Source organism: Kaistia geumhonensis (genome assembly GCF_030815145.1).
In the GTDB taxonomy this organism is placed as follows: domain Bacteria; phylum Pseudomonadota; class Alphaproteobacteria; order Rhizobiales; family Kaistiaceae; genus Kaistia; species Kaistia geumhonensis.
This window is the reverse complement of sequence record NZ_JAUSWJ010000001.1, coordinates 224,514-454,309: the sequence shown is the minus strand read 5'-3', so window position 1 is coordinate 454,309 and position 229,796 is coordinate 224,514. Positions and strand designations below refer to the sequence as shown.

General features: G+C 66.6%; 210 protein-coding genes, 6 tRNA genes and 1 riboswitch (2 of these 217 cut by a window edge). Of the genes, 90 read left to right on the top strand and 126 right to left on the bottom strand.

The genetic code is table 11. The features are described from left to right. A protein-coding gene (locus QO015_RS02145) for an aldo/keto reductase (protein ID WP_266281763.1) crosses the window boundary here: on the bottom strand, window positions 1–732 show its 5' portion. 306 nt of this gene lie to the left of the window's left edge; 732 of the gene's 1,038 nt are visible here — the first part of the coding sequence; it begins with the start codon at window positions 730–732; its stop codon lies beyond the left edge, outside the window. A gap of 49 nt (window positions 733–781) precedes the next feature. Next, on the bottom strand, window positions 782–1,894 hold the full coding sequence (gbd, locus tag QO015_RS02140; RefSeq protein ID WP_266281765.1) for a 4-hydroxybutyrate dehydrogenase: 1,113 nt from the start codon (window positions 1,892–1,894) through the stop codon (window positions 782–784). Window positions 1,895–1,974: 80 nt separating this feature from the next. On the opposite strand from gbd, the gene QO015_RS02135 reads away from it, so the two are divergent. The 9 genes from QO015_RS02135 to QO015_RS02095 all read left to right on the top strand — a co-directional run bounded on the left by QO015_RS02135 (window position 1,975) and on the right by QO015_RS02095 (window position 14,344). Then, on the top strand, window positions 1,975–2,784 hold the full coding sequence (locus QO015_RS02135; RefSeq protein ID WP_266281766.1) for a GntR family transcriptional regulator: 810 nt from the start codon (window positions 1,975–1,977) through the stop codon (window positions 2,782–2,784). A gap of 73 nt (window positions 2,785–2,857) precedes the next feature. Then, window positions 2,858–4,411, top strand: a complete 1,554-nt coding sequence (locus tag QO015_RS02130; RefSeq protein ID WP_266281767.1) for a GMC family oxidoreductase — start codon at window positions 2,858–2,860, stop codon at window positions 4,409–4,411. Window positions 4,412–4,447: 36 nt separating this feature from the next. Beyond that, the gene (locus QO015_RS02125) at window positions 4,448–5,245 is read left to right on the top strand and encodes an SDR family NAD(P)-dependent oxidoreductase (RefSeq protein WP_266281768.1); all 798 of its coding nucleotides are present in this window, start codon (window positions 4,448–4,450) and stop codon (window positions 5,243–5,245) included. A gap of 66 nt (window positions 5,246–5,311) precedes the next feature. Then, window positions 5,312–6,280 (top strand): NUDIX hydrolase, encoded by a 969-nt coding sequence (locus tag QO015_RS02120; protein ID WP_266281769.1) that lies wholly within the window; start codon window positions 5,312–5,314, stop codon window positions 6,278–6,280. A 58-nt stretch (window positions 6,281–6,338) separates the two neighbouring features. Then, a complete protein-coding gene (gene nadA, locus QO015_RS02115) occupies window positions 6,339–7,346 on the top strand; it encodes a quinolinate synthase NadA (protein ID WP_266281770.1) in 1,008 nt (335 codons plus the stop codon). Beyond that, the gene (locus QO015_RS02110) at window positions 7,343–8,899 is read left to right on the top strand and encodes an L-aspartate oxidase (RefSeq protein ID WP_266281771.1); all 1,557 of its coding nucleotides are present in this window, start codon (window positions 7,343–7,345) and stop codon (window positions 8,897–8,899) included. The genes nadA and QO015_RS02110 overlap by 4 nt, the downstream gene beginning before the upstream one ends. A gap of 2 nt (window positions 8,900–8,901) precedes the next feature. Then, a complete protein-coding gene (gene nadC / locus QO015_RS02105) occupies window positions 8,902–9,777 on the top strand; it encodes a carboxylating nicotinate-nucleotide diphosphorylase (protein ID WP_266281773.1) in 876 nt (291 codons plus the stop codon). Window positions 9,778–9,977: 200 nt separating this feature from the next. Next, window positions 9,978–11,189, top strand: a complete 1,212-nt coding sequence (locus QO015_RS02100; protein ID WP_266281775.1) for an efflux RND transporter periplasmic adaptor subunit — start codon at window positions 9,978–9,980, stop codon at window positions 11,187–11,189. After that, window positions 11,186–14,344, top strand: a complete 3,159-nt coding sequence (locus QO015_RS02095; RefSeq protein WP_266281776.1) for an efflux RND transporter permease subunit — start codon at window positions 11,186–11,188, stop codon at window positions 14,342–14,344. The genes QO015_RS02100 and QO015_RS02095 overlap by 4 nt, the downstream gene beginning before the upstream one ends. 107 nt (window positions 14,345–14,451) lie before the next feature. Here QO015_RS02095 and QO015_RS02090 read toward each other — a convergent pair whose 3' ends face one another. The 29 genes from QO015_RS02090 to QO015_RS01950 form a co-directional block, all read right to left on the bottom strand. Beyond that, window positions 14,452–15,024 carry an ECF transporter S component gene (locus QO015_RS02090; RefSeq protein WP_266281778.1) on the bottom strand — a complete coding sequence of 191 codons (573 nt, stop codon included), beginning with the start codon at window positions 15,022–15,024 and terminating at the stop codon, window positions 14,452–14,454. A gap of 117 nt (window positions 15,025–15,141) precedes the next feature. Continuing rightward, window positions 15,142–16,104, bottom strand: coding sequence for a nucleoside hydrolase (locus tag QO015_RS02085; protein WP_266281779.1), 963 nt, complete (start codon window positions 16,102–16,104; stop codon window positions 15,142–15,144). Window position 16,105: 1 nt separating this feature from the next. Beyond that, the gene (locus tag QO015_RS02080) at window positions 16,106–17,164 is read right to left on the bottom strand and encodes an aldo/keto reductase (protein WP_266281780.1); all 1,059 of its coding nucleotides are present in this window, start codon (window positions 17,162–17,164) and stop codon (window positions 16,106–16,108) included. After that, on the bottom strand, window positions 17,161–18,267 hold the full coding sequence (locus QO015_RS02075; RefSeq protein ID WP_266281782.1) for an NADH:flavin oxidoreductase/NADH oxidase: 1,107 nt from the start codon (window positions 18,265–18,267) through the stop codon (window positions 17,161–17,163). Before QO015_RS02075 ends, QO015_RS02080 begins: the two co-directional genes overlap by 4 nt. Before the next feature lie 67 nt (window positions 18,268–18,334). Beyond that, window positions 18,335–19,318, bottom strand: coding sequence for an ABC transporter substrate-binding protein (locus QO015_RS02070; protein ID WP_266281784.1), 984 nt, complete (start codon window positions 19,316–19,318; stop codon window positions 18,335–18,337). Window positions 19,319–19,672: 354 nt separating this feature from the next. Continuing rightward, the gene (locus QO015_RS02065; protein WP_266281785.1) at window positions 19,673–20,113 is read right to left on the bottom strand and encodes a VOC family protein; all 441 of its coding nucleotides are present in this window, start codon (window positions 20,111–20,113) and stop codon (window positions 19,673–19,675) included. Further along, window positions 20,110–21,660 carry an ABC transporter permease gene (locus QO015_RS02060; protein ID WP_266281786.1) on the bottom strand — a complete coding sequence of 517 codons (1,551 nt, stop codon included), beginning with the start codon at window positions 21,658–21,660 and terminating at the stop codon, window positions 20,110–20,112. Before QO015_RS02060 ends, QO015_RS02065 begins: the two co-directional genes overlap by 4 nt. Then, entirely contained in the window at window positions 21,657–22,490 is an 834-nt protein-coding gene (locus QO015_RS02055; protein WP_266281787.1) for an ABC transporter ATP-binding protein, read from the bottom strand. Before QO015_RS02055 ends, QO015_RS02060 begins: the two co-directional genes overlap by 4 nt. A gap of 22 nt (window positions 22,491–22,512) precedes the next feature. After that, on the bottom strand, window positions 22,513–23,853 hold the full coding sequence (locus QO015_RS02050) for an 8-oxoguanine deaminase (RefSeq protein WP_266281788.1): 1,341 nt from the start codon (window positions 23,851–23,853) through the stop codon (window positions 22,513–22,515). Window positions 23,854–23,995: 142 nt separating this feature from the next. Continuing rightward, entirely contained in the window at window positions 23,996–25,435 is a 1,440-nt protein-coding gene (locus tag QO015_RS02045) for an aldehyde dehydrogenase family protein (RefSeq protein WP_266281789.1), read from the bottom strand. Beyond that, a complete protein-coding gene (locus tag QO015_RS02040) occupies window positions 25,432–26,568 on the bottom strand; it encodes a histone deacetylase-like amidohydrolase (protein ID WP_266281790.1) in 1,137 nt (378 codons plus the stop codon). The genes QO015_RS02045 and QO015_RS02040 overlap by 4 nt, the downstream gene beginning before the upstream one ends. Continuing rightward, a complete protein-coding gene (locus QO015_RS02035) occupies window positions 26,565–27,950 on the bottom strand; it encodes an aminotransferase (protein WP_266281791.1) in 1,386 nt (461 codons plus the stop codon). The genes QO015_RS02040 and QO015_RS02035 overlap by 4 nt, the downstream gene beginning before the upstream one ends. A gap of 145 nt (window positions 27,951–28,095) precedes the next feature. Beyond that, entirely contained in the window at window positions 28,096–29,052 is a 957-nt protein-coding gene (locus QO015_RS02030) for an AraC-like ligand-binding domain-containing protein (protein WP_266281792.1), read from the bottom strand. 10 nt (window positions 29,053–29,062) lie between these two features. After that, window positions 29,063–30,037 (bottom strand): periplasmic binding family protein, encoded by a 975-nt coding sequence (locus QO015_RS02025; protein ID WP_266281793.1) that lies wholly within the window; start codon window positions 30,035–30,037, stop codon window positions 29,063–29,065. A 4-nt stretch (window positions 30,038–30,041) separates the two neighbouring features. Then, complete coding sequence (locus QO015_RS02020) at window positions 30,042–31,064, bottom strand: hypothetical protein (protein ID WP_266281794.1); 1,023 nt, start codon at window positions 31,062–31,064, stop codon at window positions 30,042–30,044. Between the two features lie 8 nt (window positions 31,065–31,072). Beyond that, a complete protein-coding gene (locus QO015_RS02015; protein WP_266281796.1) occupies window positions 31,073–32,515 on the bottom strand; it encodes an NAD(P)-binding domain-containing protein in 1,443 nt (480 codons plus the stop codon). A gap of 218 nt (window positions 32,516–32,733) precedes the next feature. Continuing rightward, on the bottom strand, window positions 32,734–33,738 hold the full coding sequence (locus QO015_RS02010) for a CobW family GTP-binding protein (protein WP_266281799.1): 1,005 nt from the start codon (window positions 33,736–33,738) through the stop codon (window positions 32,734–32,736). Next, window positions 33,735–34,004, bottom strand: coding sequence for a hypothetical protein (locus QO015_RS02005; protein WP_266281801.1), 270 nt, complete (start codon window positions 34,002–34,004; stop codon window positions 33,735–33,737). Before QO015_RS02005 ends, QO015_RS02010 begins: the two co-directional genes overlap by 4 nt. Window positions 34,005–34,011: 7 nt before the next feature. Beyond that, window positions 34,012–34,908, bottom strand: coding sequence for a polysaccharide deacetylase family protein (locus QO015_RS02000; RefSeq protein ID WP_266281802.1), 897 nt, complete (start codon window positions 34,906–34,908; stop codon window positions 34,012–34,014). A gap of 24 nt (window positions 34,909–34,932) precedes the next feature. Further along, window positions 34,933–35,673 carry a maleate cis-trans isomerase family protein gene (locus QO015_RS01995; protein WP_266281803.1) on the bottom strand — a complete coding sequence of 247 codons (741 nt, stop codon included), beginning with the start codon at window positions 35,671–35,673 and terminating at the stop codon, window positions 34,933–34,935. Continuing rightward, on the bottom strand, window positions 35,670–36,173 hold the full coding sequence (locus QO015_RS01990; RefSeq protein WP_266281804.1) for a flavin reductase family protein: 504 nt from the start codon (window positions 36,171–36,173) through the stop codon (window positions 35,670–35,672). Before QO015_RS01990 ends, QO015_RS01995 begins: the two co-directional genes overlap by 4 nt. Next, entirely contained in the window at window positions 36,170–37,675 is a 1,506-nt protein-coding gene (locus tag QO015_RS01985; protein ID WP_266281806.1) for an amidohydrolase family protein, read from the bottom strand. The genes QO015_RS01990 and QO015_RS01985 overlap by 4 nt, the downstream gene beginning before the upstream one ends. After that, a complete protein-coding gene (locus tag QO015_RS01980) occupies window positions 37,672–38,595 on the bottom strand; it encodes a polysaccharide deacetylase family protein (RefSeq protein ID WP_266281807.1) in 924 nt (307 codons plus the stop codon). The genes QO015_RS01985 and QO015_RS01980 overlap by 4 nt, the downstream gene beginning before the upstream one ends. Then, on the bottom strand, window positions 38,592–39,791 hold the full coding sequence (locus QO015_RS01975) for an amidase (RefSeq protein ID WP_266281808.1): 1,200 nt from the start codon (window positions 39,789–39,791) through the stop codon (window positions 38,592–38,594). The genes QO015_RS01980 and QO015_RS01975 overlap by 4 nt, the downstream gene beginning before the upstream one ends. A 5-nt stretch (window positions 39,792–39,796) precedes the next feature. Continuing rightward, window positions 39,797–41,275, bottom strand: a complete 1,479-nt coding sequence (locus QO015_RS01970) for a 4-hydroxyphenylacetate 3-hydroxylase family protein (protein WP_266281809.1) — start codon at window positions 41,273–41,275, stop codon at window positions 39,797–39,799. Between the two features lie 161 nt (window positions 41,276–41,436). Continuing rightward, window positions 41,437–42,240, bottom strand: coding sequence for an energy-coupling factor ABC transporter ATP-binding protein (locus QO015_RS01965; protein WP_266281811.1), 804 nt, complete (start codon window positions 42,238–42,240; stop codon window positions 41,437–41,439). Beyond that, entirely contained in the window at window positions 42,227–43,078 is an 852-nt protein-coding gene (locus tag QO015_RS01960) for an energy-coupling factor ABC transporter ATP-binding protein (RefSeq protein ID WP_266281812.1), read from the bottom strand. Before QO015_RS01960 ends, QO015_RS01965 begins: the two co-directional genes overlap by 14 nt. After that, entirely contained in the window at window positions 43,069–43,851 is a 783-nt protein-coding gene (locus QO015_RS01955; protein ID WP_266281814.1) for an energy-coupling factor transporter transmembrane component T family protein, read from the bottom strand. The genes QO015_RS01960 and QO015_RS01955 overlap by 10 nt, the downstream gene beginning before the upstream one ends. Window positions 43,852–43,909: 58 nt before the next feature. Continuing rightward, on the bottom strand, window positions 43,910–44,362 hold the full coding sequence (locus QO015_RS01950) for a PPC domain-containing DNA-binding protein (protein WP_266281816.1): 453 nt from the start codon (window positions 44,360–44,362) through the stop codon (window positions 43,910–43,912). Window positions 44,363–44,546: 184 nt separating this feature from the next. On the opposite strand from QO015_RS01950, the gene QO015_RS01945 reads away from it, so the two are divergent. Beyond that, window positions 44,547–45,368 (top strand): alpha/beta fold hydrolase, encoded by an 822-nt coding sequence (locus QO015_RS01945; RefSeq protein ID WP_266281818.1) that lies wholly within the window; start codon window positions 44,547–44,549, stop codon window positions 45,366–45,368. Between the two features lie 46 nt (window positions 45,369–45,414). On the opposite strand, the gene QO015_RS01940 is transcribed toward QO015_RS01945, so the two are convergent. The 6 genes from QO015_RS01940 to QO015_RS01915 form a co-directional block, all read right to left on the bottom strand. Then, window positions 45,415–46,143 (bottom strand): GntR family transcriptional regulator, encoded by a 729-nt coding sequence (locus tag QO015_RS01940; protein ID WP_266281820.1) that lies wholly within the window; start codon window positions 46,141–46,143, stop codon window positions 45,415–45,417. A 94-nt stretch (window positions 46,144–46,237) separates the two neighbouring features. Continuing rightward, entirely contained in the window at window positions 46,238–47,026 is a 789-nt protein-coding gene (locus QO015_RS01935; protein WP_266281821.1) for a class II aldolase/adducin family protein, read from the bottom strand. A 2-nt stretch (window positions 47,027–47,028) separates the two neighbouring features. Next, entirely contained in the window at window positions 47,029–47,772 is a 744-nt protein-coding gene (locus tag QO015_RS01930; protein WP_266281823.1) for an ABC transporter permease, read from the bottom strand. Continuing rightward, window positions 47,769–48,518 carry an ABC transporter permease gene (locus tag QO015_RS01925; protein ID WP_266281825.1) on the bottom strand — a complete coding sequence of 250 codons (750 nt, stop codon included), beginning with the start codon at window positions 48,516–48,518 and terminating at the stop codon, window positions 47,769–47,771. Before QO015_RS01925 ends, QO015_RS01930 begins: the two co-directional genes overlap by 4 nt. Then, window positions 48,515–49,345: an ABC transporter ATP-binding protein gene (locus QO015_RS01920; RefSeq protein WP_266281826.1), complete on the bottom strand. Its 831-nt coding sequence runs from the start codon at window positions 49,343–49,345 to the stop codon at window positions 48,515–48,517. Before QO015_RS01920 ends, QO015_RS01925 begins: the two co-directional genes overlap by 4 nt. Window positions 49,346–49,437: 92 nt before the next feature. Next, a complete protein-coding gene (locus tag QO015_RS01915) occupies window positions 49,438–50,448 on the bottom strand; it encodes an ABC transporter substrate-binding protein (protein ID WP_266281827.1) in 1,011 nt (336 codons plus the stop codon). Window positions 50,449–50,677: 229 nt separating this feature from the next. On the opposite strand from QO015_RS01915, the gene QO015_RS01910 reads away from it, so the two are divergent. The 23 genes from QO015_RS01910 to metG all read left to right on the top strand — a co-directional run bounded on the left by QO015_RS01910 (window position 50,678) and on the right by metG (window position 74,926). Next, entirely contained in the window at window positions 50,678–52,075 is a 1,398-nt protein-coding gene (locus QO015_RS01910; RefSeq protein ID WP_266281829.1) for an amidase, read from the top strand. Window positions 52,076–52,092: 17 nt separating this feature from the next. Further along, window positions 52,093–53,046 (top strand): cupin domain-containing protein, encoded by a 954-nt coding sequence (locus tag QO015_RS01905; protein ID WP_266281832.1) that lies wholly within the window; start codon window positions 52,093–52,095, stop codon window positions 53,044–53,046. A 13-nt stretch (window positions 53,047–53,059) separates the two neighbouring features. After that, window positions 53,060–54,004: a nucleoside hydrolase gene (locus tag QO015_RS01900; RefSeq protein ID WP_266281835.1), complete on the top strand. Its 945-nt coding sequence runs from the start codon at window positions 53,060–53,062 to the stop codon at window positions 54,002–54,004. Further along, a complete protein-coding gene (locus QO015_RS01895; protein WP_266281837.1) occupies window positions 54,001–55,296 on the top strand; it encodes an LLM class flavin-dependent oxidoreductase in 1,296 nt (431 codons plus the stop codon). The genes QO015_RS01900 and QO015_RS01895 overlap by 4 nt, the downstream gene beginning before the upstream one ends. After that, window positions 55,296–56,813, top strand: a complete 1,518-nt coding sequence (locus QO015_RS01890; RefSeq protein ID WP_266281839.1) for an aldehyde dehydrogenase family protein — start codon at window positions 55,296–55,298, stop codon at window positions 56,811–56,813. Before QO015_RS01895 ends, QO015_RS01890 begins: the two co-directional genes overlap by 1 nt. A gap of 12 nt (window positions 56,814–56,825) precedes the next feature. Further along, window positions 56,826–57,755, top strand: a complete 930-nt coding sequence (locus QO015_RS01885; RefSeq protein ID WP_266281840.1) for an ABC transporter substrate-binding protein — start codon at window positions 56,826–56,828, stop codon at window positions 57,753–57,755. Continuing rightward, window positions 57,749–58,897, top strand: coding sequence for an NAD(P)/FAD-dependent oxidoreductase (locus QO015_RS01880; RefSeq protein ID WP_266281841.1), 1,149 nt, complete (start codon window positions 57,749–57,751; stop codon window positions 58,895–58,897). Before QO015_RS01885 ends, QO015_RS01880 begins: the two co-directional genes overlap by 7 nt. Continuing rightward, entirely contained in the window at window positions 58,894–59,154 is a 261-nt protein-coding gene (locus QO015_RS01875) for a (2Fe-2S)-binding protein (protein ID WP_266281842.1), read from the top strand. Before QO015_RS01880 ends, QO015_RS01875 begins: the two co-directional genes overlap by 4 nt. Beyond that, a complete protein-coding gene (locus QO015_RS01870) occupies window positions 59,151–60,542 on the top strand; it encodes an FAD/NAD(P)-dependent oxidoreductase (protein WP_266281843.1) in 1,392 nt (463 codons plus the stop codon). Before QO015_RS01875 ends, QO015_RS01870 begins: the two co-directional genes overlap by 4 nt. Next, complete coding sequence (locus QO015_RS01865; RefSeq protein WP_266281844.1) at window positions 60,539–61,447, top strand: ABC transporter substrate-binding protein; 909 nt, start codon at window positions 60,539–60,541, stop codon at window positions 61,445–61,447. Before QO015_RS01870 ends, QO015_RS01865 begins: the two co-directional genes overlap by 4 nt. A 74-nt stretch (window positions 61,448–61,521) precedes the next feature. Beyond that, window positions 61,522–62,307, top strand: coding sequence for an SDR family oxidoreductase (locus QO015_RS01860; RefSeq protein WP_266281845.1), 786 nt, complete (start codon window positions 61,522–61,524; stop codon window positions 62,305–62,307). A gap of 96 nt (window positions 62,308–62,403) precedes the next feature. Then, entirely contained in the window at window positions 62,404–63,603 is a 1,200-nt protein-coding gene (locus QO015_RS01855) for an ROK family transcriptional regulator (protein ID WP_266281846.1), read from the top strand. Window positions 63,604–63,680: 77 nt separating this feature from the next. Next, entirely contained in the window at window positions 63,681–64,757 is a 1,077-nt protein-coding gene (locus tag QO015_RS01850) for a Gfo/Idh/MocA family protein (RefSeq protein WP_266282515.1), read from the top strand. Beyond that, window positions 64,757–65,587, top strand: coding sequence for a sugar phosphate isomerase/epimerase family protein (locus QO015_RS01845; protein ID WP_266281847.1), 831 nt, complete (start codon window positions 64,757–64,759; stop codon window positions 65,585–65,587). Before QO015_RS01850 ends, QO015_RS01845 begins: the two co-directional genes overlap by 1 nt. Then, window positions 65,584–66,396, top strand: a complete 813-nt coding sequence (locus tag QO015_RS01840) for an alpha/beta fold hydrolase (protein ID WP_266281848.1) — start codon at window positions 65,584–65,586, stop codon at window positions 66,394–66,396. Before QO015_RS01845 ends, QO015_RS01840 begins: the two co-directional genes overlap by 4 nt. Then, window positions 66,393–67,094 (top strand): ribulose-phosphate 3-epimerase, encoded by a 702-nt coding sequence (locus tag QO015_RS01835; RefSeq protein ID WP_266281849.1) that lies wholly within the window; start codon window positions 66,393–66,395, stop codon window positions 67,092–67,094. Before QO015_RS01840 ends, QO015_RS01835 begins: the two co-directional genes overlap by 4 nt. A 3-nt stretch (window positions 67,095–67,097) precedes the next feature. Continuing rightward, window positions 67,098–68,051 (top strand): ROK family protein, encoded by a 954-nt coding sequence (locus QO015_RS01830; protein ID WP_266281851.1) that lies wholly within the window; start codon window positions 67,098–67,100, stop codon window positions 68,049–68,051. Between the two features lie 72 nt (window positions 68,052–68,123). Beyond that, window positions 68,124–68,597 (top strand): Cys-tRNA(Pro) deacylase, encoded by a 474-nt coding sequence (ybaK, locus tag QO015_RS01825; protein ID WP_266281852.1) that lies wholly within the window; start codon window positions 68,124–68,126, stop codon window positions 68,595–68,597. Between the two features lie 214 nt (window positions 68,598–68,811). Beyond that, window positions 68,812–70,320 (top strand): septal ring lytic transglycosylase RlpA family protein, encoded by a 1,509-nt coding sequence (locus QO015_RS01820; protein WP_370877383.1) that lies wholly within the window; start codon window positions 68,812–68,814, stop codon window positions 70,318–70,320. A 72-nt stretch (window positions 70,321–70,392) separates the two neighbouring features. Next, the gene (locus QO015_RS01815; protein WP_266281853.1) at window positions 70,393–71,541 is read left to right on the top strand and encodes a D-alanyl-D-alanine carboxypeptidase family protein; all 1,149 of its coding nucleotides are present in this window, start codon (window positions 70,393–70,395) and stop codon (window positions 71,539–71,541) included. After that, window positions 71,541–72,209 (top strand): dTMP kinase, encoded by a 669-nt coding sequence (tmk, locus tag QO015_RS01810; protein WP_266281855.1) that lies wholly within the window; start codon window positions 71,541–71,543, stop codon window positions 72,207–72,209. Before QO015_RS01815 ends, tmk begins: the two co-directional genes overlap by 1 nt. A 16-nt stretch (window positions 72,210–72,225) precedes the next feature. After that, on the top strand, window positions 72,226–73,302 hold the full coding sequence (locus tag QO015_RS01805) for a DNA polymerase III subunit delta' (protein ID WP_266281856.1): 1,077 nt from the start codon (window positions 72,226–72,228) through the stop codon (window positions 73,300–73,302). A 67-nt stretch (window positions 73,303–73,369) separates the two neighbouring features. Then, window positions 73,370–74,926, top strand: a complete 1,557-nt coding sequence (gene metG / locus QO015_RS01800) for a methionine--tRNA ligase (protein WP_266281858.1) — start codon at window positions 73,370–73,372, stop codon at window positions 74,924–74,926. Here metG and QO015_RS01795 read toward each other — a convergent pair. Beyond that, window positions 74,923–75,963, bottom strand: a complete 1,041-nt coding sequence (locus QO015_RS01795) for a glycosyl transferase family 90 (RefSeq protein WP_266281859.1) — start codon at window positions 75,961–75,963, stop codon at window positions 74,923–74,925. The genes metG and QO015_RS01795 overlap by 4 nt on opposite strands. Before the next feature lie 160 nt (window positions 75,964–76,123). Here QO015_RS01795 and QO015_RS01790 point away from each other — a divergent pair, with 160 nt between their 5' ends. The 3 genes from QO015_RS01790 (at window position 76,124) to QO015_RS01780 (ending at window position 78,843) form a co-directional block, all read left to right on the top strand. After that, window positions 76,124–76,930, top strand: a complete 807-nt coding sequence (locus QO015_RS01790) for a TatD family hydrolase (RefSeq protein ID WP_266281860.1) — start codon at window positions 76,124–76,126, stop codon at window positions 76,928–76,930. Next, a complete protein-coding gene (locus QO015_RS01785; RefSeq protein WP_266281861.1) occupies window positions 76,923–77,777 on the top strand; it encodes an MBL fold metallo-hydrolase in 855 nt (284 codons plus the stop codon). The genes QO015_RS01790 and QO015_RS01785 overlap by 8 nt, the downstream gene beginning before the upstream one ends. A gap of 133 nt (window positions 77,778–77,910) precedes the next feature. Continuing rightward, complete coding sequence (locus tag QO015_RS01780) at window positions 77,911–78,843, top strand: lysylphosphatidylglycerol synthase transmembrane domain-containing protein (RefSeq protein ID WP_266281862.1); 933 nt, start codon at window positions 77,911–77,913, stop codon at window positions 78,841–78,843. A 66-nt stretch (window positions 78,844–78,909) separates the two neighbouring features. On the opposite strand, the gene QO015_RS01775 is transcribed toward QO015_RS01780, so the two are convergent. Next, window positions 78,910–80,736, bottom strand: a complete 1,827-nt coding sequence (locus QO015_RS01775) for a glycoside hydrolase family 2 protein (RefSeq protein WP_266281864.1) — start codon at window positions 80,734–80,736, stop codon at window positions 78,910–78,912. 231 nt (window positions 80,737–80,967) lie between these two features. On the opposite strand from QO015_RS01775, the gene QO015_RS01770 reads away from it, so the two are divergent. Continuing rightward, on the top strand, window positions 80,968–81,591 hold the full coding sequence (locus tag QO015_RS01770) for a hypothetical protein (RefSeq protein ID WP_266281866.1): 624 nt from the start codon (window positions 80,968–80,970) through the stop codon (window positions 81,589–81,591). Here the strand turns inward: QO015_RS01770 and QO015_RS01765 are convergent. Continuing rightward, complete coding sequence (locus QO015_RS01765; protein ID WP_307288224.1) at window positions 81,588–82,646, bottom strand: DUF998 domain-containing protein; 1,059 nt, start codon at window positions 82,644–82,646, stop codon at window positions 81,588–81,590. The genes QO015_RS01770 and QO015_RS01765 overlap by 4 nt on opposite strands. A 304-nt stretch (window positions 82,647–82,950) precedes the next feature. Between QO015_RS01765 and QO015_RS01760 the strand changes: the two genes are divergently transcribed. The 3 genes from QO015_RS01760 to rimO all read left to right on the top strand — a co-directional run bounded on the left by QO015_RS01760 (window position 82,951) and on the right by rimO (window position 86,520). Beyond that, entirely contained in the window at window positions 82,951–83,760 is an 810-nt protein-coding gene (locus QO015_RS01760; protein WP_266282519.1) for an endonuclease/exonuclease/phosphatase family protein, read from the top strand. Window positions 83,761–83,885: 125 nt separating this feature from the next. After that, complete coding sequence (ppk2, locus tag QO015_RS01755) at window positions 83,886–84,989, top strand: polyphosphate kinase 2 (protein ID WP_370877382.1); 1,104 nt, start codon at window positions 83,886–83,888, stop codon at window positions 84,987–84,989. Between the two features lie 199 nt (window positions 84,990–85,188). After that, window positions 85,189–86,520, top strand: coding sequence for a 30S ribosomal protein S12 methylthiotransferase RimO (gene rimO, locus QO015_RS01750; RefSeq protein ID WP_266281870.1), 1,332 nt, complete (start codon window positions 85,189–85,191; stop codon window positions 86,518–86,520). 11 nt (window positions 86,521–86,531) lie between these two features. Here rimO and QO015_RS01745 read toward each other — a convergent pair whose 3' ends face one another. Both QO015_RS01745 and QO015_RS01740 read right to left on the bottom strand, forming a co-directional pair. Beyond that, window positions 86,532–87,371 (bottom strand): anti-sigma factor family protein, encoded by an 840-nt coding sequence (locus QO015_RS01745; RefSeq protein WP_266281872.1) that lies wholly within the window; start codon window positions 87,369–87,371, stop codon window positions 86,532–86,534. An 11-nt stretch (window positions 87,372–87,382) separates the two neighbouring features. Further along, window positions 87,383–87,880 (bottom strand): sigma-70 family RNA polymerase sigma factor, encoded by a 498-nt coding sequence (locus QO015_RS01740; protein WP_266281874.1) that lies wholly within the window; start codon window positions 87,878–87,880, stop codon window positions 87,383–87,385. 80 nt (window positions 87,881–87,960) lie between these two features. On the opposite strand from QO015_RS01740, the gene QO015_RS01735 reads away from it, so the two are divergent. The 3 genes from QO015_RS01735 to QO015_RS01725 are packed head-to-tail and all read left to right on the top strand — an operon-like array spanning window position 87,961 to window position 90,192. After that, the gene (locus QO015_RS01735) at window positions 87,961–88,524 is read left to right on the top strand and encodes a tetratricopeptide repeat protein (RefSeq protein ID WP_266281876.1); all 564 of its coding nucleotides are present in this window, start codon (window positions 87,961–87,963) and stop codon (window positions 88,522–88,524) included. Between the two features lie 25 nt (window positions 88,525–88,549). Continuing rightward, complete coding sequence (locus QO015_RS01730) at window positions 88,550–89,662, top strand: type III polyketide synthase (protein WP_266281878.1); 1,113 nt, start codon at window positions 88,550–88,552, stop codon at window positions 89,660–89,662. After that, window positions 89,659–90,192 carry an isoprenylcysteine carboxylmethyltransferase family protein gene (locus QO015_RS01725; RefSeq protein ID WP_266281880.1) on the top strand — a complete coding sequence of 178 codons (534 nt, stop codon included), beginning with the start codon at window positions 89,659–89,661 and terminating at the stop codon, window positions 90,190–90,192. Before QO015_RS01730 ends, QO015_RS01725 begins: the two co-directional genes overlap by 4 nt. A gap of 107 nt (window positions 90,193–90,299) precedes the next feature. Here the strand turns inward: QO015_RS01725 and QO015_RS01720 are convergent, their stop codons facing one another. From QO015_RS01720 to QO015_RS01640, 17 genes are all read right to left on the bottom strand, one after another. After that, entirely contained in the window at window positions 90,300–91,517 is a 1,218-nt protein-coding gene (locus QO015_RS01720) for a M20/M25/M40 family metallo-hydrolase (RefSeq protein ID WP_266281882.1), read from the bottom strand. Then, window positions 91,514–92,806, bottom strand: a complete 1,293-nt coding sequence (locus QO015_RS01715) for an allantoate amidohydrolase (RefSeq protein WP_266281885.1) — start codon at window positions 92,804–92,806, stop codon at window positions 91,514–91,516. The genes QO015_RS01720 and QO015_RS01715 overlap by 4 nt, the downstream gene beginning before the upstream one ends. Next, on the bottom strand, window positions 92,803–93,321 hold the full coding sequence (uraD, locus tag QO015_RS01710) for a 2-oxo-4-hydroxy-4-carboxy-5-ureidoimidazoline decarboxylase (RefSeq protein WP_266281886.1): 519 nt from the start codon (window positions 93,319–93,321) through the stop codon (window positions 92,803–92,805). The genes QO015_RS01715 and uraD overlap by 4 nt, the downstream gene beginning before the upstream one ends. 36 nt (window positions 93,322–93,357) lie before the next feature. Continuing rightward, window positions 93,358–94,539, bottom strand: coding sequence for a urate hydroxylase PuuD (locus tag QO015_RS01705; protein WP_266281887.1), 1,182 nt, complete (start codon window positions 94,537–94,539; stop codon window positions 93,358–93,360). Window positions 94,540–94,645: 106 nt separating this feature from the next. Then, window positions 94,646–95,716 (bottom strand): BMP family ABC transporter substrate-binding protein, encoded by a 1,071-nt coding sequence (locus tag QO015_RS01700; protein ID WP_266281888.1) that lies wholly within the window; start codon window positions 95,714–95,716, stop codon window positions 94,646–94,648. Window positions 95,717–95,802: 86 nt separating this feature from the next. Beyond that, window positions 95,803–96,723: an ABC transporter permease gene (locus QO015_RS01695; protein ID WP_266281890.1), complete on the bottom strand. Its 921-nt coding sequence runs from the start codon at window positions 96,721–96,723 to the stop codon at window positions 95,803–95,805. A gap of 4 nt (window positions 96,724–96,727) precedes the next feature. Continuing rightward, window positions 96,728–97,813, bottom strand: coding sequence for an ABC transporter permease (locus QO015_RS01690; RefSeq protein ID WP_266281891.1), 1,086 nt, complete (start codon window positions 97,811–97,813; stop codon window positions 96,728–96,730). Then, on the bottom strand, window positions 97,797–99,449 hold the full coding sequence (locus QO015_RS01685) for an ABC transporter ATP-binding protein (protein ID WP_370877381.1): 1,653 nt from the start codon (window positions 99,447–99,449) through the stop codon (window positions 97,797–97,799). The genes QO015_RS01690 and QO015_RS01685 overlap by 17 nt, the downstream gene beginning before the upstream one ends. Next, window positions 99,406–100,416 carry a xanthine dehydrogenase accessory protein XdhC gene (gene xdhC / locus QO015_RS01680; RefSeq protein WP_266281892.1) on the bottom strand — a complete coding sequence of 337 codons (1,011 nt, stop codon included), beginning with the start codon at window positions 100,414–100,416 and terminating at the stop codon, window positions 99,406–99,408. The genes QO015_RS01685 and xdhC overlap by 44 nt, the downstream gene beginning before the upstream one ends. Beyond that, window positions 100,416–102,734, bottom strand: coding sequence for a xanthine dehydrogenase molybdopterin binding subunit (gene xdhB, locus QO015_RS01675; protein ID WP_266281893.1), 2,319 nt, complete (start codon window positions 102,732–102,734; stop codon window positions 100,416–100,418). Before xdhB ends, xdhC begins: the two co-directional genes overlap by 1 nt. Then, entirely contained in the window at window positions 102,724–104,205 is a 1,482-nt protein-coding gene (gene xdhA, locus QO015_RS01670; protein ID WP_266281894.1) for a xanthine dehydrogenase small subunit, read from the bottom strand. The genes xdhB and xdhA overlap by 11 nt, the downstream gene beginning before the upstream one ends. A 5-nt stretch (window positions 104,206–104,210) precedes the next feature. After that, entirely contained in the window at window positions 104,211–104,561 is a 351-nt protein-coding gene (uraH, locus tag QO015_RS01665) for a hydroxyisourate hydrolase (protein WP_266281895.1), read from the bottom strand. Between the two features lie 127 nt (window positions 104,562–104,688). After that, the gene (locus tag QO015_RS01660) at window positions 104,689–105,678 is read right to left on the bottom strand and encodes a quinone oxidoreductase family protein (RefSeq protein ID WP_266281896.1); all 990 of its coding nucleotides are present in this window, start codon (window positions 105,676–105,678) and stop codon (window positions 104,689–104,691) included. Between the two features lie 28 nt (window positions 105,679–105,706). Then, entirely contained in the window at window positions 105,707–106,876 is a 1,170-nt protein-coding gene (locus QO015_RS01655; RefSeq protein ID WP_266281897.1) for an MFS transporter, read from the bottom strand. Window positions 106,877–106,910: 34 nt separating this feature from the next. Continuing rightward, window positions 106,911–108,107, bottom strand: coding sequence for an MFS transporter (locus tag QO015_RS01650; protein ID WP_266281898.1), 1,197 nt, complete (start codon window positions 108,105–108,107; stop codon window positions 106,911–106,913). Window positions 108,108–108,278: 171 nt separating this feature from the next. Next, entirely contained in the window at window positions 108,279–108,995 is a 717-nt protein-coding gene (locus tag QO015_RS01645) for a TerC family protein (RefSeq protein WP_266281899.1), read from the bottom strand. Window positions 108,996–109,066: 71 nt separating this feature from the next. After that, window positions 109,067–109,774, bottom strand: coding sequence for a CDP-alcohol phosphatidyltransferase family protein (locus QO015_RS01640; RefSeq protein WP_266281900.1), 708 nt, complete (start codon window positions 109,772–109,774; stop codon window positions 109,067–109,069). A gap of 208 nt (window positions 109,775–109,982) precedes the next feature. Between QO015_RS01640 and QO015_RS01635 the strand changes: the two genes are divergently transcribed. The 4 genes from QO015_RS01635 to hspQ all read left to right on the top strand — a co-directional run bounded on the left by QO015_RS01635 (window position 109,983) and on the right by hspQ (window position 112,518). Continuing rightward, window positions 109,983–110,414 (top strand): YeeE/YedE family protein, encoded by a 432-nt coding sequence (locus QO015_RS01635; RefSeq protein ID WP_266281901.1) that lies wholly within the window; start codon window positions 109,983–109,985, stop codon window positions 110,412–110,414. Window positions 110,415–110,416: 2 nt separating this feature from the next. Beyond that, window positions 110,417–110,908: a DUF6691 family protein gene (locus QO015_RS01630; protein WP_266281903.1), complete on the top strand. Its 492-nt coding sequence runs from the start codon at window positions 110,417–110,419 to the stop codon at window positions 110,906–110,908. After that, complete coding sequence (locus tag QO015_RS01625; protein ID WP_266281904.1) at window positions 110,905–112,062, top strand: UbiH/UbiF family hydroxylase; 1,158 nt, start codon at window positions 110,905–110,907, stop codon at window positions 112,060–112,062. The genes QO015_RS01630 and QO015_RS01625 overlap by 4 nt, the downstream gene beginning before the upstream one ends. A 93-nt stretch (window positions 112,063–112,155) precedes the next feature. Then, window positions 112,156–112,518 (top strand): heat shock protein HspQ, encoded by a 363-nt coding sequence (hspQ, locus tag QO015_RS01620; RefSeq protein WP_266281906.1) that lies wholly within the window; start codon window positions 112,156–112,158, stop codon window positions 112,516–112,518. Between the two features lie 106 nt (window positions 112,519–112,624). Here the strand turns inward: hspQ and QO015_RS01615 are convergent, their stop codons facing one another. After that, window positions 112,625–113,332 carry an invasion associated locus B family protein gene (locus QO015_RS01615; protein ID WP_266281908.1) on the bottom strand — a complete coding sequence of 236 codons (708 nt, stop codon included), beginning with the start codon at window positions 113,330–113,332 and terminating at the stop codon, window positions 112,625–112,627. 246 nt (window positions 113,333–113,578) lie between these two features. On the opposite strand from QO015_RS01615, the gene QO015_RS01610 reads away from it, so the two are divergent. Next, the gene (locus QO015_RS01610; RefSeq protein WP_266281910.1) at window positions 113,579–115,408 is read left to right on the top strand and encodes an extracellular solute-binding protein; all 1,830 of its coding nucleotides are present in this window, start codon (window positions 113,579–113,581) and stop codon (window positions 115,406–115,408) included. 185 nt (window positions 115,409–115,593) lie between these two features. Here the strand turns inward: QO015_RS01610 and mfd are convergent, their stop codons facing one another. The 9 genes from mfd to QO015_RS01565 form a co-directional block, all read right to left on the bottom strand. Beyond that, on the bottom strand, window positions 115,594–119,097 hold the full coding sequence (mfd, locus tag QO015_RS01605) for a transcription-repair coupling factor (protein WP_266281912.1): 3,504 nt from the start codon (window positions 119,095–119,097) through the stop codon (window positions 115,594–115,596). Window positions 119,098–119,111: 14 nt separating this feature from the next. Further along, window positions 119,112–119,399 (bottom strand): FAD assembly factor SdhE, encoded by a 288-nt coding sequence (locus QO015_RS01600; protein WP_266281914.1) that lies wholly within the window; start codon window positions 119,397–119,399, stop codon window positions 119,112–119,114. A 180-nt stretch (window positions 119,400–119,579) separates the two neighbouring features. Then, window positions 119,580–119,945, bottom strand: a complete 366-nt coding sequence (locus QO015_RS01595) for an ArsC family reductase (protein WP_266281916.1) — start codon at window positions 119,943–119,945, stop codon at window positions 119,580–119,582. 41 nt (window positions 119,946–119,986) lie between these two features. Beyond that, entirely contained in the window at window positions 119,987–121,426 is a 1,440-nt protein-coding gene (gene lpdA / locus QO015_RS01590) for a dihydrolipoyl dehydrogenase (protein WP_266281918.1), read from the bottom strand. Window positions 121,427–121,533: 107 nt separating this feature from the next. Beyond that, window positions 121,534–121,770 (bottom strand): HP1242/YdcH family protein, encoded by a 237-nt coding sequence (locus QO015_RS01585; protein ID WP_266281920.1) that lies wholly within the window; start codon window positions 121,768–121,770, stop codon window positions 121,534–121,536. Window positions 121,771–121,866: 96 nt separating this feature from the next. Next, window positions 121,867–123,222 carry a pyruvate dehydrogenase complex dihydrolipoamide acetyltransferase gene (locus tag QO015_RS01580; RefSeq protein WP_266281921.1) on the bottom strand — a complete coding sequence of 452 codons (1,356 nt, stop codon included), beginning with the start codon at window positions 123,220–123,222 and terminating at the stop codon, window positions 121,867–121,869. A 12-nt stretch (window positions 123,223–123,234) separates the two neighbouring features. Further along, window positions 123,235–124,638, bottom strand: a complete 1,404-nt coding sequence (locus QO015_RS01575; RefSeq protein WP_266281922.1) for a pyruvate dehydrogenase complex E1 component subunit beta — start codon at window positions 124,636–124,638, stop codon at window positions 123,235–123,237. Between the two features lie 15 nt (window positions 124,639–124,653). Then, window positions 124,654–125,742 carry a pyruvate dehydrogenase (acetyl-transferring) E1 component subunit alpha gene (gene pdhA, locus QO015_RS01570; RefSeq protein WP_266281923.1) on the bottom strand — a complete coding sequence of 363 codons (1,089 nt, stop codon included), beginning with the start codon at window positions 125,740–125,742 and terminating at the stop codon, window positions 124,654–124,656. Window positions 125,743–125,912: 170 nt separating this feature from the next. Then, a complete protein-coding gene (locus QO015_RS01565; protein ID WP_266281924.1) occupies window positions 125,913–126,248 on the bottom strand; it encodes an FtsB family cell division protein in 336 nt (111 codons plus the stop codon). 195 nt (window positions 126,249–126,443) lie between these two features. Here QO015_RS01565 and QO015_RS01560 point away from each other — a divergent pair, with 195 nt between their 5' ends. Then, complete coding sequence (locus QO015_RS01560) at window positions 126,444–128,369, top strand: DEAD/DEAH box helicase (RefSeq protein WP_266281926.1); 1,926 nt, start codon at window positions 126,444–126,446, stop codon at window positions 128,367–128,369. Window positions 128,370–128,434: 65 nt separating this feature from the next. Here QO015_RS01560 and QO015_RS01555 read toward each other — a convergent pair whose 3' ends face one another. Together QO015_RS01555 and QO015_RS01550 are read right to left on the bottom strand one after the other, a co-directional pair. Then, window positions 128,435–129,877, bottom strand: coding sequence for an O-antigen ligase family protein (locus QO015_RS01555; protein WP_266281927.1), 1,443 nt, complete (start codon window positions 129,875–129,877; stop codon window positions 128,435–128,437). Further along, a complete protein-coding gene (locus QO015_RS01550) occupies window positions 129,877–131,172 on the bottom strand; it encodes a hypothetical protein (protein ID WP_266281928.1) in 1,296 nt (431 codons plus the stop codon). Before QO015_RS01550 ends, QO015_RS01555 begins: the two co-directional genes overlap by 1 nt. 129 nt (window positions 131,173–131,301) lie before the next feature. On the opposite strand from QO015_RS01550, the gene QO015_RS01545 reads away from it, so the two are divergent. Continuing rightward, entirely contained in the window at window positions 131,302–131,721 is a 420-nt protein-coding gene (locus QO015_RS01545) for a VanZ family protein (RefSeq protein ID WP_266281929.1), read from the top strand. A 24-nt stretch (window positions 131,722–131,745) separates the two neighbouring features. Here QO015_RS01545 and QO015_RS01540 read toward each other — a convergent pair whose 3' ends face one another. The 3 genes from QO015_RS01540 to QO015_RS01530 all read right to left on the bottom strand — a co-directional run bounded on the left by QO015_RS01540 (window position 131,746) and on the right by QO015_RS01530 (window position 135,256). Further along, window positions 131,746–132,669 carry a glycosyltransferase family 2 protein gene (locus QO015_RS01540; protein ID WP_307288186.1) on the bottom strand — a complete coding sequence of 308 codons (924 nt, stop codon included), beginning with the start codon at window positions 132,667–132,669 and terminating at the stop codon, window positions 131,746–131,748. A gap of 77 nt (window positions 132,670–132,746) precedes the next feature. After that, window positions 132,747–133,928 (bottom strand): polysaccharide pyruvyl transferase family protein, encoded by a 1,182-nt coding sequence (locus QO015_RS01535; protein WP_266281932.1) that lies wholly within the window; start codon window positions 133,926–133,928, stop codon window positions 132,747–132,749. A 68-nt stretch (window positions 133,929–133,996) separates the two neighbouring features. Then, window positions 133,997–135,256, bottom strand: coding sequence for a glycosyltransferase (locus QO015_RS01530; protein WP_266281933.1), 1,260 nt, complete (start codon window positions 135,254–135,256; stop codon window positions 133,997–133,999). A gap of 488 nt (window positions 135,257–135,744) precedes the next feature. Here QO015_RS01530 and QO015_RS01525 point away from each other — a divergent pair, with 488 nt between their 5' ends. Together QO015_RS01525 and QO015_RS01520 are read left to right on the top strand one after the other, a co-directional pair. Beyond that, window positions 135,745–136,788, top strand: a complete 1,044-nt coding sequence (locus QO015_RS01525) for a polysaccharide pyruvyl transferase family protein (RefSeq protein ID WP_266281935.1) — start codon at window positions 135,745–135,747, stop codon at window positions 136,786–136,788. A 114-nt stretch (window positions 136,789–136,902) separates the two neighbouring features. Further along, complete coding sequence (locus tag QO015_RS01520) at window positions 136,903–138,048, top strand: glycosyltransferase (RefSeq protein WP_266281937.1); 1,146 nt, start codon at window positions 136,903–136,905, stop codon at window positions 138,046–138,048. Here the strand turns inward: QO015_RS01520 and QO015_RS01515 are convergent. Continuing rightward, complete coding sequence (locus QO015_RS01515; protein WP_266281938.1) at window positions 138,040–140,223, bottom strand: glycosyl hydrolase family 28-related protein; 2,184 nt, start codon at window positions 140,221–140,223, stop codon at window positions 138,040–138,042. The genes QO015_RS01520 and QO015_RS01515 overlap by 9 nt on opposite strands. 234 nt (window positions 140,224–140,457) lie before the next feature. On the opposite strand from QO015_RS01515, the gene QO015_RS01510 reads away from it, so the two are divergent. From QO015_RS01510 to QO015_RS01495, 4 genes are all read left to right on the top strand, one after another. Further along, the gene (locus QO015_RS01510; RefSeq protein ID WP_266281939.1) at window positions 140,458–141,792 is read left to right on the top strand and encodes an O-antigen ligase family protein; all 1,335 of its coding nucleotides are present in this window, start codon (window positions 140,458–140,460) and stop codon (window positions 141,790–141,792) included. Between the two features lie 261 nt (window positions 141,793–142,053). Further along, the gene (locus QO015_RS01505) at window positions 142,054–143,409 is read left to right on the top strand and encodes a lipopolysaccharide biosynthesis protein (protein ID WP_266281940.1); all 1,356 of its coding nucleotides are present in this window, start codon (window positions 142,054–142,056) and stop codon (window positions 143,407–143,409) included. A 742-nt stretch (window positions 143,410–144,151) separates the two neighbouring features. Beyond that, window positions 144,152–144,487, top strand: coding sequence for a putative colanic acid biosynthesis acetyltransferase (locus QO015_RS01500; RefSeq protein WP_307288177.1), 336 nt, complete (start codon window positions 144,152–144,154; stop codon window positions 144,485–144,487). Window positions 144,488–144,533: 46 nt separating this feature from the next. After that, the gene (locus tag QO015_RS01495) at window positions 144,534–145,529 is read left to right on the top strand and encodes a nitroreductase family protein (protein WP_266281941.1); all 996 of its coding nucleotides are present in this window, start codon (window positions 144,534–144,536) and stop codon (window positions 145,527–145,529) included. Between the two features lie 599 nt (window positions 145,530–146,128). On the opposite strand, the gene QO015_RS01490 is transcribed toward QO015_RS01495, so the two are convergent. The 6 genes from QO015_RS01490 to QO015_RS01465 form a co-directional block, all read right to left on the bottom strand. Then, window positions 146,129–146,557: a hypothetical protein gene (locus QO015_RS01490; RefSeq protein ID WP_266281942.1), complete on the bottom strand. Its 429-nt coding sequence runs from the start codon at window positions 146,555–146,557 to the stop codon at window positions 146,129–146,131. Window positions 146,558–146,931: 374 nt separating this feature from the next. Next, window positions 146,932–147,402: a hypothetical protein gene (locus QO015_RS01485; RefSeq protein ID WP_266281943.1), complete on the bottom strand. Its 471-nt coding sequence runs from the start codon at window positions 147,400–147,402 to the stop codon at window positions 146,932–146,934. Window positions 147,403–147,607: 205 nt separating this feature from the next. Continuing rightward, entirely contained in the window at window positions 147,608–149,896 is a 2,289-nt protein-coding gene (locus QO015_RS01480) for a GumC family protein (RefSeq protein ID WP_266281944.1), read from the bottom strand. Window positions 149,897–149,923: 27 nt separating this feature from the next. Next, window positions 149,924–150,802 carry a polysaccharide biosynthesis/export family protein gene (locus QO015_RS01475; protein ID WP_266281946.1) on the bottom strand — a complete coding sequence of 293 codons (879 nt, stop codon included), beginning with the start codon at window positions 150,800–150,802 and terminating at the stop codon, window positions 149,924–149,926. Window positions 150,803–150,813: 11 nt separating this feature from the next. Further along, on the bottom strand, window positions 150,814–151,641 hold the full coding sequence (locus tag QO015_RS01470) for a tyrosine-protein phosphatase (RefSeq protein ID WP_266281947.1): 828 nt from the start codon (window positions 151,639–151,641) through the stop codon (window positions 150,814–150,816). A gap of 121 nt (window positions 151,642–151,762) precedes the next feature. Beyond that, the gene (locus QO015_RS01465) at window positions 151,763–152,656 is read right to left on the bottom strand and encodes a DUF2927 domain-containing protein (protein ID WP_266281948.1); all 894 of its coding nucleotides are present in this window, start codon (window positions 152,654–152,656) and stop codon (window positions 151,763–151,765) included. A 71-nt stretch (window positions 152,657–152,727) separates the two neighbouring features. On the opposite strand from QO015_RS01465, the gene QO015_RS01460 reads away from it, so the two are divergent. Further along, a tRNA-Lys gene (locus tag QO015_RS01460) sits at window positions 152,728–152,803 on the top strand. Window positions 152,804–152,928: 125 nt separating this feature from the next. After that, window positions 152,929–153,873 carry a GDP-L-fucose synthase gene (gene fcl / locus QO015_RS01455; protein ID WP_266281949.1) on the top strand — a complete coding sequence of 315 codons (945 nt, stop codon included), beginning with the start codon at window positions 152,929–152,931 and terminating at the stop codon, window positions 153,871–153,873. A 13-nt stretch (window positions 153,874–153,886) separates the two neighbouring features. Here the strand turns inward: fcl and QO015_RS01450 are convergent, their stop codons facing one another. After that, a complete protein-coding gene (locus QO015_RS01450) occupies window positions 153,887–154,102 on the bottom strand; it encodes a hypothetical protein (RefSeq protein ID WP_266281950.1) in 216 nt (71 codons plus the stop codon). Between the two features lie 70 nt (window positions 154,103–154,172). Next, window positions 154,173–155,801 (bottom strand): hypothetical protein, encoded by a 1,629-nt coding sequence (locus QO015_RS01445; protein WP_266281952.1) that lies wholly within the window; start codon window positions 155,799–155,801, stop codon window positions 154,173–154,175. Window positions 155,802–156,140: 339 nt separating this feature from the next. Between QO015_RS01445 and QO015_RS01440 the strand changes: the two genes are divergently transcribed. Next, on the top strand, window positions 156,141–157,148 hold the full coding sequence (locus tag QO015_RS01440) for an NAD-dependent epimerase/dehydratase family protein (RefSeq protein WP_266281953.1): 1,008 nt from the start codon (window positions 156,141–156,143) through the stop codon (window positions 157,146–157,148). 11 nt (window positions 157,149–157,159) lie between these two features. Here QO015_RS01440 and QO015_RS01435 read toward each other — a convergent pair whose 3' ends face one another. Beyond that, complete coding sequence (locus tag QO015_RS01435; protein WP_266281954.1) at window positions 157,160–157,351, bottom strand: hypothetical protein; 192 nt, start codon at window positions 157,349–157,351, stop codon at window positions 157,160–157,162. Window positions 157,352–157,471: 120 nt separating this feature from the next. On the opposite strand from QO015_RS01435, the gene cbiB reads away from it, so the two are divergent. Next, a complete protein-coding gene (gene cbiB / locus QO015_RS01430) occupies window positions 157,472–158,506 on the top strand; it encodes an adenosylcobinamide-phosphate synthase CbiB (RefSeq protein WP_266281956.1) in 1,035 nt (344 codons plus the stop codon). Here cbiB and QO015_RS01425 read toward each other — a convergent pair. From QO015_RS01425 to QO015_RS01385, 9 genes are all read right to left on the bottom strand, one after another. Beyond that, on the bottom strand, window positions 158,478–159,935 hold the full coding sequence (locus QO015_RS01425) for a cobyric acid synthase (RefSeq protein ID WP_266281957.1): 1,458 nt from the start codon (window positions 159,933–159,935) through the stop codon (window positions 158,478–158,480). The two genes, cbiB and QO015_RS01425, sit on opposite strands and share 29 nt — an antisense overlap. A gap of 22 nt (window positions 159,936–159,957) precedes the next feature. Beyond that, window positions 159,958–160,599, bottom strand: coding sequence for a cob(I)yrinic acid a,c-diamide adenosyltransferase (gene cobO, locus QO015_RS01420; RefSeq protein ID WP_266281958.1), 642 nt, complete (start codon window positions 160,597–160,599; stop codon window positions 159,958–159,960). After that, window positions 160,596–164,279 carry a cobaltochelatase subunit CobN gene (gene cobN, locus QO015_RS01415; protein WP_266281959.1) on the bottom strand — a complete coding sequence of 1,228 codons (3,684 nt, stop codon included), beginning with the start codon at window positions 164,277–164,279 and terminating at the stop codon, window positions 160,596–160,598. Before cobN ends, cobO begins: the two co-directional genes overlap by 4 nt. Before the next feature lie 3 nt (window positions 164,280–164,282). Next, on the bottom strand, window positions 164,283–165,296 hold the full coding sequence (gene cobW, locus QO015_RS01410; RefSeq protein ID WP_266281960.1) for a cobalamin biosynthesis protein CobW: 1,014 nt from the start codon (window positions 165,294–165,296) through the stop codon (window positions 164,283–164,285). Beyond that, window positions 165,293–165,841: a bifunctional adenosylcobinamide kinase/adenosylcobinamide-phosphate guanylyltransferase gene (gene cobU, locus QO015_RS01405; protein WP_266281962.1), complete on the bottom strand. Its 549-nt coding sequence runs from the start codon at window positions 165,839–165,841 to the stop codon at window positions 165,293–165,295. Before cobU ends, cobW begins: the two co-directional genes overlap by 4 nt. After that, window positions 165,838–166,554: a CbtA family protein gene (locus tag QO015_RS01400; RefSeq protein WP_266281964.1), complete on the bottom strand. Its 717-nt coding sequence runs from the start codon at window positions 166,552–166,554 to the stop codon at window positions 165,838–165,840. Before QO015_RS01400 ends, cobU begins: the two co-directional genes overlap by 4 nt. 10 nt (window positions 166,555–166,564) lie before the next feature. After that, entirely contained in the window at window positions 166,565–166,759 is a 195-nt protein-coding gene (locus QO015_RS01395; protein ID WP_266281965.1) for a CbtB domain-containing protein, read from the bottom strand. A 33-nt stretch (window positions 166,760–166,792) separates the two neighbouring features. Beyond that, window positions 166,793–167,011, bottom strand: a riboswitch (cobalamin riboswitch). Window positions 167,012–167,064: 53 nt separating this feature from the next. After that, the gene (locus QO015_RS01390) at window positions 167,065–167,325 is read right to left on the bottom strand and encodes a hypothetical protein (protein WP_266281966.1); all 261 of its coding nucleotides are present in this window, start codon (window positions 167,323–167,325) and stop codon (window positions 167,065–167,067) included. 146 nt (window positions 167,326–167,471) lie between these two features. Beyond that, a tRNA-Gln gene (locus tag QO015_RS01385) sits at window positions 167,472–167,545 on the bottom strand. 335 nt (window positions 167,546–167,880) lie between these two features. Here QO015_RS01385 and QO015_RS01380 point away from each other — a divergent pair. Then, window positions 167,881–167,956: transfer RNA gene (locus QO015_RS01380), tRNA-Asn, on the top strand. A gap of 91 nt (window positions 167,957–168,047) precedes the next feature. Beyond that, window positions 168,048–169,133: an HPP family protein gene (locus QO015_RS01375; RefSeq protein ID WP_266281967.1), complete on the top strand. Its 1,086-nt coding sequence runs from the start codon at window positions 168,048–168,050 to the stop codon at window positions 169,131–169,133. 3 nt (window positions 169,134–169,136) lie between these two features. Here QO015_RS01375 and QO015_RS01370 read toward each other — a convergent pair whose 3' ends face one another. Next, complete coding sequence (locus QO015_RS01370) at window positions 169,137–170,057, bottom strand: acetamidase/formamidase family protein (RefSeq protein WP_266281968.1); 921 nt, start codon at window positions 170,055–170,057, stop codon at window positions 169,137–169,139. 206 nt (window positions 170,058–170,263) lie between these two features. On the opposite strand from QO015_RS01370, the gene QO015_RS01365 reads away from it, so the two are divergent. After that, window positions 170,264–170,356 (top strand) — tRNA-Ser (locus tag QO015_RS01365). Window positions 170,357–170,811: 455 nt separating this feature from the next. Here the strand turns inward: QO015_RS01365 and QO015_RS01360 are convergent. After that, a complete protein-coding gene (locus tag QO015_RS01360; protein WP_266281970.1) occupies window positions 170,812–171,063 on the bottom strand; it encodes a helix-turn-helix transcriptional regulator in 252 nt (83 codons plus the stop codon). 94 nt (window positions 171,064–171,157) lie between these two features. Between QO015_RS01360 and QO015_RS01355 the strand changes: the two genes are divergently transcribed. From QO015_RS01355 to mnhG, 6 genes are read left to right on the top strand one after another with little or no spacing between them, the layout of a single operon-like run. Next, the gene (locus QO015_RS01355; protein ID WP_266281972.1) at window positions 171,158–174,073 is read left to right on the top strand and encodes a monovalent cation/H+ antiporter subunit A; all 2,916 of its coding nucleotides are present in this window, start codon (window positions 171,158–171,160) and stop codon (window positions 174,071–174,073) included. Next, complete coding sequence (locus tag QO015_RS01350; protein WP_266281973.1) at window positions 174,073–174,411, top strand: Na+/H+ antiporter subunit C; 339 nt, start codon at window positions 174,073–174,075, stop codon at window positions 174,409–174,411. The genes QO015_RS01355 and QO015_RS01350 overlap by 1 nt, the downstream gene beginning before the upstream one ends. 2 nt (window positions 174,412–174,413) lie before the next feature. Continuing rightward, window positions 174,414–176,021 carry a monovalent cation/H+ antiporter subunit D gene (locus QO015_RS01345; protein ID WP_266281975.1) on the top strand — a complete coding sequence of 536 codons (1,608 nt, stop codon included), beginning with the start codon at window positions 174,414–174,416 and terminating at the stop codon, window positions 176,019–176,021. After that, window positions 176,018–176,503, top strand: a complete 486-nt coding sequence (locus QO015_RS01340) for a Na+/H+ antiporter subunit E (RefSeq protein ID WP_266281977.1) — start codon at window positions 176,018–176,020, stop codon at window positions 176,501–176,503. Before QO015_RS01345 ends, QO015_RS01340 begins: the two co-directional genes overlap by 4 nt. Beyond that, window positions 176,500–176,781, top strand: a complete 282-nt coding sequence (locus QO015_RS01335; RefSeq protein WP_266281979.1) for a K+/H+ antiporter subunit F — start codon at window positions 176,500–176,502, stop codon at window positions 176,779–176,781. Before QO015_RS01340 ends, QO015_RS01335 begins: the two co-directional genes overlap by 4 nt. Then, entirely contained in the window at window positions 176,778–177,131 is a 354-nt protein-coding gene (gene mnhG / locus QO015_RS01330; protein WP_266281981.1) for a monovalent cation/H(+) antiporter subunit G, read from the top strand. Before QO015_RS01335 ends, mnhG begins: the two co-directional genes overlap by 4 nt. Window positions 177,132–177,557: 426 nt before the next feature. Here mnhG and QO015_RS01325 read toward each other — a convergent pair whose 3' ends face one another. Then, on the bottom strand, window positions 177,558–179,171 hold the full coding sequence (locus QO015_RS01325) for an alkaline phosphatase family protein (protein ID WP_266281983.1): 1,614 nt from the start codon (window positions 179,169–179,171) through the stop codon (window positions 177,558–177,560). Continuing rightward, window positions 179,168–179,932, bottom strand: coding sequence for a CDP-alcohol phosphatidyltransferase family protein (locus tag QO015_RS01320; RefSeq protein ID WP_266281985.1), 765 nt, complete (start codon window positions 179,930–179,932; stop codon window positions 179,168–179,170). The genes QO015_RS01325 and QO015_RS01320 overlap by 4 nt, the downstream gene beginning before the upstream one ends. A gap of 485 nt (window positions 179,933–180,417) precedes the next feature. Here QO015_RS01320 and QO015_RS01315 point away from each other — a divergent pair. The 4 genes from QO015_RS01315 (at window position 180,418) to QO015_RS01300 (ending at window position 183,495) form a co-directional block, all read left to right on the top strand. Beyond that, window positions 180,418–180,507, top strand: a tRNA-Ser gene (locus tag QO015_RS01315). A 309-nt stretch (window positions 180,508–180,816) separates the two neighbouring features. Continuing rightward, window positions 180,817–181,644, top strand: coding sequence for an ABC transporter ATP-binding protein (locus QO015_RS01310; RefSeq protein ID WP_266281987.1), 828 nt, complete (start codon window positions 180,817–180,819; stop codon window positions 181,642–181,644). Further along, window positions 181,641–182,435, top strand: a complete 795-nt coding sequence (locus QO015_RS01305) for an ABC transporter permease (RefSeq protein WP_266281989.1) — start codon at window positions 181,641–181,643, stop codon at window positions 182,433–182,435. Before QO015_RS01310 ends, QO015_RS01305 begins: the two co-directional genes overlap by 4 nt. 28 nt (window positions 182,436–182,463) lie before the next feature. Continuing rightward, window positions 182,464–183,495, top strand: a complete 1,032-nt coding sequence (locus QO015_RS01300; protein WP_266281991.1) for an ABC transporter substrate-binding protein — start codon at window positions 182,464–182,466, stop codon at window positions 183,493–183,495. 163 nt (window positions 183,496–183,658) lie between these two features. Here the strand turns inward: QO015_RS01300 and QO015_RS01295 are convergent, their stop codons facing one another. The 11 genes from QO015_RS01295 to QO015_RS01245 form a co-directional block, all read right to left on the bottom strand. Beyond that, complete coding sequence (locus tag QO015_RS01295) at window positions 183,659–184,900, bottom strand: ammonium transporter (RefSeq protein WP_266281993.1); 1,242 nt, start codon at window positions 184,898–184,900, stop codon at window positions 183,659–183,661. A 134-nt stretch (window positions 184,901–185,034) separates the two neighbouring features. Next, window positions 185,035–186,042 (bottom strand): urea transporter, encoded by a 1,008-nt coding sequence (yut, locus tag QO015_RS01290; RefSeq protein WP_266281994.1) that lies wholly within the window; start codon window positions 186,040–186,042, stop codon window positions 185,035–185,037. 15 nt (window positions 186,043–186,057) lie between these two features. Continuing rightward, the gene (locus tag QO015_RS01285; protein ID WP_266281995.1) at window positions 186,058–186,993 is read right to left on the bottom strand and encodes an urease accessory protein UreD; all 936 of its coding nucleotides are present in this window, start codon (window positions 186,991–186,993) and stop codon (window positions 186,058–186,060) included. Between the two features lie 4 nt (window positions 186,994–186,997). Next, on the bottom strand, window positions 186,998–187,645 hold the full coding sequence (gene ureG / locus QO015_RS01280; RefSeq protein ID WP_266281996.1) for an urease accessory protein UreG: 648 nt from the start codon (window positions 187,643–187,645) through the stop codon (window positions 186,998–187,000). Between the two features lie 27 nt (window positions 187,646–187,672). Continuing rightward, window positions 187,673–188,353 (bottom strand): urease accessory protein UreF, encoded by a 681-nt coding sequence (locus QO015_RS01275; RefSeq protein WP_307288145.1) that lies wholly within the window; start codon window positions 188,351–188,353, stop codon window positions 187,673–187,675. A gap of 41 nt (window positions 188,354–188,394) precedes the next feature. Further along, window positions 188,395–189,087 (bottom strand): urease accessory protein UreE, encoded by a 693-nt coding sequence (locus tag QO015_RS01270; RefSeq protein WP_266281998.1) that lies wholly within the window; start codon window positions 189,085–189,087, stop codon window positions 188,395–188,397. Between the two features lie 24 nt (window positions 189,088–189,111). Next, window positions 189,112–189,495: a CrcB family protein gene (locus QO015_RS01265; RefSeq protein WP_266281999.1), complete on the bottom strand. Its 384-nt coding sequence runs from the start codon at window positions 189,493–189,495 to the stop codon at window positions 189,112–189,114. After that, the gene (locus QO015_RS01260) at window positions 189,492–189,890 is read right to left on the bottom strand and encodes a CrcB family protein (protein ID WP_266282000.1); all 399 of its coding nucleotides are present in this window, start codon (window positions 189,888–189,890) and stop codon (window positions 189,492–189,494) included. The genes QO015_RS01265 and QO015_RS01260 overlap by 4 nt, the downstream gene beginning before the upstream one ends. 57 nt (window positions 189,891–189,947) lie before the next feature. Beyond that, a complete protein-coding gene (locus tag QO015_RS01255; protein ID WP_266282001.1) occupies window positions 189,948–191,666 on the bottom strand; it encodes an urease subunit alpha in 1,719 nt (572 codons plus the stop codon). A gap of 37 nt (window positions 191,667–191,703) precedes the next feature. Continuing rightward, window positions 191,704–192,114: an urease subunit beta gene (ureB, locus tag QO015_RS01250; RefSeq protein ID WP_266282002.1), complete on the bottom strand. Its 411-nt coding sequence runs from the start codon at window positions 192,112–192,114 to the stop codon at window positions 191,704–191,706. Between the two features lie 17 nt (window positions 192,115–192,131). Next, a complete protein-coding gene (locus tag QO015_RS01245) occupies window positions 192,132–192,434 on the bottom strand; it encodes an urease subunit gamma (protein WP_266282003.1) in 303 nt (100 codons plus the stop codon). A gap of 503 nt (window positions 192,435–192,937) precedes the next feature. Here QO015_RS01245 and QO015_RS01240 point away from each other — a divergent pair. Then, on the top strand, window positions 192,938–193,825 hold the full coding sequence (locus tag QO015_RS01240; protein ID WP_266282004.1) for a LysR family transcriptional regulator: 888 nt from the start codon (window positions 192,938–192,940) through the stop codon (window positions 193,823–193,825). A 31-nt stretch (window positions 193,826–193,856) separates the two neighbouring features. On the opposite strand, the gene aspT is transcribed toward QO015_RS01240, so the two are convergent. The 4 genes from aspT to QO015_RS01220 all read right to left on the bottom strand — a co-directional run bounded on the left by aspT (window position 193,857) and on the right by QO015_RS01220 (window position 202,110). Further along, the gene (aspT, locus tag QO015_RS01235) at window positions 193,857–195,557 is read right to left on the bottom strand and encodes an aspartate-alanine antiporter (RefSeq protein WP_266282005.1); all 1,701 of its coding nucleotides are present in this window, start codon (window positions 195,555–195,557) and stop codon (window positions 193,857–193,859) included. A gap of 55 nt (window positions 195,558–195,612) precedes the next feature. After that, the gene (locus QO015_RS01230; protein ID WP_266282006.1) at window positions 195,613–197,553 is read right to left on the bottom strand and encodes an FUSC family protein; all 1,941 of its coding nucleotides are present in this window, start codon (window positions 197,551–197,553) and stop codon (window positions 195,613–195,615) included. Window positions 197,554–197,941: 388 nt separating this feature from the next. After that, window positions 197,942–201,049: an efflux RND transporter permease subunit gene (locus QO015_RS01225; RefSeq protein ID WP_266282007.1), complete on the bottom strand. Its 3,108-nt coding sequence runs from the start codon at window positions 201,047–201,049 to the stop codon at window positions 197,942–197,944. Beyond that, window positions 201,049–202,110 (bottom strand): efflux RND transporter periplasmic adaptor subunit, encoded by a 1,062-nt coding sequence (locus QO015_RS01220; protein WP_266282008.1) that lies wholly within the window; start codon window positions 202,108–202,110, stop codon window positions 201,049–201,051. Before QO015_RS01220 ends, QO015_RS01225 begins: the two co-directional genes overlap by 1 nt. Window positions 202,111–202,599: 489 nt before the next feature. Here QO015_RS01220 and QO015_RS01215 point away from each other — a divergent pair, with 489 nt between their 5' ends. Beyond that, window positions 202,600–204,186: a hypothetical protein gene (locus QO015_RS01215; RefSeq protein WP_266282009.1), complete on the top strand. Its 1,587-nt coding sequence runs from the start codon at window positions 202,600–202,602 to the stop codon at window positions 204,184–204,186. A gap of 27 nt (window positions 204,187–204,213) precedes the next feature. Here QO015_RS01215 and xth read toward each other — a convergent pair whose 3' ends face one another. Genes xth through QO015_RS01200 form a run of 3 tightly spaced genes read right to left on the bottom strand, consistent with a single transcriptional unit; the run spans window position 204,214 to window position 206,566 of the window. Beyond that, window positions 204,214–205,026 (bottom strand): exodeoxyribonuclease III, encoded by an 813-nt coding sequence (gene xth / locus QO015_RS01210; protein ID WP_266282010.1) that lies wholly within the window; start codon window positions 205,024–205,026, stop codon window positions 204,214–204,216. Window positions 205,027–205,085: 59 nt separating this feature from the next. Further along, entirely contained in the window at window positions 205,086–205,613 is a 528-nt protein-coding gene (locus QO015_RS01205) for a cupin domain-containing protein (RefSeq protein WP_266282011.1), read from the bottom strand. A 20-nt stretch (window positions 205,614–205,633) separates the two neighbouring features. Then, a complete protein-coding gene (locus tag QO015_RS01200) occupies window positions 205,634–206,566 on the bottom strand; it encodes an NADP-dependent oxidoreductase (RefSeq protein WP_266282012.1) in 933 nt (310 codons plus the stop codon). 94 nt (window positions 206,567–206,660) lie between these two features. Here QO015_RS01200 and QO015_RS01195 point away from each other — a divergent pair, with 94 nt between their 5' ends. Further along, window positions 206,661–207,533 carry a LysR family transcriptional regulator gene (locus QO015_RS01195; RefSeq protein ID WP_266282014.1) on the top strand — a complete coding sequence of 291 codons (873 nt, stop codon included), beginning with the start codon at window positions 206,661–206,663 and terminating at the stop codon, window positions 207,531–207,533. A 7-nt stretch (window positions 207,534–207,540) separates the two neighbouring features. Here the strand turns inward: QO015_RS01195 and nikR are convergent, their stop codons facing one another. From nikR to QO015_RS01175, 4 genes are all read right to left on the bottom strand, one after another. Continuing rightward, window positions 207,541–208,023 (bottom strand): nickel-responsive transcriptional regulator NikR, encoded by a 483-nt coding sequence (gene nikR / locus QO015_RS01190; RefSeq protein ID WP_266282015.1) that lies wholly within the window; start codon window positions 208,021–208,023, stop codon window positions 207,541–207,543. 144 nt (window positions 208,024–208,167) lie between these two features. Continuing rightward, on the bottom strand, window positions 208,168–208,656 hold the full coding sequence (locus QO015_RS01185; protein WP_266282017.1) for a YciE/YciF ferroxidase family protein: 489 nt from the start codon (window positions 208,654–208,656) through the stop codon (window positions 208,168–208,170). Between the two features lie 68 nt (window positions 208,657–208,724). Then, window positions 208,725–209,570: a DUF4267 domain-containing protein gene (locus QO015_RS01180; protein WP_266282019.1), complete on the bottom strand. Its 846-nt coding sequence runs from the start codon at window positions 209,568–209,570 to the stop codon at window positions 208,725–208,727. Window positions 209,571–209,581: 11 nt separating this feature from the next. Next, on the bottom strand, window positions 209,582–210,757 hold the full coding sequence (locus QO015_RS01175) for a zinc-dependent alcohol dehydrogenase (RefSeq protein ID WP_266282021.1): 1,176 nt from the start codon (window positions 210,755–210,757) through the stop codon (window positions 209,582–209,584). 151 nt (window positions 210,758–210,908) lie between these two features. Here QO015_RS01175 and QO015_RS01170 point away from each other — a divergent pair, with 151 nt between their 5' ends. Next, a complete protein-coding gene (locus QO015_RS01170; protein ID WP_266282022.1) occupies window positions 210,909–211,097 on the top strand; it encodes a hypothetical protein in 189 nt (62 codons plus the stop codon). Window positions 211,098–211,183: 86 nt separating this feature from the next. Continuing rightward, on the top strand, window positions 211,184–211,747 hold the full coding sequence (locus QO015_RS01165; RefSeq protein ID WP_266282523.1) for a sigma-70 family RNA polymerase sigma factor: 564 nt from the start codon (window positions 211,184–211,186) through the stop codon (window positions 211,745–211,747). A gap of 63 nt (window positions 211,748–211,810) precedes the next feature. Here the strand turns inward: QO015_RS01165 and QO015_RS01160 are convergent, their stop codons facing one another. Then, window positions 211,811–212,437 carry a DUF4142 domain-containing protein gene (locus tag QO015_RS01160; protein ID WP_266282023.1) on the bottom strand — a complete coding sequence of 209 codons (627 nt, stop codon included), beginning with the start codon at window positions 212,435–212,437 and terminating at the stop codon, window positions 211,811–211,813. Window positions 212,438–212,492: 55 nt separating this feature from the next. Between QO015_RS01160 and QO015_RS01155 the strand changes: the two genes are divergently transcribed. Next, a complete protein-coding gene (locus QO015_RS01155; RefSeq protein WP_266282024.1) occupies window positions 212,493–212,702 on the top strand; it encodes a hypothetical protein in 210 nt (69 codons plus the stop codon). A 34-nt stretch (window positions 212,703–212,736) separates the two neighbouring features. Here the strand turns inward: QO015_RS01155 and QO015_RS01150 are convergent, their stop codons facing one another. Next, window positions 212,737–212,994: a hypothetical protein gene (locus QO015_RS01150; RefSeq protein WP_266282026.1), complete on the bottom strand. Its 258-nt coding sequence runs from the start codon at window positions 212,992–212,994 to the stop codon at window positions 212,737–212,739. 90 nt (window positions 212,995–213,084) lie between these two features. Here QO015_RS01150 and QO015_RS01145 point away from each other — a divergent pair, with 90 nt between their 5' ends. Continuing rightward, window positions 213,085–213,594, top strand: a complete 510-nt coding sequence (locus QO015_RS01145; protein WP_266282028.1) for a ferritin-like domain-containing protein — start codon at window positions 213,085–213,087, stop codon at window positions 213,592–213,594. A 104-nt stretch (window positions 213,595–213,698) separates the two neighbouring features. Here the strand turns inward: QO015_RS01145 and QO015_RS01140 are convergent, their stop codons facing one another. After that, complete coding sequence (locus tag QO015_RS01140; RefSeq protein WP_307291144.1) at window positions 213,699–215,978, bottom strand: glucose/quinate/shikimate family membrane-bound PQQ-dependent dehydrogenase; 2,280 nt, start codon at window positions 215,976–215,978, stop codon at window positions 213,699–213,701. On the opposite strand from QO015_RS01140, the gene QO015_RS01135 reads away from it, so the two are divergent. From QO015_RS01135 to QO015_RS01095, 9 genes are all read left to right on the top strand, one after another. After that, window positions 215,883–219,596 (top strand): PAS domain-containing protein, encoded by a 3,714-nt coding sequence (locus tag QO015_RS01135; RefSeq protein WP_266282030.1) that lies wholly within the window; start codon window positions 215,883–215,885, stop codon window positions 219,594–219,596. The two genes, QO015_RS01140 and QO015_RS01135, sit on opposite strands and share 96 nt — an antisense overlap. After that, window positions 219,589–219,960, top strand: a complete 372-nt coding sequence (locus QO015_RS01130) for a response regulator (protein ID WP_266282031.1) — start codon at window positions 219,589–219,591, stop codon at window positions 219,958–219,960. Before QO015_RS01135 ends, QO015_RS01130 begins: the two co-directional genes overlap by 8 nt. Window positions 219,961–220,223: 263 nt before the next feature. After that, entirely contained in the window at window positions 220,224–220,814 is a 591-nt protein-coding gene (locus QO015_RS01125; RefSeq protein ID WP_266282033.1) for a response regulator, read from the top strand. After that, window positions 220,786–221,442, top strand: coding sequence for a cysteine hydrolase family protein (locus tag QO015_RS01120; RefSeq protein WP_266282035.1), 657 nt, complete (start codon window positions 220,786–220,788; stop codon window positions 221,440–221,442). The genes QO015_RS01125 and QO015_RS01120 overlap by 29 nt, the downstream gene beginning before the upstream one ends. 80 nt (window positions 221,443–221,522) lie before the next feature. Next, a complete protein-coding gene (locus tag QO015_RS01115; protein ID WP_266282037.1) occupies window positions 221,523–222,302 on the top strand; it encodes an SDR family oxidoreductase in 780 nt (259 codons plus the stop codon). Window positions 222,303–222,544: 242 nt separating this feature from the next. Then, a complete protein-coding gene (locus QO015_RS01110; protein WP_370877446.1) occupies window positions 222,545–223,588 on the top strand; it encodes an ABC transporter substrate-binding protein in 1,044 nt (347 codons plus the stop codon). Window positions 223,589–223,710: 122 nt separating this feature from the next. Beyond that, window positions 223,711–224,595: an ABC transporter permease gene (locus QO015_RS01105; protein WP_266282041.1), complete on the top strand. Its 885-nt coding sequence runs from the start codon at window positions 223,711–223,713 to the stop codon at window positions 224,593–224,595. Next, a complete protein-coding gene (locus tag QO015_RS01100) occupies window positions 224,592–225,374 on the top strand; it encodes an ABC transporter permease (RefSeq protein WP_266282043.1) in 783 nt (260 codons plus the stop codon). The genes QO015_RS01105 and QO015_RS01100 overlap by 4 nt, the downstream gene beginning before the upstream one ends. A gap of 29 nt (window positions 225,375–225,403) precedes the next feature. After that, entirely contained in the window at window positions 225,404–226,474 is a 1,071-nt protein-coding gene (locus QO015_RS01095) for an ABC transporter ATP-binding protein (protein ID WP_266282044.1), read from the top strand. Window positions 226,475–226,504: 30 nt separating this feature from the next. Here the strand turns inward: QO015_RS01095 and QO015_RS01090 are convergent, their stop codons facing one another. Further along, window positions 226,505–227,491: an aldo/keto reductase gene (locus tag QO015_RS01090; protein ID WP_266282045.1), complete on the bottom strand. Its 987-nt coding sequence runs from the start codon at window positions 227,489–227,491 to the stop codon at window positions 226,505–226,507. A gap of 145 nt (window positions 227,492–227,636) precedes the next feature. Here QO015_RS01090 and QO015_RS01085 point away from each other — a divergent pair, with 145 nt between their 5' ends. Then, a complete protein-coding gene (locus QO015_RS01085) occupies window positions 227,637–228,506 on the top strand; it encodes a LysR family transcriptional regulator (RefSeq protein ID WP_266282046.1) in 870 nt (289 codons plus the stop codon). Window positions 228,507–228,509: 3 nt separating this feature from the next. Here QO015_RS01085 and kdsA read toward each other — a convergent pair whose 3' ends face one another. From kdsA to QO015_RS01070, 3 genes are all read right to left on the bottom strand, one after another. Further along, window positions 228,510–229,358, bottom strand: coding sequence for a 3-deoxy-8-phosphooctulonate synthase (gene kdsA / locus QO015_RS01080; protein WP_266282047.1), 849 nt, complete (start codon window positions 229,356–229,358; stop codon window positions 228,510–228,512). Between the two features lie 53 nt (window positions 229,359–229,411). After that, a tRNA-Arg gene (locus QO015_RS01075) sits at window positions 229,412–229,488 on the bottom strand. Window positions 229,489–229,528: 40 nt separating this feature from the next. Next, a protein-coding gene (locus QO015_RS01070) for an ETC complex I subunit (protein ID WP_266282048.1) crosses the window boundary here: on the bottom strand, window positions 229,529–229,796 show its 3' portion. 38 nt of this gene lie beyond the right edge of the window; only the last 268 of its 306 coding nucleotides appear in the window; its start codon lies beyond the right edge, outside the window; the stop codon is at window positions 229,529–229,531.

Below are 229,796 nucleotides of genomic sequence, written 5' to 3'. Positions count from 1 at the left end.
GATCACGAGATCCATCTCGCGCTCGCGGGCGAGCGGCAGGAAGGTCTCGACCGAGGAATCGTCGAGCAGCGAGAAGCGGCCGGCGAGCATCGAGACGTCGAGATCGGCCTCCTGCATCGCGTCGCGGATGACTTCCCATTCGTTCACGCCGAGGCCGAAGCCGGCGATGAGCCCCGCCGCCTTCAGCTCCGTGAGTGCGCGGAAGCCGCCGCCGGTCGTGAGCTGGCCCCAGTGGTGATCGTGCCGCTCGCCATGGGTGACCCGGCCGATATCGTGCACGAAGAGGATGTCGAGCCGGCCGAGGCCGGTCCGCTGGCGGCTGTCGTCATAGGACCGCAGGATCGCGTCATAGGTGTAGTCGAACACCTCGCGGAAGGGCAGGCCGTTGTGCCAGCCGGAATCGAACTCGTTCTTCGGCGGCTCCGGTGGCAGCGTGCGACCGGGCCGATCGAAGCTCATCAGCCTCCCGACCTTGGTGCTGATGCGGAAGCTGTCCGCATCCTGGTCGCGCAGGAATTCGCCGGCGAGGTGTTCGCAGCGGCCGAGGCCGTACATCGGCGCGGTGTCGAAATAGCGGATGCCGCGGTCCCAGGCGGCGGCGATCGCGCCGCGCGCATCGGCCGTGGGAACCGGGGCGTAGAGGCCGCCGAGCGGCGCGGTGCCGAGGCCGAGCACCGTCAGATCGATGCCGGACCTCTTCAGTCGCCTCTTATCGGAAGCGCGCATGTTCATCCTCCCAAAGTCATTGGTCCGCGTCGCCGCGCGCCGGCCGGGCCGTGCGTCAGCGGGAGCGGTGCAGCAGGTCGAGATAGTCCTCGCGGGTCGCGAGGCGTGGATTGGTGGCGTGGCAATGGTCCTTGAGGGCCTCGCCCGACACCTGCTCCATCATAGCCTCGGTCACCCCCATTGCCGAAAGCCCCGACGGAAGACCGATTGCCGCCGACAGTTCCTTGATCACCGTATCGGGCTCGCCGCCGAGGATCTCGCTGAGCCCGTCCCACTTCTCGCCGATCACCGGGCGATTGAACGCGAGCACGGCCGGCATCAGCACGGCGTTGAGCGTGCCGTGATGCAGGTTGAGCTCGCGGATGGCGCCGAGCGGGTGGGTGAGGGCATGCACCGCGCCGAGACCCTTCTGGAAGGCCATGGCGCCTTCGAGGGCGCACATCATCATCTCCCAGCGCGCCTTGCGGTCGCTGCCGTTCGCCACCGCCGTGCGGATGGCGCCGAAGCCGCGCTTCAGCCCGTCGATCGCGATGGCGTCGGCCGGCGGATTCACGGCCGGAGCCATATAGGTCTCGAGACAGTGCGAAATCGCGTCCATGCCGGTCGCGGCGGTGAGGCCGGGCGGCAGGCCATGCGTGAGCTCCGGATCGCAGAGCGCCACCGAGGGCAGCATATGGGGGCTGATGATGCCCAGCTTGCGGCCTTCCTTGGTGATGATCACCGCCGCCCGGCCGACTTCCGAGCCGGTGCCCGAGGTGGTCGGCACGGCGACGAGCGGGCAGATATTGCCATGGATGCGCGCTGCGCCGCCCTCGACGGCCGTGTATTGCGCGAGTGGCCCTTGATGGCCGGTCAGGAGGCGCACCGCCTTGGCGAGGTCGATGGAGGAGCCGCCGCCGACCGCGACGATGCCGTCGCAATTCCCCGCGCGATAGGCGGCGAGCGCAGCGATCACCGCCTCCTCGGTCGGGTTGGCCGGCGTTTCCGAGAAGATGGCCGGACGGTTGGCGAAGAGGCCGACCACCCTGTCCACCAGACCCGTCGCCACGAGGCCGCGATCGGTGACGATCAGCGGCCGCGAGACCTTGAGGCCGTCGAGGATCGCAGGCAGCCGGGCGACCGCGCCCTCGTCGAACTCGATGCGCGTCAGATAGGTGATGAGGGCCATCCTCGAACCGCTTTCTTCCCATTGCGCCGGGCGTGAACCGCCCGATCCAGCCAGTGACGACACACCCTAGGCATTGCCGCTTGCGCCGCCAACCGATATATGAGTTAGTGAAGCCAGACCAAACAAGCGATGTCAATGCCCGTTTCCGCTTGAGAAAAAAAGTAATGAAAGCAGAAGCTTCGGTGCGATCCTTGGCCATGCCCCAGCAAGAGCGTCCAGCGCAGAAAGCCGAGCAGATATATGGCATTCTGCGTCATGCCATCGTCCGCTTGGCGATGGAGCCCGGCGCCGCCATCTCCGAAAAAGAGCTTTGCCTGGAGCACGGCGTCTCGCGCACGCCCGTCCGGGAAGCGCTGAAGCGCCTTTCCGACGAGGATCTGGTCGAGGTGTTCCCGCATTCGGGAACCTATGTCAGCAAGATCTCCTACGAAGTCGCGGAGGAGGGCTTCGTCATCCGCCGCGCGCTCGAGATCGAATCGGTCCGCCGCGCCGCGCAGCACGCGACCCCGGCCGACATCGCCCGGCTCGACGGCCTCATCGCCGAGATGCGCGACATCCTCAGCCGTGGCGCCCTGCAGGACTACATCGAGGTCGACGACGCCTTCCACGCCGCCATCGCCGAGATCAGCCGCTTCCCGCGCATGTGGAAGTTCATCACGCTCGTGAAGGCCCATCTCGACCGCATGCGGCAGCTGAGCGCGCCGGTGCCGGGCCATCTCGCCGAGGTGACGGAGCAGCACGACGCGGTCGTGCGCGCGCTCGAGCGGCAGAGCGCCGACCAGGCGGAGCTCGCGATGCGGATTCACCTCGAGGGGTCGTTCGCCGTCATGAGCAGCCTCTATCGCGAGGGTGTTTATTTCAGGCCGCGCAATCCGCGGTTCGAACGCTGACCGCAAGGCCGGCCATCAAGCAGTCAGGGCGGCGCCTTCGCCACGAGGGTCGGTCGCGAGGGAGGAGACGAGGATGAGCGAGCTGAAAGACAGCTACGACATCGTGATCATCGGGGCCGGTGTCGGCGGCGGCGCGCTTGCCAACAGCCTCGCGGCGCCTGGACGCGACATTCTGATGCTGGAACGCGGGCCGCGCCTTCGCCGCGAGCCGGAACTGTGGAGCGTCGACGCCGTGTTTCACCGCCGCAAGTTCGCGGCGAAGGAGCAGTGGCGCGACCGTGACGGCAACCTGTTCGCGCCGAGCACCTATTACTATGTCGGCGGCAACTCGAAATTCTTCGGCGCCGCGACGGTCCGCTTCCGCAAGGAGGATTTCGGCGCGCTCCAGCACGAGGCCGGCGTCGCACCGGCCTGGCCCGTGAGCTACGAGACGTTCGAGCCTTATTACGCCCGCGCCGAGAGGCTGATGGGGACGCATGGCGAGGCCGGCCTCGACCCGGTCGAGCCGCCGCGCTCCGGACCGATGCCGCATCCCCCGATCGGCCACGAGCCGGAGATCGCAGCCATCGCGGCAAAGCTCAAATCGCGCGGCCTCCGGCCATTTCCGCTGCCGATCGCAGTCGACTATCACGATGGCGGCGCCTGCGCGCGCTGCGCCACCTGCGACGGCTTCGCGTGCAAGATCGGCGCGAAGGGCGACGCCGAGGTGCGCCTCGTCGATCCCGCACTCGCCAAGGGCGGCGTCACGCTGGCGACCGAAGCCTTCGTCCGCCGCATCCTGACCGATCCGAGCGGCCGCCGCGTCACTGGCGTCGAGGTCGAGCATGGCGGCACGGTGCGGACCATCGCCGCGCGCATCGTCGTCTCGGCGGCGGGCGCGGTCAATTCGTCGGCGCTGCTCCTGCGCTCGGCCAATGACAAGCATCCGCGCGGGCTCGGCAACAACGAGTCGGACCAGCTCGGCCGCAACTACATGGCCCACAACAACACGGCGATGATGGCGATCTCGCCCTTCCGCAAGAACCGCGTCGTCTTCCAGAAGACGCTGGCCGTCAACGACTACTACCTCGCCAACGACTACCGGCCCTATCCGCTCGGCAATGTGCAGGGCCTCGGCAAGCTGCAGTCCGGCATGCTCACGGCCAATGCGCCCTGGGCGCCGGACTGGGCGATGGGCCTCTTCGCCGAGCGCTCGGTCGACTGGTGGCTGATGTCCGAGGATCTCCCCGATCCGAACAACCGCGTCAGCGTCGAGAAGGACGGCACGATCCGCGTCGCCTACACCGCCAACAATCTGAAATCGCATGGCGAGCTGGTGAAGGTCTGGTCGCAGCACATGCGTGCGCTCGGCTATCCGCTCATCATCACGCAGAAGATGGATATCAAGGTCGCGATGCATCAGTGCGGAACGGCGCGCTTCGGCACCGACCCGGCGAGCTCGGTGCTCGATCCCGACTGCCGGGTCTGGGACATCGACAACCTCTATGTCGTCGATGCCTCGTTCCTGCCGTCGTCGACCGCCTTCAACCCGTCGCTGACCATCGTGGCTCAAGCGCTGCGCTCAGCCGAGGCTATCCTGAAGCAGCTCGGCGAGACAAGTGCGCCCGTGACATCGGCGGCAGCCTGATCACACGCTATTTCAATATCTTTCGGGAGGAACTTCATGACGCTTGAGAAGCGCGATTATGCGCGCATGTTCGATCTGACGGGCCGCAAGGCCGTGGTGACCGGCGGCTCGCGCGGCATCGGGCGCGCGCTTGCCGAGGCGCTCGCCGCCCATGGCGCCGATGTCGCCATCGTGGTGCGCTCGACGGTCGACCGCGCCGAGGCGTTGGCCGACGAATTCCGCGCCGCCGGCCGCGACAGCTTCGTCATCAAGGCCGACGTCGCCGATCCGGCCGACGTGACCCGCATGGCAGAAGAAGTCGACGCGCGCTGGGGCCTCTGCGACATCCTCATCAACAATGCCGGCATCGTGCTGCCCGGCAATGCCGAGGACTATCCGTTCCAGTCCTGGCGCGAGACCATGAGCGTCAATCTCGACGGCGTCTTCCTGGTCAGCCAGGCGATCGGACGGATGATGATCCGCCAGAAGAGCGGCTCGATCATCAATATCGGCTCGATGTCCGGCCGCATCGTCAACTGGCCGTTCCGCCACGCCGCATACAACGTCTCGAAGGCCGGCCTGCACATGCTGACCAAGTGCCTCGCCACCGAATGGGCCGAGCACGGCATCCGCGTCAACGCGCTGGCACCCGGCTATATCCGCACGGAGCTGACCGACGAGGTTCTTCGCGAGCATCCCGACGTCGTCGCCAATCACTGGGCGAAGGGCGCGGTCATGGACCGGATCGGCTCGGTGGACGAACTGGCCGGTTCGGTCGTCTATCTCGCAAGCGACGCCGCCTCCTTCACGACCGGCGAAATCCACACCGTGGATGGCGGCCTGACGCTGCGCTGAGCCGGCCGCTGCCTCGGCTCCGATGAAATGCTACTCTCGCCCGGTTCATCTCGGGCGAGGGGCGGCGTGGCAAAAACGAAGGCGGGCGGGACAACGGTCGGCAGTCCCGATGTGGGCGCGCAGCGCGCTGTCGAGGTCAATCTCATCGCCGTCCTCGTGGCGGTGACGGGCGGCGAGCCGCGCCTGATGACGCTCGACGGCGGCCGTGCGCTGCCGTCTGGCCCCTTCGAACTGGAGCACCGTTCGCTCCAGTCCGGCCTCCGCGACTGGGTCGAGCAGCAGACGCATCACCCGCTCGGCTATGTCGAGCAGCTCTACACCTTCGCCGATCGCGACCGCGCGGAAGGCGTCGCGCTGGGCCGCGTCATCTCGATCAGCTATCTCGGGCTGACGCGCGAGGACGCGTCGCGCCCCGCGGGCGACAGCTGGCGGAGCTGGTATGACTATTTCCCGTGGGAGGACTGGCGCGCCGGCCGCCCGCCCAACCTCGATTCGGTCATCCTCCCGGCGCTCAACGCCTTCGCCAATCTCGGCGCGACGGAAGCGCAGGCGGCCGAGCGCCGGCAGCGCATCGCGCTCGCCTTCGGTCTCGCCGGCAATGCCTGGAACGAGGAACTGACCCTTCAGCGCTACGAGCTTCTGTTCGAAGCCGGGCTGGTCGCCGAGGCGGTTCGCGGAGGCGGGAAGGGCGGAGCCGTGCTGCCCGGCCGGGAGATGATCGCCGACCATCGCCGCATCCTCGCGACGGGAATCGCGCGCCTCCGGGCCAAGATCAAGTACCGTCCCGTGGTCTTCGAACTGATGCCGCCGTCCTTCACGCTGCTGCAACTGCAGCGCTGCGTCGAGGCGCTGGGCGGCCGGCTCGTTCACAAGCAGAATTTCCGCCGCCTCGTCGAACAGCAGGAACTGGTCGAGGAAACGGGCGAAACGGCCGCGGAACTGCCCGGCCGGCCCGCCAAGCTCTTCCGCTTCCGCCCCGCCGTCGAGCTCGAACGCTCCATCGCCGGAACCAAGCTGCCGCTCGTTCGCACTTGACAGGGTTTATGCTCAGGATAAGCATATAGTCGTCTTATGCTCAGAATGAGTATTGCCCATGCCTCCCGCCGCTTCCGCTCTCGCCACGCTTCCGGGCGATCGCAACGCACGGCTCGCCGCGCTTTACGAGCCCATCCGCTCGGTCGTCCCGCCGGCGGACTGGGCGCTCTTCGCCGATGATGTCGAGGCGATCCTCGCGCTGAAGCGCGAGCGCAACGCCGTCGTGCTGGCGCACAACTACCAGACGCCCGAGATCTTCCACGGCGTCGCCGACATCGTCGGCGACAGCCTTGCGCTGGCCCGCGAGGCGATGACCGTCGAGGCGGATGTCATCGTGCTGGCCGGGGTCTCGTTCATGGCCGAGACCGCCAAGCTGATGAACCCCTCGAAGACTGTCCTGATGCCGGACATGGAGGCGGGCTGCTCGCTGGCGGAGTCGATCACGCCCGAGGATGTTCGCCTGCTGCGCGCCGCTCATCCGGGCGTGCCGATCGTCGCCTATGTCAACACGACGGCGGCGGTGAAGGCCGAGGTCGACATCTGCTGCACCTCCGGCAATGCGAAGCGCATCGTCGAGTCGCTCGGCGTGCCGCGCGTCATCATGCTTCCCGACCAGTACCTCGCCCGCAATGTCGCCGCCGAAACCGGCGTCGAGATCATCAGCTGGGCCGGCCGCTGCGAGGTGCACGAATTGTTCACGGCGGCGGATGTGCGGGAGCTGCGCGACGCCTATCCGGGCGTCACCGTGCTCGCCCATCCCGAATGCCCGCCCGAAGTGGTCGCCGAAGCGGACTTCTCCGGCTCGACCGCTGCCATGACCGACTATGTCGAGACGCGCCGTCCGCCGCGGCTCGTCCTCCTCACCGAGTGCTCGATGAGCGACAATGTCGCCGTCCGTTATCCGGATCTCGACTTCGTGCGCCCGTGTAATCTCTGCCCGCACATGAAGCGGATCACGCTCGCCAATATCCGCCGCGCCCTCGAGGAAAACCGTCACGTCGTAACCATCGACCCGGCGGTTGCCGACCGTGCGCGGCTCTCTGTCGAGAGGATGCTGGCGCTGTGACCCCGGATCTCCGCGACCTTGCCGGCCGACCGGTCATCGTCGGAGCCGGCCTCGCCGGCCTCGCCACGGCGCTGTTTCTGGCGCCGCGGCCGGTGGTCCTCGTTACCAAGGCGCCGCTCGGCGCCGAGGCGTCCAGTCCCTGGGCGCAGGGTGGCATGGCGGCCGCGATGGGCGGGGACGATCATCCCACCCTCCATGCCGAGGACACGATCGCGGCCGGCGACGGCCTCTGCGACGAAGCGACCGTCCGGCGCATCGTCGACGCGGCGCCGGCGGCCATCGCCGCGCTCGCCCGCTTCGGTGTCGGCTTCGACCGGCATACCGATGGAGGATTTCGCCTGGGCCTCGAGGCCGCTCATGGCCGCAACCGGATCGTCCATGCCGAGGGCGACGGTACGGGCCGCGAGATCGTCCGCGCGCTCGTCGCGGCGGTGCGCGCGACACCCTCCATCGCCTGCCTCGAACAGGCCGAGATTCGCCGCCTGCTGACCGACGCCCATGGATCGGTGGCCGGTGTCCTCATCGCTAGGTCCGAAGGCGTCGCCGTCCTTCCGACCCGCCGGGTGGTCCTCGCGACAGGCGGCATCGGCGGCCTCTATGAGGAGAGCACCAATCCCCGCGGCTGCTTCGGACAGGGGCTCGTCCTCGCGGCCCGCGCCGGCGCGGTGATCGCCGATCCGGAATTCGTCCAGTTCCATCCGACGGCCTTCGCCTCGGCGGCGCGGCCGATGCGCCTCGTGAGCGAAGCCGTGCGCGGCGAGGGCGCCGCTCTTGTCGACGAGGCGGGACACCGCTTTCTCGCCGCCGAGCCTGGCGCCGAACTCGCCCCCCGCGATATCGTCGCCCGCGCCATCTGGCGCCAGATCGAAGCCGGTCACCGCGTCTTCCTCGACGCGCGCGAAAGACCGGGCAACGGCTTCGCGAGACGGTTCCCATCGATCGCCGCGATCTGCCGCGCCGAAGGGGTCGATCCCGAACGCGACCCGATCCCTGTGCGGCCGGCGGCCCACTACCATATGGGCGGCGTCGCTGTGGATGCCGACGGACAAAGCACGGTCGAAGGACTGTGGGCCGCCGGCGAGGTCGCGAGCACCGGGCTGCACGGCGCCAACCGCCTGGCGAGCAATTCCCTGACGGAGGCGGTGGTGCTGGCCGCGGCCGTCGCCGCGAGCATCGAGGCGCGTCCGGCTCCGGCCGAAGGGCGGTTCATGCCGGCCGCCGCGGCACCGCTGCCTCCGGACAACCCCGGACCGATCCGGCCGATCCTGGCGCGCCATGCCGGCGTCCTTCGCGATGCCGACGGGTTCCGCCAGGCGGTGAGGGACCTGCTGCCGCTGGCTTCCGGCCGGACTGCCACCGCCGATCCGGCGCTGGCGGCGCTCTTGGTGGCCGTCGGGGCCTATCGGCGCCGCGAGAGCCGGGGCGCCCATTTCCGAAGCGACCATCCGGCGCGGGAGACCTTCCCCCGCCGCACCTTTCTCACCCTCGACACGGTCATGAGCGCCGCGTCCGAGATCGTCGAATCCAATCTTCCGGCCGCGAGGATCGCGTGACCATGACCATGAACAGCGCCCGCCCGATGGTTCGGGATCTGCCGCCGCTGCATCCGCTTCTAATCGAGCCGCTCGTCCGCGCCGCCCTCGTCGAGGACCTCGGCCGGGCGGGCGACATCACGACGGATGCCGTGGTCCCCGCCGATGCCGAGGCCGAAGCGCGCTTCGTCGCGCGGCAGGGCGGCGTCGTGGCCGGCCTCGACCTCGCCGCGCTCGCCTTCCGCCTGGTCGACCCGCGCCTCGACTTCCGCGTGCTGAAGGGCGATGGCAGTACGGTCGAGCCCGGCCGCATGGTGGCGATCGTCACCGGGCCGGCGCGTGGCATCCTCACGGCGGAGCGGACGGCGCTCAATTTCCTCAGCCGGCTGAGCGGCATCGCCAGCGCCACGGCCGCCGTTTCCGCGGCGATCGCCGGCCACAAGGCCAGGATCGTCTGCACGCGCAAGACGACGCCGGGCCACCGGGCGATCGAGAAATATGCCGTCCGCGCCGGCGGCGGCGCCAATCACCGCTTCGGCCTCGACGACGCGGTGCTGATCAAGGACAACCACATCGCCATCGCGGGCGGCGTGCGTCCGGCGCTGGAGCGCGCCCGCGCATCCATCGGCCACCTCGTCAAGATCGAGATCGAGGTCGATACGCTGCGCCAGCTCGAGGAGGTGCTCGCCGTCGGCGCCGATGCCGTCCTGCTCGACAACATGGACATCGCGACCCTCGCCGAGGCCGTGGAAATGGTTGCGGGACGGATGATCACCGAGGCCTCGGGCCGGGTCGACGCGAAATCGGCCCCGGCGATCGCCGGCACCGGCGTCGACCTGATCTCGGTCGGCTGGCTGACGCACAGCGCGCCGATCCTCGATATCGGGCTGGACTTCTGAGGGGAGAGAAAGCGTAACCGTTCATGTCCGCGCTCTTGCGAGACATCTTCGGATACAGAAGCCTGCTGCGACGCAACAATTCGATCCGTATCGACCAAGCCTCCTGACATTCTCCCTGTAGATCGCTCCGATCGGGTGAGCCGTCCTCCGCGCGTCCAGATCGCGCGGCACCGGACGGTCGCCCCGGCTGGAGAGATCGAATGCTTTCGCGCAACTGGGGCCTCGCGCTGGTCCTGACGCTCGCCGCGGCGCTTGCGGCCTGTTCCGACGAGAAGGCCGCGAGCGGGCCGGCCGGACCTGGAGGCGGGGCCGCGCCGCAAGTCGGCTTCGTGACGCTGAAGCCGCAGGGCGTGCCGCTGACGGTGGAGGTCGCGGGCCGCACCGCCGCCTCTGCCGTCGCCGATATCCGCCCGCGTGTCGACGGGATCGTGAAGCGACGCGTCTTCACCGAAGGCGCCGAGGTCAAGGCCGGCGACCTTCTCTACGAGATCGATCCGCGCAGCTATCAGGCCGCCTATGACGCGGCCGAGGCGGCCCTTCAAAAGGCGAACGGCGCCTTGCCCAGCGCGCAGGCCAAGGTCGACCGCTACAACCAGCTCGTCGGCGCCAATTCGGTGACCGCGCAGAACCTCGACGATGCCAAGGCGAGCCTGGCGCAGGCGAAGGCCGACGTTGCCGCCGCCGAAGCGTCGGTCGAGGCTGCGCGCATCAATCTCGACTTCACGAAAGTCACTGCGCCGATCGCCGGCCGCATCAGCACCTCGGCCGTGACCGAGGGCGCGCTCGTCACGGCCAATCAGACCACCGCGCTGGCGACGATCCGGCAGATCGACCCGATCTATGTCGATCTTTCCGATTCGACGGCGAACCTGCTCCGCTTTCGCGCCATGCGCCAGAGCGGGCTCCTGCAAAGCGAAGGCCCGCCCTCGATCAGGCTGATCCTGGAGGACGGCTCGACCTATTCCGAAACCGGCACGCTGGAGACCATGGACGCCGCGGTCAGCCAGACGACCGACACCTTCACGATCCGATCGCTCTTCAAGAACCCGGAGTCGCACCTCCTGCCCGGCATGTATGTCCGGGCGGTCATCACGCTCGGAACCGCGAAGGACGGCTTCCTCGTGCCGCAGAGGGCGGTGGATCGCAACGCGAAGGGCGCGGCGACGGCGAAGTTCCTGACGGCCGACAACAAGGTCGAGACGCGGATCCTCGAAACGATCCAGGCCGCCGGAACGGACTGGCTCGTCGTCGCGGGGATCAAGGATGGTGATCGGCTCATCGTCGACGGGCTGCAGCGGATTCGCGACGGGGAGACCGTCGCGCCCGTCGCCGTCACGATCGACGCATCCGGCGTCGCGCGGACGGCGGGGGCGGCCGATGCGAAGCCGATCGATACGGAGGCTTCGAAATGAAGCGCGCTTCCCTTGCGGATTTCTTCATCGAGCGGCCGATCTTCGCCTGGGTGCTGGCGATCGCGGTCATGCTGGGTGGCCTGCTCGGCATCTACACCCTGCCGATCGCGCAATATCCGGAAATCGCGCCGACGACGGTGCGCATCTCGGCCACCTATCCCGGCGCCAGCGCCGAAACGGTCGAGAACTCGGTGACCAAGATCATCGAGCAGGGCATGACTGGCCTCGAAAATCTCGACTACATGTCCGCGTCGAGCACCTCCTCCGGTCAGGCCTCGATTCAGCTGACATTCGCCAGCGGCGTGGACCCCGACATCGCCCAGGTGCAGGTACAGAACAAACTGCAGCTGGTTGAATCGCAGCTTCCCGACGCGGTCATCAGCCAGGGCGTCACGGTCACCAAGTCGACCACGTCTATTCTCATGGTCGGCGCTCTCGTGTCGCGCGACGGCAGCATCTCGTCGGCCGATCTCGGCGACTATTTCCGCTCCACCTTTCAGGATGCGCTGAAGCGCGTCGCCGGCGTTGGCGACGTCAACGTGTTCGGCTCGGGCTATGCGATGCGCATCTGGCTCGATCCCTCGAAGCTCGCGAAATACCAGCTGATGCCGAGCGACGTGTCCTCGGCCATATCGGTCCAGAATCGCCAGGTCTCGGCCGGGCAGATCGGCGGACTGCCGAGCAGGGACGGCCAGCAGCTCAACGTGACCGTGACGGCACAGAGCCAGCTTCAGACGCCCGACCAGTTCCGCAACATCATCCTCAAGACCGCCACGGACGGCTCGATCGTCCATCTCTCCGACGTCGCCCGCGTCGAGATCGGCTCGGAGAGCTACAACACCGTCTCGCGCTTCGACGGTCTGCCCGCCGCCGGCTTCGGCATCAATCTCGCGACCGGAGCCAATGCGATTTCCACGGCCGAGGGCGTGCGCGCGGCGATGGATACGCTGTCGGCCGGCCTACCGTCCGGCGTCGAGGTCGTCTATCCCTACGACACCACGCCGTTCGTCGAGCTCTCGATCGAGAAGGTGTTCGAGACACTCGCCGAGGCGGTGGTGCTCGTCTTCCTGGTCATGCTGCTCTTCCTGCAGAACATCCGCGCGACTCTGATCCCGACGATCGCCGTTCCCGTCGTGCTCCTCGGCACCTTCGGCGTGCTCGCCTTCTTCGGCTACTCGATCAACACGCTGACCATGTTCGCGATGGTGCTCGCCATCGGTCTTCTCGTCGACGATGCCATCGTCGTGGTCGAGAATGTCGAGCGCGTGATGGCGGAAGAGGGACTCGGTCCGGTCGAGGCGACGCGGAAGTCGATGGGAGAAATCACCGGTGCGCTGATCGGCATCGCGATGGTACTTTCGGCGGTCTTCCTGCCGATGGCGTTCTTCTCCGGCTCCGTCGGCGTCATCTATCGCCAGTTCTCGGTGACGATCGTCTCGGCGATGGTCCTGTCGGTGCTGGTTGCGATCGTGCTGACCCCGGCGCTGTGCGCGACCATGCTCAAGCCGAATGGTCATGCCCCGAAAAAGGGGCTGTTCGGGCTCTTCAATCGCGGCTTCGACCGCGCCACCGACGGCTATGTCCGGGGCGTCGGCGGAGTCATCCGCCGGCCGCTGCGCTTCCTCGCGCTCTTCGCCATCATGGTGGTCGGCGTCTACCTGCTCTTTGCCCGCCTGCCGAGTTCCTTCCTGCCGGAGGAGGACCAGGGGGTGCTCATGACCATGATCACGCTGCCCCCCGGCGCGACCCAGGCCCGGACCCTCGAGGTGGTCAAGCAGGTCGAGGACCATTTCCTGAACGACGAGAAGGCCAATGTCGCTGATGTCTTCGCCGCCGTCGGCTTCGGCTTCAACGGCAGCGGCCAGAACGCCGCCATGGCCTTCGTGAAGCTGAAGGACTTCGCCGAGCGCACCGGCAAGGACCAGACATCGGCGGCGATCGCGGGCCGTGCGATGGCCGCGTTCTCGAAGATCCGCGACGGCCAGGTCATCGCGCTCGCGCCGCCGGTCCTGCCCGGGCTCGGACAGTCGAACGGCTTCGAGATGTATCTCCAGGATACGGCCGGCGCCGGGCAGGACGCGCTGAAGGCGGCACGCGACCAGCTTCTGACAGCCGCCGGCAAGGACAGCCAGTTGAGCGGCGTCCGGCAGGGCGGACAGGAGGACCAGGCCCAGTTCAACATCGACATCGACCAGGCGAAGGCGCGCGCCCTCGGCATCGACCTCGCCGACATCAACAATACGATCTCGACCGCCTTCGCCGGCAGCTATGTCAACGACTTCATCGACCGCGGCAAGGTGAAGCCCGTCTATGTCGAGGGCGACGCCGCATTCCGCGACAGCCCCGGAAGCGTCAATTCCTGGTATGTGCGCAACGCCGGCGGCGAAATGGTGCCCTTCTCCAGCTTCACGGCTTCGTCTTGGGGGCGGGGCTCGCCGAAGCTCGACCGCTACAACGGCATCTCGGCGGTCTCCATCCAGGGTTCCGCGGCGCAGGGCGTCTCCTCCGGCACGGCGATGGACGAGATGCTGAAGCTCGTTTCCGAGTTGCCATCAGGCTTCACGGCGGAATGGACGGGTCTCTCCTACCAGGAGCAATTGTCCGGCAACCAGGCGCTGTCGCTCTACGCGATCTCGATCCTCGTCGTCTTCCTCTGCCTCGCGGCCCTCTACGAGAGCTGGTCGATCCCGTTCTCGGTGATGCTCGCGGTGCCGATCGGCGTCCTCGGCGCGCTCGCGGCGGCGAAGCTCTTCGGCCAGTCGAACGACGTCTATTTCAAGGTCGGGCTGCTGACGACGATCGGCCTCTCCGCGAAGAATGCGATCCTGATCGTGGAGTTCGCGCGCGACCAGCAGGCGGCGGGCAAGGAACTGGTCGAGGCGACCCTGCTGGCGGCGCGGCAGCGCCTGCGGCCGATCCTGATGACGTCGCTCGCCTTCATCCTCGGCGTGCTGCCGCTCGCGATCGCCACCGGCGCTGGCTCGGGGGCGCAGAACGCCGTCGGCATCGGCGTGATGGGCGGCATGATCGCGGCGACGACGATCGGCATCTTCATGGTGCCGATGTTCTATGTGGTCGTGCTGCGGCTCTCCCGTCGGCGGAAGCCGAAGGATACGGCGACGCCGAGCTCTGCGGAGCCCACACCCGCTCACTGAAAGAACGCGCTTTTCCGGGCCGGCGGCCCTACCCACGGCCGGGAAAAGAAGATGGCGGCGGGATCGCTCCCGCCGCCATCGATCGTTCCGAGCAGAGGCCGGACCGGTCAGGCCTTCGTGTAGGCGAAGAAGGGCAGGCCGGTCGTGAAGTTGCGCGGCAGGCGGATGGCGATCAGCCAGGCGACGACGCAGGTGATGACCTTGTCGGCGAGGTTCTGGATGAGGTTCGACACCGCGACCGAGGCGATGAGCTGGTTGCCCATGGCCAGCAGATAGGCCGTCGCGAAGTCCGTGCCCGAGCCGGTCACGCCGCCGAACATGTAGACGATGATCGGGATGGATACGATCGTCGACGTGATCGTGACGATCACGCCGGCCACGATCGTCTTCCAGAGCGAGGAGAACCAGCCGTAGCGGGCGAGGATGCCGGCGGTGAGGCCGATGACCAGCGCGACCGGGAAGAAGGCCGCGGCGACCGGATCGAGGATGAGGCCCCAGATCAGGTTGGCGAGCACGCCGGTGATGGCGCCCGCGATCGGCCCGGCCAGGATGGCCACCAGGACCGTGCCGATCGAATCGAGAAAGATCGGCAGTTTCAGCCAGGCCACGATCTGGCCGACCACGATGTTGATGACGATGGCCGCCGCCATCAGCACGAGCGTTCTGTTGTCGAACTTCATTCTGTCGTTCCCCGTGGAAGATGGACCCACACCCCGCCGGCCGGTTGGCCGGCATTCTTGTTGGCCCCCGGCGATCGTGTCGGGGGCAGACGGCCGGTTTCCGGCCTGCCTTCTCGTTCAGCCGCCGACGGGGCGAGTTACCGCGTCGGTCAGCATCTTCATGAAACCATCGCGCGAGGCGCTGTCCACGACCGTCGCGTTGACCGGTTTGCCGGCATGCAGCTTGCGGTCGACGATCGTCTGGCCGAGCGCCGGTCCGTCGGCGTTCACCACCTCCACATAGGCCTCGCTCGACTTCGTCACGATCGAGGGATCGATCGCGATCGCCATGGTGATCGGATCCGGCAGGTCGATGCCGGGAAGGCCCGAGATCTTGGTCGCGAACTCGACGAGGAAACGCTGGATATCGACGCAGAAGGCACCGAGAGCGCCACCGACGCGCTTCAGTTCGTCGGTGTCGGCCGGCTCGACGACCGCATGGCGGCAGGAGATTTCCCAGCCGCACATCACGATCGGCATGCCCGACTGGAACACCATACGGGCGGCGTCGGGGTCGGCATAGATATTGAATTCCGCAGCCGGCGTAACATTACCCGGCCCGTCGCCAATTCCGCCCATGATGACGCAATGTTTCACCGCCGTGGCGAGCTTCGGCTCGCGGGCGAGTGCGACGGCGACATTGGTGAGCGGCCCGAGGGTCACGAGGGTGATCTCGCCGGGACGCGCGAGGATCGTCTCGATCATGCGGTCGATGGCATGGCCCTCGTCGGCCACGCGGCCGGAGAGCGGCAGGCCGATATCGCCCATGCCGTCCTCGCCATGCACGTTCTCCGCATGGAAGGGGCCGCGGATCAGCGGTACCGCGAGGCCGGCATAGACAGGGATGTGCTGGGCGCCACAGAGCTCGCGGGTATAGAGCGCGTTCTGAAGCGCCTTCTCGAGCGAGATATTGCCCGCGACGACCGAAATGCCGGCGATCTCGACATTGGGGTTCTGGAACGCCATCACGAGAGCGACGGCATCGTCGGAACCGGTGTCGGTATCGATCCAGAGCGTCTTGGCGGGCTGGTTGAGCGGCATGTCAGGCGTTCTCCCTTTGGGGCTTCTTGTTGGGGGTCGGCGCGTCGGGATCGAGCAATCCCTCGGTCTTAAGGTCGCTCCAGAGGCCGTCCGGAACGGGCTCATCGAGCGCGGCGAGGTTGCGGGCGATCTCGGCGGGCTTCACCGCGCCGAGGACCAGCGAGGACACGGCCGGATGGCCGAGCACGAACTGCACGGCGGCGCGCGGCAGCGACACGGAATGCGCCCGGCACACCGCCTCGATCCGCGCGACGCGCTCCATGATCTCCGGCGGCGCGGCCTCGTAGTTGTAGCGGGCGCCCGGGACGGCACCGGTCGCGAGAATCCCGGAATTGAAGATGCCGCCGAGCATGATGCCGACGCCCTGCTCGAGCGCCAGCGGCAGCAGGGTCGGCAGCGCGGGCTGTTCGAGCAGCGAATAGCGGCCGGCGAGCAGCACGGCGTCGAACTCCGCCTCGCGCAGGAAGCGTTCGCACCAGTCGTGATCGTCGAGACCGAGGCCGATCGCCTTCACGACACCTGATGAGCGAAGCTCGTCGAGCGCCCGGTACCCGCTGCCGATCGCCTCGCGATAGCGCGCCTCCACCATGTCCTCGCCCTGCGACCAGGCGTCGATGTCGTGGATCAGCAGGATATCGATGCGGTCGGTGCCGAGGCGCAGGAGAGACTGCTCGAAGGAGCGCATCACGCCGTCATAGGAATAGTCGAAGCGCGGCCGGTGCGGCAGCGAGCCGACGAAGCCGCGCGCCGGCGGCGGTGGCGGGCTTCCGGCCGGCGAGACGGCCGTCATGACGCGGCCGATCTTGGTTGAGATGACCACGCTGTCGCGTGGCACGGAGCGCAGCGCCGTTCCGATGCGGTGCTCGGCGAGGCCGTTGCCGTAATGCGGCGAGGTGTCGACGAGCGTGATGCCCGCGGCAAAGGCGGCCTCGACGGTGGCGATCGCCTCCCGCTCGTCCAGCTTCTCGAAGAAATCGCCAAGCGGCGCCGAACCGAAGCCGACGCGCGAGACGGTCAATCCGGAGCGCCGGCCGAGCGGCACGCGGTCCAGCGTCGTCATGGCTGCGGACGCCGGAACTGGAGATAGAAGGCGTAGCGCTCGGGCAGCACGAAATCGGGACGCTCGATGCCGAGCGCCAGCGCGGCGCGATGGGCGAAGTTCGAATCCGACAGCATCTCGCGGGCGAGCGCGACCAGATCGGCCTTGCCGAAGGCGATGATGTCCTCGGCCTGCTCCGGCTCCGTGATGGCGCCGACGGCCATGGTGGCGATGCCGGTCTCCGCGCGGATACGCTCCGCGAAGCCGACCTGGAAGGCCGGGCCTTCCTTGATATGACCGGGATTGGTGCGAACCAGGATGCCGCCGGCCGAGCAATCGACGACATCGACGCCGACATCCTTCAGCGCGGCGGCGAGGGGCACCGTATCGGCGAGCGTCAGTCCTTCGCCGGGAATCCGGTCGATGCAGGAGGCCCGATAGAACAGCGGCATGGTCTCGGGGATCGACGCCCGCACGCGAGAGGCGACCTCGACGGAGAGGCGCATTCGGTTCTCGGCGCTGCCGCCATAGCGGTCCGTCCGCCGGTTGGAGACCGGCGAGACGAATTCATGCAGCAGATAGCCGTGCGCGCCATGGATCTCGACGAAGTCGAACCCGGCTGCGACCGCCCGGCGCGCCGCCGCGACGAAGGCCTCGACGATCCCCCCGATCTCGGTCTCGGTCAGTTCGTGCGGGACCGGCCAGTCCTCGTGATAGGCGATGGCCGAGGGCGCAACGGTCGGCCATGCGCGAGGATCGTCGGCGGGGATGGCCCAGCCGCCGTCCCAGGGCGCCGTCGAGCTGGCTTTGCGGCCGGCATGGTTGATCTGGATGCCGATCGCCGCGCCCTGGCGGTGATAGGTCGCGACGATGCGGGCAAGGCCCGGGATATGCGCGTCGTCCCAGATGCCGAGGCAATCCGGGGTGATGCGCCCCTCCGGCAGGATACCGGTCGCTTCCACGAGCGCACCGCCGACGCCGCCGAGCGCGAAGCGCGCATGATGGTCGAAGTGCCAGTCCGTCGCGTGTCCGTCGACCGCGGCGTACTGGCACATCGGCGAGACGACGATGCGGTTCTTGAAGGTCACGCCCCTCACAGAGAGGGGCGTAAAGAGTTTTGCCATGCGTCACAGGCCGCGCGCCGCGGCCGTCCTCATCAATGTTATGGGCCGCGCGCCGCGGCCGTCCTTGTCAGAGTTCCGCGAGGATCGAGGTGTCGAACAGGCTTTTGTCGGCCTTGACGCCCACCTTGTCGAGCGTCGCGAGGTTCTTGTCGATCCAGGCGTCGTCCATCGCGAAAATGCCGTTCGGGTTTTCCATCAGCGGCAGCTGCACCTTGCCATGGAAGAGCGCCGCCTCGGGCGTGTAGCCGTTGCCCTTGAACCAGGTGTTCTCGTACTCCTTCACATACTTGTCGGGATGGGCGATCTCCTCGTTCCATCCCTTCCGGCTGGCGCGCATGAAGCCGACGATATCCTTGCGCCGGTTCTTGAGCGTCTCCTCGCTGACCGTCACGAGGTCCTGTCCGAAGGGCAGGCCGAAATCGTAGAACAGCATGTAGCTCGCCTTCTTCCCCGAGGTCTGCTCGACGATGAAGGGCAGCGAGGTCATGAAGTCGACCACCGCGTCGACCTGGCCCGTCGCGAGCGGCGTCGGATCGAAGGCGTAGGGGACGATCTTGAGCTGGTCCTCGGTGACGCCGTTGAGGCCGAGCAGGACCTTGAAGGTGCCGAGGCTGAGCGGCGGGCAGGCGACCGTCTTGCCGACGAGATCCTTGATCGTCTTGATGCCCGACTGCTCGAGGCTGATGACGCTGTCCGGGCTCTTCTGGAACTGTGCGCCGATGATCTTGAAGGTGGCGCCCTTCTCGGAAACCGCCGAGGCCGTCTCGATCAGCGAGGTCAGCGCGATATCGGCTTTCCCCGTGAGCAGCGCCGCCTGCGGGATCACGTCGGGGCCGCCCGGGATATAGGTGAGGTCGATGCCTTCCTCGGTGTACCAGCCTTTGTCGATGGCGATGAAATAGCCGATGAACTCGGGATCGTTGATCCAGATCGACTGGAAGGCCAGCGGGCTGCCGGCGGCGCGGGCAAGGCCGATGGGCGCGAAGGCCGCGGCGGCGAGGCCGGCGAGGGCGGTCTTGCCGAAGGCGCGGCGGGTCTGCTTGAACGTCATGGCGAACTCCTCAGTCTCGGGAGTGGTTCGGGAATGCCCGCATGGCCGGCCGGGCTCCGGGGAGGCGGAGCGGATGGCCGTGGCCTGAAGGGGCGCTCAACGCTTCGTCGGCAATGACAAGGCCCGCGGCACCACGATGCCGGCTGTCAGTTTCCGACTGTCGGTTCGACCCGTCTTTCCGGTCGATCTGAACCGTATCCGGTAATAATAATGCCAATATTGCATCGCGCAACGGCTTCATCGCGATCTTGTTGTCAAGCGATGTGCAAAGAATAGGCACGGGCTGCCTAACTAAAGAACGGTCGCTCGACACGGTTCGCATTTCGATCGACAGGCGACCGGGAGACGGCATCACTACGCCTCCACGAGATATTCGATTTCGAAGAAGGCGCCGCCCGGCGCGCGCAAATAGATCGAGCGGCCGCCGGGGAAGGTGATCGCCTTGCCGAGCGCCTCGGCGCCATGCGCCAGGGCAGCCGCGACGACGCCGTCGAAATCGTCGACATGAAAGGCGACATGACCGGCGCCGGGACGCCAGGGCAGGGGGTCGGCATCGGGCCGCGCGCCGTCGTCGCTGGTAAAGGCGATCAGCTCGAGGATCAGCGGATAGGCTTCGGACCGCATCTGCGTGAAGTCGCAGGCGAGCCCGTCCCGTCCGGTCAGCGCGATGATGTCGTCGCGCATGCCGCGCTCGATGAACAACGGTTCGAAGCCGAAGACCGCCGAGAAGAATGCGATGGCCGGGTCGATTTCGGCGACCGTGAGCGAGGCATGGTGCCAGCGGATCGCGGTCATCGGGCGATCCTCCTTTCGATGAGGCCGACGCCCTCATAGGCGGCGACGGAGATGAGGATCGAGACCAGCGCGCCGGCCCAGATCATGTCGTAATTGAGCCCGCCGCGGGAGACGTTGAGGAGGTTGCCGAGCCCGACGCCGGTCACGAGCCATTCCGCGACCATGACGCCGAGCAGCGCCTGCGGCGCGACGAGCCGCGCGGCGGCGAAGAGATAGGAGACCGACCAGGGAACGGCGATGTGGACGAGCTGTTTCCAGCGGCCGCCGCCATAGGCGGCGACGAGGTCGCTCGCGGCCCTCGGCACGCTGGTGAAGCCCTGATGCAGCAGCACATAGGCCGGGAAGAACACCACCAGCACCGCCATGAAGACCGACGATGCGGTGCCGCGGCCGAAGACGAGCACGACGACGGGCACGACGGCGACCAGCGGCATGTTCTGCGCCACCAGCGCCACAGGCATCAGGCCCCGCGCCAGCGCCGGCGCCAGCAGCGTCAGCGCGGCGAGCACGAAGGCGAAGGCGAGGCCGGCGAGGAGGCCGAGCGCCGCGATGGGCAGCGTCTCGCCGAGGGCATGGCCGAGCGCCGCGCGCGCGGCGGCGGCCTGCTTGCCTTCGATCAGGAACATGACCGTCCGCCCGGGACCCGGCGCGATGATCGGGCTGACATGCGAGAGCGTGACGCCGAGCCACCAGATGACGAAGGGCAGCGCCACCGCGACCAGCGTCAGCACGATCCGCCGCGTCGACGCGCCGCCCTTCGGCCGGGCCGAGGGCTGCACGGCGGCGAGCGTCACGGCGGACGAGGAGGCCGAGAGCCGCCGAGCCGGCAGCAGGAAGAGGGCATAACCGGCCAGTGCGATGGCGCTCGCCGCAAGGCCGATGCCCCAGAGCCGGGCCGGATTGCCCTGCGGCAGGGCCGAGAGCAGGAACGCGCCGAAGCCCCAGCGCGTGCCCGAGCCGAACTCGCCGAGCACCGCGCCGAGCACCGCGAGCGGCGCCGCGACGCGGAAGCCCGCGAAGAGATCGGGCAGGGCGCCGCGCAGACGGACATGCCGCATCAGGGCGCCCTCGCCGCCGCCATAGGCCGCGACCAGGTCGGCGATGCGCGGATCGACCGTGCGGAGGCCGAGCAGCGTCGCCGACATCGCCGGGAAATAGACCATCAGCGCCGCGAGCACGATCTGCGGCCAGTCGCCCTTGAGAAAGAGGACCAGCAGCGGGCCGATCACGATCGCCGGCATCGCGAAGAGCGTGATGTTGACGCCCCGGAACGCGAGTTCGACGCCCGGCAGCCTGCAGAAGACGAGCGCGGCGAGAACGGCGACGCTGACGCCGATCGCGAAGCCGAAGACCGATGTCTTCAGCGTCGCGAGCCCATGCAGCGCATAGAGTTCACGGTCGACGAAGGCCTGCGCGAGGATCCGGGTCGGCGCCGGAAACATCGCGACGCCCCAGGACGTGTAGGCGCCGAGCAGTTCCCAGACCGCGAGCGCCACCAGCGTTCCGAACAGGATGCGTGCATTCTCGCGGTAGATCGGCGCCTTCATGGATGCCCGCCCTCACTATGCAGGCTGACCGTGAGGCGGTCGCACAGCGCGTGGAACTCGGGGGCCGAAAACAGCGAGGGGAGCCTCGGCCGCGCGAAGGGAACGTCGATGATCTCGGCGATGCGCCCCGGCTGCGCCTGCATCACGACGACGGTATCGGCCAGGAACACCGCTTCGTCGATGCCATGCGTGACGAGAAGCGTCGTCGTCTGGCGGGCCGCCCAGATGCGCTGCAGCTCGACATTCATCTGGCGCCGGAGGATCTGGTCGAGAGCGCCGAAGGGTTCGTCGAGCAGCAGGACGGACGGGTCGGTGACCAGCGCGCGGGCGATCGCGACGCGCTGGCGCATCCCGCCCGAGAGCTGGCCCGGCCGCGCGGCCTCGTAGCCCTTGAGGCCGACGAGCTCGACGAGCGACTGGATGCGGGCCGCCTCCGGCCTCACCGGCCGGCCGAGGATCTGTAGCGGAAAGAAGATGTTCTCGGTGACGCTGCGCCATGGCAGCAGCGCCGCATCCTGGAAGGCGATCCCGAGTTCGCCCTCCTTGCGGAACTGCTCGGGATGCTTGCCGCGCACGAGGATCGCGCCGCCGTCGTCGGGCTGTTCGAGTCCGGCGACCATGCGCAGCAGCGTGGACTTGCCGCATCCCGACGGGCCGATCAGGGCGACGAAGGCGCCGCGCGGCACCTTGAGATCGATCGGTTCGAGCGCGCGCACCGGCCCTCGCGCCGTCTCGAAGGTCTTGCCCGCCCGGTCGACGATCAGGTCGACGGTGCGATCGGCGCCTTGCGATGGCGGAAGGTCGAAATCGCGGGCGGGCAGGGCGTTCATGGGCGGACGGCAAGCCTTTCGATCAGAGTGCGGAGAGGAAGGCCCGCGCGGCCTCCCCATGCTCGCGGCGCAGCCTTGCAAGATCGACACCGACCGGCGCGCCGTCCTCGACCCGCCAGGCGCCGCCGATCATCACGCGGTCGGCGGCGTGCGCGCCGCAAAGAACGAGCGTCGCGATCGGATCGCCGCCGCCGGAAAAGCGCAGCTCGTCCAGCGTGAAGAGCGAGAGATCCGCCTGCCGCCCGACCGCGATCCGCCCGATATCCCGGCGGCCTATGCAGGCGGCGGAGCCTTCGCTCGCCCAGCGCAGCGCGTCGAGATGCGTCACCGTTTCGGCGTTGTAGCGGAGCCGCCCGATCATCAGCGCGTGGCGCACCGCCTCCATCATGTTCGACGAGTCGTTCGAGGCCGAGCCGTCGACCCCGAGCCCGACGATCGCGCCGGCGGCCTCCAGCTCCTTGGTACGGCAGATGCCGGAGGCGAGCACCATGTTGGAGGTCGGGCAATGGCAGATGCCGACGCCATGGCGGCCGAGCCGTTCCACTTCGCCGTCGTCGAAATGGATGCCATGGGCGAGCCAGACGCGGTCGTTCAGCCAGCCGACGCTTTCGAGATAGTCGAGCGGCCGCATGCCGAAGCGGGCGAGGCAGAAATCGTTCTCGTCATGCGTCTCGCCGAGATGGGTATGCAGCCGGCAATCGTGCTTTTCCGCGAGTTCCGCGGCTGCGCACATCATCTCGCGCGTGACATTGAACGGCGCGCAGGGTGCGAGCGCGACGGTCGAGAACGAACCCGGACGCGGGTCGTGATAGCGGGCGATGACCCGCTCGCAATCGGCGAGAACGATATCATCGTCCTGCATCAGCCGCTCGTCGGCGATCCCGCCCGATTTCATGCCCTGGTTGATGACGCCGCGGGTGAGCGCGATGCGCATGCCGAGCGCCTCGGCTTCCTCGACCTCGATGTCCACCGCGTCCGGCATGTCGGCCGGGAAGACGAAGAGATGGTCTGAGGCCGTCGTGCAGCCGGACATCAGCAGTTCGGTCAGCGCGAGGCGGGTCGCGAGGCGGAAACTGTCGCGGTTGAGATGGTCTCCCCAGCGCGGATAGAGCGCCTTCAGCCAGGGAAAGAGTTCCTTGTTGATCGCGTCCGGATGGGCGCGCGTCAGCGTCTGGAAGAAGTGGTGATGCGTGTTGACGAGGCCCGGCAACACGACATGCCGCGACGCGTCGAAGACGGCATCGTGCAAGGGGTCCGGAGCCCCGGCAGCCACGAGTTCGACGATCACGCCGTCCTCGACGACGATCCCCCGCTCGGCCCCCTCGGCCAGCACGGCGATCGGATCACGCAGCCAGAGACGCATCAAAGGACTCCCCTCTCCATCTCTGCCCGGCTTCGCTGGAGAGAGGGCACACCGCGGCATTCATCGACGCCGTGCATCGGCGGGATGGTCTCCCTCTCCCGCGAAGCGGGGAAGGGTTGGGCAGGGGGAGTCCTGTCGATCCTCACTTCTCAGCCTCCGGATCCCAGCCGAGGATCGCCTTCACCTCGAGGAATTCGCGCATGCCGTGCTCGCCGAGCTCGCGGCCGTTGCCCGACTGCTTGTAGCCGCCGAACGGCGCGTCGAAGTCGAACCAGGGATTGTTGATGAAGATGCGGCCGGCGCGGATGCGGCGGGCCGTGGCGCGGGCGTGGTCCTCGTCGCGCGAATAGACATAGCCTGCGAGCCCGTAGAGGCTGTCATTGGCGATGGCGACAGCCTCGTCCTCGTCGCGATAAGTCAGGATCGACAGCACGGGCCCGAAGATCTCCTGCCGGGCGATCGTCATGCCCGGCGCCACATCCGCGAAGATCGTCGGACGGACAAAGAAGCCGCGGTTGAGATCCTGCGGCCGTCCGGGCCCGCCCTCGACGAGGCGGGCGCCCTCGGCGATCCCGGTCTCGATCATGCCCTGGACCTTCGCGAACTGCGCAGCTCCGGCGACCGGCCCCATGGTCGTCTCGGCCCGCGTCGGATCGCCGACCACCACCTCCGCCGCGACGGCGCGCGCGCGGTCCACGACCTCGTCGAGCATCGCGGCAGGCACCAGCATGCGCGTCGGCGCGATGCAGGACTGGCCGGAATTGATGAAGCAGCGCTTCACGCCGTCGGTGATGGCGAGGTCGAGATCGGCATCGGGCAGCACAATATTGGCCGACTTGCCGCCGAGTTCCTGATGGACGCGCTTCACCGTATCGGCAGCCGCCTTCGCGACTGCGATGCCCGCGCGCGTCGAGCCGGTGAACGACACCATGTCGATGTCGGGATGGGACGCGATGGCCGCGCCGACGACCGGCCCGGTTCCGTTGACGAGGTTGAACACGCCTGCCGGCGTTCCGGCCTCGTGCATCACCTCGGCGAGGATCAGCGCCGAGAGCGGCGAAAGCTCGGACGGCTTCAGCACGACGGTGCAGCCGGCCGCGAGCGCGGGGGCGAGCTTGGTCACGATCTGGTTGAGCGGCCAGTTCCAGGGCGTGATGAGGCCCGCGACGCCGATCGGCTCATGCGTGATCAGCGACTGGCCATGCGGCTCGTCGAAGCGGAACGTCGAGAGCACCCGCGCCGCGCTTTCGAAATAGACGATGCTCGACGCCGTCTGGATGTCCCAGGAGAGCCAGCGCGGCGAGCCCATCTCGGCGGTGATCGCGCGGGCGAGATCCTCGCGGCGGCGCGTGAAGGCGGCGACGATGCGCTCGAACAGGGCCAGCCGCTCGGCGACGCTGGTCGCGGCGAAGGCCGGAAAGGCGCGGCGCGCGGCGGCGACCGCCTTGTCGACATCGGCGACGCTTCCGAGCGCGATGCTGGCGATCGGTTCCTCGGTCGCCGGGTTGATGACGGCCGACCGCTCGTCAGAGAGCGGGGCGACGAAGGCGCCATCGATATAGAAGCGTTCGGTCAGGCTCATCGCGAGATCTCCGAAAGGCGGGCCCGGACCCTCTCGACGCGGTGGATGGCGTCGTCCTGGTGCGGTTGCAGCGCCTGGCCCGGCATGCCGGCGATGATCGGCTGGAACGGGTCGGCGACCGCAGAGCGGAGGCCCGACAGCGCCTCGATCACCGCCGCGCCGAGGAAGGGAACGGAGGGGCGGTGATAGCCGCCCTCATGCGTCATGAGAAGGCGGCCGCCGCAGTGGCGATCGGCGACGGCCTTCACGGCGCGCGTCATCGCCGCGAAGGTCGCCCCGTCGAGCATCATATGCGCCATCGGGTCATAGGCCCCGGCGTCGAGGCCGCAGGCGATGACGATCATGTCGGGCGCAAAGGCGTCGAGTGCCGGCACGATCACCCGCTCCATCGCGGCGAGGTAGGCGCCGCTGCCAGAGCCCGGCGGCAGCGGGATGTTGAGATTGTATCCTTCGCCTGCCCCCGCGCCGACGGCCTCCGCGGCGCCGGATGCCGGCGGATAGAGCCCGTCCTGGTGGATCGAGATCGTCAGGACGCTCGGGTCGGTCCAGAAGATGTGCTCGGCGCCGTTGCCGTGATGCACGTCCCAGTCGACAATGGCGATGCGGCGAAGCCCGTGCGCCCGCTGGGCATGGCGCGCCGCCAGCGCCGCGTGGTTGAAGATGCAGAAGCCGAAGCCGTTCGCAGCCTCGGCGTGATGGCCCGGCGGCCGCACCAGCGCATAGGCGTTGGCGACGCGCCCGTCCACAATCGCATCGACCGCTTCCAGAATGCCGCCGGCGGCGAGCGCGGCGATGTCGAAGCCGCCCGGCCCGAAGGGCGTCGCGCCGACCTCGTCGCCGAGCGCGGCGTCTCCGCCCGGGCCGGCACTCATCGCCTTCAGCGCGGCAATATAGTCGGCGGCATGGACCCGGCCGAGTTCGTCGTCGGTGGCCGGCCGCGGCTTGATGACCGTCAGTTGTTCGGTCAGCCCGGCGACGTCGAGAAGGTTCTTGATCCGCCGCTTTCCGGCGGCGCCTTCGGCCGGCTCGTCGGGCTCGATCACGCCGCGCCCGGAGGTGAGAAACCCCGCGAGCGCATGCGTGTCATGCCACATCAGCAATTCGTGCCAGACGAGGCCGGTCCGTTCCGTCATGCCGTGACGCCGAAATGCTTTGCGGTCGCGTCGAGCGCCTCGCGGGCGATGGCGAAGATCTCGGCAAGCTGGTCCGGCGTCGTGATCAGCGGCGGCATCAGGCTCATCGTGTCGCCATTGGCGCGGAAGGCGAGGCCGCGCTTCAGTGCCTCGGCGCTGCAATGGTCGCCGATATGCGCCTCATAGGCGTAGGACTCGCGGGTCTTCTTGTCCTTCACGATCTCGAGGCCGCCCATCAGGCCGACACAGCGCGCGTCTCCGATGAGCGGATGATCGGCGAAGCTCTCGATGCCGGCCTTGAAGAGCGGCACCAGCGTCGCGTCGGCGTTCTCGATGATCTTCTCCTCGTCGAGGATGCGGATGTTCTCGAGCGCCACGGCGCAGCAGGTCGGATGGCCCGAATAGGTGTAGCCATGCGCCCACTCGCCGCCCTTGTCGATCAGCGTGTCGGCGACGCGGTCGCCGATGACCGTCGCCGAAAGCGGCAGATAGCCGGACGTAATGCCCTTGCCGAGCTGCATGATGTCCGGCTCGATCCCGTATTTGTAGAGGCCGAACCACTTGCCGGTGCGCCCGAAGCCCATCACGACCTCGTCGGCGATGAGCAGAACGTCGTATTTGCGGCAGATGCGCTGGATTTCCGGCCAATAGGTCTCGGGCGGGCAGAGCGCGCCGCCGGCGCTCTGGGCCGGCTCGGCGATGAAGGCGGCGACATTGTCGGCGCCGAGTTCCAGGATCTTCTCCTCGAGCCAGCCCGCCGCGACGACGCCGAATTCGGCAGCGTCCATGCCGGCGCCATGGCGATACTGGTAGGCGGTGCGGATATGGTGGACGTTCGAGAGCGGGATATCGCCGCCGGCATAGTGCATCGGCGGGATGCCGGAGAGGCTCGCCGCCATATGGGTCGAGCCGTGATAGGCGAGCTCTCGGGCGATGAACAGCTTCTTGCCGGGCTTGCCCTCAAGATCCCAGTAACGCCGCGCAAGACGGGTCGCGGTCTCGTTCGCCTCCGAGCCGGAGGACTGGAAGAAGACATGGTTGAGGTGCCCGGGAAGCATGCTGGTGAGCTTCTCGGCGAGCCGCACGGCGGTGCGGTGCGTCGTCTTGAAGAAGGATTGGCAGTAGGAAAGTTCGAGCATCTGCTCGGCGGCGGCGGTCACCAGTTCGCGCCGGCCATAGCCGATATTGACGCAGCCGAGGCCCGAAAGGCCGTCGATGATCCGCTTGCCCTCGGTGTCCCAGACATAGATGCCTTCGCCGCGCACCGCGACTCGCGAGCCGGTCTGCCGGAGGCCGGCATGGTCCGTGAAGGGATGCAGGTAGTGCGCCCGGTCCAGGACCTGCCAGCCCTGCGTATCGAGATCCCCTTCGGCCATCGTCATTCGCTCCCGTTCCGCCCGCCCCGGCCGCGCCCCTCGGGTCGCGAGGGACGGAGCGGGCGGGACTCCATGGCGCCATGAGACCCGATCGACCCGTTCCGGCACAGTGCTGCGCTGGCGCAGAAACATGCACCTGCGTGCGCGTGCCTCACGAAAAGGCTCCGGCCCGGTAGGCGCCCGGCGAGACACCGAACTGCCGCCGGAAGGCGCGGGAGAAATGCGAGAAATCCTTGAAGCCGCGGCGGAGCGCGATGGTGGTGATGGGGAGGCCCTTCATCAGGGGATCGGCAAGTTCGCGGCGGATGCGGTCGAGCCGCTGCAACTGGACGAAGCGGGCGACCTGCTGCTCCTCCGCTTCGAACAGCTCGTAGAGCCGCCTGAGCGAAATGCCATGCGCCTCGGCGATCGCGCGCGGCGAGAGGTCGGCATCGTCGAGATTTGCGAGGATATGCGCCTTGATGCGGTCGAGCTGCGAGAGGCCTGCGGCCGACCCCGTGTCGCGGCCGAGGAGCGCCGTCGCCGTCAGTTCCAGCACATGCTGCTCCAGCCGGCCGCAGAGATCGGGCGGCAGATCGCTGTCGCGGGCGCAGAGCCCGGCCGCGAGGTCGTAGATGAAGCGGCCCGGCATGCGGTCGGCGAGAAGCCGCTGCGCGACCATGAGGTCGACCGAGGGCACACGCTCGCGCAGCGCGCGGCGCGGCACCTTCAGCGAGACCTGCCGGTAGGGGCCGCGGAAGCGCATCGTATAGGGCCGACGGCTGTCGTAGAGGACCATGGCGCGCGGACCGATCACCGTGTCGCGGCCATCCTGCGAGAAGCCGCATTCGCCCTCGATCTGGATCGTCAGCTCGTACCAGCGATCGTCGCCGCCATGGATTTCCCGCTCGGTCCGAAAGACGTCGAGGCTCGTCGAGACGATGTCGGCGATGGTGACCTCGCCGAGGCCGAGCCAGGCGACATGGCCGTAGAAGCCCTCGACCCCGTCCCGCCGAAGCCGCGTCGGCGGAAACAGGCTGTTGGTCGCGTCGCGCCAGTATTCGAGCCGTTCGGCTGCGGGAACCGCGTCGGTCGAAAGATCGCGCCAGCCGAAGCCCGAAACGGTCATGTTGTCCCCCTCAGGTGCCCAGGATATCCGCGCCCTCGAAGAGATCCTCGGGCGTGAAATCGGTCTTGATCAGGTCATCCTCCTGCAGGTAGCGGATGACCGTCGCCAGCATGGCACGGTTCTTCGCGAAACCGGCGGGCCAATAGTCGGCGCCGAGTTCGCTCTCCGCTTCCAGGAGCGATTCCAGCGCCCAGGGAAGGATGGTGGAGAGGGCGACCTGGTCGAACATGCGGGCCCGCGCCACCTTGTGGGCCTCGACGAAAGCGTCGAAGAGCGCGCGCGGCAGCCAGGGATTGGCTTCGACGATCGGCCGCTTGATGGCGAGGATGTGCATCGGCGGGAAGATGCCGGTCTTGCGGAAATAGTCGAGCTCGACCGTCTTCGGGTCCTCGAACAGGCGGCCGACCGTCTCGGACGGCCAGGTGCTCGGCGCCCGCGCGGTATAGAGCGCGTCGATCTCGCCATCCGCCAGCATCTTGGCCAGCGGCTTGTCGGTGCGCTCGACCTTAAACTTCGCGGGATAGAGCTGCGGATGCTCGTCGCCCGTCCGCGGCGCCTCGAGGCCGCCCGTCACATAGATCGGCGCCGTCCGGTCGAGGCCGTGAAACTCCTCGAAGATGCCGCGCTGCCAGACGGCCGCGGCCATGTCGAACACCATGAGGCCGATGCGCTTGCCGGCGAGATCGGCCGGTTTCGTGATGCCGCTCGCCTTGTTCACGAACACGCTCGAGAAGCGGAAATGCCGCGACGGGAAGATCGGGATGGCGAGATAGGGCCTGTCGGGGCGCTCCAGCGTGCGCAGATAGGTGGCGAGCGGGAATTCGCAGGCGTCGAAGACGTGGCTGCCGAGCTGCTTGTTGAACAGCGCCTGCACGCCCATCAGCGTCACCTCGGGCTCGACGCCGGCGATCGTCACCTCGCCGCTGGCGATCGGCCTCGTGCGGTCGCTGTCGCTGGCGCCGATGGTCAGTTTCAATCCGGGCATCGTCTCAGGCTCCGTTTCGCTTCAGCCGCGCGACGAGGGTGTCGAGCAGCTCCGGCAGGGCGAGCGGCGTGGCGTTGGCGCCGCCGCGGGCATAGATTCCGGTCGCCTGCTGCATGTCGACGCCGAGGCGCCGCGCCAGCCGCTCGACGGCGTCCTGGCATTCGGCGAGCGTCGGCAGCGCCGCGATGCGCGAGCCGGCCGGGAGATGGTCGTTGGCGCCGACGAGATCCACGCGGCCGGCGCCGACCTTGCGGCTCGAGGGGACGTTGTTGGCGGACCGCTCGCCCTTGCCGATGACGAAGGACCGGTGCGTCAGTCCCGGCGCGACCCAGGCGACGATATCGTCATAGTGGTGGCCGATCCGCGCCACGACGCCGGCGACGCCCTCGGCCATCGCATTGTGCATGACCGCATAGCTGCGCCGCTCCTCGTCGCCCCATTTCCAGCGCGTGCTGGAAACGGCGACGGCGGTCGAATCCTCGCGCCAGGGCGAGACCGCGTTGCCGCGCTTCTCGAAGAGGCCGGGATCGTCATAGGCCGTCGCCGGCGAGGCGCCGCCGGGATAGTCGACGATATGCTCATAGGGCACGACCGCCATCGGCTCCGAGATGACCATGCGATGCACGAGCGTCCCCGCGTCGTCGATGAGCGGCGAGAGATTGAGCACGTCCTGCGAGAAGGAAGGCTCCAGACGCGCCTGCAATTCCTGCGGCAGGTCGAGGCGCGCGGTCGGCCGGAAGCCCTCGTCGGCGAGGCGCTGGTTGATCGCCTTGTGCTCGGACGAGAACGGATAGGGCTTCGTCTTGGTGCAGGGCATGAAGAGCAGCACGCGCCGCTTCGCATCCGGCAGCTTCGGCTCGTAGCTGTCGCGCATGAAAACCAGCCAGGCCGCGATGCGCGGATGCTGGAGGCTGTCGACATTGTCCTGCGGGCTGTAGAGGCACAGCGTCGGATCGAGAACGAAGGGGCTCTCGATCTTCTCGGCGGATTCGGTGATGCGCTGGGCGCGGTTCGTGACTGTGACCATGATGTTCCTCAGGCGACCTTGGCCGCGCGCCCGGAGCGCCGCGTCTCATAGGCCGAAATGTCGAGTTCCGGTTCGTCATAGGCTTCTAGCCCGGCGAGCAGCGCCGCCGCGTCGTCGCGAAAGAGGCTGCGCGTGATGCCGAAGGCGATGCGCTCGGTGGAGAATTTGAGCTGCGAGATCCCCGCCGTGGCGCCGAGGCTCAGCATCGCGCCATAGGAGTGGCAATAGAGGCGGGAGAGGAACGGCGCGGCGTCCGGCTGCTTCCCGGTGAACTGGAAGGCGCCGGTGAGATATGGGTAGCGGGCGAGCAGCGCGTTCTCCTCGCCCGGCGGCGGCGTGAAGCGGTCCTGCCAGAGCGCGATCTCGCCGGCGAAGCGTGCGAGCTCCGGACGCGACGCGAGATCGACCGAGAAGCCGGTTCCGACGATCAGGAAGTCGAATGTCGCGCGGCCGGCTGGCCCCTCAATCGTGATGCCGCCGCCATCGAAGGACACCTCGTCGACCGGCGAGCCGAGATTGAGCGTGAAGCCGTCGAACCGCGCGCAGCGCTCGAACGTATCCTGCGGCGGCGGCTGGTTCCTCGCGAAGAAGGTCGACATGAACCGCCATTTCACGGCGTCGTCGAGATCGGCGAAGTGGCGGATATAGCCCGAGAATTCGATGTAGCGATTGGGATTGGCCTTCGGCAGCGAGCGCCGCCGGGCATAGAGCGCGACCTCGGCCGCCCCCGCTTCCAGTGCCTCGGCGGCATTGTCGAAGGCGGAGGCGCCCGCGCCGATCACGGCGACACGCTTGCCGGCCAGCGCCGCAAAGTCGATCGCCTCCGCCGTATGGGCATAGCGCTCCCTCGGCAGGGCCGCGGCGATGGCGGGCGGCACCAGCCACCGGCCGGCGCCCTCGATCCCGGTTGCGAGGACGACATGGCGGGCGAGGAGCCGTTCGCGCCGCCCGCCGATGGTCGCATGGACCGCGAACAGGTCGTCCGCCAGCGGCTCGATGTCGAACACCCCGGCGTCATGCGTGACGTCGATCCCGACCGTCCGCTGCAGCCAGCCGAGATAGTCGTGCCATTCGGCGCGCGGGATCTTGGTCAGGCGCGCCCACGCTTCGGCGCCGAACTTCGCCTCGTACCACGCCCGCACCGAGAGCCCGGCGATGCCCATCTCCGGCCCGGAGACGTGCTTCGGCGTCCTCAGCGTGTGCATGCGGGCATAGGTCGCCCACGGCCCCGCGAGGCCTGGCTTGCTCCGGTCGAGCACGCGAATATTCGTCACGCGCTCGCGCAGCAGGCGAAAGGCCAGGGATATCCCGTTCTGTCCGCCACCGACGATCAGGACGTCGAGGAGCTTCTCGCCGTCGTGAAAGCGGGGCTTGACCCATTCGCGCGCCGGATAGGCGACACAGTCGAGCTCGAAGCGCACCCGTTCGGCGAGCTCGTCGAGGCCGTTCATCGTCATTCGTCCTGCACCGGACCGGCGGGCAGGGCGCCCGCGCATGTCCGTCCTCTCGATCGCGCGCCGCGAACGGCGCTGCCGGTTGATGCCCGACCCGGATTTCCGGTCGATCGGTCGATGACAGTCAAAGCAATCTGCATACCAATCTCAGACCCTTGCATACGCGCCGCTCCCGAAAGGCATTGCCGAAAGGCTGGGCAGGCGCTGCCCATCAATCAGACGGCCACGCGCTCCTGTCCGCCCGAGGTCGCCTCGCCGGTCACGTGACGGCGGAACGAGGCCTCGATCGCCGCCGGGTCGAGGCCCCTCGCGATCACGACCAGCGCCGTACCCTCGGCGCGATCGAGATGTTCCGGGGCGTGCACGACATGCCTGACGGACTGGACCATCACGGCGGAAACGGCGCCGTCGCCGCGGATGGCGACCTCGCCCTTCATGCGCAGGATGGCGGTCCCATGCCGGTGCAGCAGCAGCGACAGCCAGGCCGCGAAATGCGACCATTCGATCGGCGCCTCCGCCGTCAGAAGCCCGGCGGCGATCTCGAGGTGCCGCGGCTCGACCGGCACGGCATGGAAGCGCCGCAGCGCCCGGCTGCGCACGACATCGCCCGAGCCCGGCAGCGGCCAGGCGAACGGGTCCGCGACATCCTCCGGCACAATCGTGGCGAGCGGGTTCAGGGCGTTGATCGTCGCGGCAAGGCGCGCCGCCTCCAGTCCGCCGGCGCTGTCCCTCTTGGTGAAGAAGACGGCATCGGCGCAGACGATCTGGGCGACGGCCTCCGCGCTGTCGCCGAGGGTCGCCTCGCCATGGACGAGGTCGACGAGCGTCACGACGCGGCCAGGGCGAAGGCGCGGCTTCAGCATCGGGTCCGCCGCGAGCGCCGCCAGGATGGCGCCGGGATCGGCAAGGCCCGAGGTTTCGATCAGGACGCGCTGGAAGGGCGGCATCGCGCCGCTCTCGCGCGCGTCGAGCAGCGAGATCAGCGCGGCGCGCAGATTGCCGTCGCTCACGCAGCAGATGCAGCCCTCGCCGATCAGCCCGACCGGCGCGCCAGCGATCGAGACGAGACGGTCATCGACCGGAAGCGCGGCGAACTCGTTGACGAGGACGGCCGTGTCGCGCAGCGCATCCACGGCGATGAGGCGACGCAGAAGGCTCGTCTTGCCGGCGCCGAGAAAGCCGGTGAGCACGTCGACCGGACAGCGCTCGTAACCGCTCACGGCCGCGCCTCCAGCGGATCGGGCGGCGCACGGCCGAGCCGGTCGACCGCCGCCCAGAGCTGAGCGAGATCGGCGACGAGTTCCGTCCGGCCGGTCGGGCCGGTGACGCGGAACCCCAGACCCCATGCCGTCACGCGCACGCCGCTGCCGGCGGCCATTTTCGATGCGGCCTCGGCGAGCTGCGCGCGGCCGAGCGCCGGCCTTGCCGCCAACGTCGGCACCGCGCTCCAGGAAAGGTCGGTGAAGCTGCCGCAGAGCCCGCACATCTTCGGCTTAGGGCTTCGGGCCGGGCGTGCCCTGCGGATGGCGCTTCAGGAAGTCCTTCGCGATCTCCTCGAAGGTCACGAATTTCACGCCCGGATGCTTGGCCATATGCGCGAACAGCCGCTCATGCATGGAGAGCACCTGCGGGCGGCCGGAGACGTCGGGATGGATGGTGATCGGGAACACGGCATAGTCGTATTCGCGATAGACCCAATCGAACTGGTCGCGCCACAGTTCCTCGATGTCGCGCGGGTTCACGAAGCCGTGGCTGTTCGGCGCCGCCTTCATGAACATCATGGGCGGCAGGTCGTCGATGTACCAGGACGCGGGAATCTCGACGAGCGGCGTCTCGCGGCCGCGGTCCATCGGCGTCATCCAGCTCGATGCCGGCTTGCCGTAGTCGATCTTCGACCAGCTCTCGCCCGTGCGGGCGTAATAGGGGAAAAAGTCGTTATGCATCAACGAGTGGTCGTAGATGATGCCGCGCTCGATCAGCATGTCGATGGTCGTCGCGGAGAACTCCCACCATGGCGCGACATAGCCGGCGGGCTTGCGGCCCTGCAGCGTCTCGATGAGGGCGATCGACTTGTCGAGAACCGCCGCTTCCTGCTCGCGCGACATCATCAGCGGGTTCTCATGGCTGTAGCCATGCATGCCGATCTCGTGGCCGGCGGCGGCGACGGCGGCCATCTCGTCAGGGAAGGTCTCGATCGAGTGTCCGGGGATGAACCAGGTGGTCTTGATTCCGAAGCGGTCGAACATCCGGAGCAGGCGCGGCGTGCCCACCTCGCCGGCAAAGACGCCGCGCGAGATATCGCAGGGGCTGTCCTCGCCACCGTATGAGCCGAGCCAGCCGGCCACCGCGTCCACGTCGATGCCATAGGCGACGAAGATATCCTTGCTCATGCCGTTCGTGCTCCCTCTGCTTGATCAGGCGGCGACCGCCGCGGCGGGTGATGCAAGGAGCCTGCCCCAGCCCTCGACCGGCATCTCCATGCCGGCGAGGCGCAGCGCTTCCCAGAAGGTCACGGCGATGGAATCGGCGATGGGAATGCCGAGTTCGGCCTCCATCTCGGCCACCAGCGCGGTCGCGTTGAAATTCGTGCAGACGACGGCGATGCAGTCCGGCTGGCTCGCCGCGGCGCGGCGCAGCACGTCGCGGATCTCGTCGGGCGTCGCGGCGCCGATCCCGACATTCTCGCGGATGCCGAGGCACGCGGTGCCGGTAATCGAGAGGCCCTGCCGAGCATATTCGGTCGCGATGTCGGCGGTGATGTCCTCGGTATAGGGAACCGCGAGCGCGATCTTTTGCCAGCCGAATGTGCGGAAGGCGCGATAGAAGGCGATCGTCGAGGTCGACGCCGGCAGTCCCGTCTCGCGCGTGATGGCGGCGCAGAGCGCGAGGTCGTTCTCGAGCCCGCGCCAGCTGGCCGAGGTGCCGTTCCAGACGATGCCGTCGAGCGGCGCGTCGGCGAGGAGGCGCGCGCCGGCCAGCATCGGCTCCTGCTGGAACTGCGCCTCTGAGGTCGCCTCGAGCGCCAGATGCGTGACGCGGATGCGCGAGAAGTGATGCGTCAGGCGCCCGGTCAAGGGCTCGTTCATCGCATAGGTGAGCGGCTCCAGCCAGGTGTTGGAGGAGGGCGTGATATGGCCGATGCGTTTCATGCTCATGCGTGTCCGCTCTGTTCGAAGGCGCCGAAACCGGCCGCGAGGCGGCCACGGAAGAAGAGCAGCGGGTCGCCGTCGCGGGCCGAGAGCGCGACGACCTCGCCGACGATGATGCGGTGGTCGCCGCCGTCATGGATGGCGCGCGTCTCGCATTCGAGATGGGCGAGGGCGCCGGGAAGGAGCGGCAGGCCGCGGGCCGAGATGCTCATCGGCTCGCCGTCGAAGGCCTCCAGCGTGTGCTTCGAGAAATGCCGCGCCTCGCCGATCTGCTCGCTGGCGAGGATATTGATCGCGAAGCGGCCGGCGGCCTCGAAGATGGCACGCGAGCGGGCATTGTCGCGGATGCTCCACAGCACCAGCGAAGGCTCCAGCGAGACGGACGCAAAGGAATTGATCGTCATCCCGGCGAAAACGTCGCCGTGGTGCGTGGTGACGACGGCGACGCCGGTCGCGAACAGCGAGCAGGCGCGGCGGAACTCCATCGGGTCGACGGGCGCGGTCATGATGTCCTTTCCCCTTCGACGGGCACGAGGCGGCTTATGGGAAGCGGGAACGCGCGCTCGCGTTCTGCGAAGGCGACGACATGCGGCTCGAGCCTTGCTGCCAGCGCGCGCGGGCCGGCGAGCGCGGCCGAGAGGCGGGCGACCGCCTCGGCGACCCGCTCGCGCAGCGTCGCCGGATCGATGCGCGTCAGGCGGCGATCCGCCATCACGAAGCAGCCGCCGACCATGACGTCGCTCACCGCGTCCGGGCCGGCGGCCGTCACGACCTGGTTGAGCGGATCGTTGAGCGGCATGAAATCGATATGGCCGAGATCGTAGAAGGTGAGATCGGCGAGCGCGCCCACCGCGGTGCGCCCGCCACCCGAAAGGCCGAGAATTCCCGCGCCGCCCTCGGTCGCGAGCCGCAGCGTTTCGGTAGCGGAGAGCCAGCCTTCGCGCGGGCCCTCGAAGGCGTGCGACGCGAGGCTCGCGAGGCGGATCGCCTGCAGCATCGAGAGAGCGTCCGAGGAGTTGGCGCCGTCGGTGGCGAGGCCGACGCGGATGCCCCGCTCCAGCATCGGCCGCACATGCGCGATGCCGGCCCCGAGGCGGAAATTGGACGCCGGAACATGCGCGACCGACGCCCCGGCCTCGGCCAGGAGATCGAGATCGTCGAGCCCGAGCCAGACCGCGTGCGCGGCGATGAAGCGCGGCGAGAGGAGCCCACGCCCGGCGAGCCATGCGACGGGCGATTGGCCCCAGAGCTTGCGGGCCGTGACCGCCTGCAGCCGCGACTCCGCGATATGCATGTGAAGCGGCAGGCCGTGCTGCTCGGCGATGGCCGCCATCCGCATCAGGAAGGGCTCGGAACAGTGATGCGGGATGGTCGGCGCCATCGCCAGCGTGATGCCGGGCGGGAGATCGGCGCGGGCGGCCGCGATCGCCTCGAGCGACTCGACGGTCGCCTCGCCAGGGCCGAGCGAAAAGCGTCCGACCTCGGCGCGGAGATCGTCCGGCAGGCTGTCGGCGAGCCCCGGAATGGCGGCGAACAGCGTCCGGTCAGCCACCATCGGCGCCAGCACGGCGCGCATCCCGGCATCGGCATAGGCGCGCGCGACGGCCATGAAGCCGTCGACGGTCGGGCGCGGAAATTCGTAGACGAGATCGAAGCAGGCTGTGCAGCCCTTGGAGACCATGTCGAGCGCGCCGACCAGCGTCGAGAGATAGATCGTCTCCGGGTCGCGCGCGCCGCCCATCCAGGGGCCGTTGGTCAGCGACGCTTCCAGCGTCCAGCGGTCGGCGACGCCCTTCACCAGATTTGCATGGCCATGAGTATGGCTGTTCACGAGGCCGGGCAGGATCAGCCGGTCGCGCGCGTCGTGATGGCGGGCCCCCTCGCGCGCGGCGTTGCCGGGAGGAAGGATCGCGGCGATGCGGCCGTCCTCGACGACGAGGTCGCGCGGCTCCGCCGTTCCGCCCGCGAGATCGGCGACCAGCGCGCCCGTGATGACGAGCCGGGTCACGGCGCGGTCTCCGGCGGATGCGTCGCCATCCAGTGCCGCGCGATCTCGGAGCGGCCGGCACACCAGACGCCTTCGGTTGATCCGACGAGATCGAGGAAACGCTGCACGGCCTCGAAGCGCGAGGGCTGGCCGGAGATCCGCCCGTGCAGGCTGACCGTCATCATCCGAGGCCGCTTCGCGCTCTCCGCATGGAGCACGCGAAAGGCGGCGGCGAGATGCTCGTAGAAGTCGGTCGCCGTGCCGAGCTTGGCGGTGGCGAGGCGGTTGTCGTTATGCGTGAAGCTGTGCGGCACGACGAGCCAAGGGCGATCACCGACCTTCATCCAGTAGGGGAGATCATCGGCATAACTGTCGGAATCATAAACGAAACCACCATGATCCGCCAGGAGGCGGCGGGTGGCTTCGCTGGAAGAATAGCGGCTCTGCCAGCCCTGCGGCGGCCGGCCGACGGCGGCCTCGATCCCATCATAGGCGCGCGCGATGGCTCGGCGCTCCTCGCTCTCGTCCATCCGGTAATGCCGCACGAAGCGGTCGCCATGGGCGCAGAGATCGGCATCGCCGTCGCGGAGATAGGCCGCGATCTCCGCGTTGCGGGCGAGGGCCTGCGCACAGGCATTGACGGTGAGGCGGACACCCCGCTCCTCGAAGAGTTCGGCGATGCGCCAGAAGCCGAGACGCGAGCCATATTCGAACAGCGTCTCGGCGACGAAATCGCGCCGGCCGGCCGGCACCTCGCCGGGAATGGCGTCGGTGAGCGCCGCTTCGCTGGCTTCGTCGCCATCGGGGATCGACGGTTCGGCGCCCTCCTCGAGATTGAGGACGACGACCAGCGCCAGCCGCGCCCCGCCCGGCCACCTTGGGTCGGGCGGGTTGCGGCCATAACCGGTGAAGTCGCGCTCGCCGTCGCGGAAAAGCGTCATGTGTCGCGCGCCGCAAGATCGCCGAGCGTCTCGGCGAAGGCGATGAGCCGGCCTTCGCCGCGCGGCCCCGCGATCAGCGAGAGGCCAACGGGGCAACCCGCCACCGTCGTCGCCGGAATGGCGAGCTGTGGCAGGCGGGTGAGGCTCGCGATCGAGGTCAGGGCCAGCGTCTTCTCGCGGAAGGCGACCTGCGCCGAGACGGGCGCGTCGCGGAGCGGCGGAAGGTCATGCGCGGTCGGGATCACGAGAATGCCGTCGTCGCCGAGGAGATCGACGAGCCGCGCGGTCAGCGCCTCGCGCCTCGGCATCGCCGCCGCGACCTGCGCCGGATCGGTCCGCGAGGCGAGAGCGATGCGCTCTTCCACCGCCTGCGACAGGCGGCGACCGGGCCGCGTCGCCCAGCCCCCCAGCGTCGCGTAGAGATCGTGCAGCTGCAACGGCCGGAAGATGTCGAGCACCGCGCCGACGCCGTCCGGATAAAGCGTGACGTCGGCGGCTTCGCCGAGGCTCAGGGCGATCGGCAGCAAAGCGCCGCCGATCTTCGGCTCGGGAATGTCGAAGGCGTCGCGGGCGATCATCAGCCGCGGCGACGAAGCGGCGGCGGCCGGCCCGAAATAGACCTCGGTCACCCTTCGCATGGTCGCGATGTCGCGCGTCAGCCAGCCGACCGTGTCGAAACTCGGCGCCATCGGCATGACGCCGGCGACCGAAACCCGGCCATGCGTGGTGCGCAGCCCATAGAGGCCGCAGAAGCTGGCCGGCACACGGATCGAACCGCCGGTGTCGGTTCCAAGTCCGAAATCGACGAGGCCCGCCGCCACAGCCGAGGCCGAGCCGCTCGACGAACCGCCCGGCGCGCGGTCGGGCGCGGCCGGATTGATCGGGATGCCGAAATGCGGGTTCATGCCGAACATGCCACAGGCGAGTTCGTCGGTCGCGGTCTTGCCCGCCATCCGCGCACCCGCCATCAGCGGCGCGAGCACAGCCGGCGCCGTCGCGACCGCGACATCGCCATCACGCAGCTGGTCGGGATTGCCCCATGACGAGCGATAACCGGCGACGTCGAAAAGGTCCTTCACGGCGAAGGTGAGATCGGCGAGCACCCCATCGTCACGAAGGCGGAGGCCGCTGCGGCCATGCTCCATGAAGGCGAGGCGCTCGATCTCCGCGAGCGTGGCCGGGCCGGCCTGATGCATCTCGCTCACTCCGCCGCCGGACGCAGCGCTTCGCCCGGCAGCGCATAGGTGTCCATGAAGCCGTCGACGAATCCCTTCACGCCGTCCCAGTCGAAGAAGCGGAACGAGTTGCCGCGCGTGACGAAGGTCGGGCCCGAATAGAACATCTCGTATTGCAGGTGGCGCGAGCCGAACTCGGAGCCGACCGCGTCCCAGGCGAGCTTCATCAGCTTGACGCGGCCTTCCGACGTGGTGACGACCGAACGCTGCGTCTTCTCGATGATCGCGCGGGTCTCGGGCGTCTCGAAATCCGCTTCCGACGAGGGCACCATGATCATGCCGCCGCCGGAAAGCGTACGGATCGCCTCGACGATCTCGGGATAGGTGGTCTGCGCGATGACCTGCGCCGTGCAGAGCATGGTGCGGTTCGGGACGTAGAAGCCGTTGAAGCTCTCGCCGGCCGCCTCCATCGCGACGATCAGCGCCTCGATATTGTTGACCTTGGCGGCGACGAGGCCGAGCGTCTCGCGCACCTGCGGGAAGTTGATGATGTTGTTGATCTCGGCGATCTTGCGGGCGAGGCCGAGCAGGAATTTCAGCTTCACCATCAGGCGGATCATGCACTGGTAGTTCTGAATGACATGGGCGCGCGTGTCGTGCCACTGCGCCTGCGCCATCTTCAGGTCCTTGAAGACGAACACGCGGTCCCAGGGGATCTTCACGTCGTCGAAATAGACGACGGCGTCGTTCTCGTCGAACTGGCTGGAGAGCGGATAGTCGAAGGTCGAGGTCGCCGCCTGCTCGTAGCTGCGGCGCGACATGAGCGTGAGGCCCTTGGTGCCGACCGGCGTCACGGCGGTGAAGGCATAGGCCTCGTCGCCGGCCTGCAGGGCGTTGAAGCCCGAGACCAGGATCTCGTTGGCCATGATGCCGCTTGTCGCCAGCATCTTGGCGCCGCGGATGGTGATGCCCTCGGAATCCTCGTCGACGACCGAGGCGACGAGATGCGCGTCGGGCTGGCCGCTCGCCGATTTCGCCTTGTCCGACTGCGGATTGATGATGACGTAGGAGAGGTAGAGGTCGTTGTCGCGGGCGTAGTCGAAATAGGATTCGACGGCAGCGGCGCGGGCCGGGTCGTTGTCGCGGAAGGCGGGCAGGCCCATGCGGAAGCCGACCAGCGTCGAGGCGACGTGATCCGGCGAGCGGCCGACCATGCCGCAGGTCATCGCCGCCCAGCGCGTCAGCGCCTCGCGCCGCTCGACGAGCTCGCGGTGATTGCGCGGCAGCTGCCAGGCGCGGCTGACCGCGTCGCCCGTCTTGGGCGAGCGGAAGGTCATCGCCTCGATATTCGCGGCATCCGCCTGGTAGTCGTAGAAGCGCGCCGAGGTCGCGACGGCGTTCGCAAAGGCGTTGTCGGTCGTGACGTCGGAGACCTTGCGGCCGTCGATATAGATCGTGCGGCTGTCACGAAGGCTGACGAGGTGGCGCTTGCCGTCTTTCACCATGGCGGATCCTGCTTTCCGAGCTGGATGCCGACGCCAGGCTTGCTGCCCTTCGCAATCGGGGAACGAATGAGAACGAAGCTGGTCTCTTCCCGCGGCACAGCCTCTCCCGTTTTCGGGTCCGATGCTGCACTGCGATAGCTAAGCGGGGCCCGCACGTACCGTCAAGCCTCGTTTCGCGCCATCCACGCCGCCGCGAAGCGCTCCGGCGACAGTGTCGGCGCAAGACCCAGCGCGGCGGACAGCGAAACCATGTCCGGAACCTCGACGCCGACCTCCGCGGTCAGCGCCGCATCGGTAAAGAACGCCTCCGTCGGACGGTCGGCGGCGAGCCGCCCCTTGGCGAGGCCGAGCACGCGGTCGGCATTGCGCGCGACGAAATCCATGTCGTGGCAGACGAGCAGCACCGTGGTCCCGCGCGCCTTCTCGTCGGCGATGATCGTGGCGAGCCGGTCGATGGCCACCTTGTCGAGGCCGCGCTGCGCCTCGTCGAGCAGCAGCACCGGCGGCTGCATGGCGAGCACAGAGCCGATGGCCACCATGCGGCGCGCCGAGGCGTCGATGTCGAGGGGATGCGTCTCCGCCTCTCCGGCGAGCCCGATCCGCTGGAGAACATCCGCGACGCGCTCGTCGAGCGCCTTGCCGGTGAGGCCGAGCTGCTTCGGCCCGAAGGCGATCTCGTCGATGACCTTGGCGTTGAAGATCTGCTGCTCCGGCGCCTGGAACACGGTGCCGATCGACCGGGCGAGAAGATGGACCGGGGTATCCGAGGTCGCGTTGCCGTTGACGACGATGGCGCCGCTCTCCGGCTGGTAGAGCCCGTTCAGGAGCCGCAGCAGCGTGCTCTTGCCGGCGCCGTTGCGGCCGACGATGGCGACCACTTGGCCGGGCGGCACGTGGAAGGTGACATCGGAGAGAACCGGCGCGCCGGGGGCGTAGGCGAAGGTGACGTCGTCAACCGTGAGCACGGGGCGCTCCGAAACTGTCGAGGGCCTGGTCGAGGGTGAGCGGCAGCGGCGTCGCCTCCGGCCAGCGGCCCGCGTCGCGAAGGCGGTAAGCGGCCTCGGTGACGGCCGTCATGCCGAGCGTCTCGATGCAGCGCGGATCGTTGAGCACTTCCGAGGCGGTGCCGTCGGCGACGATCCGGCCCTCGTCGAGAAGCAGGAAGCGCTTCGCCAGCGCCAGCGACGGCCTGAGCGCGACCTCGAGCACGATGATCGTCAGGCCGCCCGGCAGGAGATCGAGCTGCGCCAGGAGATCGTCGCGCGATTCCGGGTCGAGGTTCGACGTCGGCTCGTCGAGCACCAAGACACGCGGCTTCATGGCGAGCGCCGCCGCGATCGACAGCCGCTGCGTCTCGCCGCCCGAAAGGGTGAAGGGATCGCGCGATGCGAGATGGCGGAGATTGCAGATCGTCAGCGCCTCGTCGACCCGTGCCCGCACCTCCGCTTCCGGCAGAGCGAGATTGCAGGGGCCGAAGGCGATCTCCTCGTAGACGGTGAAGGCGCAGCCGGTAAGCTGCTGCGACGGCACCTGGCCGACGAACTGGATCGCCGTGGCGCGATCGGCGACCGACCATTCCGCGAAGGGTTTCCCGGCCATCGCGACATGGCCGCGCTCCGCGGTCAGCACGCCCTCGGGCAGCAGGCCCGAGAGCCAGCGGGCGAGGGTTGTCTTTCCGGCGGCGTTCGGGGCGAGGATCGCGACCCGCTCCCCGGCCTCGATCGACAGGGTGATCCCGTCGAGCACGAGCTTTTCCGCGCGCGGGAAGCGGAAGGCGAGGTCGGCGACGTCGATCAGCGCCACAGCAGCGGAATCCCGAGTTGGAGCACGGCGAGCGCGAAGAGCAGGCGGCGGAGCCAGAGCTGGAAGGTCGAATCGTGCGGCGCGTTGATCACGGTCCGGCGCGGCAGCGCGCGGAAGGCGCGGCCGGAGAGCACCGAGGCGCGCTGGTCGAGATCCGACAGGGCGAGCGTGATGAGCGGGATGAGGAGCACAGGCAGCGCCTTGATGCGCGCTTTCCAAGATCCGGTCATGTCGAGCCCGCGCACGCGCTGCGCATCGCGGATCGCCTTCGCCCGGTCGGAGAACGGTTCGATGAGCAACAGCGGGCTGGCGACCAGATAGCCGACGCCGGGCGGTACGCCGCGCTGGTCGAGGGCCTTCAGCATGTCGGCCGGGTGGGTCGTCGTCACGAAGAGCAGCGTCGCCATCAGCATCGCGGCGACGCGCATGAAGACCTTCAGCGCATAGTCGAGCCCGCTCGGACTGATGGAGATGAGCCCGTGATCGTAGAAATCCGGCCGCTCGATGAGAAGGCCATGGACGACGACGAGCGCGACGCCGATGGGCGTCATGGTGAGCAGGAGCCGCTTCACCGCCCGCTTGCCGACCCCGGTCACGAGGCTGACGATGATCGCCGCGGCCGTCAGCATCGTGGTGCCGATCGTCGGCAACACCGCCGCCGCGGAGATCATCCAAAGCATCAGGGCCAGCGAGGTGATCGGGTTCGCCCTGTGCAGCAGGCTTTCGCCCGGCGTGAAGAGCAGGCTTGGCTGCCCGGCCTTGCCGGCGCTCATCGGCGAAAGCCCGTCGCGAGGTGGAAGGCGAGGAGAGCGGCCATGGCGCGATCCGCCCTCAGCTGCGCGCGGAGACGACGAGTTCGTCCCAGGTCGAGATCGGGCAGTATTCGCGCGAGAAGGCGAAGTCCGTCAGTTCGACCAGCACGATCTCGCAGGTCGTGCGGGTGAGGCAGCCGGAGAGCATGTGGCCGCCGAACATGTCGCCCTTTTCGTCGGAGCAGGAGATGTGGACGTGATTACCCGTCGCCTCGACGGTCCCGATCATGGAGACGATCTCGAACAGCCCTTCGCGAAGCGCGCCGACCGGCTGCGCCGCGTAGCGGATCATCGCATGGGTGAGGCTGCCGACGACGGTGACGATCGCGGCTGCCTTCATGTCGTTGGCGGCGACGAAGGCTTGCAGCGTGTCCAGCACATCCTCGCCCGGCTTCAGGCGCATCGCATAGAAGCGACCGCCACTGACGAGCGGGGCGGGAAGCTGGGCTGCGGTCATTTCGATCGTGTCCATTTCAGCAATTTCTGTATGCAACTATCCGTCTCGTGGATAAGGACGGTCAAGGCCGCTCCATGCGGAAATTGCAGCCTTCGCGTGCCGATGCTTTGGGCAGGAAGGCCGCATGCGCGCGTCCTAATGTCGAGGTCCATGCAACCAGTCCGGCAAGGCGATGTCACGCGCAGAACGTCCTCGTTTGTTGAAGAACGTTGAAAAACCATCGTCGATAACAATCGCCGCGCTCGATGGCGCCCGCATCCCTGTGCTCGTTGCCGGCGAAGGCGAACCGCTCGTCATCCTCGTCCATGGCTGGTCCTGCCGGCAGGATTTCTGGTCGGCGCAGATCGGCCCGCTTTCGCGCCATTTCCGGGTGGCGGCGCCCGATCTCCCCGGCCATGGCGATGCCGATCCGCAGCGCCCCTCAGGTGCTTGGTCCATCGAAACTTTCGGCGCGGATATCGTCGCGGTCGCCGACGCGCTCGAGGCAGGTGAGGTCGTGCTGGTCGGCCATTCCATGGGTGGCGCCGTCGCGATCGAGGCAGCGAGACTGCTCGGCGACCGCTGCCGCCTGCTCGTCGGGGTCGACACCTTCACGGAAGCGATGTTCTACGCCGTTCGGTCTCGGGAGGAGATCGCCGCCCGGGTCGGCGGTTTCAGGGAGGACTTCGCCGGCCGCATGCGGGGCATGATCGGCGCGATCACCGGCGATGAGGTCGATCCCGCCTTGCAGGCCATGATCGCGGAAGCCATGGCAGCGACCGATCCCGCGGCCGCGCTCGGCGTCCTTGAGGCACTGCTTGGCTGGGACATCGCCGCGGTCTGGCCTCTACCCGGCGTCCGCGCCGTCGCGATCAATTCCGCGATGCTGGCCCGCCGTAACGAACTGCTCGACCTCGAACATCTCGAGATCGTTCTCATGGAAGGTCCGGGCCATTTCCCGATGATGGAGGCACCCGACGCGTTCAACGGGCTTCTGCTCGGTGTTCTGGAGCAGGAAGGCTTTGGCGGGCCAAGTCCTTAGCCCTGACCCGCTCCCAAGGGGAGAAGGCCTTTTTCGCGGCCGGGTTTCAGCCTGAGGACGCCTGCGTCAGGGCCGGCGGCAGCGACGAGATGAAATCGGCCATGTCGTCGCCGAGCAGATTCACATGCTCGCTGGCGGCGCGGAAAGCCGCCTCGGCATCGGCGCGCTCGATGGCGTCGAGAATGCGCTGATGCTCGCCGATGGTTGCCGCCATGCGGCCGGGCTGGTGGGTGACATGCCGCCGATAGGCGGCGACGCGGCGGCGAAGCGCGCGGGTCTGCCCGGCGAGAAAATGCGTGTGGGCGGCGTCGTAGAGGGCGTCGTGGAACTGCTGGTTGATGGCGTAGAACAGCTCCGGCTCGCTGGCGTCGAGCGCCTCGACCAGCCGGGAGTGGATGGCCCGGAGATTGGCCTTCTCCGTCGACGTCGCGCGCCTTGCAGCGAGCTTGGCGCAGAGCCCTTCAAGGGCCGCCATCATCTCGAACATCTCGAGCAGGATCGGGATGGAGATGGTCGCGACCGTCACGCCCTGACGGCTCTTTACTTCGACGAGGCCGGTGGCGATCAGCGCCTTCAGCGCCTCGCGAACCGGCGTGCGCGACACCTTGAACTTCGCCGCGATCTCCGCCTCGTCGAGCCGCTCGCCCGGCTGCAACTGGCCGGAAACGATCATCTCTTCCAGCGCGCTGCGAAGATCCTCGGACAGCGTGCTGCCGCGGCCGCGAACGGCTGACGGTTCCTCGTCATGGCCGGCAGTGGTTTCGCGCGCTGTCATGATGTCCGTCGCTGGTCTGGTGAGCCGGTGGAGGAGGTCAGGCCGGAAGAAGTTGTATTGGCACGATGCCCGGTTGCATTCAACGCCTGCCACCTCAGTTGCGATAGCCCGGATCGATCCGGTCGAGCATGCGGATGAAGGCAGGCCATTCGCGCGTGCCGGGCGCGAGGATGTCGCCGTGATGGTCGTTGAACTGGCGCGCGGCCTTGTCGGTGATCGCGTCCGCAGGCAGCGCCAGATGCGCGCCGCCCGCGACGCCTGTCTGCGCCATGAGCTGCACCCGCGCGGCCTTCTCGAAGTAATACATGAGGATGAACGCCTCCTGGATCGTCCGCCCGCAGGTGAGGACGCCGTGATTGCGCAGGATGAGCGTGTTGTGCGGCCCGATATCGTCGATGAGCCGCTGCCGCTCGTCGGTATCGATCGCGACGCCCTCGTAGTCGTGGACGCCCATATGGCCCTGATAGCGCATGGCGAACTGGCTGACCGGCAGCAGCCCTTCGGCGAGCGCCGAGATCGCGGTCGCCGCTTCGGAATGGGTGTGCAGCACGCAGAGCGCATCCTCCCGGCCCGAATGGACCGCGCTGTGGATGACAAAGCCGGCGCGGTTCACCTCGTAGTGGCTCGGCTCGATCTTGTTGCCGTCGAGGTCGATCTTCACGAAGCACGACGCGTCGATCTCGGAGAAGAGCAAACCGTAGGGGTTGATCAGGAAGTGATGCTCCGGACCGGGCAGGCGGACCGAGATGTGGTTGTAGATGAGGTCGTCCATGTTGAAATGGGCGATGAGGCGAAAGCAGGCGGCGAGTTGGATGCGCAGCGCCGCTTCGCTCGTCGTCCCGATCTCGAGCGCCGGATCGTTGTTGGCCGGGAAGGGCGCCATCGTCATCTCCACCATACGAGTTTGCGGTCGATCGCGACGAGCACGCCATAGAGGGCGAGACTGCCGAGCATGGCGACGAAAACCGCCGCCCAGACCGTAAGATAATCGACCTGTCCGGTCGCCTGATAGATCACCTGGCCGATGCCGCTATAGGCCCCCATCATCTCGGCGACGATCACCGCGATGGTGCTGCGCGCGAGTCCGACGCGCAGCCCGGTGACGAGCTGCGGCATGGCGGCGGGGAAGCGCAGGCGGAACAGGATGCCGACCGGACCGGCCCCGAAGGAGCGCATCAGGTTGATCGCCTCCGCCTCGGGCCGCTTCAGGCCGGCGAGCAGGTTGAGCAGGACGACGAAGACGACGGCCAGCGCGCCGATCGCGATCTTGGACGCCATGCCGAGACCGAACCACAGCAGGACGAGCGGCACGAAGGCGACGGAAGGGACTGCGTTGACGACGATCGCGACCGGCATCAGCACGGCCTCGACCGGCGGCGCGAGCATCATCACCACGGCGAGGAGAATGCCGGCGGCTGCGCCGATCAGGAAGCCCGCGACGGCCTCCACGAGCGTGACGTAGAGCGCGTCGCCGAGCAGCCCCGACTTGGTGATCGCCGTCGCCACGATTTCGGCCGGACGCGGCAGGATATAGGTCGGGATTCCCAGCAGCGCGGCGCCGAACTGCCAGGCGAGCAGCAGGATCGCCAGCGCCGCGAGGACGGGCAGGGCACTGTGGAGAAGGCTCAATCGGGACGCCACCAGACATATCTCCGCTCGAGAATGGCGAGGACGCCGTAAAGCAGCGTGCCGAGCAGGCCGCAGGCGATGATCAACACCCAGACGCGCGGGATCTGCTCGAAATAAAGTGCCTGCAGCAGCATCACGCCGAGCCCGACCGTATCGCCGAACCACTCGCCCACCACCGCCCCCGCAATGGACAGGGCGACGGCCAGCTTCATGCCGATCAGGATGTTGGGCAGCGCCGTCGGCAGCGACAGCTTGAGGAAGAGCTGCAGGCGGCTGGCGCCGAAGCTGCGCATGAGCGCGATGCGCTGCGGATCGGCGAGTTCTAGGCCCCTCAGCGTGTTCACGGCGACCGGGAAGAAGGCGAGGTAAAGTGCGATGACCACCTTCGCCATGATCGTGTTGCCGAACCAGATGACGACGATCGCGCCGAAGGCGATGACCGGCACGGTCTGCAGCGCGACGAAGATCGGAAACAGGGCCCTCTCCAGCAGCCGCGAATAGGCGAAGGCGATGCCGAACCCGACGCCGAGGATCGTACCGGCGACGAAGCCGAGCACCGTCTCGACCAGCGTTCGCCAGAAGCCTGCGACGAGATCCGGCCAGACGGACCGCGCATCGGCGATCACGGTTCCGAGGGGCGGCAGATAGCGCGGATTGATCGAGAAGAGCGGAACGAGCACCAGCCAGGCGACCGCCACATAGACGATGCTGGCATAGGGCGAGCGGGCGAGCGCGGCGAGGTTCATGACGCCGCCGCGAAGGTCTTCATGCTCTCCTCCTCGACGATGGCGAGGAGCTTGCGCTTGATGGCCGTGAATTCCGGCGTCGTCACGATGTCGCCGTCGCGCGGCCGCGGAAGCGTGATCCGCTCCTCGCATTTGACGGTGCCAGGCCGCGCCGTCATGACGACCACCTTGTCGCCGAGGAAGATCGCCTCGTCGATGTCGTGTGTGATGAAGAGCACGGTGCGGCGATGCTTGGCCCAGATGTCGAGCAGCCAGCGCTGCATCATTGCGCGCGTCAGCGCGTCGAGCGCGCCGAAGGGCTCGTCGAGCAGGATGAGGTCGCGCTCGAAGAGGAACGTCCGCATCAGCGCCACGCGCTGGCGCATCCCGCCCGAGAGCTGGTGCGGATAGTGGCGCTCGAAACCCTTGAGGCCGAATTCCGGAAACAGCGCCTCTGCCCGCGCGCGCGCCTTGTTCTTCGGGATGCCCTCGACCTCAAGCGCCAGCGTGGCGTTGTCGAGCACGGTGCGCCAGGGAAAGAGCAGGTCCTTCTGCGGCATGAAGGAGACCTTGCCGAGCAGCTGGCCGTCCTGCTGGACCTTACCGCCAAGCAGCACCGAGCCGTCGTCATCGGGCGGCAGCAGTCCGGCGATCATGCTGAACAGCGTGGATTTTCCGCAGCCCGACGGCCCGATCAGGGTGACGAACTCGCCCGGCGCGATCGAGAGATCGACGTTGCGGACCGCGACGGTCTGCCGTTCGCCCTCGCCGAAGCGTTTCCAGACATTGACCATCTGGAGATGGGGCAGGGGCGCGCTGCTGGAGGCGTCTGCTTGGGGATCGGACAAGGGTCGGTCCTTCTGGCAGGCGCTGCCGGCGGGTCCGGCAGCGCGATTGGCGAAGGCGATGCGGGAGGGTGGAGGACCTCCCGCCCGCTACGTCACATCTTCTTGTCGGCGTCCGGAACCTTGGCCCAGAACGCGCTGTCGAAGGCGGCCTTGAGATCGACCGGCGTCTTCATGGCGCCGAACTTGATGAGGTCCGCCTGGACGGTCTCGATCGACTTCATGTCGATATAGCCCAGGCCTTCTGTTGTGCCGGCCTTGGCCGTCATCACGCGCTGGATCTCGTCGAGCATCAGCTCCTGGTGCTTGCGCTCGAGACCGGAGCCGGCGGCCATCACGATGTCGACTGCCTCGGCCTTGTGCTCGAAGGCGTATTTCCAGCCCTTTAGCGTCGCGTCAAGGAAGGCCTGAACCTGCTCAGGCTTCTCCTTGATCATCTTCTCCGAGGTGACGATGGCGTCCTGCTGGGTGGTGACGCCGGAATCGTCGGGCATGAAGATCTTGATGTCGGTGATGCCCTGCTCCTTGAGCGTGTTCAGCTCATTGTAGAGCGTGACCGTCGCGACATCGAACTGCTTGTCGATGAAGGGCTGCATCGAGAAGGGCTGCGAGACGATATTGACCTCGTCCTGCTTCAGGCCCTCGGCCGCGAGCACCGAATAGAGCGTGTATTGCGGGCCGACCATCCAGGTGGCGACGCGCTTGCCCTTGAAATCCTTGACCGAATTGATGCCGGTTTCGTTGTAGGTTACATAGGCGAAGGGCGTGATCTGCTGCGACATGCCGATCGCGACGAGCGGCAGCCCCTTCTCGCGGGCATAGAGGACGCCCTCGGTGCCCGAGGCAACGCCGAACGTGTCGGCGCCGGAGGCGACCAGCGTCTCGACATTGACGTTGGGACCACCCGGATTGATGGTGACGTCGAGGCCGCCCGCTTCGTAGAAGCCCTTGGCCTTGGCGACGTAGACGCCCGCGAACTGCGCCTGTGCCACCCATTTGAGACGCACGGAAACCGGATCGGCCGCCGCCGCGCTACCGGTCGCCGAAAGTCCGGCAACCGCGGCGAAGAGTGCCGCTGCCACGCCCTGCCTTATGGTACTCGACATGTGAAACCCTCCGTCGATGTATGCAGGAAGCGATCAGCAATATGCATGCCAAGCAAGCAAGACGGGCAAATGCGGGTTACTGGGCGGATCGAGCCGAGAGAGCCCCGGAAGACGGCGCCAATCTGTGCGGTCCGCGCTCATAATATGAGCATCCGTTATCCAGATCATTCATTATTGTATACGTCGAAACGGCTGCTTCGGGGCCGGCGTCAGCAAGGTGGCATGAGAGATGGAGCAGGATCTCTGGAGCGTGGAATTCACGTCGCTTGCCGATGCGATCCGCTCCGGACGGGTGACGTCGACGGAGCTCACCGAACTGATGCTCGCGCGCATCGCCGCGTTCGACGGGCGGCTCCACTCCTACATCGCCGTCGCGCCCGATCTTGCCCGCGCGGCGGCAAGGGCCGCGGATGCGGAGATCGCGCAAGGCCACTGGCGCGGCCCGCTGCACGGCGTGCCGATGGCCGTGAAGGACGTCTTCTACACGAAGGATATCCGTACCGGCTTCGGCTCGTCGATCTATGACGACTTCGAGGCGCCCTATGAGTCGACCGCCACGGCGCGGCTGCGCGCCGCCGGCGCCGTCATGCTCGGCAAGCTGACGGCCACCGAGGGCGTCTATGCCGGCTATCATCCCTCGATCACCGAGCCGGTGAACCCGTTCGGCGACGAGCACTGGACCGGCAATTCGTCCAGCGGCTCGGGCGTTGCCGTCACCTCGGGCCTCGCCTATGGCACGCTCGGCACCGATACCGGCGGCTCGATCCGTCTTCCCTCGGCCTGCTGCGGCCTGACCGGCATCAAGCCGACCTGGGGGCGCGTCAGCCGGCACGGCGTGTTCCCGCTCGCCGAGTCGCTCGATCATGTCGGCCCGATGGCGCGATCGGCCAGGGATGCCGCCGCACTTCTCGGTGCGATCGCGGGCGCCGATCCGGACGATCCCACGGCGGCTTCCGTCCCCGTTCACGACTATCTCGCCCAAATCGACGCCGGCATCGCCGGCGTGACGATCGGAATCGATCGCGACTTCATCGCCGCGAAGGCGACTCCCGAGGTCGCCGCGTCGATCGAGACGGTCATCCCGATCCTCGAACAACTCGGGGCGCGTTTCGTGCCGGCGACCTTCCCCGAGACTCGGGAGATCCTTTATGGCTGGCACACCGAGTGCTCGGTCGAGGCGGCGCTCGCGCATCGCGCGACGTTCCCCGGGCGCCGTGCCGAGTATGGCGAGCGTCTCTCGGCCCTGCTCGATCATGGCGCCCAGGTGACGGCCTTCGAACTCGCCGAGGCGCAGCGGGCTAGGCGGGCTTTCAACGGCGCCGTGGCGGCGATGTTCGCGCCGATCGACCTCTTCCTCGTGCCCGCGCTGCCCGTGGCCGGGCCGACGCTCGCGCATATGGCGACGCTCGGGCCCGATCCGGACGGCATCCTGGCCGTGGGACCGTTCAATGCGCCGTTCGACATCTGCGGCTATCCGACGATCACCGTGCCGTGCGGCGCAAACGGGGCGGGCATCCCGATCGCCTTCCAGTTGGCCGGAAAGCCGTTTTCGGAAGCGCTGCTCTGCCGTGCGGCGCATGCGTGGCAGGGCGTCACCGACTGGCATCGCCGCCGGCCTGAACTTTGAAACGAGGAGACGTGGACATGACGAACGCCGCGACCAACGCTCCGCCGATCGACATGGCGGACATGCCGGTCCAGCTTCCCGCATCGCCGTCGAGCGCGGCCGAGGCCAGGGCGAGATTCTTCAATTCGGGCAATGCCTTCAACGTCAAGCTGCCCAAGGTCCCGGCCGCACGCTTCACGGAAGAGGTCGATGCGGCGCTGGCCTCGGGCGAGACCGGCTTCTTCGCCTGCGACCAGTCGGAATCCATCGGCGCTCCCTTCGCCGCCACGACGCCGCTGATGCTGGCGCGCTACGCCGCGATCGCCCCGCGGGCCACCCTCACCGTGGATTTCCTGGCGACCGGCGCCATCTGGTATGTCATCCGAGGCTCGGGGACGGCCGTGATCGGGAGCGACAAGGTCGGTTTCGGTCCGGGTGACGTGTTCCTGGCGCCCGGCGGCGTTCCCACGGCGCTGACCGCGAAGGATGGCGGCGCGGTGCTCTGGGTCGTCACCAACGAACCGCAGCTCGCCTTCGACAGCCTCCGTCCGGCGGCGGCCGGCGAGGCGCCGGTCGAGGTGGTGCACTATCCGGCCGCCGAGATCGCGGCGCAGCTTCAGCGCGTCGTCGCTGCCTCGCAGAACGCGACGACCTCAGGCATTGCGCTGATCTTCTCGTCCGATCGGCAGGAAAAGGCCCGCAACATCCTGCCAACGCTGACGCTGTCGTTGAACACCGTTCCGCCCGGCGAGCAGCAGCGCGCGCATCGGCACAATTCGGCGGCGATCACGCTCATTCTCAAGGGCGACCGCTGCCACTCCATGGTCGGCGGCGAGAAGTGCGACTGGTCGCCCTTCGCGACCCTCGTCACGCCGGCCACCGAGCCGCATTCGCACCACAACGACAGCGCCGAGCGCGCGATGTTCCTGATCGTCCAGGATGGCGGGCTGCACTACCACGCCCGCACCATGGGCTTCGCCTTCCTCGATTGAGTTCTTCGCCCACATGCCTACCCGCCTGATCATCGATACCGACACCGCCGGCGACGATTGCTTCTCGCTGCTGCTCGGACTCCGCCATCCCGCCGCGCAGCTCGAGGCCGTCACGATCTGCAACGGCAATGTCGCCTTCGATCAGCAGGTCGAGAACGCGCTGCACACGATCGAGGTGGCGGGGAGGGGCGGGGAGGTCCCGGTCTATCTCGGCAGCGCACGGCCGTTGATGGGCCGCTGGGAAGCGGCCAGCTTCCATGGCTCGAACGGCATGAGCGAAATGGTGTTTCCGCCCGCGCGCCAGCGGCCGGAATCCAGTCACGCCATCGACGCGATCATCGACCTCGTGATGGCCAATCCCGGCGAGATCTCGATCATCGCCCAGGCGCCGCTCACCAATATCGCGCTGGCCTATCTCAAGGAGCCGCGCATCGCCGGGGCGCTCAAGCATCTCTGGATCATGGGCGGCACCGACAACGCCGTCGGCAATGTGACGCCCGCGGCGGAGTTCAACTTCTTCGTGGATCCGGAAGCGGCCAAGATCGTGTTCGGCGCCGGTTTCGCCATCACGCTCTCGACATGGACGCTGACGCTGACCTCGGGCTCGATCGACGCCGAAGCGGTCGGGCGGATCGAGGCTCTCGGGACGCCCTTGTCGCAGTTCTTCATGGACGTGACGGAGACCCCGCGGAAGGTCGCCTTTGCGCGCTATGGCGAAACTATCTCCACCCATCCCGATTCCCTCACCTGCGCCATGGCGATCGACGAAAGCCTCATCCTCGAAAGCGCGGATGTCGTCGTCGATGTCGAGGTAGGAGGAGAGACGACGCGCGGCTGGTCGAGCGTTCATCCCCCCCGTCTCGTCGAGCGCTGGGAGGATCGCGACGCCAATGCCCGCATCGTGCGCCGCGCCGATACGGCCGCCTTCACGGACATGCTGATCTCGGTGCTGAAATGACGAAACGACAGATCCATCTCGGGCTCTTCATTCTCGGCACAGGCAGCCATGTGGCCGGCTGGCGCTATCCGGGCGCATTCGACAGCTTCCAGGACCTCGCCAGCATCCAGGAGATCGGCCGCATCGCCGAGCGGGGCAAGTTCGACCTGATCTTCATGGGCGACAACCTCTACGCCGACCCGGCCGCCCACCCGTCCTACACGCTGCGTCTCGAGCCGCTGACCATGCTGTCGGCGCTGGCGGTGACGACCAGCCGTATCGGCCTCGGCGCGACCGCATCGACGACCTATGGCGATCCGTTCTCGACCGCGCGGGCCTTCGCCTCGCTCGATCACATCTCGAACGGGCGCGCGGCATGGAACGCGGTCACCACCTCGAATGCCACCTCGGGTGCGAATTTCGGCCGCGAGCATCCCGATCACTCGCTTCGCTACGAGATCGCGGAAGAGTTCGTCGATGTCGTGAAGGGCCTCTGGGACTGCTGGGCGGACGACGCCATCGTCGCAGACCGCGCCAGCGGACTCTATATCGATCCGGCCAAGGTCCGCGCGCTCGATCATGACGGCAAATGGTTCAAGGTGAAGGGCCCGCTCAATATCGGGCGAGCCCCACAGGGCCGGCCGATCGTGTTGCAGGCGGGCGGCTCGGCCCCGGGCCAGCGGCTCGCCGCGCGCACCGCCGATGTCGTCTTCTCGGTCGTCCAGGACTTCGCCGAGGCCAAGGCGCAGTATGACGGCTTCAAGGCGCTGCTGCCGGCGTTCGGTCGCTCGCCGAGCGAGGTCACCATGCTCCCCGGCGTCATGCCGGTGGTCGGGCGCACCGACCGCGAGGCCTTCGACAAGCTGAAGCTTCTGCAGAGCTTCGTCTCCGGCACTAATGCGCTTCAGATCCTGTCGGATCGCTTCGGCACCGACATGAGCGCCTATGACCTCGACGGCCCGGTGCCCGATCTCGGCGAGAACGACGCCTATCACGCCTTCGCCAAGGTGATGCTGGCCAAGGCGCGGCGCGAGAACATGACGCTGCGCGATCTCTATAACCTGACCGCTGCGGCACGCGGCCACTGGGTTCTGTGCGGCTCGGCCGAGACCGTGGCCGACACGCTGCAGCACTGGTTCGAGAACGGCGCCGCCGACGGCTTCAACGTGATGCCGCCCTATTTCCCGGCCGGGCTCGACGATTTCGTCGACCTCGTCGTGCCGATCCTGCAGGAGCGCGGCCTCTTCCGCGCCGACTATGAAGGCACCACACTGCGCGACCATCTCGGACTCGAAAGACCGGAGCGCATGTGATGACTTCCGCCTTCGACGGCGTCGATCCAGCCTTTCTATCAGGCAATCTGCTGCATATCGGCGGCGCGTGGCGTGAGGCGTCCGGCAGCGGCCGCATCGATGTCGCCAGCCCCGCGAACCGTCACGTCTACGGGTCCGTGCCGATCGCCGATGCTGCCGATGTCGACGCCGCCGTGGCGGCTGCCGAGGCGGCTTTCCCGGCCTGGGCGGCGCTCGATCCGCTCGATCGCGGGCGGCATCTTCGCGCCATAGCGGAGATCGTCCGCGCACGCATCGGAACGCTGGCGAGCCTCGAATCGGCGATCACCGGCCGCGCGGTCCGCGAGATGCGCGCGCAGATGAGCCGCATCCCGGAATGGCTCGACTATTTTGGCGGCATCGCGGCCGGGCTTGAGGGCGAATCGAACCGCCTGCGCGGCGGCTTCCTCGCTTACACGGCTTGGGAGCCGCACGGCGTCTGCGCGCTGCTGACCCCCTGGAACCATCCGATCCTCATCCTGGTGAAGAAGCTCGCCGCGGCGCTCGCGGCCGGCAACACCGTCGTCATCAAGCCGTCGGAACTGGCGCCGGCGACGCCGCTGCTCTTCGCCGACTGGTGTCGCGAGGCCGGCCTGCCCCCGGGCGTCGTCAATGTCGTCACCGGCGATGGAACGACGGGGGCGCTGCTCTGCGCCGCGCCGGCCGTGCGCCATATCGATCTCACAGGCGGCACCGCGACCGGCAAGCGCGTCGCGGCCGCCGCGGCCGCGCGGCTGGTGCCCTGCACGCTCGAACTCGGCGGCAAGACGCCGGTCGTCGTCTTCGCCGACACGGACATCGAGGAAGCCGCGGCCGGCGCCGCCTTCGCCGCCTTCGTCGCCTCGGGACAGACCTGCGTTTCCGCCAGCCGCTTCCTCGTCGAGGCCTCGGTGCACGACGCCTTCGTCGAGGCTCTGGCGCGGCGAGCACGCATGCTCCGCGTCGGTGATCCCGCAGATCCGGTGACCGATATGGGGCCGGTGATCTCGGCGGCCTCGCAGGCCCGCTCGCTGGCCCATATCGAGGCCGCGGCGAAAGCCGGTGCGCGCTGTGTCGCGGGCGGCGGCGTCCCCGAGCTGCCCGAGCCTTTCGCGCAGGGCTTCTACGTCGAGCCGACGGTCTTCGACGGTGTCACTCCGGAGATGGCGCTCTTCCGCGAGGAGGTGTTCGGCCCGGTCGCCGCCGTGACGCCCTTCGCCGACGAGACGGAGGCGTTGCTGCTCGCCAATGACAGCCCCTACGCGCTCGGCGCGTCCGTGTGGACGCGCGACGTGGCCCGGGCTCACCGCGTCGCGGGCCGCATCCGCGCCGGCATGGTCTGGATCAACGACCACCACAAGAATGACCCCCGCTCGATCTGGGGAGGCTTCGGCGACAGCGGCTACGGCAAGGAAAACGGCTGGGACGCCCTGAAGACCTATCAGAAGAAGCGCAACGTGGTCGTCTCGACGGCACCGGGCTTCGACGACTGGTTCGCCGGCGGCAAGCGCTACGGCTGAGAGAGATTATTCATGCAGACGATCCGCATTCGCCTTCTCTGGCATCCGCAGCCGCAATTCGCCGGCTATCTCATCGCCGAGCATGAGGGCCTCGGCCTCGATGCCGGGGTCGACATCCGCTGCGTGCCGCTCGATTTCGCCAAGGGACCGATCGCCGCCGTGCTCGACGGCGACGTCGCCTTCGCCGTTGCGAGCCCGGCCCATATGATGGAAAGCGGCCGCGCCGAAGAGCTCGTCTTCCTGCTGGCGATCCAGCAGGCGAGCGCGCTGGTCTACCCGGCACGCCGCAGCCGCGGCATCGAACGGCCGCGCGATCTCGTCGGTCGCCGCATCGGCGTCTGGCCGGGCCGCGAGGACCTCGAACTCACCTGGATGCTGCATCGCGCCGGCGTTCCGTCCGATGCCTATGAGCGTGTCCCGGTCTCCGACACCGTCGCGGCGATGATCGAGGGCAGCGTCGACGCGGCGCAGATGACGACCTATCACGAGATCCACCATCTGGAGCACTCGGCCGGCTCGCTCGACGACTTCATCTGTTTCCGCGCCGCCGACTACGGAGCATCGCTCATCAAGGACGGGCTGGTGGCCCGCCGCGACTTCGTCGAGACCTATCCGGAGGCGACGCAGGCTGTCGTGACTGCCGTGCTCGCCGGCTGGACCAAGGCCTTCCACGATCTCGAAGCCGCGCTCTCGCTCTCGACGCGGCTGCGGCCCGACATGAGCCGGCTGGAGCAGGAGGGACAGCTCGCCGACATCCGCGCCCTCGCGCTGACCGGCGCCACGCTGACGGACGGGCTCGGCTATCCGGAGCCGCGCCATATGGAACAGGCGCTGAAGGCGATGGCGGAGGTCGAGGGCCATGCGCCGGGGTCCATCAAGGGCCTCGTCGATACCCGCTTCTGGGAGAAGGCGCCCGAGGCCGTGAGGAGCCGCTCATGGTGAATCGGGCGGACGCGATCGTCGTCGGCGCGGGAGTCGTCGGCGCTGCGGTCGCGGCCGCGCTCTCGGCCGCCGGCCGCCGGGTCACGGTGCTGGAGCAGGGCGTGCCGGGCGGCGCCGTCTCGGGCGCCAGCCTCGCCTGCATCGGCACGCATATGATGGACGAGGAGGAACTGCCGCTCCTCGCATGGTGCTGCGACGCCTGGGCCGCGCTGGACGCACAGGCGCCGCGCTTCGAATACAGCCGCTGCGGCCAGCTTCGCTTCCTGAAGCATGACGGCGAGCGTCGGTCGGCGGAAACCTGGATCGGCATCGAGCGCGCCGCGGGCCTCGCGCCGGAACTGCTGGAACCCGACGCGGTGCGCCGCATCGAGCCCGAACTGACCGGCCCGATCGTTGCCGCGACCTGGTCGCCGAACTCCGCCGTGGTCAATCCCTTCCTCGCGGTCCGAACGCTCCTCGATGCCGCGCGCTCCGGTGGCGCCGGGATCGTCGCCGGCGCCGCCGCGACCCGGATCCTGACGGCCGGCGGACGGGTCGCCGGCGTCGAGACCGCGGTCGGACGCTTCGAGGCGCCGCTTGTGGTGATCGCCGGCGGGCCGTGGACGCAGGACCTCGCGGCCACGGCGGGCGTCGACCTCCCCATCGTGCCGCGCAAGGCGCAGTGCCTCGCCACGGTGGCGACGCGTCCCGTCATCCGCACGGTCGTCGGCGCCTGCAAGGCCGAGGGCGGCGTCGATGCCGGCTATACGCAGATCCAGCAGGCGGCGAGCGGGCAGGTCCTCTTCAACACGGTTCTCGAAGGCGGCGTGACGGCGGCCGGCGGCCGCGACTCGGTGCCGGAAGTCGACCGCGCCTTCGTCCATGATTCCGTCGATACGCTGCTCTTCCTCTTCCCGCGCCTCGCGGCGCTCGATCTCCTGCGCTCCTGGGTCCGCTACGAGGCGGTCACGCCGGACGACCGCTTCCTGACGGGACCGGCCGGACCGGACGGCCTCTTCGTGGCGGCCGGCGACGGCGGCACCGGCTTCGTCCGCTCGCTCGGCATGGCCAGGATCGTCGCCGACCGGATCGCCGGCAAGGAATCGCCGTTCCGCGACGACATCTATCGGCCCGACCGCTTCGTCGAGAGGGCCGCCGCATGACCGAGGTGACCATCTTCGTCGATGGCGTGGCGGTCGTTGCCGAAGCCGGCCGGCCGCTCGGCGCGCTCATGCACCGCCTCGGCCCGGCGATGCGGCGCACGCGGGAAGGCGCGCCGCGCGGGCTCTTCTGCGGGATGGGCGTCTGCTTCGACTGCCTCGTGACCGTCGACGGCGTTGCTGATCGACGTGCCTGCATGACGCCGATCCGCGACGGCATGCGCATCGAGACGAGCCTTGCATCGGGCAATCCGTCATGAGGCGCGTCGAAACCGACATTCTCGTCGTCGGCGGCGGTCCCGCCGGTCTCTCCGCGGCCATCGCCGCGGCCGGGGCCGGTGCCCGTGTCGACCTCGTCGATGCCGGCGCGGCGCCAGGCGGGCAGTACTGGATGCAGGATCCCGTCGCCGGGGCCACGAGCCAGCAAGCCGCGGAGGGCAGTACGGCGATCGCCTCGGCCCGAGCCGCCGGCGTCGCAATCCACTCCGGCGCCGAGGTCTGGGCCGCCTTTCCGGGCGGCGAGATCATGGCAAACGACGCCGAAGGACCGATCACGTTTCAGGCGCGCAGCATCGTCGTGGCGAGCGGCGCGCAGGACCGCGTCTATCCCTTTCCGGGCTGGACGCTGCCGGGCGTGATGACGCCCGGTGCCGGCCAGCGTCTCGCCAAGCTCGGCAAGACCGCGCCTGGCAGGCGCATCGCGCTCGCCGGCAACGGCCCGTTCCTCTACGCGGTCGCGGCGACACTCGCCTCGATCGACGCGACGCCGGCGCTTCTGGTCGAATCGGGCCGGGCGCGCGCCGCCATGCTCGGTCTTCTCGCCCGCCATCCGGCGCGCATCGCCGAGGCGGTGAGCCTCATCGCCGCTGCCCGCGCCGTACCCGACTGGCGCCGTGGCCATGTCGTGACCGAGGCCCTCGGCGAGGAACGCGTCGAAGCGGTCCGTATCGCGCCGATCGACGAGCGCGGCACGGTCGATACAGCGAGATCGGAACGGATCGACGGAATCGACGCGCTGCTCGTCGGCTGGGGCTTCCGGCCGATGATTGAGCTGACGGCACTGCTGCGTTGCCGCCATGCCTATGATCGGGCTCTTGGCGGCTGGTACTGCGTCGCCTCGCCCTCGACCGGTCTCACCTCCGTCGAAGGCGTCTATGCGGCCGGAGAAGTGACGGGGATCGCCGGATCGCGGCCGGCGCGGCTCTCGGGCACGCTGGCCGGACTTTCGGCCGCCGCAGCGCTCGGTTTCGAATCTGCCGGAATGGAAGAGCGTCGCAAGGGTCTCGTCAGGGCTCTGGCGTCGGCGCGGGCTTTCGGCCATGCGCTGGGCCGCCTTGCGCCGCCGCCGGACGGCATCGCCGATCTCGCGCGGGACGACACGATCGTCTGCCGCTGCGAGGAAGTGACGAGGGGCGAGATCGTCGCCGCGCTGGCCGAAGGCACGCGCGCCGTCGCCGGTGCCAAGATGTGGACCCGCGCCGGAATGGGACGCTGCCAGGGCCGCATCTGCGGCTCGGCCGTGGCCGAGATCGCCGCAGCCGAGACAGGGACTTCGCCAGCGGCGGCCGGCTTCAACCCGCCGCGCATCCCGCTCCGTCCGGTCCCGCTCGACGTCATACTGGAAGCGACCCGTGGGTCCGCGCCATGAAGAACCGCTTATCCCTGCAACTCAAATGGCTGCATCAGGCGCAGTTCGCCGGCTACTATGTGGCGGCCGATGCTGGCGTCTATGAAGCTGCCGGTCTCGACGTCGAGATCCGGGTCGGCGGGCCAGGCGTCGATCCCGAGCGGGCCGTCGCCAGCGGCGAAGCCGATTTCGCGCAGGGCGGCGGGCTCGAAAGTGTGCTCGCAGGGCGGGCCGAAGGCCTTCCGGTCGTCGCGGTAGCGACCGTCTTCCAGAAGACCGACGTCGTCTACATCGCCCGTCAGCGGTCGGGTATCCGTTCCCTGGCGGACTTCGCCGGACGGCGCGTCAGCACATGGTATACCGGCATCCATCTGATCCTTCGGGCGATGCTGAAGGAGGCCGGCATTGATCCGGCCGCGATCGAGGAAGTCGTTCAGGGCGGCGACATGCAGCCCTTCCTTGATGGCGACGTCGATATCGCCGCGGCGACCTTCTACAATCAGCTGCCGAAGCTGCGCGCCGCGGGCATCGACGATCTGGTCCTGTTCGATCCGGCCGACCATGGCGTCGTCATCCCGCGCGATCCCATCATAACGTCGGAGCGGCTGGCCGATCGGGAGCCCAAGCTCGTTGGTCGTTTCGTGGAGGCGAGCCTCCGCGGCTGGCAGCATGCGTTCGATCATCAGGACCAGGCCGTCGAAAGCGTGCTCCGGCGCGATCCATCGCTGGATGCAGGCCTCCAGAAGGTGATGATCGCCGAGATCGCGAAGCTGGCGCTCTGGGGCGACGGAACGGCGATCGGCCTTGGATATCTGTCGAACGACGCCCTCCGCTTCACGAATGACTTTCTCGTCCGAAACGGCCAGTTGCCTCCTGACGTCACTCCCGAGACTGCCATCAGAATGGATCTTTGGCCGACAGACTGAATTCGCCACGCGAGCGCGGCAGACCTTTCAACACCCGGTCGCGATGACCGTTCGAAACTAATGAGGAGCCCCCAATGGATCTGCGTTTGACCGGCAAGAAGGTACTGATCACCGGCGCCTCTCAGGGGATCGGCGCCGGGCTTGCCAAGGCATTCGCCGAGGAGGGCTGCGAACTGGTGCTGACTGCGCGCAGCGTCGAAAAGCTCACCGCCCTCAAGGCCGGGATCACCGACGAAATGCCGGAGCGCAGCGTCACTATGGTGCCGCTCGATCTGACGGAGCCGGGCGCTGCCGAGCGGCTCTTGGATGCGGCCGGCGATGTCGACATCCTCGTCAACAATGCCGGCGTCATTCCTTCGGGCTCGCTCTTCGACATCGACGAGGCCAAGTGGCGCGCCGGATGGGAGCTGAAGGTCTTCGGCTATATCAATCTCTGCCGGCTCTACTACCCGCGCATGAAGGCGGCCGGCGGCGGCGTCATCATCAACAATATCGGCAATGGCGGCGAGGTCACGGATCCGCGCTACATCGCCGGCGCGGTCGGCAATGCCAGCCTGATGCACTTCACCCGTGCGCTCGGCGGTTCGAGCCTCGACGACAAGATCCGCGTCGTCGGCGTCAATCCGGGCCCGGTGAACACCGACCGCATCTACAACATGCTCCGGAAGCGGGCGAAGGACCTGTTTGGCGACGAGAACCGCTATGGCGAGCTCGAGAGCACCTATCCGCTCGGCCGGCCCGCCCATGTCAGCGAAGTGACCGACCTCATCGTCTTTCTCTCGTCCTACCGTGCTGGATACATCACCGGCACCATCGTGACGGTAGACGGCGGCATCGCCTCGCGCCGCTCGATCATCTGACCTCCGTCTGACGGCGGCCATCGGCAAGGTCCTATCCCGCTTTCCAGAAAGCCGGGATAGGCTCTAAGGAGGGAGGCGCGAAGGAGCCGCCCACGCATGGCCGACCAGACCCTTGCCCGCTATGTGAACGAACGCAGCCTGCTCCGCCTGCTGCGTGTCGAGGGCGCGACGACGCGGGCCGACATGGCCCGCCAGCTCAAGCTGACGCCGGCCACAGTAACGCGGCTGGTGGCGGAAATGGCGGAGCGCGGGCTGTTGCGCGAGGTCGCCCGTCCCGCTGCCACGGAGGCCGGACGCGAGCCGGGACGGCCGGGCGTCGCCGTGGCGCTCGCGCCGGATGGCGCCTGTTTCCTCGGCGTGGAAATCGGCGTCGGGGTCCTGCGCTTCGCGCTGATCGACCTGGCAGCGCAAATCGTCTCGTCCTCTGAGCGGAAGGTCTCGAGCGCCACGTCGCCGGCGGCGGTGGTCGCCATCATCGCTGCCGAGCTGGCGGCCCTCTCCGCCGACCCGGCCTATCAGGGGCGCATCCGCGGCGTCGGCGTCACGGTGCCGGGACTGGTGACGCTGGACGGCTTCGTAGTCCATTTGCCGATCCTCGGCTGGAAGTCGGTCAACCTGTCGGAGCTGCTGTCGGCCGCGACCGACCTTCCGGTCCTCGTCGAGAACAACGCCGCCGCCGCGGCTTTCGGCGCGGTCTATACCGAGCCCCGGCTTCCGAGCCTCTGCACGATCTTCCTGAAGCTCGGCACCGGCCTCGGCGGTGCCGCGATCATCAATGGACGCCTCATGCGGGGCGCCTATGGGACCGGCGGCGAGTTCGGCCATATCCGCATCGCGGAAGACGGAATCCGTTGCAGCTGCGGGCAATCGGGTTGCCTCGAGACCTTCGTCAATCTCGCGGCGCTCGCCCGCGAGACCGGAGACGACCAGGGCGCGGGCCTCGCCGACCTCGTCGCGCTTCCGGCGGCGGTCGCAGGCGCGGCGGCTGCGGGGGAGGCGAGGGCGCTGGCGGCGATCGAAACACTCGCCCGCCACCTCGCGCGAGGCATCGTCGTCCTCGTCAACATCTTCAATCCGACGACGGTGGTGCTCGGCGGCGTGATGCGGCCGATCCTGCCGCTGGTGCTGCCTCTCGTCGAGCGCGACGTGGCGGAGCATATCGTGCCCGGCATGCGGATGCCCGAGTTTCGCCTGTCCTCGCTCGGCATCTTCGAATGCGCCATCGGCGCGGCGACGCTGGCCCACCAGCGTGCCTTCGGCCTGCCGGAGCTTGGAACGGGCGAGGGCGAAAGCTGACGAAAAGCCGGGCATACGCTTGCGATTTGTTTGTTACTTTAGTAAAGAAACGAAATGGAACAGCTCTGGAGAACATGATGGTGGCGAAAGACGAGCGACGGCTGAGGGTGGGCGTGCTCGGCTGCGGGCAGATTGCCCAGGCCGCCCATTTCGAGAGCGCCAACAAGGCGGTGAACGCCGAGCTGACCGCCATCTGCGACGTCGCGCCGGATCTGCTCGCCCGGATGGCCGCCATGCATGCGCCGTCGAAGACCTATTCCAGCTATGACGCCATGCTGGCCGATCCCGAGATCGACGCCGTCATCATCGCCACCGCCGACGCCTTTCACGTTCCAGCGGCGCGGGCCGCGCTCTCTGCCGGAAAGCACGTCCTGACCGAGAAGCCGGCCGGCATCTCGGTCGAGGAGATCGAACTCCTGAAGGGGGAGGTCGCCGCCTCGGGCAAGGTGCTGCAGGTCGGCCACATGAAGCGCTTCGACGCGGGCCTCGAAAGCGCGAAGGACTTCATCGATGGGGAGATGGGCGAACTGCTCGCCATCAAGGCCTGGTACTGCGACTCGACCCACCGCTATGCGATGACCGACGCCGTGCAGCCGCTCATCGTGACGAGCGCCGGCTCGAAGCGTCCGGCAGGTGATCCGAAGGCCGACCGGCAGCGCTATTTCATGCTGGCGCACGGCAGCCACCTGCTCGACACCGCGCGCTATTTCGGCGGTCCGATCGCCGAGGTCGACGCCCGGTTTCTCAACCGCTTCAACGCCTACTGCTGGTTCGTCGACATCGCCTTCGAGAATGGCGCCTTCGGCCATCTAGACCTGACGATCCCGGTCCGCATGGACTGGCACGAAGGCTTCCAGATCTATGGCGAGAAGGGCAGCGTCGTCGGCAAGACCTACAATCCCTGGTACTACAAGACCAGCGACGTCGACATCTTCCGTGAATCGACCGGCGCGACCTCGCGCGTCCTCGGCGCCGACGGGCACTTCTACCGGCGCCAGCTCGAAGGCTTCGCGCGGACGATCCTCGACGGCGCGCCGATGCGCGGCGCCGATATCGAGGACGGGCTCGCCTGCGTGCGCGGCATGGTGGCGATCGCGGAGTCTGTGAAGACCGGCAAGCCGGTCCGCCTCGCCGACGTGACGGGAGCCGTCTGATGCAGCTCGGCATCTTCGCCAAGACCTTTCCCGGGATCACGCCCGGCGAGGTCCTCTGCGCGGCGCGCAACGCCGGCTACGAGACCGTTCAGTACAACATGGCCTGTTCCGGCCTGCCATCACTGCCTGAGACGATCGCCCCGCCCGTCATCGATGCCGTCAGCAGCGCAACGCGCGTCAGCGGCGTTTCGATCGCGGCTCTCTCGGCGACCTACAACATGATCCACCCCGACCTGACGGTCCGCGAGGCCGGCCGGCGCGCCTTCGCTGCGCTCGCCGCCGCCGCGCCGGCGATGGGAACGCGGCTGCTCACCGTCTGCACCGGCAGCCGCGATGCGGCCGACCAGTGGCGCCACCACCCTGAGAATGCCAGCCCCGGCGCGTGGCAGGATCTCGTCGCCGAGTTCCGCCATCTCCTGCCGGTCGCCGAGCGGCACGGCATCGTCATCGGCGTCGAGCCCGAACTCGGCAATGTCGTCTCTTCCGCGGCCAAGGCCCGGGCGCTCCTCGACCTCTTCGCCAGCGACCGCATCGGCATCGTGCTCGACCCGGCCAATCTCTTCGAGGCCGAACCGGAGCAGGAGCGCGAGCGGCGCATCCGCGAGGCGATCGCGCTGCTCGGCCCCGAGATCGTGCTCGCCCATGCCAAGGACCGCCATCCCGACGGCAGCTTCGCCACGGCCGGCGACGGCGTCGTCGATTTTCCCCGCTTCATCGCCGACCTTCGGTCCGCCGGCTTCGACGGACCGCTCGTGACGCACGGCCTCGATGCGAAGGATGCCGCGCGCGTGTCAGCCTTCCTCCGCGCCTCGGGCGCGGCGGCCGCATGAGCCGGCGCGGGACCTTCGCGCGCGCCGGGCTTTCGCTCTCCGTGGTGGAAAGCGGCAGCGGCCGGCGCATGATCTTCCAGCATGGGCTCTGCGGAGACGCGGCCCAGCCTCAGGAACTCTTTCCCGGCGATGCCGGCTGGTCCTGCCTGACGCTCGAATGCCGCGGTCACGGCGCCTCGGAGGCGGGCCCGCCGGAAGCCTTCTCGATCGCGACCTTCGCCGACGACGTGGCTGCGCTTGCCAAAGCGAGGGGCGGGGGGCCGGTCGTGATCGGCGGTGTTTCGATGGGTGCGGCCATCGCGCTCCGCCTCGCCGTGCAGCGCCCCGATCTCGTGTCCGGCCTGGTGCTCGTCCGGCCTGCCTGGTTCGTCGACAGCGCCCCGGCCAACATGGCGCCGAACGCCGAGGTTGGAAACCTGCTCGCCAACCACGAGCTCGACAAGGCCCGCGCCCTGTTCGAAGCCTCGCCAACAGCGGCGATGCTGGCGCGTGAGGCGCCGGACAATCTCGCCTCGCTACGCGGCTTCTTTACCCGAGCCCCGATCGAGACGACCGCCGCGCTGCTCCGCGCCATCGCGCCGGACGGCCCCGGCGTGACGCGCGACGCCCTTGCCGGCATCGCCGTCCCCACTGTCGTCATCGGTCATGGCGAGGATTTCATCCATCCGATCGCCCATGCCGAGGCCCTCGCCGCGGCGATCCCCAAGGCGACGCTCGTCCGCATCACGCCGAAAGCCGTGAGCCGAGAGCGCTATGTCCATGAGGCGCGCGCCGCGCTATCCGATTTCCTGAAGGAGATTCCGCAATGAAGCCCGCTAGCGGCTGGTTCGACGCTCTGCCGAAGGACCGCCTTCTCGCCGAGTTCTCGCTGTGGTCGGCCGATCTCGCCCGCGTCGCGGACGACGTCGCGCGGGTCGATGCGCATGTCGACATTTATCATGTCGACGTCGCCGACGGCCATTTCTCGCCAGCGCTGCTCTATTTCCCCGACCTGTTGGCCGCGGTCCGCAAACTGACGAAGAAGCCGCTGCACGTCCATCTGATGGTCGACGACCGCATCCTGCTCGCACAGATCGAGCAGTTCGCCGAGGCGGGCGCCGATCTCATCAGCATCCACGCCGAAAACGACAATGTCGGCGCCGGACTCGATCTCATTCATTCGCTCGACCTGCCCGCCGGCGTCGTGCTCCAGCTCGGAACGCCCGTCGAGGCGGCCGAAGACCTGCTGCCCCGGATCAGCCTCCTGACGCTGCTCGGCACGCGCATTGGCGTCAAAGGGCAGGGCCTCGATCCCGAGGCTCCCGGACGCATCGCCGCGGCACGACGCCTCGTCGCCACGAGCGGATTCTCCGTGCGCGTCGCCGCCGATGGCGGCATCCGCGAGCATACCGTGCCGCAGCTTCGCGCGAGCGGCGCCGAAACGATCGTGATGGGCTCGCTCGCCTTCGGCGCCCCGGATCTCGCCGCCCGCATCGGCTGGGTCCATGCGCAGCCCTATAGCGGCTGAGGCATGAGCGCGCCGCTCGCCATCGCGATCGACCTCGGAGGCACGCAGCTGCGCGCGGCGCTCGTCGCGGGCGCCCGGGTCGAGGCGCGCGCGGCCGAGCCGACCGATGTCGCCGGAGGGCCGGAGGCCGTGCTGGCACAGATGCAGCGGCTGATAGGCGCGGTCTCGGCTGGCTCCCCGCCGGAAGCAATCGGGGGCATCGGCATCTCGGCGCCCGGTCCCCTCGACAGTGAGGCCGGCGTGGTGCTCGAGATCCCCACCCTGCCGGGCTGGACCGATTTCCCGCTGCGCGACCGGCTCGCCGCTGCGACCGGGCTCTCCGTGCTGCTCGAGAATGACGGAATTTCGGCCGCCTATGGCGAATGGCGCCACGGCGCCGGGCGCGGCCTGTCGCATCTCGTCTATGCGACGGTATCGACCGGGCTCGGCGGCGGGGTCATCGTCGATGGCCGCATCATGCATGGCAGGCGCGGTATGGCGGGCCATATCGGCCATTTTACCATGGCGCCGGACGGTCCGCGCTGCCCCTGCGGCACGATCGGCTGTTTCGAAGCCTTCGCGTCCGGTTCGGCGCTCGGCCGCCGCGCCCGCGCCGCTGCCGCAGCGCATCCGCTTTCCGCGCTCGGGCGGGCGGCCACAACAGGCGCCGTCGACGCCCGCCATGTCGTCGAGGCGGCGCGAGCGGGCGACGAGGTCGCCCTCGCCCTGATCGATGACGAGGCGGCGCTGCTCGGGCGCGGCTTCGCGAGCCTCGTCCATCTCTACAGCCCCGAGCGGGTCGTCATGGGCGGCGGCGTCTCGGCCGCGTTCGACCTCATGGAAGAGACCATCCATCGGGTCATGCGCGCCAACCTCATGGCCGCCTTCCGCGATGTCGTCGTGGTGCGCGCCGCGCTCGCGGAAAATGCCGGCCTTGTCGGCGCGGCGGCGCTGGTCGCCGATCGCCCCGCCTCGTGAGGCTCTTGAGGCCCGGGCCTTGCGGCGTCCCCGGCGATGGCGCATCACCCGGGTGACACCGGAGTGGATTTCATGGCTCAGACTACCCCCGCCACGCTCGCTCTGCGCAAGCTCGGCATCGCCTTCGAAGTCGTTTCCTACGACTACGACCCCAATGCCGAGCGGGTAGGGCTGCAAGCGGCGGAGGCGCTCGGCGAAGAGCCGCATCGCGTCCTCAAGACGCTCATCGCCGAAGTGGACGGCAAGCCCGTCTGCGTCGTCCTCGCCTCCGACCGCGAGGCCAGCATGAGGAAGGTCGCGACCGCCTTCTCCGGCAAGTCGGCTGCCATGGCGGCCATTCCGGATGCCGAACGGATCACGGGCTACAAGGTCGGCGGCGTCAGCCCGTTCGGCCAGAAGAAGAAGCTGCGCACCGTCGTCGACGACGCAGCCCTCGCCGAGGCTTATGTCTATGTGAATGGCGGCCAGCGCGGGCTGCAGATCCGGCTGGCGCCGAGCGATCTCCTGCGCGCCGCCGATGCATCGAGCGCGCCGATCACCGCCTGACTGGCGCGGATGGTTACCCGTTGTTCACCCTGCCGGCGAGAATTTGCCGGGGTGAAACCACCCCTTCTTAACCACTCGTCAACGGCCGTGGTCGTCTATGGGGACGGGGGGTGGCGCGTTCGCACGGCGCCCTCTGCATACGCCATGCGCGAGTTGCCGCCGCTTTGTCGACAATGCGGGCGTTTGCTGGTAGGAAAGAGGCAGGATGGGGACGTTGCGTATCAAGAACCCGCGTGCTTCGCACCTCGATGGATCGGTTTCGCGACCGGTCCTGACCACACTTTTGATCGTCGCAGCAGCGTCGATCGTCGCGTCCTGTGCGTCGGCGCCGCCGCCGAAGGCCAAGAAGCGCTCCTCCGAATATTTCCCCGAGAGCAAGTATGGCGTGAAGGCCAGCCCGCGCGTGGTCGAATACGGCCAGCCGGTGCCTCAGGGCGGCGGACGCTACATGGTCGGAAAGCCCTACACGGTGAAGGGCAAGGTCTACAAACCCTTCGAGCACAAGCGCTATACCGCCGTCGGCTATGCGTCGTGGTACGGCTCGGCCTTCCATGGCCGCTACACGGCGAATGGCGAAGTCTACGACATGGACACGCTGTCGGCCGCGCATCCCACGATGCCGCTGCCGAGCTATGCGCGCGTCACCAATCTGAAGAACGGCGCCTCGGTCGTCGTGCGCGTCAATGATCGCGGTCCCTATGAGCGGAACCGTCTGATCGACCTTTCGTCGAAGACGGCGGAGCTGCTCCAGGTGAAGCGCCACGGCGCCGCGAAGGTGAAGGTCGAATATATCGGCCCGGCCCGCATGCAGGGCCATGACAAGCAGATGCTCATGGCGACCTATGTGGCGCCCGACAATACCGAGATCGGGAATCCCAGCGTCATGGTCGCCATGGCGCGGGTGAAGAAGGAGTCGGCCGTCGCGGTCGCGATGCGCCAGCAGCCGGCCACGCGCAGCGCTCCGGCGCCGACCATCGCCGTCGCTGCCCGTCAGCCGGCACCCGCGCCGAGCATGGCCGTCGCGATGCGCGCCCCGGCTTCGAGCCCGCAGATCGTGCTGGCGATGGCGCCCGTTCCCCGGGCGAGGCCGGCGACGATGGTCGACGGCGGCACGGCGATCGACCCGTACAACTACGAGATCCTCGCGGCGCAGAACGTCGCGCCGGTCGCGGCTCCTGTCGCCGACCCGGTCCAGGCCATGGCGATCGCCGAGCCGGAGGTCGTCGCGGCACCGGAGGTCGTGCAGGCCTCGACAGTCGGCGGCACGACCTATGGCGAGCGCACGCTCGGCTCGTTCACCGTCCAGAACCCGGCCGCCTTCGAGGCCGAGTACCAGCAGCCGGTCTATCGTTCGGCCCGTTCGTCCTATGCGGCCGATCCCGATTTCACGGACGCGCAGCGCGCGATCGACGGGATGGCCCGGAATTCCGGACATGCCAGGCTCGAGGAGGCCCTGCACGTGGCGGTCGCCCGAGCGGCTGCCGAGCGCAGCGCCGATGCGACCGAAATTGCCGTCGGCGTCTTCGCCGATGCGGCCAATGCCAAGGCCATGGCGACGAAGCTCGCCTGGCTCGGCCGCCCGGCGATGAGCGATGTCGCGGTCGGCGGGCGCACGCTGCACCAGCTGCGCATCGTGGTCGCCGACAACAGCGTTTCGGAGCGGGATGCGCTGGCGGCCGTGGCCGCGGCCGGCGCGCGCGACGCCTTCGTCGTGACGCGCTGAGACCGCAGGCGGGGCCCGGCAGTCGGCGGACGCCGGAGCCTGCCTTTGGCGAATTCGAACGGATGATCCGGGATGCGGTCATGCGCCTCGCTCTCCCTCGCTGCGCTGCTCGCGCTCGCCCAGCCGGCGGCCGCACAAACCGCGTTTGAGAGCAAGGCGCCGCGAGCGATCCTTGTCGATGTCGACAGCGGCGGCACGCTCTATCGCAAGGCGGCCAACCAGCGCTTCGATCCCGCTGCCATGGCCAAGATGATGACCATGGCGGTCGTGTTCGATGCGCTGAAGGCCGGCGAGATCCGGCTGGACCAGACCTTCAAGGTCAGCGAGAACGCCTGGCGCAAAGGCGGTGCGCCTTCGCGCGGCGCCACGATGTTCGCGGCCCTCAAGTCCGAGATAGCTGTTTCGGACCTCCTGCGCGGCGCCATTGTGCAGGCGGGCAACGACGCCTGCATCATCCTCGCCGAGGGTATCGCGGGTTCCGAAGCTGCCTTCGTGACCCGCATGAACGACAAGGCCCGCGCGCTCGGTCTCACGGCGACCACGTTCCGCAACGTCACCGGGCTCGCCGATCCGGAGCAGCTCTCGACAGTCGGCGATCTCGCGATCGTCGCCGACTCTCTCGCGACGACGCATCCCGAACTCTACCGGATCTATGCGGAACCGGACTTCACCTGGAACAAGATCTTCCAGCGCAACCGCAACCCGCTGCTCGCAGCCGGCATCGGCGTCGACGGGCTCTCGACGGGCTACAGCGAGACGGCTGGCTTCGGCTATGCCGCGTCGGCGCTGCGCAGCGGCCATCGTGTGACAGTGGTCGTGAGCGGCCTGCCGACCGACAAGGCGCGCGCGGAGGAGGTCACGCGGCTCTTCGACTGGGCGAACAGCGCCTTCGAGCGGCTGCGCTTCTTCGATGCCGGGGAGACGATCGCCGAAGCGAAGGTATTTGGCGGCGCGGCATCCGCCGTGCCGCTCGCGACGACCATGCCGCTCGACGTGCTGCTGGAACGCGGTGCACGGGATCGGATTCGCGCCCGCATCGTCTATGACGGTCCTCTGGTCGCGCCGGTGAAGAAGGGGGAGACGGTCGGCGTGGTACGCGTCTATGTCGGCGAGGAACTGCTCGTCGAAAAGCCCGTCGTGACCATGGCCGATATCGCCACCGGCAGCATGCAGCAGCGTGCGCTGGACGCGGTCGGCGAACTGCTGATCGGGTGGCTTTGATGGAGCTGGCAGCGGGGCAACCGGCCGCTGGCGGGGGCCGCTTCATCACCTTCGAAGGCGGGGAGGGGGCCGGCAAGTCGACGCAGATGAAGCGCCTCGCCGCCTCGCTTGCCGGGCGCGGCATCGCCGTCGTCGAGACGCGCGAGCCCGGCGGCACGCCGGATGCGGAGGCGATCCGCTCCTTCATTCTCTCGGGACGCGCGCGCCCGCTCGGCGGAGGCGGCGAGGCCGTGCTCTTCGCGGCGGCGCGGGCGGATCATGTCGATCGCGTCATCCGCCCTGCGCTCGAGCGAGGCGCGTTCGTGCTGTGCGACCGCTTCATCGATTCGACGCGCGCCTATCAAGGTGCCGACGGTGTCGATTCCGCGCTGATCGGGAGCCTCGAGTCCCTCGCGATCGGCGACACGCGCCCGGACCTCACACTGATCCTCGACCTGCCGGCCGAAACGGGCCTCGCCCGGGCCGCCGCCCGCCGGGGGGCGGGCGATGCCGATCGTTTCGAGAGCGAGACGATCGCGCGGCACGAGGCGAGGCGCCGCATCTTCATCGAGATCGCCCGGAGCGAGCCCGGCCGCTGCGTGGTGATCGATGCGACGCGCGACGTGGATGACGTGGCAGCGGAAATCTGGCAGGTCGTATCCGAGCGGCTTCTGAAGCCGACGCCCTGATCCCGCCGGAACTGCGATGGCCGCTGCCGACATCATGCCGGAACTCGACGCGCTGGAAGGCTGGCCCCCGCCTGCCGAACAGACCGCGTGGTATGGCGCGAGCGCCGACGAGTTGGTTCTTCTCGATGCCTATCGCGGCGGCCGCATGCATCACGCCTGGCTGATCACCGGCCCGCGCGGCAGCGGCAAGGCGACGCTCGCCCACCGCTTTGCCCGCTTCGCGCTCGCCCATCCCGTGCCCGAACGGGCGCCGGCGGCGGACAGCCTCGCCGTCGATCCCGCCCATCCGGCGGCGCGCAAGATCGCCGCTCACGCGCATCCGAACCTTCTGACGCTGGCGCGGCCCTATGACGACAAGAACAAGCGCTTCAAGGAATCGGTGACCGTCGACGAGATCCGCCGGACGATGGCCTTCTTCGGCTCGACGGCCGGCGAGGCGGGCTGGCGCATCGCGATCGTCGACGCGGCCGACGACCTCAACACCAGCGCCGCCAACGCCCTGCTCAAGATCCTCGAGGAGCCGCCGCGCGGCGCGCTCTTCCTGGTACTCTCGCATGCGCCCGGGAGGCTGCTGCCGACGATCCGCTCCCGCTGCCGGCGGCTCGATCTCTCCCCACTGACGCCCGAGGCGATCGAGGCCGCGCTGGCCGAGCACACCGACGCAGCGCCCGAAGAGCGCCGCTTCGCGGCTCTGGCGGGGCAGGGGAGCATCCGACGGGCTGTGCGCTTTCTCGACGAGGACGTCGCCGCCATCGCCGCGACCTTCGGCAGGGCCGTAAGCCGCTTCCCCGATTTCGACGCCGCCGCGGCGCACCGCCTCGGCGACATCGTTGCGCAGCGTGGCGCGGACGATGCTTTCGAGAGCTTCCAGGACCTCGTCTTTGACTGGCTGGCGCGGCGCGCGCGCGGCGAGCCGGAGCCGGCGATGATGGCGCCGCTCCCGCCCGCCGTCGCCGCCGTTCCGCTTGCGCAGTGGGCGGAGGTGTGGGACAAGGTCCGCCGGTTTTCGGCCGAAGTCGAAGCCTACAATCTCGACCGCAAGCAATTCGTCCTTTCGACCATCGACATGCTCGCCCGCGCTGCCCGAATGTGACGTATCCGCCCCCGGCTCAGCGAGCCGGGACCATCGCCATGTCGCAGTTCGAAGAAGAGGCGGAGCCATGACGGCATCGAAATTCTACATCACCACCCCGATTTTCTACCCCAACGGCGTGCCGCATATCGGCCATGCCTATACGATCATAGCGTCCGACACGCTGGCACGCTTTCAGCGGCTCGACGGCAAGGACGTGTTCTTCCTGACGGGCACCGATGAGCATGGCTTGAAGATGCAGCAGACGGCCGAGAAGGCCGGCCTGACGCCGCTGGCCCTCGCCGATCAGAACTCCGCCGTGTTCCGGAGGCTCGATGCCGCCCTCGGCGCCGAGCCGAGCGATTTCATCCGTACGACCGAACCCCGCCATCATCGCTCGAGCGAGGAAATCTGGCGGCGGATGACCGAGAACGGCGACATCTATCTCGACAAGTATTCCGGCTGGTACTCGGTGCGGCAGGAGCAGTTCTTCGACGAGAAGGAAACGACGGTCGGGACGGACGGCGTTCGCCGCGAGCCTCTCGGCTCCCCCGTCGAGTGGGTGGAGGAGGAGAGCTACTTCTTCCGCCTCTCCGCCTATCAGGACCGGCTACTCGCCCATTACGAGGCGCATCCGGAATTCATCGGTCCCGACGAGCGGCGCAACGAGGTGGTGAGCTTCGTGAAGGGCGGACTGCGCGATCTCTCGATCTCGCGCACCACCTTCGACTGGGGCATCCCGGTTCCGGGAGACCCGAAGCATGTCATGTATGTATGGGTCGACGCTCTCACGAACTACATTACCGGCGTCGGCTACCCGGACACCGACAGCGAGAGCTTCCGCCGCTACTGGCCGGCCGACCTGCACGTGATCGGCAAGGACATCGTCCGCTTCCACACCGTCTACTGGCCGGCCTTCCTCTTCTCCGCCGGCATCGCGCCGCCGAAGCGTGTTTTCGCGCATGGATTTTTGTTCAATCGCGGCGAGAAAATGTCGAAATCTGTCGGCAATGTCGTCGATCCGTTCGCGCTCGTGGAACAGTACGGTGTCGATCCCGTCCGCTTCTTCTTCCTGCGCGAGGTCCCGTTCGGACAGGACGGCAGCTACAGCCACGAGGCGATCGTAACCCGCATCAACGCCGACCTCGCGAACGACCTCGGCAATCTCGCCCAGCGTTCGCTGTCGATGATCGCCAAGAACTGCGACGGCCGCCTTCCCGAGCCGGGCGCCTTTTCGGCCGCCGACGAGGCGATCCTCGCCAGCGCCGATGCGCTGCTGCCGGTCTGCCGCCAGGCCTTCGAAAGCCAGCAGATCCACCAGGCGCTGAACGCGGTCTGGACCCTCGTCGCCGAGGCCAACCGCTATTTCGCGAACGAGGCGCCTTGGCAGCTTCGCAAGACCGACCCGGCCCGGATGGCGACGGTCCTCTATGTGACGGCCGAGCTGGTCCGCCAGATCGCGGTGTTGTCGCAGCCGGTGATGCCGGGATCGGCGGGGAAGCTGCTCGATCTTCTCGCCGTGCCTGAGGAGAAGCGTCTCTTCGCCTCGCTCGGCCCGGCAGGTCGTCTCGAGGGCGGCACGGCCCTCCCGGCCCCGACGGGCGTCTTCCCGCGCTATGTCGGCGAGGAGGTCGCCGGAAACTAGCCGGCGCCGAACAGCTCGTTGAGCTTCTGCACCGTGGCGACGGTCTCCGATTCGACCGTCCGCCGCAGCGCGAAATCCTGACCTGCCGCGGCGATTTCGCGGCAGGCCTGGTCATGGCTGCGGCACCATTCGAGCTTCTCCATCAGGTCGGAGAGATCGGCGGCGACCGGGACATAATGCGTCCATGGGATGATGTCGTCGTAGTACCACTGACGGAAGCCGTGCGACGACGCCACCTTCAGCACGCAGCACCCCATGAGAAGCCGCGTGAAGAAATTGCCCCAACTATTTGTGGGGCCGTCGATATCCAGCGCAAACTTGACATTCATCCATCGCGACGGTGCGATGAAGTCGCCCAGCAGTCCGTGGGCACGGAGCGCGTCGCGTGTGTGATGCGGCTGCGGGTCGGATTCCCGGTCGCTGGCCGTCAGCTTTACATCGACATCGGCGAGTCCACGCAGCGCGATGCAGAGGCGAACGCGGAGCTTGAGGCTCGGATCGTCCATGTCCATCTGCTCGGTGGCGGCGTGTCCGGGCCCCGTGATGGCACCGCGCCAGAGCAGCGTTTCGCGGCGGGACGCCCATTGGCCGGGCTTGCTGTCGGCAAGCTCCCTGAATGGCTGGTAGAGGCGCGCCGTCATGAAGGCAGGATCGGGCACCAGCACAGCCTGCGGCTCGTCGCTGCAGAAGCTGAGCTCGCCGGGCTCGTTGTCTCCGCCGTCCGAGATGTTGCCCGAAAGGCTGATGACGTCTGGAGAAGTGCGCGAGATGAGGCGCACCAGCGTCGGCAGACGGCGCCACATCATCTGGTAGAGCGGCCAGTCCGAGGCGAGGCGGTCGCGGTCGAGCACGATGCGGAACTGGTTGTTCACGCGCTCGAAGCCGACCTTGTAGCGGTGGCGGCTGCGCTCGCCGCCATGCTCGAAGGCCAGGCTCGGCGGAGAGAGCGCCATTTCGGCGATACCGGTCGCCAGTCGGCGCAGCATCACCTCTTCCTTCAGCCTCTTCGGAACGAGGCCGAAGAGCGAGCGCTCCATCACAATCGCCAATATGTCGAATCCCGTTCGGAACGGCCCTTGCATGCTATGTAGAAGCGCGGGCGGGAGCCTGTCCAGAACGGTCGACAGGCCGGGCGGAAGACGCTACTCACTCCCGACGTTTCAGCCTGACCCAGCGCTTCGCGCGCCACCGGATCCCATGCTCGTCGACAGCCACTGCCATCTCGATTTTTCCGATTTCGACCAGGACCGTGACCGCCTGATCGCCGACGCACACGCGGCCGGCGTCGGCCTCATGGTGACGATCTCGACGCGCGTGCGCCGTTTCGACCAGATCCGCGCCATCGCGGAGCGCTACCCTTCCGTCTTTTGCTCCATCGGCACCCATCCGAACAGCGCGCATGAGGAGCCGGATGTGACGACCGGGGAACTCGTCGCCCTGTCGCAACATCCGAAGGTTGTGGCGATCGGGGAGGCGGGTCTCGATTATGTCTATGGGGCCGAGCACAAGGCGCTCCAGGCCGAGGGGCTCCGCCGGCATATCGCTGCTGCCCGCATCACGGGCCTGCCGCTCGTCATCCATGCCCGCGATGCCGACGACGACATGATTGCGATCATCGAGGAGGAAAGCCGCTCCGGTGCCTTCCCGGCGATCCTGCACTGCTTCTCTTCTGGCAGACGGCTGGCCGAGGTCGGCATCGCGCTCGGCTTCTATGTATCCTTCTCTGGCATCTTGACCTTCCGGAGCGCCGAGTCGCTGCGGGATATCGCCCGCGACCTACCGGCCGACCGGCTGCTCGTCGAGACCGACGCGCCCTATCTCGCGCCGGTGCCGCATCGCGGCCAGCGCAACCAGCCGGCCTTCGTGCGCGAGACGGCGGCGGTGCTGGCGGACGTCCGCGGCGTCTCGCTGGACGAGATCGCACGTGTGACGACCGAGAATGTCCGCCGCCTCTTCACGAAGATCCCGGCATCCGCCTTTGAAGAGGCGGACGCGGATGTCTGAGGCGGTCGGAACAGGGGGGGCCGCCGATCGGATCCGCATCACGATCCTCGGCTGCGGAGCCTCGCCGGGCGTTCCCCGCATCGGCAATGATTGGGGCGCGTGCGATCCCTCGGAGCCGCGCAATCGCCGGACACGGTCTTCGATCCTGATCGACGGCTTTTCGGGCCGCAGCCCCTATCCGACCCGGGTCCTGGTCGACACGGGCCCCGACCTGCGCGCGCAGCTGCTTGAGGCTCGCGTCGACCGGCTGGACGCCGTCCTCTACACGCATGCGCATGCCGACCACACGCACGGCATCGACGACCTGAGAGCCTTCTGGCTCGACACGCGCCGCCTCGTCCCCGTCTATAGCGACGACGCCACGCAGGAGCGCCTCGAGGAGGCCTTCGGCTACTGCTTCCGCACACCGGCAGGCGGGAGCTATCCGCCGATCCTGGGGCGGCAGCGTATCGAGGCAGGCACACGCTTCGTCATCGACGGGCCTGGGGGCAGGCTGGACATCCTGCCGTTCCGTCAGGTCCATGGCGACATCGACAGCCTCGGCTTCCGAATCGGCGATTTCGCCTATTCGAGCGATGTCAGCGCCCTCCCGGAGGAGACGCTTCCGCATCTCGAGGGACTGTCGCTGTGGATCGTCGATGCGCTGCGCTACCGGCCGCATCCCAGCCATTTCAGCGTCGGCGAATCGATTGCGTGGCACGAGCGCCTGCAGCCGCGCCGCACGCTCTTCACACATATGCATGGCGATCTGGACTATCGGACGCTGGCGGCGGAGGTGCCGTCCGGCGTCGAACCCGCGCATGACGGCATGGTGCTCGAGCTCCCGCTTCCAAGGGCCTGGAAATAGGGGGAGGGGTCGTCGAGCGATCGGTTGCATGAGGGTGGTTAGGCCTTGGCCGCTTCGGGCATGCCATGCCAATCTGTCGCCGGTTCGGGGGAGGTCGATGAACATCGGCCGCAATCACGAAAGCAGAGGGTACATGAAGCTCCGCAATGCGGCCTGGTCGATTTTCGGACTGGTGGCGGTCGTCGTCTCGGTCTTCATTCTCTATCGCGAGTTCCGCCGCATCTCCTTCGCGGCTGTCGCCGACAGCCTCGCCGCCATCAGCGTGCACAACTGGGTCCTGGCAGTACTCGCAACGCTCTGCGCCTATGGCGCGCTCGCCTGGTATGACCGCATCGCGATCGCCCATATCGGCGGCAAGAAGATCTCTTGGCTGTTCATTTCGCTCTGCTCGTTCACGACCTACGCGCTATCCCACAATATCGGCGCCTCGGTGATCTCCGGCGCCGTCGTCCGCTATCGCGCCTATTCGACCCGCGGGCTCACGGCGCAGGAAATCGGCCTGCTGATCGTCTTCTGCTCTTTCACCTTTGGCCTCGGCACGGTTCTCACCAGCGGCGGCGTTCTGGTGATCGAGCCTTCCCTGATCCGGCGTTTCGTCGATGTTCCGCAATGGGTCGGCCTCGCCCTCGGCCTCGCGCTGCTTGGCCTCGTCGCGCTCTATGTCTTCGGCTCGTGGCGCCACCTGCCGCCTTGGACCTTTCGCAAGTTCCAGGTCCAGTATCCGCGGCTTCCGATCGTCGCGCGCCAGCTGCTGGCGGGGCCGCTCGAGCTCTGCGGTGCGGCGGCGATCATCTATTTCGCCCTGCCTGCGACGGGAAATCCAGGCTACCTGATCATCCTCGGCATCTTCCTCGCTTCCTTCACGCTGGCGCTGCTTTCCCATGCGCCGGGCGGGCTTGGCGTGCTCGAGGTGACATTCCTCGCCGCGCTGCCGGAGATGAACCCGAACGACGTCCTGGCGGCGCTGATCGTCTTCCGCCTGCTCTATCTGCTCATTCCCTTCGCGATGTCGCTCGTCATCGTGCTCATCTTCGAGAAGATGCAGTTCGGACGCCGCGACCTCTGAGGGTATGCCAAACGAAAAGGGCAGGGGACCAGCCCCTGCCCTCCGGTGTCGTCGACATGGGAACAGTCAGCCGCCGCGCGCGGCGAGCGTCTTCTCCCAGCGCTTGTTGTAGCCCATCGGATTTTCCGGCAGCCGCTCGACCGGGACGCCAAGATTGGCGGCGCGGATCAGGGCGATGTCGGCCTTGGGCGTGCGATCCATGGTCAGGACACCGTTCTGCTCCTGATAGGTGTCGGTGAGCTGCGTGTAGCAGTATCCCGCCAGAAGCTCGGAATCGGTTGCGCCGGAGAGCACGTCGCCATAGCGCGCGACGAAATCATCGGTGTCCTTCGCCGTGCTGTAGCCCCAGCCGGCTTCGGTCCCCATGAAATAGGCGATGCCGCCGAATTCGGTCAGCATGACCGGCTGGCCCACCCACGGATGACCGTCGAGCGCCAGCGCCCGGCCGGCCGAGCGGAAGGTCGTCAGCGTGTCGTGGAATGCCACTTCGGAGCCGTAGCGGTCGTGCAGGACGGCGCCGCTGTGGTGGTAATCGTGCACGGCGAAGATGTCGGTCGCGAGCTGCTCCCAACCGTCATTACCGCTGACCGGACGCGTCGGATCGAGCGTCTTGGTGAGGTGGTAGAGCGCCTGCTGGTAGCTGCGCTGCACCGTGCTGTGCGGCAGCTCCGGAATGCCCCAGGATTCGTTGAACGGTACCCAGGTGACGATGCAGGGGTGCGAATAGTCGCGCTCGATCGCCTCCTGCCATTCGGCGGCGAGGCGGGTCACCGACTCGGTCGAATAGCCGTAGGCGCTCGGCATCTCCTCCCAGACCAGCAGGCCTAGCATGTCGGCCCAATAGAGGAACCGAGGATTCTCGATCTTCTGGTGCTTGCGAACGCCATTGAAACCGAGCTGCTTGGTGAGCTCGACATCGCGCCGCAGCTCCTCGTCGCTCGCGGTCATGACGCCCTCGCGCCAATAGCCTTGATCGAGGACGAGGCGCAGGAAGTAGGACCGCCCGTTCATCACGAAGCGGCCATTGGCGGTGGAGACGGCGCGGAGCGCGGTATAGCTCTTCACGCTGTCGACGACCTTGCCCGAGGCATCGACAAGTTCGACCGTGGCGTCGATGACTTGCGGGTGCTCCGGCGACCAGACGAATTCCGCCCGCGCATCGTCGATGCCGGGGTCGGGGAGGGCGATGACACGGCTCGTGTCCCTTCCCTTCAGTGCATAGTCGTCCTCGACGAGGATGCGGCCGTTGAGCGAAAGCGCTACCCGCAGCCGGCAGCCGACCGGCGCCGTCACGCGCGTATCGAGGCGGATCTCGAAACGGGCGAAATCGGGCGTCCACTGAAGCCGCTCGAGATGGCTGCGGCCGACACGCTCGACGAAAACAGTCTGCCAGATACCGGTGGTGCGCGGGTACCAGATGCCATGCGGCTCGGCGAGCCAATCCTGCTTGCCGCGCGGCTTCATCATGTCGGCCGGATCGTCCTCGGCACGGACAACGATGTCGATCTTGCCGTCGGTCACATAGGCGCCGAGGCGAACGCGCACCGGCGTGTGCCCGCCGACATGGCTCGCGGCATGCTGGCCGTTGATCCAGATGTCGCTCTTGTAGTCGATGGCGCCGAAGTGGAGGATCGCATCGTGTTCGGCATCCGGCGCGAGATCCGCCGGCAGCTCCAGTTCACGGCGATACCAGACGACCGGATGGAAGCCCTCGTCGTGAATGCCACTGCGCGGCGCTTCAGGCGCATAGGGGACGGTGATGGTGCGGTCGAAGCGTGCGTCGGCCGGGCCGGTCCAGCGCGCTTCGTCGTCATGGGCGAACTGCCAGGCACCGTCGAGCGAGAGCCAGCGTTCGCGCTCGAATTGCGGGCGCGGATGTTCACTATAGGCCAAGGCGTTTCCTCCGAAGGGCAGGGTCTTTTCCGGTGAGGCGGCCCGCCTCCCGGAATGCGCCAATGGTATTACCATATGACGCACTTTGCGACAGTCGGAATCTTGGGCGTCCGGTCGCACTCGGCGCCGCAATCAAGCGTTACAAATGACGCAATCGCGCCGTCTTGGCGGCCGCAAGCGGCCCGAAAGACCTGTGATCGTGCCAACATCGATCTGGATTCGGGGTGAATCATGAAACCTGGTACGAGAACTCGCGGCGCTACGCGACCGGCGACCATCGCCCTCTACGGCGCCGCCGTGGCCGTCGCCCTCGGGGCCGCTGCGCTCGGCAGCGCCATCCTCGCGCCGGAGGTCTTTTCGGGAAGCGCCGAGGAGCCGACGCTCGTCGTCTCCTTCGGGGCGCGGCCGATCACAATGCCAGACCGCATCGCCGGCATCATCGAGCCGGCGATCCCGGCCGTGCCCGTCGCGGCGCGCCCGGCAACGATGATACAGACGGCTCCGGCCGTCGCGCCGCCGCTCGCGGTCGCCGCTCCGATCCCGCCGAAGCCGCAGCCGCGGCCGTGCCTCGAATGCATGCCGCGCAAGCTCGCGGCCATTCCCGCCGAGCCGGCACCGCCAGCGGCAGCCTCCATCGCCGCGGACGAAGCGCCGGTGATGCTGGCGTCGATCGAAGCCGAAGGTCCTGTGCCGCCGATGCCGGTCGGGGCAGGCGAGGGAGGTCGTCCCGGGCTCCTGGTGCGTGGCGGCCAGGCCGTGGTCCAGGGAAGTACCGCGCTGGTCGGTTCGGCCTGGTCGCTGTCTGGCGCGGCCGTCGGCGGCCTCGTGCAGGGTGTGCGCGAACTGTCGTTCTAGGCCCTGCCCTTCGCCAAGGAGTTCAGGCCGCCGCGACGCGACAGCAGGAACGCGGCTGTCATGAGTTCCCAAACCGTGATCGTGTAGACGCTCGCCCGCTCGACCGCACCGGCCGGAAACCAGCCTGGGCCGGCCACGAGGAAAAGGATGCTGCCGATCCCGAAAAGCCCGAGGACGATGCCGGCCGGACGATAGACGCGCGGCATCCCGAGCGGCGCCAGCGCGAAGCCCGACGAAATCGCGACGATGTTGCCGCCGAGGATCGACAGGCTGGCGCCGACCATGTGCCAGATGATGGTCCCGTCGGCGATCTCGCGTGTGCCGCTATGAAAGAGCGCGATGAGCACCAGCCCCAGCGCATCGGCGAGCGCCGCGCCGAGAAACACCGCGTAGGCCGGACCTCGCCTCGGCAGCGCCCGTCCCACGATCACCGCCGCCGAAGCAAAGAAGAGCGCTTGCACCACGAAGCCGGCATTCATCACCGACGCCAAAGGGGAGTCGATGCTCCGGCCGTCTATGACGGTCGGGTAGGGGATTCCGAGATCGCTGATCATATGCGTCGAGAAGCTGTAGCCCCGGAACGCCAAGGCCGCGATCGTTTCCGGGATGAAGTAGGAAAACGCCGTGCCGAGCCAACACAAGGCCGCCATCCTCGCGGCCCAGTCCGCAGCGACAGTTCGGGATGTCGAGCGCATCAGTGAATTCCCAGGACGTTCCGAGCGGTCCACCGTGGACAGCCCCGGTTGTCGATACGTCGAGGTCGGCGCTTTGGTTTCCGCGACCGCGCGATGGTCCGCCGCCCGGCCCGCTCCTATTGCTGGTCTGCGGAACGTGGTCGGAAATCGCAGGAGTCGCCTTTGTCGGCGACGGAAATATGCAGTAAAATCCGAGTGTTGGTCGGACCGCCTAAAGCGCCCATCATGATTTCCGATCCGAGCCAGCCGAGATGCGTGGGATCGAAGAACATCGAGAAGCTGCAAAACCTCCAGAACCTGCGCCGGACCGCCTCTGACGAGTGGAGCATTGTCAGCCGATCCTCGCAGTTTGATCGTCACGCTTGACCGTGACAGATCGACCCCGGCAACCTCGAACCGTACAGCCGCGCAGATCACGATCCTCTATGCATCGACAATCTCGCGGCTGGATCCGCCCAGAACGACCGCAGCGACGGACCGCCCGTCCAACCCAATCGCGTTAGTTCCATAATCTTCCTTATGCGAATCATGCATTGTCGTTTCCCTGACGGTCTTTCGGGTTGGACGCTGGGCTCGCCTGAGCCACCGGCATGCCTCGCCACGACGGCCTGCCGGCTGCTAGCATGGTCGCCACCTCCTCGCTTCTGCCACCAGCCGGACCGCGATCGTGACTTCCGTTCTTTCCCTCAATGCCTGGGGTGGACGCCTCCATGGCCCGCTGCTCGGATATCTCGCGGACAGTCCCGCCGACGTGATCTGCCTGCAGGAAGTCACGCGTACGCCGGGTCACCGACATGGTTGGCTCGACTATCGCGACGGCGACATCGTGCTGCCGCAGCGGACCAATCTCTTCGACGAGATCGCAGAAGCCCTGCCCGACCACGACGGCCTCTTCATGCCGGCGGCGCGGGGCGTGTTGCATGACGGCGAGACGGCTGTTCCGTCCGAGTTCGGCCTCGCTACCTTCTGGCGCAGATCGCTGTCGCTGCTCGGCCAGGCGCAGGACTTCGTCCATGGCGCGTTCCTCGCCGATCGTTGGGGCGAGCACCCGCGCGCCCGCAATGCTCACGTCATCCGCGTTCATGACCACGAAGCCGGCTTCACCGCGACGATCGGGCAGATGCACGGGCTCCGCGATCCGGCCGGAAAACAGGATACGGCGGCGAAGCTCGCGCAGGCCGAGGCGTTCGCGGCGCTCGTCCGGAACGTCTGGCCGGGCGGCGAGCGGCTGGTCGCTTGCGGCGACCTCAACGTGCTGCCACAAAGCCGGACCTTTGCGATACTCGGCGAACTCGGCCTGCGCGACCTCGTCATTGGCCACGGCTTCACCGACACGCGCACGTCGCTTTACGCCAAGCCGGGCCGCTTCGCCGATTACATGCTCGTCAACGAGATGGTTTCGGTCACGTCATTCGACGTCGTCGCAGAACCGGAAGTCTCGGACCACCGGCCGCTCGAGCTCTCCTTCGGGTGAGGGCGCCGCGCCCTCCCCGGCCCGCGGATCGCCTTTGCCGGCTTGCGCCAGATCAAGCCTCGTCGGCGCCGTGAGCCGATAATCCGCGTGCCTGCGAGGACAGGCAGCGATCGATCGGAGGGTTCATGGACGGCGCCAAGAAGGACGATGGCGGGAGCCGGCGCGTGGCCGGGGCCGTCGAGACGGAAGCGATGCGGCTGGAAGAGGCGCTGGTTGCCGAGCGCGCCGAGGCGGTGCAGCAGGCCGAGATCGCTGCGATCGAGGCCATCAAAAGCAAGCCGGGGACGGGCGAGGGCGTCGCCGCCATCATTGCCGGCTCAGCCCCTGACGACGCTGCCCGCATCGAGGCGGAATTCGGCCTTCCCAAGGCTCCCGGCCGACCGAAAAAGACGAGCGACGAACTCGCCGAGGACTGGCGGCGTGGCGGATATCCTTATCGCTACAAGATGTTGCGCCACGACTACGAGCGCCAGAAATTCGCTCTCCAGACCGAACTGCTCAAGCTGCAGACCTGGGTCAAGGACGCGCGGCAGCGCGTCGTCATCCTCTTCGAGGGGCGCGACGCGGCAGGCAAGGGCGGCGCGATCAAGCGCTTCATGGAGCATCTGAACCCCCGCGGCGCGCGCGTCGTGGCGCTGGAAAAGCCGAGCGAAGTCGAGCGCGGCCAGTGGTATTTCCAGCGCTATACAAGCCACCTGCCCTCGACCGGCGAAATCGTCCTCTTCGATCGCTCATGGTATAACAGGGCCGGTGTCGAGCGTGTCATGGGCTTCTGCAGCGACGAGGAGTATCGCGAATTCCTGCTCCAGACGCCAGACTTCGAGCGCAATCTGGTGCGCAGCGGCATCCATCTCATCAAGTTCTGGTTCTCGGTGAGCCGCGAGGAGCAGCGCCGGCGCTTCAAGGAGCGCAACGTCCATCCGCTGAAGCAGTGGAAGCTCTCGCCGATCGATCTCGCGAGCCTCGACAAGTGGGAGGACTACACCCGCGCCAAGGAGGCGATGTTCTTCGCCACGGACACCGCGGACTCGCCCTGGACGGTGATCAAGTCCGACGACAAGAAGCGGGCCCGCATCAACGCCATGCGCTACGTGCTGCATTCCCTGCCCTACAAGGGCAAGGACGGCAGCCGGATCGGCCCGATCGACAATCTCCTGGTCGGCCGCGCGAATTTCATCCACGAGCGCGGCGAGGTCGATATCACCCGGCCGGGGAAGACGGTCCGCTGAGCCGCCGCAGGGGCGGGGCAGCGCGCCCTCCCCCTGCACGCAGCCCACCTTCAGCCCGGCTCTTCGCGGCAGCCTGCGGCGGCTTCGCCATTGACAGCCGCATGGCGGTTCGACAGATAGGCGCCAACCGCCCGCAATGACGGGCTTTTCGCGCGCCGGCTCGCCACTCCCGCCGCGCCTGATCTTCGGAAGTTGCCGCATGAACCGCGAAGCGCCCGCCGGCGAAGCCCCGCGCATTTCCTTCGTCAGCCTCGGCTGCCCCAAGGCGCTCGTCGATTCCGAGCGGATCCTGACGCATCTGAGAGCCGAGGGCTACGAACTCTCGCGCAACCACGACGGCGCCGATGTCGTCATCGTCAACACCTGCGGATTCCTCGACAGCGCAAAGGCGGAATCGCTCGAGGCGATCGGCACGGCGATGAAGGAGAACGGCAAGGTGATCGTCACCGGCTGCATGGGCGCCGAGCCCGAGCAGATCCGCGACGCCTTCCCGAACGTGCTCGCGATCACCGGCCCGCAGCAATATGAGAGCGTGCTCGGCGCGGTGCACCAGGCGGTGCAGCCGGCGCATGATCCGTTCGTCGATCTCGTGCCACCGCAGGGCATCAAGCTGACGCCGCGTCACTACGCCTATCTGAAGATCTCGGAAGGCTGCAACAACCGCTGCTCCTTCTGCATCATTCCGAAGCTCCGGGGCGACCTCGTCAGCCGTCCCGCCGCCGATGTGCTGCGCGAGGCCGAGCGCCTCGTGAAGGCCGGCGTCAAGGAATTGCTGGTGATCTCACAGGATACCAGCGCCTATGGCGTCGATGTCAAATACGAGACGAGCCGCTGGCGCGACCGCGATGTCAGGGCCAAGTTCCTCGATCTCGCCTCCGAGCTCGGCGAACTCGGCGCCTGGGTGCGGATGCACTATGTCTACCCCTACCCGCATGTCGACGCCGTCATCGAGCTGATGGCCGAAGGCAAGATCCTCCCCTATGTCGACATACCCTTCCAGCATGCGAGCCCCTCGGTGCTGAAGGCGATGCGCCGGCCGGCGCATCAGGAAAAGACCGCCGAACGAATCCATCGCTGGCGGGAAATCTGCCCGGACCTCGCCGTTCGCTCGACCTTCATCGTCGGCTTCCCCGGCGAAACCGAGGAGGATTTCGAGTTCCTGCTCGACTGGCTCTCCGAGGTGAAGCTCGACCGCGTCGGGTGCTTCAAGTTCGAGCCGGTAGACGGCGCGCCCGCCAACGCCCTCCCCGATCCGGTGCCGGACGAGGTCAAGGAAAGCCGCTGGCACCGCTTCATGCAGCGGCAGCAGGCGATCAGCGCCAAGCGCCTCGAGAAGCGCGTCGGCCGCCGCATCCAGGTGATCGTCGACGAAACCAACGGGCTCACCGCCAAGGGCCGCTCGGTCTGGGACGCGCCTGAAATCGACGGCAGCGTCCACCTGGCCTCGCGCCGCCCGATCCGGGTGGGCGATATCGTCACCGCCCGCATCGAGCGCGCCGACGCCTACGACCTTTACGGTCAGGTGGTTTGAGGGACGGGGGCTTACGCCCCCTGCCCCGCCTCGGCCCGCAGCCGCGAGGCCAGGGCTTCAAGACGCGCGACGGGTGCGCGGCCGATCAGCATGCGGCCGAAACCATCCTCCTGCCAGTGGACCACGGAGAATCCCTCGATCTCGGTCGCGTCCGGCTCGACGTCCTTCGGACTACCGTTTCGGATGATGCAGAAGGCGATCGGGCCATAGTCGGTGTCGAGATAGGCGATCTGCACCAGCGGCTTGCCCTTGAAGGCATAGAGCTGCGCCCCACGGAACGCCGGATCGCCGGCCGTGATCGCCCCGGAGGTGAGCGGCAGGCCGAGCGCGGACGAGGCGAGCTGGAGCTGGCGGGCCGCGAGGTCCGGCGATGGAACGAGCGCCAGAGTCTCCGCGGTCGTGAACCGCCAGTATTCGGCGACTGCCTGTAGCCAGGTTTCCTGTTCAGCGGGTGCCTCGGTACGGCGCAAGGCAAGCCCGTAGCCGATCCCGCCGGCAACCAGTGCGACGATGACGAAGCTCGCAAGCGCGACAGCCGGACGCCACGGCCGCGCCAGATCCGCAAGCCCAAACGAGGGGCGACGCTCCTTCTTCGGCGCTGCCGGCGTCGCGGTCATGGCCGTGAGCTGCTCGGCGAGCATCAACCGCAGCCGGGCTTCCGGCGCCGAGCCGGCGAGCATAGCCAGTGCCGGCCCGACCCCTTCCCCGGCCCTTCGAAGGCGATCGATCCGCGCCGCAAGCAGGGGTTCGTGCTCAAGTCGCGCATCGATCCTGATGCGCTCGTCGGAGGGCAGTTCGCCGTCCAGATAGGCCGTCAGAAGTTCGTCGTCGGGAGTGTCGGGCTCGGCCATGGAGTTCCCTGTCATTCGTCCTTGAGGCCGGCGAGACGTTCGCGAGCCGCGGCCAGGCGGCTCATGATGGTCCCGACCGGAACGCCGAGCAGCGCCGCCGCCTCGCGATAGGCATAACCCTCCGCATAGACCAGAAGCACCGCCTCGCGCTGCCCGTCCGAAAGCGCTCCGATGGCAGACAACACCTGTGCGGCTAGAATATTCGTTTCGGTCGCTTCGCCGCCGTCGAAGACCAGCGCCAGCTCGGCATCGACGGTGCCGGCGCCAGCGCGCACGCGCCGGGCCCGGATCTCGTTGAGCCAGATCGAATGCAGGATGGCGAACAGCCAGCGGTCGAGTCGCGTGCCCGGCTGGTACTGATCGGCGCGCTCGAGCGCTCGGACACATGTCGCCTGCACGAGATCCTCGGCCGTGTCCCGCCGGCGCGAAAGGATCAGGGCAAACCGCCACAGGCTGACGAGATGGTCGCCGAGCGCGTCTCTCACATCATCGTGACCGGATGGGCGCATGGCGGGGTGAATAGCGCTGGGGTGAGCGGTGTTCTTGCTGCAGTCCCGCCGATGGGGTTCGGGAACATTCGGAGGTCTTGATGACTAGCATGTCTCGTTGGACGGCGCGAAGCGCCGCCGCATTCGCCCTCGCACTCCTCGCCGCGCTTCCGGCGGTGGCGGCGAGCGGCGGTAGCGGCGGATCGTCGGGCGGCGGCGGCGGTATGCCGGCCGAGCAGGTCTGCAAGAAGGGGCTGGTCTGGTCGAAGTCGCTGGAACGCTGTGTGAAGCCGCAGTCCGGCAGCCTCTCGGACCAGGAGCTGACGGAGCAGGGCCGGGCGCTGGCCCTCGCCGGCCACTACGAAAATGCGCTGATCGTGCTCGATGCGGTCGGAAACAAGCAGGATGCCACGGTGCTGACCTATATCGGCTATAGCCATCGCAAGATGGGTGATGTCGATACCGGCATCCGTTTCTACAAACAGGCTCTGGCGATCGAGCCCGGCAATCTCAACACGCGCGAATATCTCGGCGAGGGCTATGCCAGCGCGGGGCGGATCGAGGAGGCCAAGGCCGAACTCGCGATGCTCGAAAAGCTCTGCGGGAGCAAGACATGCGAGCAGTACGAGGATCTGTCGAGCTTCATCGAGACGGGCCACGAATGAACGGAAACAGCGCCGGGCGGCACCCATGACCCGCTCTCCATCCGTTCCGGCGGCGCGTTTCGCGTCGCCGGTCAGTCTCCTGTCGCTTGTTACCGTGACGCCCGACAATCATGTGCCACAGGCCGTCGCGCGGGAGCGGGCGCGAACGATCTTCGGGAGCCGGATGCCGTTCTTCGATCAGTTGCAGCAGGTCTTCGACAATGCGGCGATCGATACGCGGCATTCCTGTCTGCCCGTCGAGTGGTTCATGGGTGAAGCCGATTTCGGCGAGAAATCGCGGCTCTATGTCGAGAACGCCACCGCCCTCGCCCGCAATGGCGCGGAGAAGGCGCGGCAGGCAGCCGGGATCGCGGCCGAGGATATCGACGCCATCGTCTTCGTGTCATCGACCGGCATCGCGACGCCCAGCGTCGAGGCGCGCGTCATGAACCTGATGCCGTTTCGCCGCGATGTGGTCCGCCTGCCGATTTTCGGCCTCGGCTGCGCAGGCGGCGTGCTCGGGCTTTCCCGCGCCGCCCAGATGGCGCGGGCGATGCCCGGCGCCAACATCCTGCTGATTGTCGTCGAGTTCTCCTCCCTCGCCTTCCGCCATGACCGGCTCACCAAGAGTAATCTCGTCGCCTGTGCCCTGTTCGGCGACGGCGGCGCGGCGGCAGTCCTTCGGTCCGGCGAGGAGGGCGCGGTGACGATCGGCGCGGGCGGCGAACATTGCTGGCCCGATACGCTCGATGTCATGGGCTGGGACGTCGATGGCGGCGGGCTCGACGTCATCTTCAAGCAGAGCATCCCGGAGATCGTCGCGCGCGACTATCCCGGTGCCCTTGACGCGTTCCTCGCAGGCGCGAGCCTCTCGCGGGCCGATATCGATCGGCCATGCTGCCATCCCGGCGGCGCGAAGGTCGTCGACGCGCTGGAGGATGTGCTCGGCTATGCGCGGGGCGGGCTCGATGCCGAGCGCAAGGTGCTTAGGGAGAACGGCAACATGTCCGCGCCGACTGTGCTCTTTGTGCTCGAGGAGCTTCTCTCGCGCGGCGAGGGTGGCGCGTGGCTGCTGTCCTCGCTCGGGCCCGGCTTCACGGCGGCCTTCCAGATGGTCCATGCTACCCCGCAGCCTCGATCGGGCGCGCCGCGCGCATGATGACCGCGAAGGATATCGCCCTCGTCTGGCCGTATCTGCTGCTCGGCCTTGTCGTCATCCAGCGAGTGATCGAACTCGCCTGGTCGGAGCGCAACCGGCGCGAACTCATGAAGCGCCGCGGCCGCGAGATCGGCCGCGCGCACTACCCGCTGTTCATCCTGCTGCACGGGACATGGCTGCTTGCCATGTTCCTGTTCGTCCAGCCGGGAATTCCGGTACATTGGGCCGCGCTCGGCGCCTTCCTGCTGCTCCAGTTGCTGCGCGTCTGGACCATCGCCAGCCTCGGCCCGTTCTGGACCACGCGCATCATCACGGTCGACGATCAGCCGCTGAGGCGGCGCGGTCCCTACCGCCTGATCCGCCACCCGAACTATCTGATCGTGGCGATCGAGGTGCCGCTGCTGCCCTGGCTGCTGTCGCTCCCCTCGCAGGCCGTACTCTTTGGAGTGCTCAATCTCGCTCTGCTCGGCTGGCGGATCCACGTCGAGAGCGTAGCCCTCTCGCCGCGCCGGCAATTGCAGCAGTCCTGATCCAGCCGTTGGGGTGAAAGGCGCTCGCCGGGGCCCGCTTCAAAAGGGGCGAGGAATGGGGTGCGGACCTTCGCCGGGAATTCTCGCCGTTTGCCCCCTGCCCCCGCCTACCGCGCCAGCAGCGTTGCCAGTGCCTCCGCCACGACTTCGGTCGCCATGCGCAGATCGGCGAGGCGCAGATGCTCGTCGGCGGAGTGGGCATTGGCATCGACGATCGAGCGCGGGCCGGCGCCGTAGAGAACAGTGGGGATGCCCGCCGCGGCGTAGTGCCGGGCGTCGGTGTAGAGCGGTACGCCTGTAACATCGATCGGCTGGCCCGATAGAGCCTCGGCGGGGACGCGCAAGGCCTCGACCAGCCGCTCGACGCCGGGCAACGGGCGCAGCGGCTCCGCCAGCAGGATGCGCCGGCACTCGACTTCGATCCCCGGCGTCGGCGGAAAGGCGCCTTCGATCAGCCGCACGAGCTCGGCCTCGACGGTCTCGCCATCCTCCTCGAGGATCAGCCGGCGGTCGATCCGCAGCACGATCCGGTCGGGCACGACATTGGTGCTGATGCCGCCCGAAATGAGGCCGACGGTGATCTGCGGTCCGCCGATGCCGGGCTCATCCGAAGCGATGGCGGCGAGCCGCCGCCGCTCGGCATAGATGGCCGAGAGGATCGGTGTCGCCGCCTCCAGAGCGTCGGCGCCGGTCGCCGCCACCGCGGCATGAGCCTGCCTGCCGCGCACCACCACTTCGAGATGGAGCACGCCGGTATGGGCTGTGGCGATGGCGTGCGAGAAGCCGGAGGTGATCGCAAAATCGGCATCGGTGAGCCCATGCTCGATGAGCCATTTCGGGCCGACGAAGCCGCCGGTTTCCTCGTCATAGGTGAAATGCAGCTCGACGGCGCCGTCGAGCGGGAGCCCGCTGTCCTCAAGTGCCTTGAGCGCGAAGGCATAGGCCGCGAAATCGCCCTTCGAGACAGCCGCGCCACGACCATAGATGGCGCCGCGCCGCTCTTCGGCGCCGTAGGGGTCGCTTGTCCAGCCTTCGCCGGGCGGCACCACGTCGCCATGCGCGACGAGCGCGACCACCGGCCCCTCCCCGCTGCCAAAGCGCCGGCGCACGATGAGATTGACGATGCTCTTCAGCCCGTGCTGCCGCGAGAAGGGCTCGGGCACCGGATGCTGTTCGACAGTGAAGCCGAGCTCTTCCAGCGCCGCCTTGGTCATCTCGGCATGCGGCGCGCAATCGCCGGGCGGATTGTTGCTCGGCATGCGGATCATCGCCTTGAGAAAGGCGACCTCGCGTTCAAACAGGGCGTCGACGGCGGCTCCGATCATTTGGCTTCGCCTTCCTGACGCGCCAGTTCCTCGATGGTCGCGACGAGCCCTTCTACGGCCGCTCCGAGATCGTCGACCGAAACCCATTCGTTGGGATTGTGGCTGATACCGGCCCGGCAGCGCACGAAGATCATGCCGAAATCGCAGAGCTGCGCCATGGCCTGCCCGTCATGACCGGCGCCCGACATGAGGCTGCGGGGCGGCGCCTGCTGGACGCGGGCGATTCCGGCGGCGATCGCCTTCGTCATGCGCGGCGCGCAGGTGGCGACGGCTTTCTCCAGCACCGTTTCGACGCCGACCACGACCTGACGCCGCTTGTCGATCCGGCGAGCGAACAACGTGATTTCCTCGACCGCCGCCTTCCGTGCATCGTCGGTCGCGGCGCGGACATCGAGCGAGAAGCGCACATCGGCCGGGATGACGTTCGAGGCGCCGGGCATCACCTCGACATGGCCGACTGTCGCAACGAGGCTGTGCTTCTTGCCCTTCCGGGCGACCTCCTCCGCCGCCAGGATGATCTCGGCGGCGGCCGTCACCGCGTCATGGCGCATGTCCATCGGCACCGTTCCGGCATGGCCAGCCTCGCCGCGGATGCGGATCCGGTGGCGGCTCTGGCTTGCGATGGCGGTGACGACGCCGAGCGGCTCGTTGCTGCGCTCCAGCACCGGGCCCTGCTCGATATGCACTTCGAGATAGCCGAGCACCGCGGGGCGGGCATAGGCCTCGTTCGAAAGCCGCGACGGGTCGCCGCCGAAGGCAATGAGCGCCTCACGAAGGCTCACACCCTTCTCGTCGGTCGCCTCCAGCGCCTTCGGGTCGAAGATGCCCGCCGCCACCGACGAGGATGTCAGCGTCACCGGAAAGCGCACGCCCTCCTCGTCGCCGAAGGCAAGGATTTCGAGGCCGAAGGGGAGCGCGACGCCCCGCGCCGTCAGTTCTTCCACGGCCAGAATTCCGGCGACGACGCCGAGATTGCCGTCGAAGCGGCCGGCGTCGATGACGGTATCGATATGCGAGCCGATCAGGAGGCTTTTGTTGGCGCTGCGGCCGGACCTTCCGGGCGGGAGGGCGCCGCGCATCGTGCCGGCAGCATCCATTCGCACGGAAAGCCCGGCGGAGCGCATCCAGTCGCCGACAAGGGCCGCGGCCTTCGCATGTTCGGGCGTCAGGTAGAGACGGGTCAGCGCGCCGTCGTCCGCTGAGATCGCTGCGAGCGCGTCGATCATCGCCAGCGCCCGCTCGCCGAGCCCCCGGCGCGAGGATGGCTTCGGGAAGGGAGCGGAACTCACGGCGCGACCCGGTCTTCGAGGCGGAAGCGAATGATGCGCTTCACCTGTCCCAGGGCTGTCGCGAACTCCGTCTCCGGCGCGTTGGGCAGGCGTTCGCGGAAGGCGGCGATAATCTGGTCCTTGGTCGATCCCTTGACGGCGCGAATGAAGGGAATGCCGTGCCTGGCGCGATAGGCCGTGTTGAGTTCGGTGAAGACCGCGAACTCTTCCGCCGTCAGGCGGTCGAGCCCCGCGCCGGTCTGCTCGTTCTGCGATTCGGGCGCGAGCTCGGCGATCTTCGCCCGCCCGGCGAGATCGGGATGCTCGCACAGGAGTGCGAGCTGCGCCTCATGCGGGGCCCGCTCGATGGCGGCATGAAACGCCGCCACCATCGCTTCGTGATCCGCGAAGGGATGCTGCGCGAAAGCTGCCGTCGCCACCCAGGGCGAATGCTCCGCGATATCTCCGAACGAAGCCACGAAGGCGGCTTCGTCCATGGCATTCACCGCGGCGAGCGGCAGCGCCTCATTCGGCATCGATGTCTCCGGCGCGGATCGCGACTGCCGACTGGTCTAGTGGCTTTGGAGCCATGCGCCAAGCGCCTGCCGATCGGCGTCGGTCATCTTCGTCTCGTTGCCGAGCGGCATCGCACGGCCCTGCACCGCCTGCGCGATGATCTGGTCCTTATGCTGGATAAGCTCCGCCGTGGTCTGGAGCATCACGCCCTTCGGCGGCTGGTCGAACCCGTCATGCGTCGGCCTGGCGGCGTGGCACATGGCACAGTGTTTCGAGGTGATCGTCAGCACGTCGGCGTCGGAAATCGCCGTCCCTTCGGCGACTTCGATTGGCCGCGGCGCCGTCTGTACGATCAGGAAGCCAAGCACGACGAGCGCGAGGGGCAGCGTCCAGACATATTTCAGCAGCGGATCGTGCGCCTCGTGACGGTTGAGGAAATGGCGCACCGAACCGCCGAGCAGCAGCACGAAGGCGACGATCAGCCAGCCCTCGGGATGTCCGGTCAGGAGCGGATAATGGTTGGACACCATCATCAGCAGCACCGGCAGCGTCAGATAATTGTTGTGAACCGAGCGCTGCTTGCCGATCGCGCCGAGACGGGGGTCCGGCTTCTCGTGCGCCAGCAGCGAGGCGACGATCTTGCGCTGGTTCGGGATGATCACGCGGAAGACGTTGAAGGCCATGATCGTGCCGATGAAGGCGCCGACATGGATGAACGCGCCCCGGCCCGAAAAGACATGCGTGAAGAGATAGGCGGCGCCGACGATCAGAATGAACAGGCAGACCGCGAGCACTGGCGTCGAACGGCCGAGCGCCGACTTGCACAGCCGGTCATAGATGAACCAGCCGGCGAAGAGCGAAGCGACCGAAATGACCACCGCTTGCGAGGGTAGCAGCGGCAGCACCGAGCGGTCGATCAGGAAGGAGTTCGCGTTCCAGTAGTACTGAACGATGAGGAGCAGGAAGCCCGAGACCCAGGTGAGATAGGCCTCCCAGCGGTACCAGATGAGATCGGACGGCAGAGCCGGCGGCGCCACCAGATACTTCTCGACGTGATAGAAGCCGCCGCCGTGAACCTCCCAGGCCGTGCCGTAGACGCCGGGTTTCATCTGCTCGCGCTTCCTGAGCGATAGGTCGAGCGCGATAAAATAGAAGGAGGTCCCGATCCATCCGATTCCCACGACAAGATGGAACCAGCGGAAGAGGAGGTTGAGCCAATCGACGACGAATGCGGACATGTTGGGAGAAGGCGGCCCCGTTGTGGTGTTGGCCGGCACCATGCAAGGCGCCGGCCAAGCTTCGTTCGAAGCGTCGTTCGGATCGCGCCTGCGGCGCGGCTGCCTGTTACTGCGGCAGCTTGTCGTCGATGCCCTTCACGTACCAGTTGAGACCGAGCAGGGTCTTGTCATCGACGACGCCACCGGCCGGCACGACCTCGGTGCCGTCCTGCTTGATGACCGGGCCCTTGAAGGGATGCAGCGCGCCGGACTCGATGTCGGCCTGCGTCTTCTTCGCCATGGCGACGACATCGTCCGGCAGGTTCGTGTAGGGCGCCATCTCGAGGATGCCGTCCTTGAGGCCGTCCCAGGTCTGCTCTGACTTCCATGTGCCATCGAGCACCGCATTGACCCGCTTCACATAGTAGGGGCCCCAGGTGTCGACGATCGCCGTGTACTGCGCCTTGGGCGCGAAGGAGATCATGTCATGCGCCTGGCCAAAGCCGTGCAGGCCGCGCTCCTGCGCGACCTGGAGCGGCGCCGGCGAGTCGGTGTGCTGCGTGATGATGTCGGCGCCCTGGTCGAACAGCGCCTTGGCGGCATCGGCCTCCTTGGCAGGGTCGAACCACGAATTGACCCACACGATCTTGATCTTGAAGTCGGGATTGATCGACTGCGCGCCGAGCATGAAGGCGTCGATGCCCATCACGACCTCAGGGATCGGGAAGGAGACGATGTAGCCAGCCGTGCCCGATTTCGACATCTTCGCCGCGATCTGGCCGAGAATGTAGCGACCCTCGTAGAAGCGCGAATTGTAGGTCGCGAGATTGGGCGCCGTCTTGTAGCCGGTCGCATGCTCGAACTTCACGTCCGGGAACTTCGCCGCGACCTTGACGGTCGGATCCATGAAGCCGAACGAGGTCGAGAAGATGATGCCGCAACCCGAGCGCGCGAGGCGCTCGATCGCGCGTTCCGCGTCCGGGCCTTCCGGCACGTTCTCGACGAAGGACGTCTCGACCTTGTCGCCGAGCTCCTTCTCGACCATCAGGCGGCCGCGATCATGGCCTTCGCTGTAGCCACCGTCATTGTGCGGGCCGACATAGACCCAGCAGGCCTTGAGCTTGTCGGCCGCCTCGGCGCCGGTCGCGACGCCTGCGGCGACCGCGGCGGCAGCGAGGATTGCGAGATATCTGCGCATATGTATCTGGTCCCTCTTCTTCGCCCGTACGGGCTCTTGGTCGTCTCCGGCCGGAAGGATGGCCGGCATTGCCTATCGTCGGCGGCTCAGCTGTCGGGCACGAAGGCGCGGCCGAGGCAGGCCGGTGTGTTCACGCTGAGCAGCGTGCGATTGCGGGAGATGATCACCAGAGCAATCACCGTCACGATGTAGGGGAGCATCGACAGGAACTGCGACGGGATGCCGATGCCGATTGCCTGGGCGTGAAGTTGCAGGATGCTGACGCCGCCGAACAGCAGCGCGCCAATGACGAGGCGACCCGGCAGCCAACTCGCGAACACGACGAGCGCGAGCGCGATCCAGCCGCGTCCGCCCGTCATCATAGGCGTCCATTGCGGCGTGTAGACCAGCGAGAGATAGGCGCCGCCGAGTCCCGCGCAGAGGCCGCCGAAGAGCACGGCGAGGAAGCGCGTGCGGATGACGGAGAAGCCGAGCGCATGCGCCGATCCGTGATTGTCGCCGACGGCGCGGAGCACGAGGCCGCCACGCGTCCTGAACAGGAACCACCATGTGCCGATCGCAAGCACGACGGCGAGATAGACGAGCGGGTCCTGCCCGAACACGAGCCGCCCGACGATGGGGAGGTCGGACAGGCCAGGAATGTCGACGCGCGGCACGGGAATGCCGGGCATGCCGACGAAGCGATCGCCGATCAGGCCCGAAAGTCCGAGCCCGAACAACGTCAACGCGACGCCCGTAGCATTCTGGTTGGCGACGAAGAACAGCGCCACGATGCCGAACAGTCCAGCCGCCAGCATGCCGCCGATCATGGCCACGAGAACCCCGACGATCGGCATTCCGGTGACCGCCGTCGCCGCGAAGCCGCAGACGGCGCCGATCGCCATCATCCCCTCGACGCCGAGATTGAGCACGCCCGCGCGCTCGGCCACCAGCTCGCCGATCGCCGCGAACAGAAGCGGCGTCGCGGCGGTGACGATGGTGAGCAGGATTCCTTCCATCATCGTCATGGCATCACCGGACTGTTGCGGCGTCGAGCGCCGGCTGGCGCACAATGCGGAGGCGGTAATAGATGAAGCTGTCGCAGGCGAGCACGTAGAAGAGCAGCATTCCCTGGAACACCTGTGTCGTCTGGTCCGAGAGGCCGATCGCGACCTGCGCGCCCTCGCCGCCCATGTAGGAAAGCGCCAGCAGCAAGCCGGCGATCAGGATGCCGAACGGGTGCAGGCGGCCCAGGAAAGCGACGATGATCGCCGTGAAGCCGTAACCGGGGGATACGCTGGTGCGCAGCAGCCCGATCGGTCCCATGACCTCGCAGATGCCGGCGAGGCCTGCGAGGCCGCCGGAGATCAGGAAGGTCAGCATCACCATCTTGTTGCGCGAGAAGCCGCCGAACGAGCCGGCGCGGGGTGACTGGCCGAGCACGCGGATCTTGAAGCCGGTCATCGTCTTCGTCGTCATGAACCAGGCGACGACGACCGCCACCAGCATGAAGATGATCGAGAGGCGGATGGATTCGCCTGCGATGACGGGCAACATCTGTCCTTCGTCGAAGGGCCGGCTGTTCGGGAAGTTGAAACCGGCCGGATCACGCCAGGGACCGCGCGCCATATAGTCGAGGAAGAGATTGGCGACATAGACGAGCATCAGCGTCGTCAGCGTCTCGTTGGCGTTGAAGCGGATCTTCAGGATGGCCGGGATCGCCGCATAGGCCATGCCGCCGGCGATGCCCATCAGGATCATCGCGGTAATCACCGCAGGCCCCTGCAATGTCGGGAAGAGGATCGGGATGGCGGCACCCGCCAGCGCACCTGCCGCGAGCTGGCCCTCGGCGCCGATATTCCACACCGCCGACTGGTAGCAGAAGGAGAGCCCGATCGCGATCAGGATGATCGGCACCGCCTTCACGAGCAGGTCCTCGATCGACCAGAGCGCGGTCAGCGGCTCGACAAAATAGATGTAGAGCGCCCGCATCGGATCGATGCCGGCGAGGAGGAAGATCACGAAGAAGGTGGCCAGCGACAGCAGGATCGCCACGACCGGCGAGAGATACTGCATGCTGCGGCTCGGCGTCAGCCGTTTCTCAAGGACGATGCGCATGCGCCGCCTCCCCCTGCCCCATAGCGGCGCGTCCCTTCTTCTTGCCCTCGCCGAGCCCCGCCATCATGAGGCCGATCTCCTCGCGCGTCAGCGAGCGCGTCGGCACCGGCTCCGTCAGATGGCCGCGCGATATGACCGCGACCCGGTCGGCGATCTCGAAGATCTCGTCGAGGTCCTGGCTGATGACCAGCACCGCGGACCCCGACCGCGCGAGATCGATCAACGACTGGCGGATGACGGCCGCTGCGCCGGCATCGACGCCCCAGGTCGGCTGGCTGACGACAAGCACCGAGGGCTGGCGGTCGATCTCGCGGCCGACGATGAATTTTTGCAGGTTGCCGCCCGAGAGCGAGCCCGCTTCCGGATCGACCGCCGACTTGCGGACATCGAAGGAGCGGCCGATCCGCTCGGCGAGCGTCCGCATGCTCGCGAAGTCGATCACGCCGATGCGGATCAACTGGTCGCCGGTCGAATGGCGGGTTAGGAGCACATTGTCCGAAAGACGCAGCCGCGGCACGGCGCCGTGGCCGTTGCGCTCCTCTGGAACGAACGCCGCGCCCATGCGGCGGCGGCGCGTGACGCCGAGGCGGCCAGCCGGCTTGCCGTCGATGATGATCACGTCCTCCTGCGCCGCGAGCCGCTCGCCGGACAGCGCATCGAAGAGCTCACCCTGTCCGTTTCCGGCGATGCCCGCGATGCCGACGATCTCCCCGGCCCGCACGTCGAGCGAGATGTCCTTGAGCGCGACCGCGAAGGGATGCGGCTCCGGCATCGACAGGCCCTGAACCTTGAGGCGCGTGCGCATCGTGCTCGGCGGCGGCGTGTCGGCGGAGAGGACATGCACGTCGGCGCCGACCATGAGACTCGCGAGCTGGGCCGCGGTCTCCTGCTGCGGATCGCATTCAGCGACCACCTTGCCCAGGCGAAGGATGGTCGCGTGATGGCAGATCTGCTTCACCTCCTCGAGGCGGTGGCTGATATAGAGAACGGCGCAACCACGCGCCGTCAGTCGGTCGAGCGTCTCGAAGAGATCGTCGGCCTCTTGGGGCGTCAGCACCGAGGTCGGCTCGTCCATGATGAGCAGTTCGGGATCCTGCAGCAGGCAGCGCACGATCTCGACCCGCTGTCGCTCGCCGACCGACAGATCGACGACGCGCGAGGCCGGGTTCAGGGGCAGGCCGAACTCGCGCGACACCTGCTCGATCTCGCGCGACAGCGCCGCGAGATTGGTGCGGTCGGCCAGCGCAAGGGCGATGTTCTCGGTGACCGTCAGCGCATCGAACAGCGAGAAATGTTGAAAAACCATGCCTATGCCGAGCTTGCGCGCGGCGGAGGGGCTCGGGATCCGGACCGGCTGTCCCTTCCAGCGGATCTCGCCCTCGGTCGGCTGCAGCGAGCCGTAGAGAATCTTCACCAGCGTCGACTTGCCGGCGCCATTCTCGCCGAGCAGCGCGTGGATCTCGCCCGGCCGGATGGTCAGGTCGATGGCGTCGTTCGCCTTGAAACTGCCGAACAGCTTGGTGATTCCGATGGCCTCAACGAGGGCGCCGGATTGCGGCCGCGTCCGTCGCGCGGCGATGGCAGGTTCCAATTCAGCTCCCCCTCGGCGAACGCAACGACAGCTTGGGATGCGCATCGGCCTCGACCAAGGCAGCCCGGCGCACGGCCTCGTCGCGGATCAGCAAGTCCGATGCCACCGACGCGGCGATCACTGCCGGCAGCTTCGAGCGGATGCCCGGAAGGCCGATCGGCGAATGCAGCGCGGCGGAAACGTCCCCCTCGACGCCGGCCTCGCCGAGCAGGCGCAGGAAGCGTGCCCGCTTCGACGCGCTGCCGATGAGTCCGACATAGCCGAACCTACACGCTGCCAGCGCTTTGTGCACGATGGCGAGGTCGAGTGCGTGGCTGTGTGTCATCACGAGCACGAAAGCGCCGTCGGGCGCCGCGCCGAGCGCTTCCGGCGCGTCCTCCTGCCGGACGCAGCGGCAATTGGCGGGAACGAGAGCCGGAAAGGCGTCCGGACGCGGGTCGATCCAAGTAACGGCGAAAGGAAGCGGCGCCAAAGCAAGGACCAGCGCCCGCCCGACATGACCGGCCCCGAACAGGAAAAGCGCGCGGGGATCCTCTCCGAACCCTTCCTCGATCGCTCCGCCATGAAGCGTGGCCGAGCCGATCGGCACAGACGACCCGGGCGCGATGGCACGGACCAGCGGTTTTCCTTCGAAGATCTGCGCCCGTGTGCGGAACGGCCCGCGCGCTTCAGCCTCCGCGAGCGCCTTCACTTCCTGTCGGCGCTCCATGCCGAAGACTTCCAGCGCCAGCTCGACGCGGCCGCCGCAGCACTGGCCGAGTTCGGGACCGAGCGCGATGCTGGACAGCGCGAGTCCGGGGGCCGCTGCCTGCGCCATGGCCCGCTGCGCCTCCGCGATGGCGCGCCATTCCAGCGTTCCGCCGCCGATCGTGCCCGTAAAGCTGCCGTCCGGCATGACGATGATCCTGGCGCCCGCCTCCCGCGGCGCCGAGCCGCGGATCGCCACGAGCGTCGCCATCGCGGCCTTGCTGTGCTGGTCGATCGCGTCGAGGAGGCGTTGCCAGACCTGCATCAGGCGTCCCCGGACAGAGCTCTCCGCACGGCCTTGAGGATCGCCTCGGGAGTCGCCGGTGCGTCAAGCTGCGGCACGACGCCGGGCCGGACGCTGGCGACGGCGTTGGCGATCGCACACCAGACCGAAATCGGCAACATCAAGGGAGGCTCGCCGACGGCCTTGGAGCGGTAGATCGTCTTTTCGCGCGCGCCGTCCGACTGGAACAGCTTGACGATGAAATGCTCTGGCACGTCGGAGGCGGTCGGGATCTTGTATGTCGAGGGCGCATGGGTCCTGAGGCGACCCTGTTTGTCCCAGACGAGTTCTTCCGTCGTGAGCCAGCCCATCCCCTGCACGAAGCCGCCTTCGATCTGGCCGATATCGATGGCCGGATTCAGCGATTTGCCGACATCGTGCAGCACGTCGACGCGGTCGACCCGCATCTCTCCCGTCATCGTGTCGATCGTCACCTCCGAGCAGGAGGCGCCATAGGCGAAATAGTAGAACGGACGGCCTTCGGCCTTGTCGCGGTTCCACGAGATCACCGGCGTCCGGTAATGCGCGGCGGACGAAAGCGAGATGCGCTCGACATATGCGGCGTTGGCGAGTTCGGCGAGGCTGATCGACTGATTATCGAAAAACACCCGGTTGTCGCGGAAATTCACCTTGTCGCGGCGCACGCGCCACTTCTGCTCGATGAAGGCGTAGAGGCGATCCTTGATCTCGTTGCAGGCGGCGAGCGCCGCCATGGCGTTGAGATCGGTGCCGGACGAGGCCGCGGTCGGCGAGGTGTTCGGCACCTTGTCGGTGCGGGTCGCGGTGATCGCCACCTTTCCCATATCGACACCGAATTCCTCGGCGACGACCTGCGCCACCTTGAGGAACAGGCCCTGCCCCATCTCGGTGCCGCCATGGTTCAGGTGAACCGAACCGTCACGATAGAGATGAACCAGCGCGCCGGCCTGGTTGAGCGGCATCAGCGTGAAGGAGATGCCGAACTTGATCGGCGTCAACGCGAGCCCGCGCTTCAGGATGCGGCTCGACGCGTTCCAGGCCGCGATCTCGGCGCGGCGCTCCCAATAGCTGCAATCCGCCTCAAGCTCAGCAACGAGTTCGTGCAGCAGGTTGTCGGTGACCTGCTGGCCATAGGGCGTGCGGTCGCGACCGCGGCCGCCATAGAAATTCGCCTTGCGGATCTCGAGCGGGTCCTTACCGAGCCGATAGGCGACCTGGTCCATCATCCGCTCGGCGAACACCATGCCCTGCGGCCCGCCGAAGCCACGATAGGCGGTGTTGGAACAGGTGTTGGTGCGGAACCGGCGGGTCAGTACGCGGCAGTTAGGATAGAAATAGGAGTTGTCGGAATGGAACATCGTCCGGTCGACGACGCCCATGCTCAGATCTTCCGAATGCCCACATCGCGCGTCGAGCGCGACATCGACGCCCTGCAGCAACCCGTTCTCGTCATGGCCGACTCGGTAGCGCACGCGGAAATCGTGCCGCTTGCCGGTCATGATCATGTCGTCGTCGCGATCGAGCCGGAACTTGCAGGGCTGCCCGGTCTTCACCGCCGCCAGCGCGGCGAGCACCGCCCATTGCGTCGCCTGGCTCTCCTTGCCGCCGAAGCCGCCACCCATGCGGCGAATCTCGACCGTCACGGCGCTCGAGGGAACATGCAGCGCATGCGCCACCACATGCTGCACCTCGCTCGGGTGCTGCGTCGAGGCATGCACGAGAATCTCGCCCGCTTCGCCGGGAATGGCGAGCGAGATCTGGCCTTCGAGGTAGAAATGCTCCTGCCCCCCGATGCGGAACTCGTCCTCGAAGGAAACCGGAGCCGTCGCGAGCGCAGCGTCCGGATCGCCCTGCACGAAGGCATAGTCGGCGAGGACCTTCTCCGTCGCCTCGGCGACGTCGATCACCGGCGGCGCGGCCTCCGTCACGAAACGGGCCTTCTTCGCCGCGCGGCGCGCCGCATCGCGAGTCTTCGCCACGACGGCGAACACGACCTGGCCGTGGAAGCGCACCGTATCGGTGGCGAGCGCCGGATCGTCGCCGATCTGCTTCGGCGAGATATCATTCGCGCCTGGAATATCCTCGGCCGTCAGCACCGTGACAACATCGGGAGCGGCGCGCACTGCCGAAAGATCGACCGAGACGATGCGACCGCTCGCGATCGGCGCATAGCCGGGAGCGAGATGCAGCGTCCCCGAGGGCTCACGGATGTCGTCGATATAGGCGGCCGTTCCGGTGACGTGGCGGGGCGCGCTGTCATGCGGCAGCGGCTTACGGACGATCTGCAGCTCGGCCTCGGGGCGCATGGTCTCAGCCGGCATGGACGGCCTCCTCGCGTTGGCCGACGAGACGGGTCCGCTGCGTCGGCGTTCCGGCCGCCTCGAGCAGCGCCTTGCCGAGCAACGCCTGCGCCGTATCGGCGCGATAGGCGGCGCTGGCGCGGTGATCGTCCAGCGGGCTGAAATCGGTGCGCAGCGCTGCGAAGGCTCGCGACCAAGCCGCCGATTCGGCGATCGCGGTGCCGACGAGTGCTGTTTCGGCACCTTTGGCGCGTTTCGGCGTTCCCGCCATGCCGCCATAGGCGATGCGCGCCTCCCGGATCACCCCGTCCGTATCGATCGTAAAGCGGAAGGCGCCCATGACGGCGGAGATGTCCTGGTCGAAACGCTTCGTGACCTTGTGGCAGCGGAAGACCTGATCCTCGCGCAGCCGGGGCACCAGCAGGCCGGTCACGAACTCGCCGGTCGCCCGGTTCTGCTTGCCATAATCGATGAAGAAGTCCTCGAGCGGAATGACCCGCGAGCGGTCGCCGCGCCGAAGCTCCATCGTCGCGCCGAGTGCGATGAGCGCCGGCGGCGAATCGCCAATCGGCGAGCCGTTCGCGACATTGCCACCGACCGTGCCGGACGCGCGCACCTGCTTGGAGCCGATGCGGCGGAAGAGTTCGCCGAGATCGGCGTCGATCGAGCGCATGTAAGGCTCGGCGGCGGCGAAGCTGGCCGTGGCGCCGATCAGGATCTCGCGGCCGGTATCCTCGATCCGGTTCATGCCGGCGACGCGGCCGATATGGATGATCTTCGGAATGTCGCGCAGTTGCTTTGTGATCCAGAGGCCGACATCCGTGGCGCCGGCAACGATCACCGCGGTCGGGTGCTGCTGGTAGAGCGCGGCCAGCGCCTCGATGCTGGCGGGGGCCGCGAAGAAGCGCTCGTCGTCGCCGATGAAGAGGTCGCGGTCGTCGGCGAGGAACTGCAGCACGCCGGCCGTATCCGCGGCGCCGCGGTGGAAGGCGTCGTCGCGCGGCGCGGCCGAGGCCTCGATCGCCGCGTCGACGATGGGGCGATACCCGGTGCATCGGCAGAGATTGCCGGCGATCCAGTCATTGACCTCGCCGCGCGTCGTCGGCCCGTCCGTGTTGTGGAACATGGCGAAGAGGCTCATGACGAAGCCAGGCGTGCAGAAGCCGCATTGCGAGCCGTGCCGATCGACCATCGCCTGCTGGATCGGGTGCAGCCGGCCGTCGGCGGCGAGATCCTCGACCGTCACGATCTCGGTGCCGTCGACCATGCCGAGCAGCTGGATGCAGGAATTCACCGGCTCATAGACGATCTCGTCGCCGCGGCGGCGGCCGAGTGCGACCGTGCAGGCGCCGCAGTCGCCCTCGCCGCAGCCTTCTTTGGTGCCCTTGGCGCCCTCGGTAAGCCGCAGATGGTCGATCAGCAGCGCCATCGGATCGAACTTGCCGATCTCGACGATGCGGCCGCGGCGGACGAAACGAATGGTGTCGCGCATGGGAATCAGCTGCCGCGATAGGTGGAATAGCCGTAGGGCGAGATAAGCAGCGGGACGTGATAGTGCTGCTCGGCGGCCGCGATGCCGAACCGGATCGGAATAACGTCGAGGAAGGCTGGCTTGGGGATATCGACGCCGCCGGCCCTGAGATAGTCGCCGGCATGGAAGACAAGCTCGTAGGTACCGGCCGTGAACGCGTCGCCCTCCAGCAGCGGGCCATCGACGCGCCCGTCCGCATTGGTCGTGACGCTCTTGAGAAGCGTCGCCGCTTCGCCGAGGCGGTAGAGTTCGATCGTGAGGCCGGCTGCGGGCCGTCCGGCCGCCGTATCCAGAACATGCGTCGTCAGGCGGCCCATTCCAACTCCCATCACGCGATCTGCCAAGGCCCGCGCAGCGAAGGCTGCACAAGGCTTAATCAAATCGTACAATCAATCCGACGCTGCACGCAATGGCGGCAGAACGTCCCGATGGGGGTGTAGATAATCAGGGAATGAGGACGACCGAACCATGCGTGCGACGCTGCTCCAGCGCCGTCTGCGCGGCGCCCGCATCGGCGAGCGGAAAGGTCTGCGGCGCATCCACCCGGATGGCGCCCGAGGTGATCATCGAGAAGAGATCGTCCGCCGCTTCAACGAGTTCAGCGTGTTTGCTCACATAGTTTCCCAGCGTCGGCCGGGTCGCGTAGAGCGAGCCCTTGCGCTGGAGAAGGTTGATCTCGAATGCCTCCACCGCTCCGGACGAGTTGCCGAAGGAGACGAACAGTCCGCGCGGCTTCAAACAGTCAAGCGAGGCGGGGAAGGTGTCCTTGCCGACCGAGTCGTAGACCACGTCGCACTTCTCGCCCTTGGTGATCTCGCCAACCCGGGCGACGAAGTCCTCGGAGCGATAGTCGATGACATGGGCGCAGCCGAGTTTCCGCGCGCGCTCCACCTTTTCGGGCCCACCCGCCGTGCCGATCACCGTCGCGCCTAGGGCCGACGCCCATTGGCAGGCGATCGAGCCGACGCCGCCGGCCGCGGCGTGGAAGAGCAGAACCGTCTGCGGGCCGACGACATAGGTCTGGCGGAGGAGATAGCGAGCGGTGAGCCCCTTGAGGAGCACCGACGCGGCGGTGGCGTCGTCGATGGCATCGGGAATTGGAACGAGGCGGTCGGCCGGCACCAGTCGCGCCTCGGCATAAGCGCCGGTCGGGCCGGCATAGCCGACGCGATCGCCCACCTTCACCGCGCTGACGCCCTCGCCCACCGCCTCGACGATGCCGACGCCCTCCGAGCCCGGAACGAAGGGCAGGGGCTGGGGCGGCGGATAGAGGCCGGACCGGTGATAGACGTCGATGAAATTGAGGCCGACCGCCGTCTGGCGGATGCGCGCCTCACCCTTTCCGGGCGCTCCGACTTCGATCTCCTCGAAGCGCAGCTTGTCGGCCCCGCCCTGTTCGTGGACCCGAATGGCGTGAATGGTCGAGCCGGACATCGAACACCTCCCTGAAGGGCAGGTGCGGTCAGGCACCGGCGGATGCGAGTTCAACAGCCGCGCGGCGCGGGCGCAAGCCGCCGGCGAGAGCGAGGCTGACGAGAAGCGCCGGCAGCAGCATGGCAAGGCCGAAGCGCAGGTCGAGATGCTCCGCCACGAAACCGATCATCGGCGCTCCGACGAGGAAGCCGCAAAGCGCGAAAAGCGACAGCACGGCAACATTCGCTGCTGCCGGGCGGTCGCCGAGGCGTGCCGCCGCCGTGACGCCGAGCGGAAAGCCGACCGAGCAGCCGAAGCCGAGCGCGGCAAGTCCGATAAGCGCCTGCGTCGCCCCGCCACTCGTCACCACAAGCAGCACGCCAGCAACGGTGACGAGGCCGCAGAAGCGGGCAAGCGGCGCGGCGCCGAAGCGCGCGGAGAGGTAATCGCCGAGGAAGCGTCCGGTTGCGATGGCGAAGGCATAGGCGGTGTAGCCGAAGCCCGCCAGCGCTACCGGCGAGCCGATGACATCGCGCAGGAACACCGCCGACCAGTCGGCCGCCGCCCCCTCGGCCATGGCGACGCCGAACACGAAGACCGACAATCCGACCAACGCTTTCGACGGCAGCGACCACGGGCTCCTGGGCGCCGGAGCGCCCGCGGCATGCTCGGAGGAAACGTCGAGCGGCAGCGTGACGGAAAGCCAGAGCGCCGGGACGACCAATACTGCCGCGACCATGGCCAGCGACCAGCCTGGCGGAACGGCGAGCGCCGCGAAGCCGACGCCGACGAGGCTGCCAGCCATCTGGCCGAGGCTCCAGAAACCGTGGCAGGTGCTCATGATCTTGCGGCCGGCGCGATGCTCGATCGCGTCGGCGGCGACGTTCATTCCGAGTTCGAGGCCCGAGATCGCAGTGCCGGCGAGAAGGAGTGCCACAAACAGGCTTGGCAGGCTCCAGGCGAAGGCCGGCAGCGGCGCAAGCAGGAGAAAGACGACGAAGCCCCAGATCATGGTCGCCCGCGCGCCAACGCGCGCGACGAAGCCGCCCGCGAAGGGCAGCGTGATCAGAAGGCCGATCGGCATGCCGAGCAGCGCGACGGCAAGCTGCGCCGGGCCAAGGCCGAGCGCCTGCTGCACCTCGGGAATTCGCGGAAACCAGCTTCCCATCGCGATCGACTGGATGAAGAAGATCGCCATGATGCGGCGGGTATCGGTCATCGCGAAGCGTCCGTAACCGGTCTGTCGGGGGACGTCAGGCGGTGGCGGGCTCGTGTGCCGTCTCGCCGGCGCGAAGCGCTGCGCCTTTCCGCCGGACGCGTACCTCACCGGCCAAGGCAAGGCTCATGCCGGCCGCGAGCAGCAGCGTGGCGAGGCCGATCCTGAGCCCGAAGAATTCGGTGACGAAACCGATCATCGGCGGCCCCACGAGAAAGCCCGAGAACGACAGCAGCGACAGCGCCGCGACATTGACCGCCGACGAGCCGTCGCGCGACGCCGCCGCCGTCACGGCGAGCGGGAACACAATCGAGACGCCGAAGCCCGCGGCCGCCGCGCCAATGATGACGAGCGTCGGGCTCGGCGCCAGCACCATGGCGAGGATGCCCGCGACGCCGATTGTGCAACAGACGCGCGCCATGGCGACAGGCCCGAATCGCATGGAGAGGAAGTCCCCGGCGAGCCTGCCGGCGGCCATGAGGAAGCCGAAGGCGGTGAAGGCGAAGCCGGTCACTGGCGGCACGGCGCCGAAGACGTCGCGGAGATAGATCGCACTCCAGTCGGTTATCGCACCTTCCACGAGAAGCATGCCGAAGGCGAAAAGGCAGAGCGCGACGATGGATTTCGGCGGCAGCACGAAGATCGGTGCCTTCGGCGCGTTGGGATCGGCGGGCGCCGGATCGAGGCGCGGCAACCTTGAGGCCAGCAGCTCGGCGACGATGATGATCGCGACGATCGCGATGGCGAGGTGCGGACCCGGATCGAGACCGATCGTTGCCGCGAAGGTTCCTGTCGCGCCGCCCGCCATCAGGCCGAGGCTCCAGAAGCCGTGGCATCGCGACATCACGGTACGCCCGATCGCCGTACCGATCCGGTCGGCGGTGACGTTGAGCGCGACCTCGAGCGGTCCCATGCCGAGGCCCACAAGCACCAGCGCCACGAAGAGAACCGTGGGATTCCAAGCGAACCCCGGCAGCAGAAGCGGGATCATCAGGAAGAGGATGCCGTAGCGGATCGCGTTTCGCGGCCCCATCCGGTCGACGACGATGCCCGAAAAGGCCATCGAGCAGACGAGCCCGATCGGGACGCCGAGCAGGCAGATCGACAGCGCCGCCGGCTCGAGACCGAGACGGAGCTGCACGTCGGGGATGCGGATCAGCCAGTTCGAGAGGGAGAGTGAATAGAAGAAGTAGAGCGCCATGATGAGGCGCGCGGAGGCGAACGAGAGGGCCATGCTTGCGACTGCCAGATGCGCGGAAACAGCCGCTTGCGCGACCGGGGCCGAAGTCCGCCGCTGACGGATTCGCCAATCCGATGGTGAATGTGCCTCTTCTACAGGCAGCTCCGACGGCTGGCAATCGACAGCCGCCGGAATTTGAACCGCTTCAGCCCGCCAGAATTCGCCTCAGGCCTTCCGGTTTCGCTTTGCCGAAACGTTGAGGATCTCGACGAAGGCTGAGAAGGCCATCGCGGTGTAGATGTAGCCGCGCGGGATGTGGAAGCCGAAGCCGTCGGCGACGAGCGCGATGCCGATCATGAGCAGGAAGGCCAGCGCCAGCATTTTCGTGGTCGGGTGCCGCTCTATGAAGCCGGCGATGGCTCCGGACGCGAGATACATGACACCCATCGCGATGACGACCGCGAGGATCATGACCTCGACGTGCTCGGCCATGCCGATCGCGGTGACGATCGAATCGACCGAGAACACCATGTCGATGACGATGATCTGGGCGACGATGGCAGTGAAACTCGCCTTCACCGCCGATGCGTTGTCGTGGTGCTCGCCCTCGACGCCCTGATGGATCTCGTGCGTGGCCTTGTAGATCAGGAAGAGGCCACCCGCGAGGAGGATGAGATCGCGCCAGGAGAGCCCCTTGCCGAAGATGGTGACGACCGGTTCGGTGAGCCCGATCAGCCAGGAGAGGATGAGCAGAAGCAGAATGCGGAAAATCAGGGCGAGTGCGAGACCGATCTGGCGCGCTCGACGTGCCTCGACCGCCGGCAGCCGGCTGACCAGCACCGAGATGAAGACGATGTTGTCGATGCCGAGAACGATTTCCATCGCCGTGAGGGTGAGAAGGCTCGCCCAGGCGCTCGCCTCGAAAAGGAGATCCAGATTCATCCTGCCGCCCCGCTGTTCATGAAGATGTTCGCCCTGCCTCGAACCGATCGTTGCTCAAGGCCGCCCGGCGCTCAATGCGCCGCGCGCGGCCGCGTTGCCTGCAGGACCGCGCCGATCACCGTGAGATAGACCGTCGTCGTGCCGAGCCCGACAAGCACGGGCAACGACGGCGCCATGCCGTCCGCCAGGGCCAGGATGGAGAAGGCCGCCCACGCGAATGTGACGGTGAGAGTCACCGCCCGCAATCGCTTGACGCGGAACGGATGCACGAACTCGATCGGAGCGAATGTGAGCACCGCAAAGAGCACGATGATCGCCGCCGCGACGACCTGGTTGAGGTCGAACGCCATCAGCACGAAGACGACCATGTTCCAGACGGCAGGAAAGCCGCGGAAGCCGTAGTCGGCGGTCTTCATGCGCGTGTCGGCGAAATAGATCGCACCCACGGCGACCACGAGGACGGCGCCAGCGACGCCGAGCCCGGGCGGCAGGATGTCGGACCGCGCCAGGATGAGCGCCGGAATGAAGACATAGGTCGAGTAGTCGATCACGAGATCGAGGATGGCACCGTCGAACCACGGCACGCGCTCCTCGACGCGGACGATGCGCGCGAGCGGCCCGTCGATGCCGTCGACGAACAGCGCGGCCCCGAGCCAGAGAAAGGCCTCGACGAACGAGTCCCGCCCGACGGCGAGAACCGCCAGCATCGAGAAGACGGCGCCGCTCGTCGTCAGCATATGGACGAGCCAGCTGCTCGCTCGCGGCCAGGCGTTGATCATTGCGCCCCTTGTGTCCCCTAAGGAGAATCCGCACCTGCGCCGCATCATCTGCGGACGCATAGGCGCCCCATGGAGTCGATAGGGTCTCGGCATCCCTCTGGCAAGGGCGCGGCGGCGCGAAGTGCGGCGTCCTGTCGCCTGCGACATCGCCCGCGTTGCAAGCATCCCGCGTCGGCCTCACCTTGCAGGCGTTCATCCGGAGCTTGCCATGTTCGGATTCTCCCCCGTATCCGCAGCAGTCGGCGGCGCCATGATCGGCCTCGGCGTTGCGCTGTTGTGGATCGTAAATGGCCGCGTCTGCGGGGTCTCGAACATCTTCGGCAGCATCGTCTCCGGAAACTGGGCCGATCTGAGCTGGCGGCTGCTCTTCATCGCAGGACTGCCACTGGGCGCGGCGGCAGCGCTGCTTGTCGGCCCGCGGCTCCTTGCCGACATGGCCCCGGGCCTTCCCGAACTCGATATGTCGCCTGCGCTCCTGGTCGGATCCGGCATTCTTGTCGGCATCGGCGCCGCGCTCGCCCGGGGCTGCACCTCGGGACACGGCGTGTTCGGGCTCGCCAATCTGTCGCTCCGCTCCTTCGTGGCGGTCGGCGTCTTCATGGCGACGGCTGTTCTTACGGTCTTCGTGGCGGGCGCCTGACCGTGACCGAGACCGCGCAGCGGCGTCCGATCGTCTTCCACGCCGCAGCGCTCGTCTCGGGCATTATCTTCGGCGCGGGCCTTGCCGTCTCCGGCATGATCCACCCGCAGAAGGTCAAGGCGTTCCTCGACGTGTCACGGATCTCGTCGGGCGGCTGGGACCCGAGCCTCGCCATCGTGCTCGCCATGGCGGTCATCGTCACCATGGGCGCGCTGCGCGTCGCGCATCGGCGTCGCCGGCCGATCGCCGCCACCTCCTTCTCTCAGCCCCATGCCCGGCGTGTCGACGGAGAACTCGTCGTCGGCGCTGCGATCTTCGGTGTCGGCTGGGGCCTCGCGGGTCTCTGCCCCGGCCCTGCCCTTGCCGATCTCGTCTCGACATTCCCGTCCATCCTTCTATTTCTCGGCGCGATGCTCGCCGGCATGATGCTCGTGCATGTGTGGCGGCTGCGGGCGCGCCGGCAATCGGCGTCGATCCAGGAGGTCGAGACATGAACACACCTGTCGACGTCGCAGTCGTCGGCGCCGGCCCCGCCGGGCTCAGCGCAGCGATCCTCGCAGCCCGCGAGGGCCTGTCGGTGGCTCTGGTCGCACCCCGAACCATCCCGACCGACCGCAGGACCGTCGCCATGCTGGGCGTCTCGGTCGACATACTCCAGGAGACGGGGATCTGGCCCGCTCTGGCCGACACGGTCGCCCCCCTTCGTACGATGCGAATCGTCGATGGAACACGGCGCCTGGTGCGCGCGCCTCTCGTCGAGTTCCATGCCTCGGAAATCGGACGTGACGCCTTCGGCTACAATGTGCCGACCGCGGCCATGATCGCTGCGCTCGAAGACGCCGTCACTGAGGCTGGCATCCTGCGGCTCGACGGTCTCGCCCGCGCGATCACCGTTCACGACGGGCATGTCGCGATTGATGCCGGCGCTGCCGGCAGCGTCTCGGCCCGGCTCGTCGGCGCCGCCGACGGTCGCAACTCTCCGGTCCGCGAGGCCGCCGGCATCGGCCTCAAGCGCTGGTCCTATCCGCAGACGGCCGTCGTGGCGAATATCCGCCACAGCCTTCCCCATGGCGACGTCTCGACCGAATTCCACACCGAGACGGGTCCATTCACGCTCGTTCCCCTGCCCGGTCTCCGGTCGGCCGTTGTCTGTGTGGTGAAGCCGCGTGAAGCCGAGCGGCTGATGCAGATGGACGACCGCGGTCTAGCCGAAGTCTTCGAGCAGAAATCGCATTTCCTCGTCGGCGACATCGAGATCGACGGGCCGCGACAGGCTTTTCCGCTCACGGGACAATCGGCAGAGCGCTTCGCCGCGCGACGTATCGCGCTCATCGGCGAGGCCGCGCATGTGTTCCCGCCGATTGGCGCCCAGGGCCTCAATCTCAGCCTCCGCGACGCGGCCGCCTTCGCAAGAACAGCCTCAGTACATCGCGCCGATCCCGGCGGCGAGGATGCGCTCGCCGACTATCACCGGCGCCGCTCGGGCGATGTGTACACGCGAACGGCGGCGGTCGATGCGCTCAACCGGACGCTTCTCACCAGTTTCCTCCCCGTTCAAGCGGCGCGGGGCGTTGGTCTTTTCGCGCTCGACCGGCTGCCGGCGCTGAAGCGCTTCGCGATGCGACAGGCGCTCGCCCCGCATCTTTAAGGAGCCAAATCCGACGCGGCGACCATGAGTCGCGTTGACGCTCCGTCGCCAATCGGGCCTTTTGGACGACGGACCGAGTTCGGAAAGTTGCCAATGGGCCAGTCAGACCGCATCAAATCCCCCGAAGATCGCCTGCGAGAAGCCAAGTTCGGGATCGGCCAGATCGTGCGCCACCGCCACTTCTCGTTCCGCGGTGTCGTGTTCGACGTCGATCCGGTGTTCGCCAATACCGAGGAATGGTACCTGTCAATTCCGGAGGAGATCCGTCCGGCCAAGAACCAGCCCTTCTATCACCTGCTCGCCGAGAACGCCGAAAGCGAATATGTCGCTTACGTCTCGGAGCAGAACCTGCTGGTCGACGGCTCCGACGAGCCGCTGCGCCATGCTCAGCTTCCCGATTATTTCGACGAGCGCCAGGGCGATGTCTATGTCGCCCGCAATCGCCCGATGAACTGAGTCCGTCGCGCGCTCCAAGGGCTCGGCGCAGTCGCCAATCGGTCTCTCTCAACGAAAACGGCGCGCCAGAGGCGCGCCGTTCGCATCTTTAGCCGGTTGTGAGCGGTTACTGCTGCGGAGCAGCGTCGCCACGCTCCTTGTTCTGCTGCTCGATGAGCTTCTGGCGGTTTTCCTCGGCGTTCTTCTGCAGCTGCTCCTGCAGCGCGTCGCGACGCGCCTTGCCGGCGGCGCGATCGAGGCCCTCGCCCTCATAGACCTTGGTGAAGCCGTTCAGGCCGAACGGGAACACCATCGGCTTGCCCTGCGGATTCATGGTGATCGCAGCGACCTTGTTGCCCTTCTTCATCGACGTGGCGAAGGCGTCGTCGACCTCGGCCTGCGCGTAGCAGACGGTCGGGTCGCAGATCACGTATTTCAGCGGCACGGCCTTGTTCTGGTCGACCTGGATGAGCAGGCCCGGCTGGATGAGCTGGCCGGTCAGCACGATCGCCGTCAGGGCCATCTTCGGATCGCCCTCGAGCTTGCGAAGCTGGATCGAGGCGATGAACTGATTCGTGTCGGCGCGAAGCTCCTGCGAGGTGATGCAGAGCTTCTTCTTGGACTGCGGGTCCTGTCCGCACTCCTTGATCCAGGGCGAGCCCGGAGCAGCCGCCGCATCGCCAGAGGCGGCAGGGGCCGCGGCCGGCTTGGCTGCCGGCGGCTTCGGAGCCGGCGCATCCTGCGCCATCGCCACCGGAGCCGAGGCGACCATGAGAAGCGCGGCAGTCGCCAGCAGAGGCGCCCTCACCGAACCGATCTTCCAGCGATACGACATCTGCGTGTCCTTGCGTTCAACAACTGTTCCGCGCTTGCCGCCGGCGGCAAGCGCATGCCCGGATCCGGCGACGTCATCGCGGCTGGATGACCAGCAAATGAGGCGACACGGTGACGTCCGGGCTGCGGCGCATGTTTAGTCCCTCACAAGAGGCATTTCCAGCAGGAAGGCGGTTGCCAAGCCGCGATGGCTGAGGTCTTTTTCCGCGGGGTCCGGCGCAGGCCGGACAAGGTGGAGGAAATCACCATGTCGAAGCGCTTTTTTGCGGGCCGCATCGCATGCATAGCCCTGGCGATGGCCGCCCTGCCGCTCGGCAGCGCCAATGCCGAGCCCAGCCATGCGATGGCAATGCATGGTGAGCCGGCCCTGCCGAAGGATTTCGACCACTTCCCCTATGCGGACCCCGACGCGCCGAAGGGCGGAACGATCGCCTATGCCTTCCAGGGCACCTATGACAGCGTCAACCCGTTCATCGTGAAGAGTGCGACGACGACCTCGCGCGGCATCTGGGACGCTTCGCTCGGCAACAATGTCTTCGAGAGCCTCATGGTGCGCAACCGCGACGAGGCCTTCTCGCTATACGGGCTGATCGCCGATTCGGTCGACATGCCGGACGACCGCGCTTCGGTCACTTTCACCATCAATCCCGCCGCGAAATTCTCGGATGGCCAGCCCATCACCCCGGAGGACGTCATTTTCTCGCTCGAGCTCCTGCGCGAGAAGGGCCGGCCCAACCTCTACCCGAGCTGGTTCAAGACGGTGACGAAGTCGGAGAAGGTCGGCGAGCGAGGAGTGAAGTTCACCTTCGCCAGTGGCGACAATCGGGAGCTGCCGATGCTGATCGGCCTCATGCCGATCCTCCCCAAGCACGCGACCGATGCCGAGACCTTCGATCAGTCGACGCTGAAGCCGATGATCGGCAGCGGCCCTTATGTCATGGACACGATCCGTCCCGGCGAGCAGTTCATCCTGAAGCGCAACCCGGACTATTGGGGCAAGGACCTCAATGTGAAGCGCGGCTTCGACAATTTCGACGTGATCCGGATCGACTATTACCGCGATCGCAATTCGATGTTCGAAGGCTTCAAGAAGGGCCTCTACGACGTCAATCCGGAGAGCGATCCCTCGCGCTGGCTGGAGGCCTACAACTTCCCGGCCGTTACCGACGGGCGCGTCATCAAGGAAGCGATCCCCAATGGGCTGCCGAAGGGTATGCTCGGCTTCGCGCTGAACACCCGCCGCGCTCAGTTCGGAGATGTCCGGACGCGCAAGGCGCTGGAGATGCTGTTCGATTTCGAATGGGTCAACAAGAACCTGTTCTCGGGCGCCTACAGCCGCAATGCAAGCTTCTTCCAGGATTCGACGCTGTCCGCCTTGGGCGTGCCGGCATCCGAAACGGAGAAGGCGCTGCTCGCCCCCTTCCCCGAGGCTGTCGATCCGGCGGTGATGGACGGCACATGGAAGCCGACCGTGAGCGACGGCTCCGGCGGCGACCGCAAGGTGCTCCGCGCCGCGCTGGAACAGCTCCGCGCTGCCGGCTGGAAGCTGGAGGGCAACAAGCTCGTCGATGCCTCCGGCCAGCCCTTCACCTTTGAGATCCTGCTGCAGGATGCCAGTCAGGAGCGCATCGCCTCCGCCTTCGCGCGAACGCTGTCGCGCGTCGGCATCACCGCGACAACGCGAACGGTCGACGCTACGCAATATCAGCGCCGCGTGCAGAACTTCGACTACGACGTGATCATGACGTCATGGCCGGCTTCGCTCTCTCCCGGCAACGAGCAGAGCAACCGCTGGTCGAGCGCCGCCGCCGACATGATGGGATCGTTCAACTATGTCGGCGCCAGGGAGCCGGCGATCGACGCGATGATCGCGGCGCTGGTCGCCGCCCGCAGCCAGGAAGACTTTGTCGCGGCTGTCCGTGCGCTCGACCGGGTGCTCATCTCCGGTCACTATGTCGTGCCGCTCTACTACCTGCCCGACCAGTGGGTCGCTCGCTGGACCACGGTCGACCATCCGAAGACTCAGTCTGTCTACGGCTACACGCTGCCCACCTGGTACGCCGCAAGGAAGGACTGAGGGTCGGCCGCCTGCGCGCCGCGCACGGAGCCGTCGCGAGAGCCCCTCCCCGCAACCCGCCCCGGCTGCGCATGAGGGGCTGTCACCCGCCATTCGGCGACCTCAACGACGGGACCACACTCGCGCCATGCATGGCCTGCCCTCTCCCCCCTCGGGGGAAAGAAGAAGAGGCGGGCCGCCTCCCGCTACGCCGCCTTCTTGCCGTCGCCGACGGCGATGCGGGCGAGCTGGGTGAGCACCACCGCCGTGCCCTTGAGGCGCTTCTCCGGGTTCTCCCAATCGCGGATCAGCACGATCTTCTGGTCGGGACGGACCTTCGCGAGGCTGCCCTGCTCGCCGATATAGCGGATGAGGCCCGCCGGGTTCGGGAAGACCGAGTTGCGGAACGAGATGACCATGCCCTTCGGGCCGGCATCGACCTTTTCGACATTCGCCTTGCGGCAGAGCGCCTTGATGTAGACGATCTTCAGCAGGTGCTCGACTTCGTCCGGAAGCGGGCCGAAGCGGTCGATCAGCTCCGCGCCGAACGCATCGATCTGATCCGGCTCCTCGAGATCCCCGAGCCGGCGATAGAGGCTGAGGCGCAGCGGAAGATCTGGCACATAGCTCTCGGGCAGCATGACCGGCGTGCCGACGGTGATCTGCGGCGACCAGCGGCCGTCCTCCTCCACCTCCTCGCCGCCACCCTGCCGAAGCTGGGCGACCGCCTCTTCCAGCATCTGCTGGTAGAGCTCGTAGCCCACCTCCTTGATATGACCGGACTGCTCCTCGCCGAGCAGATTGCCGGCGCCGCGGATATCGAGATCATGGCTGGCGAGCTGGAAGCCGGCACCGAGCGTATCGAGCGACTGCAGCACCTTGAGCCGCCGATCGGCCATCGGCGTCAGCTTCTTCTCGGCCGGCACGGTGAAGAGCGCATAGGCGCGCGTCTTCGATCGGCCGACGCGGCCGCGCAGCTGATAGAGCTGGGCAAGGCCGAACATGTCGGCGCGGTGCACGATCAGCGTGTTGGCGGTCGGAATGTCGAGGCCGGACTCGACGATCGTCGTCGAGAGCAGCACGTCATAGGCGCCCTCGTAGAAGGCGTTCATGATGTCGTCGAGCTCGGTCGCCGGCATCTGGCCATGCGCGATGGCGACCTTCACCTCCGGCACGAACTTTTCCAGGAATTCCTTGCGATCGGCGAGATCGGCAAGCCGCGGGCAGACATAGAAGCTCTGGCCGCCGCGATAGCGCTCGCGCAGCAGCGCCTCGCGCACGGCGAGCGCATCGAAGGGCGAGATGAAGGTGCGCACCGCCATGCGATCGACGGGCGGCGTGGTGATGAGCGAAAGCTCGCGAACGCCGGTGAGCGCCAGCTGTAGCGTGCGCGGGATCGGCGTTGCCGACAGTGTCAGCACATGGACGTCGGCCTTCAGCTCCTTCAGCCGCTCCTTGTGCTTGACGCCGAAATGCTGCTCCTCGTCGATGATGAGAAGGCCGAGATCGCGGAACTCGATGCCCTTGCCGAGCAGGGCATGCGTGCCGACCACGATGTCGACCTGCCCTTCCTTGAGCCCCTTCTTGGTCTCGGCGAGATCCTTGGCCGAGACGAGCCGCGAGGCCTGCTCGACGCGAACCGGGAAGCCGGCGAAGCGGGCCGAGAAGGTCTTGAAATGCTGGCGGGAGAGGAGCGTCGTCGGCACGACCACGGCGACCTGGCGCCCGCTCATGACCGCGAGGAACGCGGCGCGCAGCGCCACTTCCGTCTTGCCGAAACCGACATCGCCGCAGACGAGCCGATCCATGGGCGTGCCGGCGGAGAGATCCGTCATAACCGCCTCGATGGCCGAAAGCTGGTCCTCCGTCTCCTCATAGGGGAAGCGGGCCGCGAACTCGTCATAAAGCCCTTCGGGCGGCGTGATCACATCGGCATGCCGCATGGCGCGGGCGGCTGCCACCTTGATGAGCTGGGCCGCCATGTCGCGGATGCGCTTCTTGAGCTTCGCCTTGCGCGACTGCCAGGCGACGCCGCCGAGCTTGTCGAGCGTCGCATCCGTATCCTCGGATCCGTAGCGCGAGAGCAGCTCGATGTTCTCGACCGGCAGATACAGCCGATCGCCGCCGGCATAGACGATTTCGAGGCAGTCACGCGGCGCGCCGGCCGCCGTGATCGTCTTCAGGCCGGTGAAGCGGCCGATGCCATGATCGACATGCACGACGAGGTCGCCCTCGGCGAGTGCCGTCACTTCGGAGAGGAAATCGGATGCCTTCTTCGAGCGCTTGCGCGGCCGGACGAGACGGTCGCCGAGAATGTCCTGCTCGCCGATCATGACGAGATCGGGCGAATCGAAGCCCGTCTCGAGCCCGAGCACGCCGAGGCCGACGACGCCCTTCGGCAGAGCATCGGCGGCCGGCCAGTTGTCGATCACCTGCGCGCGCTTCAGGCCATGATCGGCAAGAACCTGCGTCAGGCGGTCCCGCGCGCCCTCGCTCCAGCTGGCGATCACGACCCGCTTCTTTTCGCGCAGGCTCGTGACGTGGTTGATCACAGCGTCGAAAACGTTGACGTCTCCCGCAAGCCGCTCCGCGGCGAAGGTCCGTCCGTGCCGCCCGCCGAGATCGACGACCATCGTATCGTCCGGCTCGGCGAAGGGCGTCATGCGCAAGAGGGGCTGTTCGCCCTCGCGCCGCTTCCATTCCGCGCTGTCCATGTAGAGCGCGTTCGGCGCGATGGGCTTGTAGGGCACGCCGCCCTGGTTCTGGCCCATCGCACTGCGACGGGCGTCGTAATGGTCCTTGATCTCGTCCAGACGCTCCGCGAGCGCCTCCTCGACCAGATGGTCGAGCACCAGTGCCGTGTCCGGCAGATAGTCGAACAGCGTATCGAGGCCCTCGGCGAAGAGCGGCAGCCAATGCTCGACGCCCGTATAGCGCCGTCCCTCGCTCACCTGCTGGTAGAGCAGGTCCTCGCGGTCGGACGCGCCGAAGAGGCGCACATAGGCTTCGCGGAAGCGGGCTATAGACTGCGGCGACAGCACGAGCTCGCTGACCGGCACGAGGTCCAGCCGCTTCTTCTGCTGGATGGTGCGCTGCGTCTCGGCATCGAAGGAGCGGATCGAATCGACCGTATCGCCGAAATAGTCGACCCTCACCGGCTCGCCGAGACCGGCGGCGAAGAGATCGACGATGCCGCCGCGCACGGCATATTCGCCCGCCTCGCGGACGGTTGCCGTGCGCAGGAAGCCGTTGTCCTCAAGCCAGCCGATCAGTTGCTCCATCGGCAACCGGCTGCCCGGCGAGAAGGTCAGGCTCTGGCGAACGACATCGGCACGGCGCGGGACGCGCTGCACGACGGCGTTCACCGTCGTCAGCACGACGAGGCACTTGCCGGGCTCGGTCTTGCGATTGGCGAGTGTCGAGAGCGCCGCCATGCGCCGCGCCACGACCGCCGAGTTGGGCGAGACTCGGTCATAGGGCATGCAATCCCAGGCCGGGAAGGACAGAAACTCCTGACCGGGCGCGAAGAAGGCGATCGCCTGTTCCAGATCGGCCATGCGCTGACCGTCGCGCGCCACCACGAGCAGATAGGAGCGGTCGTCCTTCGCCGAGAGGGCCGCGAGATCGGCGACGACGCGCCCGTCCAGGCCGTCGGGAACACCCGACAGCACGGTCGAGCGTCTGCGCAGAACGGAATCGAAACGGATCATCAGGCTGTCTTGATCTAGCGGGGCGAGGCGCCCGTGAAGGCGGCGAGCTTGCGGAAAAGCGGTGTATCGGCATGCGGCGGAACCGCCGCCTCGCCCGTCAGCCAGGCGAAGAGATCGCGGTCCTGCTCTTCCATCAACGCGTCGAGCGCCGCGAGTTCCCCGTCGGAAAGATCGGCGATCGACGCATCGGCGAAGCGGCCGAGAATGAGGTCCATCTCGCGCATGCCGCGATGCCACGCCCGGAAACGGGTCCTGCGACGATGGACGTCCAATCCATCGCCGGGCGAAGGTGCGCCGGTCATTGTCGTCTGATCCTGTCGGAGGCGGATCGCTCCACCGGCGTCATTTAGACCCCGGAGCCGAGGCTGGCAACGGTTTCGGATCGATTCAAGCCCGGACGACGGTGCCCCGCCTTCCGAGTGAACTTCTTCGGTCACAGCGGGCTCGCCCCCGGGCCATGACAGCTGAGACGGCTGGCGCGACTACGGTCCGCCGACCCCGAGCCGCTCGGCATAAATCTCCGGCTTGAAGCCGGCGATCAGCAGGCCGTCCTCGCGGTCCAGCATCGGCCGCTTGATCATCGAGGGCTGCGCCAGCATCAGGCGGATCGCCTTCGCGGCGTCGATGTCCTGCTTGTCGGCCTCCGGCAGCGCGCGAAACGTGGTGCCAGCGCGGTTCAGCACCGTCTCCCAGCCGAGTTCCTCGACCCAGGCCGCGAGGCGCTCCGGATCGGCGCCTTCGGCCTTGTAGTCACGAAAGTCATAGGCGATGCCGTGACCGTCCAGCCAGGCGCGCGCCTTCTTCATCGTGTCGCAGTTCTTGATGCCCCAGAGGGCGATCGAGCTCATGTCAGGCTTCCGCCGGAAAGACCCCAGGTCTTAACCCAGCCTCAGATGTGAATCGCGCGGCCGTAAGCGCCCATGACGCTCTCATGCATGGTCTCGGAGAGCGTCGGATGCGGGAACACTGAATGGATGAGTTCCTCCTCCGTCGTCTCGAGATTCATGGCGATCACGAAGCCCTGGATCAACTCCGTGACTTCGGCGCCGACCATATGCGCGCCGAGAAGCTGGCCCGTCTTCTTGTCGAAAATCGTCTTCACGAGCCCTTCCGGCTCGCCGAGCGCGATGGCCTTGCCGTTGCCGATGAAGGGGAACTTGCCGACGCGGATGTCGTAGCCGGCCTCCCGCGCCTTCTTCTCCGTGAGGCCGACCGATGCGACCTGCGGGTTGCAGTAGGTGCAGCCCGGGATCTTGAGCTTGTCCATCGGATGCGGGTGCTGCCCGGCGATACCCTCGACGCAGATCACACCCTCATGCTCGGCCTTGTGGGCCAGCATCGGCGGACCGGCGACGTCGCCGATCGCGAAGATGCCGGGAACATTGGTGCGGCCGAGCCCGTCGGTGACGACGCAGCCGCGATCCGTCTTGACGCCCAGCTTCTCCAGCCCGAGCCCCTCGATATTGCCGACGACGCCGACCGCCGAGATCATCTTGTCGGCGGTGATTTCCTCGCTCTTGCCGTCTGCCGTCTCGACAGTTGCGGTGATCGAGTTGGCATCCTTGGCGACCTTCGTCACCTTGGCGCCGGTCAGGATGCGGAAGCCCTGCTTTTCGAGGCGCTTGCGCACATGGGCGGCAATTTCCTCGTCCTCAACGGGCAGGATCTGCGGCAACACCTCGACCACCGTCACCTCGGCGCCGAGCGTGCGGTAGAACGAGGCGAATTCGATGCCGATCGCGCCAGAGCCCATAACAAGCAGCTTCTTGGGCAGCGTCTCGGGCACCATGGCCTCGAAATAGGTGAGGATCAGCTTGCCGTCCGGCTCGAGACCCGGCAGCGCGCGCGGCCGGGCGCCGGTCGCGACGATGATCGACTTCGCCTCGTAGTCGCCGGCGCCAAGCGCGCCCTTCGGCGGCACGTTAGGCTTGCCATAGGCCTCGGCGGGCGCCGGCTTCACAGTGACCTTGCCCGGCGCGGCGATCTCGGCGACGCCCCAGATAACGTCCACCTTGTTCTTCTTCAGGAGGCCCGTCACGCCCTGGTTGAGCTGCGCCGCAACGCCGCGCGAGCGCTTGGAAACGGCGCCGATGTCGAAGCCCACCTGGCCGGCCGAGAGGCCGTAATCCGAGGCATGCTCCATATAGTGATAGATCTCGGCCGAACGCAGCAAAGCCTTGGTCGGGATGCAGCCCCAGTTGAGGCAGATGCCGCCGAGATGCTTCGCCTCGACGACCGCGGTTTTCAGACCCAGCTGTGCCGCCCGGATGGCGGCGACATAGCCGCCCGGTCCCGAGCCGATGATGATCACGTCATAGCTGTTGGCCATCGGCCCATCCCCTTCGCCATGGCCGGGCCGCCGAAGCGGCGCCGGCATACCGGTTTTTCACATGCACGGTCTGGCGGAGGCGCGGCGGGATGACCCACCGCCGACCGTCACGCCCGCAGCCGTGCGGCAATCTCGTCCTTCAGCACCATCCTGCGCTTGCGCAAGTCGGTCATATGGATGTCGTCGGTCGGCTCCACATCGGTCTCCGCGCGATGCACCGCGCGGTTTACCTCGTGATAGGAGTCGACCAGCTTCGCGAAATGCGCGTCCTCGGCCTTGAGGCGGGCGATCTTCTCGTGCTCGCCCGGAAAGTCCTCGGCAAGTTCATGCGGCGTGTGAGCCATGGGCGTTTCTCCCTTGATTTCAGACGCAGCGACCTTGCCCGAAGCGGCACCGCCGTCCTTGCGCGAGGTCAAGGCGGCGGCGGGTCGCGATGCGGTTCAGACGAGCATCCCCATCGGCTTCTCAATATAGCCGCGGAAGGCCTGCATCAGCTCGGCGCCGAGCGCGCCATCGACGACGCGATGATCGGTCGAGAGCGTCACCGACATGACGGTGGCGATCTTGATCTCGCCGCTCTTCACGACCGGCTTCTGGATGCCGGCGCCGACGGCGAGGATCGTCGCATGCGGCGGATTGATGATCGCCGCGAAGTCCTTGACGCCGAACATGCCGAGATTGGACACCGAGGTCGTGCCGCCCTGATATTCCTCGGGCTTCAGCTTGCGGTCGCGCGCGCGCTTGGCGAGGTCCTTCATCTCGTTCGAGATGGTCGAGAGCGTCTTCTTGTCGGCATTGCGCACGACCGGGGTGATGAGCCCACCGGGGATCGCTACGGCCACGCCGACATCGACCACCTTGTGCACGACCATGCCGCCATCGGTCCACGACGCGTTCGCCGCCGGCACCTTCTTCAGCGACAGGGCCATCGCCTTGATGATCATGTCGTTGACGGAGATCTTGTAGGCTGCGTTGCCGTCCTTGTCCTTGGGCGCCGCACCGTTGATCTGCTCGCGCAGCGCCAGGAGCGCGTCGAGTTCGGTGTCGATCGTCAGGTAGAAATGCGGGACGGTCTGCTTCGATTCCGTCAGGCGGCGCGCGATCGTCTTGCGCATGTTGTCATGCGGCACGATCTCGTAGCTGCCCTCGGGGAAGAGCTTCAGCACCTGCGCATCCGAAGCGCCGGCAGGAGCAGGCGCAGCGGCCTGAGTCGGAGCCGCCGCGGGAGCGGCAGTGGGTGCGGCGGCCTTGGCGGCTCCGCCGGCCTTGGCGCTCTCGACATCGGCCTGGATCACGCGGCCATGCGGCCCGCTGCCTGCGATCTTCGAGATATCGAGCCCGGCTTCCTTGGCGAGACGGCGAGCGAGCGGTGAGGCGAACACGCGCTCGCCGTAAGCGGCAGCAGCCGGCGCGGCGGCGGGTGCCGGAGCCGCAGCGGGTGCAGCGGCGGGAGCCGGCGCCGCCGGAGCGGGCGCGGCGGCCGGCTTCTCCGCGGCGGGCTTCTCGGCTGCCGGCTTGGCGGCCGTATCCCCGCCGATCGCCGGGGCGTCCTCGCCATCGGCGAGCAGCACAGCGATCAGCGCATTGACCTTCACGCCCTGCGTTCCCTCGGGAACGAGGATCTTGCCGACCGTCCCCTCGTCGATGGATTCGACTTCCATCGTCGCCTTGTCGGTCTCGATCTCGGCGATGACGTCGCCCGACTTGACCTTGTCGCCTTCCTTCACATGCCACTTGGCGAGGTTGCCCTCTTCCATCGTGGGAGAGAGCGCAGGCATCAGGATATTGATCGGCATGGTCGCCTCCCCCTAGCGATAGGTCACGGCCTTCACGGCCGCGATCACCTCGGCGACGCTCGGCAGGGCGAGCTTCTCGAGATTGGCGGCGTAGGGCATCGGCACATCCTTGCCGGTGACCTTGAGCACCGGCGCATCGAGATAGTCGAACGCCTTCTCCATCAGCTGCGAGGCGATCTCTGAGCCGATCGAGTTCTGCGGCCAGCCTTCCTCGACGGTGACGCAGCGGCCGGTCTTCATGACCGAGGCGACGACGGTGTCGATGTCGAGCGGGCGCAGCGTGCGGAGGTCGATCACCTCGGCGTCGATACCCTCGGCGGCGAGCTGCTCGGCGGCCTTGACGGCATAGGTCATGCCGATGCCGAACGAGACGAGCGTCACGTCCTTGCCGGGCTTGTGGATGCGCGCCTTGCCGATTGGCAGCACGAAATCGTCGAGCTTCGGCACCTCGAAGGAGTGGCCGTAGAGGATCTCGTTCTCGAGAAAGATCACCGGGTTCGGATCGCGGATCGCGGCCTTGAGCAGACCCTTCGCGTCGGCGGCGGTATAGGGCGCCACGACCTTGAGGCCGGGCACATGGCTGTACCAGGACGAGTAATCCTGGCTGTGCTGCGCGCCGACGCGGGCTGCGGCGCCGTTCGGACCGCGGAACACGATCGATGCGCCGAGCTGGCCACCCGACATGTAGAGCGTCTTGGCGGCCGAGTTGATGATCTGGTCGATCGCCTGCATGGCGAAGTTGAAGGTCATGAACTCGACGATCGGCTTCAGCCCAGCCAGCGCCGCGCCGGTCGCGAGGCCCGCGAAGCCGTGCTCGGTAATCGGCGTGTCGATGACGCGGTCGGCGCCGAACTCCTGCAGCAGGCCCTGCGTGATCTTGTAGGCGCCCTGATACTCGGCCACTTCCTCGCCGATGACGAAGACGTCGCCATCGCGACGCATCTCTTCGGCCATCGCGTCGCGGAGCGCCTCGCGCACCGTCATGGTGACGAATTCGGTGCCGGCCGGAATGTCGGGATCGCTCGCCACATCGGCCTTGACCGAGGCGGGCAGAACCGGAGCGGCCGCGCTCGCCGCCGGCGCAGAATGCGCTTCGCCGCTGCCGTTCTTGGAGGCCTCGGCGATGCCCTGCTCGTCCTTCGCCGGCAGCGCCGACGCGGCGGATGCATCCTCGCCTTCGGCCAGAAGAACGGCGATCGGCGTGTTGACCTTGACGTTCTCGGTGCCCTCGGGGACGAGCAGCTTGCCCACCGTCCCCTCGTCGATGGCCTCGACCTCCATCGTCGCCTTGTCGGTCTCGATTTCGGCGATGACGTCGCCGGACTTGACGCTATCGCCTTCCTTCTTGAGCCATTTGGAGAGCTTGCCCTCCTCCATGGTCGGCGAGAGAGCCGGCATCAGGATCTCGATCGGCATGTCTCTTCCCCGCCCTTACTTGAGAATGTCCGTCCAGAGCTCGGCGACGTCCGGCTCGGGGCTGTTCTGGGCGAAATCCGCCGCTTCGTTGACGATGTCGCGAACGTCCGCGTCGACCTTCTTCAGATCGTCCTCGGTGGCCCAGCCCTTGTCGAGAAGGCGCAGCCGCACCTGCTCGATCGGGTCGTGCTCGTTGCGCATCTTCTGCACTTCGTCCTTCGACCGGTACTTGGCCGGGTCGGACATCGAGTGGCCGCGATAGCGGTAAGTCTGCATCTCGAGGATGTAGGGGCCCTTGCCGGAGCGGCACCATTCGACGGCGCGCTCGCCGGCTGCGCGCACGGCGCGCACATCCATGCCGTCCACCTGCTCGCCAGGGATGTTGAAGGAGAGGCCCCGGCGCGAGAAATCGGTCTGCGCCGAGGAGCGCGTCACCGACGTGCCCATCGCGTATCGGTTGTTCTCGATGATGTAGACGACAGGCAGTTTCCAGAGCTCCGCCATGTTGAAGCTCTCGTAGACCTGGCCCTGATTGGCGGCGCCGTCGCCGAAATAAGTCAGCGAGACGCGGTCGTTCTTGCGGTAGCGATTGGCGAAAGCGAGGCCGGTGCCGAGCGAGACCTGGGCGCCAACGATGCCGTGGCCGCCGAAGAACTGCTTCTCGATCGAGAACATGTGCATCGAGCCGCCCTTGCCGCGCGAGTAGCCGTCGCGGCGGCCGGTCAGTTCGGCCATGACGCCCTTTGCGTCCATTCCGGTCGCGAGCATGTGGCCATGGTCGCGATAGCCGGTGATCACCTGATCCTCGCCGGTACGGATCGCCATCTGCATCCCGACGACGACCGCCTCCTGGCCGATATAGAGGTGGCAGAAGCCGTGAATCAGGCCCATGCCATACATCTGGCCAGCCTTTTCCTCGAACCGCCGGATCAGCAGCATCTCGCGGTAGGCTTCGAGTTCCTCTTCGCGCGAGAAGTCGGCGACCTGCGGCTTCGCGGCGGCCGAGCGTGCGGGCGACGCGGATTTTGCGGCCCTCTGCCCGGCTGCCTTGCGACCGTCGGTCGACCCGGCTTTGCTGCCGACCTGCGATTTGGCTACAGCCATACCTTCGTCTCCGGAGCGTTATCCCTAGAACTATGGGGCGTGACGTTATCCGAAGGCGATACGCAATCCAAGATGCATGGCAAGCACGGGAGCCATGCGCCAACTACATGACTTCGTTGCCTAAATGTAGGATGAACTGGATTTCTGTTAATCGCGCTGCAACGCGAAAATTACTGCGATGCGACCGACTGCGATGCAGCAAGATCGATGACCAGCTCGTCCGGCTTGAGCACATTGAGATTGCTGCGGGCGCGCTCGTCGATCATGTCCGGGTCCAGACTTTCCGGTCGCAGCAGACGCGAGCGCTCCTGTAGCGCAAGGCGCTGCGCCTTGAGACTCTGAAGCTCTGCCTCGAGGCCGATCGCCTCGCGGTTCATGCGGTCGCGAGACCAGATGCCGTAGTCGCCGTTGAAGGAGTGATAGCCGAAATAGGCCATCACCGCGACGGCGCCGAGCGGCAGCAGAAGCTTGCGGCGGCGGGAATTGCGGCGCTGGCGGGTGGTCATGCGGTGGGCCCGGTGCGATGCAGCATGGTGAACGGATCATCATCGACGAGGATTAACGCCGCGTTGCCGAGTCGCCTGATGGTTGGCGATGGACGGCGGCGGCTCTTGTGGACTAAGAGAAACCGCACGGCGCCGCCCTTTCCGATCTTGGCGCCCCCGAGAGCCCGCGCCCGATGCGCGCGCCGAAAGACATAAATGACATCCGAAGAATCGACCGCGCCCGCCATCTCCAATCCCGCGCTCGCCGCCGCGCTCGACGCGCGCGGCTACAAGAGCCTCACACCGGTGCAGGCCGCCGTCGTCGCCAGCGACGCAGGCGAGCGGGACCTCTTGGTCTCTGCGCAGACGGGATCGGGCAAGACGGTCGCCTACGGCCTTGCGCTCTCCTCGACTTTGCTCGGCGGCGAGACCCGGTTTCCGGCCGCCGACCTGCCACTTGCGCTGATCGTGGCACCGACCCGGGAACTCGCCCTCCAGGTCCGCCAGGAACTCGGCTGGCTCTATGCCGATACCGGCGCGCGCATCGCGACCGCCGTCGGCGGCATGGATATCCGCCGCGAGCAGCGGGCGCTCGCCGATGGCGCCCATATCGTCGTCGGCACGCCCGGGCGCCTGCGCGACCATCTCGAGCGCGGCCGTCTGGATGTCTCGGCGCTTCGGGCAGTCGTTCTCGACGAGGCCGACGAGATGCTCGACCTCGGCTTCCGCGAGGATCTCGAACTGATCCTCGATTCGGTGCCGCCGACCCGGCGCACCCTGCTCTTCTCCGCAACGCTGCCGCGCGAGATCGTGCGCCTTGCCCGCCGCTACCAGAAGGACGCGCTGCGCATCGACACGATCGTCGAGAACCAGCCGCATGGCGACATCGAGTATCGCGCGCTGCGCGTGGCGCCCAACGAGGTCGAGCTTGGCGTCGTCAACACGCTGCGCTTCTTCGATGTCGGCGCGACGCTGGTCTTCTGCGCGACGCGCGAATCGGTGCGCCATCTGCATGCGAGCCTCGTCGAGCGCGGTTTCGCCGCGGTCGCCCTATCCGGAGAGCTCAGCCAGAGCGAACGCAATCACGCGCTGCAGGCACTGCGCGACGGCCGGGCGCGCGTCTGCGTCGCGACCGACGTCGCCGCGCGCGGGCTCGATCTCCCCGATCTCGGACTCGTCGTGCATGCCGACCTGCCGACCGGCCCGGCGGTGATGCTGCACCGGAGCGGCCGCACCGGCCGCGCCGGCCGCAAGGGGGTCAGCGCCCTGCTTGTCCCCTATACCCAGCGGGCCAAGGCGCTGCGGCTCATCCGCGCCGCCGGCGTCGACGCGCGCTGGAGCGCGGCTCCCTCCGCCGAAGAAATTCGGGCGCTCGATCGCGAGCGGCTGCTGACGTCGTTCGCCGATGTCGAGCCGGCGACGCCGGAGGAAGAGCAGATCGCCGCTGCCCTTCTCGAGCGGATCGGGCCCGAGGCGACGGCGACCGCGCTGGTGCGCCTTGCCCGCGCCCGCCTGCCGGAGCCGGAGGAACTCGTCGATGTCGGCCCTGCGCCGGACGAGCGGCGGGGCAGCCGCGAGCGGCCGCAGCGCGGCCAGCGCGAGGATTTCGCTCGCGACGACCGGCAGTCCGACGATCACGAGCGTCCCCGCCGGGCTCCGCGCGATGTGGACGGTGGCGACGCCGTCTGGTTCCGACTCTCGGTCGGCCGTCAGAAGAACGCCGACCCGAAATGGCTGCTACCGCTGATCTGTCGCCGAGGACATGTGACGCGCTCCGAAATCGGCGCGATCAAGATCCTGGAACGGGAAAGCCGGTTCGAAGTGGCGGCAGAGGCAGCTGACCGCTTCGAGGAAGCGCTGAAGCGTGCGCCTGACGAGGAGATCGTCATCGAGCGGACTGATTCCGCCGGACCCGGGCCGGAACGCCGGTCCGGCGCGAAGTCGGGGCCGCGCAGCAGGACGTCGCCTGGCGGGAAGTCGTCATATGGTGGCAAGTCTTCGTATGGCGGCAAGTCTTCCCATGAAAGGAAGCCCTCGCCCGACGCCGGGTCCGCGGCTGGCGATGCATCCGCCCCGGGCGACAAGCCTCCACGCTCGACCCGTCGTCGCCCTGACTTCAAGCAAAAGCGCCCGCCGCGCTGACCGGAGACGGCGCGCAGCGTCCGTTGCTCACTGGGAACGCCCCATCAACCGACTGATAAGCCCCGTTAGGTGCCGGCAGGTTGCCGGCGCGAGCGGGAGCGGTGCCGTCGCTCGTCCCCTGCAGGAGCGTCGACCTTCATCGGCCGCTCGGCCGTGCGCTGGCGGTCCCAGCCGGCGGCGACGGCTGCGATCATCGCGCAGCACGCAGCGAACGTGCTGGCGAGCGCCGTCGTGCGCAGCGGATAATCGAGGACGGAATGCGCGAGCAGTCCGACGACGGTGATGCTCGCCGCGAGGGCAAAGGTGCCGAGCGCGCCCGAAGGCCGGTCGAAGATCCACATGCGCATCGTGCGGAAGGCGATCCAGCAAGTGAAGACAAGGAGGGCGACCGCGCCGAAAAGGCCGGTATCGAGAACGATCTCCAGCCAGTCGTTATGGGCGTGGTTGGCGAAATAGCGGTTGATCTCGGTCGGAAGCTCGGTCGTCATGTAGAGCGGGACGAAGCTGCCCAGCCCGTATCCAAAGATCGGCGCGCCAGCGATGAGACCAAGCGTCTTCTCGACGAACACGCCTCTGATCGAATAGGCGACGCCGCGCTCGCCCACGAGACTCGCGATTCCAACGATGAAGACGAGGCTGACGACGATGATCGCCGCCAGGATGGCGATGCTCACGCCGCGCGGGACCTCCGCTCGGTCGCGGGTCTTGAAATAAAGCGCAGCGCACATGCCGATCGTCGCGGCGCCGATCGCGGCGCCGGCCCGCGAATAGGCGATGGAAAGGCCGATCAGGAACAGAGCGATCGCAGCGGCTCCGGCGATGGCCCAGAGAATTCCGAAACGCCGAGGCTCGCTGCGCAAGGCAAGCAGCCATCCGAACGCCAGGGGTATCATCGCGTAATTGGAGGCGGCGTAGTGGTTGCGGTTGGCAAAATAGCCATAGGCCTCGCCGGGCACGTAGAGCGCGATCGTGCTCGACCAGTACTCGTTCGCCGCATTATTGAACTGGCCGACGCCAACGAACACATGCAGAGTCGCGACGGCCACGGGGACGATGATCAGGAAGAGCTTTCCGTCCCGTGCCATCACGAGTGTGCCGCAAAAGATCGCCACGGGCGCGATCAGGGAGGCGAGCGCAAATTTCGTCAACCCGGGAACAAGACTGACGGGCAGCCACGGCAACGGAATACCGGCGGTCGTATAGACGATCTCGGCAACCTCCCTGCTCCCGAGGCGCGTCCAGATCTCAGGCGGCAGCGGCACCAACTGAAGGCAGATGAGAATAACGACGAGCGCGATCGAAAGGACATAGGGTCGGGCGCCGGCATAGCGTCGCTCGCCGAACAGGCAGAACAAGGCGAGCACCAGCAGTGGGGCGCTGACCAGCTGCACCAGAAGATCATTGTCCATGCCAACGCGCGTGGCGCCGCCGAAGAGCTCGGCGAAGCTCCACACAGCCACCGTCAGATAGGGCATCGCCCGCTGCATGATCGGCGTGTTGTCGGCCACTAGCCTTCCCCCTGGATGGACAGGTCGTCGAACCAGATGCGACCTTCGATCTTGCGGTCGGCGGCTATCCGCTCGGCTAGGTCGAGGCGCAGGGTCTGGGCCTCGCATCCGGTTGCGGGCACGACAAACGGCGCCGTGAACGCGGTCCAGTCCGCGTTTCCGCTGAAGAGGGGGCTGGTGCCGATGACGTATGGCGGCGAGCCCTTGCAGAAGATCGTCCACTGCAAGCCGGTTGCAGCCTTGAGATCACTCATCTTGACGAAGCCGTTCAGGCGATAGGAGCCGGCCGGAAGCATCATGGTCTGGTAGACATTGTGGAACGACACCGGGGCCGTGAAGCTGAGCGCCAGGGAGTAGCGGCCGCCATGCGTGGTCGTGGGATCGAACCCGATTGTGGCACTTCGCAGATTGGAGATCGTCCACGCGAAAGGCAGATTGTCGGCCGCGCCACGCTCGAACCCGCCATCGAACAGATAGGGCACGGGGTCCGATGAATCGGGATTGAGGAGCCCATAGTTCAGGACATAGGCCGTTGCGATCTCGCCGGACGAGACGAGGCGGTTCAGATATTTGCGCCACGGGAAGGCGATCTCGCGGTAATCGATCCCTGCAACGACATTCTCGAAAGCGCCCACGACGCCCGTGTCGGCAAGGCGGTTGAGATACGCATCCCGCCAAGGCGGAGCATTCTTCAGATAGGGGACGATCAGCGACGCGGTCGGGGCCGTCGAGGCCACTCCGACCAGGAGATCGATCGTCGCCGCGGCCGCGGCCGTCGTTGTCGTTGGCGTGCTCCGCAGGAACAGATCGGCATAGCGGACGACCGACTCGTAATCCTTGCGGGCATTCGCGTCATTAATCGCCCAGATCAGCGGCTGCGACAGATGCTTGTTCAAATCCGACGCGAGTCGGTACAGCGGCGCCGCGATGGCAGCATTTCCGGCCGCTTCTTCGGCCTGTGCCAGAATGGTCAGGGCAGCGGTGTTAAGCGGACTTTTGACCAGTGCCTCGCGAGCCAGGACGATAGCCGCGGCCGGATCGGGTGGAGTGGCGGTCAGAAACCCGGATGCCTGGCGAAGCAAGCCAGCCGTGCTGTCCCCCCTCATGAAAGCGCCGGGGTCGTCGGCCCGATCGGGCGATCCGCGGCTGAGCAGGATGACGCCCAGCCAGATGACGAGCGTCAACACGACGATGACCCCGCCCTGAACAGCCGTCTTCAACCAATTGTTGCGGGAAGATCCGGGTCGCTTCGATCGACCCGAACGGCGACGTGACGAGGGCTGGCTGACGTCCATCAATCCTGCACTACCGAATGACTCGGACGCGGCGCAGCATCGGGGCTTTCGCCGCAACAATCAACGTCCCCACCTGACGCGCACGCGGCGGCCCCTGACAGTCATCCGGGCGCAGGCGCAGCAACTTCGATGGCGGATCTGCTGTGGTTGTGCCCTGTGACGTCATCCTTTAGCGTCCACGGCATGAGACCGCTGGTCAACTGGCTTCGCCGCATCGGAGGAAGCGCCTGTATCGGGGCGATCGTCGTGCTGTCGCTTCTTCCCGCCCAGGAAATGGCGAGGACAGGTGCTCCGAAGGGTTTCGAACATTTTATCGCCTATTGCGGAACGGCAGCCGTGCTGAGCCTCGGCCTCTCCCGGCGGGAGGTGTTGCTCCGCGCTGCGCTTCTCTGTGCGCTCTCTGTGCTCATGGAGGCGCTTCAGGCATTTTCGCCAGGCCGGTCGCCAAAAATGTCCGATGTCGTCGCCAGTTCGCTGGGTGGACTTGCCGGCGCGATGCTCGGTCTGGCGATCAATGCCGTCATGGCGAGGCGCGGAACCTCGGCCTGACCGAAGCCGGCCCGCCGATCCGTCCTAGATCTTCAACCCCGTAAGGTCCCGAAGCATCGCGCGCTTGGCCGCAGGTCCATCCGCGCCAACCAACTCCCGTTCGAACTCCAGCACCTTCGCCCCGACGAGGAAGCGGTACCAGAAGCCCTGCAGGAAATGGTAGATGAGTCCCTCGCGCCCGTCCAGGAAACCGCCCTGGACCGACATGCGCATCATGAAATAGCCGAATGGTCCCAGCCAGAACGGCAGGCGATTATAGACCGATTCCTTCGCCCAGCGCTTGAACGCCGCCTGCCTTGAAGCACTCTCGGCCGACATGCCGGTGTCCCGCGCGAACAGACCATGGCGCTGGTTGATGATCTCAACCGCCTCGCGCGTCGCATACTTATTGTGCTTGTCGATGAAGAAGGTGAGATCCTTGAGGTTCCAGTCGGAAAAATCCTTGTCGAATGTCTCGGTGCGCCCGCCCTGGACAATGACGTGTTCATCCATCCAGCGATCCTCGACGCGACCCTGCCCCCTCCGCCAGATCCGGAGCAGCGTCACCGGATAGCGCCCGCCATGCCTGATCCAGCGGCCGAGGAAAACGTGACGCCGCTTCAGGTTGATACCAGCGACATCGGCAGGCATCCGGGGAAGCTTGCTCAATATTTCGTCGACCAGCTCGGGCTCCAGCACCTCATCAGCATCGAGACGCATGATCCAGTCCGACCTTGTGTCGGTGTTCTCGAGCGCCCAGTTGAACTGGGCCGCCTGGTTGAGGAAGGGATGCTCGAAAACCTCGGCACCGGCAGCACGTGCGATCTCCTGTGTCCGGTCATGTGATCCCGAATCGACCACGACCACTCTCGCACCGAGCGGCGCGATCGACGCGAGGCAGCGCTCGAGATGAAGCTCCTCGTCGAACGTCAGAATGATAACCGTCAACGACAGCGGCATCGTCGGCATCTCCGGCAATGGTCCGGCCCGTACTCGGTCCCGGCGGTTCAACAGGCGGCGTCGATCATGAGCGGGCGGACTGCAGGTTAGCGCGACACCGCGGAACCGGCGCCACTCTGCGCGGCCAAGGCGAGCTGCGCCTCGAGGAAGCCAGCGCCCGTCGCCTGCAATGCGGCGAGTCGCTGCTCGACAGGTGCCCAATCGATCTCGGTACCGACCAGCCGCGCAACCACATCCTGCTGATCGCCAGTCACGAAGCGGTGCTCGAGGCCGACCAGTCCCAGAAGGTTGAGGGCGCGTTCGTTCAGGCTCTTCTTGGTGCCCGGGAGGCCAACGACCAGGAAAGGCTTCCTCATAAGGATCGCGAACACGGTCCCATGGAACGAATTGGTGAGGACGAAGCGGGAAGCCTTGATCGTAGCTAGCCAGCCATAGGGAGACGGGTAGATCGTTCGCCCGATCTCGGCCCAGCGCCGGTGCACGTTGTAGGGGGACACGACCTCGGCACCGAGGATCTTGCTCACCTGATCGGCGACTTCGCGGATCCCCTGGCCTGTCCGCAGCGTGTAGCAGAAGGTCCTTTCCTTCTCGATGGGCTCGGACTTCGCGATCAGCGGCTCGAAATCGCCCAGCAAGAGCGTGGGATCCGGAACGCAGGTCACCTCGCGGCCGCTCAGCCGGCGGGCAATCTCGGCGCCGCTCTCTTCCCGCGCGGAAATGCCGTCGAGTGAGCGGATCAGCGTTCGGACCTGAGGCTCAAACTGCGGATCGATGCTGTTCTTGCCGAAGCTTGCGGCATAGGAGATGCGCCGCGTTCCCGGCTTGACGGCGAGATCGGCGAAATAGACCGGATCGAGGCCATATTGCTGCGACGGATTCCATATCTGATCGCTGCCGACGGAGATCACGTCGAAGGGTTTGGCCTGGCTCGCCAGCATGGCGTCGACTTCGGCCTTCGTATGCAGTCTCTTGCCCGTGATGCCGAGCGCGTCCTGGCGGAACCGCTCGAAGGCGCGGGCCTGCTCCTTGTTGCCGAACAGCCGGCGCTGCAGCGTCGACAGCTTCAGATAGGCGATCTTGGCATTGACCTTGGCACGCCGCGGATCCCAGATCCGGCTGAATTCGCCCCCCTCCTCCACATAGGAAGGATGGTAATTGATGAACTGAGCGTCATGCCCGCGCGTGATCAACCACTGCCGCAAGCCATAGGCCTGCATGAGGGCGCCGAAATTCTCGGAAAAATGGTAGGTGAGGAGGCCAATGCGCATCAGGTCTCTCAGATATCCAGAATTGCCGAGCCGAAGGTCGGCCCCGGCCCACGGAAGGGTAGGTGACGCTAGCGACGTTGAGACGCCGCATCCCGCAAAGCTGCCAGAAGGTCACGCGCCACGGCGTCGATGGCAAATCGCTGTCTGAAACCGTCCAGAGCCTTCTGCCGCATCTCTGCCTTCTGATCGTCCGACATTGCAAGCCAGCTCGCCATGAGCCGGTGGATGCCGTCGGCGGTCACTTCGCTGACAAGTCCACCGCCGCTTGCTTCGACTTCCTGCCAGATATTGACCTGGTTGGTCGTCAGCACCGGCGTGCCGCAGGCCATGGCCTCGGCGACGACGATGCCGAAATTCTCCTGATGCGAAGGCAGGACAAACACCTCGGCGGCGCGAATCGCGCCCCATTTCACGTCCCCGGTCAGCATTCCCGGCCAGTGGATCCGGTCGGCGATGCCCAGTTTCGCGGCCAGTTGCTTGAGCTCCGCGACCCAGCCCGTCTGGTCGGGCCCTGCCATCACCAGATCGACGCCGGGATGAGCGGCCGCGAGCCGGGCAAACGCCGTTATCGCGAGGTCACAGCCCTTCTTGGGATGGATACGGCTGAGAAACAGGAAGTACCGCCGGTTCGCGAGTTCCGGCGCAAATCGATGCCAGGCCGCCAGCTGATTCTGGGCATCGTCGACCGGTCCCGCCGTGCCGTAGGCGACGACCCGTTCCCGATAGCCATAGCCACGAAAAACTCCGCGCGCGAGCCGCCTCTCCTCCTCCGACGTGAACAGAACCTCGTTCGCATCCCGGAGCGCCCGCCCCTGCCAGAGCAGCCAGAACGTCTGCTTGGCGACATGCTTCAGTGGATAGGTCTTCTTGAACCAGGGATCCATCATCCCGTGTGGAAACAGGACGTAGGGAACGCGCCCTCGGCTCAGCCCGGCGTGACCGCCGATCGAGCTGTAGTGCCAAAGACCGTGGACCACAGCCGCATCGAAGCGGTGGCCGTTCGCCGCGATCCATTGCGGAAGTTTAGCGGTGTACTTGATCTTGCCGATGCCCGGGCCGAGCGCGTGGACCTTGTAGGGCAGTCCTGCTGCTTCGGCCATATCGGGCGTGTCGAGCGAAACGACCTCGGTGTCCACGCCCATCGGCGTCAGCGCTGCGGTGGAGAGCTTCATGCCCTCGATCGGCCCGCCGGCCTTCGGATTGACGCTCGCAATAACGCGCAAGACTCTCATTGCCCGCCCACTTCGCTTGTCACGGTCGAGATGATCACATGCAATCGCCGCGGCGGCGCGATTGCGGCGCTCGCGTCGGTGGCTGCTGACGTTCATCGGCCATGGCGGCCGGCATCAGTTGGTCTCGAGATAACGCAATTGCGTTTCGCACGGGGTGAAACCGCGCGGCGGCACCGCTGCACTCAAGCAATGTCTCGCTGAGGCTCCCGACCTGTCGGAAAAGCCGGGCCAAACCGCGCGGCCGCTCGGCCGGTACTGCGACCGCTGTCAACCACATTGCTTAACGCCCGACCGCTAGAGCCGGAAATCCGGCTTGCCCCTCTCACGCATTATCGACATGTTATGGACCAAAAGTGTGCGGTGCAACATAAATGTGGTGACGCGACATTAGTCCTTTGCCATACAAGACAGCGTGCCGAAAGGCGGCGCTGTCGCTGGTGACGGACTCGTGCTTTGCGCCGGTTTTCGACAGTGTGCCGCATATGACGCGCGGGAAGAGCCTGCTCTGTGCCGGACCAGACGCAGGGCAATGTGCATGTTAATTGAATTGGCCAACAACGCTGTTTGATCAGGATCGTCTTCCGATGCAACTCTACTACTTCAAGAGCAAGAACTTCGGCGACGAACTGAATATGTGGATGTGGGACAGGCTCTTCGGCTCATCCCTCGAGCGGCGGCCTGACGCGTATCTATCCGGAATCGGCACAATTCTCTCGGACAAGATGCCGCTCGGAAAGGAGTGGTTCGTGTTCGGTAGCGGCGTCGGGTATCGACCGAAGCCGCAGGATTTCGGCGGGCCGAAATGGACGGTTCTGGCGGTGCGCGGACCGCTGACGGCAGAGATTCTCGATATCGACCGCAAACTGGCGGTAACGGATTCAGCAATCCTTCTTGCGGCGCTGGAAGAATGCGCCCCCATGCCCGACAGCGAGCGGTCCGGCATCGCCTTCATGCCGCATCTCACCGTGAACCGTTTCGGCGTCTACCGCGCTGCGTGCCGGGAACTCGGTATCGACTATATCGATCCGCACGCCGGATCGGTCGAGATCATCCAGCAGCTGCGCCGCTCCCGTCTCGTCATCGCCGACGCGATGCACGCTGCGATCGTCTCCGACACCTTGCGCGTGCCGTGGGTTCCGGTCGCCAGCTCCAACGCCATCAGCTCGTTCAAGTGGATCGACTGGGCGAGTTCCATGGATCTTGCCTACCAGCCGCAGAAGCTCCCGGCGCCCAGCCGCTCGCAGCAGATGAAGGACAGCACCGCCTTCCTATTCGGCAAAAAGTTTCTCCTCAGCGACAACTCCCCGGCGGCAGCCATTCGCGATTTCAGGATGCGCCAAAGCCTTTCGACGAACCCCTATTTCGATGCCTATGTTCGGGGTACGGAGGCGCTTGCGCGCTCGCTGCGGCCGAAACGCCCCGCACCGGCGGCCGGCAAGCCGAAGACTTCCCCGACCGCCCCGAACGCTTCGCCCTCATCCGGAGGTCCGGACCTCACCAGGATGGTCGCGGCGCTGGACGCCGCATCGAAGCGCCGTCCCTTCCTGAGCAGCGACGCGGTGTTCCAGAGCCGCCTGGGTGCGATGATGGACAAGGTCGAGTTCCTCAAGCGAACTCTGGAAAGCTGAGACACTTCGGCGGGATGGGTTCGTGCATCCTGCCGCTTTGCGCGGTCTGCCGTTGACAGGGCCGCGGCAGTCACTTCGTCTGAATTCCGGCAAACGATCGGGGCAACACGGCCGATGAACCAGTGGCAGATCATGATGTGGGAGCCGTCGGTTTCGCCCCACAAGATGGACCTCTACCTGGCTCTCAAGAACTCGGGCCAAGTCTCTGGAATCACCTACGTGGCCCAGTCCGATCTCTCCGAGGCCAGGCGCACGCTGGGCTGGGAACTGGCCGGGCGGGGCGAGATGGACTGCATCATCGGCCCATCGGATTCTGAAGTCAGAACGCTGATCGAGAAGGCGTCGCCCGAAACGGTTCACATCTTCTCGGGCATTCGATGGGTGCCGTCCATCGTCAGCGCGCTCGATGCCGTCCTCAAGGCGCAGCGCAGATTCGGGCTGATGAGCGAACCACGTGCATTCGAGGGCATTTCGGGGCTGGCCCGGCTCGGCCAGTCCTGGCTGTCGGAAGGCCCTGTCCGCCGGCATGCCGATTTCGTGCTGGGAATCGGGCGCCATGGGCCAGGCTGGTTCCGGATGGCCGGCTACAAGCGATCGACCATCTACCCCTTCGCCTACTTCCTCCCCGACAGAGCCTATGCGGCGGGTCGCCCGCCATCGGGGAACCAGCGCGTTCGCGTGACCTATCTCGGCCGGACGGTGACAGAGAAGGGCATCCGCGTCTTCCTCGACGCGCTCGCTCATGTGCGCTCACCGATCAGCGTGACGGTGGCCGGCACCGGCCGGGATGCCGCGGCAGTGGAAGCCTATGCTGCCGGGCACGGCGACGATTTCAGCTACCGCGGCGCAATACCGATGGGCGATGTCCCTGATCTCCTCCTGAACACGGATATACTGGTCCAGCCGTCGCTGACGCTCGATGACGGCTGGGGCGCTGTCGTGAGCGAGGCGCTCTTTGCGGGTGCCTATGTCATCACGTCGGATCGCGTCGGCGCCTCGATCTGCCTCGACGCCCCGTGGCGCGGCGCGGTCATCGAACGGGTGACGCCGCAAAAGGTGGCCGCGGCGATCGACAGCGCCATCGAGACGCGCCAACTCGAGCAGGATGTCGCCTCGCGGCGGTCCGCCTGGGCAAGCGCGCATCTCACGGGCGCCGTCGGCGCCACTTTCATTCTCGATCTGTTCAACCGCATCTATGCGGGATCGCCTGTCGAACCGGTCCCGTTTCTCGAGGACCGGCGGATCGCGCCGCTAGTCTGACAGCCCCGACAGACCACCTTCCGGCGCGTTGTCTCTCAACGTCACGTTGCCGCCCGTAGCAGTGACCGCTACGGCACCCTTGCCGTCTGCGAGTTCGTTACGCTCGACGATCGTGCCATCCACGAGCGGAAAGTCGCTTCGTGTCGCCGAGACCTCGAGCTTGACCATCGGCCCGAGCCGATTGCCGCGGACGATCGTGCCGAATGTGAGCACGCGGTCCAGCGGACTCTTCGTTCGCGACCAGGCGCCCACTTTCAGCACCGTTGGCGTGAAGCCGTTGGCGCTCTCGATGACATTGTCCAGGACCTGCGCGTACCAGCTCGGCTGCGGATTGCGGTACTCCCCGCCATTGATGATGATCCCGATCGAGCGCCTCATGCGGTTGCCCGCGAAGATGGTATCCATCGATCCGCCATAAGTCTGCAGCGCACCGGTATCCTCGAAGGTATTACCGACAATCACATAGTTTTCTTGGGCAGGAACGATCGAGATCACGGATGTCGAGTCGAGCGGCACCGCCAGATCGCGATCGATATCCACGGCACCACCGCGAAAGGCAGCGACGCGCGCATATTGTCCCGCCCCCTCGCCCGCGACCACATAGAAGGCCGCCTCGCTCCAGTCCCCCGAGCTCGACGTCACGCCACCTGCGCCGATGCGAACGGACCTGGGCGTCGTCGATATGGCTGGCCCGTAATAGAAACCGCCGGGACCATCGGTCGTCAGAGGCTCCCTGTCGCCGCCGAACATCAGCCTGAACGTGTTGTTCCTGACGAGGATGTTCTGGGAGCGGGGCTCGTCGCCGGCCAGCGTGTTCAATCCACCGCCGGAAGCCTGGAGGTCGGCCCCGAAGATCTCATTGTCTTCCATCAACACCCTGTTGCTGCGGCTGATAGAATACCAGCCGCGCCGCCCGTTGCCGACGTGGTTTCCGGACACCACCGCATCTGTTGCGTCAACGAGGAATATCGACCTCATCGAGGTGACGATGTCGCAATCGCTCACCCGGATGTTGTGCCCTGTGAGAAGAAGGGCTGGAGCGCCCCTCCCCTCCGTCATCATCAGGTCGAGCCTCTTCTGAAGCTCCTCTGGACTCGGCCGCTTCATGAACGCGGATGCCCGGATCCTTACGCGTTCTATGGTGACACCATGTTCGGGACCCGCCGCGTCGCCGACGGCGCCGGCACGAACCAGTCCGAGATGGCGCCGCGCAACAATCGACAGGTCACGCAATGCAAAGCGAGCGCCGGCGTTGATCAGCGGATCGGGGGGCATGTCGAGATCGGCGAGCAGAAGAATGGTCCTGTCCATGCCCTCGCCCGCGAGGGCAACGCCGTCGGGAACCTGGATGGTTCTTGAAAGGAGAAACGTCCCCTGAGGAAACGCCACTGTGTTGCCCTTCGCGGCAGCAGCTGCGAGCGCAGCGTCGACTGCATCGCTCGCATCGGTCTTGCCATCTCCAACAGCGCCGAAATCCGCGATGCTGATTGTTGTTTCGGCGAGGGGTTTCCCGGACGCGGCGATGGTTACTGCGCCGGCGTTCCGCCAGATCGTACCGCCCGCATCGCCATTGCTGAGGTTGAGCGCATAGGTCCCAGGCGCAATATCGGACGGCACCGCGAACGAGGCGTCCCAGACATCGAATCGTGAAGGCGCGAGCCGCACGACCGCGGCGCCCTCACGAGAAAGCTCAAGCCGGGCGTCGGCACTCCGCGCAATATTTCGCCCCACGACACGAATCCAGCCGCCCTGCGAAGCAACCCGGCCACGGTCGGACTGGCTCCAATAGACAGTCGGAGCGTTCAGTACACCCTTCGCGACGCCGTCCTGCGCACGGATCGAAAACCCGTACGTCCCGCTCGGAAGGTCTTGCGGAACGGCGAACACGAGGGATCGCGCATCGGAACGAATGACCCGCGCTTCGCGGCTCTCGCCGGATGCCGGGCTCGCGTCTTTCCCTGGAATCGGCCAGATGGCGACGTTCGTCGTCGAGGCCAGTCCCGCGCCAGCAACGAAGACCGAGTCGCCGGGACCGACAGGGTCGCTGACATGAAAGATGGTGGGCTCCGCAGATGCGAGCCCGGTACCGAGCATGACGAGGATGGCGGCGTGCACCGCATTCAGAGAGAATCCCGCCATGCGCCGTTCTCCATTGCCGATGACCCGGTGCGTCATCGTGCATCCCTATGTGGCGAAAAGGCGCCGCCGGCCGTAGCGGGAGCCCGTCGGCGGGCAGTCGGTCAACTCGCTGCAGCGAGCTGCGCGACCACAGGTATCGTCGAGCTTGACCTCGAACAGCGTCCGCTTCACCATAGTGCACTGCAAAATCCATCCGCTGGATTGATCGCACGCGCCCGATGCCCGCCCTGCGACTGGGTGAGCCGGCTTGCAAGAGAACACGATGGTCAAATGCTGATCGCGTCCAAAGGACAGCCGCCGCGGCCCTCGATCGACAAGGGCCTTTTCATCAGCATCATCCTGCTCATGACCGTGGCGACCTTCAAGGGCGCCGACGGCATTCGAAGCGGCTACGATGACGCCATCGTCGCAATGGTCACCCACCCAATCGCCGGCATGCTCAGGAACTATGGACAATACATCCTGTTTCCTCTGCTGGGGGTAACCTTTGCGTACGAATTCTTCATCAAGAACACCCTGAGATTCAAGTTCGATTTCCTATCTTTCCTTATAATAATGCTTCCAGTCTACGTCTTCGCTAGAGTCGTGGTCCAATACCCGGATACGGCCTCGAAATATGGATTGGGCGCAGTGATCATCATGGCGATCTGCGCCTATTTCGCCTCATGCCGGAGCCGCCTTTCAGGTCATGAAATGATCTTCAGCGTCGTCATGGCGCTGGCCGCCTTCTCTGTGGGCCTCGTCGCCTTGAATGTCCTCAGCTACGCCACCGGCTACGGGTTCCTTAATCGCAATCCGCGCTTTTATGGATCCTCGACCCATCCGAACTTCCTCGGGGTCCAGATGGCGGTCTGCCTGATGTCGCTCTTCGCCCTCTGGTCGATCGGCGGTCGGTGGCCGAGAATTGTTGCTGCCGTCTGCATGCTCGCCTGCCTTTTCCTGATTGTGCTGACCGGTTCGCGCACGGCGATCATCGTCGTCCTCTTCGGTGCTTACGGCGCGTTCTGGCAGAATTTCAGCCCGCGACTGAAGGCGGTAGCGGCGTTGTTTGCCATTGTCGCCGTCGTCGGCGCGCTGTCGTCGGAATCGATCCTCTCGCTCGACGCCTACAACAGGGGCAGCGATGGCAATACGCGCAGCGAAGCCTGGAGCTACCTCTATGACCGCGTTTCCGAGAAGCCATTGCTCGGCTTCGGGATCATGGAAGGTTACTCGGAGAACAGCATCCTGAGAGGATGGGCCACTTTCGGCATCATGTTCCCGATCCTGCTCATGACTGTTACGCTGCTGGCAGCCTACCAATACGCAGGAACCTCACGGCTGCCGATCGCGTCGCGACCTTATGCCGGCATCCCGAAAGGGATTCTCTGGGGACTCCTCGCGGGCAGCGTCTTCGAGGGATATCTGGCCGACGCCTTCTCGTTCAGCTGGATCGTGTTCGTCGTTGCCATGATCCTTTCGTCCGATGTGCCTCGCACAATGACCGAGAGCGCGAGGCGGACGCTGATCGGAGCGCTCGGTCGCCCAGCAGCGGGTCGTCCGCCTGTGGGGCGCATGCCGCCGATGGGCGTAAGGCGGCCTGGAGTCCGTCAGTTCACCAGATGATCAGGGCAACCATCAGAGGCGGCCACGGCCGCGGATCACCGATCTTGCACTGACCGGGTAGAAGCGATGGGTGCGGTGCGTCAATTGGCCTGCGCTGCACCGAAGAGGGCTTCGGAACTGTGCCCCCGCCGTCATAGCCGCGCATAGACCCGCAGGCCATAATCGACCGTCGGTCGCGTCTGTCCGTCCTTTTAAGCATAGAGGCGCGGCGCGGAACGACATGATCCGAACCTCGTCATCTTAGTTGCGGAGCCGCTCGACGTGAACCTCAAGGCGATCCTCAGCCATCCGACCGCACGCAGGCTCATCAACGGGTTCGGAGCCGGCCTGCTGGGCAAGGTGTGGATCCTGATTGTCCAGATCGTCCTGGTGCCGGCGCTCACCTACTCCTGGGGTGGAGCGGGCTATGGCGTCTGGCTGATGGTGACAGCCATACCGACTTTCATCGCACTGTCCGACTTCGGTCTGGGGCAGGCCGTGGCAGTTAGGATGACGCAGGCTGTCGCGCGGGGCCAGCACAATGAGGCGCTCAAGGCGTTCCAGTCGGCCTGGCTCTTTCTCACGGCAATGACGGCGACCATCTGCGTCGCGGTGGCGACCGGAGCCATCATCTGGCAGCTTGGTCACCCGGATACCGCGACCGCATCGTCGCCCTTCACACCGCGCGAGATCTCGATCGCGATCGCGCTTTCGGCCTGCTACGCCTTTCTCAGCCTGCAACTGAGCATCCAGCGAGGTATCTTTCAGGCAACCCACAAGTTCGCGGTCAGCGCGCTGATCGTGGACACATTGTTCCTCGTCAACGGCCTGACGGTCGCCTCGATCGCCCTTCTGGGCGGCGGGATCATCGGCGCTGCCCTCGGACAGTTGAGCTGCCAGGTGCTTGGCCTTGTCGTGGCAACGTCCCTTGCCCGCAAATTCGAGCCCTGGGCTCGGCAGGGCATCAAGCACGCCGACATGGCGACGCTCAAGTCGTTGCTGAAGCCCTCGCTCGGTGCGCTCTCACTGACCCTGTCCAACTCGCTGGGGCTTCAGGGCGTCGTCCTGACAATCGGCTGGTTTCTCGGGCCCGCAGCCGCGGCCGCCTTCAGCACTTCGCGCATGCTGACGCGTATCCCGCTCCAGTTCTCCGGTCTCTTGACCCGGGCCAGCATCCCCGAACTGATCCACGTCAAGATGTCCGGCAACACGCGCCTCTGGCGGAGACTGCTCCGACTGAACATCGCGCTCAGCCTTGCCATCATGGCGCCGGTGGCGATCGGCCTGACCGTGTTCGGCCCGCAGATTCTCCAGCAGATGTCACACGGCAAGCTGAGCTCGTCCCATCTGACATTTGCCCTGCTCGGACTGGCCGCATCGTTCTGCTCGGCATGGATGGCGCTCGGCAGCCAACTGTTGTCCGAGAATCGCCAGTCGTCTTTCGGGCACATCGCGCTGACGGTTTACCTGGCGAGTGCCGCCACGCCCTTCTTCTTCCGCGGCGACATCACGCCGACGCTCTGCGCGCTGGTGGTGGCAGATCTCGTCATTCTTCTCCGCGTCTTTCAGCAGATCAGGCAGTCGATGCCGGAGGCGAAGCCGAGCGACGTGACCTCGGAAGCGAAGGCGGAGGCCTAGCGCGGCGGGCGTTCCTGACCCAGCCGCGATCCGCTTTCTGGCCCGAGCCAAGCGAGCTCGGCCACCCGGGCATCCATTGACGACACCGGCCAGACTTTCGGGCTGGCAACAGGATCATCAGCGCCAGATGAGAGGCCGCCGGATCCTCGGCGAGCATGCGACGCTGATAGGGATTGAGGTCCGATCGCCTGATGCCGACCATTGCCTTGCTGCGATGCAGCAAGATATAGTGCCCTGCGGGAGCGTTGACAGAGCAGTACCGCCCTGCGAGGTGTTCCGCGCGTTTCATGGGTCGTCCAGCCGCCGCAGATGACAGCCGCGATGTCGGTCGTCGGCGGCGTGTTTATCAGGGTGCGGCGCTCTCAGCCGTGTTCGGCTCGACAGACAGGTTGCAGGGGGCAGAGTTGGCGGTACGGTCCGGCGCTGGTAGTCCAGAAGGTGCCGAGAGGCATGAAAATGCCGCTGCAGCGAGCACCAGGACGTTTCGATCGGAGCAGCTCGCGCCATGTCGCGGCCAATGACGTCAGATTTCTCGTCCCTGAAATATCGCAATCTCAGTTCCAGGTCGCAGTTGCTGCGACGTCTGGTCTGGTCGCTCGCGTGGTCGCTTCTGTTTCGCCCCACGCCGCGGTGGGCGCTGCATGGATGGCGACGCTTCCTCCTCAGATGCTTCGGCGCCGAAATCGGAGCCGGATGCCGCATAGCGCCGTCATGCTTCGTCTGGGCGCCATGGAACCTGCAAATGGGCGAGTACTCCGCGCTCGGCGACAATGTCGACTGCTACTCGATGGACCGCATCTCCATCGGTTCGAAGGTGGCGGTCAGCCAGCGCGCATTCCTGTGCACTGGAAGCCACGACACACGATCGTTGCGCCGACCGCTGACGACGGCCCCTATCCGGCTGGGGGATCACGTCTGGGTGGCCGCGGAGGCCATGGTCATGCCCGGCGTCGAGATCGGTGAAGGCACGGTTGTCGGCGCCCGTTCCGTCGTGACGACGACATTGCCGGCCTGGATGATCTGCGCCGGCCAGCCTTGCCGAGTACTGAAGCCAAGAGAAATTACGATGGAAGCCTGACGCCACGCCCAGGCCGCCGATGCACCATCCAGGTTGAGGATACCCCATGTCGTATATTTCCCGTCTCGGAAGCGCCTTTTCGAAGTCGTCAATGTTTGCTTCCGAGTTCTTCCTCGACCTGTACATGTATGCCCACTACTGCGGAATTTCTCCGTTTCAGGATCGCCGCAACAAGACATACTACAAGTTGATCATCGAGACACATGCAATCGAGAAAGGGCTTTCGCTCGCTAATCCTCGGATGCTGTTCGGCCGGAAGAAGATCACGGAGATCATGAAGGCGGCTCGCCGCTATGGCATCGGTTCGAACGATCTGCCGATCCTGATGGCGACCGGGGCGCTGCAGGACTATCTGGCGCTGCATCGCAGCGCAGGCCTGTCAGATCCGCTTCTCGACAGCATCGACGCATTCCTGAAGGACCGGGCCACCGCGTCCGCTGTCCTGGGCTCTGGCGGCCTGAGGCACTATCCGGACGGCATGCCGTCGCCCTCGCCCGAAAAGGCCGCCTTGCTGACGTCGCGGTTCAGCTGCCGCATGTTCTCTCCGGAGCCTCTGGATGCTGAAACGGTCAAGGAGATCGTGCGGATCGCCCAGACCGCCCCATCGCAGTGCAACCGCCAGGCGACGAAGATCCACTTCTACAGCAATCGGGAACGGATCGGGCAGCTGCTCGCTCTTCAGGCGGGATCAGCCGGCTTTGCCGAGACGGTCACGGGATTGGTCGTGGTGGCTTTCGATCTCGCGGCCTGGGGCGGAGCCCAGCAGCGCAATCAGGGCTATGTGGATGCCTCGCTTTTCGCGATGAACCTGATGCTCGCTGCGCATGCCATGGGCGCCGCGAGCTGCCCGCTCAATCTCGCCGTTCCCCATTCGACCGAACGTCAGATCAAGATCGTCGGGGAGATTCCGAAGGACCAGCGGCTGGTCATGATGATCGCGCTGGGACGGCCGGCAGACGGGCCGTTGAAGTCGGCGGCTTCGCCGCGCCGCACCATTGACGAGATTCTGACGATCAGGGATCAGGCCGTCGCGGCGGCTTGATCCTTCGTCATCCCCCGGTTGCACAACGCTTTCGGGTCCCGCTCGTCGTCGAGTCTAGGTTCGCAAAGAAGCAACCAGTTTCGCAGCCGGCGCGCTGCCGTTGGCAGGGACTGACCGTTTCGACGGGGAAGAATGGCGCGAGTCGCCCTATCGCCCTCGGGCAATATCGCCAGCCATCCAAGGACGGGCGGGACCACAGATCCGTACGTGGTCGCGATGTAACTTGATCAGATGCGCAGGCGCCTCCCGGCGCTGCAACGCTGGCTGAACGCAGGAACGGATGAAGCCTGAGCCTCGCGCTTGGCTACTGGGAGCGCCCTGCTTCTCCGCAGGTGCGTGCGAACCTCAAGGAGGTATGGCAGCCGGATGCGCCATATCGGGCAAGGCGCCGACCCAGCGGACTCCGTCGTACGATGGCGGTCCCGGTCGGCAGCAGCCGCAGAAGCCTGACGCAGAGCGAACCCCGGCGCGCGTCGCGAACGTCCGGGCCTTCACTCGGGTGCCGCGCAACTCAACAAGCAAGGTCGCCGCGCTGGCGGACTGACCACCGACATCAATGGATCTCCGCTCTACGCGGAGATCCGTCTTGCGGTCGAGCCTTACTGGCTGACCGGAATGAAAGGAGTATCGTCGTCCTGCGACGCAGCGATGATGATCGCTGCAGCGCCACCAATGACGACGCCGCCACCGATGACCATGGTCGGGGTCAGGCCGAGACCGACGGGCGTCTGGGCCGCAACCTGGCTCGACTGCGCGCAGGCGCCCGAATCGACCACCGTGGTGATCGAGTTGGCGGCCAGCGACTTCTCGCAGCCGTCGGCATAGGCGAGCATCGCCTTGCCGCCCTTGGAAACCATAACACGGCTGCCGGGCAGAACCTCGGTAGCCGTGGAAACCTTCTGGAAGCCCTTGCCGCTGTCCACCAGGACAGGGCCAGAGACGTCAGAAAGCGTCGCCGCAGGGCCGGCAAGCGCCGAACCTGTAGCGATGACGACGGCCACAGCCGACGCCAAAGCGACACGCATCATCTCAACCTCCGTAAGAAGCCGGCCCAACGGTCAAACCGCCCCGCAGCGCCCCATTTACACGTTAATCAGTACCATCTCGCACTTGCGAGAACAAGATCGCCCGGCTCAATTTGGACGATGCAATCTTGTGGTGATCAAAATATCGCACACGGCCATGCGCTAGTCGAGAAGCATTGAGAGACGCAACTCAACTATCCGGCTTTCGCGAGTAGTACTTGCGGCAACAGATGATATGTCCACCGTATAAAACCACGGATGCGCCATTGGTTTGCGGAAGTGTCCTGAGGGCTCGAGCAATTGCAGCGCGACCCCGGCACGCCGCTTTCGGAGCACAAGGCGCCGTCGGCATGGCTAGCCGTCAATATGGACGAGGCTCATCCCTCGACCTTGCGACGAAGCCAAACATGCCGATAGTCATGGCGCCTGCGATCGGCAGATCTTTCGTCGATACCCGGTTCGCCTGTGGGGGCCACAGGGTGCGCCTCCACGAGTCGCGCCGAGGCGTCGATCACCCGAACCGACAGTCCCGAAAGCGACTGGCTCTGGTTGCGATCGGGATGGAGCCATTTCAGCAGCCAGTTGCGATGATCATGAACCCTCGCTGCATCGGCGCCGGCGCCCAGTCCAAGCGTGCGATGGGCGTCGCCTTCGTCACCGAACAGCGCCACGAGGAGATAGAGGCTTGCGATCTGTTGCAGCGCAGCATGGTCGAGGCCGGTTCGGGCAGCTGCCATCTTCAGGGTCGTACCGCAGCCGGCAGCGACGCGAATCACCGTCAGCACACCGGCGGGGAGTTCCAGTCGCCGAATGTTGCGGGCAATGCCCGGAGAGCGATAGAGGCGCACGGCCGCGTCCAGAGCGTCTTCCGGCGGGCGAAGCCGCGACAGTCCGCGCGCAATGAGGACCGTCCCGGAGGGGGAAACGGACATCTGCCGCGCGCCGCCTTCGCCTGTCCGATTCCGGATTGCCACCGCTGGTCTCCATCGCCTCCGCAAGCGCGCAGACTAGCGAAGCAATTCGCGTTTGGCCAACCCTTCTCCGTCAGCGCGGTCAGGCCGCAGGAAGCGACTTCTGGTTATCCTTGCCGTAGCCGTAATAGTCATAGCCGTAATAGGCATAGCCGTAGCCGGCCTTCTGGGAATTGAACTTCGTCAGGATGCCGCCGAGCAGCTGGCTGTTGGTCATCGAGAGCCGCTTGGTGGCCGCCTTGATCGTCTCGATCGGCGTTTCGCCAGCCGCGCAGACGATCAGCGTACCGTCAGCAACGCTCGAAAGCAGCAACGCGTCGGCGAGTCCCATGACGGGTGCGCTGTCGACGATCACCAGGTCGAACTGGTCGCGCAGCTCGGTCAGCAGCGTCAGCATCCTTGGACCGGACAGCAGCTCTGCCGGGTTCGGCGGGATCGGACCCGATGTCAGCACCGAGACATTGGCTACGCTGGTGTCGCGCAGGAGGCTTTCGGCGTCGGCACCACCCGTCAGATAGTTGCTGAGGCCGGCGGTGTTGTCGACGCCGACGATCTTGTGGAGCGACGGATTGCGCAGGTCTGCATCGATGACCAGGATCTTCATGCCGATCTGGCCGAACATGCGGGCCAGCGTCGTGACGGTCGTCGTCTTGCCCTCGGACGGACGAGCCGACGTGACCATGAAGTTGCGCGGAACGCCTCGGTCTGTCGAGAACTGGAGCGCCGTCCGGGCGCTGCGATAGGCCTCGGATACAGCGGAGTGCGGGTCCTCGAGCACGGCCTGCACCGGCTGGTCCGGCGGCAGAACAGGGATGAGGCCGAGCACGGGAATGCCGAGGATCGACTCCATCTGGTCGGGCGTCTTGATCGTGTTGTCGAAGAATTCGAGACCGAAGGCTGCGCCGAGCCCGAGCAGCAGGCCGACAAAGGTTGCGAGCGCCATGTTGAGCGCAAGCTTGGGCGTATAGGGAGCGCCCGGCAGGCTAGCCTGGTCGACAATGGACAGGCCGTTTGCCGCCACGCCGCCGATGACGCTGATTTCCTTGTAGCGCTGCAGAAGGCCGTCATAGAGCGTACGGTTGGTGTCGGCCTCGCGCTGGAGCATCGTGTATTCGACGCTGCGGTTGCGTGTGTCGATCAGCTCGGCCCGAGTCTCGTCGAGATCGGCGGAAATCGCCTGTTCCCTCTGGACAGCGAGCTCGTAAGCGGAGCGGATCGACGTCTTCGTCCGCTCGACCTCCTCGGCGATCTGCTTGTCGACATCGTCGATCCGGGCCTTCAGAGCCACCATCATCGGAAAGCCGGGCTTGAAGGTCAGCTGCTTGGACTGATAGTCGGCGACGAGCTCAGACCGGCTCGCGCGGAGCTGGTTGATGATGCTCGGCGAGCCCGAATTGTTGTTGCCCCCCTCCAGTCCTTGCGGAATCTGGGCATAGTCGGTCGCGTCCTTGACCTGAACCCAGAGCTGCTCGGCATTGGCGCGGTCGATCGATGCCTTGCCGAGAGCCGTGTTCAGGTCTTCGAGCTTCTGCGACAGGATGGATTTCTGGTCGTCGAGCGTGACCAGCTTTTCCCTGTCCGCATATGCCACGACCTTACGCTCGGAATCCTCCAGCTTCTGCTTCACCTGAGCAAGCTGGTCCTCGAGGAACAGCCGCGCATAGGTGGTCGCGTCGAATCGGCGGTCCAGATTGGCCTTGATGAAGCCCGACGCGACGGCATTCGCGATCGTCTGGGCGCGGCGTGGATCTGCATCGCTGTAGGAAATGGTGAGCAGTCGCGACTGCTTGACAGTCTTCGCGGATGTGTTGCGAAGCACCGTATCGACCGCGACCTTCTTGCGGTACTCGATCGGCAGCGCCTGGGCGCTGTCGTCTCCCCCGAACGGGAGCATCGAGAGGAACCGGTCGACCAGCGAGCGGCGCACCGGCGAGACGAAGGTCGGGTCATCAGCCAGCTTCAGCTCGTCGACGACCCGCTCGGCGAGCGAGCGGCTTCCGATCAGTTCGACGAACGTGGCGAGTTCCGTCTGGTCGCTGCCTCCGGCCCTTCCGTCAAGCGACTGGTCCTCCATGACCTTCACGGTCTCGCCCGAGGTCTCCAGCGTGACGCTCGCCATGTAGAGCGGCGTCGCCGTCAGCGTGAGAATGAGCCCGATCGCGATACATGCAGCCACGATGGCGCCGATCACGAGCCGATGCTTGATCACCATGCGCAGAAGGCGCGTGAGATCCAGGCTGATGCGCTCGACCTGGGAGTCGACGGGCGGCGGCCCATAAAGATTGGCCGACACGGCCTGCGACGGACGCGCCGGCGTCGCCGTCGCGCTCCAAGTCGTCACCGCGTTTTCCGACTTCGGATCACCACTCATGATGTCCTCCAAACACGGACCTGTTTCTCACAGGCCCGAGACTGTAGCGACGAAGGACGCCGCGGGCATTGCCGAAAGGAAGTCCGCCCAGGCGCTGCGGACGCCGGACACCGGCACGACGATCTGGTCGCCGCCATAGATGGTCGGGTCAGTCGCCCGGCCATTGCGGATGTCGGCTACGTTGAATCGGGCGGCCATGCGCTTGCCGTCGACCTGCCGGAAGACGACGACGTTCGAGGTGTCGGCCGTCCGGGGCAGACCGCCCGCGAGTGCGATATAATCGAGCAGCGTCCCGCCCGCCTGGGTCACGGGGAAGACACCGGGCTTGGTCACGGCGCCCTCGACCGTCACCCGCTGGCTATTGAAGCCGGTCACCTTCACCGACACCTGCGGCTGCTGCAGATAGGTGGCGGACAGCTTGGCCGTCAGTTCCTTCTGTACGTCCTGCGCAGTCCGACCCGCGGCGCGAATCGAACCGACCAGAGGCAGGCCCAAATTGCCGTCGGAACCGACCTGGAAATCGCCGGAGAGATCCGGAACCTGGAATACCAGGATGTTCACCGTATCAAGCGGGCCGAGCCGGTATTGCATCCCGGTCGTGGTGTTGAAGGTCGGCGCAGGAAGGCTGCCGCTGGCCAACGCTCCGGGAACCACCTGCGGACCGGCCGAACGGACCGGCGCGGTGCTGTATGCCACGCGTTCATTCGACGGCGTCGAAACCGATGAACAGGCCGAAAGAGCGAGTGCGAAAAGGGTGATCGCGAGTGAAATCCGGAAGGGCACTGAAACTCCTATCGCGCCAAGCCACGTCGCGCCCGGCCTTTCGGCAAGCAATTGGGTGACGGAGAAATACACCAGGCTTAACGAATGATGCAATGCGGGATCATCTCGCAGCGCAACAATCAATCATCCGTTGCTTATCGGTCGTATCGGCCCCGCCGCTTGCGGCCGAAACCAAGGCGCGACAACCATCCCTCCCCCTCGGCGCTCTTGCGCGAATCCTGGGCGCCGGGCGGAGGAGGCCAACGGTCGGGCGGCAGATTGTCCAGAATCGCCTGCGGCCGCGTCGTTGTCATATGCATCGCCTCCGCCTCGCCGAGCCGCTCGGCGATCATGTCCCGGGCGCGGGAAAGATTGGGTGGGCGGCCGGTCAGATTATGGGCATCCGTCGCCAGAATATGGGCGAGACCCTCGCCGATCATCTTGTCGGCCCAGTATTTGACGCGCCGGCCGAACTGCCCCGTCACGGAACCCGCCGTGATCTGCATCGGCACCCCCATCTGGACGAGTTTTTCCATCACGCCATAGTGGCTTTCTATCCAGGAAAGGCGTTCGGGATGCGTCAGGACGGGGACGTAGCCCGCTGCCATGATGTTGAAGAGATTGTCCTCGATTCGTGGCGGCGGCACGTGATGGGGCGGCTCGAATAGGAAATAGCGTGTGTTGTTCAGCGAGGGAATGCGCCCGGACTTAAGTCCGGAGATCAACTCTACGTCCATATGCACGTCCGCCCCGACGACGAGGCGCATGGCGATCCCTTCTTCTGCGAAAAGCGATTCGAGCCGAGCAATACCCGCTTCGATGATCGCCCGGTCGTTGTTGTACACGCCCGGCATGATATGCGGCGTGCATGCGGTCACCGTGATGCCATCCGCTGCCGACGCCCTGGCCATTTCGAGGGAAAGCGAAATGTCGGCCGCGCCGTCGTCTATCCCCGGAAGGAGATGGCAGTGAAGGTCTATCAATCAGCACGCTCCCGAAGTCCCTGAACCAGCCGGCGCGCGCACGCTCCAGCAAAGCCCGATCCTATGACTGCATGATAGACGAAACTGATCTTGAATTGCGGTCTTTCTGTGCGCTGCAATATCACGGCAGCACGAGCAGCGGTCTGACACGCGGCGCGAAGGCCCTGGCGCGGGCGATGGCACCGGGCAGGACGCTGCGGGCCTCCTCGGCATTCATGCCCGCCAGGACGCTGCCATCGTAGAGCGTGGCGAGGATGTACCAGTCGAAGAGGCCGAAGGTCCCGACGTCATTGTCGTCATTATAGAGCGACCACCGGAGTTCGGCGTTGTCGTTGGCCGGTCCCAGCGCCTGGGTCAACTCCTCCGCCAGACAGCTTGTGAAGATCTTCGGCCCCCGATCGGCAAGGATGAACACATAGGCCTTGTCGAGGACCCCGGTGGTCCTGTTCCAGAGGATCGTAGAGCAGCGAGCGCGTTCCAGAAACTTCGTCTGCGGGCTGCGGGGGACGGCGTCGGCGATGACCTGACGATAGTTGGCGCGATTGACCAGGAAGATGAAAAGCCTCGCCTTCTCCGGCTGTGGCTCCATCTTGATCTCGAGGTTCGGAACGGTCCGGTCAAGCAGCGCCACGAAGCGGGACACTTCAGCCGCCTGCCCAGCAATGCCGCTGTTGTCGAGAACGTATACACCGACCGGATCGGTGAACTTGTTGACGAAACCGGCGCTGCCGTCCTGTGGCAACGGCCCCTCCCGGCCGAAGACCGTGAGCATGAATCCACGCATGATCTCGCTGTCGGAATAGTCGTCTGGCGCCTTCGGTCCGGCATGTGCTCCGAGCGAAAATAGGAAAGCGAAGACGAGAACGACGACAGTCTCCAGGCCGGCCCGAAGGCGACGAGAAACCGGCGGCAATGATGGCCGCACTCTCTTTGTCCGCATCATGAAACTGGCCATTGTCCTTCCTGTACCGGCACGCCCTATCGGCTTATCCGCTTCGAGGATCGCGACGGTCAAGCTGGCCGTCTCTCCCGCTATTGACCACCCCGCATGACGCGACTAGGTTCCGCGCACTTTGAAGGCGCAGTGAGCCCGTAGCTCAGCCGGTAGAGCACGTGACTTTTAATCATGGGGTCATGGGTTCGAATCCCATCGGGCTCACCACTCCACAAGTGTCGTTCGCAGAGACAATCCGTTCAGGCGGTGCCGGCGCCTCGCCTCTCGACACTGATGTCCGTTTGGGGCAATGCTGCGACGCACAAGTTCCATTGCAGTGAAGGGTTGTTCCGATGACCGAGTTTTCGCTCGCCGATCGTCGTGTTTATGTCGCAGGCCATCGCGGCATGGTCGGGTCGGCGATCGTCCGCAGGCTCGAGAATGACGGCGTTGAGGTCGTAACGGCGACGCGCGAGCAGGCGGATCTGCGCGATCCCGCTGCGGTGAAGGCGTTTCTGGCGGACACGAAGCCCGATGTCGTCGTCGTGGCTGCGGCCAAGGTCGGCGGCATCCTCGCCAACGACACCTATCCGGCTGACTTCCTTTACGAGAACCTGATGATCGAGGCGAACCTCGTCGATGGTTCCTTCAAGTCGGGCGTCGAGAAGCTGCTCTTCCTCGGCTCATCCTGCATCTATCCGAAGGTCTCGCCGCAGCCCATCCCTGAAGACGCGCTGTTGACGGGGCCTCTCGAAAGCACGAACGAGTGGTATGCCATCGCCAAGATTGCCGGCATCAAGCTCTGCCAAGCCTATCGCAAGCAGCATGGCGTCGACTACATCTCTGCGATGCCGTCAAATCTCTTTGGACCGAACGACTATTTCGATCCGCAGAAGAGCCACGTGATTCCGGCGCTGCTGCGCCGCTTCCACGAGGCCGAGGGGCGCGGCGATGCCTCGGTCACCTGCTGGGGCACCGGCACGCCGCGGCGCGAGTTCCTCTATGTCGACGATCTCGCCGACGCCTGTGTCTTCCTGCTGAAATCCTATTCCGGATACGAGCACGTCAATGTCGGCACGGGTGACGACATCACGATCCGCGAGCTGGCGGAGTCCGTGAAGAAGGTCACCGGCTTCAAGGGCGAGATCCTGTGGGATACTTCCAAGCCTGACGGGACCATGCTCAAGCGCATGGATGTCTCGCGCATCAACGCGCTCGGCTGGAAGGCGACCACGCCGTTCGAGACAGGGCTGGAGAAGGCGTATCGCTGGTTCCTGGAGAACCCGATCCGCACCTGATCGCGCAAGCCCGTCAGCCGCGCGGCCGGGAGCTGGGATCCGAGCCGGCGATCAGCCGGGCGAGCGAATAGGGCATCCAGAGAGGCAGTCGTCGATAGGGGTGGCCGGGAGGCAGGCGCTTGCGGAGCCTGCGGGCCCGGCGCGCCTCGTCTCTCGCGCTCTCCGCGTCGAGCGGGAGCGGATAGACGCTCACGATGGGGTCGTGCGGGCGAAGCTTGGCCGTCGTCATCGGGTCGGTGTTTCCTGTCCTTGAGATGTGTTTCCCGCCGCGGGCCGGTAGATTCCGGCCCGTTGTTGAGTTAGGCGCCCGGCTCGCCAGCTGGCCCACCGGACTTCGAACGCCGCTGCGAAATATCTGCAAGGACGTGGACGACCACATCGCCCATGGCCTTCAACCAGAGTTCGAGATCAGCACGGTTCGGTCCCCTCTCGGGAAGGTCCAGCCCGAACCGCGGCTGGAAAGAGACGTGGCCGTCGGCCGCATCGAGGCGAACCTTGCCGAGCGCCGCCGGCAAGCCCTTCACCACGATATCCAGCCCATCTTCGACCTTGCGCAGTTCAATGCGGTTGCCGGTTCTGCGAAGCGCCTCGTCGAGCAGATTTTCGGCCGCAAGCTGGTCGATGATCTGATGCAGTCGACGCAGGGCGGACTCGCTCGGCCCCTCCATCCGGGCCGGCAAGGCCTCCGCCTCGCTGGCTAACGTCTCTTCCTCGAGCTCATCGAACTCCTCGAGTTCTTCAAACTCCTCGAACTCCTCGAGCAGGTCGTCCGCCTCCTCGTCCGCAGCTACCGGCTCCGGTTCTTTCTCTGTCTCTTGCGCCTTACGCCGACCGAAGCTCGGAAGTTTCAGCTTCGACAACAGGCCACCAGAGAACAGACCGCCGCCCTGCGCTGGCTTGGTAGGCGTGTCGTCGGTCGCTGCCTTCTCGTCTTCGAACGGGTCTTGCGGTTCGTCGGATTCGGCCTGGCGGGCGAGATCCTCGCCATCCTCGAAATCCTCGTCGATCCAGTCCTCGCCGTCCTCTTCCCGCTCTTCCTCGTCGCGAAAATCCGTCGGCGATTCGAGCGGAGGAGCCGGCGGCATGACCGTGCGGGGCTCGGCCGCATCGTCTGGCTTTGGGATGGAGGCAGAAGGCGTCGCCGCCACAACCGCAGCCTCGATGGAAGGCGGCAGCTCCGCGAGGCCTCCGGGCACCAATGGTGGCTCGCCCCCCGAGGGACTGGCGGTTCTCGAAGTGCCTGGAAGCGCGGGAGCGCCTGCCTCAGGCGGGCTGGCCGGCGTGGCGACAGCCGTCGGGCCGACGGTACGGTCAATTGACGGTGCGCGTGGCGGCGGTGGCGGCGGCACGAACAGGATCGGACCGCCGGGCAGTTCCGCTTCATGCTGCTGTGGCGCTGCCCCTGTCGCAGGCTCGGGCACCGGCGTCCTTGCCGGCGGCGGTTCCGGAGCGACATGCGACGAGGGTAATGAGGCGGAGGCGGCAACTGCCGGTGCGCCGATCTTCCCGCCCGTGGCAGACGCAATCGGCGTGTCTGGCGCGGCCTTCTGAAAACTGGAGGCGACAGGGCGCGGAGACACTGCTTCAGCGTCGGTGGTTTTCGAGGCTTGGGAAACGGGCGGCGGCGAATCCGCAGGCACCGGCTTCGGATCCCCCCTGTCCGCGAAGGACCTGGGGGGCATACTCGGGGCAGCGGGTGGTCTGGTTCCCGGCAGGGGGCGATCGGTTCGACCGCGGTCCTGTTTTTCCTCAGGCTGCGCGGCGACCGTATTGATGAGAGATGTCAGGCGGTCGTCGAGGAGAATCAGCAGCCGCGCCGCCTCGTTTGCGTTCAGGTCCCGGATCAGCGCATCCATCGATGCGTGCAGCATCGAGTGGATTCTCCGCAGTTCCTGGAGGTGCGCTTCAGAGACGTTCAGATCTGACACTTGGGATGCGGCTCCGGACGGACATGATCATGCACTCTCAGCGACAGTGACAGACACCCAATCCGCACCGATCGCCATCATACCGAGTACCCGACCTGCCCGGTGAACCTATTGCAATGCGGGAGACGTTTCGCAACATCCAATCGCCACGCGTGGTTCCGGCTCCGGATTTTTCCGCCGACTGTGCCCCGCGCGCCCGCGCCCGCCTTGCAGGGCGAATGGCTTTCGAGTGGCTGCGCTCCCTTCAACGCTTCCATGAGTTGCGCTAATCAGGCCCGCGAGCGCCTCGGTCGATCCCAAGCCCTCCATCTGCCCCGCGCCGCTTGAACTGGAGTTCGCATGAACGTTTTGATCACTGGGACGGCGGGTTTCATCGGGTTCCACGTCGCGCGTCGGATGCTGGCCGAGGGTCATCGGGTCGTCGGTTTCGACGCCTTCACGCCCTACTACGACCCGACATTGAAGCGCGCCCGCAACCAGATCCTGGAGCAGTCGCCGCTCTTCACGTCCGTGGAGGCGCAGCTCGAGAATCGGGACGAACTAGCGAGGACGTTCGACGTCGCCGAGCCCGAGATCGTGATCCACCTCGCGGCGCAGGCCGGAGTGCGTTACGCGCTCGAGGATCCCGAAGCCTATGTGAGCTCCAACGTGGTCGGCTCGCACAATCTGCTCGAACTGGCCCGCGCCGCGCGGCCCCGTCACCTGATGCTGGCCTCGACCTCGTCGGTCTATGGCGGGAACGAGAAGCAGCCCTTCCGCGAGATCGACCCGGCCGATCACCCGCTTTCGCTCTACGCCGCGACGAAGAAGTCGATGGAGGCGATGTCGCATTCCTACGCGCATCTCTTCGATCTGCCGACCACATGCTTCCGCTTCTTCACGGTGTATGGACCATGGGGACGACCGGACATGGCGCTGTTCAAGTTCGTTGCCGCCGGCCTCGCCGGCGAACCGATCCAGCTCTTCGGCAATGGGCAGATGCAGCGCGACTTCACCTATGTCGAGGATCTGGTCACAGCCATCACGGCGCTTTCGGAAAAGCCTCCCGTGAAAGGTAAGCGGCTCGGCCCCCACGACTCGCTGTCGCCCGTCGCTCCATGGCGCACGGTCAATATCGGCGGCGGGAACCCGGTTCAGCTCCTCGAATTCGTGCGTGTCATCGCGGAGACGCTGGGGGTCGAAATCGACATGGAACCGATGGCAATGCAGCCCGGCGACATGCGCTCGACGCATGCGGACGCATCGCTGCTGGCCGGCCTGATCGGACCGATGCAGTTCACGCCGATCGCCAATGGCGTCCGGGCATTCGTGGACTGGTACCGGTCATTCTACGGAAGCGTAGATTGAAGCCAGAAAGCTCAGCCGACCACGCGCGCCAGCACCCTCGCGATGCCATAGGGCAGCCAGGGCGGCAGTCGCCGATACGGATGACCTTTCGGCAGCATCAATTTCTGCCTGCGCGCATTGCGAGCCTCGAACTGGGCGCGCTTGGCGCTCATCGGCAACGGATATTGGCTTACCGCGGGATCGAACGGCCGCAAGTCGCCCATGCTAAGCTCCGGAGATGCAAAGGCCGGCCCCCGTGCCACCTTTTGGGGCCTACTCTAGGTCGGGGAAGGTGAAGAACCGATGATCGAATTGTTACAAAAGGTTGCCGCGAGGCACCCGGAATGCTGCAACGCACTGCGTCCGGTCCGGCAGGCTGCCTCACGGTGACACCGTTTCATCTCGAGGCGCGGCTCTGGTTGCTGCTGGCGGCGATCGCGATCGACGCCATCGCCGGCGATCCCGACTTCATCTGGCGCCGGATACCGCATCCCGTCGCCTGGTTCGGGGCACTGATCGGCTGGGCCGATCGGAAGCTCAACGCGGTCCCGCCGTCGGGCTCAGACAGGTTGCGCCGCGTTCTCGGCATGATGACGATCATCGTTCTCACCACCCTCGCCTTCGCAGCCGGTCTCCTCATCGAGCGGTTCCTCGCCAGCATCGAATGGGGCTTGCTGCTGCTGCCGCTCATCGCGTCGATCTTCCTCGCCAGCCGCAGTCTCCATGACCACGTCCGGGCGGTGCGCGACGCCTTTGACGAGGGTGGGCTGGTCGCAGCACGGCGATCGGTCGCGATGATCGTCGGCCGCGACCCGGACAGCCTCGACGAAGCCGGCGTCTGCCGGGCCGCGATCGAGTCGACGGCCGAGAATTTCTCCGACGGCTTCGTGGCGCCGGCGCTGTGGTTTGCGCTGCTCGGGCTGCCGGGACTCTTCGCCTACAAGATGATCAACACGGCCGATTCGATGATCGGCCATCTCTCCGAGCGCCATCGCGCGTTCGGCTGGGCCTCAGCGCGGCTGGACGACCTCGTCAACCTTCCGGCCAGCCGCCTCGCGGGCGCGCTGATCGTCATGGCGGCCCCGTTCGTCGGCACATCGATCCGCGACAGCTTCGTCGTCATGCTCGACGATGCGCGCAAGCATCGTTCGCCGAATGCCGGCTGGCCCGAGGCCGCGATGGCCGGTGCGCTCGGCCTCGCCCTCGCCGGGCCGCGCCGCTATGCCGGCCACATGGTGGAGGATCCCTTCCTCAACGCGGGCGGCCGGCGCGATGCGGCGCCCGGCGACATCGCAAAGGCGCTGAAGGTACTGAAGGTTGCCACCGCCCTCACCGGCGTTCTGGTGGTGATCACAGCCCTCTGGCTGCAATCCTCATGATCGCGTCGATATCGAGATGCGTCGCGAGATGGTCGGCCAGCGCGTCGAGCGCCGCGTCGATCGCGACCTCATAGCCGAAGGCTGAGTTCGGCGCGCCGCATTCCGCGAGATAGGCATGGCGAAAGTCGTCGCCGGCGAAGAGGCCATGCACATAAGAGCCCCTCACCCGCCCGTCGGCGGAAGACGCCCCCTCCCCGCCCTCCGGGCCGAGCAGCCACGGGCGCTGGCGATCCGGCCCTTCGCTGCGACCGAGATGGATCTCGTAGCCTTCGACGGCATGACCCGACGCATCGTGCCCCGCGAAGGGCCGCACGGCCTTGTCAGGGGTAAGAACTGTGTCGACGGCAAGGAGGCGCAGGCCCTCTACCGCACCCGGCGGACCTTCCATCCCCTCCGGATCGGCGATGCTGCGGCCGAGCATCTGGTAGCCGCCGCAAAGGCCGACCACGCGGCCGCCACGCCGGCGGTGAGCGAGGATGTCGATGTCCCAGCCCTGTCGCCGCAGGAAGGCGAGGTCGGCGATCGTCGACTTCGATCCCGGCAAGAGCACGAGATCGGCGACCGGGATGGCGTCGCCCGGGGCGACCAGCACCAGTTCGACGCCCTCCTCCTGGGCCAGTGGATCGAGATCGTCGAAATTCGCGATGCGCGGCAGGCGCGGCACGGCGATCACGACGCCGCCGCCCGCCCGCCGCTCATGTCGCGCGAGGTCGAGAATGTCCTCGGCGGGCAGCTTTCCGGCATCGGCGAACCACGGCACGACGCCGAGGGCGGCCCAGCCGGTCGCAGCCACAATGGCGCGCTCGCCTTCGTCGAACAGCGAGGGATCGCCGCGGAAGCGGTTCACGATGAAGCCCTCTATCCGGTCGCGGTCGGCACGCGGCAGCACCGCGCGTGTTCCCACGAGGCTCGCGATGACGCCGCCGCGATCAATGTCGCCGACGAGGACCACCGGCAGGTTGGCAGCCTCGGCGAAGCCCATATTGGCGATGTCGCCGCCGCGGAGGTTGATCTCGGCCGGGCTCCCTGCCCCCTCGACGAGCACGATGTCGGCATCGGCGGCGACGAGCGCGTAGCTTTCCAGCACCTTCGGCAGCAGCTCCTGCTTGCGGCTGCCGAACTCCCGCGCCCGCATCGTACCGATGCGGCGTCCCTGCAGGATCACCTGCGACCCAGTCTCGCTCTCCGGCTTCAGCAAGACCGGATTCATATGAACGCTGGGCGGCCGGCCAGCGGCGCGCGCCTGCAGCGCCTGCGCCCTTCCGATCTCGCCCCCGTCCGCCGTGACGGCGGCGTTGTTCGACATGTTCTGAGGCTTGAAGGGCGCGACACGGAGGCCACGGCGCGCGAGAAGCCGAGCCAGACCGGCGACGATGGTCGACTTGCCGACATTGGAGCCGGTGCCCTGGAACATCACGGCGGGGGTCATGCGAGGCTCCGCGCCACGTCCCTCAAAACTCGATGCCCTTCTGCGCCTTCACGCCCGAACGGAACGGATGCTTGATCATCTCCATCTCGGTGACGAGATCCGCGATCTCGATCAGCCCGTCGGGAGCGTTGCGACCCGTGATGACGACATGGACATGCGGCGGCTTCTCGGTGGTCAGGAAGTTGAGCACCTCCTGAAGTGGTAGATAGTCGTAGCGCAGGACGATGTTGAGTTCGTCGAGTAGCACGAGATGGTGCTCGCCGGCCCGGATCAGGTCCTTCGCCGTCTCAAAGGCCCGCCGCGCCGCCGCGATGTCGCGCTGGCGGTCCTGAGTCTCCCAGGTGAAGCCCTCGCCCATGGCATTGATGGAGACGAGATCGCCGAAGCGTTCGAGGGCGAAGCGCTCACCCGTCTCCCAGGCGCCCTTGACGAACTGGATCACGGCGACCGGCAGCCCGTAGCCGAGGCTGCGGAACACCATGCCGAAGGCCGCCGTCGACTTCCCCTTTCCCTTGCCGGTGTGGACGATGATGAGCCCCTTCTCGACCGTCTTGGTCGCGAGGATCTTGTCGCGCACCGCCTTCTTCTTGCGCATCTTCTCGGCGTGGCGGGCGTCGGGGTCCACCGAAGCTCCGGCTGCGGCTTCGATCTCGTCCTCGCTCATGCATCCTCCCTGATGGGCTCGCCGACGGCCGCCGAAAGCTCGGCCAGACGTCGCGCCGTACTGTTTCTTCGCGGCGACCAGAGACCGCGTGCGAGGCAATCCTCGAAGCGGCGGAGCATCGCCGCGAAGGCGGCGGGGTTCGCCTCGGCGATGAAGGTCGCGACATGCTCGTCCGCCAGATAGGCGTCGAACAGCGCATCGAAATGGTGGTCGCCGACGGCATGGGTCGTCGCCGCGTAGCCGGCGAGATAGTCGACCGTCGCGGCCATTTCGGCCGCGCCGCGGAAGCCGTGCCGCATCACGCCGTCGATCCACTTCGGATTGCTAGCCCGGCCACGCACGACACGGCCGATCTCTTCCGTCAGAGGCCGGATGACCGGCTGCTCGGCCAGCGCGTGATCGCCATGATAGAGGCGCGGCACGGCTCCCGAGAGATGTTCGGCAGCCAGCGCCAGACCGCCCTGATGCTGGTGATATTCGTCGCTGTCGAGGATGTCGTGCTCGCGATTGTCCTGGTTCTGCAAGACGAGATCAATGCCGGCGAGCCGCGAGCGCAGCGCCTCGGCGGCATCGGCGCCCTCCTGGCCGCTGCCATAGGCGTAGCCGCTGGCGCCGAGGAACGCTTCGGCGAGATCGCGCCGACCCTCCCAGGCGCCGAGCGCCATCATCGCCTCGATGCCCGAGCCATAGGCGCCAGGCGCGGCGCCGAAGATGCGGGCCGCAGCCTCGCCGCTCCTCCGGGCCGCCGCGATCGGATTGGCGTCGTCGGGCTCGTCGCGCGCCGCCACGGCGCGGATCGCGGAATCCATCAGGTCGATCTGCTCCGGGAAGGCATCGCGGAACAGCCCGGAAATGCGGAGTGTGACATCAACACGCGGCCGCTTGAGCTCGCCGAGCGTCAGCACGCGGAAGCCGGTCACACGCCCCGTTCCCGGCTCCCAGACCGGCTCCGCGCCGATCAGTGCCAGCACTTCGGCGATGTCGTCGCCGCCGGTGCGCATGTTCGAGGTGCCCCACACCGTGAGGGCTACGGAGCGCGGCCATTCGCCCTCGTCCTGGAGATAGCGCATCACCAGCGCCTCGGCCGCCTTTCGTCCGATCCGCCACGCTGCCTCGGTCGGTACGGCGCGGATGTCCACCGTGTAGAAGTTCCGCCCCGTCGGGAGAGCGTCGGGCCGGCCGCGGGAGGGCGAGCCCGCCGGCCCCGGTGGCACGAAGCGACCATCCAGCGCGGCCAGCAGCGCGCTCATCTCGTCGGCGCCCGAGCGATCGAGCGCCGGGACCAGTTCCGCGACCACGAAATCGAGCACCGCGCGCGTCGCCGTTCCGGTCTCCCGCGGCAGCGTTCCGGCGAGTGCGCCCTCAATGCTTCGCAGCGCGAAAATCTCGATCCGCTCGGCCGTATCGCCCTCCGTGCGCCAGGGGGCGTCGTCCAGCACTGCAAGACTCTCAGGCTTCCGCCCTCTCCACGGCGCAGCGCGATCAGGCAGCAACGGGTCGAAGCCGGCAAGGCCGAGATCGTCGGCGATCGCGCGCACCAGCGACGCATCGGCCGGTCGGCCGCCGGTGCGGGGGATTCGGGCGATGGCGGCCAGCGTCGCGGTGCGTGCGGCTGCGGCCGGCGTCGCACCGAGCACATGCAATCCGTCGCGGATCTGCATTTCCTTGATGTCGCAGAGATGCGCATCGATCGCCCGCAGCGCCTCACCAACGTCGGTCCCGCCGATCGAAAGATCACGGTCGATGCCATGTCGCGCGGCGCGGTCGAGGATTTCGCGCTCCAGATCGTCGCGCCTGCGCGGATCGGCACCGAGGGCCAGATGATATTCGTCGATCAGCGTTTCGAGCTCGGCGAACGGGCCATGCGCCTCGGCCCGCGCCAGCGGCGGCATCAGATGATCGACGATGACAGCCGCGCTGCGCCGCTTCGCCTGCGCACCCTCGCCCGGGTCGTTGACGATGAAGGGATAGACGAGCGGCATCGGCCCCAGCACCGCCTCCGGCCAGCATTCCGCCGAAAGACCGACCGCCTTTCCGGGCAGCCATTCGAGATTGCCGTGCTTGCCGAGTTGCACCATCGCCTGCGACCGAAAGCTCCCGCGAAGCCATGCGTAGAAGGCGAGATAGTGATGCGGCGGCGGCAGATTCGGATCGTGGTAGCTCGCCTTCTCGTCGAGCCCGTAACCCCGGGTCGGCTGCACGCCGACGACCAGCTTGCCGAACCGGAGCATGGCCAGCGGGAAGCCGCCATTGGCGAAGAACGGATCAGCCTCCGGCGCACCCCAGTGATCCGCCAATCGCGAGCGCAGCGCAGCCGGCAAGGCGTCGTGAAACGCCAGATAGTCCGAGAGCGGCAGGAAAGCGGCTCCGCTCAGGCCTCCGTCGCCGCGCGCCCCCCGCTCCGCCGCCGCGAGCATCGCCATCAGCCCCGCGCAGTCGGGCGGAAATGCGCCGACCTCGTAGCCCTCGCCGCCAAGCGCGCTCACGATCCTGAGGCAGCTTTCGCCGGTATCGAGGCCGACGGCGTTGCCGAAACGGCCATCGCGGCCGGGATAGTTGGAGAGGATGACGGCGATCCGCCGCTCGGCCGGCTTCGTCTGGGAAAGATCGACCATTGCCGCGGCCTGCGCGGCGACGAAATCGATGCGCTCTGCATCGGCGCGATAGGCGACGATGCGGCTGTCGATCAGAGGATCGGCCGGCAGTTCCTCCTTGAACGAAACGGCGCGCGTCAGGATACGCCCGTCTACCTCCGGCAGGACAACGTTCATGATCATGTCGCGCGGCGAGAGTCCGCGCGCCGACTGCGCCCAGGCCTCGCGGGTCGTGCCGGCGAAGACGACCTGAAGCACAGGGCGACCCGGCGTATCCAGCACGGTCGGCGCGGCGCGGCGGCCGGGCGCAGAGAGAGCGAAGGCCGTGCCGTTGATGACAACGGCAGGCGGTGTCTCGCGCATGGCTTCGGCGAGAAAGGCGGCCGCCTCGCCGTTCTTCGGGCTCGTGACATGGATCGCCCGGACCGCCAGCCCCTTTGCCTCGAGTGCTGCGGCGAGGGCGTCGACTGGCTCGATCGAGCCGCCCTCAAGGAGCGCGCGGTAGAAGACGATCACGGCCAGCGGCCGGCGGCCGATGGTGGCACTCTCGTAGTGGATGCCGGCGACCGGCAATGGCTCGGCGGGTCCCGGCCTCTCGCCTTGACCGACGAGATGGCGGAGCAGCGCCAGGGCGCGATCGCTGTTCGCCGGGCCGCCCGCCACCGCCGCGTCCCAGAAGGCCCGGCAGTCACCCTCGTCGACGGTCGACCAGGCGGCGAGGCTGTCGTCCCAGCGCGCATCGGCAGGCACGACGATGAGCTTCGGCCCGCCGCCACGCGCGAGCGCCCGCAGGACCTCGAGCCCATAAGGCCAGTAGCCCGCGCCGCCGATCAGCCGCAGGACGACCAGCTTCGCCGAAGCGAGGGTCTTCTCGGCGTAGAGATCGACAGAATAGGGATGGCCGAGCCGCATGAAGTTGACGAGCCGAAGGCTCGGGCCACCGGGCGCACGACGCGCGGCGGCGGCGAAGGCCGCGAGCTCGGAATCGGCCGACGAGATCAGCACGATGTCGCCGGGCGACTGGCCGAGATCGACGGCAGCCGCGCCGTCGTCGATCCGCTCCGTCTCTCCGGCGACGAGATGCATGGCTCAGCCGAGCGCCGCTTCGACCGCGGCGCGGTCGAGCCCGCGCTCGCCGATCACGACCAGCCTTCCGGCCGCGCCCCCGGTCGCGAAATAGGTCTCGACGCGCGGACCGACGGCCTGGACGATGGCCGGCATCGGCTTGCCGGCAACGCTGGCGCGACCCTTGATCCGAAGCACGCCGGGGATGGCCATCGCGCGGGCGACCCGCGCCTGAAGTCCTTCCAGGGTCTCGGCCGAGGGTGAGGCCACGACGAAGCTGTCGAAATCGTCGTGGTCGTGCTCCTCGCCTTCGAAGTCGTGGTGGCTCTTGCGCTCGAAAGCGTCATCCTCGGCGGCGGCGCCGATTCCGAGCAGGATCTCCGGCGCCAGCACGCCGCGTTCGGAGCGAACGCTGCGCGCCGCCGGACGCGCCTCGCGCCGAACGACGGCCTCCACCTCCGCCAGCGCCGCGGCATCGACGAGATCGGCCTTGGAGAGCACGACGAGATCGGCACAGGAGAGCTGGTCCTCGAACAGTTCCTCGATCGGATCCTCATGATCGAGCGAGGGATCCTCGGCCCGCTGCGCCGCGACGGCGGCTTCGTCATGCGCGAAGCGCCCACCCGCGACCGCGGCGGCGTCGACCACCGTGACCACGCCGTCGATGGTGACCCGGTGCCGCACCGAGGGCCATGTGAAGGCGCGCACGAGCGGCTGCGGCAGCGCGAGGCCCGAGGTCTCGATAACGATGTGGTCCGGCGCCGGATCGCGCGCCAGCAGCATTTCCATGGTCGGCAGGAAATCGTCGGCGACGGTGCAGCAGATGCAGCCATTGGTGAGCTCGACGACCGTATCGGGCCGGCATTCGTCGTCGCCGCAATCGGACAGCAATTCGCCGTCAAAGCCCATGTCCCCGAACTCGTTGACGATGAGCGCGATGCGGCGACCATTGGAGCGCGCGATCAGATTGCGGATAAGGGTCGTCTTGCCGGCTCCGAGGAAGCCGGTGACGATGGTCGCGGGAATGCGTTCGGTCATAGCGTGACCTCCGGTGCGGGCTTGAGGCGAAGCGGCTGTCCGGCCGCGACGAGGATGACGTCGGTCACGGCCGACGCGATCTTCTGGTTGAGGCGGCCCTGCGCGTCGGCGAACCGCCGCGCAAGCGCGTTGATCGGCACGATGCCGGCGCCGACTTCGTTGGTGACGAGGACGACCGGTCCCGTCGCGCCGGCGACAGCAGTGGCGAGAGCCGCGGCTTCGGCGTCGGGATCGCGGCCCGCCTCGATGAGATTGGAGAGCCAGAGCGTCAGGCAGTCGACGAGGACCACCTGGCCGGTCGAGGCGCTGCGGGACAGCGCTCCAATGACGTCCAGAGGCTCCTCGATCGTCGTCCATCCGCGGCCGGCGCGATCGGCGCGATGCGCGGCGACACGTGCCGCCATCTCGTCGTCCCGCGCCTCGGCCGTCGCGATATAGAGAGGGACGAGGCCGGTGCCGAGCGCGAGCCGCTCGGCAAAGCGGCTTTTGCCCGAGCGCGCCGCGCCGATCACGAGCGCGCTTCTGCGCTGGCTTTCCGTCGTCATGATCGCCGGTCGGCTAGCCGCCCGTAAAGCCAGCCCGATGCGGCGCCGGCCAGCGACCATAGCAGCGCGCTCGCCACCAGCGAGGCGGCGACGAACTCGGCGCCCAGCGCGGCCGGATAGGCCGCTTCCAGCGTCGGCGGCTCCGGCGCGCCGATCACATGCGGCAGGACCGCGAGGAGGACCCCGGCCAGCTTCGACCACCAGGCCGGCGACAGAAGGACCAGACCGAGGCCGATCGCCGAGGCCAGGGCCGTACCGAGCCACCAGACCTGCCGCGATGTGATCTCGGCGGCGGCCGTCCCCGGCAACTCCGGCGACAGGCCGAGCGAGGGAAGAAGACCCGCGGCGAAGAAGCCGGCAACGCCGAAGGCGAGGCCGCGACCAGCGGTGATCGGGCCACCCTTCGCCGCCATGACACCGAGAATCATCGCCGAAACGGCGACGCCCATCAGGAGATTGGCGACAAGCGTATAGGCCGAGCGCTCGAAGCCGTCGGCAGGCTCCCAGGCATCTTCCTCGTGATGATGCTCAGCCGTGCCTGCGGCATGGTCATGTGGCAGGGAGTCGGCCGGCATGGCAGCCGCTTCGCCAGCCCGCTCATAGACTTCCCCCTGCAGGATGAGCGGCTCGGTCGTGAAGAACTGGACGGCGGTCAGAACGACGCCCACGAGTAATCCCGCGCCGAAGGCGCTCAAGATGATCGATTTCAGCATGATACCCTCGTCAGTGGCAGGGCAGGCCGAAAGCGTGCCTCGTGTCGTGCGTCGCGTTGTGGATGAGGCTCGGTGCCGCGAAGCCCGTCGCAAGAAAGAGGCAGAGCCCGAAGGCGAGCGCCACGGCGCCCGCGATGATGCGGGTCGAATGCGCCGGCGCAGAAGATCCCGGACGAAGTGCAGGAGAGAGAGTCGATGCAGCCATGTCAGCTCCTTGGCCGTCCCACCGACGGCTGGGTTCGAGTCACGAGCGCTGGCTGGTCTCCTGGCTTGCGGGTCGATGCTCCCTCGTCGCCTTCCCGGTTTCCCAGTGGCATCTCGCGAGGTCGCTCACCGCTCACAGTTGCGGGGGCAGCTCCGGCATCCGAGCCCCGTCAGGGTCGCTCGTGACCGGATTCCCATTTCATCCCCCAAGGATCTCCAATCCCGCGGGGGAACCAACGCTGGAAGAACCGTAAGCCTCGCGGAAGCCCGGCGCAAGCGGCGTCGCCGAATAGCCAATCGACCGGGCTATTCGGCCGGCGTCACGGCGCCGCGGCCGCGGAACTTTGCCCAGCGGCGCGCAAGCCGCACGTCCCATTTGCGCCGAAACCGGCGGATGCGCGGAAAATCATGCGAGAGAATGATCAGCCCGACGGGCAGCATCCAGATGCCGAGCACGGGAAGAAAAGAGAACACGCCGCCGGCGATGAAGGCACCGCCGATGCCGATGCGCGTCATCCGGCTCTCGGGGAGCTTGATCGACTTCCTGCCGAAGCGGATCGATGGCATGGCGCTGGCTGAACTTTCTGGCTCTCGAATGAGAAACGACTTTAGCGGAACGCCCCGACTCCCCGCAAGCGCGGCGCCCTCGCCCCCCGAACGGACCGGCGAAGTCGGGCATTCTGCGGCTGTCAGATGCGGCGGAGGGATCGGAGTGGCTGGGGAACCTGGATTCGAACCAAGACTAGCGGAGTCAGAGTCCGCTGTTCTACCATTAAACTATTCCCCACCAGACCGGTTGATTTCGCTCACGAATTTCGCCTACGCGAAAATCAGGCGGCGCCCCGGTCGGCGACGACGCACCACATAGGCCGTTTGCCCGCGGTGGTCAAGCACCCCGCCGCGACCGTCCTGGCCTGTGGACAGCCTTCGGCGCGACCGCCAACCGGGTCGCGCCACAGAGAAAAGAGAGCCAACGGCATCGTTCGACGCCGCTCCCGCCGGCGCGCATCGCATCCGCGATACCGGGCCGGCCTGTGGATCATCCGCCGCGCCGGCAAATTAGGGCTTTGCAATCGGGGAAGGGCTTTGCTATAGCGACGCCCGCGGCACAAGATGTGCTGTTCCGCGATAGCTCAGTTGGTAGAGCAGGTGACTGTTAATCACCGGGTCGTTGGTTCGAGTCCAACTCGCGGAGCCAGATTCTTCAAGGGGTTGAGCCGAATGGTTCAACCCCTTGTTCATTTTTGCCGCCTGCCGGGCGGCGCAGCGTCCGATCGCAGTTGCCGTCCATGCGCCCTCGCCTCGTGCGCCCCGCTTCACTCGGATCGCGTCTTTTCCATCCAATTCTCGCAGGCGCGACCCTTCGCGCCCGGGCGCTCGCCTGTCTCGGTGCGATCATCGGGATCGCTCTCACAGGGCTCGTCGCAGCTCTGGTGACGGGCCATGGCGCCCATCTGCCATTGATCGTCGCGCCGATCGGCGCCTCGGCCGTGCTCGTCTTCGCGGTGCCGGCAAGCCCGCTCGCCCAGCCCTGGCCCGTCATCGGCGGCAACACGCTTTCCGCGCTGGTCGGCGTCGCGGTTGCCCGCCTCGTCCATGACCCGGTGATCGCCAGCGGTCTCGCGGTCGGGCTCGCGATCGCCGTCATGTCGCTGACCCGCTCGCTGCATCCACCAGGCGGCGCAGCAGCGCTGACAGCTGTGATCGGCGGCTCCGCCGTCGCTTCGGCCGGCTTCCTCTTTGCCTTCCTCCCGGTCGCGCTCGATTCGATTCTCCTCGTGGCGCTCGGCTGGTGTTTCCACAGGCTGCTGCGGCAGAGCTACCCGCATGTGCCCGCCCCTGCCCCGGTCAACACCCATCGGACGGCCGATCCGCCACCCGCCCTTCGCGTAGGCTTCCGCGAGGCCGATATCGACGGCGCCCTCGCCGACATGGGTGAGACCTTCGATATCGACCGTGCCGACCTCGCCCGGCTGCTTCGACGCGTGGAGGAACAGGCGCTGCTGAGGCGCGGCGGACCGCTCAGCTGCGCCGACATCATGTCGAGGGACGTCGTTACGGTCGCGCCAAACGCGACCACGGAGACGGCGCGCGCGCTGCTGCTCGATCACAACATCCGGCTTCTGCCAGTTGTCGACGAGGACGGGCGGCTGGTTGGGACCATAGGCCTGCGGGAACTGGCAGAAGGGCCGGGCCTGGTCCGCGACGGGATGATGCCGGCCCTGACCGCCGCAGCCGACGCTCCGGCGCTCGGCCTCGTCCAGCGCCTCTCCGACGGGCGTAGCCATGCGGTTGTGATCGTCGGCACGAACGGCCAGGTGGAGGGCCTCGTGACGCAGACGGACCTACTCGCAGCGCTCGCGCGGATCGCCTGAGTCTCAGTCCTGGGTGCGCGCCGGCAGCCACTGCTTGGGCATCCGGCAGGCAACCGTATAGGCGGGGTCGAACACGTTGCCGATATCGTAGCGGACGACCTGGCCCATGAGATGGCTGGCTGCGGCGCTCGAGAGACCGTAATCCGCCATCAGCCAGTTCAGCATGTCGGTCGTCGCGTGCTGCAAAGCCTGCTCCAGCGGGCGTGCATTGCCGATCGAGAAGATCGCCTCGGCCGTCTCGCCGCGCGGCCAAACCAGATGCCTGTTCTTGACGACGCAGAGGCGGACCTCGATCTCGAAGGTCGTCTCGATGCCCGTGCCGACGATCTCGCCGTCGCCCTGGACGGCATGCCCGTCGCCGAGGCTGAACAGCGCGCCGGGCACCGCGACGGGGAACCAGACGGTCGTCCCCGGTCCAAGCCTCCGATAGTCCATGTTGCCGCCGTTCTCCGCGCTGGTGGCATTGGAGAAGGCCTGGCCGAGCGACGGTGCGACGCCGAAACAGCCGATCATGGGCTGAAGCGGAAGCGTCATGTGGTCGAGACCGGCAGGTGGACTTTCGAGTCGCGCGGTCAGAGTCTGTCGGTCGATCAGCCAGGTCACGATCTCGCGCGGCGGCAGCGCCGCGACCGCGGCCGGATCGACGACGTTCGGTGCGAGGCCGGTCGCGGTCCAACCCGTACCGCGCGTCGGCGTCATGCGCAGGATCTCGACGGCGAGCGCGTCGCCCGGCTCGGCACCCTCGACGAAGATCGGGGCATTGACCGGATTGGGCGGGCCCGACCGACGCACGCCGTCCCTGTCGATCCCGATTGCATCCAGAGTCTCGATGATCACCGTATCGCCGTCGGCGCAGCGAAATTCGGGCTCGTGCGAGCCGAGCGTGTTGTGCCAGCGGGTGGGCGTGAAACGGTGAACGGTCATGGACATTCCGTCTTGGTGATGAACGCCCGCCCCTGAAGCGGCGCGGCGCGATGGCGAAGACTATGACGGATTGCGACGCGGGAGGTAGAGGCGAGGCTAGGCGACCTGCACTGGTCGCCACCGGCCGGCGCCCCAAGCGCCGCGCAGCTGGGGAGCGCGGGAGAAAGTGCTTGTTTCGACCAGACCGCTCGGCTAGACCCGGCGACGGAGAGGTGGCCGAGTGGCCGAAGGCGCTCCCCTGCTAAGGGAGTAGACGGCTTAAAACCGTCTCGAGGGTTCGAATCCCTTCCTCTCCGCCATTTTTTCTGCCTAAGTTATTGAGATCGCGACGCATTCGGTAAATGCCGAAGCAGCGTTTGCGTTTCAAATCCATCAAACTAAGGCTAGGCTGGCACCAGCTGCGGGACGAGCTGCTGTGCTTCGCCGCGAACAATCAGCCACGTGTTGTGAAGCTTGCAAGTCATCATGCTTTCACCCGTGGCCAATTATGGCGCCGATCGGCGGCTGTTAGTCAGACGTTTTTGGGAGCGTTGGCCTCTGCAAGTCCTGCGAAGCTGTCTCTGCCGCTGGATCTTCAATCGCTGGCACAGCACGCCCATCCGTCCTGCGACGTCCGGTCGAGCGCGGCATCGAGATCAGCTTCGGCACTGTCCAAAACTCCAGCGACGGACTTTCCAGCCCCGACGGTCGCATTCTCGCGGCCAACGTTCCGGACATCGCGCTGTTCGGCGCGACACCTTCCAGAAATCACCAGTCAGCTGTCGAGACTGCGTGTCCTCAGGCAGACACCTATCCCATGCGTGCGCTTGTCGTCGAACAGAAGCTCGACGCCGCCTTGTTCGAAGGCGGCGATGAGCAGCGCCTCGGAACTGCGATGCAACTGGTGGCGGTGAGACTCGAAATCCTTGATGGTGCTTCGGGACACGCCGGAGGCCGAGGCGAGCTGATCCTGGGTCCAGCAGAGGAGGCCACGGGCCGCACGGCACTGCGCCGGATGAAGAAGCATCGGTCGCGCTCTCGCTTTCGATTTGCGAAGTCAACCATATTGGGCGACATTGCGCAATGTCGTCCGTCCCCCGCTCCATGGAGTCGTGCCCCCGGTGCAAGGCAGTGCCTTCCTCGTCTGGCTGATCGGTTTGCCCTTCCTCGCAGCTCTCGCCTCGCTGTGCCTGCCGGCCAGATCGCGGAACGCAGAGGCGTGGCTCGCCGGCGCGACGATGCTGGCGCTGCTGTTCCTTGTCGCTTTCGCCTATCCAGGCGTGGCGGACGGCGCGGCGCCTCGGCGTGACATCGACTGGATCCCCGAGCTCGGCCTGAGCCTCGTGCTGCGGATGGACGGCTTCGCATGGGTGTTCTCGGTGCTCATCACCGGGATCGGGCTGCTCGTGGTGCTCTACACCCGCTATTACATGTCACCGGAAGACCCGGTAGCGCGCTTTTACGCGTTCTTCCTTGCCTTCGCCGGATCGATGCTGGGCGTGGTGACGTCGGGCAACATCGTCCAACTCGTCGTCTTCTGGGAGATGACGAGTGTCTTCTCCTTCCTCCTGATTGGCTATTGGTACCACAACGCCCCGGCCCGCGACGGCGCTCGCATGGCGCTGACCGTGACGGGGCTCGGCGGGCTCGCGCTGCTCGCCGGCGTTCTGCTGATCGGCCACGTCGTCGGCAGCTACGACCTCGACGCCGTCCTCGCATCGGGCAACGCGATCCGCGCAAGCAACCTCTACCTGCCGATCCTGATCCTCGTCCTTCTCGGGGCTTTCACAAAAAGCGCGCAGTTCCCGTTCCAGTTCTGGCTGCCGAACGCCATGGCGGCCCCTACCCCGGTCTCGGCCTATCTGCATTCGGCGACCATGGTGAAGGCCGGCGTGTTCCTGCTCGCCCGCTTCTGGCCACTCCTGGCAGGGACGCCCGAATGGTTCTGGCTCGTCGGCCTCGCCGGCCTTGCGACGCTTCTACTCGGCGCGTTCTTCGCCATCTTCGAGCAGGACATCAAAGGCCTGCTCGCCTATTCGACCATCAGCCATCTCGGCCTGATCACGCTGCTGCTCAGCCTCGGCAGTCCGCTCGGGCTGGTCGCGGCCATCTTCCACATGATGAATCATGCGACGTTCAAGGCGTCGCTCTTCATGGCGGCCGGCATCATCGACCATGAGGTCGGCACCCGTGACATGCGCCGCCTCGGCGGGCTGTTCACCTTCATGCCAATCACGGCGACGCTCGCCATGGTCGCGAGCGCTGCCATGGCCGGCGTGCCGCTGCTCAACGGTTTCCTCTCGAAGGAGATGTTCTTCGCCGAGACCGTCGAAACGCATACGCCCTCGATCCTCGACACTCTCACGCCCTATGTCGCTGTTCTCGCCGGCACCTTCGCCGTCACCTACTCGCTCCGCTTCATCCACAGCGTCTTCTTCGGCCCGATCCCGGCCGATATGCCGCGCACCGCGCATGAGCCCCCCTTCTTCATGCGGCTACCGGTGCTGCTTCTCGTCCTGATCTGCCTGATCGTCGGCATCGTGCCCGGCCCAACGATCGGGCCGTTCCTGCACAGCGCCGTGCTGTCCGTGCTCGGCGACGCGACGCCCTATTACAGCCTCTCGGTCTGGCACGGTTTCAATCTGCCGCTTCTGATGAGCACGATCGCGCTGGTTGCCGGCTGCCTCTTCTACCTCATGCTCAAGACCTATCTCGCGACCAGCGAGGAAGGTCCGCCCTTCATCCGCCGCCTGCGCGGCGAGCGCATCTTCGAGCGGGTGATGGTCTCGGTCGCCTGGCGCTGGGCGCGAATGCTCGAGATCTGGCTCGGCACGCGGCGGCTGCAGCCGCAGCTTCTGCTCGTGATATCGGTCGCCGTCGCGGCTGCGCTCGTCGTTCTGCTGCGGGGCGGGCTCGGGCTGCCGTCGCCCTGGAGCGGCAACGTGGACGTTCTCTTCACGGCACTATGGGCGATCGGCATCGTCTGCGCCATCGGCGCCGCCTACCAGGCCAAGTACCACCGCCTCGTCGCGCTGGTGCTGATGAGCGGCGCCGGCCTCGTCACCTGCGTCACCTTCGTCTGGCTGTCGGCGCCCGACCTCGCCCTGACCCAACTCCTCGTCGAGGTGGTCACGACGGTGCTGATCCTGCTCGGGCTGCGCTGGCTGCCGAAGCGCAGCGAGGAGGTCCGGCATCCTCCGTCCATCCGTGCCACCTTGCGCCGGTATCGCGACCTCGGCATTGCCGTCGCGAGCGGCACCGGCATGACGCTCGTCGCCTATGCGGTCATGACCCGCCTGCCCCCGCAGACAATCGCCGACTATTTCCTCGAACGCGCCTATTCAGAGGGCGGTGGTCGCAACGTCGTCAACGTCATCCTGGTCGATTTCCGCGGCTTCGATACCTTCGGCGAGATCGCCGTGCTCGGCATCGTGGCGCTCACCGTCTTCGCCCTGCTCCGCCGGTTCCGCCCGGCGCCCGACAGCGTCGACTCGCCATTCCAGCAGCGGCAGCAGATCGGCCCTCAGGACGAGTCGACCACCGGCGGCGACGGCAGCATCGCCAGCGACTACCTGCTCGTTCCCTCCGTCACCATGCGGTGGCTGTTCCCGGTGATCATCGTCTTCGCGGCCTATCTCTTCATGCGCGGCCACGACCTGCCGGGTGGCGGCTTCGCAGCCGGCATCGCGATGGCCACCGCCTTCATCCTGCAATACATGGCGTCCGGCGTGCGCGTCGTGGAGGAGCAGCTGCGCGTCCTTCCCGTGCGCTGGATCGGCTCGGGCCTCCTTGTCGCCGCCGCGACGGGGATGGGCTCTTGGCTCTTCGGCTATCCCTTCCTCACCTCGCATTCGCGCTACCTTGACTTGCCCATCCTCGGCAAGGTCCCTGCCGCGACCGCGCTCCTGTTCGACCTCGGCGTGTTCTCGCTCGTCGTGGGCGCCACGGTGCTGATGCTGATCGCACTCGCTCACCAGTCGATCCGCAAGTTGCGCGCCGCGCGGATGCCGCTTTCCCAGAAGGCGGAGGCGCCGTGATGGAACTTGCGCTCGCGATCGGGATCGGCGTGCTCATCGGCTCCGGGGTCTGGCTGGTGCTGCGCCCGCGTACCTATCAGGTGATCATCGGCCTCTCGCTGGCGGGCTATGGGGTGAACCTGTTCATCTTCTCGATGGGCCGGCTGCGGGTGAACGCCCCGCCGGTCCTCGACACCGGCCGCCCTGTCGACCCGTCGCTCTACACCGACCCGCTGCCGCAGGCCCTGGTGCTGACTGCGATCGTGATCGGCTTCGCGACGACGGCGCTCTTCCTCGTCGTTCTCCTTGTCTCGCGCGGGCTGACGGGAAGCGATCACGTCGACGGCAGGGAGCCATGACGATGCGGCTCGCCGACCACCTCCTGATCGTGCCGATCGTGCTGCCGCTCGTCACCGGCGCGCTGCTGCTGCTTTTCGACGAGCGCCGCCACATCCTGAAGGCGACGATCGGAACACTCTCGACACTCGTGCTGGCCGGCGTCGCGATTGCGCTCCTCTTGATGACGAACGACGGTGCTGGCCCAGCTTCGGCGGCCTATCTGCTCGGCGACTGGCCGGCGCCCTTCGGCATCGTGCTGGTCCTCGACCGGTTGTCGGCGATGATGCTGGTGACGTCCAGCCTGCTCGGCGTCGCGGCGCTGCTCTTCGCGTTGGCGCGCTGGCACAAGAGTGGCCCGCATTTCCACAGCCTGTTCCAGTTCCTGCTGATGGGCCTCAGCGGCGCCTTCCTTACTGGGGACCTGTTCAACCTGTTCGTCTTCTTCGAGGTAATGCTCGCCGCGTCCTATGCGCTGCTGCTGCATGGCTCCGGCGCCGTGCGAGTCCGCGCCGGGCTGCATTACATTGCCATCAATCTCGTCGCCTCGTTCCTCTTCCTGATCGGCGTCAGCCTGATCTACAGCGTCACCGGCACGCTCAACATGGCCGACCTCGCCGGCCGGATCGCCGGCCTGTCGCCGGACCATCGCGGCCTGCTCGAGGCCGGGACGGCGATCCTCGGCATCGCCTTCCTCGTCAAGGCCGGTATGTGGCCGCTGTGCTTCTGGCTGCCGGGCGCCTACGCAGCGGCGGCCGCGCCGGTCGCGGCAGTCTTCGCGGTGCTGAGCAAGGTCGGCGTCTATGCCGTCTTCCGCCTTTCGCCGCTTTTGCTCGGCGTCGGCGCGGGGTCCTCGGCCGGCCTTCCGGATCGCGTGCTCCTCGTCGGCGGCCTCGCGACGGTGGCGTTTGGCATGATCGGCGTGCTGGCCTCGCAGGCTCTGGCGCGGCTCGCCGCCTTCAGCGTCATCGTCTCGAGCGGGACGCTGCTCGCCGCAGCCGGCATGGCCGATGTCGCGACCACGGCCGGGGCGCTTTTCTATCTGGTGAGCTCGACCTTCACGATCGGCGCCCTCTTCCTCCTCGTGGAGCTGGTCGAGCGAACCCGGGATCCGGCCGCGCAGGTGCTCGCGGTCACATCGGAAGTCTATGGCGACGACGAAGGCGAGGAGGTCGCGGAGGTTGGCATCGCCATTCCTGCGACGCTCGCCATCCTCGGCACCTGCTTCGCGCTTTGCGGCATTCTCGTCGCGGGACTGCCGCCCTTCTCCGGCTTCGTCGGCAAGTTCGCGCTGCTCTCGGCTGTGGTGGGGGCGGGTGACGACGGCGAGATCCGGCCGGCGTCCTGGGCGTTCCTCACCCTCGTCATCCTCTCTGGCCTCTTCGCGATGGTCGCCATGATCCGCGCCGGCATCCACATCTTCTGGGCGCCGGCGGAGGCAATCGTGCCGCGGGTGCGGGTGATCGAATTCGCACCGGTCGCGCTCCTGCTCGGGCTGTGCGCGGCGATGACCGTCGGTGCCGGGCCACTGATGCGCTACGCCACCGCCACGGCCGAGGCGCTGCACGCACCGGCGGCCTATATCGACAGCGTCCGAAATACGGCGCGGGTAACCGCGGGAGACCCACGATGACGCGCTGGTTGCCTTATCCGGGCCTGACCGCCGCGCTGCTGGTGATGTGGCTGCTCCTCAACGGCGTATCCACCGGCCATCTCCTGCTCGGCAGCATCCTCGCGATCGGCGCCGCACGAACTATGGCCGCGTTGCAGCCCACCAAGCCACGCGTGCGGCGTTGGGACAGCGTTTTCCGACTTGTGGCGATCGTCAGCGTCGACGTCGTCCGCTCCAACATCGCCGTCAGCCGCATCATCATCGAGGGCCCCGACCGGCCTGGCCAACCCGGCTTCCTGGTGGTTCCGCTCGCGCTCAGGGACCGGACGGCCCTCGCCGCCCTCGCCTGCATCCTTACCGCGACTCCCGGAACGGCCTGGCTCGAATACCGCTCGCGCCGCGATACGCTCCTGCTGCATGTGCTCGATATCGGCGAGGAGCAGGACTGGATCGATCTCATCAAGAGGCGCTACGAGCCGCTGCTGCTGGAGATATTCGAATGAGCGCCACGATCCTCGCCTGGTCCATCGGTCTCGCGCAGTTGCTGCTCATCGCGGCGATGGCCTGCTGCCTCTACCGGCTGGTGCTGGGCCCACGGGCGCAGGATCGGGTGCTCGCCCTCGACGCGCTCTATATCTGCGCGATGCTGCTGCTGCTGACCATTGGCATGCTGAGCGGCGGAACCCTTTATTTCGAGGCGGCACTGGTCATCGCCCTGCTCGGCTTCGTGTCGACCGCGGCGCTGGCAAAGTTCCTGATGCGCGGGGAGGTCATCGAATGAACGCTGCTGCCGACTTGCCGCTCTGGGCGGCCATCCTCGTGTCGTTCTTCGTCGTCTTCGGCGCCGCGCTGACGCTGCTCGGCACAATCGGGCTGGTGCGAATGCGCACATTCTACGCCCGCGTGCATGCGCCGACGCTGGGCACGACGCTCGGTACCGGTGGCGTCCTCGCCGCCTCAATGATCCTGTCCTCGATGCTTCAGTCGCGGCTGGTGCTGCACGAGATCATGATCGCCGTCTTCGTGACCGTGACAACGCCGGTCACGCTGATGCTCCTCGGCCGCGCCGCGCTGTATCGCGACCGCATTGAGAAGCAGGAGGGAATACCTCCGTTCGAGAACGACCCCTGAGAAGCGTCGGCGCGAGTTTGGCTCTCACGCCAGCAGCCCGATGCGGCACGGGTGAGACCGCCCCCCTCCGGCGATAAGCCAATTGACATGATGGCGCCGCCCATCTGCCGTCTTCACGACGGTGCTCTCAGCGCTGATGGCGCGAGACCAGAGCAAGCATGTCGCCTCGTCGCGGATGCCCTAGGGCAGGTCCATGAGCCGGTTGCACGCGCCGGCCGCTCCACGCCCTTGATCCGATCTCGACCGCTGGCGGCACCACGGCCGTCGTTGCCCGGCTCTTCGCGCGTTCGTCCAGTGTCTGAAGGGAAAACGCTCGCGTGGATGCTGTGCCGTCCCGCCCGAACAAGCCGCAAACCGGATGGGTCGCCGCGTCTTTTGCGGCGACGGTCCTTCAGTTCGGTCGCAGCCGTCATTCCACCGGCCTGATCACTTCGTGGCTGGGGGCGCTTTGGTGCTCGTGGCGCGGATGAACCGATCGCGGAACGCGCTCATCGGCCAGACGGGCGCGTCACCGTCCGGAACGAGGCCGCTGCTCCATCCCCAGTCACCGAACGCCGCCACAATGTCCGGGGGGCCGATCAGGTGAACGGGCACGTCCCGGCTCTGAATTCCGGCGACGAAAGGGGCCGGCTGGTGGTCGCCGAGAATGACCATCAGCTGCGGCCTGCGCGCGTGGCGCTCGGCATAGGACAGGATCGTCTGCAGCGAATAGTCGATCGCCTGCCGGTACTGATCGCGCACGCGATCCTGGTCCCGCCAGACGATTTCGGGCGGATCGCCCGAATCTGCCCACCGGTCGAAGACGGTACCGTCTCCCACCTCGCTCCAGGGGATCAGCGGCGGAACGGGGACCCAGGGAGCGTGCGAGGAGAGCAGCACAATTTGCGCGAATAGTGGGCCGGCCCCGGATCCGCGCGGGATCAGGCGGTCGAAGGCATCGAGGGTGTACTGGTCCGGCATCGTCACGAAGTTGAACGGCCGCCCGCGATAGCCGAGATCGGCGGCCGCGAGGATGGTCTCGAATCCCTGCTCCGGCCCCTCCGGCCAGGCCATGGTGATGCCGGGCATTACGGCGGCCGTGCGGAAGCCCGATGCGGCAGCGAGGTGATAGAGGCTGGCCCGACGGCTTGCGAGCAGCGCGCGATATCGCGTCTGGTTCGAGATCATCAGCCCGGATTCGAGCGTGCTGTGGGCGAGCCAGCTCTGGCCGCCCTCGACGGGCGAGGTCAGCCAGCCAGACCGCATCACGACGCCGGCCGCGGCGAGACGCCGCTCGGCCTCTCGGAGCGTCGCGAGATGGGTCGGAGAATAGAGCGGGTTGTCGAAGCTGGAGCGACCATAGCTCTCGACGAACACGATGAGTACGTCACGGCGGGCGAGGCGGTCGAAGAGAGCCGTTGCCCCGGCGAAGGGATCGCTCGCGGCATCGGCGCGGAAGCGGACGAGATCGGCGCGCGTCGCCGCATAGGTATCGAGGCGATCGGCCATGAGGCGGCTCGCCGATACCGTGAGCGGGAAGCGAAGCGGAAGCGCGCCGGCGCCCCCGGCAACCACGATGACCGCGACAAGGCCGGCCGCGGCCAACGTGATCCGTGCGGGAGCGAGCCCCGACCAGCAGCCGCTTGCCCACCACAGGAGCGCGGCGAGGCTCGCGAGCACCAGAATGGCGCCGGCCAGCGTCGCCAGCGCCAGCCATGCTCCCAACGCGCTGCTCGCCAGCCTGATGCCGGCTTCGACGAGATGGAGGTCGACGGCCGGGTTGAACGGCCTGGCGAAGGCCAGGATCGTGCCGATATCGGCGAGCTTAAGGACCGCGAGGGACATGAGCGCGGCGACCAGAACCGCGCGCAGCAGCAGGGACCAGATCGAGCCCGGCGGACAGGCCGCGAGGATCAACAGGATGGCCGGGAGTTCCAGCGGGAGCTGAAACGCCGCTGCGGCCGTGACGCCTTCAGGCGAGTTCGGCGCGATGAGCACGAGGTTGAAAACGAGAGCGGCGAAGGCGAGCGCGACGAGCCCTGGCCGGCGCAGCCCGGTCACGATGTCCGCCTCCGGGCGAGCCAGACGATGTCGATGGCAAACGACCAGCCGAGCGCCAGCGTCGCCGCCGCCGCCAGCAAGGCGGCGGGCGGACCGCTCACGGCAGGCGCGTTGAGGACGATCAGGGCCGCAATCTGGACGACACAGATCGCCTTGCGGCGAAAGGCTTCGGGCAGTGAGCCGTTCAGCCACGGCACCGCGAGTCCGGCTGCGACATAGACATAGCGCATCGCGCCGAGCACGAGGACCCAGGACCCGAGCTTGCCGGAATCGAGCACCAGCAAGGCGAGGATGAGCCCGAGGGCCGCGTCCACCTCCATGTCGAAGCGCGCGCCGAATGACGATGCGAGGCCGCTGCGCCGCGCCAGCCATCCGTCGATCCCGTCGAGCGCCAGCGCGATCGTGGCGACGCTGACGACGAGCCAGGCGTCGACGTTTCCAATCGGCTCCGGCACCGCCAAAGGCGCGACGAGCGACGACGCGAGCGCGGCGCGGCTGAGCGTGACGATGTTGCAGAGGCCGAGGCGCGCATGAGGATAGCCGCTGCGCAAACCCGCGACCGCCAGGCCGGCCATCAAAGCGAACAGGCTGATCCCGAGCGGAATGCCGGCAGGCTCGAGACGCTGCGCGATCGCCGCCGTCAGCGCCGCCATGAGCAGGGTCCAGGCGAAAAGCCGCGCCGCCGCCCCCGAAGGCGACGGCGCATCGAAGACGCGGCAGAACCGGGACAGCCGGCCGAGCGCGGTTGCGGCAATGCTCATGAGCCGAGAGTTAGCGCGCACGCTGTGATGTCAAGCCGTGTGGTCGGCTCGCTGCACACAGGGCTCGGCCCCTGTGCCACACCATCGGCAGCCGCAGATCGCAACAACAGGTCGGGCTTGCGCCAGCAGCGTTACCGGGGAAGCGCTCACGACCAAGGCACTATCCAGTCCCCGCATACCGACTAGAGCAACCGCTGGGGATCGAGCGCAAGATAGACGACGGGACGACTTGGTTGACCAAGGCGATGAGGCAGCGGCTGAACGAGAAGGGTGCTCGGAACCGACCTGGCCTTACGACGATCGCGGTGATGCTGGACAACATCGAACGTCCTGACGTGCATCGGCGCCGGCGCGGCCGAGCGAGTTGACGCGACGATCGGGGGCGCGGTAAAGCCGAGGCCCGGAGGCCGTTCGGTAGCAAGCCGGCAGAAGTGCGTTTCGCGGCAGCGAGCGCCGAGCCTGAAATGCTGACGCGTTCAAGGCTCGGATGGGTGGCCGAGTGGTTTAAGGCAGCGGTCTTGAAAACCGCCGAGGGTGCAAGCCCTCCGTGGGTTCGAATCCCACCCCATCCGCCAATTTCAGGCCACACGGAGAGCCCCCAGTTGCCGACAGCTGAGGCTTCGTGTCCGCCCTCACGCGAGACCGCGACGGGCGCCGTCATCGCCACTCCGAACTCTGCGGCACTCTTCCAGAGATCTTAGTTCCAGTTGTGCTGATCTTAACCAGCGGCCGAGTAGTTGGCTGAAAGCGCATTAGCCTGCCGCGTGTCAGACAAAGCTAATTCCATTCAGTTGCTTCGTTCATAGCCTTCACATTGGTCACGCCAAAAAGGAACAGGGATGCAGCCTGGTCCGCTAGCGCAGAGCGCGGGGACGGTTGAAGCGGTGTCAGTCGCCCGGCCGATCGCCGTGTCGCTGAACGATGTCGGCATCAGTTTCGTCATCGCCGGCCGGGCTGACTACAAGGCCGTCAGCCCCACGTCGCTCAACGTGAACGACGGCGAATTCGTCGCGATCGTCGGTCCGACCGGCTGCGGCAAGTCCACGCTGCTGAACGTGGCGGCCGGGCTGCTGCGGCCCTCACAAGGCAGCGTTCGCATCTTCGGCGAGCCCCTGCATGGGCTAAATGGCAAGGCGGGTTATCTGTTCCAGCAGGATGCCCTGATGCCGTGGAAGACCGCGCTCGACAATGTCGCGATTGGGCTCGAGGTGAAGGGCGTCCGGCGCAAAGAGGCGCTGGAGGAAGCGCAGGAATGGCTGGGGAAGATCGGTCTCGCGCGCTTCGGTGACCGCTACCCGCATCAGATGTCCGGCGGCCAGCGCAAGCGCGTGGGCCTCGCACAGGTTCTCGTGCGGCAGCCGAAGATCCTGCTCATGGACGAACCGTTCGGGCCGCTCGATGCACAGACCCGCCAGATCATGGGCGCTCTGCTCCTTGGACTGTGGGCCGAGGATCGCAAGGCGGTCCTCTTCGTCACGCATGACCTCGAAGAGGCGATCGCCCTCTCCGACCGCGTCGTGATCATGTCGGCCGGACCCGAGTCACGCATCATCGGCAATTTTCCTGTTCCGCTTGCTCGACCGCGCGATGCCGCAGAGATACGCCTTGATCCGGCCTTCCACGCGATCCACCGGGCCATCTGGAACGAACTCAGGGCCGAGGTCGCCAAGGCCTATGAAGACGGGCTGCGCCCGACGAGCAAGACGCCATGAAGCTGCATCCTGCAAAGCTCCTCCTGCTGCAGATCCTGGTAGCGTTCCTGGCGCTCCTCGTCTGGCAATTCGGCGCAACGGTTTCGATCGGTGGTCGCGAGCTTCTGCCGGAGTTCTTCTTCTCCAGGCCCCTGGACGTCTTTTCGCGGGTCGTCTCGCTGTTCGTCACCGGCACGATCTGGAAGCACCTCTGGATTACGCTGACCGAGACCGTGCTCGCTTTCGTCATCGGCTCGGTCGGCGGGGTCGTGGTCGGTTTCTGGTTCGCCCGCAAGCCGAAAGTCGCAGCCGTTTTCGACCCGTATGTGAAGATGGCGAACGCCTTGCCGCGCGTCGTGCTGGCGCCGATCTTCATGCTGTGGTTTGGCCTCGGCATCTGGTCGAAGGTGGCGCTCGGCGTGACGCTGGTGTTCTTCATCGTGTTCTTCAACGTCTATCAGGGCGTGAAGGAGGTGAGCCCGGTCGTGCTTGCCAATGCGCGCATGATGGGGATGAATGAGCGCCAACTGTTCCGAAACGTCTATTGGCCGTCGGCGATGTCGTGGATGTTCTCTTCGCTCCACACCGCGGTCGGCTTCGCCCTCGTCGGCGCGGTGGTCGGCGAATATCTCGGATCGGCCGCCGGCCTCGGCTATCTCATACATCAAGCCGAGGGAGTCTTCGACGTGACCGGCGTCTTCGCCGGCATGGTCATTCTGGCCGCGTTCGTTCTCCTCATCGACTGGCTGGTGACGCGGGTCGAGCGGCGCCTCCTTATCTGGCGCCCGCAGGCGGCCAGCAACGAGACCTGAGCAATCTGACAAAGAGGGAGGAATATCCATGAAGGTCCAGGCGTTGCTTCTGGCCGCGAGCCTCGTCCTGCAGGGGCTTGGCGCACTGCCGGGCCTAGATGTGGCCGAAGCCGCCGAGGTCGAGAAGCCGAATGTCACCATCGGTGTCGGCGGCAAGCCGCTTCTCTACTATCTCCCGCTGACGCTCGCAGAGCGGCTGGGCTCCTTCAAGGACGAGGGGCTCAATGTCGCGATCAATGATTTCGGTGGCGGCGCCAAGTCGCTGCAGGCGCTGATCGGCGGCTCCGTGGACGGTGTGACCGGAGCCTATGAGCACACCATCCGGATGCAGCAGAAGAAGCAGGATATCCGCGCGGTCATCGATCTTGGCCGCTATCCTGGAATCGTGCTCGCGGTGCGCAAGTCGGAAGCCGACAAGCTGAAAACGGTCGCGAATCTCAAAGGCGCCAAGATCGGCGTCACCGCGCCGGGCTCGTCGACGCACATCCTCGTCCAGTATGCCTTTGCCAAGGCCGGGCTGAAGTCCGACGATGCGTCGTTCATCGGCGTCGGCAGCGGCCCTTCGGCCGTAGCCGCCATGCAAAGGGGCGAGATTGACGCGATCGCGCATCTGGATCCGGTCATATCGAAGCTGCAGGATCTCGGCCTCATCGACGTGCTGATCGACACCCGCACGACGGAGGGGACGGAGCAACTCTTCGGCGGGATGAACCCTGCCGCGGTGGTCTACTTCAAGGAGAGCTTCATCAAGGCGAACCCGAAGACGGTTCAGGCCTTCACCAACGCCTTCTACCGCACGCTGAAATGGCTGGAGACGGCGACACCGGAAGAGGTCGCCGCGACCGTTCCCGAGGAGTACTGGCTGGGCGACAAGGACCTTTACATCAAGGCTTTCATCGCCTCACGGGAATCCTATTCGACGGACGGCGCCATCGACGAGGCCAGCATGAAGAGTGCGCTCAACCTCATCGCCACGACGGATCCGAGCTTCAACGCGTCGAGCATCGATTTCTCCAAGACCTTCGACGACTCGTTCCTGGTCAAGGCAAGAGACCGATAGTCGCCCAAGCCGTCACTATGTTGGCCACAGCGCCCAACGGCGACGGTCTGACTCATCGTAGAGTTCGAGCCGGACCGGCCTTAGAATTTGTGACGCACGCCCGACCTCTGCGGCCGGACGTGCTGGCTTTTCGTCCAAATGACGAGAGGATCGCCTATCCTCGTTATTTCGGGAGCGAGCGGTCCATGCCCCAGAGATGGTAGGCGCTCTCGCCCGTCTCGGCCTTGTCGAGGCCGGACATCTGGATCGCGTCCGGCACGCGGAGGATGCCGAAGGCGTCGAGTATTTTCAGCAGGACGAGGGTGATCACCGAGGCGTAGACCGCGACGATCGCGACTGCGAGCACCTGAATGCCGAGTTGGCCAACGCTCGCTTCGACCTTGTTGATATGCGAGCTCGCCAGCACGCCGATCAGGATTGCGCCGGTCATGCCGCCGACGCCATGCGCGCGCCAGACCTCCAGCGTGTCGTCGATGCCGAGCGCCTTCTGAACATGCTTGGCGTGATAGCAGGCGGTCGCGCCGAGGGCACCGATGGCCAGCGCCGCCATCGGCTCGACATAGCCGGAGGCCGGGGTGATCGTCGCGAGGCCGGCTACGGCGCCGACGAGGACGCCCGAGAAGGACGCCCGCCCGCTCTCGCGCCATTCCCAGAACATCCACACCAGCATGGCGATCGAACCGGCCAGCATCGTGTTGGTGAAGGCATAGGCCGCCAGCGCGTCCGCGGCATAGGCGCCGCCGGCGTTGAAGCCGAACCAGCCGAACCAGAGTAGCCCGGCGCCAAGCGCCACGAGCGGCAGGCTGGCCGGCGAGGATTCCGGCTCGCCCGCCGGCATCTTGCGCTTGCCGAGATATTTCGCGGTTGCGAGCGCGGAGAAGCCGGCCGCCGTGTGGATGACGATTCCGCCGGCGAAATCGACGACGCCGAGCTTCGCCAGAAAACCACCGCCCCAGATCCAGTGCGCCGCCGGGAGATAGACGATGATCGTCCACAGCGCGATGAACAGAAGATAGGCGCCGAAGCGGAAGCGGCCGACAAAGGCTCCGGTCATCAGCGCCGGCGTGATGATGGCGAACATCATCTGATAGGCGAAGACCAGCATGAACGGCACGGATGCCGCATAGGTCGGATTGGGCTCGATCCCGACATGATACATGCCGAAATAGGTCCCGATGCTGCCGATGACGCCGCCGATATCTGGGCCGAAGGCGAGGCTGAACCCGCCGAAGACCCAGATGAGGCCGACCACGCCGATGCAGACGAAGTTCTGGATCATGATCGACAGCATGTCGCGCTGCCGCACGAGCCCGCCATAGAACAAGGCCAAAGCGGGCGTCATCATGCACACGAGCGCCGTGCACATGAGGACGAAGGCGGTGTCACCGGCACTGATGGCTTGCATCGGGTTTCCCTCCGTTCACGCGTGGTCTCCGACCGTGTCGGCGAAGCACGCAATGGGCAATTCGGATGCCTTCCCGATGATCGGCCATCGGGAAGGCGTTGGCTTCGACGGCAGTATCAAGCCTGCCCTCGGCGTCAGCTCCCTGCGACCGCGGCCCCCGGCTTCGCGCGGCCCACCATGTGGCCGGCGACCGGCTGGTGGGGATGGGGCGCCAGCAGCTTCTTCGGTGCGATGAACAGGTACATCGTCAGCACGTAGGGGGCGGTGAAGGACGGAATTCCCATCGGCGAAACGATGACGTCGAGCGCACCCTGCACGAACACCGTCACCACGGTCGCAAGCAAGGCGTAGATCGCCACCCGCGGCGACTTCTCCAGGAAGATCAAACCCACAGCCATGGCCGTCAGCACCGGGCTGAAGCCATAGAGGCCCTGGCTGACCACGACGGGATCGGCGCCCATCCCGATCGAGACGACCATTGCGACCAGCGAGCCGAGCGCCGCGGCAATACCGGCGGGGACAGATGCAATGAAGATTCCGAGAAGTATGATGACGCCAGAGATCTCGCTGCCGAGCAGATAGACCTGGCCGATATTGCGGAAGAAAATCTGGACCAGCTCGATCGGCGCCGGGATCGGCTGCAGCCCCTGGAGATAGTCGGTGGCGAGCTTCGGCGCATCGCCCGTCACATCAAGCGCCCCGAACGAATAGGCGCCCGCGACCATCAGCCACCCGGTCAGCACAAAGGGACCCGTCGATCCCGGTATGCCCCACTTTGCAGTCAGCGTCGCGCTGAAAGCCGCAGTGATCACCGTGCTCGCAGCCGAGCCGACAACCACATAGACCCATAGCTGGGGAGAGGCAGCAATGAAGGTCGGCAGTGCGGCGCCGACAAGGACGCCGTTGAAACCGAAGAGGCCGGACTCAATCGATTTCTCGTCGCATTCGAGCAAGCGCGCGGTCAACGTCGCGACAACGACGCCGACGGCCGATCCAATTGTGGTGGCCCAGACGCCGGACGCGTAGGACGCGTAGGCCATCGCGACGAAGAACAGGGCGCCCGTGACCGCGTTCTCCATGAAGAAGACCTGGCTTGTCCCCTTGAGACAGTCCGTCGCGAAACTGCGCTTGAGCTCGGCCATGGATATCTCTTTCAATCAGCGCCAGAGAAATTCGGTGGGGAGGGTGCGCCCGCGGGCTTCCTCCCGGACGATTGTCCAGAAGCGGCGGACTTCGCGGCGGACGTCGTAGCTCTCGATGCCGACGGCTCGCAGCATGAGGCCGGCGCCGTTCGGCAGGCGGCTGACGCCCGAAAGCGCTCTCGCCTCGCCTTCCGGAAAACGGTTCTCGTACCGTTCGACGATCCGCGATGCGACAGCCTCAGGGGTGATGCAGAGGATATTGGCGAAGGCGTCGAAGCCCTTCATGACCGCGGGATGATCGATCATTGCGTCGCCCTTCTCGATCAGGAGCTTTTCGGCAAAGAGCTTCCTGCCATCGGGACGGCGGATCGATATCGCCATCGAAAGCAGATCGAGGCCAAACCGCTCCTCGACGTGATGATGCTTGCGGCCGGCAAGGACCATTTCGCCGTAGAGCACCGTCGCATCCTCGGCGACGACCAGATCCGTCTGACTGATGAAGCGGGAGTCGCGGTAGAGGATCGTGAAATCGGGCAGGTATTCGAGATAGGCGCCGCTCTCGACCGCGATCGTCTGATGCTGGGAGGCGTAGTTCGCATCCATCTGATGGACGCGATTGGCGCTCTGCGATGTCACATGGGCCGACGCGCCCGCCTCGACCCGGATGTCGATCCGGTATCTGTCGCCCTGCAGGATGCCGCCACCAATCGAGATGATCGAGCAGATCGGGAGCTCGGGCATGGCCTCGTCGAAATAGAGGGCACGCTGCACGAGCAGAGGCGCCACGCGATAGAGATCGCAAAGCACCGAGCGACCGCCACGGAGTGCAAAGCCGAGTCGAAGCTCGCCGACTTTGCCGGGCGCCGCCGCGCGCATCTGCGCCGGCTCGCCCTGATAGCCGCTGACCTCGCGCGCCGCATCGAGGCGTCCGAGCTGCTCGTGAAGTGCCATCGTGTCAGGCGCTCGCAGTCGCGGGCTCTTTGACCTTCACGTCGAAGAGCGCCATGTCGAGGATCATGCGGATGAGATCGTCAATGCCCTCGCCAGTCTTGCAGTTGGTGAAGAGGAACGGCTTCTTGCCGCGCATCAGCTTGGAGTCACGGTCCATGACTTCGAGGCTGGCGCCGACATAGGGAGCCAGATCCTTCTTGTTGATCACGAGGATGTCGGACTGACAGACCCCGGCCCCATTCTTCCGCGGGATCTTGTCGCCCGCCGCGACATCGATGACGTAGATGTAGAAGTCGGCCAGCGCGGGGCTGAAGGTCAGCGTGAGATTGTCGCCACCCGACTCGATCAGGATGACGTCGCTGTCGGGGTACTTCTCCTCGAGTTCCTCGACCGCCGCGATGTTCATCGACGGGTCTTCGCGCACCGCCGTATGCGGGCATGCGCCGGTTTCCACGCCGACGATCTTCTCCTCGACCAGGATGCCGTTCAGCGTACGCCGAACCTGCTTGGCGTCCTCCGTCGTCACGACGTCGTTGGTGATGATCAGCGGCTTGATGCCGAGATCGATCAGGCGGGGCGTGATGGTCTCGATGACCGCGGTCTTGCCGGAGCCGACGGGTCCGCCGATGCCGATACGGGTGATCTTCTTCATGAGCTGCTCTCCTTGCCGCCGCTCTGTTCAGTTCATGAACAGGCGGACATGCGTGGTCGTGTGATGAGCGACGAGGACATCGAAGATGGGCGCGAAAGACGACATCTCCTCGAGCGTGAGATCGCGCGCCCCGCAATAGTCGTCCTCGACCCGGGCCTGGGCGCGGAAGAGGATACGCTGCGTTTCGAGATGATCGATGCGCATCAGGCGCAGCGCGGCCGAGAGGATCATCGACCCGACGCCATACTGGTGCATCACGAACGCCTCGCGCTCGCTGGCGCCCAGGTGAGCGAGCGCGACCGCCTGGCCCACCGGATAGCAGCCCGGCGTCAGGCCGGACCGGATATCGGCAAGCCACCGCTCCAGGGCCGGCGACGGCGTGATCTTCAGGGTGAGTTCCGCGAATTTCTTGCCGACCCGGGTCAGCATCATCTGCTGCTCTTCACCGACACGGCGGCAGAAAAGCTCTTGGTCAGCATGCCTGATGGCATCGCCGTCTCCGGCCAACGCGGCGCGATGAGCATGCAGGAGCGCGACGCCGTCCATCCGCGCTGTTTGGCGCAGCATCATCTCGACATATCGATGAAGGCTCTCGGCGTCCTTCACCACGCCGGTCTGCAGCGCGGATTCGAGGCCGTTGGAGAAGGCGAAGGAGCCGATCGGCAAAGTGGAATCCGAGAGCTGCAACAGCCGCGCAAGATGCGCCATCCCGCCCGTCGCCCCACCTCCGCCGATTCCGGCGTCCGCCATCATTTGCCCCTCGAATGCGAATGGCCATGCGGATGCGCGTGGCCGTGCTCGTGCTCGTGGGCATGATCTTGCTCGTGGGGGTGGGCATGATCATGGGAGTGGGAGTGGGAGTGGGAATGCGCATGAGCGTCATCGCGGACGCTGTGATGGTGGTGCGGAACCGCATCCGCGCCGGCGAAGAGAAGGCGGGCCTCCTTGGCGTCCAGCTTGGCGACGATTTCCTCGCCGGGGGCGAAACGCGTCGTCACATGCTGGTAGGCATGGGTGCGCATGACCGACGCCATGACCTTCTGGTCCACGGATAGCGGCACATAGACGGTCGTCCCCTTGATCACGGCCGGCCAATGCTGGTTGCCGAGACCGTGGCCGAGCTCGAAGCTGGTGCGCAGGATCTCGGCCGGCGACAGCTTCTCGATGCCCTCAAGCTCGATCACCAGCACTTCCTTGAGTGCGATGCGCGCGGCGACGATGACATTGTTCGCCTCGTCGTAGTGGAGCACGTCGCCATCATGCAGCTGTTCCGCTCGCGGGAGCGAGATCGCGAGTTCGATGCCACCCTCGCTCGCCTTGCGCAGCCGGTTCTTGGGAGCCTCCCACTGCTCCAGGACGAGCGGATCGACCAGGGCACGCCTTGCTCGCTCCTGCCAGACCGGTTCGGAGAGGTTGCCAAGCTTGGTTTCGACGAGAATCACGATGTACCTCCGGGTGCGCCGACGTCAGGCGCGGCGAAACTGCGCCGCCGTCTGAAGTCCGAGCAGAGTGACGCCGTAGCCCATGACCAGGCTGGCGATGACGTAGAGAAGCGAAAGGCCGAACTCGCCCGGCGACGCCATCTCCGAATAGGCGCCGAAGGCAAAGGTCGAGAATGTCGACATGCCGCCGCAGAATCCGGTCGAGATCAGCAGCGCGACATTGTCGGACGTCCGCCGCACCTGATGGAGACCGAAGACGAGGCCGAGCAGAAACGAGGCCAGCATGTTTGCGGCGAAAATGTCGACCGGGAAAGCCGCGCTGTAGCGGCCGAGCGCAAGCACCAGAAGCTCACGCACGACAGCGCCGGCTCCTCCACCCACGAACACGAGCACGGAAGCCGTCGTCATGGCCCGACCCCCTGGCTCCGCGCCAGCGCAACGCCGGCAGCGGCCGCCAGCAGCCCCCCGCCGACGGAGCAGACGAGGTAGACCACTGCCAGCGCATGCCCATTGGCGCGGGATGTCTGAACGGCATCGAGCTGCATGGTGCTGAAGGTGGTGTAGCCGCCGAGCAGACCCGTCAGCAGAAGAGAGGTGACGACGGTGCCGTAACGATGCTCCCAGCCGATCGCCAGGAGCGTCGAAAGATAGGCAATCACGAGAGCGCCCGACAGGTTGATGGTCAGCGTGCTGAACTTGAAGGCCGTGCCCAGAAGCCGGTCGATCACGCGCCCCAGTTGCCAGCGCAGCAGCGATCCGAGCCCCCCACCCACCCCGATCAACAGGAAATCGTTCGCATCCATCGGCATGCCTTGTGACGCCGCTGCGGGGCTCATCGCCCGCAGCGGCGATGCGATGCCTCAGCTGAAGAAGTACAGCTGGCTCAGCGGGATACGCCTCGCCGGTTCGATCGTGGCGTGCTTGCCGTCGACGGTAACCGCGAAGGTCTCGGGATTGACCTCGATCTTCGGCATGGCCGAGTTGCGAACCATCGCGCTCTTGGTGACCGTCCGCGTGCCGTAGACCGGGACGACCTGCGACTTCAGCTCGTATCGATCGACGATGCCCTCATCGATCGCCGCGCGCGAGGTGAAGGTCATACGCGTCCTCGCCAGCGCCGAGCCCTGCGCGCCGAACATCGGGCGGTACATCACAGGCTGCGGGGTCGGAAGCGAGGCGTTCGGATCGCCCATCAGCGACCAGGAGATCATGCCGCCCTTGATGACCATCTTCGGCTTCGCACCGAAGAAGGCCGGCTCCCAGAGGATCAGGTCGGCCATCTTGCCGACCTCGATCGAGCCGATGACATGGCTGACACCCTGCGCGATCGCAGGGTTGATGGTCACCTTGGCGACGAAGCGCAGGACGCGCTCATTGTCATTGCCGGAGCTGTCGCCCTCATAGGCGCCGAAGCGCTGCTTCATGAGATCGGCGGTCTGCATGCTCCGCATCCAGTTCTCGCCGATGCGTCCCATCGCCTGGCTGTCGCTGGAAAGGATGGAGATCGCGCCGAGATCGTGCAGCACATTCTCCGCCGCAATGGTCTCGGCCCGGACGCGGCTTTCGGCGAAGGCGACGTCCGTCGGAATCTTCGGCGAGAGATTGTGACAGATCATCGTCATGTCGAACAACTCGGCCTGCGAGTTGATGCCATAGGGCAGCGTCGGATTGGTCGAGCTCGGCAAGACGTTGGAGAGGCTGGCGACACGGATGATGTCCGGGGCATGGCCGCCGCCGGCGCCTTCGGTGTGGTAGGTGTGGATCGTCCGGCCCTCGAAGGCGGCGATCGTGTTCTCGACGAAGCCGGCTTCGTTCAGGGTATCGGTGTGGATGCAGACCTGGACGTCGTAATTGTCGGCGACAGTCAGCGCGTTTCGGATCGCGCCCGGCGTCGAGCCCCAGTCCTCGTGGATCTTGAAGCCCGCAGCACCGGCGCGCAGCTGCTCCTCAAGCGGAACCGGCGCCGAGCCGTTGCCCTTGCCCAGCACGCCGGCATTCACCGGCCAGCCGTCGAAGGAGCGGAGCATCATCTCGATGTTCCACGTGCCGGGGGTGATGGTGGTGCCGTTGGTGCCGTCGGTGGGGCCGATGCCGCCGCCGAACACGGTGGTGATGCCGTTCGACAGAGCCGCCTGGGCCTGCTGGGGCGAGATGTAATGAACGTGGGCGTCGATCCCGCCGGCCGTCAGGATGAGATGCTCGCCCGAGATCGCATCCGTCCCCGGTCCGAGCGCGAGCCCTGTCGTCACGCCCGACATGATCGAAGGATTGCCGGCCTTGCCGATGCCGCAGACGAGGCCGTTCTTGATGCCGACATCCGCCTTGATGACACCCTGGATGGCATCAAGGATGGTCACATTCGTGATGACGAGGTCTGGCGCGCCCGCGGCGCTCGTCAGCTCGTTGTCATAGCCCATGCCGTCGCGGAGCGTCTTGCCGCCGCCATACACGGCCTCCTCGCCATAGACGCGGAGATCCTTCTCGATCTCGATATAGAGATCGGTATCAGCGAGCCTGATCTTGTCGCCGGTCGTCGGACCGTAGAGATCGGAATACTGCTGCCGCGAGATCTTTGCCATCTCAAAGCTCCAATGCCAGAATTGATCAGGTGGCGCGTTACGACTTGTTCTTGAACCCGTAACGGGTCACCCGCTCCAGCGCGTCGGCGAGACGGGGGCGGTAGTCGTTGTAGTTCTCGTCGCCTACCCAGCCGTCGACGAGGCCGTTGAAGCCGATGATGCGCTGCTTGCCCTGGAACGGGACGAGGACCACTTCCTTCTCGTCGCCGGGCTCGAAGCGCAGAGCCGTCGTCGCGGGGATGTTCAACCGCTTGCCGAAGGCCTGGGCGCGGTCGAACTCGAGCGAAGCGTTCACCTCGAAGAAGTGAAAATGCGAGCCGACCTGGATCGGCCGGTCGCCCGTGTTGCGCACCTTCAGGGTCGTGGTCGGATAGCCGGCGTTGATCTCGATGTCGCCGTCCGCGAGAACGAGCCCGCCAACGGGCACCTTCCTTGGCTCTGCAGTCATGATGGCCCCCTCGGCAGCTACTTGATGGGATCGTGAACGGTCACCAGACGGCTGCCATCCGTGAAGACGGCCTCGACCTGGACATAGGGGATCATCTCGGGGACACCCTCCATCACGTCGTCGCGCGTGATGGCTTTGCTGGCGAGTTCCATCACTTCTTCAACCGTCTTGCCAGCGCGCGCGCCTTCGAGCGCAGCAACGGAGATCAGTGAGACAGTCTCCGGATGATTGAGCTTAAGCCCCTGGTCTTTCCGCTTCTGCGCGATCTGCGCAAGCATGTAGATCAGAAGCTTATCCGTTTCCCTCGGAGTAAAGTGCATCGGATGTTCCTCGGCAATTGCATGCGTCAACCACGCCGGCGCCCCGCACCAGCTGAAGCTTCGTACGCAATCAGAAGTTACACGAGGAGGTTTCGCGGCACCATCCCCAATCGCTCCGGGAGACCATATATCGGGGTGAAGAATAAGTTCGTTGCGATGCATCGATCTTACGCATTGCTGTGGGCGGGGCGCTTCCCCCGAAGGGTCAGAATGGCCCGGAAACGGCGGTCCAGCTTGAATTTGACCACGCCGAAAAGCGTGCCCTGCCGTCGCCATCGCGGGCAAGGCCTCCGGATCGGCCCTTTTCGCGATCCGGAAGCCGTCACCGCCCCTTCTTTCCCGAAGCGCATGCAACGGCCACCGGACGATTCGGAAGCCGATCAATCACCACCTTGAAGGACAGTCTCGCCGATAACTGAACATGCCCGAAGGGCCAGGTCTGGCCACCGCCCACGACCGCCTTGCATAAGGGCGCATCTCAAATGCGATGCTGGGGGAAGTCAGTGATTCGCGAGCGCGATAGTCTTGTCGATACCGACGAGTTGCGGGCGTTCGACATCGTGGCGACGAAGAAGAGTTTCAGCCTTGCGGCCGTCGAGATCGGCTGCTCTCAATCGACGGTTAGCCAGCGAATTGCGCGCCTCGAGAAGAGGATCAATCGCAGGCTCATCGAGCGGACGACGCGACAGGTTCAGCTGACCCAAGACGGCGAGGCGATGCTGATCTATGCACGCTCTATCCTCGCCCTTTCGGAGGAAGCGCGCATCCGTCTGTCCCGACCGGAGCTGAAAGGCTTCCTCAAGGTCGGCATCGAGGACGAGTTCGCAACCACCCAGTTGCCGCAAGTCCTCGGCATCTTCCGGGCGCAGTTTCCCGATTTCGGCCTGAAATTCATCACGGGCCGCAACGAACACCTGCGCGACGTCCTGCGTTCGCGCGAGGTCGATATTATACTCGGTAAGAGCCATGCAGATTCGGCGAGTACCGCGCTCTGGCAAGAGCAGTTGATCTGGATCGCCCACCCCTCGCTGCAGCTCCGCGCCGCTGATCCCGTGCCGCTCATCTCCTACATCAATCCCAGCATCACCCGGAGCATCGCGGAATCGGCCCTCCTCGCAGGACGCCGCCAGTGGATCGAGGTTGCCGAATGCAGCAACCTGCTCGGCAAGCTTGCAGCGGCGCGCTCGGGCCTCGGCGTGATGGCGATCGGCCGCAGCTTCAGGAAGCCGTATCTCAGCGAGGTGCCCGAGACATTCGCCCTCCCCGCTCTCGGCAAGCTCTCCTATGTCATCGAGAGCAATTCTGCGCATTCGGACGCGGCCACGGGCGCCTTTCATGCGATCCTGAGCGAACTCGCGGTTCGAACCGCAGGCAAAGCCAGCCACGACTGACGTGGCGACGCGGCGTGGCTCGCGCGCTCCGTCACAGGAGAGATACGATCAGGATCCCGCCGATCGTGAGCAGCGTATTGGAGACGGCATAGGGGATCGTATAGCCCAGCGTCGGGACCTGACTTTTCGCCTGGTCGGTGAGCAGCCCCAGCGCCGCAGTCGAGGCGCTCGCCCCCGCGCAGCAGCCGAGCACGACCGCGTCATCGAAGCGGAAGACGTATTTCCCCAGGACCATGGCGAGGATGAGGGGGAGGCTGGTGACGAGCATGCCCCACAGGAACAGGCTCATTCCCACGTCGCGGACACCTGAAACGAAGCTCGGCCCGGCATTGATGCCGATGACCGCGATGAAGAGATTGAGCCCCACGGCGTTCATGAACCAGACGACGGGATTCGGCACATTGCCGAATGTCGGGTGAACGGAGCGCAGCCATCCTGACGCGATGCCGGCGAGCAGTACGCCGCCGGCGATGGAGAGCGTGAGCGGAACGCCCCCGAGCGTCAGGACGGGCACGCCGATCAACGCTCCGACGACGATCATCATGAACATCGCCGGGACGTCGGTTTCTTCCCGGGAGAAATCGGCACGGCCTATGGCGCCCGTCGAGGCGCGGATGCGCTGCGGTCGGCCGACGACAGTCAGGACGTCGCCGCGATGAACGGTCGTCTGCGGCAGGATTGGTATGTCATCGCCCATGGCGCCGCGACGGATGCGCGTCAGGAAGATGCCGTGCGTCGGCTCCATCTGCGCCAGTTCGGCCAGTGTCTTGCCGTCGAACGCGCGCCGCGTGACGACGATGTCGACGCCCCCGAGCGGAATGGCCAGCATCTCCCGATCCTCGACCTCTTCGGCACCGGCAGCGAACATGCGGCGGAGCGTCGACCTCGTCCCTGCGACGCTGACGATGTCGCCGGCCTTCAGAACAGTTCCCTCATGCGCGGCCAGAAGCTGCTCGCCGCGGCGGATCTGGTCGAGGAAGCAGCGGCCGGGAGAGCCCATCGTCTCAACCTCGTCCACCCGCTTGCCAACCTGCGGACTGTCATCGAGCAGGCGATAGGTGCGCATGATGTAATGGTGCCATGCGCTTCCGGAGCTGTTCCCTGTCCCGCCCATCCGCTTCTCATAGGCGCGGCAAGCCGCCGGGAGGTCGATGCGCAACAATCGCGGGCCGAGCTGAGAGAGTATGAGGATCGGGCCGATGGTGCCGAAGATGTAGGTCATGGCGAAGGCGGTGGACAGCGAGCCGACCATGGCCCGCGCCGCGTCCGGCGAGAGGCCGAGCCCCTGGATGGCGCTGGTCGAAAGGCCGAGCGCCGCCGAGGACGTGGCAGCGCCCGAGAACAGGCCGGCGCCGTAGCCGACATCATAGCCCGCGAGCCTTGCGACGCCGTAAGCCGTGCCCAGCATCATGGCGCAGACGATGACAGCGAACAGCGCCTGCGGGGCGCCGTCCTGGGCGACGCCGCGGACGAATTGCGGGCCGACGCGGTAGCCGATTGCAAACAGGAAGAGCAGAAAGAAGACGGTCGCGACGTTACTCGATATCTGGATATCGAACTGGCCGACGATCAGCCCGGCGATCAAGGTGGCGGCGACGGTCCCGATGCTCAGCCCGCGATAGCTGAGGGTGCCGACAGGATAGCCGATCGCAACCGCGAGAAAGAGCGCGATCGCCGGGTTGTTGCGCAGCGCTGTCACCAGCCAGTCGAGGATCTCCTGGGAAACGATCATCCGGCCTCCTGAACCATCAGGACAAGAGCGGGCGTCATGATGGCCCGCCCCGAGATCACGCAGTCGCCATGAAGCGGGCATTTTCCGCGCGCAGGCGATCCATGTGGTGGATTTCCGCCAGAACGTCACCGTGGAGTTTCGCGAGGGCCGCGCTCCCTGCGCCGGGATCAGGTGCCGAGAGCGTTTCCCGTGCGGTGGGGGTCATGGCGATATAGGCGCCAAGCGCGGCCAGTGCCTTGCCCTCACCAGTCGGCCCGGTCGGTGTTCCGGTGCTGGTCGCATAGATGGAGACATGATCGCAAATGCGCTCCGCGGCCGCCACCAGCGGCACCCAGGCGGCCGCCTCGTCGGAAGCCGGCGGGGGCTCGGCGAGCTGTGGTTCGAGCCGGCGCCGCATTCCGGCCAGCGCCCGATAGGCAGCACGCCGCCTCTCAGGCAGCTTCGGCTCGATGACATAGGCCGCGATCTGGCGCCTCGCTTCGGCGAAGGCAGCCGCGAATATGTCGGCCTTTGCCTTTGGCCAGAGGAAGTAACCGAAAACGAGGACGATCACGCCGCCGATGGCGGTATCGACGATCCGCTGGGTGCCGTAGTCCACGTTGAACGGACCGGGCGCGAGCGCACTGACGAGAATGAGAACGAGCGGCGTCAGCACGACCGCCTGCAAGGCGTAGGATTTCTGCATCGCCCAGGGAACGAGGCCCGCGAGGATCGCGATCGGAAGCCCGACCCATCCCGTCTTCGGCATCACCGCGAGGATCAGCGCACCGATCGCGGCACCGACCACTGTCCCGGCGATGCGCAAGGCGGCGCGCGCGAATACGGAGCCGAGATCGGGCTTCATGAGAAGGCTGACGGTCAAAGGGACCCAGAACCAGTGCTCTGCGCCATCGACGAAGCGGACGGAATAGGCGAGGCCGAGACAGAGCGCCAGCTTCGCCGCGTCGGTGGCGGCGGTCGGCGCGGGCCTCAGCCGGTCGGCAAGCGGCCTGGAAGCCGCTCGATGCGCCGGCGAACGCCGCCCGGAGTCCGGCTCGCCCCTCGCGTCGGACGGGTTGGCCAGAGATGCAGCGAGTTGATCGATCGCGGCGCCCAGCGCGTCGTTGCCTGCCGCGATTGCGGCGTTGCGCTCGCGCGGCGCCCGAAGCCGCTGCGCGGCAGCCGCGAGGCCGGCAGCCTCTGGCGCCGCCATGATCGACAGGAAGGCAGCGTCGCATCGGGCGAGCACAGCCGCGAGATGGTCAGCCTCCGCGCGGCCTCCAGACGTTGATGAACGAGCAGCGCGCAGCATGGCCGATCCGAGATCGTCGAGGCGTGCCGTCGCGACCCGGCGCGCCGCTTCAACCGAGTCCGTGCCCGTGGTTCCCGCCAGCAACCCGCCGCGACACGCCGCAAGATCGGCCAAAGCCGACACGAGGTCGTCGACGATCGCCTTCCGGCTCCTCTCTCCGGTGAACGCCGCCTCGATGACGAAAAGGAGGGCGTAGAAGCCGAGGCCCGCAAGATAGAACAGGGAGGGCTGCCAGAACGGGCCGATGTCCGGAATGCCGATTGCGATGCTGGCGGTGAGCAGCGCCTGCATCGTGCCGAGCGACAGGACGGCTCCGAAACCGGCGACAACACCGGCAACGCCGCCCAACGCCGCCATGATCAGGACGATCGCTGCCAGGGGCAGCCCGTCGAGATATCCCGCAAGAAAGCCGGCCGCACCGATCGCGGTTGCGCCGATGACGACGGGTAGACGTCCGCGCACGTCGCCGGAGCGTTCCGCCGATGAAGCCATCAGGGCGCCAAATGAAATCCACATCGCAGAGACGACATGGTCGACGGCAAAGCCACCCACCCACGGAAGTCCGATGGTGATCGCTGCCCGGATCGAATGCCCGACATCCCAGCGTGCGTCATGCATTGCGGCAAGCCGGCGGAGCCAGCGTCCCGGCTGCGCCCGATCGGCGGCGGTCATTCCACTCTCGCTCTGGTGCATGGCTTCGGCCATGTCGGGGTTCTCCTCGGCTTCGGGCCGTCCCGGTGGCACGACACCTCCACGCAGCGTCCATCGTCGCCGATCAATGATCGCCGAAACCCGTCCGCCTCCAATTGCTGGATACAGTGCAATCAGCGCTTTGTAAATAAATCCAGAATCAGCACTTACCACCCATGTATACTATAACTATCAGACTTATTATCCTAACCTCTGTCTGGCCGCATCATTTATCGATATCCGTGATATATGCAGATGAATTTATATACTCATAATATTGCTATGAACATTGTGCCAAATGCCAACACATCACCCCCGGCAGGCCCAAGCAGAGCGACTTCGTCGAGGTGTGATCGTCCTGGATCGAGACGCGACTCGACTGCATCCGGTCACGGTAGTCGGCTCAAGACGGCTGGGCCGGCGCCTCGGCGTTGCTCCGCAGGGCTTTCAGACGCTTCGCGAATCGGTCGAGCGTGAGGAAGACGACCGGCGTCGTGACGAGCGTCAGGATCTGGCTGACGACGAGGCCGCCGACGATGGCATAGCCGAGCGGCTGGCGCAGTTCCGAGCCGGTGCCGCTCCCGAGCATCAGCGGCACGCCGCCGAGCAGCGCCGCCATGGTCGTCATCATGATCGGCCGGAAGCGCATCAGGCAGGCCTCCCGGATCGCCGCCTCGGGCGACAGACCCCGCTCCTTCTCGCCGGCGAGTGCGAAATCGACGATCATGATGCCGTTCTTCTTGACGATGCCGATCAGGAGAATGACGCCGATGAGGCCGATCACGCTGAAATCGAAGCCGAAGGCCCAGAGCATGAGCAGAGCCCCGAGACCGGCCGACGGCAGCGTCGAGAGGATGGTCAGCGGATGGATCGTGCTCTCGTAGAGCACACCGAGTATCACGTAGATCACCGCCAGCGCGGCGAGGACGAGGAGGGGCTCGCTGGCGAGCGAGGACTGGAACGCGGCGGCGTTGCCCTGGAACGATGTCTGGATGGTGGCCGGCAGGCCGAGGCCGGCTTCCGCCCGGCCGATCGCCGCCACCGCATCGCTGAGCGCGACGCCCGGAGCCGTGTTGAACGACAGCGTCACGGAGGGTAGCTGGCTCTGGTGATTGATGGCGAGAGTGCTCGTCTTCGCGCTCGTCCATCTTGCCAGCACGCTGAGCGGGACCTGCTTGCCGGTAATCGGCGACGGCACATAGATCCGGTCGAGGACCGCCGGGCTGTTCTGGATCGCCGGCGTAACCTCGAGGATCACGTGGTAGCTGTTGAGCTCCGTGAAATACTGCGTGACCTGCCTCTGTCCGAAGGCATCGTCGAGGACATTGTCGATGACCGTGGGCGAGATGCCGAAGCGCGCCGCCTGCGAGCGATCGATCGTGAGGCTGAGCGAGGCGCCCGCGTCCTGCTGGTCGCTGGCGACCTCGGTCAGTTCCGGCAGCTTGCGCAGCGCGTCGAGGAGGCGAGGCGCGAAGGCATAGAGCTCGGCGCTGTCGCCGTCCTGGAGCGTATACTGGTACTGCGCCGCCGAGGCCCTGCCGCCCACGGTCACATCCTGCACGGACTGCATGGTGAGACGGATGCCCTGGACCGCGAGCAGCTTCGGCTGCAGCCGCCGGATGATCTCGCTCGCCGAGGCCTGGCGCTGGTCGCGCGGCTTCAGCGTGATGAACATGCGCGCCGAGTTGACCGTCTGGCCCGGCGTGGCGCCGACCGCCATGCCGATGCTCGCGACATCCGGATCCGCGGCGACGACGCGTGCCAGAGCCAGTTGGCGATCCTTCATATCCGCGAAGGAGATGTCCTCTGCCGCCTGCGAGACGCCGAGAATGAGACCGGTATCCTGCAGGGGGAAGAAGCCCTTCGGGATCGCGACGAAGGCGGCCCCGGTCGCGACCAGTGTCGCGAGAAAGATGCCGAGGACGATGCGCTGATGGCCCAGCGCCCAGTCGAGCACGCCGGCATAGAAGCGAAGCATGGCCTCGAAGAAGCGCTCGGACGCGCGGAAGAAGCGCCCTTCCGCGCCGGGGCGCTTCGCCTTGAGGAACAGCGCGCAAAGCGTCGGGGTGAGTGTCAGCGAGACGACGGCGGAGATGGCGATCGTCGCCGTCACCGTCACCGCGAACTCGCGGAACAGGCGTCCGACGATACCGCCCATGAAGAGCAGCGGAATGAAGACGGCCATCAGCGACAGGCTGATGGAGAGGATCGTGAAGCCGATCTCGGACGCCCCCTTCAGGGCGGCGTCGAGCGGACTGGCCCCACCCTCCATATGGCGGTCGATGTTCTCCAGCATCACCACGGCGTCGTCGACCACGAAGCCGACAGCGATGCTGAGGCCCATCAGGGAGAGATTGTCGAGGCTGAAGCCGCAAAGCAGCATGACCGCGAAGCTTGCAATGATGGCGAGCGGCACCGCCAGGCCCGGGATCACGGTCGCACGGATGCTGCGAAGGAAGGCGAAGATCACCGCGACCACCAGCACCACCGTGATGATCAGTGTCCGCTGCACATCGTCGATCGAAGCGCGGATGGTGCCGGTGCGGTCGCTGAGGATGCGCACATCGACCGCCCGCGGCATCGCGGCTTCCAGTTGCGGCAGCATGGCCTTGATCGCGTCGACAGTCGCGATGACATTGGCGCCCGGCTGCTTGTAGACGGGCAGCAGGATCGCCGGCCTCTCGTCGGCCCAGGCCGCAAGTTCCGAGTTCTCGGCAGCCGCCACGGCGAGGCCGATATCCGAGATGCGCACGGGCGCCTGGTTGCGATAGGCGATGACCTGGTCGTTCCAGGGTTCGGCGGCGAGGATCTGGTCGTTGTCGGTGATCGTGAAGCTGCGAAGCGGCCCCTGAACCGTGCCCTTCGGACCATTCGTCGTCGTCTGGACGAGGGCGCCGCGGACATCTTCCAGCGAAAGGCCCATCGCCGCGATCCGCTCAGGGTCGACCTGCACCCTGACGGACGGCTTCTGCTGGCCGAGCACATTGACCTGCGAGACGCCGGGCACCTGGCTCAGCCGCTGCACCAGGACGTTCTCGGCGTAGTCGTCGACGGTGATGATCGGCAGCGTCGCGGATGAAACCGCGAGCACCATGATCGGCGCGTCGGCGGGGTTGACCTTGCGGTAGGTCGGCGGCGCCGGGAGGCCGGTCGGCAGTTGCCCGGCCGCGGCGTTGATCGCGGTGATCACGTCTTCCGCCGCGCCGTCGATGGGACGGTCGAGGTCGAACTGCAGTGTGATCGCGCTGTTGCCGAGCGTGCTGACCGAGGTCATCTGCGCGAGGCCGGAGATCTGGCCAAGCTGTCGCTCGAGTGGCTGCGTCACCGAAGAGGCGATCGTCTCGGGGCTCGCGCCAGGCAAGGATGTCGTCACCTGGATGGTGGGGAACTCGACCTCTGGCAGCGGAGCCACGGGCAGCTGCGGATAGGCGGCGATGCCGGCGACCAGGAGTGCGGCCATCAGCAGCGACGTACCGACAGGATGGCGGATGAACCATGAGGAGAGCGACATCACCCCTCCCCCGTGCCTGTCGTCTTGCCCGCGCCGGACGGAGCGGCTGGCTGCTGCGATCCCGCTGCGGCAGGGCTATCCACGGCGCTGACGCCCGGCGCCAGGCGGAACTGCCCGGAGGTAGCGACGCGGTCGCCGGGGGCGAGGCCGGACGTGATGACCGCCACGCCGCCGCCGATGGTCCCCGCCGTGACGGACTGCGCCGTGACCCGGTTGTCGGAACCGACGCGATAGACGAAAAGTCCGCCCTCGCCACGCTGAATGGCCGACGACGGCACCGTGGTCGCTCCGCGTGCCACGTCGAGTGTGACGCGGAGATCGAGGAACTGGCCCGGCCAGAGCGCAAGATCGCCATTGTCGAACAGGGCGCGGACCTTGAGCGTCCCGCTCGCCGGGTCGATGGCGTTGTCGATCACCGTGAGCTTGCCGGCGGCGATGACACTGCCATCTGCCTTGGAAACGGCGTCGGCGACGACCGTCCCGCGGGCGAGCGCGGCGGTGAGCGCCGGGCGGGAGGCCTCCGGCATCGGCGCGATGATCGTGATCGGCTTCAGCTGTGTGAGCACGACGATCGCCGTCGCGTCGGCGCCGCGCACGACATTGCCCTCGTCGACGAGCCGGAGCCCGGTACGTCCGTCGATCGGCGCCTCGATCCGCGTATAGGAAAGATTGGTCTCGGCGGCACTGATCGCCGCCTCGTCTCCGGTGATGCCCGCCTGATACTGGGCGACGAGGCTCTTCTGCGTGTCGAGATTTTCCTCGGTGCTGAACCCGTTCTTCTGGAGCGTCGCGTAACGGGTGAGGATCAGCTGCGCATTGGCGAGCCCGGCCTGATCCTGCTGCAGCTTGGCCTTGGCGGCATCGAGAACGGCCTGGTACGGACGCGGATCGATCAGGGCGAGCAGCTGCCCCTTCCTGACGTCCTGTCCCTCCGTGAACGCGATCTGCTGGATCGTGCCGTCCACGCGGCTGGTGATCCTGACGCTCGCGTTGGGCGTGACGGTTCCCGGCCCCGTCAGGTAGAGCGGAACATCCTTCTTCTCGGCAGTGCCGATCGTCACCGGAACTGCCGCCGGCGGCTCGGCGACAGCCGGGGCCGACCTCGGCCGGACCACCACCACAGCGGTGAGCGCCACTAGACCGATGACAACGAAAAGCGCCGCCGGGCCGAGCCGCCGCCCCCGGCGCGACGACCCGGCCTTATCGCCATTCGGCCCTGGTCCGGGCTCCAATCCCATATCCGTCATGTCGGTCGCCGCTGTCGCCCACCGATGGTTGGCAACACCTTGCTCGCCCGGCGATCGAAGGGTCTTTCCAAATCACAGCACGATAGAAGCGCCGGGGGCGTGCCGCCGCTGGCTCGAAAGCGCCGATTTCGTTGCGCAACCGGTTGGCGCGGCCGGGACGCCGCCTTGCCCCGCGGAACGCGAGCGCCGGCGCGCTTGAGCGTCACGACAACGAGTCCTATCGCTAAACGTGCATCAATGGCATGATACTACTTATGCGAATCCGTGGCGGGCGGCAGGTGGCCGTCGGGGCCGGCCGGGGAGATGCCTGCGATGCGTCGTGCGAGATCGGCGAAGTCCGCCGCAATGGCTCTTGGTCTGATCTGCGTCGCTTTCCTGCTCTCGGTCACGATGCGCGCCCAGCAAGCGCAGGAGGACACCGGCGCTCAGGGGCTCGAGGCGACCTACCACGCGCTTTGGACGGCGCGCGCCCTCGACAATTCACCTCCATCGAGCCACCTCTTTCTTCCGACGATCACGGAGAGGCCGTCGCCGCAACGGGAGGTCAAATGGGGCCTGACGGTTGCGACACCCGGCGGAAGCTATGTCTACACGTCCTTTCCTCCGCTGGGCTTCCTCCTGCCGGAACTCGCTCTGGGATGGCGGGCCGGATCGATCAGTTTCAGCGAGTTGGTCTATTTCAATTTCGTGGTCGGGCTGATCGCAGCGTTCGCCATGGCGGGCCTCGCCCGCGCCGCGGTGCTGTCGATCCTCGACGACAGCGAGGAGAGCGCCGTCACCGGCTGGATCGTCTTCGGCCTTGCCGGCGTCCTCTACCTGTTTCTTCGCGAATCTCTTGGAAGTCATGGCGGGGTCTACTGGCCGCACTCCCTGGCCCAGTTGCCGCTGATCCTGGGGTCCTGGTGCGCGTTCGGGATCTTTCAGGGCCGGCGGATTGTGCGCAACATTGTCGGCCTCGGCCTGGCCTGCCTGATCTACCCGTCGCTCGAGTGGACAGGCTTCATATTCGGCTCCGGCGTGTTCCTTGCCCTCGCCTCCATGCTCTACACGAGCTTGAGGACGGGCCAGCCCGCGGCCCCGTCGCGCGGGCAGATCATCGTCGCTCTATCCGTCGTGCTGGCGGCAACTGTGGCGGCGGGGCTCGGGATCATCCTCCACTATGTTCTCGCGGTCGGCCTCGGCCCGCTGATGGAGGCCTTCGCGAGCCGGGCCTCTGCTCGCACCTTCCGCCTTTCCGCAGCGATGCGTCTGCCGCTCGGCTACTTCATTTCATTCGGCGCGCTCGTGCCTCTGGCGCTGCTCGCCCTGCACTTCGCCATCAAGCGCAGATGGTTCTTCGACAATCGGCCGGTCTGGCTCCTGCTCTTTGTCACGGCGTTTCCCCTCCTCGAGAATGTCGTGATGATGCAGCACGCATCCGAGTTTTCGTTCGATCGACTGAAGGGCGCCGTGCCTCTGCTGCTCATCTCGATGCTGGTGCTGACTGCGGAGCGGCTGGCGCGCAATGTGCTCGTCGTGACAGGCCTGGCTGGGCTCGTCATCGCGAGCAATCTTCAGATCTGGTCCTGGGATCTGCTGTTCTACCGGCCGTGGGGCGATGCGGTACGGGACAACGAGACGATCGTCAGGCAATTCAAGCAGGATCCATTGGCGGAATGTGCCGTTCATGGATCATTGGGGCCGGTGCGCGGCTATCTCAATCTCCTCCTCGATCGCGACATCCATGAAAAGACGGACGAAAAGACCCTGATCTCGGTCGCAAGCCGCCAGCGGGACTGCGGCGCCGTCCTGATCAAGACGGAGAATGTCTTCACCGACCTGCCCCGTGTGCAGTGGATCGCCGTCTATGACGCGAAGGGACAGCTGCTGCGCACCTATTCGGGTAGCTGATGCCGCAGAGGCGAATCGCCGGTTGGCCTAGCTGCGCCGCCCGCGAGGGCGCCGCGTTGCGGTTTTCGCAGGCTCCAGCGTGATCCAGGCCGGCGCATGGTCGCTCGCCTTTTCCCAGCCGCGCACAGCCCGGTCGACGCCGGCCGTCGCGAGTCGGGGCACGAGATCGGGACTGAGAAGGAGATGGTCAATCCGTAGTCCCGCGTCGCGCCCGTATGCGTTCCGGAGATAATCCCAGAAGGTGTAGATCGTCTCGCCGGGATGGAGGTGCCGCAGCGCATCGGTCCAGCCATCGGCGACGAGATCGTGAAACGCGGCGCGCATCTCGGGCCGAAACAGCGCGTCATCGGTCCATCGCTCCGGCTTGTAGACGTCGAGGTCGGTCGGCATGACATTGAAATCGCCGGCCAGCACGACCGGAGCACCGCTCGCGAGCAGCCCGGCCGCATGCGATCTCAACCTGTCGAACCACCGCGTCTTGTAGTCGAATTTCGGTCCGGGTGCCGGATTGCCGTTCGGCAGATAGAGGCAGCCGACCAGGACGCCGTTCACGGCCGCCTCGATGTATCGACTCTGTTTGTCCTCGTCGTCGCCGGGCAGACCACGCCGTGTCTCGATGGGTACCCTGCCCTTCGCCAGAATAGCGACGCCGTTCCACGCCCGCTGTCCCTGCCAAACCGCGCCATAGCCGGCGACTTCGAGCGCGCGGCCGGGAAAGCGCTCGTCCGGCGCCTTCAGCTCCTGCAGGCAGACGATGTCGGGCGCGGCCTCTGCCAGCCAGCGCAGCAGAACCGGCAGCCTTCCGTTGATCCCGTTGACGTTGAAGGTTGCGATCTTCATCGCACGAAAACGCGGCTGCGGCGGGAGCGATCCCGACGCGGCGTTCGCTGCCGATCTGCCTAGTTCAACGGTGGCAGGAACTCGCTCCTGAACCGCAGCGCATTGGCCATCAGAATGGTGCGGCGCTCGGCGAGGACATCCGGCGTCGGCGGTGTCGGCGGCGTGGTCCGCGTCGGGAGCGGCTCGCCGACCAGCTTGAAGAACTCCTCCTGCCCGGCCGGCAGGCACAGGCAGAGGAAGCGGGCCGGCGTCGGCGAGACGACGCGGAAGCCGTGTGGGGCGTTGGCCGGAATGCTGATGGTCTGTCCGGCTGCCACACGGTGGACCTCGCCGCGGAAGGTCACCTCGAGTTCGCCTTCAAGGATGTGAAACATCTCCTCAAAGTCATGCCGGTGCGGCGGCGGACCGCCGGCAGGCACCAGCATGTCGATCAGCGTGTAGCGGCCGTCCGTCTGCTCGCCCGAAATGAGGATCGTGTAGGTGCCCGCGCCTATGCCGAGATGGGCGAGGCCGGGATCGTCGGCGGCGACGATGGTCGCGCTGCGCGAGAGATCGTCGGCGGGAAGCGGCGGAAACGTATCGGTCATGATCGGACGTCCTTTCGGTTTCAGGCGAGGGTGAGATCGGCGACGGCCTTGCCGGGGCCATGGCCGGTGCGGTTGCGCTCCACCGCGCTCGGGATGTCTTCGAGCGGGACAGTCTCGGAGATCGTCACCTTCAGAGCACCGGAGGCGGCCGCGGCGCCGATGGCGGCGAGCCGATCGCTGTCGGGCTGCATCATGAACCAGAGCCCGCGGCGGCCGTCGCCGCGCGGCGCGGCGATGTCGGGACGGACGGCACTGACGACGGCGCCACCGTCACGAAGCAGCTCCCAGGAGCGATCCGGCGCATCGCCGCCGGCGAGGTCGATCACGAGATCGACCGACCCGACGACGCTCTCGAACCGCTCGGCCGTCCGGTCGATCAGCCTGTCGACGCCCAGGGCGCGCAGATGCGGAAGGCTGGCGGTCGATCCTGTCGCCACCACCGTGAGCCCGAGCGACTTCGCCATCTGCACCAGCAGCGTGCCGACCCCGCCAGAGGCGCCGTGCACCAGCACCGTCTGTCCGGACCTGGGCACGCCGGCCGCATGCAGCATCTGCCACGCCGTCAGCCCGGCGACCGGAAGCGCCGCGGCGACGATGTCAGAAAGCCCGGCGGGGGTCGACGCGAGCCGATCTTCCGGAACGGCGACGAAATCGGCATAGGCCCCCGACCCGGGAGCGGCGAGGCCGAACACGCGATCTCCTATGGAGAAGCGGCTTTCCCCTGCGACAGCGACGATTTCGCCGGCAAGCTCCATCCCGACAAGCTGGGGAAAGGCCACCGGCTTGGTGTCCTTGAGGAAGCCCTCGCGGATCTTCCAGTCGATGCCGTTGATGCCGGCGGCGCGAACGCGGACGACGGCGACGCCGGGCGCGGGCGTCGGAATCGGGGCGGGAGCGAATTCGAGAGCTTCGGTGCCGCCGAACCGGGTGAGGACGATGCTGCGATTGCTCATGTCGTTTTCTCCTTTCGACACGCCCAACCTAGTGTGTTTCAATCCTGGCATTCAGATGCCGAATTCGGGACCGGGTGGACCACTTTTGGAACAGATGGACTTCGACGCTCTCGCCGATTTCGTTCTCGTCGCCACGCATGGCGGCCTCGGGCGAGCGGCGCGCGGCAGCGGCCGATCCAAGGCCACCCTGTCACGGAAGCTGGCAGAGCTGGAGAATGCGCTTCAGGTTCGGCTGATCGAGCGCGGACCGCAGTCGCTGCGCCTGACCGAGGCCGGCGCGGCCCTGTTCGCGCGAGCACGAGGGCCGCTCGCCGATCTCGCGCAGGCCGGCGATGACATCCGCAACGGCGGCGGCGAACTCGCCGGCCTGCTGCGGATCAGCGCTCCCGTCCTCTTCTCTCAAGTCGCGCTCAGCCGCGCAGCGGCGGCGTTTTCGCGGCTGCACCCGCGCCTCGAGATCGAGATTACCGCGGAGGATCGTTTCGTCGATCCTGTCGAGGAAGGCTACGATCTCGTCATCCGCACCAATCCGAAGCCGAACGAGAGCATGGTCGGGCGACGGCTCGTCACGGACGAACTGGTTCTCGCGGCCGTCCCGGAGATCGCAAGGCCGGCCTCCGGCAGCGCGGTTCCCGCCGTCCTCATGAGCCGCGCCGGTGAAATCCGCCCATGGCTCGTGATGACGGATGGGGGCGAGGCGAGCTTCATGCCCCGGCCGGTCCTCCGTCTGTCGTCGATGCTCATGGTCTACGAGGCCGCAAAGGCTGGCGGCGGCGCGGCGGTGCTGCCCATCTCGCTGACGGCGCGTGACATCGCGGCAGGCCGCCTCGTCTCATGGGGCAGCGTCCTCAATCGTCCGGTCGAGGTCTGGATCCTGCACGCCTCGCAGCGCCTCTCGAGTCCGAAAGTGACGCGCTTCGTGTCGTTCCTGGCCGACCAGTTCCGCGATGGCCGGTTCGAAGTCTGAGCGCGGGCTACGCCGGCTGGAAGCCGCTCAGAACCTTGAGATGGTGATGATGATGGGCGTGATCGTCGCCATGGCTGTGCGACGACACCTCCTCGACGATCGGGATCAGGCTGGTCGAGCCGTGCATGATTCCACGTTCGGAGAACAGGGCCTCGGCATAGGCCGAGACGGCGCCGACCTCTCCGCGCATGATCGTGACTTCGACCGAGGTCGTGTGGCCGAGCGGAACCGATAGCGCGGCGATCGTCTGGTCGTGACGGTCGAGCCGCCCCTGCGGCACGCGCAGCGCGAGGCCGCGCACGGATTGGTCGACGGTGCAGCTGACGACCGCGAAGCAGGCGGCATGCGCCGGCGCCTCGGGCCTCGCCGCGAGACCGCGCCGCACGAGATCGCGGATCGCTTCCGACCGGCTCGCGGCCCCGGTGCTCCCGACATAGGCGTCGAGCGCGGCAGCGAGGTCGTCGTCGATGGCGATGGTCGTGCGTTGCATCGGCTCCTCCCGTTTGTGCGGAAGGTTAGGCCAGCCCCGGCGGCGCGGCAATTGCGCAGGCGCCGGCGGATGCGGACGGGACCAACAAGAAAAACCCGGCGCCAGGGAGGCACCGGGTTTCGGAGTTGCGAGGACGCTGGAGCGTCACGCGGCCTTCTTGTTGACGGTCTGCCCGGCGAGGCGGCTCAGCAGTTCGTCGGCCTTCTTCTCCTCCTGGAGCGTCTGGTCGAGGAGCGTCGCCGCGTCCTTCATGCCGAGCTGCGTCGCCCAGGTCTTCAGCGTGCCATAGCGCGCGATCTCGTAGTGCTCGACAGCCTGCGCGGCCGCGGTGAGGCCGGCGTCGAGCGCCTCGGAGCCCGCGAACTCCTCCATCACCTCCTTGCCCTCCTCGATGATGCCGAGAATGGCGTCGCAGGTCTTGCCGCGCGCCGGCTTCTCCAGCATCTCAAAGATCTGCTGCAGCCGCTCGACCTGACCTTCGGTCTCTTCGCGGTGGTTTAGGAACGCCTGTTTCAGTTCCGGCGACTCGGCGCTGCGCGCCATCTTCGGAAGCGCCTTCAGGATCTGCTTCTCCGCGTAGAAGATATCCTTGAGCGTCTCGACAAACAGCGTCTCGAGATTCTGCTGAACCATGTCACATCTCCGTCTTGTGGGGTACGCATTCAAGTAATTGGGAAGGTATTCGTTCCCGCTCGGACGCCTCATTGCGAGTTCGAGGCGGGAGGCTCCTGAAACGACACGGGGCCACCGCTCGGACCCGAATCCGTCGTGGCTCCACTCGGCTTCGAGGCCCCCTGATCCGACGGCGAAGCCGGAGCCGACGTCGGCGAGGTGTGACCCTGCGATGTCCCGGGTTGACCCGAGGACGGCTTCACGCCGCCCGAGCCGACGCCGGATATCGATCCGGCCGACTTGGGTTGCTCCGACTTGATGTGCTCCGACTTCGCTCCCTCAGACTTCAGACCCTCCGACTTGGTCCCATCCGACCCAGGGCTCTTCAGATTGTCGTTCTCCGACTTGGTCCCTTCGGATTTGCCATCCCGGGCCTTGTGGTCGTCGGAGCCATGGGGCTTCGAGGGGAAGCCGCTGCGGTCGGCATAGTCGCGCGGACGGCCGCGGCGGCCATGCGTGTCGGCGAGCGCCTTGCGCACCGCGAGATCGATCAGCGTGAGCCCGGCGGTCATGGCGAGCGCGGCGCCGACATTGCTGCGCTTGCGGTTGTCCGAACCGAGCGCAACGCCGAGCACCGCCAGATCGAGCATGTCGCCGACGACGCGACTGGTCATGCCGGTCTGCCTTTCGGTCGAGAGCGTGAGCACACCCGACGCGATCTCGCGCGCGCCGAACACGCGCATGAGCCCTTCCCTGCCCTTCAGCCCGAGCGTGCGGGTGAGGACGTGCGGGACGAAAAGCTGTGTCAGCCCGAGGCCTATGCTGAACCAGCCGAGCCCCTTGGCGAGGCGATCGGCAGCCGGCACCGCCGAAGGCCCGCTCGCGAGAATCTTGGGATCGCCTTCCGGGCGCGTGAGATTGGCTAGACTGCGCATGATGACCTCTCTCAGGGCTTCAGAACGACCTTGATGCAGCTGTCCTGCTTGTCGCGGAACACGCGGTACATCTCGGGTCCGTCCTCGAGACCGACGGTGTGGGTGATGACGAAGGAAGGATCGATCTCGCCTTCGGCGATGCGGCGCATGAGGTCGTCGGTCCAGCGCCGCACATGCGTCTGGCCCATGCGGAAGGTGAGACCCTTGTTCATCGCCGCGCCGAGCGGAATCTTGTCGGCGAGGCCGGCATAAACGCCTGGAACCGAGACGATGCCGGCCGGGCGGCAGCAATAGATGATCTCGCGCAGCACATGCGCCCGATCGCTTCCCGGCATCAGCAGCTGCATGCCCCGGTCCATGATCGTATCGGGCAACGAAAGGTCGACATGGCTCTCGGTGCCGACGGCATCAATGCACTTTTCGGGACCTTTCCCGCCGGTCAGCTCGTTGAGCCGCTCGACGACGCTCTCCTCGCCTCGGTTGATGGCGATCGCGCCAGCGGCCTCGGCCATCCCGAGCCGCTCAGGGAGATAGTCGATCGCGATCACCTGTCGCGCGCCGAGCAGGATCGCGGCGCGGATCGCCATCTGGCCGACGGGCCCGCAGCCCCAGACGGCCACCGTGTCCTCGGGCTCGATGTCGCATTGCGCGGCCGCCTGCCAGCCGGTCGGCAGGATGTCGCTGAGGAACAGCACCTGCTCGTCGGCAAGCCCGTCGGGCACCTTCACATGCGTGGTATCGGCGAAGGGAACGCGGAGATACTCCGCCTGCCCGCCCGGATAGCCGCCGGTGAGATGCGTGTAGCCGAAGAGACCGGCTGTGGTGTGGCCGAAAGCCTTTTCGGCGAGATCCTTGCGGCGATTGGTGCGCTCGCAGACAGAAAAGTTGCCGCGGCGGCACTGTTCGCACGCGCCGCAGGTGATCGTGAAGGGGACGACGATGCGATCGCCGACCTTGAGGCTGTCACCGACGCCCGAGCCGACCTCGACCACCTCGCCCATCGACTCGTGCCCCATGATGTCGCCGGGCAGCATCGCGGGAATGAGATTGTGAAAGAGATGCAGGTCGGAACCGCAGATGGCGCAACTCGACACCTTGATGATCGCGTCGCGCGGCGCCTCGATCTCGGGATCGCTGACGGTGTCGCAGCGTATGTCTTCCTTGCCATGCCAGACGAGGGCTCTCACGGGCGTTCTCCGAATCCGCATTGGATCTGTCCGCTGCCGAACCGACTTCGCCGGGGCTTGTTCCCGTCCCGTTTCCGCAAACCTGTCTCGCTTGCCTTCTCGCCGGGCCTCGTCCAGAGAGATGACATCGGCAGCGGGAGCGGAACGGCGGATGGCGACGATGTCTCCCGACGAGGACGAGGCGAGGACGGATCGGCATGAAGAGGCCGCCGTCGATGATCGGCTCGGCACCCTGCTCGAAGCGATCGAGGGCGAGCGAGTGCCCGAGCGTCTCCTGAAGCTCGCGGAGATGCTTCAGAACGAGCTTTCGATCCGCCGCCAGCGGCGTCGGCCGAACTAAGCCCCTCTGCTACGGAACTCTCACGTCGGCGGCGCATTCCCACTGCGGGGCAGTCGGCGGGAGTGATCCACGTGAACCTCAACCTGATGGACGGTCAGAATGGCGAGGTCGACTCGGTCGTCGCGCTGATTCCGGCGTTGCGCGCCTTCGCGCGCTCGTTCTGCCGCAATCCGAACGACGCCGACGACCTGGTGCAGGAAACCCTGGTCAAGGCGATCGCCAACATCCACAAATATGAGGAAGGCACGCGCCTCAAGTCGTGGCTTTTCACGATCATGCGCAACACCTTCTACACGCGAATCCGCATGTCGAAGCGCGAGGCGCCGGGCGACGCGGATTGCGTCTCCGGGCAGCCGATCGTGCTGGCGACGCAGGAGTGGACGCTGCGAGGGCGGGAGGTCGAAGCCGCCATCGAACGGCTTTCACCGTCGCATCGCGAAGTTCTGGTCCTGATCGGCATGCACGGTGTCTCCTATGAAGAGGCCGCGGAGGTCTGTGGCTGCGCCATCGGCACGGTGAAAAGCCGCCTCAACCGCGCCCGCGGCGCCGTTCTGGAGATGCTTGGCGAACGGTCGGCCGGCGCACTCGTCGAATCGTCGGACTGGCTCGCGAGCGAGGCGTCGTCTTCCGGGCGGATATCCCCCCGCTAGTCCGCCGGCATAGATAGGCTCGGCTGAAACGGGCAACCGGGCGACCGGTCGCCCTTTCCATGTCTACTTGACCTGCTCGGCCAGCCGGCCCGCCATTTCCTGATGCATCTGCAGCACGGGCAGCGTCTTGGCGGCAAAGCCGCGGAAGGTACCGTTCGGCCCGGTTGTCGAGAACTGTGTGAAGAGCTCCACCGCTTCCTTATGCGCCTCGATCTGCTGCTGGACATAGATCCTGTCGAAATCGTCGCCGGCATTCCGAAGCTGCTGCAGCAGCGCTTCATGGGCGGCATCCGTCGTCATCGGCAGCTTCATGACGCCGGCGACCTGTCGCAGTTCCTCATCGGCCTTGGAGTGATCGGTCACCATCTGCTGGCCGAAGGCTCGAACATCGGCATTCTTGGCCTTCTCGCTGGCGATCCGCCCCGCCTCGATTTCGTAGAGCCCAGCGATCGTCGCCTTCATGGCGAAAGCCTCGGATTCCGGCTGGACATCGGATCTGCTTGCGCCGCCGCTGTCATTGGCGGTCTGCGCGAACAACGGCGCCGGCGCCACGATCAGCGTCAGCGCGAGGGCTGCGGCCCTCATGGGGCCGGTCATGGCGGCTAAGGGTGTTCTGGTCATCGCGGCATCTCCGTTTCGCCTGGATACCGACCGAACCCCAATGCTCGCCGCCTGTTCCTCGTCATCCATGAGGAACACCCGCCCCGCTCGACGGTTCTGGTGAGGGGCGGGAGCGGAGCAGGCCATGAAGAAACCAAGCCAGCCGACTGACAAGATTGACGAACCGGCAGCGAAGCGAGACGCGGCGCCGCAATTCGCGCCGAACCAGGGTGATGCCAGGAATAGCGGTCTCGACAGCGCTGCGCCCCGTGTCACGGGAGATGGCGAGAGCATCGCCAAGGACTGGGACGCCCATACCGAGCCCGATCCGTCCTTGCCGAAGCGGCCGAAATAGCCGCGACGAACGGCGGAACGGACGCTGCGTCACATCACGCTTCGTCCTGCGCGAGCGGGGCTTCGAGATGGTCTCGCTCAGGTCCGGCCTCGTATTCGGCCTTGCGCTCCTGGAACGCCGCGAGTGATCCATCGAGCGAGGCGAGCATCTGGCGCGCGCGGATGGCGGCGTTGCCGTGGCCGCGGCGCTCCAGATCGGTCGCGATCCCCGCTTGCCGCTTGCGCTCGGTCACCAGCGCCTCGATAGACCTCAAGAGCGACGCATAGCGCTCCTGCGCCTCGAACCCGTCCATCGGATGGTCTCCAGCCATTGTTCATCATTCCGGAACAAGCGGCGACGGCGAAGGTTTCGTCAGGACCCCCGAAAATCTGGAGAACGAAAAATGGTCACCGCCGAAGACCGGCTGATGCAATGGCTGCGCGACGCCCATGCGATGGAGGAGCAGGCCGTGACCATGCTCGACGCGCTGGCGAAGCGGATCGAAAATTATGCCGATGTCCGCGCAAAGGTCGAAGAACATCTGGCCGTGACGCGGGAGCAGTCGCGCCGTCTCGAATCCTGCATCACCGCGCGTGGTGGTGACACGTCGACGATCAAGGATCTCGCCGGCAAGGTGACGGCCATGAGTCAGGGGATCGGCGGCATGTTCGCTGCCGACGAGATCGTCAAGGGTGCGATGGCGCTCTACACCTTCGAACACATGGAGATCGCGTCCTACCGCGTTCTCGTCGCTGCCGCCGAAGAGGTCGGCGACACGGCGACCGCCGCCGTGCTGCAGGCGATCCTGGACGAGGAGATCGAGGCGGCGCACTGGGTCGGCGAGATGTTGCCCGACATCACGGTGCGCTACCTGAAGCGGGACGAAGCGACCGGAATCGAAGCCAAGCGCTGACGGAGCCGCACGTCTTCGCAGACAATGAAAAGGCCGCCGGGACATTTGCTGCGGCCTTTTCCTTCGCCCGAGGCGGCTCCGCGGCCCCCTGCACGGCTCGACGGTCAATCGGGAAGCTTATAGGCGATGACATAGTCGCCGGGCTTGGTGCCGACCGACCCGTGCCCGCCCGCGACGATGAGGACATACTGCTTGCCACCCTCTGTGTAGGTCATTGGCGTCGCCTGGCCGCCGGCCGGCAGCCGCGCTTCCCACAGCACACGCCCTGTCGTGACGTCGTAGGCGCGCAGGAAGTCGTCGACCGCCGCGCCTAGGAAAGCGACGCCGCCCCGTGTCAGCAGCGGACCGCCGATACCGGGAACGCCGAGCTTGAAGGGAAGCGGCAGCGGTGTCATGTCGGTGACGGTGCCGTTCTTGTGCTGCCAGGCCGTCTTGCCGGTGACGAGATCGACGCCGGCGACATAGCCCCAGGGCGGCGCCTGGCAGGGAATGCCGAGCGGGCTGAGAAACGGCCCCATATAGACACCGTAGTCCGCGCCCTCGTTGCGGTTGAGCCCCTGCTCGCTCGCTTTCTCGTCGCCCTTCGGCGGCATCTCGGCGGCGGGGACCAGCTGCGAGGTGAAGGCGAGATAGGTCGGCATGCCGAACATGATCTGCCGCTCGGGATCGACCGCGACGCTGCCCCAGTTGAAGGTGCCAAAATTGCCAGGATAGACGATCGTCCCCTCCAGCGAAGGCGGCGTGTAGCGGCCCTCGTAGCGATACTGGTGGAAGGCGATCCGGCAGGCGAGCTGGTCGAACAGCGTCATGCCCCACATGTTCTTCTCGGTCAGCGGCGGCGGCGAGAAAGTCAGGCTCGAGACCGGTTGCGTCGGTGCCGTGAAGTCGCCGGGGATGGCGCCGCCGGGCGCCGGCTCCTCGTGGATCGGCAGGATCGGCTCGCCGTTGCGGCGGTCGAGCACATAGATGTCGCCCTGCTTCGTCGGACCGACGAGCGCGGGGATCACCGTCCCGTCCGCCTTGCGCATGTCGAACAGCACCGGCTGGGCGGGGACGTCCATGTCCCAGAGATCGTGGTGAACGGTCTGGCGCACCCAGCGCACCTGCCCCGTCGCGATATCGAGCGCGACGATCGAGGACGAGAATCTCTCCACCGCCTCGCTGCGGCCGATCCCGATCTGGTCGGGCACCTGGTTGCCGAGAGGGATGTAGACGAGCCCGAGATCGGGATCTGCGCTGAAGACCGACCAGGAGTTGGGCGAGTTCGTCGTATAGGTCTGGCCCGGCGGCAGCGGCGCCGTCTGGTCTGGATTGCCCGAATCCCAGTTCCACAACAGCGCGCCTGTCCGGATGTCGAAGGCACGGATGACGCCCGACTGCGCCTTCAGCGAATAATTATCGTTGACCGCACCGCCGACGATGATCCGGTCGCCGACGGCGACGGGCGGCGAGGTCGAGTAATAGAACCCGGCCGGGTCGTATCGCATGCCCTGGCCGAGATTGAGGGCGCCCCGGTCGGCGAAGCTCTCGCAGACGGCGCCGTTCCTTGCATCGAGCGCGATCAGCCGCGCGTCGGAGGTCGGCAGGTAGACGCGCGTTGCGCAGGGAGCGTCGGCAGATAGATCAGGATCGGACCAATAGGTCACGCCGCGGCAGGTCTGGTGCTGGCGATCCGGATTGAGTCCGGCATTGGGGTCGAATTTCCACTTCTCCCGCCCGGTCGCGGCATCGATTGCGATCGCCCAGTTGTGCGGCGTGCAGAGATAGAGCGTATCGCCGATCTTGAGCGGGGTGACCTGATAGGTCGTCTCGGTGACGTCGTCCGGCAGCTTGACGTCGCCCGTCTGGTACTGCCAGGCGACCTTGAGGCTGTTCACGTTGGCGGGCGTGATCTGGTCCAGAGGCGAGAAGCGCTGGCCATATTGCGTGCGCCCGTACTGGTGCCATTCGCCATCCGGGATGGCGTTTCCGAGATTGGCGTCGGCGACCTTCGCTTCGGGCAGTGTGCCGGCGACGTCATGCGGATCGATCGTCATGGAATAGACGGCGGTGAGGATTGCGACCACAAGCGGGATCGCGATCGGCCAGGCCGGCGCGCGGCGGCCCGGAACCGGACCGGCATTGAGACGGCGGCGGACCCAGGGTGTCACCAGCCAAAGGCCGACGACGATGATCACGCCGCCCCGTGGCGCCAGTTGCCACCAGTCGAGCCCCACCTCCCAGATCGCCCAGCCGAGAGCGGCGAGCGTCATCAGACCGTAGAGCCCGAGCGCCAGAGGCCTGCGACGGTGAACGAGGAAAGCCGTGCCGAGAAACCCCACGCCGAGCAGCGCGTAGGCGGGACTGCCGCCGAGGGTAACAAGAAAGACGCCGCCGGCGAGCAGCGCGAGTCCGATCAGGGCGAGGATGGCGGTCGTGACGAGAAGCAGCATGGGTCGGGCGTTCCGATCTCTCGCGAGCGTTATTGCGACCGGTCGATCGCATGCGGCGCGGGAGCTCCGGGCCGGTCACTGTCGGTGGCACGCGCCAGGACAAACCCGGCGATCACGACGATGATCACCCCCACCAGCGCGAGCGAGGCGATGCGGCCGGCACTCATGCGGAAACTCCCGGCGGTTGAAATCGAGGAACAATCGACACCAGCGATCGTTCCGCCCGATTTCGCCGAGCCGGCGATTCCGCCGGAAGACGCGTCTGCCAGCAGGAAGCGGAAGCTTGTCGTCGGGACGAAACATGTTAACGTCCGGCGTGCATCGCCGTGGGATCTCGCGATGCCAAATCCGAGGCCGATCGGGAGTTCTCATCGGCCGTCTTCCCGAGAGGCAGGCAGGTTCGGTCTGCCGGTTGGTCTGGACGGGGCCTCACCAACGCATTGTCATGAGTGGCTGTTTCGCGGGGTTCTTGGCGCGGTGCGCACGGACCGAGCCTCGCGGGAACATCACGATGCGTCAGGATATTGCGTGGACACTGCTTCGACATGGCCTCAGGGCCACGGAGCCATGGCACAAGCCGTCAGGGCGTTCGACTGGGCCAGCACGCCGCTTGGTGCCTCCTCGCACTGGGCCGCCGAGCTGAAGCTCGCCGCCGGCAGTGTGCTCGACAACGCCCTCCCCGCCATGCTCGCCTGGGGACCGGGCCGCACGACCATCGTGAATGACGGCTTCGAAGCGCTGTTCGGCGCCGGCGCCTCCGGGCTCGGCCGGACGTTGGCCGAGGTTTGGCAGAAGGCTTGGCCGGTGATCGAGTCCGCCGCTGACAGCGTCCTCGCAGGGCGGCCAAGCATCGTCGAGGATGTTGCGCTCGGCGATCTCCAGGCGGGACGTGTCACGCAGCCGCGCTACACCGTAGCGCTCAGCCCGGCCCGGGCTCTCGATGGCGCCATCGTCGGCCTCGTCGCGACCCTTGCCCGGCAGGCGGCACCATCCACCCCCGATGCGGAAGCCGGCTTCCGCGAGTTGATGGCCGGATTCGCGCAGGCCTTCTGGGAGACCGACGCCGACGGGATTCCAATCTGGAGTCCGACCTGGCACGCCTTCACCGGGCTCAGCAATGCCGCGCCGACGGTCGATGCCTGGCTGTCCGCCGTCCATCCCGAAGACCGCGAAGACGCAGGCGAGCGATGGCGGCAGGCCCTCGTGACCGGCGAGAATGTCGATATCGAGTTCAGGCTCTCCCGTTCGGACGGCGGGTGGTCCTGGACCAATGTCCGGGCCGTGCCGATCAGAAGCGCGGACGGCACGATCCGCAAATGGTTCGGCGTCAATCTCGACGTGACACGTCGCAAGGCCGCCGAGGTGGCGCTGCGCGAGCGCGAGGCCGAGCTTGCGCGCGTGCAGCGGATCGGCGGCATCGGCGGCATCAAGGTCGACGTGCGGCACGGGCTGGTCGGCGAGCGTTCGCCCGAATATCGCCGCCTGCACGGCATGCCTGGCGAGAAAGTCCGCGAGTCGCATGCCGAATGGCTGAGCCGCCTCCATCCCGAAGACCGGGTGGCGGCCGAGCAGCGCTTTCTCGATGCAATCGCGGGCGACGCAGGGTCCTACGAGAACGAATACCGTATCATCCGCCAGAGCGATGGGGCGGTGCGCTGGATCTTTGCCCGCGCCGATATCGAGCGCGACGCCGACGGCAACGCGTTGCGCGTGGTCGGCGCGCATATCGACATCACCGAGCGCAAGCGCATCGAGAGCGAATTGCGCGACAGCGAGGAACGGCTGCGGCGCACCTTCGATGCGCTGCCGGTCGGCGTCGGGGTGATGGACCGGACTGGCCATATGTCCCGCCTCAATCCGATGATGCGGCGCTTCCTGCCCGATGCGATCATTCCCTCCCGCAGTCCTGAGCGCCAATGGCGCTGGCGACCGCCGATCGAGGACGGATTGCCTGTCCGTCCGGAGAACTTCCCGGCGGCGCGGGCGCTTCGCGGCGAAGACGTCGTTCCCGGCCTCGAAATGCTCTATCGCGACGACAGCGGTGGCGAGGTCTGGACGCGCATATCGGCCGTGCCGCTGCGCGACGCGGCCGGAGCCGTGAGCGGCGCGGTGATGGTCGTGGCCGATATCGACGACGCCAAGCGGGCCGAAGAGACGCTGCGCGAGAGCGAGGAGCTTCTGCGCCGCTTCGGCGAGGCGACGCAGGACGTGCTGTGGATCCGCGATGCGGAAACGCTGCAATGGCAGTATCTGACGCCGGCATTTGAGCAGATCTACGGGCTCGGCGTCGGCGAGGCGCTGGAAGGCGACAACTTCCGCACATGGACGGACCTGATCGTGCCCGAGGATCGCCCGATGGCGCTCGGCTTCATCGCGCGCGCCCGGAACGGCGAGCAGGTCGCGTTCGAATACCGTATCCGCCGCCCCTTCGACGGCGGCATCCGCTGGCTGCGCAACACGGATTTTCCGATGTTCGGCCGCGACGGGAAGGTCGAAAGCATCGGCGGTATCGGCCAGGACTTCACCGAGAAGAAGCTCTTCGAGGAGCGCCTGCGCGGCGAGGAGGAGCGGCTGCGCCTCGCGCTCGAAACGGGGCGGCTTGCGACGTGGGACTGGCACCTCGTGACCGACGAAGTCGAATGGTCCGACGAACATTATCGCCAGCAGGGCTATCGCGTTGGCGAAGTCGCGCCGAGCTACGAGGCATGGCGGGCGCGGGTTCACCCGGAGGACCTCGACGCGGCCGAGGCGGCGCTGATCGCCGCGCGCGATGGGCGCCACCCGTTTTCCTGTGAGTTCCGCACGCTGCATCCGGATGGCACCGTGCGCTGGCTCGATGCCCAGGGGCGCTTCTTCTACGACACCGACGGCACGCCCCTGAGGATGATCGGCGTGATGAGGGACGTCACCGAGCGGCGGCACTGGCAGGAGCGATTGCAGATACTCGTCGGCGAATTGCAGCATCGCACCCGCAACCTGCTTCGGATCGTGCGCTCCGTTGTCGATCGCACCATCGCCGGCAGCGCGAATCTCGAGACGTTCCGCGAGAGCTTTCTCGACCGGCTGGACGCCCTCGCCCGCATCCAAGGCCTCCTGTCGCGGCTCGGCGACCATGACCGCGTCACCTTCGATGACCTCCTCTCCGCCGAACTGTCGGCGATGGACGACGGCTCAGGCCGCGTCCTGCTGGAAGGCCCGCGGGGCGTCCGGCTGAGATCGAGCACCGTGCAAATCCTCGCGATGGCATTGCATGAGCTGGCCACCAACGCGATGAAGTACGGCGCGCTGCGGCATCCGGGCGCGAAGCTCTCGATTCGCTGGAGGATGGGCGAGACCGACGCGCGCGGACGACCTTGCCTCGACATCGAGTGGCTCGAAAGCGGCGTGCCGATGATGACGCAGGACCTGAAGGCGCTCGGGCGCGGCCAGGGGCGCGAACTGATCGAGCGGGCGCTGCCATACCAGCTCGATGCGGAGACACGATACGAGCTTCGTCCGGACGGGATCCGCTGCGCGATCTCTCTGCCGGTGTCCGCCAGCAGTCTGAAGAGGGAGGAGGACCATGCGTGAGAAATCGCTGTCCGGCTTGCGGATTCTCGTGGCGGAGGACGAGTTCATGATCGCCACCGATCTCGCCCGCGAACTCACCGACGCGGGCGCCACCGTCCTCGGACCGACCGCATCTCTGGACAAGACGTTGCATCTGATCCGCTGCGAAGCGTCGATCGACGCGTCGATCCTCGACATCAACCTGCAGGGCGACATGGTCTTTCCGGCGGCGGACCTGTTGCGCGAACGGGGCGTGCCTTTCCTCTTCGCGACCGGATATGACGGGTCGATCATCCCGCGCCGCTTCGAAGGCGTCCGCCGCTTCGACAAGCCGGCGGGCGACGGGGTCATCGCTCTGGCGCTTCGCGATGCCATCGCCGGCTGATTTCGCCCCAAGGGCGGATAGGGGCGGGAACAATCCGTCGGCCCCATCGTTTCCGCTGGATCGACCGAAATCGCGGAAAGGGCGAGGAACATGGCTGATCGGAGCAAGGAAGACGACACAGGGCCGTCTTGTGAAGCCGCCGACGATCCTGCACCCGCCCGAATGCTGGAACTCGCCCGCAGGCTCGACCTCGCCATCGCCCTTCGCTGGCGCCGCCAGAACGGGACCCGAAAGGCCATGTCGTCGAATGTCAGGACGTTGATGTGACAACTGTCATGCGGGTACTCGTCGTCGAAGACGATTATCTCATCGCCGACGACATCGCACAGGCGCTGGAAAGGGCCGGCACCGTCGTGCTTGGCCCGGTGCCCAGTATCGCCGAGGCGGCGCGGATCATCCGGCGCGAGGAGATGGAGATCGCGGTGCTCGATCTCAATGTGCGCGACGAGCTCGTCTTTCCAGTCGCTGACGAGTTGAAGAATCTGGCGACGCCGCTGGTGTTCTTCTCGGCCTATGACGAGGTGGCGATCCCCTCCCGCTTCGCCGACGCCGCCCGCATCAGCAAGTCGTCGGGGCTGGACAAGCTGGTGGGCGCGGTCTTCGAGCAGCACCAGATCGCCGTCGCCCGCAACGCCGGCGCACCGCGGATCACCGATCTCGTTCCCGAGCTGCGCGTCTTCGCCCGCAGCCTCGCACCGACGAAGGCAGAAGCGGACGAACTCGTGGCGGGTGCGCTGGAGATGGCGCTCGCCTCCATCGACGCGACCTTCACGCCCTGGCAGGGACGCCCGCGCGAGGAACTGATGCGCCTCGTGCAGCTCTGCCATGACCAGCGGAGCGGCTCCAGGCCGTAGCGGTGCCATGGCCTTCGAGCTGAAATCGGAGGAGTTTCCCTGGCAGCCGACGCGCTCCACCTTTCATCTCTGCGTCGATGCCCAACGCCTGTTCCTTCAGGACGGGCCTTGGCCGACACCTTGGCTCGAGGCGGTCCTGCCGGCGATCGCGCGGGTCGCCGAGCATGCGCCGGAGCGCAACATCTTCTCGCGCTTCGTCCCGCCGGAGCGACCCGAAGACGTCGGCGGCACCTGGCGGGCATATTACAGGCGCTGGCGCCAGGCGACCTTGGGGCTGATCGATCCCGCCCTTCTGGAGCTGGCATCGCCGCTCGATCTCATCGCCCGGGCCGGAACGGTGATCGACAAACCGGTCTATTCGGCCTTTGTGGGCACGGGCCTCGCGGGATTTCTGGCCGAGCACCGCGCCGACGGTCTCATCGTCACCGGCGCCGAGACCGACGTATGCGTGCTGGCGACGGTGCTTGATGCCGTCGATCTCGGCTATCCGATCTATATCGTGACGGACGCGATCTGCGGCTCGACGGATTCGTCGCATGACGCCGTCCTGACGCTTTACCGCACACGCTTCTTCCAGCAGATCCAGACCCTCACCGCCGATCAGCTTCTGGCGCTCTGGCCCCGCTGAAGCGCGTCCGTTCGACGGGAACGAATCCCCCTCCACCGCCCTTGTGTCCGCGGCATCACCAACCAGCAGCGGCGGACATCATGGAACTTTCGGGCAAGGTCGCGTTCATCACCGGGGGCGGCTCCGGCATCGGGCGGGCTGCGGCGCTCAGGCTGGCCGAAGCGGGCGCCGACATAGCCGTTCTCACGCGCTCGCGCGAAGAGGCGGAGGAAACCGCGGAGGCCGCCCGCGCGAGCGGCGTTCGAGCGATCGCCCTGACCGGCGACATCTCGGTCGCCGACGAGATCGGCGCAGCGATCGGACGGGTCGTCGGCGAATTGGGCCGTCTCGACATCGTCTTCGCCAATGCCGGCGTCAACGGTGTCTGGGCGCCGCTGCATGAACTTGCGCCCGAGGAATGGGACAAGACGATCGCCATCAACCTTCGCGGCACGTTCCTGACCATGCATTACGCGGTGCCGCACATGCTGGCCGAGGGCGGCTCCATCATCATCACCTCGTCGATCAACGGCACGCGGACCTTCACCTCCGCCGGCGCGTCGGCCTATGCCACGAGCAAGGCGGGCCAACTGGCGCTCGGCCAGATGGCGGCGCTCGAGCTCGCGAAGCACCGCATCCGCGTCAACGTCATCTGCCCCGGCGCGATCGGCACCGAGATCGACGACAACACCGACCAGCGCAACACCGACGCCGCGCGGGTCCCCGCCGACTATCCGGAAGGACAGGTGCCGCTCACGCGCGGCAAGCCGGGCACCAGCGAGGACGTCGCCGATCTCGTCCGATTCCTCGCCTCCGACGCCTCGCGGCACATCACCGGGACGCCGGTCTGGATCGACGGCGGGCAGTCGCTCCTCGTCTAGCCTCTCCTCTCCGCCTGCTGCGGAGCCTCCCTGAAGCGTCTTGTCGCGCTGCGGCGCAACGCGTCGCCGACATGACATCGAAGCTTCAAAGAGGCATGATAGTCGTTGCAGGTAGACGGCTTAGCATCCGGTCTGGTCGGATGGGGGCGCCCGGGGCGTCGGCCGCAAACGGAGAGGCAAGAATGAAGACCAACGGGATGCGTTTGACGGTATCGGTGCTGGCCCTCGTGGCCTCGGGGAGCATGGCTCTTGCCGACAGCATGGACGATCTGGTCGCGGCCGCGAAGAAGGAGGGATCGCTGACGACGATCGCCCTGCCGCATGACTGGTGCGGCTATGGCGACGTGATCGCCGGCTTCAAGGCCAAGTACGGCCTCGAGGTGAACGAGCTCAATCCCGACGCCGGCTCGGGCGACGAGATCGAGGCGATCAAGGCCAACAAGGGCAATACCGGCCCGCAGGCCCCGGACGTCATCGACGTCGGCCTGTCCTTCGGCCCCTCGGCCAAGGCCGAAGGCCTGCTTCAGCCCTACAAGGTCTCGACCTGGGACACTATTCCCGACGCCGCCAAGGATGCCGACGGCTACTGGTACGGCGACTATTACGGCGTGCTCGCCTTCGAGGTGAACACCGACATCGTCAAGAACGTGCCGAAGGACTGGCCGGACCTGCTCGCCGACGACCTCGCCAATTCCGTCGCTCTCGCCGGTGACCCGCGCTCCGCCAACCAGGCGATCCAGGCCGTCTACGCGGCCGGCCTCTCGGCTGCCAAGGGCGACGCGTCCAAGGCCGGCGAGGAAGGCCTCAAATTCTTCGCCGAGCTCAACAAGAAGGGCAATTTCGTCCCGGTCACCGGCAAGGCCGCCAGCCTCGCCCAGGGCGCGACCCCGGTCGTGCTGCGCTGGGACTACAACGCCCTCGCCGACCGCGACACGCTGAAGGGCAACCCGCCGGTCGAGGTCGTGATCCCGGCCACGGGCGTCGTCGCCGGCGTCTATGTCCAGGCGATCAGCGCCTATGCGCCGCATCCGAACGCCGCCAAGCTCTGGATGGAGTATCTCTATTCGGACGAGGGTCAGCTCGGCTGGCTGAAGGGCTATTGCCACCCGATCCGCTTCAACGACCTCGCCAAGAACGGCAAGATCCCGGCCGATCTGCTCGCCAAGCTGCCGCCGGCGGAAGCCTATGAGAAGGCCGTGTTCCCGACGCTCGAGGAGCAGGGCGCTGCCAAGGAAGTCATCTCCAAGCAGTGGGACACCGTCGTCGGCGCCGACGTCGCGAAGTAAGCTGCTAGGATCCCGGCTTCGGCCGGGAAGAGAGACACGAGGGCGCGGCCGGCGAGGCCGCGCCCTCGATCCGGATGATGACCGGCGGCGCCGGGAGGCCGGCCCCTGAACGGCGAGGATCGATGACCGCAACGCTTGCGACCGCAACCGACGCCCCGCGCCGACGGCTCTCGCTGTCCTGGCTCGGCGTCGTCCCGTTCGTCCTGTTCTCCCTGATGTTCCTGCTGCTGCCGGCGGCCAATCTGGTCATCGGCGCCTTCCAGGATCCGACCGGCGCCTTCACGCTCGCCAACATCGCCAATCTCTTCCAGCCGTCCATCATCCGGTCTTACACGATCAGCCTCCAGATCAGCGCGGCCTCGGCCTTTGGCGGCATGCTGTTCGGTTTCCTGCTGGCGCTGGCCGCGATTCTCGGCCACCTGCCCCGCTGGGTGCGGCCGACCCTGATGACCTTCTCCGGCGTCGCCTCGCAGTTTGCCGGCGTACCGCTCGCCTTCGCCTTCCTGGCGACGCTAGGACGCACCGGGCTGGTGACCGCGCTGCTGATGAACATCTTCGGCATCAACATCTACCGTTCCGGCTTCAATCTCCTGTCCTTCTGGGGACTGACGCTGGTCTATCTCTATTTCCAGATCCCGCTGATGGTGCTTGTGATCTCGCCGGCCGTCGACGGGCTGAAAAAGGAATGGCGCGAGGCGGCCTCGACGCTGGGCGCGACGAGCGCACAGTACTGGCGCATGGTCGCCCTGCCCGTCCTGTGGCCGAGCATGCTCGGCGCCTTCCTGCTGCTCTTCGCCAACGCCTTCGGTGCGATCGCCACCGCCTATGCGCTGACCGGGTCCTCGCTCAACATCGTCACCATCCTGCTCTATGCGCAGATCCGCGGCGATGTGCTGCACGATCCCAATCTCGGTTATGCGCTGGCGCTCGGCATGATCCTCATCACCGGCCTCTCGAACGGGGCCTATATCTGGCTGACGTCGCGCAGCGCACGGTGGACACGATGAAGCAGTCCCGTCTGATCCCCTGGCTGGGCTTCATCTTCGGCGCGATCTACTTCCTCGTGCCGCTCATCGCGACCTTCGAATTCTCGCTGCGCATGCAGCGCGGCACCTATTCCTTCGAGGCCTATCGCGTCGTTCTCGGCGATCCCGGGTTTCAGGCGAGCTTCGGCTATTCGGCGCTGATCGCCCTGCTCACGATCATCGTCGGCGTGGCCCTCGTGGTGCCGACAGCCTATCTCGTCCAGCTGAAGCTGCCGCGCCTTCGGCCCGTCGTCGAGTTCATGACGCTGCTGCCGCTGGTCGTGCCCGCCATCGTGATCGTGTTCGGCTATCTGAGGATGTACAATTCCTCGTCCTTCCTGCCGTTGACGTCGACGGCGCGCGGCACGGACCTGCTGCTGATCTTCGCCTATGTGACCTTGGCACTGCCCTACATGTATCGCTCGGTCGACACGGCGATGCGCTCGATCGACATCCGCACGCTCACCGAGGCGGCCCAGAGCCTCGGCAGCTCCTGGCTCAGGATCATGCTTCAGGTGATCCTGCCCAATGTCCGCGTCGGCGTCCTGTCAGGCGCGTTCCTCACCTTCGCGATCGTGATCGGCGAGTTCACGATGGCGAGCCTTCTGAACCGGCCGGCCTTCGGGCCCTATATGCAGCTGATCGGCGCCAACCGGGCCTATGAGCCGGCGGCGCTCGCCATCATCGCCTTCGTTGTGACATGGGCCTGCATGGGCCTCATCCAGCTGGTCGCGAATCTCTCGCCCGGCTCGAAACGCTGAGCCTTCAAGCAGGACGCACGGACCACTCCATGGCCTTCCTCTCGATCAATCGCCTCACCAAGACCTTCGGCAGCAACACGACGGTGAAGGGCGTCGATCTCGAGGTCGCTCGCGGTGAGTTCCTGACGCTTCTGGGCCCCTCCGGCTGCGGCAAGACGACGATCCTGCGCATGGTCGCCGGCTTCGAGATGCCGAGCAGCGGCACGATCCGTATCGAGGACAAGGACGTCACCAATCTGAAGCCGCATCAGCGCAAGATCGGCATGGTCTTCCAGGCCTATGCGCTGTTCCCCAACATGACGGTGCGCGACAACATCGCCTTCGGCCTAAAAGTGGCGCATCGCAGCGGCAGCGAGATCGACGCGCGCGTCAGGGAGATGCTCGATCTCATCAAGCTGCCGCAGCTCGCCGACCGATACCCCTATCAGCTGTCGGGCGGCCAGCAGCAGCGCGTCGCCCTCGCCCGCGCCCTCGCCATCAAGCCGCAGATCCTCCTGCTCGACGAGCCGCTCTCCGCGCTCGACGCCAAGATCCGCGTGTCGCTGCGCGAGGAGATCCGCGCCCTGCAGCGCCAGCTCGGCATCACGACCATCTTCGTGACGCATGACCAGGAAGAGGCGCTGTCGATGTCCGATCGCATCTGCGTTATGAGCGAGGGGCGCATCGAGCAGCTCGGCACGCCCTTCGAGATCTACAACTATCCGAAGACCCGTTTCGTCGCCTCGTTCGTCGGCACGCTCAACATCCTGCGTGGCAAGGTGACCGACAGCGCCGCCGGCAGGGTTCAGATCGACGGCCAGGAGGTCGTCACCAATCGCGGCCTCAACGGCGCCTCGACCGGTGACGAGGTCGCGGTCGCGCTGCGGCCCGAGGCGCTCTCGATCGGCCGCGCCAACGGCTCCAGCAACAATCTCGACGGCGTGATCGACGAGGTGCATTTCCTGGGTTCGGTGGTGCGCATTCGCGTTCGCTTCAGCGACACCGCCGTTTCGCTCGACACCTTCAACCGCCCCAACGCGGCCCCGCCGGAGCGGGGCCAGCCGATCACCGTCAATTTCGGCCGCGAGGATATTCTCGTCCTCGAGGGGCCGGCCTACTGAGGACCGGCGCCCCGGGAACTTGCGATCGACTCAGGCCGCGACGCGGCTGCGGCCGAGCAGCCTTTCGATCTCGTCCATGACATCCGCCGGAAGGGGGCCGAAGGCGAGCGCGCCGGCATTCTCCTCCGCCTGCCGCACGGTGCGAATGCCGGGTATCGGCAACGTGGCGGGGGATCGGGCCCAGAGCCAGCCGATGGCGCCCTGCGCCAGCGTGCGGCCGCCGGTCGTCAGGCATCCGCGGATGGCGTCGAGGCGCGCCGAGAACTCCGGCGAGACGCGCCCGTCCTTGAAATAGGTCAGCCACTCCAGCGAGGCGGAGCGCACGTCGTTCGCGGCCAGCCGGTCGCCCGGCGCGAAACGGCCGCTGAGAAGCCCCATCGCCAGCGGCCCGCGATCGATCGAGACGAGAGCCGCCTTCTCGATGACGGCGATCATCGCGTCGGCCGGATCGAGCACGTTCATGTTGTGCTGGATGCTGACGAAGCCGTCGAGCCCGGCAAAGGCGGCCGCGCGTTCGGGATCGTCGGTGCTCCAGCCGAAGGCGTCGATCTTGCCCGCCTCGCGCATCCGCGAGAGCTGCTCGAACACCGCCTCCGCTTCCGAGATCGGCAGTCCGCCGAGATGAAGCTGCAGGAGGTCGATCTTCTCGCGGCGGAGATTTCTCAGCGACATCTCGACGATGCGCGTGATGAACTCTGGCGCGACATTGTCCGCCTCCGCCTGCTTGGTCGCCGGGTTGGTGACATGGCCGAACTTGGTGGCGATCACCACGTCTTTGCGCCCTTCCAGCGCCCGGCCGATCACCGCCTCCGAATGGCCGCCGCCATAGTTGCTGGCGGTATCGAAGAAGCGGATGCCCAGATCGAGGGCGCGGTGAATGGCGGCGATCGACTCGTCGTCATCCACCGCGCCCCAGCCGAGCGGCACGTCGCCGGCGAAGAACGGGCCGCCAATCGCCCAGCCACCGAAGCCGAGCGCGGGTATTTCGAGGCCGTCCCAGAGCGAACGCATGAGCATCGCGAAACTCCTTGTCGAGGCTTGATCAGTGCAGGAATGAAAGGGAGATGCCGGCGCGACGGAACCATGTCGGCGGCGATGACGAGAGGATTGCTCCCGCAGGGGGACTTGCGCAATCGCCAGTTCCGCATGATGCATTTCAGAAATGAAAGACCTCGACTGGAACGATCTCTCGCTCTTTCTCGCCGTCGCGCGCGACGGCGGGCTCGGCCCGGCGGCGCGTCGCACCGGGACCAGCGCCGCGACGCTCGGTCGGCGCATCACGGCGCTGGAAAAGTGGCTCGGCCTCCGGCTGTTCGATCGTGGACGGCTCGGTTACGACCTGACCGAAGCAGGCCGAACGCTGCTCGGCCAGGCGGAGGATGTCGAGCAGGCGGTCGGCGCGATCCAGCGCTGGCGGGCCAACGAGACCAGCCGGCGCGCCGTGCGCATTTCCGCCGGGACCTGGATGACGTCCTTCCTTGCCGGCCATATCGCGGCGCTGCACGCGCCGGGCGATGGCTGGACCATCGAATTCGTCACAGCCAATGCGCGGCTCGATATCGCCCGCCGAGCCGCCGATATCGGCATCCGCAACCGCCGGCCGGACGGAATCGGGCTGGCCGGGCGGCGTGTCGCCACCGTCTGCTTCGCTGCTTATGCGCTTGCCGGCCAGGAGGGTGACGACCTCCCCTGGATCGCACTCGCGGGCGAGGCGGCGATCACCCCGTCCGCCGAATGGCTGGCTCGCCGGCCGGACGCGCGGATCGGCTTTCGCTGCACCGATGCGCGCACGCTGCTTGACCTCGCGCGCGCCGGCGCCGGCCGCGCTGTTCTGCCCTGCCTCATCGGCGACGCCGAACCGGCGCTGCGGCGCATCGGACCGCCGATCGCCGAACTTGCCTCGGAACAATGGCTGGTGACCCACCACGACGACCGCCACGACCCGGCGGTGCATGCCGCGGCCGAGCGCATCTCGAAGCTCATCCGCGCCCATCGCCCGCTCTTCGCGGGCGAGCAGCCGCAGGAGATGTGAGCGTCAGGCCGACTTGGCGATGCGGTCGAAGGCGACAAGGCGCTCGAGAAGCGCCGGCAGTTCGGCGATCGGCACCATGTTCGGCCCGTCCGAGGGGGCACGGTCCGGATCCTCATGCGTCTCGATGAAGACGGCCGCCACGCCGACCGCGACCGCGGCACGCGCGAGCACGGGCACGAATTCCCGCTGCCCGCCGGTAGACCCGCCGTGCCCGCCCGGCTGCTGCACCGAATGGGTGGCGTCGAACACGACCGGCGCACCAAGCGCGGCCATGATCGGCAGCGCGCGCATGTCGGTGACGAGCGTGTTGTAGCCGAAGCTCGCGCCGCGCTCGGTCAGCAGCACGTTGGGATTGCCGCTCGCCGTGATCTTGTCGACGACGTTCTTCATGTCCCAGGGGGCGAGGAACTGGCCCTTCTTCACATTGACGACGCGGCCGGTTTCGGCCGCGGCGACGAGGAGGTCCGTCTGGCGGCTGAGGAAGGCCGGAATCTGCAGGATGTCCACGACCTCGGCGACGGGCGCGCACTGCTCCCGCTCGTGGATGTCGGTCAGGATCGGCAGGCCAAGTTCGCGGCGCAGATCGGCGAAGATCGGCAACGCAGCGTCGAGCCCGGCGCCGCGCTTGCCCGAAAGGCTGGTGCGGTTCGCCTTGTCGAAGGAGGTCTTGTAGACGAGCCCGATGCCAAGCGCGGACGCGATCTCCTTGAGACGGCCGGCCATGTCGAAGGCATGCTGCCGGCTCTCGAGCTGGCAGGGACCGGCGATCAGCGTCAGCGGCAGGTCGTTGCCGAAGGTAACCGGGCCGGCGCCGCCGTCGACTCTGACATGGGCATTGGGAGAAAGGGACATTCGGAAAGCCTCGTGGAACGGACGCAGCCTTCCATACACGCCGAGGCGTATGGTGGCGACCCCGGCGTGACTCGAACACGCAACCACTCGCTTAGAAGGCGAGTGCTCTATCCGGTTGAGCTACGGGGCCGGATCAGGAGCGGCGGCCGGCGCGCGGCAAGCCTTGCGCCTCAGTGCGTCCAGGGCTGCAGGCGGCCGTACCGGAAATTGTCGGAATAGGAAATCTTCTTGCGCGTCGCCTCGTGCGGCTCGAACACGCGATAGGGAATGCCGTTCTTCTCGGCGTAGGCGATCGCCTCTTCCAGCGTCTCGAAGCTGAGCTTGATCTGCCGCTTCATGTCGGCCGAAGAGGTGTAGCCCATCAGAGGCTCGACCGCGAGCGGCACCTCGGGCTCGTAGGTCAGCATCCAGCGCTCGGTCTTGGCCTGACCGGACTGC

Coding starts and splice junctions, on each gene's coding strand:
- gbd (WP_266281765.1), bottom strand. CDS start 1,894: ATGGCCCTCATCACCTATCTGACGCGCATCGAGTTCGACGAGGGCGCG.
- QO015_RS02130 (WP_266281767.1), top strand. CDS start 2,858: ATGAGCGAGCTGAAAGACAGCTACGACATCGTGATCATCGGGGCCGGT.
- QO015_RS02125 (WP_266281768.1), top strand. CDS start 4,448: ATGACGCTTGAGAAGCGCGATTATGCGCGCATGTTCGATCTGACGGGC.
- nadA (WP_266281770.1), top strand. CDS start 6,339: ATGCCTCCCGCCGCTTCCGCTCTCGCCACGCTTCCGGGCGATCGCAAC.
- nadC (WP_266281773.1), top strand. CDS start 8,902: ATGACCATGAACAGCGCCCGCCCGATGGTTCGGGATCTGCCGCCGCTG.
- QO015_RS02100 (WP_266281775.1), top strand. CDS start 9,978: ATGCTTTCGCGCAACTGGGGCCTCGCGCTGGTCCTGACGCTCGCCGCG.
- QO015_RS02095 (WP_266281776.1), top strand. CDS start 11,186: ATGAAGCGCGCTTCCCTTGCGGATTTCTTCATCGAGCGGCCGATCTTC.
- QO015_RS02090 (WP_266281778.1), bottom strand. CDS start 15,024: ATGAAGTTCGACAACAGAACGCTCGTGCTGATGGCGGCGGCCATCGTC.
- QO015_RS02085 (WP_266281779.1), bottom strand. CDS start 16,104: ATGCCGCTCAACCAGCCCGCCAAGACGCTCTGGATCGATACCGACACC.
- QO015_RS02080 (WP_266281780.1), bottom strand. CDS start 17,164: ATGACGACGCTGGACCGCGTGCCGCTCGGCCGGCGCTCCGGATTGACC.
- QO015_RS02075 (WP_266281782.1), bottom strand. CDS start 18,267: ATGGCAAAACTCTTTACGCCCCTCTCTGTGAGGGGCGTGACCTTCAAG.
- QO015_RS02070 (WP_266281784.1), bottom strand. CDS start 19,318: ATGACGTTCAAGCAGACCCGCCGCGCCTTCGGCAAGACCGCCCTCGCC.
- QO015_RS02065 (WP_266281785.1), bottom strand. CDS start 20,113: ATGACCGCGATCCGCTGGCACCATGCCTCGCTCACGGTCGCCGAAATC.
- QO015_RS02060 (WP_266281786.1), bottom strand. CDS start 21,660: ATGAAGGCGCCGATCTACCGCGAGAATGCACGCATCCTGTTCGGAACG.
- QO015_RS02055 (WP_266281787.1), bottom strand. CDS start 22,490: ATGAACGCCCTGCCCGCCCGCGATTTCGACCTTCCGCCATCGCAAGGC.
- QO015_RS02050 (WP_266281788.1), bottom strand. CDS start 23,853: ATGCGTCTCTGGCTGCGTGATCCGATCGCCGTGCTGGCCGAGGGGGCC.
- QO015_RS02045 (WP_266281789.1), bottom strand. CDS start 25,435: ATGAGCCTGACCGAACGCTTCTATATCGATGGCGCCTTCGTCGCCCCG.
- QO015_RS02040 (WP_266281790.1), bottom strand. CDS start 26,568: ATGACGGAACGGACCGGCCTCGTCTGGCACGAATTGCTGATGTGGCAT.
- QO015_RS02035 (WP_266281791.1), bottom strand. CDS start 27,950: ATGACGATGGCCGAAGGGGATCTCGATACGCAGGGCTGGCAGGTCCTG.
- QO015_RS02030 (WP_266281792.1), bottom strand. CDS start 29,052: ATGACCGTTTCGGGCTTCGGCTGGCGCGATCTTTCGACCGACGCGGTT.
- QO015_RS02025 (WP_266281793.1), bottom strand. CDS start 30,037: ATGCCCGGATTGAAACTGACCATCGGCGCCAGCGACAGCGACCGCACG.
- QO015_RS02020 (WP_266281794.1), bottom strand. CDS start 31,064: ATGGTCACAGTCACGAACCGCGCCCAGCGCATCACCGAATCCGCCGAG.
- QO015_RS02015 (WP_266281796.1), bottom strand. CDS start 32,515: ATGAACGGCCTCGACGAGCTCGCCGAACGGGTGCGCTTCGAGCTCGAC.
- QO015_RS02005 (WP_266281801.1), bottom strand. CDS start 34,004: ATGTGCGGGCTCTGCGGCAGCTTCACCGACCTTTCCTGGAGCGCGGTG.
- QO015_RS02000 (WP_266281802.1), bottom strand. CDS start 34,908: ATGAGCAAGGATATCTTCGTCGCCTATGGCATCGACGTGGACGCGGTG.
- QO015_RS01995 (WP_266281803.1), bottom strand. CDS start 35,673: ATGAGCATGAAACGCATCGGCCATATCACGCCCTCCTCCAACACCTGG.
- QO015_RS01990 (WP_266281804.1), bottom strand. CDS start 36,173: ATGACCGCGCCCGTCGACCCGATGGAGTTCCGCCGCGCCTGCTCGCTG.
- QO015_RS01980 (WP_266281807.1), bottom strand. CDS start 38,595: ATGACGCTTTTCCGCGACGGCGAGCGCGACTTCACCGGTTATGGCCGC.
- QO015_RS01975 (WP_266281808.1), bottom strand. CDS start 39,791: ATGCATCAGGCCGGCCCGGCCACGCTCGCGGAGATCGAGCGCCTCGCC.
- QO015_RS01970 (WP_266281809.1), bottom strand. CDS start 41,275: ATGGTGAAAGACGGCAAGCGCCACCTCGTCAGCCTTCGTGACAGCCGC.
- QO015_RS01955 (WP_266281814.1), bottom strand. CDS start 43,851: ATGAGCGCCGGCAAGGCCGGGCAGCCAAGCCTGCTCTTCACGCCGGGC.
- QO015_RS01950 (WP_266281816.1), bottom strand. CDS start 44,362: ATGGACACGATCGAAATGACCGCAGCCCAGCTTCCCGCCCCGCTCGTC.
- QO015_RS01940 (WP_266281820.1), bottom strand. CDS start 46,143: ATGACAGCGCGCGAAACCACTGCCGGCCATGACGAGGAACCGTCAGCC.
- QO015_RS01935 (WP_266281821.1), bottom strand. CDS start 47,026: ATGGCGCCCTTCCCGGCCAACAACGATCCGGCGCTCGAGATCGGGACG.
- QO015_RS01925 (WP_266281825.1), bottom strand. CDS start 48,518: ATGAACCTCGCCGCGCTCGCCCGCTCGCCCTATGCCAGCATCGTCTAT.
- QO015_RS01915 (WP_266281827.1), bottom strand. CDS start 50,448: ATGTCGAGTACCATAAGGCAGGGCGTGGCAGCGGCACTCTTCGCCGCG.
- QO015_RS01910 (WP_266281829.1), top strand. CDS start 50,678: ATGGAGCAGGATCTCTGGAGCGTGGAATTCACGTCGCTTGCCGATGCG.
- QO015_RS01905 (WP_266281832.1), top strand. CDS start 52,093: ATGACGAACGCCGCGACCAACGCTCCGCCGATCGACATGGCGGACATG.
- QO015_RS01900 (WP_266281835.1), top strand. CDS start 53,060: ATGCCTACCCGCCTGATCATCGATACCGACACCGCCGGCGACGATTGC.
- QO015_RS01895 (WP_266281837.1), top strand. CDS start 54,001: ATGACGAAACGACAGATCCATCTCGGGCTCTTCATTCTCGGCACAGGC.
- QO015_RS01890 (WP_266281839.1), top strand. CDS start 55,296: ATGACTTCCGCCTTCGACGGCGTCGATCCAGCCTTTCTATCAGGCAAT.
- QO015_RS01885 (WP_266281840.1), top strand. CDS start 56,826: ATGCAGACGATCCGCATTCGCCTTCTCTGGCATCCGCAGCCGCAATTC.
- QO015_RS01880 (WP_266281841.1), top strand. CDS start 57,749: ATGGTGAATCGGGCGGACGCGATCGTCGTCGGCGCGGGAGTCGTCGGC.
- QO015_RS01875 (WP_266281842.1), top strand. CDS start 58,894: ATGACCGAGGTGACCATCTTCGTCGATGGCGTGGCGGTCGTTGCCGAA.
- QO015_RS01870 (WP_266281843.1), top strand. CDS start 59,151: ATGAGGCGCGTCGAAACCGACATTCTCGTCGTCGGCGGCGGTCCCGCC.
- QO015_RS01865 (WP_266281844.1), top strand. CDS start 60,539: ATGAAGAACCGCTTATCCCTGCAACTCAAATGGCTGCATCAGGCGCAG.
- QO015_RS01860 (WP_266281845.1), top strand. CDS start 61,522: ATGGATCTGCGTTTGACCGGCAAGAAGGTACTGATCACCGGCGCCTCT.
- QO015_RS01855 (WP_266281846.1), top strand. CDS start 62,404: ATGGCCGACCAGACCCTTGCCCGCTATGTGAACGAACGCAGCCTGCTC.
- QO015_RS01850 (WP_266282515.1), top strand. CDS start 63,681: ATGGTGGCGAAAGACGAGCGACGGCTGAGGGTGGGCGTGCTCGGCTGC.
- QO015_RS01845 (WP_266281847.1), top strand. CDS start 64,757: ATGCAGCTCGGCATCTTCGCCAAGACCTTTCCCGGGATCACGCCCGGC.
- QO015_RS01840 (WP_266281848.1), top strand. CDS start 65,584: ATGAGCCGGCGCGGGACCTTCGCGCGCGCCGGGCTTTCGCTCTCCGTG.
- QO015_RS01835 (WP_266281849.1), top strand. CDS start 66,393: ATGAAGCCCGCTAGCGGCTGGTTCGACGCTCTGCCGAAGGACCGCCTT.
- QO015_RS01830 (WP_266281851.1), top strand. CDS start 67,098: ATGAGCGCGCCGCTCGCCATCGCGATCGACCTCGGAGGCACGCAGCTG.
- ybaK (WP_266281852.1), top strand. CDS start 68,124: ATGGCTCAGACTACCCCCGCCACGCTCGCTCTGCGCAAGCTCGGCATC.
- QO015_RS01815 (WP_266281853.1), top strand. CDS start 70,393: ATGCGGTCATGCGCCTCGCTCTCCCTCGCTGCGCTGCTCGCGCTCGCC.
- tmk (WP_266281855.1), top strand. CDS start 71,541: ATGGAGCTGGCAGCGGGGCAACCGGCCGCTGGCGGGGGCCGCTTCATC.
- QO015_RS01805 (WP_266281856.1), top strand. CDS start 72,226: ATGGCCGCTGCCGACATCATGCCGGAACTCGACGCGCTGGAAGGCTGG.
- metG (WP_266281858.1), top strand. CDS start 73,370: ATGACGGCATCGAAATTCTACATCACCACCCCGATTTTCTACCCCAAC.
- QO015_RS01795 (WP_266281859.1), bottom strand. CDS start 75,963: ATGGAGCGCTCGCTCTTCGGCCTCGTTCCGAAGAGGCTGAAGGAAGAG.
- QO015_RS01790 (WP_266281860.1), top strand. CDS start 76,124: ATGCTCGTCGACAGCCACTGCCATCTCGATTTTTCCGATTTCGACCAG.
- QO015_RS01785 (WP_266281861.1), top strand. CDS start 76,923: ATGTCTGAGGCGGTCGGAACAGGGGGGGCCGCCGATCGGATCCGCATC.
- QO015_RS01780 (WP_266281862.1), top strand. CDS start 77,911: ATGAAGCTCCGCAATGCGGCCTGGTCGATTTTCGGACTGGTGGCGGTC.
- QO015_RS01770 (WP_266281866.1), top strand. CDS start 80,968: ATGAAACCTGGTACGAGAACTCGCGGCGCTACGCGACCGGCGACCATC.
- ppk2 (WP_370877382.1), top strand. CDS start 83,886: ATGGACGGCGCCAAGAAGGACGATGGCGGGAGCCGGCGCGTGGCCGGG.
- rimO (WP_266281870.1), top strand. CDS start 85,189: ATGAACCGCGAAGCGCCCGCCGGCGAAGCCCCGCGCATTTCCTTCGTC.
- QO015_RS01745 (WP_266281872.1), bottom strand. CDS start 87,371: ATGGCCGAGCCCGACACTCCCGACGACGAACTTCTGACGGCCTATCTG.
- QO015_RS01740 (WP_266281874.1), bottom strand. CDS start 87,880: ATGCGCCCATCCGGTCACGATGATGTGAGAGACGCGCTCGGCGACCAT.
- QO015_RS01735 (WP_266281876.1), top strand. CDS start 87,961: ATGACTAGCATGTCTCGTTGGACGGCGCGAAGCGCCGCCGCATTCGCC.
- QO015_RS01730 (WP_266281878.1), top strand. CDS start 88,550: ATGACCCGCTCTCCATCCGTTCCGGCGGCGCGTTTCGCGTCGCCGGTC.
- QO015_RS01725 (WP_266281880.1), top strand. CDS start 89,659: ATGATGACCGCGAAGGATATCGCCCTCGTCTGGCCGTATCTGCTGCTC.
- QO015_RS01720 (WP_266281882.1), bottom strand. CDS start 91,517: ATGATCGGAGCCGCCGTCGACGCCCTGTTTGAACGCGAGGTCGCCTTT.
- uraD (WP_266281886.1), bottom strand. CDS start 93,321: ATGCCGAATGAGGCGCTGCCGCTCGCCGCGGTGAATGCCATGGACGAA.
- QO015_RS01705 (WP_266281887.1), bottom strand. CDS start 94,539: ATGTCCGCATTCGTCGTCGATTGGCTCAACCTCCTCTTCCGCTGGTTC.
- QO015_RS01700 (WP_266281888.1), bottom strand. CDS start 95,716: ATGCGCAGATATCTCGCAATCCTCGCTGCCGCCGCGGTCGCCGCAGGC.
- QO015_RS01695 (WP_266281890.1), bottom strand. CDS start 96,723: ATGACGATGATGGAAGGAATCCTGCTCACCATCGTCACCGCCGCGACG.
- QO015_RS01690 (WP_266281891.1), bottom strand. CDS start 97,813: ATGCGCATCGTCCTTGAGAAACGGCTGACGCCGAGCCGCAGCATGCAG.
- QO015_RS01685 (WP_370877381.1), bottom strand. CDS start 99,449: ATGCGCATCCCAAGCTGTCGTTGCGTTCGCCGAGGGGGAGCTGAATTG.
- xdhC (WP_266281892.1), bottom strand. CDS start 100,416: ATGCAGGTCTGGCAACGCCTCCTCGACGCGATCGACCAGCACAGCAAG.
- xdhB (WP_266281893.1), bottom strand. CDS start 102,734: ATGCCGGCTGAGACCATGCGCCCCGAGGCCGAGCTGCAGATCGTCCGT.
- xdhA (WP_266281894.1), bottom strand. CDS start 104,205: ATGCGCGACACCATTCGTTTCGTCCGCCGCGGCCGCATCGTCGAGATC.
- uraH (WP_266281895.1), bottom strand. CDS start 104,561: ATGGGCCGCCTGACGACGCATGTTCTGGATACGGCGGCCGGACGGCCC.
- QO015_RS01660 (WP_266281896.1), bottom strand. CDS start 105,678: ATGTCCGGCTCGACCATTCACGCCATTCGGGTCCACGAACAGGGCGGG.
- QO015_RS01655 (WP_266281897.1), bottom strand. CDS start 106,876: ATGACCGATACCCGCCGCATCATGGCGATCTTCTTCATCCAGTCGATC.
- QO015_RS01650 (WP_266281898.1), bottom strand. CDS start 108,107: ATGGCCCTCTCGTTCGCCTCCGCGCGCCTCATCATGGCGCTCTACTTC.
- QO015_RS01645 (WP_266281899.1), bottom strand. CDS start 108,995: ATGAATCTGGATCTCCTTTTCGAGGCGAGCGCCTGGGCGAGCCTTCTC.
- QO015_RS01640 (WP_266281900.1), bottom strand. CDS start 109,774: ATGATCAACGCCTGGCCGCGAGCGAGCAGCTGGCTCGTCCATATGCTG.
- QO015_RS01635 (WP_266281901.1), top strand. CDS start 109,983: ATGTTCGGATTCTCCCCCGTATCCGCAGCAGTCGGCGGCGCCATGATC.
- QO015_RS01625 (WP_266281904.1), top strand. CDS start 110,905: ATGAACACACCTGTCGACGTCGCAGTCGTCGGCGCCGGCCCCGCCGGG.
- hspQ (WP_266281906.1), top strand. CDS start 112,156: ATGGGCCAGTCAGACCGCATCAAATCCCCCGAAGATCGCCTGCGAGAA.
- QO015_RS01615 (WP_266281908.1), bottom strand. CDS start 113,332: ATGTCGTATCGCTGGAAGATCGGTTCGGTGAGGGCGCCTCTGCTGGCG.
- QO015_RS01610 (WP_266281910.1), top strand. CDS start 113,579: ATGTCGAAGCGCTTTTTTGCGGGCCGCATCGCATGCATAGCCCTGGCG.
- mfd (WP_266281912.1), bottom strand. CDS start 119,097: ATGATCCGTTTCGATTCCGTTCTGCGCAGACGCTCGACCGTGCTGTCG.
- QO015_RS01600 (WP_266281914.1), bottom strand. CDS start 119,399: ATGACCGGCGCACCTTCGCCCGGCGATGGATTGGACGTCCATCGTCGC.
- QO015_RS01595 (WP_266281916.1), bottom strand. CDS start 119,945: ATGAGCTCGATCGCCCTCTGGGGCATCAAGAACTGCGACACGATGAAG.
- lpdA (WP_266281918.1), bottom strand. CDS start 121,426: ATGGCCAACAGCTATGACGTGATCATCATCGGCTCGGGACCGGGCGGC.
- QO015_RS01585 (WP_266281920.1), bottom strand. CDS start 121,770: ATGGCTCACACGCCGCATGAACTTGCCGAGGACTTTCCGGGCGAGCAC.
- QO015_RS01580 (WP_266281921.1), bottom strand. CDS start 123,222: ATGCCGATCAATATCCTGATGCCTGCGCTCTCTCCCACGATGGAAGAG.
- QO015_RS01575 (WP_266281922.1), bottom strand. CDS start 124,638: ATGCCGATCGAGATCCTGATGCCGGCTCTCTCGCCGACCATGGAGGAG.
- pdhA (WP_266281923.1), bottom strand. CDS start 125,742: ATGGCTGTAGCCAAATCGCAGGTCGGCAGCAAAGCCGGGTCGACCGAC.
- QO015_RS01565 (WP_266281924.1), bottom strand. CDS start 126,248: ATGACCACCCGCCAGCGCCGCAATTCCCGCCGCCGCAAGCTTCTGCTG.
- QO015_RS01560 (WP_266281926.1), top strand. CDS start 126,444: ATGACATCCGAAGAATCGACCGCGCCCGCCATCTCCAATCCCGCGCTC.
- QO015_RS01550 (WP_266281928.1), bottom strand. CDS start 131,172: ATGGACGTCAGCCAGCCCTCGTCACGTCGCCGTTCGGGTCGATCGAAG.
- QO015_RS01545 (WP_266281929.1), top strand. CDS start 131,302: ATGGCGGATCTGCTGTGGTTGTGCCCTGTGACGTCATCCTTTAGCGTC.
- QO015_RS01540 (WP_307288186.1), bottom strand. CDS start 132,669: ATGCCGACGATGCCGCTGTCGTTGACGGTTATCATTCTGACGTTCGAC.
- QO015_RS01535 (WP_266281932.1), bottom strand. CDS start 133,928: ATGCGCATTGGCCTCCTCACCTACCATTTTTCCGAGAATTTCGGCGCC.
- QO015_RS01530 (WP_266281933.1), bottom strand. CDS start 135,256: ATGAACGTCAGCAGCCACCGACGCGAGCGCCGCAATCGCGCCGCCGCG.
- QO015_RS01525 (WP_266281935.1), top strand. CDS start 135,745: ATGCAACTCTACTACTTCAAGAGCAAGAACTTCGGCGACGAACTGAAT.
- QO015_RS01520 (WP_266281937.1), top strand. CDS start 136,903: ATGAACCAGTGGCAGATCATGATGTGGGAGCCGTCGGTTTCGCCCCAC.
- QO015_RS01515 (WP_266281938.1), bottom strand. CDS start 140,223: ATGACGCACCGGGTCATCGGCAATGGAGAACGGCGCATGGCGGGATTC.
- QO015_RS01510 (WP_266281939.1), top strand. CDS start 140,458: ATGCTGATCGCGTCCAAAGGACAGCCGCCGCGGCCCTCGATCGACAAG.
- QO015_RS01500 (WP_307288177.1), top strand. CDS start 144,152: ATGGGCGAGTACTCCGCGCTCGGCGACAATGTCGACTGCTACTCGATG.
- QO015_RS01495 (WP_266281941.1), top strand. CDS start 144,534: ATGTCGTATATTTCCCGTCTCGGAAGCGCCTTTTCGAAGTCGTCAATG.
- QO015_RS01490 (WP_266281942.1), bottom strand. CDS start 146,557: ATGATGCGTGTCGCTTTGGCGTCGGCTGTGGCCGTCGTCATCGCTACA.
- QO015_RS01480 (WP_266281944.1), bottom strand. CDS start 149,896: ATGAGTGGTGATCCGAAGTCGGAAAACGCGGTGACGACTTGGAGCGCG.
- fcl (WP_266281949.1), top strand. CDS start 152,929: ATGACCGAGTTTTCGCTCGCCGATCGTCGTGTTTATGTCGCAGGCCAT.
- QO015_RS01450 (WP_266281950.1), bottom strand. CDS start 154,102: ATGACGACGGCCAAGCTTCGCCCGCACGACCCCATCGTGAGCGTCTAT.
- QO015_RS01440 (WP_266281953.1), top strand. CDS start 156,141: ATGAACGTTTTGATCACTGGGACGGCGGGTTTCATCGGGTTCCACGTC.
- QO015_RS01435 (WP_266281954.1), bottom strand. CDS start 157,351: ATGGGCGACTTGCGGCCGTTCGATCCCGCGGTAAGCCAATATCCGTTG.
- cbiB (WP_266281956.1), top strand. CDS start 157,472: ATGCTGCAACGCACTGCGTCCGGTCCGGCAGGCTGCCTCACGGTGACA.
- QO015_RS01425 (WP_266281957.1), bottom strand. CDS start 159,935: ATGACCCCCGCCGTGATGTTCCAGGGCACCGGCTCCAATGTCGGCAAG.
- cobO (WP_266281958.1), bottom strand. CDS start 160,599: ATGAGCGAGGACGAGATCGAAGCCGCAGCCGGAGCTTCGGTGGACCCC.
- cobN (WP_266281959.1), bottom strand. CDS start 164,279: ATGCATCTCGTCGCCGGAGAGACGGAGCGGATCGACGACGGCGCGGCT.
- cobW (WP_266281960.1), bottom strand. CDS start 165,296: ATGACCGAACGCATTCCCGCGACCATCGTCACCGGCTTCCTCGGAGCC.
- cobU (WP_266281962.1), bottom strand. CDS start 165,841: ATGACGACGGAAAGCCAGCGCAGAAGCGCGCTCGTGATCGGCGCGGCG.
- QO015_RS01400 (WP_266281964.1), bottom strand. CDS start 166,554: ATGCTGAAATCGATCATCTTGAGCGCCTTCGGCGCGGGATTACTCGTG.
- QO015_RS01395 (WP_266281965.1), bottom strand. CDS start 166,759: ATGGCTGCATCGACTCTCTCTCCTGCACTTCGTCCGGGATCTTCTGCG.
- QO015_RS01390 (WP_266281966.1), bottom strand. CDS start 167,325: ATGCCATCGATCCGCTTCGGCAGGAAGTCGATCAAGCTCCCCGAGAGC.
- QO015_RS01375 (WP_266281967.1), top strand. CDS start 168,048: ATGCGCCCTCGCCTCGTGCGCCCCGCTTCACTCGGATCGCGTCTTTTC.
- QO015_RS01370 (WP_266281968.1), bottom strand. CDS start 170,057: ATGACCGTTCACCGTTTCACGCCCACCCGCTGGCACAACACGCTCGGC.
- QO015_RS01360 (WP_266281970.1), bottom strand. CDS start 171,063: ATGCTTCTTCATCCGGCGCAGTGCCGTGCGGCCCGTGGCCTCCTCTGC.
- QO015_RS01350 (WP_266281973.1), top strand. CDS start 174,073: ATGGAACTTGCGCTCGCGATCGGGATCGGCGTGCTCATCGGCTCCGGG.
- QO015_RS01345 (WP_266281975.1), top strand. CDS start 174,414: ATGCGGCTCGCCGACCACCTCCTGATCGTGCCGATCGTGCTGCCGCTC.
- QO015_RS01340 (WP_266281977.1), top strand. CDS start 176,018: ATGACGCGCTGGTTGCCTTATCCGGGCCTGACCGCCGCGCTGCTGGTG.
- QO015_RS01335 (WP_266281979.1), top strand. CDS start 176,500: ATGAGCGCCACGATCCTCGCCTGGTCCATCGGTCTCGCGCAGTTGCTG.
- mnhG (WP_266281981.1), top strand. CDS start 176,778: ATGAACGCTGCTGCCGACTTGCCGCTCTGGGCGGCCATCCTCGTGTCG.
- QO015_RS01320 (WP_266281985.1), bottom strand. CDS start 179,932: ATGAGCATTGCCGCAACCGCGCTCGGCCGGCTGTCCCGGTTCTGCCGC.
- QO015_RS01305 (WP_266281989.1), top strand. CDS start 181,641: ATGAAGCTGCATCCTGCAAAGCTCCTCCTGCTGCAGATCCTGGTAGCG.
- QO015_RS01300 (WP_266281991.1), top strand. CDS start 182,464: ATGAAGGTCCAGGCGTTGCTTCTGGCCGCGAGCCTCGTCCTGCAGGGG.
- QO015_RS01295 (WP_266281993.1), bottom strand. CDS start 184,900: ATGCAAGCCATCAGTGCCGGTGACACCGCCTTCGTCCTCATGTGCACG.
- yut (WP_266281994.1), bottom strand. CDS start 186,042: ATGGCCGAGCTCAAGCGCAGTTTCGCGACGGACTGTCTCAAGGGGACA.
- QO015_RS01285 (WP_266281995.1), bottom strand. CDS start 186,993: ATGGCACTTCACGAGCAGCTCGGACGCCTCGATGCGGCGCGCGAGGTC.
- ureG (WP_266281996.1), bottom strand. CDS start 187,645: ATGAAGAAGATCACCCGTATCGGCATCGGCGGACCCGTCGGCTCCGGC.
- QO015_RS01275 (WP_307288145.1), bottom strand. CDS start 188,353: ATGGCGCATCTTGCGCGGCTGTTGCAGCTCTCGGATTCCACTTTGCCG.
- QO015_RS01265 (WP_266281999.1), bottom strand. CDS start 189,495: ATGACGACGGCTTCCGTGCTCGTGTTCGTGGGTGGAGGAGCCGGCGCT.
- QO015_RS01260 (WP_266282000.1), bottom strand. CDS start 189,890: ATGGATGCGAACGATTTCCTGTTGATCGGGGTGGGTGGGGGGCTCGGA.
- QO015_RS01255 (WP_266282001.1), bottom strand. CDS start 191,666: ATGGCAAAGATCTCGCGGCAGCAGTATTCCGATCTCTACGGTCCGACG.
- ureB (WP_266282002.1), bottom strand. CDS start 192,114: ATGACTGCAGAGCCAAGGAAGGTGCCCGTTGGCGGGCTCGTTCTCGCG.
- QO015_RS01245 (WP_266282003.1), bottom strand. CDS start 192,434: ATGCACTTTACTCCGAGGGAAACGGATAAGCTTCTGATCTACATGCTT.
- aspT (WP_266282005.1), bottom strand. CDS start 195,557: ATGATCGTTTCCCAGGAGATCCTCGACTGGCTGGTGACAGCGCTGCGC.
- QO015_RS01230 (WP_266282006.1), bottom strand. CDS start 197,553: ATGGCCGAAGCCATGCACCAGAGCGAGAGTGGAATGACCGCCGCCGAT.
- QO015_RS01225 (WP_266282007.1), bottom strand. CDS start 201,049: ATGTCGCTCTCCTCATGGTTCATCCGCCATCCTGTCGGTACGTCGCTG.
- QO015_RS01215 (WP_266282009.1), top strand. CDS start 202,600: ATGCCTGCGATGCGTCGTGCGAGATCGGCGAAGTCCGCCGCAATGGCT.
- xth (WP_266282010.1), bottom strand. CDS start 205,026: ATGAAGATCGCAACCTTCAACGTCAACGGGATCAACGGAAGGCTGCCG.
- QO015_RS01205 (WP_266282011.1), bottom strand. CDS start 205,613: ATGACCGATACGTTTCCGCCGCTTCCCGCCGACGATCTCTCGCGCAGC.
- QO015_RS01200 (WP_266282012.1), bottom strand. CDS start 206,566: ATGAGCAATCGCAGCATCGTCCTCACCCGGTTCGGCGGCACCGAAGCT.
- QO015_RS01195 (WP_266282014.1), top strand. CDS start 206,661: ATGGACTTCGACGCTCTCGCCGATTTCGTTCTCGTCGCCACGCATGGC.
- nikR (WP_266282015.1), bottom strand. CDS start 208,023: ATGCAACGCACGACCATCGCCATCGACGACGACCTCGCTGCCGCGCTC.
- QO015_RS01185 (WP_266282017.1), bottom strand. CDS start 208,656: ATGGTTCAGCAGAATCTCGAGACGCTGTTTGTCGAGACGCTCAAGGAT.
- QO015_RS01180 (WP_266282019.1), bottom strand. CDS start 209,570: ATGCGCAGTCTAGCCAATCTCACGCGCCCGGAAGGCGATCCCAAGATT.
- QO015_RS01170 (WP_266282022.1), top strand. CDS start 210,909: ATGGCGACGATGTCTCCCGACGAGGACGAGGCGAGGACGGATCGGCAT.
- QO015_RS01165 (WP_266282523.1), top strand. CDS start 211,184: ATGGACGGTCAGAATGGCGAGGTCGACTCGGTCGTCGCGCTGATTCCG.
- QO015_RS01160 (WP_266282023.1), bottom strand. CDS start 212,437: ATGGATGACGAGGAACAGGCGGCGAGCATTGGGGTTCGGTCGGTATCC.
- QO015_RS01155 (WP_266282024.1), top strand. CDS start 212,493: ATGAAGAAACCAAGCCAGCCGACTGACAAGATTGACGAACCGGCAGCG.
- QO015_RS01150 (WP_266282026.1), bottom strand. CDS start 212,994: ATGGACGGGTTCGAGGCGCAGGAGCGCTATGCGTCGCTCTTGAGGTCT.
- QO015_RS01145 (WP_266282028.1), top strand. CDS start 213,085: ATGGTCACCGCCGAAGACCGGCTGATGCAATGGCTGCGCGACGCCCAT.
- QO015_RS01130 (WP_266282031.1), top strand. CDS start 219,589: ATGCGTGAGAAATCGCTGTCCGGCTTGCGGATTCTCGTGGCGGAGGAC.
- QO015_RS01120 (WP_266282035.1), top strand. CDS start 220,786: ATGACCAGCGGAGCGGCTCCAGGCCGTAGCGGTGCCATGGCCTTCGAG.
- QO015_RS01115 (WP_266282037.1), top strand. CDS start 221,523: ATGGAACTTTCGGGCAAGGTCGCGTTCATCACCGGGGGCGGCTCCGGC.
- QO015_RS01110 (WP_370877446.1), top strand. CDS start 222,545: ATGGCTCTTGCCGACAGCATGGACGATCTGGTCGCGGCCGCGAAGAAG.
- QO015_RS01105 (WP_266282041.1), top strand. CDS start 223,711: ATGACCGCAACGCTTGCGACCGCAACCGACGCCCCGCGCCGACGGCTC.
- QO015_RS01100 (WP_266282043.1), top strand. CDS start 224,592: ATGAAGCAGTCCCGTCTGATCCCCTGGCTGGGCTTCATCTTCGGCGCG.
- QO015_RS01095 (WP_266282044.1), top strand. CDS start 225,404: ATGGCCTTCCTCTCGATCAATCGCCTCACCAAGACCTTCGGCAGCAAC.
- QO015_RS01090 (WP_266282045.1), bottom strand. CDS start 227,491: ATGCTCATGCGTTCGCTCTGGGACGGCCTCGAAATACCCGCGCTCGGC.
- QO015_RS01085 (WP_266282046.1), top strand. CDS start 227,637: ATGAAAGACCTCGACTGGAACGATCTCTCGCTCTTTCTCGCCGTCGCG.
- kdsA (WP_266282047.1), bottom strand. CDS start 229,358: ATGTCCCTTTCTCCCAATGCCCATGTCAGAGTCGACGGCGGCGCCGGC.